Source organism: Ferrimonas sp. YIN67 (assembly GCF_057219095.1).
Genome location: NZ_JBXVVJ010000001.1, coordinates 576,714 through 807,399 on the forward strand (window position 1 = coordinate 576,714; position 230,686 = coordinate 807,399).

The following is a 230,686-nucleotide window of genomic DNA, read 5'->3' on the forward strand; positions in this document are numbered from 1 at the left end:
GGGATCGCCATCGTCACCCTCAGCCCCACCGGCGTGATCAAGGAGTTCAATGAGCGGTTTATCCAGTTTGCCCAACTGCCCCCTGAGCAGCTGATCGGTCAGCACATCAGTCAGCTGCTGCCCGCTCACGACCGGGATGAATTTAACCGGTTCCTGGCGCCGCTGCGAGACAATCGGGTCCCCCACCTGGCCCGAGAGATGCGCTACCAGAAACCCGACGGTGAGATCCGCTGGGCCGATCTGCGTGCGGTACGCCTCGACCAGCAAAGCAAACCCGACAGCGCCCTGGTGTTGACCATGTCGGACATCACCGAGCGGCGTGAGATCAACGTGGCGCTGCAACAGGCCAAGGATGCCGCCGACGCCGCCAACCGGGCCAAGAGCGACTTCCTGGCCAATATGAGCCATGAGATCCGCACCCCGATGAATGCCATCATCGGCATGACCCAACTGTGTCGGCAAACCGAGCTGGCACCACGCCAGGCCGACTACCTGCAGAAGATCGACTCCGCCAGCCAGACCCTGCTCAGCCTGATCAACGATGTGCTGGACTACTCCAAGATCGAAGCCGGCAAGCTGGAGTTGGAGCAGACTGATTTCGCCCTGGATGAGGTGCTCGAACGCCTGTCGGATCTGTTTGCCGCCAAGGCCAGCAATCAAACCCTGGAGCTGCTGTTTGCCATCGATCCCCAGGTACCCAAACGCCTGGTGGGCGATCCTCTGAGGCTCGGCCAGGTGCTGATCAACCTGTTGAGCAATGCACTCAAATTTACCGAGCGGGGAGAGGTCGTACTCTCGATCCAACCCGTTTCGGCACAAAGGGACCGAGTGCGCTTCGAAGTGCGCGACACCGGGATCGGCATGACCCCGAGTCAACAGGATCGCCTGTTCCAGTCGTTCAGCCAGGCGGACAGCTCCACCACCCGCAAATACGGTGGCACCGGTCTGGGGCTGGCGATCAGTCAACACCTGGTCCAGGCCATGGGGGGACAGCTGGAGGTGGACTCCGCGCCCGGCGTCGGCAGTGCCTTCCACTTTACCATCGAGCTGCCTGCCGCCGTCGAGGCCATGCCCGCCCAGGTTTTGGAGCTCGAACACACTCCCCTGCTGCTGGTGGACGACAATGACACGGCGCTGGAGGTGCTAGAGCGCACCTTGAACAGCTTTGGCTTCGTGGTGCAGCGGGCCCGCAGTGGCGAACAGGCACTGCAACAATTCGACGCAAACGGCAGACCCGAGCTGGTGCTGTGTGACTACCGCATGCCCCAGATGGATGGGCTGACCCTGGCCCGTCACCTGATTGAGAAAGGGGTTCCAGCTAATCGGATCCTGATCCTCAGCGCCTACTGTGACGAACCCTTGCAGCGGGGCAGTGACGAGCTGGGCCTGGCCGGAACCCTGGCCAAACCCATCAACCCCTCGCGCCTGCTCGATACCCTTTTGGGGCTGCTGGGCCAGCCGGGCCAGATCCGGCCGGTACGCAAGCAGGGCGCCGCGACCCTGAGCCCACAGCAGCTGAGTCAACTGCAACACAAGAAGGTGCTGCTGGTGGAAGACAACCCCATCAACCAGGAGGTGGCTTGCGAATTCCTCGAACAGCTGGGACTCACAGTCCATGTGGCGGAGCACGGTAAACAGGCTCTGCACAAACTGGAGCAGGATCATTACGATCTGGTACTGATGGATTGCCAGATGCCGGTCATGGACGGCTTTGAAGCCACCCATGCAATCCGCCACCACCTGAAGCTGACCGATCTTCCCGTGGTCGCCATGACCGCTAACGCCATGGCGGGCGACCGGGAGAAGTGCCTGGCTGCTGGCATGAATGATCACCTGGCCAAGCCCATCGATCTCCCCCAGTTGCACCAGATCCTTTGGCAGTATCTGGGGGACAGCACCCCCATGGAGTCCGCTCCCAAGACCGAAGAAAGCCACCAGGGCGGCTGGCCGCTGCACCCCTTACTGGATGTCGACCGGGGCTTGGCACTGGTGCAAGGCAGCAGCAAACTCTACCGCCGCCTGTTACAACGCTTTACGGACAGCCAGGGGGATAGCATCACCCAGCTCAAGCGTCACCTGCGCCGTCAGCAGTGGCAGGAGGCAGAGCGCCTGTGCCATACCCTCAAGGGCCTGTGTGGCAGCCTGGCCAGTCCAACTCTGGTGAAGGCCTTTGCTGAGCTGGAACTTAAGTGCCATGACCATCAGATCGAGCAAGCCTCCTTAGCCCTCCTTGAGGAGCAGATGGAGAGCCTGCTTAAGGCCCTCCATCAATGGCTGCAAAAGAGCACTGAGCACCAGCCCCCTTCGCCACAGGGTGAGGAAGACCCTGAGAAACTCAACCAGCTAATGGCCCAGCTCGGACCTTTGCTGGAGGCCTATGATCCCCAGGCCGCACAGGTGATGGAAGAGATCGCCCGGCTTGCTCCTCCCCAGGCCAAAGCACTGCAGACTCTGGCTACACTGATAAAAAGCTATCAATTCGATGAGGCCAAGGCATGGCTGTCGGCACAGCAGGAGAGCAACGAACAGGACGAGGATCAGCATGAATGACAACCGGGCAACGCTGCTGCTGGTGGATGATACGGCCGCGAACATCGATGTACTGGTGGGGATCTTGCAGGATCACTACCGACTCAAGGTGGCGCTGGATGGCGAAACGGCCCTGCGGATCGTCCAGCAGAGTCCACCGGATCTGATCCTGCTGGACATCATGATGCCCGGCCTGGATGGGATCCAAGTGTGCCAGCGGCTTAAGGCCGATCCCGCCAGCGCTCCCATCCCGGTGATCTTCGTCACGGCCTTGGGGGAGGTGAAGGACGAAGCGGCCGGACTGGCCGTGGGGGCGGTGGACTACATTACCAAGCCGGTCAACGCTGCCGTAGTCAAGGCGCGGGTCGCTGCACAACTGGCGCTGTACAGCCAGGCCCGTCATCTGGAGTCCCTGGTGCAGGAGCGAACTGCCGAACTGGAACGCACCCGGTTGCACATCATCCAATGCCTGGGTCGTGCCGCCGAATACAAGGACAACGAAACCGGCCTGCATGTCATTCGCATGAGCCACTTTGCCCACCGCCTGGCCGAAGCCGCCGGACTGGCCCCCGCCCACTGCCAGCTGATCCTCAACGCCTCCCCCATGCACGACATCGGCAAAATAGGGATCCCGGACCATATCCTGAAAAAGCGGGATCGGCTGGACGATCAGGAGTGGCAGGTAATGCAGCAACACCCACAACTGGGTGCTGAGATCCTCGGCCAGATAAGCTCAGAGCTGATGCAGATGGCGTCGCGCATCGCCCTGACCCACCATGAACGCTGGGACGGTACCGGCTATCCTCAAGGTCTCAAAGGAGAAGCGATCCCCATCGAGGGCCGCATCGTCGCCATCGCCGACGTGTTCGATGCCCTCACCTCGGAGCGCCCCTATAAACACGCCTGGACCATGGCAGACACTCTGGAGCAGATCAAAGCCGAACAGGGCCGTCAGTTTGACCCCACCCTGGTGGATCTCTTTCTCGCCCTGGAACCTGAGCTTGATGCCATTCGCCAGCGCTATCAGGACGACATTGCCTAAAACGGGCACTTGAGTTAGCGTGATACGCCTGTTCCTCAAGCCCTTTGATCATTATGTTTCAACTGCACCCCCGTCTGGCGGCGGATTCCAGCCTACTTGGCCACCTGGCTGGCTGCCAACTCCGTCTCAGTCATGACAGCCGCTACCCCTGGCTGATCCTGATCCCCGAGCACGAAGGGATCCAGGAGATCCACCAACTGCCAGAGGCCCTTCGCCAAAGCACCTTTGAGGCCTCCTGTGCCCTGGCCGATCTGATGCAACGCAGCCTGGAGGCCGACAAGATGAACATTGCCGCCCTGGGCAATATGGTGCCACAACTGCACATCCACCACGTGGCACGCTTCGAAGGCGACGATGCCTGGCCCGCCCCCATCTGGGGCGCCCTGCCAGCACAACTTTATGCCCCAGAGCGACTCGCGATCACCCTGAACGAATGGCGACATCGTCTAACGGCACTGGAAGGCTTTGTCTCGGCCGACGCCTAACTGCGAAGGCGGCCACCTCCAAGCTGATCGGGCACCAATAAAAAAGGGAGTCGCATAGACTCCCTTTACACCTGGTGCGAACTCACGCCCGTTTAAGAAACTGAGGTTCAATATGGGCGTAACCCAGATCCGAGCTGATCCCCACCTGGCCATCACTGATATTGACAGAAAGATCCATGGTGCGAGCCGCCATCGCCGCCAGGGCTTCACCGGCCTCATCATCGATCTGGATCACCGTCAGGTTATCAAAGCGGCTGAACTTACCCTGGTTCTTCTCCCACCAGATCGGCACACTGCGATCACCATAGGCAAATACCACCACCTGCTGGGCACGACCACAGGCTTTCTTCAGGCGTGCTTCATCCGGCGAGCCCAGCTCAATCCACAGCTCAATCTCGTCCGAATAGCTTTTCTGCCACAGCTCAGGCTCATCGTCTTCACACAGCCCCTTGGTGAACTCCAAACGCTCATCGGCGTATAGGCCCCAGGCCAGTACCCGCAACATCATGCGCAGATCGGTTTCAGAAGGATGACGGGCCAGGGTCATGCTCTGCTCGGTATAGACATGACGATCCATGTCAGACAGCTGGATCCGGGCTTTAAATACAGTGGCTTTCAGCGCCATACAATGCTCTCTTTACGGGGCCGGGAAGGATATGGCTGGCAGAGTACTGACACCGAGCCAGGCAAACAAGGCTTAAGCAAGCCAATCTCTCGTGTTTATCAAACTTTTACGCCATTAAACCCATTTTTTATGGAACTTGAGGGCCTCAATAAAGTCACACCAGACATTCTTGCGGATTTGGGGTTGCACTTTGCCACCCCAACCCCAATAGTAATCCGAACACTCATTAGGGAGAAAATCCATGAAAACCATGTTTAAAGTCGGCTTGGTCGGCGCAGCAATTGCACTGGCAGGTTGTCAAGACGACGCTGGCAAAACCGAAGCCGTAGCGGCCCAGGTACAACTGGAAAACGAAGATCAAAAAGCCGCCTACGCTATCGGTGTTTCCATGGCCCAGTACATCAGCGGCAGCCTTGAGCAGCAGGCAACCCTGGGTGTCGATCTGGACAAGCAGGTGATCCTGGCTGGCCTGCAAGACGGCATCAACGAGACCGCTCAGCTGACCGACGAACAACTGCAAGAAACCCTGATGGCCTTTGACCAGCGCGTCAATGAACTGGCCCAGGCGAAACAAGCCGCAGACATCGCTGCAGCTCAGGAAGAAAGCGCCGCTTGGCTGGCCGAGATGGAAGCGATGGAAGGCGTCGTGAAAACCGAGTCTGGCCTGCTGTACAAAGCCATCACCAAAGGTGATGGTGCCAAGCCGACCGCCGAAGACACAGTGACCGTACACTACCGCGGCACCCTGCCTTCCGGTGAAGAGTTTGACTCCTCCTACGCCCGTGGCGAAACCATCTCCTTCCCGCTTAACGGTGTGATCCCTGGCTGGACCGAAGGCCTGCAATTGATGACCGTAGGTTCCAAGTACGAGCTGTACATCCCGTCTGAACTGGCCTACGGCGAGCGCGGTGCCGGTCAAATGATCGCCCCGAACACCCCACTGCGTTTCGAAGTTGAGCTGTTCGCCATCAACGGTGAGCCAGCTCTGGAAGAAGCGGCAGAAAAGTAAAAGCTTCTTTCTGGCCGTAAAAAAGCGCCCTTGGGGCGCTTTTTTATTGTTTGAAACATCCGTCGATGATCACCCACCCTCGATCCCGGCCCGCTGCGTTTCGACCTTGAGCTGTTCGCCATCAAGGGTGAGCCAGCTCCAAGCAATTCTACGCAGCAAAAATAGAGAGAGCCCCAGCAGTTATTCTGCTCCACCACAGCTCTAGCCACCGACATTGCCAGCCTAAGAATCAGGTAAAAACCTCTCACCACAAAATTTCCAATTCAAATACAATATGTTAATCAGAAACGTAGTTCTGGATTTTCCGTGTAATTCCGCTATTCCCCAAGCATAGAGTTCAGTAGGGTGCTGCAACGTCTTACAAATCACCGGATGGAAGGAACCAGATGAAAAAAATCGCCTTCGCGATCAGCGCCACCCTGCTGATCGGATGCAACAGTAGCAGCCAGAATAACAACGAAAACATCGTAGACAGCCTGAGCCTCCTTGCTTTCGACGCTGAGCGTCAGTGTTACGCGGGGATCAAGGAGATCGCTCTCTGGCAGCACAACTCGAAAGGCCAACTGGCAGGCGAGTTGACCATTGACGAGCTGGGGCGAGTCGATTTAAGTGCACTGGCCCAAAACGATTATCTTACCCTGCTGAATCCAGCCGAGTCAGGCGCTCGCGTGAATATGCTCAATAGCTACGCTCGCGCCTTAATCAAAGGCGATAAAGTACTGGTGCTGGGAGATGAATATGACTCCGTCGATCCTGGTAGTCTCGGTGACTGTGTGATTGAGCAACCTCAGCTAAGCTGGCAGCCCTACAGCGTTGACAACGCCGATGAATACCGACATATCCAGGCGGACGAGGTGCGCACACGCTCTGTCAATGGGCAGAAGGAACTCAGCTATAGCCTTGGCCCTGCACTCTTCCTTGGCCAGCGCAGCAATGCCAGCACAGGCTATCAGGACTATGCCTTACTTCGGCCCGGCGATAATCCTTCCTTCCAGCTCAATGCTCCGCTGGACCGAGTCCATGTCCAACACAGCTATAACAACGCACTGGAAATCGCCGCCGGCCAAATCACCATTGGTAACCAAGCCATGGCATTACGATCCGGGCACTACCAGTCCGGTGATGATCTCTGGCTAGATCTCATGCCCGTTGAGGTGGCGAGTCAGTACATTGACTTTGATACATACGGCGACCACCCCAGCCTGCAAGACGTCGAGTACTTTATCTCTGGCAGTATTAAGCGCGGCGATGCACTGACCACTACCCTGCCTCAGCTCCCACTGGATATCGTTCAACGCTTTGATGTGGATGAGCAGGGGCTGCACTTCGAAGCTAAGCCCTTTGACCACCAGTTCGTCGTGGCCGCCCGAGCCTGGTTTCGTCTACAGAGTCTGACTCTGACCATGCAGGCTGTTTTCGATGGCCCCAATACGACCAACTGGCCAGAATTTGAATTGCCGGAAGGGATGGGAGGCATTCACACCGTTTCTTCCGTCAACCTGTTCCAGCTTGATGGAGAGCTTTTTTACGAGGCCGGTCTAAGCTTTGCAGCATTGCAAGCTCCCCATCCCGAGGTCATACGCTATGGTGCAACACGCAGCCACAATGTGAGTCCACTGGCGCACACCGAGCAACAGCCCCTATGGCACCGAACCAACCCGTTCCGTCGTTAATTATTCAGGCGCATGCTTAATAACGGTAGCCCTCTGGCTACCGTTTTTTGTTGCTGCCCGAGATGATCGCCCACCCTCGATCCCGGCCCTCTGCGTTCCGAAGTTGAGCTGTTCGCCATCAAGGGTGAGCCAGCTATGGAAGAAGCGGCAGAAAAGTAAGCATTTGCTGATAGCTGATCCTATCGTCAGCTTACGCGGCTGCGCCGCTAAGCTAACCTACGGAGCTAGAAGCTGATAGCTGATAGCTGATAGCTGATAGCTGATCCTATCGTCAGCTTACGCGGCTGCGCCGCTAAGCTAACCTACGGAGCTAGCAGCTGATAGCTGACAAAAGCGGTTCGCGACACACAGTCTGCGATTTACTCTTGCGCCACCTTTCGGATCGATAGCACCACCCGTCCCACCTCGAAGCCCCATTTGCTCATGACCGCCACGTTGAGGATCTCATTGGGATTGACCAACACCATGGTGTCATCAAAATGGATCACCCAGCCCCCCTGATCCTCTGGCAGCTGAAGCCGGTAACGCCACTTAAGCACCGGTCCCACGGCCAATCCCTCGGCTATCCCCACCACATCGGCGGCCGTACCCTGGTACTGGCCATCCCCGAGTGGGGTCAGGGTCCAGACACGCTCACTCACCTCACCATCGTCCCAACGGAAGATCTCCGCCAGCACCCCGGTATTGCCCTCCCAACGACCGGTCATGGTGACCTCAAAACGGCGCAGTACCTCACCACCGCGCCCCTGAACCATACCGGTTGCAACAAGGGGTCCATCAAAGAAGGTCGAGAGGTCCAACTGCGGCAGCTGATCTTGGTAGCGCGTCAGCTCATTACTCGAACAGGCTGCAAGCAATACCAGCCCCGCCAGAACCAGGCTTCTTAGAACGCTCATGGGCGCCCTCCTAATAATTCATTGCGCAGCTTTGGGTAACGGGCATTGGGATGCAGCCAGATCGCCGCAAAATTTGGCCCAAACCCCGTGTCATTAACCCGCCCTAACGACTGGCCGTTGTGGAAAAACTCGCTGCTATCGCCATCGAAATGGAACAGCAGCGTGTCCCCTTCGCGGACATCGGGCCACATTGATTCAAGCAGAAGAAGCCACTCTTCACTGGGCTCAGATTGGTACAATCCCATCCGCTGCCATTCGACGCGCGTCTGTTCAACCAACTTCGATGCATCAATATTGCGAAGGTACCTGAGCCTCAGTGCGAGCGGGGCGTTCAATCCGCCATAATCTCCGTCAGGGCTGTAGAGTCGCGCGTCATAGACAGGAAACCACAGGACCTTCAAGCGAGTCTCTCCCACCGGTACATATTGCGCCAAAGGATCGGGCCCTTGGCTGGGCCAGACCTGAAAACTGAGGCCCAGAAGCATCACGAGCCACACTTTAAGACTTTGCATCTTCAGACTCCTGGCTTGCATTTGAAACCGCTTGGCCGCCTGCCTCTGTGCAGAACGCCCATGTGTCGTTGACAGCCCATCTTTCGACTGCGCCCTTTCAAACGCTTCAAAGGATGAAAAGGATCATCGACGCCTGGACCAAGGCTGAACAGTGACCGTCGGTTCGAACCAGACACGACGCGATAAACGTCCTATCAGTGAACCTTTTCTGCGCATTTCCCGTAGTGCCGATCAACTGATGAGGAGAAATCATGACAGACCACACCCCCCTGGCCCTCTTCCCTCTGCCGAGCGCTCTCTATCCCGGTGGACGAATGGCGTTGCGGATCTTCGAGCCACGCTATCTACGCATGGTCAAAGAAAACCTGAGTGATGCGCAGGGGTTCGCCCTGTGCATGCTGAACCCTGAAGGCAAGCTCGAAGACAACTCACACATCATGCCTCTGGCAACCCGAGTCTCCATCGTGGATTTCGAGCCGCTGCCCGACGGATTATTAGGGCTCACCGTCGAGGGGATCGAATGGGTCACGGTGTCAGCGATTCAAACCGATCCGGATGGTTTGCGCATGGGCCAGGCGTTGTTCCACCCTCAATGGCCAAGTCAGCCTTTGACCGCCGACGAACAGCCGATCGCCGATGGACTGTCCCGGGTACATCATGATTATCCCGAGCTGGGTGATCTCTATCCCCAACCCAAGCTGACCGATGCCAGCTGGGTCGCGCTGCGCTGGCTCGAGGTGATGCCATTATCCGCCCAGCAAAAGCTGGCCTTGTGCCAACAAGAAAGTCCAAAAGCCACCCTGAAACTCATCGCACAGATGTTAAAAATGGATTGATCCATTCTCTTCTCTTTTGCGTACTTGGTTAAAACGTCAGAACGAGGAATACTCTCCCTATGGCTTCGACGATCCTCCGAGAGGAGACAATGAAAGTGTCAGGAAATGCCAGCACCGACGCACACAGGGAGTGGCTCCTGCGTGTTGCCGAGCATAGGGACAAACATGCCTTCGCCCAGTTGTTTCGCTACTATGCGCCGCGCCTGCTGAGCCATGCACGCCGACAGTTTGGTAACAACGCCCAGGCTGAAGAGCTGGTGCAGGAGACCATGACCAAGGTATGGCTCAAGGCGCACCTGTATCAAAGGGGTAAGGGACAGATCTCAACCTGGCTCTTCACCATTGCACGGAACGTGCGTTTCGACATGCTCAGACGTATTCAATCTCGCCCGGAGCAGTTGTGTGCCGACGAGATCTACCAGGAACAGGACAAAAGCCACGAAACTCTGGGGGAGCAATCCACCATTGAAAGCCCCATCCTCAGGGCGCAACTGCGACAGCACTGCCAGCAGCTACCCAAAGGGCAGAGGCAGGTAATAGAGCTGATCTATTTTGAGGATATGTCTCAGATGGAGGTGTCCGAAGCCCTGGGGATCCCCCTGGGCACGGTCAAATCAAGGCTGCGGCTGGCTTTGTCAAAGATCAGGGAGATACTCGATGAGACCCATTAAACATCATCCCAGTGATGCGCTGCTTCAGCAGTACGCTGACGGCTCTGTTACGGCAGACACTGGGCTCCTGCTCGCTGCACACCTTGAGCTGTGCCCTCGCTGCCGTCACCGTGTGAGTGCGCGGGAGGCTGAGCTGGCGACGGAATACCTGGACTGCGAGCCAGATCAAGAACCGAGCGATACCCGTCTGGAAGCGATGCTGAGTGAAACCCTGGCAGCGTTACCAGAAAATATGCCCACTCAGGCCCAACCGGACGTGCATGATGAGCTGACCCTGGACGGCAAACGATTTGCCCTGCCCGAGGTGCTGTCCAAGCAGCTTGGTAAACTGCCTTCCTGGTCACGACTCCCAGGTCGTCTGCATCAGGCCAAGCTGGCACTAAAACACAGCCACCTGCACTTCATCCATATGGATATCAACAGCCAGGTGCCCCCTCATACGCATCAGGGCACGGAGCATACCTTGGTGCTGCACGGTGGGTTTGCCGATGAAATGGGCGATTATGTGGTCGGTGACTTTATCACTCGGGACCAGGCCCATCAGCACCAGCCTCACACCGATGACAGTGAAGATTGCCTGGTGATCAGCGCCCTCGAGGGGCCCCTGTACTTCACCTCAGGGCTAGCAAGGCTTCTCAACCCCCTCTCCCAGTTGTTTTTCCGATAAGCGCAATAAAAACGCCGTGGTGAACACCACGGCGTTTTCTTATTCTTGCTGTCCTTACTTTTTAGACAGGTAGACCATCAGCTCCACCAACTGCGGCACAGTTTCGATGGTGCGCATGTTGATCTGGTAGCGATTGTTGACGATAAAACTCGGCACGCTGTTCACCTGGTACTGGCGCTGCTCTACGGCCCAGTTGGCCACGTCCGCATTGACCGCATCGCTGGAGGCCGCGGCATCAAAGGCGGCACCATCAACACCGGCTTCGACGAAGATCGCCCGCAGATCCGCCAGGTTTTCCACATCATTGCTGTGATCGTCGTCTTCGGCACCATGGTTGTGATGCTTGCCACCCAGGATCTCAAACAGCTGCTCTTTCAGCGCCTTTTGCTGCCCCTTATCATCCAGCGTCTGCAGGATAGAGAAGCTGCGCACTACGTCTTCGCCGGTCTGGTTACCAGCAAAGTTCACGTGCTTCTGCTTAAAGCTCACGCCCTTGTCCGCCAAAGCCGGCAGGATCATCGGCAGGAAGCGGGACTCCATGTTGTAACAGGCGCCACAGTAGAGGGAGAAGTACTCGGTTACCAGAGGGCCATCACTGGTACCTTCAGGATTTACTTCGATGTAGTGCATCCCTTCAATAAAGCCGGCGGGACGCTCCATGGCCTGCTCCTCAGCCGGAGCAGAGGCCGGAGCGGATGCAGAAGTCACCTCCTGCGGTTGTTCGGAACAACCCGCCAGCAAGGCGGCAAACAGCATAGAGCACAGAGTAATTGTCTTTTTCACAAGAACCTCAAAATTCATCTTTAGCCTCACTCAGAGGCCTTTCCAACGCTAAGGCTAAACCCTGACCCCACTCCCAGGTCAATGATTGCCCTGAACTATTTCACAAATATGTGACTTCATCTGAAAAGCACTAAAACACCTTAGCCGCCCCGGAACTTCTTGGTCAGCGGATGAATTAAGATATAGTGGCCTCCCGGCCCACAGAAGGACCCATCCTATGCATAAATGGCTGATCGCCCCCCTGCTCATCCTTGGCGGCTGTGCTCAAAACATCAGTCCGATAGGCGAGCAGGATTACGCTTTTTCGGTGCAGAACGAGGAAGGGCAGCCCAGGTTTCGTCTGACCTATTTCGGTCACCCGGAACCACGCGCAATGAACCCATCGCAAACGCCGCAACGCACTCAAGCTCGCCATGCGAGCAACAGTGACGCCTCAGTTCCAGGTCAGGGGGCTCTGATCCCGGAACACACCCTGTTCACCCTGCTCGAACAGCAACTGGATCAGCGCAGCCTCTGCCTAGACGGCTACCGGATCCTGTCCCGCCGTCCGACCGCTCGCGGCGTCACCCTCGAAGGGCAATGCCTTAACTGAATGCGGTACGGATCCGAGCATAATCGCCCCTCAGAAGGAACGCCAGCCACCACAACAGCGGGAGTATCGTCAGCAAGGCAAGGCGAAGCTCAGGCCCAACAGGGATCAGGCTTACCAGGGCCAGCGAGATCGCCGCACCGCTCATCTGAATACACACCAGCAGGGCCGACGCCGTACCGGCACGCTCACCAAAAGGTAGCAGGGCCGCACCACCGGAGACGGCCAGCAGGAAACAGAACCCCACGCTGGCAACAAAGATCGGCCCCATAAACGCCAAGGGGTGGGACCAGCTTTGCAGGGCCACAAGGCCGGTACAGGCCAACAGACACAAAACAACACCTATCCCTAAGCCATTGCGTTTACCCACCACGGCGATCACCGTCGGGGCGGCAAAGGCACCGGCGATGTTAATGGCAGCATTGGCACCAAACCAGAGGGCGAAGGCCGTGGGACTTTGCGCCTGTTCGACCATCAGCACCGCCGGGGCAAAGGAGACGTAGGCCAGGATCACCGCCATCCCCAGCATGTTCATCACGCTGAAAAACTGGAAGACCGGGTGACGCAGCACCGGTGCATAACGCGCCCAGCTGATCAGCGCGCCTTCACTACGGGTCGCTTCCGGCCGGGTTTCCGGCAGGCCGCGCCAGATCATGACCCCGGCCACCAGGCCATAGAGCGCCATAAAGACAAAGTTGGCCCGCCAGTCCCACTGGGCTGTCAGGACGCTACCCAACAGGGGGGCCAGCGCCGGCACAATACAGATAACCCCGTTGAGGTAGCTGTACAGGGCAGTCAACTTATCCTTCGGAAAGCTGTCCCGGACCCCAGAGAAGGCCGCCACCACGATGGCACAGGTCCCCAGTCCCTGCAGCAAACGGGACAACCAGAGCAATTCGATGCTGCTCGCAACGGCCCCGAGCAGACTCGAAAGGATGTAGATCCCAATCCCAACCAGCGCCACGGGTCGGCGTCCGTAGCGATCCGCCAGGGGGCCGGCGATCAATTGCCCCGCGCCCATGCTCAGCACGAACAATCCAACCAAGGCCTGCACCGAGGACAGATCCGCCTGAAGTGCCTCGGCCATGGCGGGGACCGCAGGCAGGAAGATATCGATCGCAAGCGGACTGAACACCACCATCAACATAAACAGATAAAAGGGTGCAAAGCGTGGTGTTTGCGGCATAAGTCCTCCCGGCGAATGAAAAAGTTCGCGCAATTCTAGGGAAAGGTAAATATGATTAAAAATGATTTATAGGCAGCTTGAAAATTCCCAATTGGAATAACATGACACCATGTCCCGACTCGACCGTATCGATCTGAACCTGCTCCACCTGATGTTGATCCTGCTTGAGGAACGCAGTGTCAGCCGCGCCGCGCAACGCCTGCACCTGAGTCAGTCGGCCGTCAGCAAGCAATTGGCCAAGCTTCGCGTCCAGCTAGGCACCCAGTTGGAGGATCCCCTGTTTATCCGCTCGGGGCAGGGCCTGCTGCCCACGCCCCTGGCCCAAAGCCTGGAAGCCGATCTGCGCAGCTGGCTGCAGCTGGGCTCCCGCCTGATGCAGCCCAAGGGCTTCGATCCCTTAAAGGATCCCGCCAATTTCCGCGTCGCCCTGGCCGAGACCGCCTTCCATACTATCGTCCCCAGGCTGCCGCACCTGGCTCAACAGGCGCCGGGCCTGAAACTCGATATGGTGCCCCAACCTGCCAACCAGTTTGAGCAGCTCCAGCGCGGCCAGCTCGACCTCCTGATCTTGCCCCGGGATCAGGATCCCCGGGTCAGCTATCCTTGGCACGTGGATCACCTGCCCAGCGAGCTGTCCAATCAGGAGCTGTATCAATCCAGCCACGTCTGCCTGCTGCGTAAGGATCACCCGGCTCTGGGGGCTCACTGGGATCTCGACGCCCTGCTGGCACTGCCTCAGATCCATATCTGGGTCGAAGGCTCGGAGTTCTGGCTGATGGATACCGTCCTGGCCAGCATGGGCCATCGACGAATGCCCGGCGCCAAGGTACCGGATTTCCACAGCGCGGCCCTGATGGCTCAGCACTCGGACATGATGTTTGTCTGTGAAGGCCACTTTGGTGCCCAGCTGCAGGCGCGGTTTAACTTAGTGGGTCTGCCCCTGCCTTTCGAACTGGGCAAGATCAGCTATCGCATGCTGTGGCCCAGACTCAGGGATGCCGATCCGGCCCATCAATGGCTGCGGGCTTTTCTCATCGAGCAATGCGCCACCCTGCGCCAGGACTGACGATATCGTCAGCTTACGCGGCTACGCCGCTAAGCTGACCTACAGAGGGAATAGCGGAGAGCTGTGCTTTAAAACACCTCATTGACGGCAAAATAGAAACCACTGTCACCATTGCCCCAGGCCATGTCCAGCCTCAGGTTGACCCGCTGCTTTACTTCGAAACGGTAACCCAGGCCAACGCTGTGCAGCCACTTATCCTGGCCAAGATCCGATACCTCCTCTGCCAAGGTGCCGGCTCCCACCCAGTAGACCATGCCGTGACGACGCGGCAGGTTGTGGCGATACTCCAACTGAGCCAGGGCCATCTGCTTATCCCGGTAGCGGCCCTGCTCATAGCCACGAAGACGTGTCCCGCCCCCCAGCTTGGCTAGCTGGTCCCAGGGCACATCGCCATGGTTGAATTCGCTGGCCAACTGCCAGGCCAGGATCCCCGGGCCGATCTGCCAGTAATCCCGGTAGTCCAGGTTGACCTTCTCAAAGTCAGTATCACTGCCATAGGCGCTGTTATAGATGGCAATATCCGCCTGAAGCAGGCGGCCGCGACTGGCATTGAGGATAAAATCCCTGGAGTCATACAAGAGGTGCGCCGTCAGGGCCATATTGCTGCTGCTGTCGGGAAATGGAGTTTCGCCGGTTGACGGCCCTGGAGTCTCACCACTCACCTTTCGGGCCTGATTCTGGCTGAAATCGAACCCAAGTCCGACAAAACTGTTGGGCAGCGCCTGCATTAAGATCTGGGGCTTCACCCGGTAGCCGCGACGATCGAAATCGAGGCGATTTCCTTCCCGGCGCCCCGCGCTGATCCCGATGCCATAATAGACTTCCGGCGCATCCACTATCTCGGCATTGACAAAGAGCCGGTAGCGATCCTCCTTGAGAAACGTCTGGCTGATGATCTCCGCCCCCAGCGCACCGTTAACGGAGGCAAATCCGTTAACGGTGAAAGAGGACACCTGGGATACCCGGTCGTTGCGATCCGGCATATATAAGCCAACCGCAGAGACACCGAGCCCAAGCTCCATTTCCGGCGTGTAAAAAGGGCCGGGCAACACGCTCCAATCCATCCCCTTGTCCGGATCAAACCCACCATCGGCCCCCAGGCTTTCCAACAGCTCCTCCATCCAGGAAGAGAGCTTGGTAAAGCTGCCCTCCTCGGCCAGTACAATCTGGGGGGGCAACAACAGGGCCAGGGCCAGCAGCATTCGTTTCATGGGTTCCCTTAATCGTCAGAAGCGTCGACTGGCGGACACAAAGCTGGTGCGGCGCGCACCAAAGCCGGTTTCCACCAGTACTTCCCAATCACGGCTCAAGGCATATTGGGCACCAACAACCGTGTTCCAGCGAGACGTGCCGCTTTGCTCAACATGGAACTTCCCGTCCGGAGCCAAGCCATTGATCAGCTCCTTTACGGCCTGGGGCAAGCCGAGATCCACCAAGTTACCGGACAGGCTCTGATCGACCTTTTGATACATGGCACCGGCAAACAGGCGCAATTCCCGCCCCCCGCCAAACTCCCAGCGACGCCCCACTCGAGGCGCCGCAGTGAAAGTTTGGATCTCACCGTCAATGACGGAGAGATCAGTGTAGGTGTAATTCATGTCCACCAGTGCAAACCAGTTACCGACACCACCGGCCAGGGTGGTGCCCGCACCATAGGTGCCACCTTTCAATTCCAGGGCGAAGGGGGCACCAACGGCCTGATCGCTCAAGCCATTGATGGCGCTACACAACAGATAATCCGCTGACGGAGGTCGGTATCCCGGTGCCCAGGGAAAACCACCAGTCCCTCCATCGAAGCCTGAATCATCACAACCCAGGCCCCGAATGGTCGCAACGCTATCCCCACTGGTGTATCCCAGGATCCCGTACACATTCCAGAAGGGCAAGATCCACAGATCGCCCCGTAACGTCAGGTTATAACCCTCAAACTCTGCGTCCGGCGCTTCGATCTCCAAGGCTTCCAATACCGGGTGGCCGGACAGGGCGATGCTATGCACCTGAACCGGATTGCTCATATCCATATAGGAGAACGACACACCATAAGGCTTAGGCAGGGTATAGCCCCGGGCAGCGGCTTCTTCGCCCCAAATCGGAAAAAAGGACTCCGCTGATGCGGCAGGCATCACCACCGCCATCATCCCTATAGCTAAGCCATTCAGAGTGTTTCGCAACAAGCCCATACCTACTACCTTTAACTACAACAAAAAAAAGTCCTACCCAAGTAGATAGGACTGAATAAACAAATAATGACGGCAACCTTAAGCGCGATCAGTATGCCCAGAGAAAACTGCATGCAAGCTGAATCGACGGACAATCCTAACTTGCACCTCCATGGGGGCTGTCGCGTACTATCCCGCGCTCAGTTTTGGGGGACGGAAGGATAACGCCCCAAATCCGCAAGTGGAACTTTTTTTACCGGAAACGCCATGACCCTACGCATCCTGCTTCTCGTCCCACTCGGCCTCCTGCTCATCGGATGCAGCTCCACCCAATGGCTCGGCCATCCCGCCCCTGGAGCCGAAGCCATCGCCATGGCACTCAATGGTGACGATGACCGCATCGACTTGTGGGATCTGCCGGTCGAAACCCTGCCACAGTTTCCGGTACCACAAAATGTCCGCCCCTGCTGTGCCTTCGGCAATTTACAAAAAGTACGGCTGGGACCTCTTCCTATCCCACTGTTTAGGCTAGGAAACACCGTAGGTCCCGACAAGGTTGGCCCCCACCGTTTCGATGGCGGTACCTTCAGCTATACGGCTTCGGGAATGAGCGCAAACGGCAACCGGGGCAGTGAGAGTAACGGCATGATCTATACCCTGCGGGGCGGCTTTATCGATCTGGCCCATGTCCGCGATACCGCCGACGACACGGTCGCCCTGTTTTTCGAGATCGTCCGTTATTTGGGGCAGGATCACGTTATCGAGGTTCCGGACGAGATTGGCCGTCGCTACATCCAACTGAAGGCTTTCGATACCCAATCCCTCTCTGCCGAAGAGCGCTGGCACCTGGCGGCAGGGTTGGCAGCACGCTTGGCCTACTTCAAGGCCGAGTCCCATGAGATCGCCCAATGGCATGGCTACACCAGCTTCGTGGGTTGGCCAGAAACCGTCTCAGCTTACTCTCCGGAAGATCTCTACTCCAATATGCTTGGCGCCAAGCTGACCCGAGCCCTGATCAGCGCCAACCTGGTGATCACCAGCGATCTCTACAATCAAAGCCTGACGGTCTGGCTCGATGAAGCGCTCGACTGGCTTGGAGCCGTCAATAAAAAACAAACCAACAGGTTATTCGATGTGATCGACGGCCACTGGTGGGACTCCAGCCGCCCCATCCCCGACAAATACATGGTACTCAAACGTCACTACGATCTGGGCGATTGGCAATACCCTCACCTCGTACCAGAGGAGTGGGCGCGACAAAGCCCTCACTGGTCTCGGCTGGAGCGGCTGTTTGAGCAGCCCCAGGAGCCCCACGATCTGCGTCTGAACCAGTACATGTATGGATTTGATCTGGATGAACTGGCGGACCTGGTCATGACCGTCTCAGCCAAATATCAGGAGAGTTTTCAGGTGATCCCGGCCGCACTCTGGGAATCAGGCTTTACCCAGCGGGAGTACGCCCAAATTGCCTACTGGGCTTCTAAGGAAGACGCCCGTCAGTTATCGGCTCTGGAAAGCAAGGTACCCTGATCCTCTGGCGAGCTCAACATCACACTGAGTCGGCGTGCCACGGGATCGTCATCCAACTGCAGAGGCCCGTCATGATACGCCCGAAGCGATTCAAACAGGACTCGAAGGCGTTCGGGGGAGGGCACCAACTCATAATGCCAGGTCACCACACAACGCTGCGCCGCACAGTGAAGTGACTCCTGTTGCAGTTCGGGCCAGGACAGGTGATTGAGCCTTTGGAACTCATCCCCCCAGGCCGCCGGGACCAGGAGCAAAAGTGAGGCAATAAACGACAGCAAAGGGCGCATGAGCAGACTCCAATGACGATCGGAGGCTAAGTGTAGTTAAGACTGGTTCAGGACAACGCACAATCTGGACTCTTTGCCATTATTGGTAACACTGGCTCATCGGCCGCAATTGTGTATAATCGCCGCCGCTGCGCCGCAGCACACTGTGAATGCACTGATCCATCAGGAGTATTCACAGGAGGGCGGTTGCCAAAAGCCTGCTTGTGCCGGCAACCAAACTCGTTGGGGGGGCGGTAAGTCAAACGATCAGAACACGCTTACCAAACCAAAAGCGCTTGCCTTCAACGGGAGTCACACAATCATGATGTTTTTTGAAGGTTCCGAGAAAAAGGTCGAGGCCGTCCTCAAGCCTGGCCAACCTTCACTGCGCCAGTTGGGCCAACCTTTTTGGGCCAAAATGGTGGCCCAGGCCAACGCAGAGATCCTGTCATCCATCCACAACGATGACTGCGACGCTTATCTGCTGTCCGAGTCCAGCCTGTTTGTCTGGGATGACCGTTTCCTGATGCTGACCTGTGGTACCACCACCCTGGTTCATGCCGTCACCGAATTCCTGCAACACTTCAGCCAGGATACCCTGGCCATGCTGACCTACCAGCGCAAGAACGAATATCAGGCTCAACTGCAAAAAAGCAGCTTCAGTGATGATCTTGCCTCCATTGCCCCTCACCTCAGCGGCAAAGCATGGCGCCTGGGTCATCTGGATGGCCACCATAACTACATCTATCACCTGGATCGCCCCTATCAGCCCAGTGCCGAGGACGCGACCGGCGAGCTATTGATGTACCACATTACGGGAGATGGCGCCGACTACCTGCGCAGCCAAGAACAGTCTCTGGATGGGATCCGCCAGCTAATGGCGTGGCAAACCCTGTTGCCAGCATTCCAGTTTGACGATTTCCTGTTCCAGCCGTTTGGCTACTCGATGAACGGTATCTGTGGCGATCGCTATGTCACCATGCATATCACTCCGCAGGAAGACAGTTCCTACGTCAGCTTCGAGTCCAACTTGGCGGCCGAGGCACTGGTTCCCGTGCTGAACCACCTGCTGGCCGTGCTCAAACCACAAAGCTATGATTTTATTAGCTTTAACATGCCTTGCGAGTTGGATCACCAAGCGCAAAGCGTGATCATAGATCACGCTGCTGTTGCCCTGGATAATGGTTATCAGATGGCGTTTAAGCACTTCTTGCTGCCCAATGACCAGGCACGAGGCGCCGATCCTCTCTAAATACGCGGTTACCACTTTGTCCTTTACTGGACGACAGGATCATGGCGGCTTTCGGGCTGCCATACCTGCCAACTTTGACTAGGATCCTGCTTCGCAGCAAACAGGGCGTGTTCGGCATGACCCTGCAGATCCGTCAGGTGAAGCTCAAGTTCCTTGGGGTCCCTCCCGTTTGGGATCAATGCCACCCCAATATTCACCGCTAAGATCTCAGGTCCGCCTTCCGGCATGGGGATCGCCGCCAACTTCCCCTGCAGGTGGGCAAGCAGGCGCATTAGTTGTTCTTCATCCACTTCCGTCAGTACCATGGCAAACTCATCACTACTGCGCCGGGCCGCCAACTCCCCCCCGCGTCGTGTCACGGCACGCAGGATCCGGGACAGTTTGATCAACAATTGATCTCCGTGACCATAGCCCTGAGTTTCGTTATAGTGCTGTAAACGCTCCACATCCAACAGAACCAGAGCTAAGCCCCGATGATAGCGGGTGAGGCGCCGCCACTCCTGCTCCAATAGCGCCTCCAGAGCAACCCGGTTGGCCAGGCCGGTCAGGGGATCGGTCCGGACCAAGCCCTCCATGCGCTCCCGTTGAAGCGAAAACCGACGCATCAGGCCATTAAAAACCTTGGCCAGTTGATGAAACTCCAGCAACATGGCTCGACTGTTGACCGAGCGAAACTGTTGATGCCGCTCCATCGCCCGAATGGTCGACACCCCACGCTCCATCGGACTGACCAGCAGTTTCCACAGTAACAGCAAAAGGGCCAGGGAAAGCAACATCACTAAGCTGATCGCCAGCCATTCGATCCGGCCCAAGCGCTCCGGAGGCTGGGCCAAATGACGGATCTCCAGCACCGCAGCGGGCTGCTCCAAGGCATCCATTAACAGCACCGACCGCGTGCGGCGTGGCTCGCTGATCTGCTCGAATTTATCCAACTTTGCCAACTTGCCATCCTCCAAGCTGGCCAGGCGCAGGGACAGGGCCATACCACTGCTCTGACTCAAGTAGTCCACCAACTCCTGCTGCAAACGCCGAACCAGCATCAGATAGCCATAGCCGCAGTCCTCACCATTGTGGTGACAGACAGTGCTGGCACTGTACAGATACAGTTGGTCGTTCTGACGTAGCAGGCCACTGCGAGAGCGAGGCTGCTGTGGATGTAATATGGGCATCAGGCGCGCACGACGATAGGCTTCGTCACTCTCCAGCAGACTTCCCATCACCCCACTGTGACGCTCCATACGTACCAGCTCCAGGGCACTGTTGAACAGGTAGATCCCGTCAATAAATGGGATCTCGGTGACCAGCGCTGGCGGAGTGAGACCCGCCGCCAAGGCATCAGACAGCTCATCAGACAAGGCCAATTCCCGAGATAACTCCTCCAAGACCCCCTTCCGACTGTCGAGCTGATACTGCAGCCGGTTCAGTTCATGGCGCTGCGAAAGCAAGACTTGCTGCTGTACGTAGGGCAATACGACCCATTCCCGAATGGTCAGATAGCTGAGGACCAGGATCCCAGCCATTGATGCGGCGCATATCACCGATAATTGTCTCAGTGTCATCACTCTCCCCCTTGCTCACAAGTGTGGCACGTTCTGCCGCTGGCATTCTCAGCCCTCAGAGTAAACAAACGCTTCCCTCGCCGAGAAGCCAACTAGGGTTTTATGCAAACTTGGGGGTGGACTTTATAAAATGCTTAACTATCATGTAGTTCCAAGAACTCATCACGTTCTGACACTCGTTTTTCCGCCCCTATTCGGGTCAATGAATAGCTTAAGGATTGCTCAGCCCAATGCCTCATTTTCGTCTCGAATACGCCCAGGAACTCGACGGGTTTTGCGACATCGGCGATCTGGTTGAACAGCTTTATAAAAGTGCCAGCCAAACCGGCCTGTTTGACCCGGCCAACATAAAGCTTCGAGCCTATCCCTGCCGACAATACCTGATCGCTGGCAGCGCCCAGCCCTTTGCCCATCTGGAGGCCAAGATCCTCCCGGGCCGTTCCCCTGAGCAGTGCCAGGCACTGAGTCAGGCGCTGCTTGACTGCCTGATCGCCCACCTGCCGCCCCTGGCCAGCATCTCGGTCAACGTCGACACCCTTTCGCCACACGGCTACTGCAAGATCCAACAGAACTGACACTGCACAAAGCTTGCGCGAACACACCACCAGGACTTGCCGCACCGCCCCCGGACAGTAAATACTGATCCTAGCCCGTCGCATCCTTATCGTTGGAGTCGCACTATGGAATTGGATCTCAGCCTGAACGAAGCCCGGATCATCGGTTGCCTGTTGGAAAAAGAAACCACCACACCGGATCTCTACCCCCTTACCCTCAATGCCCTCAAAAGCGCCTGCAACCAGAAAAGCAATCGGGATCCCGTGCTTTCCCTGTCCGACGGCGAAGTTCAACACACCCTCAACCAACTGCGCGACAAGCGTCTGGTTCATGAAGAGGGAGGAAGCCGGGCCAGTAAGTACAAGCACAGGTTTTGCAACACCCCCTTCGGCGGTCTGCAACTGAGTCCACAGGAGCGCGGGATCATCTGCGTCCTGCTGCTGCGCGGCCCCCAGACACCGGGAGAGCTGCGCTCCCGGACCAACCGTCTGTGCGACTTCAAAGAGGTTAGCGAAACCGAAGCCGTCCTTAAGCAGATGGCGGAAAAAGGCTATGTAATACAGTTACCTCGGGAAGCCGGCAAGCGAGAGAGTCGCTATGCCCACCTGTTCAGCGGTGACGTCGAGATCGTGACCACCGCCGACGTGGTCGCCGACGACAAGGTCCGGCTGTTGGAGCTCGAGCAGGAAAATCGCATCCTCAAGGCGGAAGTCGCCCGCCTGCAACAGCAACTGTCCGCCTATCAGGAAGTCTGAGGCAATCCCCCAAGGCGGGCCTCCAGGCCCGCTGATGCAGAACTTACAGGGCGTTCAGCGCCCGCCATTCCCGCCACAACATCCCGCCGACAATCAAAGAGAGGGCCGCGTTGGACAGGGGAACCGCCAGCCAGATCCCACTCACGCCCATCAGTTTGGGCATCAGCCAGAGAAAAGGTAGCTGGATCAACATATTGGCCATGGTGACAAAGGTCGCCTTGCGACCCATTCCCAGGCTCTGGAAAAACACACCAACGGCGAAGATCAACCCGTCGAGAAACAGCAAGGCTAGGTGCAAGCGCATCCCGAGTCGAGTGGCCTCAAACAGTGCCGGATCCTCACTGTTGTAGATCAGGATAATCGGCTCAATCAAGAGGTTGATCCCAACGACCGCCAACACCCCCGAGCCCATCGCCACCCAAAGCATCCAGCGCACAAACTGCTTCATCCGTTCGATCTCACGGGCGCCGAAATGATAGCTGATCAGTGGCTGGGTACCTGCCGCGACCCCTTCGGCAAACAGGTAATAGAGGGTCGCGGTATACCCGACAATGGCAAAGGCGCCCACTAATACCGCATCACCATGTTTCATAAACAAATAGTTATGTATGGCAACGATAAAACTGAAATAGGCATACATCAGCAGGCTAGACAGGCCCAGGCCACAAGTACGCAGACTCAGCGCCCCTTGGGGACGCAGATCCGGCCAGGCCAAGCGAGTCCGGGCCTGCTTTGAAAAAAAGTGGGCCAGCCCCAGTACCACCACCAGGCTTTGCGCCAGTGCCGTGGCCACGGCTGCCCCCAGCAGCTCCCAGCCCAGGTAGGCGACCAGCAAAGCATCCAGCAACACGTTTGCCACCGCACCTGCGGCGATCAGCAGAGTCGCCTTGTTGGGCGACTCGTCATTGCGCACCATAAACGGCAAGGCCATGCTCCCCATGGCCACCGGCACCACCAACATGAAGATCTGCAGATAGTCCGAGGCATGACGCAGCGCTTCCCCTTGAGCATCCTGCAACCTCAGTAGCTGATCGCCACTGCACACCAGCACTGCGGTCGCGATCAGGCCGATCATCACCACCAGGCTTAACCCATTGCCCAGGGCCTGGCGTGCCAGGGTGGGCCTCCCCTCCCCTCGACTCAGGGAGCTGATGGCGCCACTGCCCACCCCGATCATCATTCCCAGGCCGTAGAAGGTACCGATCACAGGCCAGGCCAGGTTGATCCCCGCCAGGCCATCGGCCCCCACGTATCGTCCGATGAAGATCCCGTCAATCACCTGGTACAGGCCACTGACCAACATGGCTCCCACCGTGGGTAAAACGTAACGCCAAAATTGGCGACTGACACTGCCTGTTTGAACCGACATAGAACCCCAAAAGGTTAGAAACACTAACTAGTTGAAACAATAAAAAGGCGGCACACCACCTAGGGCAACTTCTGCCCCTGGCTGACCATACGGGCCAGCAGCGCCTGCAACTGCGCTTGCTCCGATCCAGACAAGCCGGTTAGGAGCTGATCGACAAACCGACCGAAGATGATCCTGTCCTCCGCCAGCAACGCATGACCCTGCTCGCTAAGAGAAAGCAGGTAGGCACGCCCATCCAGCGGGCAGGCTTGACGAATTAACAGCCCCTTGCGCTGCAGCCGAGCCACCATATTACTCACCGTCGGCTTGCTCACCCGCAACAACAACGCCAAGTCTGACAGGCGTGTGGCTCCAGTCTCCTCAAGGGTCTGCAGGTAATCGTACTCGGCATAACTCAGGGACATGCCGGCATTGTCGGGTACCTCACGCCAGCGCCTCGTGATGTAGCGCTCCAGCGCCATTAATGACTGATCAACATTCATGGCAGCAACTTTATTAGCCAGGCTAACTAAAGTCAAAGCCGTGTACGCTGAGTAGCTCAGGGGGATTACGGAGGCGCCTAGCTCGACCGGGTCATCTTCTTAAGCAGCACCGACAACTGGCGCTGCTCATTCTGATCCAACCGACCGGCCAGCTCTCTTAAGATCTGTCGATAGATCACGGCATCCTGACGCAACCAGCGCTGCGCCTTGGCCGACAGGCTCGCCTCACGGCCTTGATAGTGAATCAACTCTTGGGCCAACAACTGCTCCAGCAGCCGGTTGATCGCCTCTCCCGACAGCTCGAAGCGAGCCGACAGCCTTGAGGCGCTCTGATCCCCTTCCTGTTCCAGGCTTCGTAACAGCTTGTACTGAAGGAAGGTCAGCTCGTTGCTTTGCGAGGCCGCCGTCAGATCGCCCCACTGTGACCAGATCAGGTAATCGAGTTCAAAAAAACGAAATTCCAAATTCATACGTCGCAAGCTTACAGAGATCCCATCGAAAGATCTTTAGCCCTGGGCTACCAATCCAGTCCCTTCTGCGCCTTGATCCCGGCGTCAAAGGCGTGCTTCACCGGTGCGATCTCCGACACGGTATCGGCCATCTCGAGCAAACGACGGTGGCAGGCCCGCCCGGTCACCACCACATGCTGGTGCGCCGGACGCCCGGCAATGGCGTCACAGACCATGGACACATCCAGGTAGTGGTAGGCCAACATGTAGGTCAGCTCATCCAGCAACACCAGATCGATCTCTGGGTTGGCCAGATCCTTCCTCACCGCCTGCCACACCGCCTCGGCCGCATCGATATCGCCCTGTCGATCCTGGGTATTCCAGGTAAATCCGGTACCCATCACATGGAACGGCACGCCCAACTGCTCCAGCACATTGCGTTCGCCGCACGCCCACTGACCCTTGATAAACTGGCCGACACTGCAGCGCAGGCCATGACCCACGGCGCGTAACACTGTGCCATAGCCCGCCGTGGATTTGCCCTTACCATTGCCGGTCAAGATCAGCAGCACACCGCGCTCATCCGTCGCCGCCGCCACCCTGGCATCCACGGTCTCCTTCAGCTTTTGCTGACGCGCCTTATGCTTCCCCGCATCACGCTGGTCCATCGAGTCACTCCACCGACTTAAAATTGGCTATACAGTGCAACAACTTAATCCTGGATACCAGTACCGTCGGCGGATCGCTCCGACGATGAACCCGGGTATAATGAAACCCTACCGGATCCTGACAGTGACTCGCCGTGCAATCCATCATCGATATCGCCTGGTGGCAACTGGCCACCTTTATGCTCATCCTGCTGGTGCCGTTGGGGATCAACCGGCACTACCGGCTGGGACAGGGCCTTGATACCCTGATGGCCGTGGGCCGAATGACCCTGCAACTGCTCTTGGTCGGTCTCTACCTCCAGTTCCTCTTTACCCTCGACAGTGCCCTGCTCAACCTGGCCTGGCTGGGTGTCATGACGCTGGTGGGCGCCAGTGCCATCCTGACCAACGCCAGGCTCAAGCACCGCGCCCTATTCCTGCCGGTGCTCGGCGGACTGCTGCTTAGCCTGTTACCGGTTCTGGCCCTCTTGCTGCTTGGCCTGCTGCGCCCGGCCCCGCTCTACAGCGCCCAATACCTGATCCCCCTGGCCGGCATGCTGCTGGGCAACAGCCTCAGCGGCAATATCATCGCCCTGCAGCGCCTCTACGGCGCGTTAACGGAACAAAGGGCTCAATACGAAGGCGCACTGGCCCTGGGCACCACCCCGGCCCAGGCGGCCCACCCCTTTGTCCAAAGCGCGCTGCAGCAGGCCCAGGCCCCTATTCTGGCCACCATGAGCGCCACCGGCCTGGTGACCCTGCCGGGCATGATGACCGGCCAGATCCTCGGTGGCAGTGATCCCATGATCGCCATCAAGTACCAACTGGTGATCATGGTTGCCATCTTCGTCATGCTCAGCGCTTCGGTAACAACCACCCTCTACCTAGCCCTGCGTGCCACCCTGGCTCCCACCGGCCGCATCACCCTCCCGCTGACGCCGTCAGCATGAGATTAACGAGCCCTGGTAGCTGGCAATAGCCCATCTCGCCCTCGCCTTCGGCCGCAAACGGCTCTATTGTGCACTCCGCCACAGAAACAAAACGAACAACCGACAAGTTACGGCCATTATTCTCGGTTATGATGGGCACAACCCAACATAACTCCGGATCACCACCATGTTTTCCTATGAACACCTCCTCGCCTTCTGCACGGCCTACGAGGCCCAGAGCTACAGCGGCGCCGCGAAACAACTGGGCAAAGACAGGACCACAGTGCGGGAGCAGATCAAGGCCATCGAAGAGCTCTATGGCATTGCCCTGTTCGATATCCTAGGTAAGCGGGCGGTCCCCACCCCGGAAGCCGAGCACATCTATCAGAGTGCCAAGCGCCTTGTCACCAGCACCAGCAAGCTCGATACCACCCTCAGCACCCTGGCTCATGAGGCGTTACTGTCCCTGGAGATCTACCACGATATCTCGTTGCCCTCGAAATTGGCCGTCAAGCTGGAGCACGCCCTCGCCCGGCAGTGCCCCGAGCTCAAGATCCGCTGGCTGCATCGCAACCGGGATGAGGCCTTTTCCCGGATCGAGCAGACGGGGAACGCCATTGCCCTGATGCAGCACCGCAACCTGCACTCATCCCAAAACGCCATTAGCTTCTTCACCCTGGGTTACGGCAAGCTGGGGCTCTACGCCGGTCGCAAGAGCCCACTGAGGCACCTGAACAACCTGTCGCTGGAAGATCTCAAGCTGGAAAAGCAGTATCTGAGCGAGAACCACTTCGACACCCTGCCAGACACCTATTCGGTCTCCCAACAGTGCCACATCGTCAGCAATAATGATCTGCTGCTTGAACTGGTCAAGCACGACGGCTGGGCCATCATGAACACGGATCTGGCCCAGCCCCTGGTGGCGCAGCAGCAGCTGTTTGAACTCCAGCCCAAAGAGCTGTCCGGCTATTTCACCTTTGGCGTCACCCTGTTTTGCCCCATGAAACTTGAGCAGCATCCGGCCATCCGGCTGATCAAGGAGATCGCCCAGCAGCACTTTGTCTCAGCGGGATCCGACTGGCATTGACACCGCTTTTAACGATGGATTTTACCCCGCATTTGGTTTTTTTATGATGCTGACTGTAGTGGCATGATGATGCGCACTTCCTGACGCAGCTAGGCCACAAGAAATGAGTAGAAAACTGTTAAGCACCGCCATCGTCGCCGCCCTGACCCTCGGCACCATCGCCGACGCCGAGGCCTGCAGCCGAGTGCTCTGGAACACCGACACCCAGGGCACCTTCGTCGCCCGAACCATGGACTGGTCCGAAGCCACCAACCCGCACCTGGTTAACTACCCGAAAAACAGCCAATACCTGACTCACCTGGAGCGTGATAACCAGGTCGTCTCCAAGTACGACGTCACCGGGTTGACCACCTATGGCCAGATCACCGACGCCATCAACAGCGCCGGCCTCAGCGGTAATGTCCTGTACGATCGCGGCATGGATACCCCGGATCCCACCGGCGCCAAGGATGTGGGCGCCGTCAGCTATCTGCGCCATATCCTGTCCCAGTTTGATTCGGTCGAGCAGGCGGTTCGCTACATCGAAAAGACCCCGGCCACCACCGAATTCCTGCCCGGCGTGCCGATCCGCATCGCCGTGCACATCAGCTTCCAGGATCGCAGCGGCGACTCCGCCATTATCGAGTTCAAGCAAGACGGCGCCCAGATCTGGCATGGCCCGCAGTATACCGTCATGACCAACCAGCCTGGCTATGATCAACACCTGGCCAACGTCCAGCGCTCCAAACGAGGCTGGGGTGAGCAGGAGAGTCAGTTCTCCCAAACCAACCTGGGCACCGGCGGTAACACCAACCCGGAAGATCGCTTTATCCACGCCACCTACTTCTCCGGCCACCTGCAGGAGCCCAGCAGCGTGATCAACGGCATGCTGAAGCTGGACTCGGTGACCTTCAAGATCCCTCAGGATGCACCGAACATGCCGATCAACGGCGTGATGGCGGGCTACGCCACCGAATACAGCGTCAACACCCACCTGCAAAGCGGTGAGACCCTGATGCGCTACCAGTGGGGCGATCACTTCACCCAGTTGCAGTACAACGTTCAGGCGATCCAGAGATCCGGCAAGACGATTAACTTCCCGTTGATCCAGCCCGGTCAGATCGGCGAGATCACCGACGTCATCATCGACTCGGCACGCTGATCACGCCAGCGTCCTGACGTCTCCCAAGCGCCCGGTAGAGGATCTCTGCCGGGCGCTTTTGGATCTTCCGATCAAACGAATAGCCTCTGGCACCTGACGTCGGCGAGGAGAAAAGATCCCTACTCGGGCGGCGGGAGCCATTGGTTCCTGTCGCCACAAAGGGGCCATCACTCACTATGTGGTGGACGGCTGACGCCGTGGAGCTTTTGCGGTTCACCAACTTGGGTTGTCGCGCCGGCGACGGCAGCTTAGCTCGTTGAAGAGAGTGGGGCTTCGCCCCCCCAACAACCCCCTTTGCCTTCACTGCGGCGATGCGTGACACCAAACCTGTCGAAATCGCTTCCTTCAGTGTCTCCTTGCAATTCGCTACGCCAGTGCTGGCATCGTCCTCGAAGTCGGCGAAGAAGCCGGTGGGGCATCGGGTTTAGGAGGCTGGTTTCGCCCCATACCGGGCAACTATCAGATGTCTAGCTTCGTAGGGTTGGTTAGCCGCGCAGCGGCGTAACCTACCGGCCTCACCAAATAGGATCGTCGCCTACCGAAATACGCGATATCGGCACAGGCAACGTTGGCTTACGCTTCGCTAAGCCCCCTACGTAGAGGACTGGTTTCGCCACAAAGGAGTCACTGGGGATTTCAATGACTCTGACCCCTTGAACCACCCCTACCGAAATACGCGATATCGGCACAGGCAACGTTGGCTTACGCTTCGCTAAGCCCCCTACGTAGAGGACTGGTTTCGCCACAAAGAAGTCACTGGGGATTTCAATGACTCTGACCCCTTGAACCTCCTGACCCCTTGAACCTCATCGACTCGGCACGCTGATCACGCCAGCGACCTGACGTCTCCCAAGCGCCCGGTAGAGGATCTCTGCCGGGCGCTTTTGGATTCCGATCAAACGAATAGCCTCTGGCACCTGACGTCGGCGAGGAGAAAAGATCCCTACTCGGGCGGCGGGAGCCATTGGTTCCTGTCGCCCAGGAGCAGTCATTGAGCACCTGTACGCATTACCCAGACGTAGGTTAGATTAGGCGCGCACCAAAGTGGCCAAAACGAAAAGGGTTGATCCGCCGTAATCTGACATAGCGGCATCGCTATTGGCACGAGATCATCGGTCCGATCCGAGCTATCAATGTCAGGTTACGCGAAAAGAGCGCTCGCTAACCTAACCTACGGCAAGCATTTTTCTCCAACCGAACGGCCGGTTTTTGCCCCAGTCCGGCCAGTGGGAGTAAGCATCGGTATGAGGCGATCGTTTCCATACCGCCTCACTCTGACAGAATAAGAGCCACCCTCCCAGTTGGTCCTGTACGATACGCTATAACTCTCTGACACCGGCCTCACCAAAAAACACAAGACCACACCGGCGTCAGCGCCCTTCATCCTTGCGCAGAACCGGTAGACAGGGGTTCATCTGGGATGACAGAATCGACCAAAGAGAGGATGACGGACGAGTGAGTTCGAGGGGGCGCTATGGAAAAGTGTTACCAATACCTGGGATGTAAGGAAACCCAGTGTCGCATGCGGCAAAGCGAGCAGAACGCTCCCTGTTGGGAGGTACCGGGCACCTCCTGCAACCATGCGGCACTCCAGGTGGTCCTCAAAGAGCATCCCAAGCTGGAAAAACGGGCCGCCTGCCAGGCAGCCCGCTGCATCTATTTCGAGGCGATGAAACCCTACTTTTGATCGGCTGCGATCACCTCACTCCATGGACAATACTGCCTGCACTCGACGCAATGAGAGGCAGGGCCCTCACCGACATCAAAACGGCTCCAGATGGACTCAGGCCAGCGGCGACACAAAGGTGAAACCCGAGCCGTCCGGCTCACTCCAGGCGACACCGGGCGTGATGCAGGGCGATCTGCTGACCGGACTCGAAGTGAAAGAGCACGCAAACCTCACCCGATCTGCGCAACTGCAGATTCTCCGGGCTTTCAGTGCTACGCCCCATGATCAGCCGTCCCTGATCATCCTTAAACGGCGGCCGTTCTAAGGTAATGATGCTGGTCGTCAGCAGCACATCGGCCGCCAACCTTACCCGCTCTATACCGAGCAGCCGGGCCGCCGCCCCTTCAAGCTCCCGGTGCGTGACGTCGCTGGGGGCGATAAGCAGCGCCCCGTGTGCGGCGAGCCCCTCCGGCGAGGGCACCGCTGCAGCAGGCTGGCCGTGATCCGCCAGTTCATTGCTGCAGCCTAAAAGCGTCATCATCGATGCGGCAAGGAGGAGCAAACATCTCCTTTGAAGCATCACTCCTCCCCGCCGGTTGGCATCAGTATTCGGTTCGTTTGCCAAAGGGCCTGATCACGTGTGTCGTGCAGCATAAACCCTGGATCAATAAAGGGCCGCATTGGCACACTCGATACCGCTGACGCCGTTGCGGCGGGGCACTGATCGTTGTCGCGGTAATGGAGCGCGGCACTGAGTAGCGCTTCGTCGGGATCGCCAAGGGCGTGCGTCAAATCATCACTGATCAGACAGCCTGGAACCTCGCTGTCGAGCGTGGGGTTGGAGGAAGGGCTAAAGCCATCGGAGTACTCGCCAAAGCCTTTGTCGTTCACGCCCTTAAACTGAATCGTGAAATAGGTGATGTCACAGTTGGGGGTCGGATAGAAGCCATAGGGCTTGCCACAGGTGGTTCCACCTATCTGGATCACCTCAACATCCACGCCGCGCAAGCCATTGATCAAGGCCTCACTGGCCGAGCAGGTCCCCGGGGAGGTCAACACAAATACCCGTTTGAGCCCCAAGGTTGGCAATGCCAGGCCATCCGTAAGCAACCCCTGATTAAACCCCAGGGTTTCCGGAATAAAGGGCATGGGGAGAATGGGTCGCTGAGTCACAGGATCGGTCGTTGGATACTTATCATTGAACTGGGTCAGTTCAAAGGTTTTATCCTGTGTTGTCTCCGGGCCCGCCACCATGTAAGCCAGTTGACTGGCCATCGCCAGCAATCCTCCGCCGTTGTAGCGCAGATCGATCACCAGATCCTCGATATCTTCAGCTTTTAACTGGTTGATTGCATCGAACAAACCACGCTCGGCGGTGGCGATATGGGAGTTAAACTGCAGGTAACCCACTTTCCCCGTTGCCGTAGAAAGCGCACGGGTATTCTGCACCGGCGTCGAAACGACACTGGTCGCGCTCAGTGTCACGGTGCGCGCTGCTTGCGCGCCGAGATCCAGCACTTCGAAGCGGGTCAGCTTGCCGCTGCTCGTCGGGAACAGGCCCCTATTGAGGATATCGATACTGGCCTGATCATTGGCATTTGCGACGTTAACGCCATCAATGCTCACGAGGATCGCGCCACGGCCAATGAAGGCATCGCTGGCGGGCGAGTCCGGCTCGCTGTAGGTCACAGTCACCTGTCGCGTCACGCCCAGCCCTTGTTGAATGCTGATGTTCAGGCCATAGCCGAAGGAGGCCCCGGACTGAGTGAGCTGCTCCCACTCATCCGATGGCATCGAAAAGTGAAAGTTATCTTTTCGATTACCGCTGGCGGACAGGTTCTCGGTCACCAGGAGATCGAAGTACTGGGCAAGGGTATAGGGGGCGGGATCCCTATCGATGATCTCGTCATACCAGAGGTAAGTGTCATTGCTCCAGGAACGCATCCACAACTTTTCCGTTAATGCGGAGCCCGAACCATCGGCGGCGCACTGCTCGGCAAGCGCCGCATAATCGGTAAACTCTCCCTGGACCCAGGTTGGCTCCGAAGGGCCTGTGGAAGGCCCCGTAGGACCTAGGGTCGAACCCGAGCCTGAGCCACCCCCACAGGCCGCCAGGCCCAGGCTGGCGATCAGGAGCAGATGAAAAGGTGTTTGTCTTGCGGTTAACAGCATAAATAGTCCTTTATTTACTTTGCGTTGCGGCCTGATAGCACCGCAACGTCTGCCAAAACCTTAAGTCACACAGTGTTCAAGTTTCGCTTCTGAATCAAGCCAAATGACGGGGTCCCTAACCAAGCCTGTCGAGCGAAACATCTGTGTTCAGAGTCTTAATAGACCCGATACTCGGCATTCCAGCTCAACGACTGGCCTGCCGGAACGCTCAATGAGATGAAATTCTCCGGCGAGATGGCCCGATCGTTGGCCCATACCACCAGGCGCTCCAGCGGCCGGTCCATGCGGTACGTGATCCCACGGTTCGAGCCAAGATGGCGCACGTTGATCTGGTGGTCGGACACGACTTCTGAGCCATCGACCTCAAGCATCAGGCGAGTTTCATCTTCATCGCCAATCGCCTCGGTCAATGCCAGGGTGCCACCGTCCAGACGTACCCGGGGATCCAGCGTCTGCGGCTCGCCATGCAGGGTCGCCGACGCAGCCAATTTGTAGGGCACGGAGATCTGATACTGTTCATCGATGGGGTGATCCCCGAACACCAGGAAGTTGTGGTTGTAACTCTTGGTATCTAGGGTGCGGGTACCGGTATTGTCCAACTGATACTCCAGAAGGAACCCCTGCTCTGTCAGACGAACCGTCTTTTGATAGGTCCAGGACCAGCCATCCGGCCCCTCCATCACCTGGGTAAAGGTGATGTGATCCTCCGCCTGCTGCCATGTCCAATCACCGAAATCCACCACCTTATAGGTGTGATCCCAACGGAAGCCCTCTTCCCCAAAAGGCTTCTCCAATACACCGACGCCGATGCGGACAAAGTAGTCATCACCCGTGTCGTACCCGATAGGATCAAAGGAGTCCACCGGGCCATTGACCGCTTCATGGCTGTACGGGTTGTGCTCCCCTTTTAGCCAGGGACCAAAATATTCGAGGTCGTTGAAGCGCAGCGAGTGGATCAACCCGGCATGATCGAACCGGGTCGCCCGATAGGCCCCCTGTTTGAGATCCGGCAGATGGATCCCCATCTCAATCCGGGCATTCTTCAGGGTGGTGGCTGGAAACTTGGTCTCGGCGCAAGCCAGCAACGGCGCACCCGCCACCAGGCAAGCGCTGACCGCTATCGATGAAAACCTAATCATAACGCGACTCTTCTTGTTCTAATAAAAAGCTGCTCCATGGCAGGCATGGAACGGGCTCGGCACCCAGGAAGAGTACCAGAGCAGTCCCCAATATGGCGAAAAATAAATCAACATATCAACATGTTGTGCGCCTTTAGTGCGGACAATGCCGACTACACCAGAGTGCCTATTAGTCTCGCCAGGCGCTGGATCTTGATATTGGTGAGCTGACGATAATCAAAGTAGGGGCAGACAATCAGCCGGTGTTCGAGACTCAGTGCAAACTCTCCATCGTGCCATTGCAGTTCAATATCCTGAGACCGGGTCACGGCTTTGCCATAGCCGCGCCCCATGAGGATCTGCAGTCGTTTTGAGTGACGCTCCGGTGGGCTGAACAGCAACGCCGTGTTACTGCCGCTTTGCAACAGGTGATCCTCTCGGAAGTGTTGCCATGTAGTGGCTTGCCCGGCATAGGAAAACAGTTCGGGATCCAACTGGTAAAGCAGCTTGGCGTACACATTAAACACCTTGCGCCAGCCGTTGCCGCAGGCCTGGCTAATATCGGCGATCTCTCCCGCGAGCAGGGGCTGGATCCCTTGAGGCCACTCAAAAGGTGTAAGCCCGGGACGATTTCCCATATGGACTCGAAACGACGCCTCCGGATCCCCCAACCCAGCATCCCCATCGATGCCGTCGGACCGTGCCGCCCCACTCACCTGTGCACCCAATGGCCACTCACCCCTGTATTGCCCACTCAGTAGACCCGATATTCATTACTCCATGTCAGCGTTTCGCCGACAGGCACCTGAATATGGACGAAATTCTCCGGGGATATGGCCCTGTCATTGGCCCAGAGCACCAGCTTGGACAGGGGCAGAGTGCCACTCACTTCAATGCCCCGCTTAAGCCCAGTATGGTGCACGGTAAAACGGTGATCGGGCACCCCATCAAAACCGGTCAGGGGAACAAACAAGCGCTGCTCATTGCTGATCGCCTTACGGATCTCCAGCGTCTGTCCCTTTAGGGCGATCCGCCGCTCCGCCTTCGACTTGGCCGGGGCAAACGGGAACTGGACCCGATACCCACTGTCCACGCCCTGGCCATCAATGGCAAAGAAGTTGTGGTTGAACATCTCGGTATCAATATCACGATGGCCGGTATTCTCCAGCACCCGCTCCAGCACAAACCCCTGCGTCGTCAGTCGCACGGTTTTCTGGTAGCGGTAGCCGAAGCCGCCCCTGTTTTCGCCGAACTGGGGTTGCTGCACCCGCTGCTCGAAGCGCACCCAACCCTCACCCTGACTCACCTGCCAGTCGCCGTGGTCGAGGATGGGGTAGGTCTCACGGAAACGAAAATCCTCCTCGGGCTGGGCGATCACCCCGATCCCGATCTTCACGAAGCTCTCGCCCTCATCCAGCCCCAGATTACCGAAGGACTCGGCCGGGCCATTGACGCTGCCATGGGCAGTGGGATCCGGCTCGCCATCCTGCCAGGGGCCAAAATACTCCACCCCCTGGTAGCGGAGGGAGTGAACCAGTCCGGCGTGATCGAAGCGGGTCGCCCGATAGGCACCCAGCTCGAGATCGGGCAGATGCACCCTCAGCTCTATCGCTTCATTACTCAGGGTGAGCTCAGGGTAGGGGCTCGCCAGGGCGGAGCCGGCGAGCAGGCATGCGCCGGTGAACAACAGCTTTTTCATCGTAAAACATCCGGTTCATTTATTATTTAGCCCAGAATACCAAAAGGTTATGGCTCTGACGAAGCGAGGTCCCGCCCTTCCTGAATGCGCCTCCCTTCGGCGACCACAGTAAGCAGCCGGGACTCAATAAACCCCTGGGTGCGGTCGAGCAGATAGGGAAAGAAAGGGTTCCACTGTTGGCGCAGCAGGAGACTCGGAGACAGTGCCAGGACCCCCCGCTCGCCTCGAACTGCGGTGTTGCCCAGTTGGATGTGATCGCCCAGGATCTCCCCGGCCCCCAGCAGGGTATCGTCCGCAGGAAATGGCAGCGCAATGTGGGACAGGGAGTGCACCGAGACCGGCCAGGCCAGATCCAAGGGCTCCGCCTGGCCATCCGGCCAAAGTCTTGCCTGCACCCCGGCATCGTATCCCCCTGTCGCCAAGCGCTGGTTCTCAATCAGAGTAACCGATTGCGACACCCCATAGCCCTCGAGCTTATCCAGGGGATCCTGCAACAGCAGGCTATGGGTCGCCCACTGACGGTTCAGATCGAACAGGACCAACTCATCGTCATCACGCTGACGCAGATTAAGATGAAGCTCCAAAACCGAACCCGGATCCACCGTGGCATCGGTCAGAGACTGAAACGTCAGGATGGGGGGCAACTGCTCCCGGTGCCGCTCGGGCAAACTTCGCCATAACTCTCGATTGCTCTGCAGCAGACGATACACCACGTCCCCGGCATTAACCGCAAAGGAGTTATATTTGAAAGGGTGATATTCCGGCAGCACGCTCTCCCAGGCCAGCTTATCGAGCCCCAGCAGCCTCCCTATGCGGGCCTGCCAGCGGGCACCGGCTGCGGCAGGACTGATCCCCAGTGCTGGCGAGACAAACACCATGGCATCCGCGTGGGGCACTTTGCCCTGTGCCAACCGCGCCAACTCATGCTGCAGCGCCAGCGGTGCACCAGTGGAGTACCCTATCACCACCAGAGGGCGCTCGGGCGCCTGCTGCTTAAGATGGTACATCGCCAAAGCCACGGCGCTGCTGAGATCCCGCCAATCGAGCTCCACCAGCGCCGATGGCAAGGTGCCATGGCCCGGCAGGCGTAATCCCAGTACATGGGCACGCGGTTGAAAATGGGACGCAAAGTGAGACAAGGAATAGGGGGAGTCCGACATGCCATGGAGCAGGAGCAGAGAGAACTCCGCATCGGCATTGGGCCATTCGTAGCTCACATTCCAATTGACTGGCCAACGCTTAGGATCTGCCCGGCTGTTGGCCTGGTATCGATTGAGCGGATCCGTTTTGTCGCGAATGGACGCCAGCTCCAGTGCCTGCAACTGCCGGGACAGGCCTTGCTCCAACCCCATGTAGGCATGAAAATTCTCAAGGGGCTGACGATAGGTAAATTCACCGTGCAACCGATGCTGATGCCAGACTGCCAGGTCCGTTTTGTGCTCCAGCCATAGCACTGCCGCAACAAACAACGTCAGCACCACTCCGAATAAGATCCCCCCCACTAACAGCAAGGTGGTCCGAACACTTCGCCTGGATATTGCCAACACCATGTTTAATAAGCCTTATTTCACTAGGTTCACGAGCCCGCAAGACGGATCTGAGCGATGAATACCAGCCGAGACATTCACCCATCACTTTGGCTTACTAAGTTATTCCATCCTCAGACCATTGGAAACTGGTCAACGGCACTCAGCTTTGGTTAAATGGACGTCCATACGGATAAAAGGCCATTTGGTGCACCACGGCTCGGCCGACGTCAGACGCATCAAAGCACGTACAAGAATTAAGGAAGTGGCAGTATGTCGACCCCTCACTCAATCCCACAAGCACACCCCGTCAAGCAAGCCGTGATCGACGCGCTGGCACAGCGCATTCTGATCCTCGACGGCGCCATGGGCACCATGATCCAGGCCTATAAGCTGGAAGAGGAAGACTACCGGGGCGAGCGTTTCGTCGACTGGCCATCGCCGCTCAAGGGCAATAACGATCTGCTCTCCCTGACCCAGCCCGAGATCATCAAAACCATCCATACCGAGTATCTTGAAGCCGGTGCCGACATCGTCGAAACCAACACCTTCAACAGCACCACGGTGGCGATGGCCGACTACGACATGCAGGCGCTGTCCAAAGAGATCAACTTCGAGTCCGCCAAGCTGGCCCGCGCCGCCTGTGATGAGGTGGCTGCCAGGACCGGCATTCCCCGTTATGTCGCCGGTGTTCTTGGGCCCACCAACCGCACCTGCTCCATCTCGCCGGATGTGAACGATCCCGGCTTCCGTAACATCTATTTTGATGAGCTCAAGGACGCCTACGTCGAGTCGGTGGAGGCCCTGCTCGATGGCGGCGCCGACATCATCCTGGTAGAAACGGTGTTTGATACCCTCAACGCCAAGGCGGCGTTGTTTGCCATCATGCAGGTGTTTGATGAGCGCGGACAGCAGTGGCCGGTGATGATCTCCGGCACCATCACCGACGCCTCCGGCCGGACCCTGACCGGCCAGACCACCGAAGCCTTCTACAACTCACTGCGCCATATCCAGCCGGTCTCCATCGGCCTCAACTGCGCCCTGGGCCCCAAAGAGCTGGTGCCCTACATGGCCGAGCTCAACCGGATCTGTGAGTGCGGCGTCTCTGCCCACCCCAATGCCGGCCTGCCCAACGAATTTGGCGGCTACGATGAAACGCCACAAGAGATGGCGGCGATCATCGGTACCTGGGCCAAAGATGGCTGGCTCAACGTGGTCGGAGGCTGCTGCGGCACTACGCCCAAGCACATCGCCGCCATCAAAGCCGCGGTCGAGATCCACAAACCCCGCGCCACCCCGGACATTCCGGTGGCCACCCGCCTGTCCGGCCTGGAGCCGTGCAACTTCGACGCCGACAGCCTGTTTTTGAACGTCGGTGAGCGGACCAACGTCACCGGCTCCGCCCGCTTCCTGCGCCTCATCAAAGAGGGTGACTTCGATACCGCCTTGGAAGTGGCCCGCCAGCAGGTGGAGAACGGCGCCCAGATCATCGACATCAACATGGATGAGGGGATGCTGGATGCCAAGGCCTCCATGGTGAAGTTCCTCAACCTGTGTGCCTCGGAGCCGGAGATCTCCAAGGTGCCGATCATGATCGACTCCTCCAAGTGGGAGGCGATCGAAGCGGGCCTGAAATGCATTCAGGGTAAGGGCGTGGTCAACTCCATCTCGATGAAAGAGGGCGAGGAGATCTTCATCGAGCAGGGCAAGCTCATTCGCCGTTACGGCGCGGCCGCCGTGGTGATGGCGTTTGACGAAGTGGGCCAGGCCGACACCTACGCCCGCAAGGTGGAGATCTGCACCCGCGCCTACCAGGTGCTGACCGAAAAGTGCGGCTTCCCGCCAGAAGACATCATCTTCGATCCCAACATCTTCGCCATCGCCACCGGCATCGAGGAACACGACAACTACGCGGTGGACTTTATCGAGGCGTGTCGCACCATCCGCGATACTCTACCCCACGCCCGCCTGTCCGGCGGCGTGTCCAACGTGTCGTTCTCATTCCGCGGCAACAACCCGGTGCGCGAAGCCATTCATACCGTGTTCCTCTATCACGCCATTAAAAATGGCCTGACCATGGGGATCGTTAACGCCGGCCAGATGGCGATCTACGACGATATCCCCAAGGATCTGCTCGAACGGGTCGAAGATGTGGTGCTGAACCGACGCCCGGATGGCACCGAACGTCTGCTCGAAATTGCCGAGGATCACCGCGGTGGCGGCAAGGTCCAGGCCGACCCCAAGGACGCCGAGTGGCGCAGCCTACCGGTCAATGAGCGGCTGGCTCACGCTTTGGTAAAAGGCATCACCGAGTTTATCGACGAGGACACGGAAGAGGCCCGTCAGGCCGCCAGCAAGCCGCTGGAGGTGATCGAGGGGCCGCTGATGGACGGCATGAACATCGTCGGCGATCTGTTTGGCGCCGGTAAGATGTTCCTGCCCCAGGTGGTCAAATCCGCTCGAGTGATGAAGAAGGCGGTGGCCTACCTCAACCCCTACATCGAAGCGGAAAAGGTGGTGGGCCAGTCCAACGGCAAGGTGCTGATGGCCACGGTCAAAGGCGACGTCCACGACATCGGCAAGAACATCGTCGGCGTGGTGCTGCAGTGCAACGGCTATGAGGTGATCGACTTAGGCGTCATGGTGACGGTGGAGCAGATCATCGAGGTGGCCAAGGCCGAGAAGGTGGATGTGATCGGCATGTCCGGTCTCATTACTCCCTCGCTGGATGAGATGATCCACAACGTCAAAGCCTTCAAGAAGGCCGGGCTGACCATCCCCTGCATCATCGGCGGTGCCACCACCTCGAAGATCCACACCGCGGTGAAGATCTTCGAGCACTACGAGCACGGCGCCCTGTACGTGGCGGATGCCTCCCGCGCCGTGCCCACCGTGGCGAAGTTGATCAGCCCGGAGCGCGACGCCTTTATCCAGCAGCACTACGACGAATACGCCGCCCTCAAAGAGAAGCGGGAACAGCAGGGGCGGCGCAAGACCTTGATCCCACTCTCGATCGCCCGTGCCAATCGCAATGCCATCGACTGGGCCAACTATCGCCCGGCGGTGCCCAACCAATTGGGCGTGCAGGTGTTTGACGACTACCCGCTGACCGACTTGCTGGATCGCATCGACTGGACGCCGTTTTTCCGCAGCTGGGGCCTGCTGGGCAAATACCCGCAGATCTTCAACAACACCACGGTGGGGGCCGAGGCCCAGGAGCTGTTCGATAACGCCCAGGCGATGCTGAGATCCATCATTGACGAGAAGTGGTTGACCGCCCGGGCGGTGATCGGCCTGTTCCCCGCCAACACCCTGGACAACCACGATGATATCGCCATTTACGCCGATGAATCCCGCACTGAGGAGCTGACTCAACTGCACATGCTGCGTCAGCAGGTGGAGCGGATCGACAACGACAACTTCGCCCTGTCCGACTTTGTCGCCCCCAAGTCCTCCGGCAAGGCCGACTACATGGGCGCCTTCGCGGTGACCGCCGGGATCGGCATCGATGCGCACATCGAGCGCTTCGAGGCCGATGGCGACGACTACAGCGCCATCATGCTCAAGGCCCTGGCCGATCGTCTGGCCGAGGCGTTTGCCGAGCGGATGCACGAGCGGGTGCGCAAGGAGTTCTGGGGCTATGCGGCCGATGAGCAACTGGATAACGAGGCGCTCATTCGTGAGAAGTACAAGGGCATACGTCCGGCACCGGGCTACCCCGCCTGTCCGGATCACACCGAGAAGGGCCTGCTGTGGGATCTGCTCAAGCCGACCGAGAACATAGGTTTGAACATCACCGAGAACTTCGCCATGTACCCCACCGCCGCCGTCTCAGGCTGGTACTTCGCCCACCCCGAGTCGCGTTATTTTGGGGTGACGGACATCGAGCAGGATCAGGTGGAAGACTACGCCCAGCGCACCGGCATGAGCGTGGAGGAAACCCGCAAGTGGCTGGCGCCGCTTCTTGGGTAAACCGTCAGGGAAAGCTGACGCTTCACCTTGCAGCCGGCTTGATCTGCCTTGGGCACCTCAAGTGGGCTGCGCCCACTCCATATGCGGGATTTTCGTATAGAAGGATCCCTGCGACGGGCTCCTTCATCGTTAACCCCTAACCTCTTGTCACACTGGCGACGCCAGCTTAGCTCATTGAAGTGAGCGGGGGTTCTCCCCCGCCCCCTTAACCTCCATCTGTGCTGTTTCCTCGTTTTCGTTGTGGCCTGCCGAAGCCCACGCTCAACTCACCATCCCTGATCCGACGGGCGACTCAGGCACTCCCTGCCTTCGACTTTGTGACCAGCAAGGTCAACGGGCAACTCGAAGTCGGCCAAAGAGCCAAAGCTCCCCATCATCCCCCTTACCACACAGCCCCCAAGTATGGGTATGGGGTCTCTTCGAAATAACCTCTGACATACAGTTTGTGATCGGGCATCACAGAGCGCACTGCCAAAGGAAGAACTTAGGCGTCTAGGGGATTGTGCCACCAACACAAGAAAGGGCTGTGTCCTAATTAGCTGTTGAAACTTCAGGTTGGCGGGAAGAAAAGACAAACATCGTGCCCCACCCCGTATCTTCGCCGACTTCGAGGACGATGCGTGCACTATGTGTGTTCGCAATGCGAAAACTCAAGAATCTGAAAAACAGCAGGGATCCGTGTCTGGCATCGCCCCCAATGCAGATTTGGCGAGGCAAACGGGGAGTCAGAGCGGGGCGCGCAGCCGGGACGAGTCCCCTTGCTCTTACTCGCAGAGATGACCGTCGCCAACGCGACAAGGATGCTGGTGGCTAAGTCTATGAACCCCTGAGGTTGATTCAAAGCAACCGTTAACTAGAACACAGCCCAAGAAAGCCCGCTGACAAAGGTCGGCGGGCTGGGATCTGGGCTTACTCGTATTCGGAGGCGTAGGTCTCGGCGTAGGTGTGGGAGTAAAGCTCAAACAGGTTGCCGAAGGGGTCTTCCAGGTAGACCATCTTAGCGGGCTTGCTGTCGTCTTCCGGGTGGTAGCGCATGATGTCCATGCGAACCTTGCCGCCGAACTTCTCGGTGCGCTCGATCACCCCTTCAAAGTCATCGGTCTGCAGGCAGAAGTGGAAGATGCCGATGCGGTTGAAGTTCACCTCGTGGCGCTCCTCGCGATCTTTCATCTCGAACAGCTCGACGCCAATGCCATCTTTGGTCAGCAGGTGGGCAATGTTAAAGCCCTTGAACCCCTCACCAAATACCGCAATGCACATCCGACCGATGGCCGTTTCCCGCTCCTCGACGACCGGAGTGTTGTTCATGACCACCGTCAGCCCCAGGGCCTTGGTGTAAAACTCCACCGCCTTGTCCATGTTGCCCACCATGATGCCAATGTGATTCATTTTCATAACTGCTCTCCAACCGCGCTGCGGCATTAATTTTGATGCGGCAAGTATAGGCAGGCGGAATGAGCACATAAAATTATCATTTGTCATTATTTTGATAACGCCACGCAATTACAATGACGGTGTCTGCACCCAATATAGAGGTTTCTCTCTTGTCCGCAGGCTTGAGTCCTTCCTGTTTGCACTCCGTCGTGTCGGTTTCACATGGCTGCTTGGTCGTCATTGTTCACCTCGGTAAACGACCTGACTCGTTTAGCTCGGTGTCCAGGGACCAAGTGCGACACACGGCCCGGTGAAAACTTCGAGTAGCGTTATGTTGTTTAGTATGGATCTGGTGTCACCTTGATGACCGTGAGTTGCCGTTTAGGCTCCTCATCGGAGAAGCTCGATAAGTCTCCTGATCCAGGGTCTGGATCATGCGTCGGCTCGCCGTTTCATCCCGCCATCCCGGCAGGATTGTTCCCATTCAAAGGCTCAACAGGCAACGTTCTTTCTAAGGGCTGGCCGCTAAAACGAAAAATACCGATCAGCGTTGCTGACCGGTATTGAGTCTGATGATTGACTTAGCCTACAGCGCCGGCCAACCGTCCGGCACGTCGTATTGCTTGCGAAGCTTCGCCAACTCCTCCTTCAAGCGTGCGATCTCCTGCTTGTACTCCGGATTATCGATGGCGTTGTTGATCTCTTCCGGATCCTGCTTATTGTCGTAAAACTCCCAGAATTCACCGCCCTCGAAATCCTCACCGTAGAAGCGGATCAGCTTGAACTGATCGGTGCTCACTCCCTCATGGGGCCGTACCCCGTGGGCCTCGTCCACATAGTGGTAGTAGAGGCTCTTGCGCCAATTTGCCGGGGTATCCCCCTTGAACAGAGGCACCAGGCTGCGGCCCTGCATGTCGTCCGGTACCTCAACCCCGGCCAAGTCGAGGAAGGTGGGCGCGAAGTCGATGTTTTGTACCAGATCGGCATTGACCGAGCCGGCCGCAATGGTGCCGGGCCAGCGCACGATCAGTGGCGTCGAGTAGCTCTCCTCATACATGAAACGCTTGTCGTACCAACCGTGCTCACCGAGGAAGAAGCCCTGATCCGAGGAGTACACAATAATGGTATTCTCCGCCAGGCCGCTTCGCTCCAGGTAGTCCATCAACTCACCGATACTCTCATCGATGGCATAACTGGTGCGCAGGTAATCCTTCACATAGCGCTGATACTTCCACTCGAACAGCGCGTTGCCGGACAGTTTCTTGGCCAGGAAGGCGTCGTCCATGGGTTTGCGCTTGGCGTCCCAGGCACTGCGCTGGGCCGGGGTCATGCGTTGATGCCAGCGGGTGCCGCCCATCCAGGTGCCATCCTCCAACTCGGGCATATCCAGCACCTTGAGGTCATACCAAAACCCCAGGTTGGTATCGATGTGCATGGTCTGCATCGCTGCTGCGGGACGGTTTTCATAATCGTCATACAGGGTTGAGGGCTGGGGCAGCTCGATATCGTGCCATTTGTCGGCATGGCGGATCGCCGGCAGGAACTCGCGGTGCGGCGCCTTGTTCCACAGGGCCAGCATAAAGGGCTGATCCGAGTTGCGCTGGGATTCCATCCAGTCGATCCCCCGCGCCATGATCAGATCCGTGACATAGCCTTCCACCTTGGTGCGCTTCTTGTCGTGTCCGTGGAAGATGGGGTTGTAGTAATCCCCGCCGCTGGGAAAGTAGTCGAGGTGATCAAACCCCTGCCAGCCATGACCCAGGTGGGTCTTGCCGATCAGTGCCGTCCGGTACCCCCCCTGCTGCAACAGCTTGGGAAAGGTCTGCTGATCCTGATCAAATACATTGTCTTTTTGGTTATTGAACTTGCCATTCTTATGACTGTGCTTGCCGGTCAGCACCGTCGCCCGGCTCGGGGCACTGATGGAGTTGCCGACGTAACAGCGGTCGAAGCGCATCCCCTGCTGGGCCATACGGTCGATATTCGGGGTGGGATCCAGCATCTCAAAACGGTCGTTGTACGCGCCGATGGCCTGGCGGGTATGATCATCATTAAATACGAATACGATATTGGGTCGCTGTGCCGCGTGTGCCGCCCCAAAGCCCCCCAAGACCACCAGTGAAAGTAACGCTCTTTTCATTATTATTCTCTCGTTTATCAGAACCACCAGGTTACATCGACGACACAAATAGCCACCCAAGGCATGAACGCAATTCGAGCTACTCCTTTATCATTGGCAACTTGCAACCCAAACACACATGTCAAAGGACTTGAATCAAAGCACAGCTCAAGATCGTCCAACAAGCTATTTTCGGTCAGCAAACGTAAGACTGCGAATAAACCCGAATGCCCTCACTAAGGGTAAGTTTCGAACGTAAACAATGCGAGGAACAAGGTCCCTCTGATGTTGCACCATCTCGCCGCCTCATTGAGCTTATTACCAAACTGAGTGGCACCCAGTGGGTGCCATTTTTTAAGTGAGGATGGTAACCAAAGGAAGTCAAACGACTCCCTTATCTGTATCCACTTACCCGTGAGCGGGCTTAGTTCAGGGTGATTGACTGACTCTGTGTGATATTGCGCGAAGAGTTGCCCACATGGAGAGTGAACTCGCCCGGCGTGACATGCCACTGGCCGCGCACCTTGCTCCAGAAGGCAAAATCGCTGCGGGATAGCGTCAGGCTGATACGCTCGGACTGCCCCGCTGCCAGCGCCACCTTGGCGTAGGCCTTCAGCTCCTTGGCCGGACGCACCTCGGTCGGGGCCATCTCCTGGATGTACACCTGCACCACCTCCGCGCCTTGACGCTTGCCCGTGTTGGTGACGGTGAGCTTGAGCTCAACGTCCTCGCCCACCGGAGTCACCTGCAGATCGGAGAAGGCAAACTCGGTGTAGGAGAGGCCATGGCCAAAGGCGAACAGCGGCTCGATCTGCTTGGTGTCGAACCAGCGGTAGTCCAGCAAAATGCCCTCACCGTAGTAGAGCTCCCACTCCTCGGCGTCCTTGTTGGTAAAGCGCGGTTTCTGATAGAGCTCGGCGCCCTGGGGCAGATAGCGGCCATACCAGTGGTGATCCTCGGCAGTGCGGCCCAGGGTAAAGGGCAACTTGGCGGAGGGGTTGGTCACCCCCGCCAGTACCTCGGCAATGGCCGGGCTGCCATGCTCGCCGGGGAAGAAGGCCTGGACGATGGCCGGGACGCGATCGGCAAAGGGCGCCATATCAAAGCCGGTGCCGGAGACGTTGATCACCACCACTTGCTCATTGCCCGCCAATGCCGCATCGATCATCTGGTACTGGGCCTTGGGCAGGGCGAAGGGTTGATCCCGCCCCTCCCGCTCCAGGCGAAAATCACTGCCGGTGCCAACGATCACCAGATCGGCCTGGGCCGCCAGCGCCTTGGCTTGCTCAGGCGTCAAGCTGGGCTGCCCCTTGTCGTTCTGATAGGCCACCTGGTGTACGCCGACAAAGGTTGCCTTGGGGAACTGGGCCTGCAGTGCCTCGGCCAGGGACTCGTTGGCATAGCGCTTCTTGCCATAACCCGCCGCGCCGCCGCCACTGGCGGCGGTGCGATGCACATTGGTGCCCAGCAGGGCGATGGTCATGGAGGTGTCCGCCGCCAGGGGCAGCAATGCATCGTCGTTTTTCAGCAGCACTATGCTCTCGCGGGCGATATCCAATGCCACGTCGGGGTGATTGGCGGGCCACTGATCTTGATCGGCTTTCAATTCGCGATCGTACATGCCGGCACGCATGGCGGCGGTCATGATCCGCGACACCTTGGCATCCAGTTCGGCGTGCTCAATGGTGCCATCTTCAAACAGAGGCTCAAGCGCCTCCAGGCTGAAATACTGGCCTCGCGGGGACTCCTGATCCAGCCCGGAATTGAACGCCTGGGCCGTGTCATAGAGGGAGAGCCAGTCGGAGGTGAAGTAGCCGTTATAGCCCCAGTCACCCCGGGCGATCTGATCGATCAGGAAATGGCTTTGACCCGTGTAAGTGCCATTGACCATGTTGTAGGCGGTCATCATCGACAGGGGATCGGCCTTCTCCACGGCGATACGGAACGGCGTCAGGTAGATCTCGCGCAAGGTACGCTCCGACATGATGGAGTCACTGAAGGTGCGGTTCCAGTCGCTGTTGTTGGCGGCGTAATGCTTGAGTGACGCCCCGGTGCCGGTGGATTGCAGCCCGAGGATGTATTCGGCGGCCAGATCGCCTGCCAGGAAAGGATCGGCCCCCAGGTACTCGAAGTTGCGGCCATTCTGATGCACCCGGTACAGATTCACACCCGGTCCCAGCACGTAATCGACGCCCCAGTGGCGCGCTTCCTCGCCCACGGCGCGGCCGTATTGATACGCTAACTCGGCATTCATCGACGCCGCCAGGCCGATGGTGGCGGGAAAGTGGGTCGAATCCTGATGCTGACGCAAGCCCAGGGAGGCATCGCCGTAGGTCAACTCACGCAGACCCAGACGGGGCACCGCCTCGATGCCAAAACGGTTCTCGCCGCCGATGTAGGCCACCTTCTCCTCAAGGGTCATCTGCGCCACAAGATCGGCCACCCGCGGGGACACCGACGCCACGGGTTGCAGTGTGATCGACTGCGCCATCACAGGTGCCGAGACGGCACAGAATATGGCCAGCGCCAACCGAGAAGCTGTGTTCAATCCTTCACTCATTATTCTTTTTCTTTCCCGTTCAATGCGCATCGCTGAATTTCAATCTTTCTGACTATCACTAAATGTTTTACGGTACCACTTGTTAGCTAAAAAAATAGCGCCTAGGCAGTGTTGATGATCAAAGTTGTGAGATAGGCATATTGGCACACAAGAGGGTTACAAAGGGGGTAATATGGCGAGCACCTCAAGTGTTGGTGATCAGGCTTGGCCTACTGAGGCTCTATTGAGTTGCTAAGGTGAAATCATTGCGGGTGATGCTCTGGAAAAATGGCATTAGCCTCTGAGTCGGGTTTTTCGACTGCATCACAGAATGACGATAAACGTTATTACTTTACCCGAGTTTACGTTTTTAACTATCAGTATCTTGATACTGACCATTTCCCATATATGGGTATTTTTCCTGTTATCCAACCGTTCTGTTTATTTCTCAAAGAGAGGAAGCGATGACCGAACGGCAAGCGTGTATTTTCGCGATTTACACGATACTTGGGAACCTTGAAGAATACCGCACCCTTGAGCCGTTCGAGACAATGAAAATAAAACTCATCGCAACATTCACCGCCGCACTCTGTACCTTCCCGGCCTGGAGCAACTCCCTGTTTGAGTCCGGTGTGGAAAAATTTGAACCCAACTGGGACTCCCTGTCCCAGGTCAGCGCCCCGCCCCAGTGGATGCGGGACGCCAAGTTCGGGATCTACCATCACTGGGGTCCGCAAACCTTTACCTCCGCCAAGGGGCTGCCCGCGGGTGGCCACTATCACTCCAACATGTATAAGCCGGGCACCGCAGTCTACAACTACCACAAGCAGACCTATGGGGATCCGGCCGAGTTTGGCTACAAGGATCTGGTCGACGAATTCAAGGGTGAGAAGTTTGACGCCGAGGCTTGGGTGGATCTGTTCCACCGCGCCGGTGCCCGCTTTGGCGGCACCATCATCGTCCACCAGGACAACTTCCCCATGTTCGCCAGCGAAGGCTTCCCCATTAACGTCGCCAATAACGGCCCGAAAGTGGATGTGGCCGGCGAGCTGGCCCAAGCATTCCGCAAGCACGAGATGCCGTTTTTTGCCTCCTTTCACGCCCTGTCGGCCTGGACCCACAGCTACCTGGAAAGTTACAAGTATGATGGCGCCGATCCCCAGTACGCCGCACTCTACAACGAGCCGCACCTCGCCACCGACAAACCGACCCGGGTATTCCTCGACCGCCACTTCAACCTGATCACCGAGGTGATCGACAAGTACGGCCCCGATGGACTCTACTTCGATCATGGCCTGTTTACCGAGTTTGAAACCCAGGATCTGAAGAACCTCAGCAGTTACTACTACAACTGGGGCATAGAGAATAACGTGGATGTCGCCTTCATCCACAAGCACGGCGCCCAGATCCCCACCGGCATGCACGACACCGAGCGCACCCGTCCGGGCGAATTGCAAGAGGTGGCCTTCCTCAACGACGAGTCCGTGGGTCGCAACATGTGGTACTACAACACCGAGGAGCGACGTAAGAAGCTGTTCCCGGCAGAATACCTGCACCACTCCCTGATCGATGTGGTCAGCAAGAACGGCAGCTTCCTGTTGAGCGTGGCACCGGATAAGGAGGGCACCATCCCGGCCGATCAAGTGGCCATCCTCGAGCATATCGGCGACTGGCTGGGCGTGTACGGCGAAGCCATCTACGAGACCCGCCCTTGGCATGATTATGGGGAAGGCCCGTTCCAACGCCGTTTCCGCGGTGCCATCGCCGGCGATGCGCAGATCCGTTGGGACATGGTGGATTACAGCGATGAAGATATTCGCTTCACCCGCAGCAAGGATGGCAACACGGTGTACGCCACCTTCCTGGGTCAGCCAACCCGCGCCCTGCCGATCCAATCCATGTTGGTCGAAGACAAAGCCAAGCTGCAGCAAACCCGCTGGCTGGGCAAGGGCAAGATCGCCGTCACCGTGGACGAGGATGGCCATCCGGTGATCGATCCGGCCCAGTTGGATCTGGCGGATGTCAGCCACTTTCAGGCTTATTCTGTGGCGATCCCCGCCGACGCCATCCGCTTTAACGAAGCCGTGAACGCCAACCTGATGGCGGTGCTGGACTACTCGGCGGACTTGGCCCATCTGGACGGCGACAGCCTGGCGCTGCTCTCCATCGATGGCGATCTTGGGATCCGCGCCCTGGGCCCCTGGACCCATGCCGACGATAAAATCAGCTGGAATGTCGAGATCCCCAGTGCAGGCTCCTGGGTGGTGGAAGTCACCGGCTCCCTGCCCCAGCGCTACCGCACCGCCTTCAACATCGACTTCGCCGGCGAGCGCAAGCGGGTACGGGTTGTCGGTGCCTTGGTCCGCGAGATGATCAGCGGCACCGCCGTCATCGACGCGGGCACCTTCAGCGTCGACAAGCCAGGCAGCTACCCGCTGACGCTGAGTTCAGAGCTTGAGGGCGATGAGTGGAACCCTCTGCTGGTTTACCACCTGCGCCTGCGTCAGATCGACTGAACCGCGCCCGGCAGGGTCGATAAACCAGACAGGGAGCCGTGAGGCTCCCTGTCTGGTCTGTGCTGCCCAGACTCAGCCCCCTCTGCTTCCCCCATCCCAGCCATCAACCCACAGACCATCAGCAAAACACCCTTTCTCATACCGACTCCCTCGATGAAGCGTCAATCCAGTAACCCCCCCTCGACTAAAAATGGATTGAAGGCAGCGTGAATGGACACCCGAGTCAGATCAATCTCGGCATTTTGACAGGTGTCTGTAACGGGCCGGGGACCGGCCTCATCCTCTTCTGAATAGAGGAAGGGGAATGGGAAAGAAGGAACGACGCCGCCCGACTTATCGTCGTCCAGGCGGCCTGATGAATCAAAGCCCCAACTGGCTGGCTTATCCCACAATTGCTATGGTGTTCGGCCAGCCTCACACAGGCTTATCAGTGCAACTTCATTTTGGGCCGGAGCAACTGGTTGATCCCATCTGACAACGCGATCAGGCCAGCTCGAAACGCACCATGAATCGCGATCTGGTGCTTTCGATACAGGGAGATATACGCCAGACGAGCGATCCGTCCCTCCACATTGAGACTGCCACTACCGATCCCCCCCATCAGCTTGCCGAATGCGGTGTAGTTACTCAAAGAGACCAGCGAACCATAGTCCTTGTAGACAAAGGGCTTAAGTGGCTTGTTACGTGCCAGGTTAATCAGGTTCGTGCCAACGGTCGTCGCCATCTGGTGGGCACTCTGTGCTCTGGGCGGTACCCAGCACTGACGCCCGTCCTTGTCCGGCAACTGAAAGCCCGCACAATCCCCCAGGGCAAAGACTCTCGAGTCCCCTTTGACTTGTAACGTCGGCTCGACCAGCAACTGATTGGCCCGGTTCGTCTCGAGCCCATCCAGTCGGGTTAGAAACTCCGGGGCCTTGACGCCTGCCGCCCACACCATCAGATCACAGTCGAAACGACTGCCATCGGATGTTTGCAGCCCTTCGGATGTCGCCCTGGCCACCTGGGTCTCGGTATGAACCTCCACCCCCAGCTTTTCCAACTCCTCCTTGGCACCCTGAGAGATCTTGGGAGTCAGAGCCGGTAACAGGCGGGGACCCGCCTCAATCAGTGACACCTTAAGATGGTCTGGCTCAAGATGGGTCAAACCATAAGTGGAAAACCACTGCCGCGCCTTGAACAACTCTGCCGACAGCTCAACACCCGTCGCACCACCGCCAACAATGGCCACGTGCAGGGTCTGTCCGTTCTGTCCCTGCGCCAGGACCCGATTCACCTTCAGGAAGTGGCTGACCAGGCGATGTTGAAAACGCCGCGCCTGATCAGGGCTATCCAACATAATGCAACTGTCGGCCACACCCTCGACACCAAAATCGTTGGTTTGGCCACCAATGGCCATCACCAGGTAGTCATAGGACTCTTCTCGCTCTGGCAAAAACTCGGTACCCTCGTCATCGAGAAAGGGCGCGATCTTCACCACCCGCCTGTCTCGATCAATCCCGGTTACGTCGGCAACCTGAAACTGGAAACCGTTTTTGTGCCCATGGGCTCGATAGCTGACCGAATCCACTTCCGCATCCAAAGAACCGGATGCCACTTCATGCAACAAAGGCTTCCAGATATGGGTATGGTTTCGATCCAAGAGCAGGATCTCGGCCTTCCCGGTACGCCCCAATTTTTTCCCCAATCGGGTCGCCAAGCCCAGACCGCCAGCCCCACCACCGACAATGACAATTTTCATAGTTACTTCCTTCGTGCATCCATTGCTGTGGTCCAACATTACCCATACGAGATCTCCCCAAAGGGTGACACAACTCGCAAAATCACAATTGCCTTGACCTTACCCCACAACGCTGTCAGCGGTGAGCGAGATTTCACCATGGGCGGATTAATGAGGCTCATCCGACGACAACAGGACTTAAACATTCTGGAACGTCATCGTCCCCCCCGAAGTATTTACAATTGTTAGATTTCCTCATTCCTCACAAGAGCCGGCACCATCTAGACTTACCCACAACACCGACACGGACGTCGCCATTCTCCAGTCGGCAAAAATAATGAAAATTCTCAAACGAACCCAACGTGGTCTGACTCAAGTCGAATATGCGGTGATCGGTGGTCTACTGGTGGCGACCCTGGCCGGTGCATTCAACGCATTGGGCAATAGTGCTGGTGGTCGCCTAAGCGATCTGGCCAACGCCATCCCCACTCCTCCCTTCATCGGTGGCACCAGTCCAGGTGGAACCAGTCCGGGCAGCACCAGCCCCGGCACCAGCCCCGGCGGCACCAGTCCAGGCTCGGAGACAGGAATCAGTCCAGGCTCGGAGACGGGAATCAGTCCAGGCTCGGAGACAGGAACCAGCCCAGGCAGCACCAGTCCAGAGACGAGTCCTGGCGGCACCCCCCCAGGCGGCACCAGCCCCGGTGGCACCAGCCCCGGTGGCACCAGCCCCGGCGGCACCAGCCCCGGCGGCACCAGCCCCGGCGGCACCAGCCCAGGCGGCACCAGCCCGGGAACCAGCCCAGGCTCGGAGACAGGAACCAGCCCAGGCTCGGAGACAGGAACCAGTCCAGGCTCGGAGACAGGAACCAGCCCAGGCTCGGAGGCAGGAACCAGCCCAGGCTCGGAGACAGGAACCAGCCCCGGCACCAGCCCTGGCGGCAGCAATCCAGGCAGCCCGGGGGGCAGCAGCCCAGGCGGCACTGCTCCAGACACTGGCCCGGGCGGCGGCAGCCCCGGACAAACTAGCCCAGGCGACACTAACCCAGGCACTAACCCAGGCACTGGCCCGGGCGGCACGAATCCAGGCTCGGATCCAGGAACCAGCCCCGAAAGTCACAGCTCTGGCACAACTCCTGACGATGCCAGTCCCGGCAGCAGCGATCCAACTGGTGATCGGGCTAACACGACTGGCTCTGGCTCTGGCTCTGGCTCTGGCTCTGGCTCTGGCTCTGGCTCTGGCTCTGGCAGAGACAGTGGTAATGACGGTGCCGAAGGCGACGTCGCCTCCCTGGGTGAGGAGACACAAGCCGGAGAAGGGACAGCGCTGCCAGAGGAGGCCTTATTGGCGGCAAACCTCAACTTACCTGAAGGCTCTGCTGCTCCATCCCTCTCCAACTCAACATCAGAGCCAGCGCAATCCGCCGCGCAGGTCGAGGAACAGAAAAAACAGAATGCTGGACTCAGCCCCACCACCCATAACGTGCTGCTACTCGGTCTGCTGGTGTTCCTGCTGCTGTTTGGCGCCCTGATGCTGCTGTATCAACGCCAGCGACGCCAAGAGGAGGATCTGGAGGCAGCCCAACAAGGGGTTAGGTAATCGGTTCGGGTCCCCGGTTTGTGCACAAGCGGGGCCCTCTCTTTTAGGGGAGAGGGGCACTGCTCCCTACTCTCGAGTCGCCCCTGCAGCCGGAGCAAGGGCATTCCAAAGATCCATGTCTCCGCACGCGCTCCCAGCCTCATCAAAGCCGGGGCCGCCACACGCCTTGTCGACACCGCGCCAGCAGCCCTGCGGCACGGGTACAAGCATCCATATCCTCAGAGCAAACAGCAAAAAGCCTTGCTCGAATGAGCAAGGCTTTAATTGCTAGGAGGTTCAATTCAAACGGCTATCACACAAGCCCGAAATAAAACTGATGGATCTGAATATTAAAAGTCAAAACGCTCCTCATCAGAACGGTGTTTGTCACGACGATGCCCTCTCGGATGTTTATCCTTACGACGAGGTTCATAGTCGTCCATTTTCATGCGGCGTGGTTTCTTGCCAGATGGCTCCAGCCATTCATTCGGGATCGTTTTCATCTCTTAAATACTCAGCGAGCTTGCCAACCCATTCTGGGCTCAGAGTTGCCGTTAGGAAAACAAAAAAACCTTGTGGTCAGGGCCGAAAATTTTCATCAAGCCCCCCGGGCTCAACCGGATCGAGGTTCAGGCGGATTAGAGAGCTCCATACGGCAAAACTTCGCTTACATGATCGGCCAGGGCTCACGAACAGGAAGGGTCATCCTCGCTACAGCCGTGCTTGAGGAGGCAGCGCAATCGGCACCTGCTCCAGCTGTCCCGGGCCGATGCGTCGCACCAGGTGGTTGCGCTCCACCTTGGTCCAGATCGCCGGCTGCCGGGTCAGCGGCTCGGAGCAGATCAACAGAGCGCCGGCATCGTCCCCATGGGCAGGATGCAGGCGAAGGGTGTCGCCCTGCTCCAGCACCACATCCTGGGCGATGAACAGCGACGCCGGACGGATCCGCTGATCCGTATTGAAACGGGTGGCCAGGACGTGTTCGCCATCGGACAGGGCAAAGTTGATAAAGGCATTGGTGTGCGCCCCGTGCGCCTGGCGCAACTGCATGATCCGCTCCAGGGTCGCCAGCAGGGCGGCTTCCAGCTCCGCCGCGCTGCAGGATGCCTTAAAACCCAGCAGATCCAGGAACAGGGCAAAGGCGTGCTCCGAGTCGGTATTGCCCTTGATCAGGGCGAAGGCCCGGTCCGACAAGCCCGCCAGCAGGGGCCGGCGGATCTTGTCAAACTGGTCGAGTCGGCCGTTGTGCATCCACAGGTAGCGACCATAGGTGAAGGGGTGGCAATTGGCCTGACTCACCGGCATCCCCGCCGAGGCATCCCGGACGTGGGCGAAGAAGTGACGAGAGGGCACCTTGCGGGCGATCATTTTGAGGTTCTGGTTGCTCCAGGCCGGATCGACATTAACGAAGGTGGCCGGCTCGGGATCACCGTGTTCCGTGTACCAGCCCAGACCAAAGCCGTCGGCGTTGATCGGCACCTTGCGCTTCTGGGCAAATTTGCTTTGGGCGATCAGGCCGTTTTCCGCTTCAAACAGCAGTGGGGCCATGGGGATCTGAGCCCCTTGATAAACAATGAATCGGCACACGTGATGCTCTCCCTGTGTGGTCAGTTTGTGCTAATTGCCCCGGCGTTGCGCAAAGGTCGCGCCGCCTGCTGCACGACGTACTCGATGATCAGGCCCGCCACGTCCTTGCCGGTGGCCGCTTCGATCCCCTCCAGTCCCGGTGAGGAGTTGACCTCCATCACCAGCGGGCCGCGATCGGAGCGCAGCAGATCCACCCCGGCCACCTTGAGCCCCATCGCCTTGGCGGCGGTGACAGCGGTCTTGCGCTCCTGCGGGGTGATCTTCACCAGGCTGGCGGAGCCGCCCCGGTGCAGGTTGGAGCGAAACTCCCCCTCCGGCGCCTGGCGCTTCATCGCGGCGATCACCTTATCACCAATGACAAAACAGCGCAGATCGGCACCGCCGGCCTCCTTGATGTACTCCTGCACCATGATGTTGGCCTTGAGGCCGAAAAACGCCTCGATCACACTCTCCGCCGCCTTGCGGGTCTCCGCCAGCACCACGCCGATCCCCTGGGTGCCCTCCAGCAGTTTGATCACCACAGGGGCGCCACCCACCATGTCCAGCAGATCCTTGATGTCATCGGGCTTGCTGGCAAAGCCGGTGATCGGCATCCCCACCCCCTTGCGCGACAGCAATTGCAGTGAACACAGCTTGTCCCGGGCCTGCAGGATCGCTCCGGATCCGTTGACCGCATACACCCCCATCATCTCAAACTGGCGCAGCACGGCGCAGCCGTAAAAGGTGGTGTCGGCCCCGATCCGCGGGATCATCGCCTCAAAGCCGGTGAGCTCCTCACCCCGATGATGGATCGACGGTTGGCTGGCGTTGATGTTCATATAGCAGTGCAGGGCATCGACCACCTCAACCTGGTGGCCGCGCTGCGTTGCCGCTTCGATCAATCGACGGGTGGAGTACAGGGTGGCATCACCGGACAGGATCCCAATTTTCATCACATAGCTTCCCCAAAACAAAAGGCGTGAACACGCTTCGAATGCCCATGGCAAGCAAGTCGGTCCAAGGACAACAAGGGCCGGTATGCAGTCATGCACACCGGCCCGTCGTTCGAGGAATAGGATCGGCACAAAGCGCCTCCTGAGCAATCACGCGATGGCACTTTGTTGGCGAAATAAATTAACCCTTTGGGTAAAAGAAATCGTTCGCCCTCAGCAACACAACACTGCTCTTAGGGCACAAACTGCAGGGACAGGGGCTCGGGCGACGACACGGAGGTGCCCACCTGGCTCAGTCGACCGCTGTCCGACGCAATGGCATAGCTTTGCAGGTTCTCGCTGCGGTTGTTGCTGCTCACCAGGTATCGGCCATCGGGGGAGATGGCAAAGCTCCAGGGGCGCTCCCCACCGGATGGCGTGATCTGTACCCGGCTGAGCAAGCCATCCTCGGCCACGGCGAAGACGGCGATGCTGTCGTGTCCCCGGTTGGAGGCATAGAGGAAGCGACCGGACGGGTGCAACCGGATCTCCGCGCCATGGTTAACCCCCTTATACTCCTCGGGCAGGGTAGCGATCACCTGACGCTCACTCAGGTTTCCTTGGCCATCATGGTAAAAGACCACCACCGAGGAGCCCATCTGATTGAACACATAGACAAAACGACCATCGGCATCGCTGATCACATGGCGCGGGCCATCGAAAGCATCAGAAGACAGCTGAGCTAGCGGCTCGATATGACCACCTTGGGGATCAAACTCCAGTAACTGCAGCCGGTTATTTCGCGTATCGGGCACCATCAGGATGTCGGTCCCAGCAATAAAGCGCACCGCATGAGCCCGGGACTCGCCCTTGGCATTGCCCGGCAGGGTAAACCGGGCCACCCGCTCTCCCAGCGCCCCATCGTCGTTCAGCCGATAGCTTTGCACCAGGCCGGAGACAAAGTCCGCCGTCAGCAGGAAACGTCCATCCGGACTCAGCGTCAGATCGGCCGGACCACTGCCTACGACTTCGAGCGAGTTGAGAGCCAACAGTCCTTCCTTCGGCACGATCCGGTAGGACGACAGCCTGGCGCTGTCGCCCGGCCGGGCGGCTTTGCCCCCGCTGTACAGCAAGGAGCCGTTATCGTGAATCGCCAACTGGCCAAAGTGCGGCTGCCGCGCCACCAGGCGGGGGGCACCTAGCTGGCCAGTCGAGGGGTCAAGATCCACGGCATAGATCCCTTGAGAGTTGCCCTTAAGGCTGGTGCCCACATAGAGGGACTCGCCGGCATTCGCCCAGGCAGAGAGTGACAAAAACAGGAAAAAAAGATAGGGCATAACCGCTTAACTGACCGTTAAAAGATAGCGGTCAATCTAATGGAACCCTCCCCCTGGCTCAAGGTTACACAGCGCGAAAAGATCAGGCCGAGAACCACTGGAGCAGCTGCTGATATACCCCGTCATGACGCAGCAGTTCATTGTGCCCCACAGGCCGCACAACCCAGCAGTGAGATTCAGGCAGGCTCAGGTGGTATTGCGCCACGGAATGCCGACCCAAGGCGCTGTGCAGGGTTACGAGTCCATCCCCCACAAGCTGCTCCGCCCGGTAGCCCTCACGGGGGGATCGCACCGCCGCAATCCCGTAGCAATCCACGCCTTCCGGCAGCGGCACTGGGATCCGTCTGTCTTGCCCAAGGGCAAAACGGGAACGACCGCCCCAGTCATGCTCGGTGATATGACCGTGACGCAGATCGGTGATCCCGCGGCTGCGCAACCGGGTCAACCGGGCAAAGGGCGCCGAATAGGGGCTCAGGGGCAGGAGCGCCTCCACCCAGTTACCGCCTTTTTCCAGTAAGGCACCGTGATGTGGCGTCCCCAAAAAGGCCATCTTACCCAGTTGTCTCCGCCAGCCATGTTCCATCTGTGTGGCGTAATACACGGCACTGCGAGCCACCAGTCCCCCCATGCTGTGGCCGATGATATGCAGCTGCAGGGGCAACCCGGCCTGCTCAGACAACTGCTGCAGCATGTGTGACAGCTGCTGGCCATTATCGGAAATATGACGTCCCGTGTTGTAGTAGAGAAAGAGCGGCGTCATATCGAGCGCCTCGGCCAGGGCCAGGCCATGGTTGTGCGCCTCCTGCTGCCACAGGTGATCGTTCATGCAAAGACCGTGGATCATCAGCAGCACACGGCCCTGGGTCGCCCTCAACGGCTCGGCTAACGCTGGCAGTGACACAGCGCGGCCGTCCTGACGAAACTGCATCTCAATGGCCAGCGGATTGCCGCTCGCCTCCAGATGATCGCCCAGCACCCCATTCAAGATGGCCACCAGGCGTTCACGCTGGGGTGAGCGCGCCTGGGCATCGAGGCGCTGCCCCAACGTCGCCAAAGGGGGATCCAGGGCTTTCCCCCACCACTGTGTCGTGGTTTCAATAGAGCGATACACCAGACGGCTGAGCCCCCGGGGACGCTTGCGCGGGACCTTGCGGCGATCCAGCCCCAGGGTGGCGATGGTGTGATGCAGGGAGCCAACCATCTCCGTCACCGCGACAATTGCCTCGACGGTCAGCCGGGTACTGCCTTGCAGATCACCGGCACCACTGTTTTCACACTTCGTGCGCTTGCCCATCACCGCTCCGTTAGGGTCCAAGCCCCGTCCGCGACGCCGTTTTTGTCCCCCAGCCTTACGCCAAGGCCTTACCGATCAAAGCCTGGGCCTCTGAAGGCAGGCTCAACGTCAGTGCAACCTGCTGAGCCTGTGTCGACATCTTAGCCCAGGTTTTCTGCACGATATCGATCACCTTTGCCTCCTCATGCTTGGCGGCAAAGGGCAAAAAGTCATACTGAATAAACACCAGGCAGGCGCAATCCTCCAGGGCTTGTACGTCTGCATCACGCTTAATGCCCTGCTTTCGAATGATCCGGGCTGTCTGCTCACATGCCGCGTCATCAAACCCCTGCTCCGCCATCACCGCCACCGCCTTGTCGGCGTGCAGCTTCGCCAGCTCGGTGCGCCATTTCAGATAGCCTGGGCGCCCCAAGGGGTAGTCACTGCGGGGGATCGACCAGCGACACAGGTGCTGGCTGCGTACCGCGATCTGCAACTCCGGGGAGGCGTCCGGCTTCAGTCGTTCCAGCCAGGCGGTCATCCGTTTGGCGTAGAGCAGCTCGGCGGGTTCGCCGTCACGCTGTTTGGGGTCCTGGGCGTGCAGGGCGTCAATCGCCTTGAGCGTCTGGGTGAGCTGAGACATCTGATATTCCTTTCAATTCAATCAGCTAAAACTGTGAGCAGAGTGTAACAAAATCATGCTCTCGGGTTCATTGTTCTGTGCACGTTCCGTTGGCACCTGAGCCGAAAGGCAAATAATCGAGGAAGGTCTGGAACACCCTCCTGTGTTTGCCTAAAAAAACGACGCCCCCAACCAGGTTGGGGGCGTCGTAATTGTCTGCTCAGAACCGCTCACGCCATCTGGCTATAGTCGGATCACTTCGCCTGCCAGAACACCGGGTTGCTGTAGAACCAGAGATCCTGCCAGGGATCCAGCGGCTGCTCATTGATCTGCGGCTCCAGGAACTTCCCGCTGGTACCGCGCAAACGGACGTAACCATTGACATGCTCACGCGGCAATTCGAGGCTCAGCTCGATGCGGTTGTCTTCGACAGTCCAATCCTTCGGTGTCAGGCGCTGCACCACCTTGGTCGTGACATTGCGATCCGCCTCACTCACCGCCTCTCCACTCACCGCCCCGGTGATCACATCGATACGCTGAAGCTCGGGGCGATCACCGTTAAAGTTCGGGCCTTCGGGCAGGCTGATGCTCATCGACAGCGTCAGGATCTCCTCGTCCGACACCGCCAGGGTTTGCCCCAGGCTGGCCGCTTCTTTCTGTGCGCCACTCAGGGACAGATCCAGGCCATTGATCAGATCGCCAAACACCATGAAACTGCGGCCATGACGCAGGGCATCCATGATGTCTGCCGGCTCGTTACGGGCGTAGACATAGGTCTTGGTGTATTCGCCGGGCCAGAAGTCGCGGCCACCGTCGCTAACGTGAATATGGCTGTCGGAGCCGGCGCTGATCCAGAATTTCAGGCCGCTACCGAGCATATGATCCCAAGGACCACCGACCACGGCGGTCATCTGATCGAAGCCGTTCATGCTCGGGTGCTTGTAGTAGCTGCCACGGTTGTCACCGCCGCCCTGATGACCCGGCGCTGCCACCATGCCGACAAAGACGTCCGGATCGGTCTGGTGCCAGGTGGCTAGGTTTTCCGGGGTCACCCGCCCCCATTCCCCCAGACCGGTGGCCTGTCGGCTGGGGTGATTCTTGATGATCAGCCCCTTCTCTTCCTGTTCGCCAAGGAAGCGGATCCCCGCCTGCAGGTGCTCTACCGTGTTGCGCTGACGGGTCAGGTGACGGTATTCGCGAATGCTGTAGTCGCGCTGGAACTGCACCAGCACCTCGCGCTCATGCTCGTTGATGGGCACCATCACGGTGGCGTGCTCGCCAGCAGGCACGTCCAGTTCGATACCAAAGAACTGATGCACCGAGGGCACCGCCTGGCGGGCCTTGAGCAGCTCAGGATAACCCTTAGTGTCGAGCAGATGGGAGTGGTAGGGGCCGCCATGATCGGTATTGACCAGCCAGCTTAGGCCAAACTTCTCGGCCATCTGGGCATTGCCTGTGTAGGTGTGCAGGCTGTCGCCCCCCTTGATCGGGCTCCAGGGATCCGTGCTCTTGTCCCACTTCACGCTCCAGTGGGTGTGCGCATGGTGGTCACCCGCCAGCCATTGACGCTCAGCCAGGGCCGGTGTACAAGCCAGGGTCGCCAAAACAGCAATCGTCAGATTGCGGGCCAAACATCCTTTCATGACGTCTTGTTTCCGTTTGAGTTCGATTAAAGCCGCCATTCTATTCGACCCACCATCAGTAAATTGAGAGCCCCATCCTAAGGCAGTGAAAGCATATGCAAAGATCGTCAAGGGCTTGCTGTTTTTACCAAGCTGATCCCAAACTGAATGGAGTGACTCAACGGGCAACTTAAAGCACCGAATGTGCTCTAATTTCCACAATGACCACAGTAATACTCTTCCTCGCACAAGCGGAGGTCCCATGCGCAACCCTGTTTTCTTTGTCAGCCTGATGGCATTCCTGTCTCCCCTGGCGCTCGCCACCGAGCTTACCCTGGTGGAGAAGAGTGACTTTGACTCCCTACTGATGCGAAACGGCGATGTTCTATTGCCATACCAGCGCATCGCCCTGGCCCCCTGCGAAGTGAGCTTTCGTAAAAATTGGATGCGAGATCAAAATTTTCGCGGTCTCAATGAGCGACGCCTGCGAGAAGAGGATGTGCAGGAGCAACTCAGCAATATGATTTCAGTCTGCAACAAGAATCTTCTTAAGCAGTTGGAAGCGGACGGCTTTAACCTGGTGGACGCCCACACCAAGGGGGAAGACGTGCTGCTGATACAACCCAGGGTTTACGATCTCGATATCAGGGCCCCAGATATCAATGCCACCCGCATTGAACGGCAATACGTCGATCGGGTAGGTGAGATGAGCATCGAGTTTGGCCTCTATGACAGCCAGCAACTCACCCTGCTGGCACAGATCAACGACTGGCAGGAAGGCTGGGAGCTGGGTCATTTGCAACGGGTTAACCGAGCCACCAACAACCTCGAATTTGGACGAATGTTTCGCAGTTGGGCCAAAGACCTTGGAAAGCTGCTGGACCAATCAAAAGATGACTAAGTGGTTAATCAAAAGGGTAAAAACTATCGTTTTGACCCCCTTTTAGGTGAGTTGTATCCCGATTTGATTTATGGGACGCTTAGGTCGCAAGGCGGCGACTCAGGGACGAGCACGTAACCCAGGCACCATTACAGTGCCCTGTTTTCTGCATGATGTTTTGGGGCAGGCAGCCCCTTAGAGGTTACGTATGATGGATTGGCGGGATCTGATACTGCTGTTGACCCTGGCACTGAGCATATATGCCACACTCAGAATACACCTACTGCTGGCGAAACGCCCACGCACACCGAAAATGGCTCGTTCCTTTGGGGTCCAGGCTCAAAGTGATGAGATCAGTCTAACGGCCCCGACGGCCAAACGATTTACTGCCCATCACGCCCAGGTCGCCGCTCGTTACATCGACGATGGCGATGGGAAGAGACGCCTGAAGATCTGGAACAGTGGAACAGACGCGCTTCAGGACCTTCGACTGGAACTCCCCGAAAATCAACGCCTGCTTAGCTGGCAACAGCTGAGTGAGCACTTCCCTCTGGAACAGCTGGAGCAATTTCAGTCCGTCGATCTGCCCCTGGAGGAGGAACTGGAAGAGGAGGATTTGATCCCCATTAGCCTGGCCTGGCGTGACAGCCACGAGCAGGAGCATCAAGTGACGCTTAACCCCGGCCTGAGCCATACCCACGCATAATTATCGTGGCATACGGCTGCGCTGTAACCAGAGGATCCTCAGCAGGCGCAGCGCGATGGCAAACCGACTCAGGGTAAAACTGAGGATCAGCGCCATCGCACTGCCCCTTGCGATCCGCTCCCCCTGGGTCAATCCCATGTCGCCCAACAGGGCTTCACTGCTCCATCCCGCAACGCTGGCACCCGCCATTGCCATAAGGAGCAGCCCCCAGATCGCCACCCGATCACTTGCCCCAGGCTGACGAAACGGTATCGCCAGCCACTGACGATCAAAGATCGCCATACCGCTCATCGCCAGATAATAGAGACTCAGGCTTCCACAGATCAGCACCACGAAAAAGTCCATCCCTTCCAGGCGCAGCAGGAACAGGAACAGGGTGGTCAGGGCCGCGATGGCGAGTTTGAGCTTGATGGACATAAAAAGCTTCGGGACAGTATCAAAACGAAGGGGTCATGCTATCCGCCCCCCCTTTTCAGCTCAAGCAAAACCGGATCGGCATTGAGCTCGGTTTCATTTAAAGCCCGACAAAGAAACCAATGACGATGGCATTGACAATATCGATGAAGAAGCCACACACCAGAGGCACGATAATAAAGGCTTGGTGGCTGGCACCGTACTGGCGCGCCACCGCGGTCATATTGACGATGGCCGTGGCGGTTGAGCCCAAGGTTATGCCGCCGAAACCGGCGCTGATCACCACTGCATCGTAGTTTCGGCCCATAAAGCGATACACCAGCAAAATGGTGAACAGGATCGACAGGATGATCTGCAACCCCACCGCCACCGAGATATAACCCAGCAGGCCCTCCAGCTCCCACAGCTTTAACCCCATCAGCGCCATGGTCAGAAACATGCCCAAGCAGACATCGGAGATCAGCGCCAGCCCCATCTGCCCTTGCGCCTGCCAACGGCCCGGGGTCTTCTTCAGCGCCCGGGCGACATTGCTGATCACGATCCCCGCCATCAGGCAGCTGACAAAGGTGGGTAGATTGACCCCCGCCTCTTCCAACGCCTCATTCAGGCCATAACCCAGCATCAGGGTGATATTGAGCCAGAGCCAGGCCCAGAGAAAGCCATAGTAGCTCAGCTGGCCCTGCTCATCATCGCCATGACTGACACCGATATCGAGATCATGGTCATCCGAGGGTACGATGTTATGACGTTGGATCAGATAGCGAGCGATCGGCCCGCCGATCACGCACGCGGCGATAAGGCCCATGGTGTTGGAGGCGATCCCCAGCTCCATGGCATTGGCGATGCCAAGTTCAGAAACAAAACGCGGTGCCCAGGCAATCGTGGTACCCACCCCGCCGGTCAGGCTGATGGAGCCGGACATCAGGCCCGCTTTGGGATCCAGCCCAAACGCGCCGGCGACCCCCATCGCCATGGCGTTTTGGATCACGATGAAAGCCGATGCCAGCCCCAGCAAAATAAACAGGGGCTTACCGCCGTTGAGCAGGGATTTGATGTCCGATTTGAGGCCAATACCCGCAAAGAAATAGAGCAGCAAGATATCCCTGACCTGCAGTTCAAACTCCACTTGGCGGCCAAAGCCGTAATACAGGACGGCGACCGTCGCCGCGCAGACAAAGCCGCCGATCACCGGCTCAGGAATGGAGTAGCGCCGCAGCAACTCAGAGCGAGTCGTCAAATGTTTACCGATAAACAACAAGAGGATCGCCAAGGTAAAGGCGATAAACGGGGGAACAGTGATCAACTCGGCGGTCATGATTGATAGATCCCATAACGAAACCTCCCCTCAACATAGGCACAAGCGGTCAAAAAAGCAGCCTAGACTGCATAACCAAACCACGCTGTACTCAGCCTCCTGTCTCTTTCTTGGTAACTGACGGTAACGACTGCTCAGTGAGCAGCGACCTAACCACCCCACTGACCGTGCCTTTTGCTCATACTTTCATGCCACAAAAACCTATAGAAGCAACAAGGTGAGCTTGTTTCGCATGCACCTCTTCGACTGGCTGCTTGTTCTGTCGCTACCGAGCTCAGCTGTGAAACCCTCGATCTCCATGAGGGCTACTTGAACTTTGAGTTACTGCATGGCGCCAACGGCTTGGACATCAAGGGCAATAATTCCCACATCAACGGGAGCCTGAAGCAGCGCCTAGGGGAACCTTCACCCTGGAAAGCCGGCTGGAGGTGGGTGCGCGTCGGCAAACAGTGGGGACTCTATTCCGAGCTTTCCTTTATGGTCGACAACCGCATGGGGTTTGGTACCCAGGTATTGCACGTCCAAGGTAAGGACGACAGTGCCCGCGGCCTAGGCCGTGTCGACCAGGCGGTGAGTTATCGCACGCCTTATGCTCTGCCGCTGGGAACATTGGACACCGGCAGTCAATGGCAGGGCGCCAGCCACCACGATGATGGCAGCCAATACACGCTCAACTTGCAACCTCGCTAAAATACACCCGGAGCCCCTTGGTGCACTCACAGGCCGAAAATACCCTATATCGCGATGACCGCTGGTTCGAGCGAAGCCAGGGGCAGGAGCTGGAAGCCAGCTACGCCTGGCATAACCGGATGATCCTGGCCAGCAGCGACCAGAGCCAAAGGGGTAGTCTCAACCAGCAGCGCCTATACCATCACGCCACACTGCCACTCGAGCGGCGCTTTACCCCATTTTGGGGGTAGCCTGCCATTCGCCCTGAGCGAAGAGGTCGAGCCCGAGTCCCATCGAGTGATGCTCGGTATTTGCCACTTTTCCTGAGCTAGGGTCGCCGTCGTGCCCAAACAACAAAGCCGGGCATCTGCCCGGCTTATTCTTCCCGTCTGGCCTTACTCAGGCTGACCGAAGAGCTTGTTGTTATGCTCGGCATAAGCGGCGTTGAAGGCCGGCTCCTGGAACTTCTTCAGGCCCATGTCGGCAAAATCGGCCATGGGAGGATTACGTTTCATCTGGGCCTTGATCTCGGTGTGAGAGATCAAGTTCACCGGCACGTCACCCAACTGGATGGCCGCTTCCATCTTGAAGCCCACGGCACCGCCGGCAAACTTGCCCTTTTGGGCACGCTGGATGATCACCACTTCATCCACCTGATAATCCGCCATCAGCTTATGGAAGGCAAAGTGGAACTGGCGCATGCCATCCACGGTTTCGTTGGCCTGACACACAATGGAGCGCTGACGGCAATCTGGCAGGTAAAAACTCTCCACCTTGTAGTCCAGCAGACAGAGGACAGCTTCAGAGCCTTTGAGCTCAACACCACAAATTCGCATGACAACCCTTATTTCAAATCACGTTTGCCGCGCATTGTAGCGGAAAATCGCCGCTGCGCAGCGATTTTTGCATACCGGCCAATGCTCAGTCGTTCCGCCGCTCGGGATAATGCTTGCCCTTGCGGCCCCACATCATTTCGGCATTGTCCCGGTTCCAGTCATCAAACGCCTGCTGCAGCCGCTGTGCCTGCTCGGGCTCTTGCTCGATCAGGTTGTGCTGCTCGCCGATGTCGCTGCTGATCCGGTACAGGAAGCGCTCGCCACGACGATCGCTGTGCAGTTTCCAGTCGCGGTCGCGAATGGCGTAGCTGCTCTGATCCAGCCAGTAGAGGTAACGGTCGTCCAACTGAGACCGCTCACCGCGCAGGTAGGGCAGCAGATCGTCCCCATCCAGTGCGACCGACGCGTCAGCCTCGATCCCCGCTGCGGCCATGACCGTAGTGAGAAGATCCAGCGAATTGACCGGCTCAGCCAGAACCTGCCCTCCGGCAAAGCCGTTGGGCCAGGTCATTGTGTAGGGAATGCGGATCCCCCCTTCCCAGAAGGTGCCCTTCTTGCCGGCCAGCGGCGCGTTAGAGGAGTTCTTGCCGCCGTTGTCGGAGAGGAAGATCACCAGGGTATCCTCTGTCAGCCCGTTCTCCTCCAGCGCGGCCAGGATATGTCCGATGTTCTCATCCATGTTGTAGGACATGGCCACCGCAGCGCGGTGCTTGTCGTCCTCGATATGGGCGAAGCGGGCCCAATCCTCGGGCCGGGTCTGCAGCGGTTCGTGGGGCGCGTTGAAGGAGACGTAGAGGAAGAAGGGGTCATCCTTGTTGGCATGGATGTAATCCACCGCCTCCATACCGAACTTGTCGGTCAGGTATTCGGGGAAATCCGCCACTATGGTGTCGTTGCGGTGCATCACCGCGAAGGGCTCGACCAGATACTGCTTCTGGTTCATCGGCCCCATCCAGTAGTCGCTGGCACCGTTGTTGAAACCGAAGAAATGCTCGAAACCTCGGTTGTGAGGCCAGTAGGCCTTGGCATCACCGTCGTGCCACTTACCCACCATGCCGGTGCGGTAGCCGGCATCAGCCAGCCAGTTGGCCATGGTGTTGAGCTCCAGCGGCAGGCCCAGATCGTCACTGCGGCCCAGGTTGGTGTAGTAGCCAAAGCGCTGCTGGTAACGCCCGGTCATCAGGCCGGCGCGGGAGGGGCCGCAGACGTGGGCGGTCACATAGCCCGCTGAGAAGGCGGCACCGCCCTCGGCCAGACGGTCGATATTCGGGGTCAGCGCCCCGGTGTCGTCGCCCTGATAGCCCACGTCGCCGTAGCCCATGTCATCGGCAAACAGCAGCACGATATTGGGCTGGCGCGGCTCCTCTTTGACCGCCCCCTGCGTTGGCTGGGTTTGACTGCAGCCGGCCAGAGTCGCACTGACGGCCAGGGCCGACAGCGGCAGGATCATCGCTTTCATGATATTTCCTTTGGTGTGTTCGTTATGTTCATTCGTTTTAGTGCCAAACCGGTCACAACCTATGACCGGTCCGGCTTACCTGTAAGGGCGACTCATTCGACGCAGCGCACCTGGCTCAAGCCCGACACGCCGGTTTCGTTAAACGCCTCGATGGCGAAGCAGTAGCCGCTGTGCAGGTTGAGGGAGCGGATCGCCTTTTTGCCCTCCAGCTCACCGGCAAACTCGTCGGCCCAGATCTGGTAGGTGTGGTACAGCTTGTCCTTGGCCATGCCGAAGCGGATGTTGTAACCCACCGCATCGGCCTGCGGCTGCCAGGCCACCTGAGCGTCCCGACGGTCGGCCTGGCGTTCGACGGTCAGCCCCTTGGGCGCCTTAGGTGCCTTGCCCGGGGCGTTGCCGAACACCCGCAGGCCGGACAGCGCCAGGTGCTCGTTGGCCACACTGACATTCTCGAAGCGAACATAGCGGGCCTGGATTGATGCATCGAGCTCGACGTAGGCGTTAGCCCGGTTGCGCCGCTCGCCCAGGTTGTCCGTCACCGCCTGCCACTGCTGGCCGTCGCGGGACACCGAGAGGCGGAACTGACTTACGGTGTCGGCCTTGTAGTCGTCCAGGCCACCGTCGCGGGGCAAGGGTGCCTGAGTGTTTTCGCCGCTAACCTTGAAATCCGCGTAGTTGATCTGCACCGCGTTGACGGTCATGGACCGCCCCAGATCGACGATGGCGTACTGATCCTCGCCGTTGTCCGCCGCCACCCAGAATGTCCGCACCTGCTCGTCGGTGATCCGCTCGCCACCGTAGCTCCCCGTCGCGTCCTCCAGCACCGAACTGACGGTGACCGGTTTCTGGTAACTGAGCAGCATCCAGCCGCTAAACAGTTCCTCGATCTCCTGCCATTGTTTAGTGGGCAGCTTCTGGGGGAAGTCGGCGAAGCGGCTGGAGGCGTACATCTGGCCGTCGGCATCGAAGCCGGTGGGCAGCAGGACGATACGCCGCTCCCACACGTGGTTGACCCCGATCCAGCTGGTGCCGGTATGCCACCAGTTGCCGTGTTCATCCTGGAATGAGTTGCCGTGGCCGGCCCCTTGCACATAGCCACCGGGTTTGTAGGAGACCGGGTTGTGCGCCTGATAAGTAAAGGGCCCCAGCGGCGATTGGGCGGTGTAGACACCATCGGCGTAGACGTTCTCACTGGTGCCCGGGGCGGCGTACTTGAGGTAGTAGGTCGCGCCGTGCTTGATCAGCTCCGGCCCTTCCACGTAGGGGCGGCGCGGTGAGCCGTGATCCCAGCCCATCCGCTCCCAACCGTGTTGGTCCGGGTGCAGGGTCAGCACCGGCTTGAGGAAACGATCCAGCTTAAGATCGCCCTCCTTGTTGCGCTTGAGCTCGGTGCCATACAGCGGATGCAGGTTGGAGCTGCCCCAGTAGACGTACCAACGCCCTTCCTCCTCATACAGGCCCGGATCCCACAGGTTGCCGTCGCCGACGTTGGGAAAGCCCAGATCCTCCTCGATCGGCTCCCAGACACCGTTGGCGGGATCCACCGAGGCAAATAGCGGAGTGGTACCGGTGCGATTGGACGACATCAGGTAGATGCGGCCATCTCGTACCAGGGCGGCGGGGGCGGTGATATCCCGCTCCATCACGCCGGCCGCCAACTGCTGTGGTGTCGGGTGCATCCGGGCAATGGGCTCGAAGTAGCTGACCGGCCAGGGGCCCTTGGGGGTGACATGGCGCCACTGTCTCAGATCGGTCGAGTGCCAGTAGCCTCGGGCCGTGGTGCCAAACAGGTAGTAGCCGCGCTGATCCGCCTCGCCATCCAGATAGAGCATGACCGGATCGGCACTGGTGCGCGCCTGCAGGTTGGCCACCTCGGGGAAGTTGGAGCGGCTGAGCGCAACCTTGCCGTAGAAGTAGTCCAGATCCAGCGGATTGATATAGGTACCGGCCGCAACGGCGCTGGCACTGAGCGACGCGGCGGCCAGGACAGCCGCCCATCGTGTGTAAGCCATGGGGTTCTCCCTGTAAAAGCGCCACCCGTAGGTGGCGAAATGGTTCATCCGGGCAACTCAGTCGACGCAGCGCACCGAGCTGAGTTTGGACACGCCGGTCTCGTTAAAGCTCTCCACCGCGAAGCAGTAGCCGCTGTGCAGGTTGAGGGAGCGGATCTCCTTGCTGCCCTTCAGCTCACCGGCAAAATCGTCGTGCCAGATCTGATAGGTGTGGTACAGCTTGTCACGAGCGATGCCGAAGCGGATGTTGTAACCCACGGTTTCCTGTTTCGCTTCGGAAGGCGTCCAGGAGACCAGGGCGCTGCGCCGATCATCCAGCCGTTCCACCTTGAGCCCCTTGGGGGTCTTCGGCGCCTTGCCCTTGGCGTTGCCAAAGACCCGGATCGCGCTCAGCGCCAGGTGCTCGGTGGCCACATGCCCGTTGTCGAACTTAACGTAACGTGCCTCAACCGGCTTTTCCAGCTCGATATAGGGGTTGGCCCGGTTCTCCTTAACGGCACTGTTGTCAGCCACCAGGGTCCAGTTCTCGCCGTCGCTGGACAGGCTCACCCGGTAGTGGGTGTATACCCGCGCCTTGTACTCCTTAAGATCGCTCTCCCGCGGCATCAGCGGGGTCACCTTCTTGGCATCCACCCGATGATCCGCGTAGTTGAGCTGAATGGCCCGCACGGTTTTCTCGCCCTGCAGATCCATCACCAGGGACTCGGCGCCGTTGCTGCCGGCCACCCAGTAGCTGCGTGGATCCTCGTCACTCACCCGCGCCGCTTCATGGCCCTCGGTTTCGGAGCTGGCACTCACCGGTTTCTGGTAGGAGAGCAGCATCCAGCCGGTGAACAGATCATTGGGATCCCGGTACTCGCCGGTCGGCGCGTACTGAGGGAAGTCGGCGAAGCGACTGGTGCTGTACAGCTGGCCGTCGGCGTCGATCGCCCCCGGCAGCATCACCAGACGGCGTTCAAACACCCAGTTGACCCCCAGCCAGCTGGTGCCAGAGCGCCAGACGTTGCCGTGTTCGTCGCGGAAGGTGTTGCCGTGACCGGCGCCGTGGACGTAGCCGCCGGGCTTGTAGGAGACCGGGTTGTGCTCTTGGTAGACGAAGGGCCCCAGGGGCGACTTGGCGGTGTAAACTCCGTCACCGTAGACGTTGTTGTCGGTGCCCGGTGCCGCATAGGTCAGGTAGTAGGTGTCGCCGTCCTTGATCATCTCCGGGCCTTCACCGTAGGGGCGACGCTCCGAGCTGTGATCCCAGCCCATCCGCTCCCAGCCGTGCTGATCCGGGTAGAGGTGGATGAAGGAGCGCGGGAAGCGATCCACCTTCATGCCGTGTTTCTTACTTTCGTTGATCTTGGCGCCGTACAGCGGGTGCACATGGGAGCTGCCCCAGAAGATGTACCACTGGTCGTCCTCATGGTAGAGCGCCGGATCCCACAGGTGCCCAGCGCCCACATTGGGATAGCCCAGATCCTTCTCCAGCATGCGCCACTGCCCCTTGCGCGGATCTTCGCTGACAAACAGCTGAGGCGTACCGCCACGACTGGACGCCATCAGGTAGATCTGACCGTCCTTGACCGCCGCCGCCGGGGCGATCATGTCCTTGTAGATGTAGCCGGTGTCCGGCTCGGTGCGAATGCCACCGGAGTTGCGCTCCCGCTCACTCTTCTCGTTGAAGTAGCTCACCGGCCAGTCGCCCTGAGGCACGATGTGCTCCCAGCTCACCATGTCCTCGGAGAAGTAGTAGCCGCGGTTATGGGTGCCAAACAGGTAATAACCGCGCTGCTCGCCCTCGGCATCCAGGTGGACCATAACCGGATCGGCGCCCATGCGGGCATTGAGTCCGGCCACGCCGGAGTACGCCCTGCTCTGATCGATCACTTCGGCGTATTGGTACTCCACATCCATGGGGTTGATGTAGGTGCTGGCCGCCTGGGCCGGGGCCAGTGCCAGGCCCAGCGCCACGGCGCTAAATTGGATTCTGTTCACAGTAATCATCGATCTTGGTGGTTGTCAGCGGGCCCGGATCAGACCGGTACCCGCTGGGAAAAATGGGATCGGATCGCCGTGACGGCGACCCCACCCTGTCCCTATTTGAGCTCAGGCACACTCTGCTTGAACTGCAGCTTGGCCACGTAGGCCGCCGACGGGGCCATCCCCTTGGGCCAGCTGAGGATCAGCGCACCTTTCTCCTGAGTCCAGGCGATAGGCTGACCGTCCAGGGTGGTCACGGCGACCACTTCGGACATATCGAACGCCTTCGCCTTGAAGCGGGTGACACGGGTCTTGCGATCCTCGGCCAGGTTCAGGGCAGTAACGTACAGGGTGTCGTTGGCCTTGTTACGGGTAAAGCGGATGTCCTCTGGGGTATAGCGGAAGCCGTGCCGCTTCAGCTCGTGACGGTTTTTCGCCGTACGGACGGTTGGGCCTTCGCCATGGATCTGGTAAGGGCGGGTGGCGTAGATCGCCTCGCCGTTGGCCTTGAGCCACTGCCCCATCTCCAGCAGCACGCTGGTGTACTCATCAGGAATGGTCCCGTCGGCACGGGGGCCGAAGTTGAGGAAGAACACACCGTTTTTGCTCACCACGTCGATCAGGCTGTGCAGCATCTCGCGGCTGTCCCAATAATCATCCTGAGTGGAGTAGCTCCAGGAGCGCTTACTGATGGAGGTGTGGGACTGCCAGACGTGATCGCTGATCTGGTTGCGACCGCCCCGCTCGATATCCTGCACCGCCACGTTGCGCGGCAGGGTGCGGCCCTTGAAGTTCATCACCACACCCGGATCACCGAACTTGCCCTTGCCCTGCTCAATGGCCGCGTTGTAGTAGTAGGCCAGGAAGCGTTCCCGCTCACCCTCGAAGGCCTCCAGCATGGTCGGACGGTTCCAGCCCCAGTCGAAGTAGTAGAGATCCGGCTGGTACTTGTCCACCAGCTCTGCAGTGCGGTTCCACCAGCGGTTCATGTACCACTCGTCCGGCTCCCCGCCGTGGCTGTAGAGATCCTGATACTCGGGGGCCCAGTCGCCGCCGTACTTGAACAGGTGCTCGTAATAATCCAGGTTATGGGCGAAGTGGTTGGTCGCCCCCACCTTCAGGCCCCGCGCCCGGGCCGCTTCAAACAGCTCAGCCACCACATCGCGCTTGGGCCCCATCTTCACCGAGTTCCACTGGGTGTGATCGCTGTCGTACATGGAGAAGCCGTCGTGGTGCAGGGCCACCACGCCGTAGTATTTGGCCCCGGAGTCAACGGCCAGCTGGGCCCAGACGTCGGCGTCGAACTTATCGGCGGTAAACAGCGGGATAAAGTCCTTGTAGCCAAACTCGCTGTTGTCGCCATAGGTGGCCTTGTGGTGGCTGTAGTGGCCGGTGGAATCCTGGGCATCGTACATGTGGCGGGGATACCATTCGGCGGCGTGACGCCCCCCAAACGCGGGGACAGAATAGGGCCCCCAGTGCGCCCAGATCCCAAACTTGGCGTCCTGGTACCACTCGGGTACCTCATAGTGACTCAGGGACTCGATGTTGGCCTGGTACTGGGCCTCACTGCCGGCGGTCGCCAGGGCGACCGGGCTTAGGATCAGGGCCAGGCTGCCCAGCAGCTGGCGGGAAATACGGCGTTCCATGGTGTTATCAACCTCTTTATCTCGTTATTGTTGTCTCCGCCGATCTCGGCGCCGATGGTCGAAGGCGAGTCTCCCTCGTCCCGACCTGGCGGTGCCTCGAACCGCGATAATTTCTCTGCGGCCACCCATCCAGGCGGCCAGCGGGATCACTCGACGCAGCGCACCTTGCCTAACTTGGATACGCCCGTCTCGTTGAAGGCCTCGATGGCAAAACAGTAGCCGCTGTGCAGGTTGAGGGAGCGGATCGCCTTCTGCCCGCCCAGCTCACCGGCAAACTCGTCGTGCCAGATCTGGTAGGTGTGGTACAGCTTGTCCTTGGCCATACCAAAGCGGATGTTGTAACCCACGGTTTCCTGTTTCGCTTCGGAAGGCGTCCAGGACACCAGGGCGTTGCGGCGATCTTCCAGGCGTTCCACCTTGAGGCCCTTGGGCGCCTTCGGTGCCTTGCCCGGGGCGTTGCCAAACACCCGGATCGCACTCAGCCCCAGGTGCTCGGTGGGCAGATGAAGGTTCTCAAACTTGACGAAACGCGCCTCAACCGGTTGTTCCAGCTGGATGTAGGGGTTGGACCGGTTCTCCTGGATGGCGCTGTTGTCCGCCACCTGGGTCCAGTTCTCGCCGTCGACCGACAGGCTCAGCCGGTAGTGGCTGTACACCCGCGCCTTGTACTCCTGCAGATCGCTGTCCCTTGGCATGGGCGGCAGCAGATCGGGATCCAGCTCATGGTGATCGACATAGTTGAGCTGGATCGCCCGCACGGTTTTCACGTCCTGCAGATCCATCACCAGCTGCTCATCGCCGTTGCTTTGGGCGATCCAGTAACTGCGCGGATCTTCGTCGCTCACCCGCGCCGCTTCATGGCCTTCGGTTTCGGAGCTGGCGATCACCGGCTTGCGGTAGGAGAGCAGCATCCAGCCGGTAAAGAGATCGTTGGGATCCTGAAACTCGCCGGTCGGCGCATGATAGGGAAAATCGGCGAAACGGCTGGTGCTGTACATCTGGCCATCGGCATCAAACGCCCCGGGCAGGAGCACCAGGCGGCGCTCGAATACCCAGTTGTTGCCCACCCAATTGGTGCCGGTGCGCCACAGGTTGCCAAACCGGTCCCGGAACGAGTTGCCGTGACCGGCGCCATGGACAAAGCCACCGGGCTTGTAGGACACAGGGTTATGCGCCTGGTAGGTGTAGGGACCCAGCGGTGCCTTGGCGGTGTAGACGCCATCGGCGTAGACATTGGCGTTGGTGCCCGGCGCGGCATAGCTCAGGTAGTAGGTATCCCCGTGCTTGATCATCTCCGGGCCTTCGACAAAGGGCACGCGGGGCAGGGTGTGATCCCAGCCCATCCGCTCCCAACCGTGCTGCTCCGGGTGCAGCGACAGCAAGGTTTTGTAGCGACGGTCGACCTTAATGCCGCGCTTGTTGTCCTGGTTCAGGTGGGCGCCGTACAGGGGATGGACGTTGGAGCTGCCCCAGAAGATGTAGCCCTGCCCCTCTTCGAAATAGAGTGCCGGATCCCACAGGTTCTGATCCCCCACCTTGAGATAACCCAAGTCGGTTTCGGCCACCTGCCAGTGGCCCCCCTTGGGATCGTCACTGACGTACAGCCGGGGCTTGCCGCCATTGTTGGACGCCAGCAGGTAGATCTTGCCCGCTTCGGCCACCGCCGCCGGGGCGATCATGTCCTTGTAGTGAAACCCGGTATCGGACTCGGTAAAGGCACTGTCGGTTGCACTGTCATCCGGCATATAACTGACCGGCCAGTCGCCGGTGGGGACGATGTGCTGCCAGCCAACCAGATCGTCCGAGTAGTAGTAGCCCCGGTTATGGGTGCCAAACAGGTAGTAGCCCCGATGCTCGCCATCCACCTCATAGTGCACCAGCACGGGATCGGCACCGGTGCGGGTCTGCAGCCCTTCCAGGCCGGGGTAGGCATGGGAATGCGGCACCTCTTCGGCATACTGGTACTCCACATCCATGGGGTTGATGTAGGTTCCCGCCGCGACGCTGCCGGAGGCTATGCCCATCAAGCCGCACGCCAGAAGCTGCGCCCCTCGATTCAAATTCATTGTGTTCTCTCCTAACGCAAAAGCGCCACCCTAAGGTGGCGCTCTGTTTTGTCTTTGGCTCAGTCGACGCAGCGCACCTTACCTAACTTGGATACGCCGGCCTCGTTGAAGGCCTCGATGGCGAAGCAGTAGCCACTGTGCAGGTTGAGCGAGCGGATCTCCTTCTGCCCGTCCAGCTCACCGGCGAACTCGTCGTGCCAGATCTGGTAGGTGTGGTACAGCTTGTCCTTGGCATGACCAAAGCGGATGTTGTAACCCACCACGCCCTGTTTGGCGTCGCTTTGCGGCGTCCAGGACACCATGGCGTTGCGGCGATCTTCCAGGCGTTCGACGGTCAGGCCCTTGGGCGCCTTCGGCGCCTTGCCCGGAGCATTACCAAACACCCGGATCGCGCTCAGCGCCAGGTGCTCGGTGGGCACATGCAGGTTCTCGAACTTGACGAAACGCGCTTCAACCGGCTCGTCCAGCTGGATGTAAGGGTTGGCGCGGTTCTCCTTGATGGCGCTGTTGTCCGCCACCACGGTCCAGTTCTCGCCGTCGCTGGACAGGCTCACCCGGTAGTGGCTGTAGACCCGCTCCTTGTATTCCTTAAGATCGCTCTCCCGCGGCATCAGCGGGGTCAGCTTCTCGGCGTCCACCAGGTGATCCGTGTAGTTGAGCTGAATGGCCCGCACGGTTTTCTCGCCCTGCAGATCCATCACAACCTGCTCGTCGCCGTTGCTCTGGGCAACCCAGTAGCTGCGCGGATCCTCATCGCTCAGGCGCGCCGCTTCATGGCCTTCGACCTCGGAGCTGGCGCTGATCGGCTTCTGGTAGGAAAGCAGCATCCAGCCGGTGAACAGATCGTTGGGATCCTGGTACTCGCCGGTCGGTGCGTACTGAGGGAAGTCGGCAAATCGGCTGGTGCTGTAAAGCTGGCCGTCGGCGTCGATCGCCCCCGGCAGCATCACCAGACGGCGTTCAAACACCCAGTTGACCCCCAGCCAGCTGGTGCCGGAGCGCCAGACGTTGCCGTGTTCGTCGCGGAAGGTGTTGCCGTGGCCGGCGCCGTGGACGTAGCCGCCGGGCTTGTAGGAGACCGGGTTGTGCTCTTGGTAGACGAAGGGCCCCAGTGGCGACTTGGCGGTGTAGACCCCGTCACCGTAGACGTTGTTGTCGGTGCCCGGTGCCGCATAGGTCAGGTAGTAGGTGTCGCCGTCCTTGATCAGCTCAGGACCTTCACCGTAGGGGCGACGATCCTCGGCGCTGTGATCCCAGCCCATCCGCTCCCAGCCGTGCTGATCCGGGTAGAGGTGGACGAAGGAGCGCAGGAAGCGATCCACCTTCATGCCGTTTTTCTTGCTTTCGTTGATCGTGGAACCGTACAGCGGGTGCACATGGGAGCTGCCCCAGAAGATGTACCACTGATCGTCCTCATGGTAGAGCGCCGGATCCCACAGGTGCTTGTCGCCCACGCTGGGGAAGCCCAGATCCTTCTCCAGCATGCGCCACTGGCCCTTACGGGGATCTTCGCTGACAAACAACTGAGGCGTACCGCCACGGCTGGAGGCCATCAGGTAGATCTGACCGTCCTTGACCGCCGCCGCCGGGGCGATCATGTCCTTGTAGATGTAGCCGGTGTCCGGCTCGGTGCGAATGCCGCCGGAGTTGCGCTCCCGCTCACTCTTCTCGTTGAAGTAACTCACCGGCCAGTCGCCCTGGGGCACGATGTGCTCCCAGCTCACCATGTCCTCGGAGTAGAAGTAGCCGCGGTTATGGGTGCCAAACAGGTAATAACCGCGCTGCTCGCCCTCGGCGTCCAGGTGCACCATCACAGGATCGGCGCCCATGCGAGCATTGAGCCCGGCCACGCCGGGATAGGCCATCCGCTGCTCGATCACTTCGGCGTATTGGTACTCCACATCCATGGGATTGATGTAGGTGCTGGCACTGACGCCGCCACTGAGCAGGGCCAGCGCCACCGCGCTCATTGCAAATTTGTTCACTGAATTCACCAGTTATAACGAGTGTGGGCGGACCCGCCTTAGTGCGAGTCCGCATGGATGATCGGTTCGAGGTGTCGCCACCCGGAACGAACCGACTTAACGCTTAAGTTTGGGCAAGGTCCCCTTGAACTGCAGCTTGGCCACGTAGGCCGCCGACTCGGCCATGCCCTGCGGCCAGGTGAGGATCAGAGCGTCCCGCTCCTGACGCCAGCGGATGGTCTGGCCATCCAGGGTTTGCACCGACGCGATCGCAGCCATATCAAAGGCCTTCCCATTGAGGCGCGTCACCCGGGTCTGGCCATCCTCGGCCATCGCCAGGGCGGTAACGTACAGGGTGTCGTTGGCCTTGTTGCGGGTAAAGCGGATATCCGAAGGGCCATAGTTGTAACCGTGGCGCTTAAGCTGAGTGCGGTTTTCGTCGGTACGGACGGTCGGCCCTTCGCCGTGGATCTGATAGGGGCGGGTCTCATAGATCGCCTCGCCATTCAGTGCCAGCCACTGCCCCATCTCCTCGAGCACGATGCTGTACTCCTCTGGCACCGTGCCATCGGCACGGGGGCCGAAGTTGAGCATCATCACGCCGTTTTTGCTCACCACGTCGATCAGGGTGTGCAGCATCTCGGTGGTGGACCAGTATTCATCCACCTCGGAGTAGCTCCAGGAGTGCTTGCTGATGGAGGTGTCGGCCTGCCAGACGTGATCGCTGACCTGGTTGCGACCGCCCCGCTCAACATCCTGAATGGCTACGGTGCGCGGCAGGGTGCGCCCCTTGAAGTTCATCACCACATTGGGGTTGCCAAATTCGCCCTTACCCTGGGCGATCGCCGCATTGTAGTAGTAGGCCAGGAAGCGCTCCCGCTCGCCCTCGAAGGCCTCCAGCATGCTGGGGCGGTTCCAGCCCCAGTCGAAGTAGTAGAGATCCGGCTGGTACTTGTCCACCAGCTCCGAGGTGCGGTTCCACCAGCGGTTCATGTACCACTCGTCCGGCTCCCCGCCGTGGCTGTAGAGATCCTGATACTCGGGGGCCCAGTCGCCACCGAACTTAAACAGATGCTCGAAGTAATCCAGGTTGTGGGCAAAGTGATTGGTCACCCCCACCTTCATGCCGCGCGCCCGGGCCGCCGTGAACAGCTCATCGACGATGTCCCGTTTCGGCCCCATCTCTACCGAGTTCCACTGAGTGTGATCACTGTCGTACATGGAGAAGCCGTCGTGGTGCAGGGCCACCACGGCGTAGAAGCGGGCTCCGGCCACGTCCGCCAGATCGACCCAGTGCTCGGCATCGAACTTGTCGGCGGTAAACAGCGGGATGAAATCCTTGTAGCCAAACTCGCTTTGCGGCCCATAGGTGGCCTTGTGGTGCGAATAGTGGCCGGTGCTGTCATTGGCGTCGTACATATGGCGTGGGTACCACTCCGCCGCATGGCGGCCGCCAAACGCCGGTACCGAGTAGGGTCCCCAGTGGGCCCAGACCCCAAACTTGGCATCCTGGTACCATTCCGGTGCCTGGTAGTGGCTCAGGGAGGCGATGTTCGCCTCATAAGCCGCCTCACTGCTGGCGCCAGCCAGGGCCGGTGCCAACAGCAGCGCCATACCGGTCAGCGCCCGGCGGGAAAAAATACGATCCATACTGTTCCTTTCCTTTGGTTTTATTTTGTTTTTGGTTGGTGTCGTTCGCATGCTCGAACCGACGCTCACTCGACGCAGCGCACTTTGCCCAATTTGGACACGCCGGTTTCGTTAAACGCCTCGATGGCGAAGCAGTAGCCGTTGTGCAGATCCAGGGAGCGGATCTCCTTTTTGCCGCCCAGCTCACCGGCAAACTCGTCGTGCCAGATCTGATAGGTGTGGTACAGCTTGTCCTTGGCCACACCGAAGCGGATGTTGTAACCCACCGTTGGCTGTTTCGCCTCGGACGGCGTCCAGGACACCAGGGCGCTGCGGCGATCGTCCAGGCGTTCCACCTTGAGGCCCTTCGGCGTCTTCGGCGCCTTACCCGGCGCGTTGCCAAACACCCGCAGGCCGTTAACCGCCAGGTGCTTCACCCCGACATGGAGGTTATTGAAACGCACATAGCGGGCCTGCACCGGCTGCTCCAGCTCAACATAGACGTTGGCGCGGTTCTCCTGGCTGTCCAGGTTGTTGGCCACCTCAGTCCAGGTTTCACCGTCCAGGGAAACGGACAGGCGGTAGTGGGTGTAGATCTGCGCATCATAGGCGTCACGGCTGATGCCGGAGCCTGGCAGCGGTGCGCGGTACTCCTCGCCCTGCACCAGGTAATCGGCGTAGTTGAGCTGGATGGCGCGCACCGTCTTCTCACCCTGCAGATCCACGGTGACAAACTGAGCGTCATTATTCTCGGCGGCCACCCAGAAGTTGCGCGGGTTCTCGTCGGTGACGAAGGCGGCGTCGAAGCTGCGATCGTTCTCCGGCGCCAGGGTCGAGCTGGCGCTGGCCGGCTTGTTGTAGGAGAGCAGCATCCAGCCGCTGAACAGCTCGTTGGGATCCTGGTACTTGCCGGTGGGCGCATGGAACGGGAAGTCGATAAAGCGGGCGGTGGAGTACATCACCCCATCCTTATCGATGGCCGAGGGCAGCAGCACGTTGCGTCGCTCAAACACCCAGTTGACCCCGAACCAGTTGGAGCCGGAGCGCCACAGGTTGCCATGGGCATCCTCGAAGGTGTTGCCGTGACCCGCACCGTGCACATAACCGCCGGGCTTGTAGGAGACCGGGTTGTGGGCCTGGTACTCGAACGGCCCCAGCGGCGACTTACTGGTGTAGACGCCGTCACCGTAGACATTGCCGTCGGTGCCGGGACCGGCGTAGGTCAGGTAGTAGGTGTCGCCCCGCTTATACATCTCCGGCCCTTCGATGTAAGGCGCCCGGTTGTCGTGCATGTGGTCAAAGCCCATGCGCTCCCAGCCGTGTACGTCCGGGTGGGCCATGATCACCGGCTTGGCGAAGCGATTGAGCTCCAGGCCACGCTGACGATGCTGATCGATCTTGGTGCCCCACAGCGGGTGCAGGTTGGAGCTGCCCCAGTAGACATACCACTGACCGTCCTCATGATAGAGCGCCGGATCCCACAGGTTCTTGTCGCCCACCACAGGGAAGCCGAGGTTTTCCGAGGCATACTGCCACACGCCGGACGCCGGATCGTCCGATACCAGCAGCTCGGTCTTGCCGCCGGCACGATGGGACGCCATCACGTAGATCTTGCCGTCTTTGGCCAGCGCCGCCGGGGCGATCATGTCCTTCCACTCCAGGCCGGTGTCGGGATCGATGATGGTGGTGCCCGCATCCTTGGTCTGGCCCGGGGTGAAGTAACTCACCGCCCAGGGGCCGGTGGGGGTGATGTGATCCCAGTGGATCAGATCCATCGACATCCAGTAGCCGCGGCCCTGGCTGGCGAACTTAAAGTAGCCGGCAAACTCGCCATCCACCTCGTGTTTGATCACCACGGGATCGGCGCTTTGCCGGGTCACCAGACCCGGCGCCTTAAAGAACTGGCGTTTCTCTGAGATCCGCTCGCCGTACTGGTACTCGACGTCGATCGGGTTGATCAGGGTGGTGCCCGCCAGGGCGGGGGTGCTCATCATGGCTAGCAGGGCCAGAGAGAGAGACGTTTTCATCGGTGTTATTCCAAATCGCGACGCGCACCGGCGGGGCCGGTGCGCAAAATTAAGTGAAGGTGCTTAGATCAGTCGACGTGCTGACCCATCTTCTGGGTGGTGTCGGCGCGGTCGATCACCAGGCTGGCCTGGGTACCGTCCACCAGATCCACCCCGTCGATCAGCGACTGGACGGTCAGGGTGTAGCGCCCCTTATGGTTGAGCAGCATGTGACCAAACTCCTGCACCCCGGCCTTGGCCTGTGCCGGCACAGTGGCACGGAAACCGCGATCGAAGCTGCCATCTTTATTTTCGATGTGGATCTGCACCACGCCGCCCTGGTGGGCCGGCATCTCCAGCGCCAGGTTGTAGTGGCGCTCGGTGTGACGAATGCGGATGTTGCTGCTCAGCAGATGGGTGTCACCGTCACGGGCCCCCAACGTCAGGGTCTGGGTGGTCGGCAGGAAATGGTGGCCGTGCTTATGCCAGGCCAGATCGAAGCCGGTCAGCTTAAAGCCGTACACCGGGCCGATGGCATCGACGTCCAGCTCGGCCGTGTGCAGCACCAGGTTGCCCGCGTCGTTGACGCTGGTCTTCACTTCGCCCAGCCCCAACAGTTCGGCCTTGGCACGCCAGCGCTTCTTCGCCACGTCCGTGGCCTTGAGCACGATATCCTGGCCCGGTGCCCAACCCATGGCGAAGGCGTAGATCGTCTTACCGTCTTTGCTTTGGGTGTAGCGGATATCTTCCGGGCGGTAAACGGTTGGCGCGTGGGCCTTGGAATCCTTGGCCGCATAGTGACCGCGATCGTTGGCCGACAGGCCCTCGCCATAGGTCAGCCAGGGGCGGGTGTGGTAAATGCCTTCGCCGTTGATCTCAAGCCAGGCACCAATGTCTTGGAGAATGCTCACCTGCTCGGCCGGAATGGCCCCGGTGTGATCCGGCCCAACGTTCAGTACCATGATCCCGTTCTTGGAGGTCACATCCACCAGGTAGTTGATCAGATCGGACGACTTCTCCAGGTGTGGGTTCTTGTGGTTAAACCAGGCACCGGTGGAGGTGTCGGTCAGCCAGGGGAACTCGGACATAAAGCTCAGGCGGCCGCGCTCCAAGTCCAGCATGGAGTAAGGCAGCTGATGGCCCTCGTGCTTCTTCTGCGCCACGGTGGGTTGGCTTTGACCCGTTTGCACCGCATTGTTGTAGAAATTGGCGTACATCTGGTGCTGGATATCCCAGTCGTGCCAGCCCAGGCCGAAATCGAAGTAGATCATGTCCGGCTGGTACTTGGCGGTGTACTCATCCACCTTGGCCAGGAAGATCTCCTGATTAGCGCGGGAGATCCAGCGAAACTCCTGGGTACCACGGCGCTCGGGCTTGAGGAACTCGCCGTACAATTCCGGCGCATCGGCACCGTCATAGTTGTGGGCAAACTCAAAGAAGCGCGGCGCGAAGCCGTGGTGGAAGGAGGAGAAGAAGTACATATCTTCCGCTTTAATGGCCTCGGCCAACTCACCGGCGATGTCCCGCTTAGGCCCCATCTGGACACTGTTGTAGGGGGACAGCTTCGAGTCCCACATCAAAAAGTTGTCGTGGTGCACCGCCACCGGCCCGGCAAACTTGGCACCGGCGGCGGCGAACAGCTCGGCCCACTGCTTGGCATCAAAGTTATCGGCGGTAAAGCCGTCGATCAGATCCTTGTAGCCCACCTCGGCCGGATCACCCCAGTGCTGCTTGTGGTGCTTCTGGATGTAGTGGCCATCCTCATACATGTGGCGGCCATACCAGCCCATGGGACGTTCGGCGTCCTGGATGGCGTGGGTCACCACCCCCCAGTGGGTGTAAATGCCGAACTTGGCGTCCATCAGCCACTGGGGATCCTGGTACTGGGCATTGAGGGACTCATGGGAGGGTTCGAACTGGCGCTGAGGCTCAGCTGCCAGCGCCGTCGCCGCAACGAACTGTGCGGCGATCACCGCGGGCAGCAGGGCTTTTTTCATCATGTTCTTCCTTTTTCGCACCGAAGCAGGGACCCGGCGCCTTTCTTATTGATGGAGTAATGACTGGGTGCATACCACCTTGGGCTTCTCTCCCGTTTTTAGGACGAAGCGGGCACCGGCCAGACCGTTTTATCCCCAACTTTCATGATGCCTTCCAGAAACTTGACGCTTATTTACCTGGATGTGTGGAGCAGATACAACAAGGCCCCACATCTAGCGGGGCCTTGTTCTCCTTTGGCGTCTACCAGACGCCTTTTTTCTTCACCTTGGCGGCACTGGCCAGCTTGGCGTTCAAGCCGTCGTTCTCAACGCTGGAAGAAACGGAGACGCCACCACTTTGCAGTTGTTCAAGCAGGCGAGTCTGCTTAACCAACTGACGGCGCAGTTCCCGGATCTCATCCTGCAAAGCACTCTGACTCTCACCGAGCTCACTGGCTAGATGACGAGCCAGAGCCGCAGTATCCACGGCAGGCTGAGCATTGGATACACTGCCAAAGCTGTCCGCCAGGCGAGCTTCCAACTTGGCCGCCAGTTCGGCCGCATCCATGGATTCATGCTTATCACTGAGATATTGGCCCACTCGCAGGGCAATGGCCTCGACATCAATATCCTGAGCGGGCCCTGGTGTCGGAGCCGTGGCCATCATCGCCTTGAGCTGCTGCCACTGTCCCTCGGGGATCCCGGCCGCCGGTGCCGATACCCCTGCGGCCGCCAACAGGTGCAGCAGGGTCTCCCCTCGAACCTTGTCGACCGTATAACTCTCTGCCAGTTGTCGGGGCAATTGATCGGCCAATTGATGCAGAAAGAGTCCGGCCAGGTAGATCTCCCGGTGAAAATCCGACTGCGCGGTTTTTAACGAGTCCTGGTTCTGATGGCGCTGACGCAACCCCTGCTGCCAGGCCTTAAGGGTTGTCACCGCATGGAGGTCGACCGCCTTATGCTCCGGCTCAACGTGGAAACTGGCACTGATCCGCATCAGGCCGCTTCCACTTCGCCCGCCGAGTCCTCGGCGTGGTAACAACAAATTTCTCGGGCCAGGGCCGACTGGGCCTGGGACACCAGCATCACCTTGTCGCCCAGGGTGGCATAGGCTTCACGTACGGCATCAAAGATCAGCGGCGCTCCGCCGCCCACCAAATAAACCCGGTTGGGATTACGGGCGAAGATCTTGGCCTCGTAGGCCACCGCAGCGCCCAATTCCTCGATCTTGTCCTCAATTTTCTGCAGTACCCAGTCAATCTTGGATTCGTCGTTGACCACCTCAGAGACAAAGTCACGGTCATGGCGGCGCTTGACCAATTCGCTGGCCACCAGGTAGCTGGCATCGCTGTCGGCAGCGGCCATCGCCTTGCGCGCGGCATCCGTCACCATACACACGCCAATATCGGCGTTACCGTACACCGCAGAGACTTCATCAAATTCGCCGACCACCACACCCATATCCAGGGTGGTCCCCCCCAAATCGATGACCAAGGACTTGGTAAACTCGCTGACGCCGGAATCCACCAGGGTGGTGAGGACGGCAGGCAAACTCTCCGGCATCACTTCGACATCCACAATCTGGAACAACTGCCCCTTGTTCAGACTGATCTCCCGCATCAGGTTGGCCTTCTTGCGAGCAATATTGGCTTCATTACGCTGACAGTCATCCGCGTTGTAGTACTCGGTAATGGGCAGGGTCACCACAATGGACACGGGGCACGGCTCGATTCCAGTTTTCAACAGTGCATGGTGCACCGCCAGCAGATTCAGATCATCGTACTGGTACTCGACGTGGGTGGTGGACAGGGCCTTATCGGAGGTGGCGTCATAGGTGTACTTGGTCGCACCAATGGCGTAGTTGTACACCCGCTTATCGGAGAGCAGGGCGGCACTCTTCCAGTCCTTGCGGAACGAATTAGCAGAGATCAGGCTTTTCAGCTCGCCATTGTTGATCCAGCTGATTTTGACGTTGGTGGAGCCATCATCGATGGCAAACTTCATTTTGGCGGCGGTCATAGCAAACTCAGAAAGTCAGTAAAAATAAAGGCGCAATTTGCGCCTATAAAGCGACTGAGTGACGACCTGGCTAAAACCCAGAACCATGAAAATCCCGCCCAGAGATCACATAAACACACTCACCATCAAAACAAAGCGATCGAAACTCAAAAACAACCAAGTAAGTAACGTGAATTAAACTCACCACCAACCAGTGAGCAATAAGTGAGCGAGCACTTTTACATCATTCTGGAGAAAAGTCTCGCCAGGCACGCCCGCGCCAGATACTTAATCTGCAACTAGGCAACCAAGCCGACAAAAACACCGGCACGTCAGGTGTAAAAGATAATCTGCTCATTTTACAACCTTGGCTCTATCCTTCTGTTTTATATAGTTAAAAATCCCCATCACTCGTGATGGAGGTTTCATGAAACAATCCTTTTGGTTATTTCCCCTGCTGCTGTTGCTGACCGCCTGCAGCCGCTCTGGCGGATCGTCAGAGCATCCCCCGCTTCACCCCGAACTGAGCCACCTGAGCTGGCAGATCGCCACCCAGATGGCGCCGGGAACCACCCAGCTGCACGCCCTCAAGGCCCACTACTCTGATGGCCGGGCAGAGGTGGTCACCAGCGAGGCCAGCTTCCACTCGGCGGATCCGACCCTGGCCAGCTTTAATGGCGGTACGGTGATCGCTCATAAAATGGGGTACGTTGAACTGCAAGCCAACTATTCCGGCCTCTCAGTCCATTCGGATCTGGTGGTAACCGACGGGGAGGCGATCCTCATCGGGATCGATCTGGAACTGGCCCCGGTGCTCGCCGTGGGCCAAAGCTACCCGGCACAACTGACTGCACGCTATAGCGATGGCACACAAGAGACGGTTACCGAACTGGCCACTTTTGCCAGTTCCGACACAAACATTGCCAGCTTCGATCAGGCCCGACTCACGGTGCACAACCTGGGCAGTATCTCCCTGTTTGCCCTTTATGAGGGCCAAAGCGATAGCATCTCTCGGCAGATCACCCAAAATCCCGGCGCCGAAATCGGCCATATCAGTGTGGCGATCAGTGGTGAAGCGCCCTACCGGGTTGGCATGACGAAGCAACTCAGCATGAGCGCCCACTACGGTGACGGCACCGTACTGGATGTTTCCGAGCAGGCCCAATGGACGCTGTCGGACCCTGCCCTGGCAACGCTTAGCGGCAACCGGCTCAGCCTGCTGACCACAGGATCGCTTGGCGTCACCGGTCAATTCCAGGGCCACAGCCAGCGCCTGGAACTGGAGATTGAACCCATCGACATCGTCAGCATCAGCCTGGATGCCGACACCTTCAGTCGCCCTGCTGGCGCCTATTACCAGTGGACTGCGATGGCTCAACTCAGCGATGGCAGCGAGCAGGCGATCACCGCCCTGGCCCAGTGGCAGGCCAGCGACAATCAAGCCATCGCCATGGGCACGAACGGTCAATTCCGTACCCTCCAGGCTGGCCAGTTCACCATCTCCGCCCAGTATGATGGCTGGCTTACCAGCGAAGAATTGGTGGTCAAGGAGCCCGAAGCGGTTGCCCTTTATGTCAAAGATATCGAGGACAACCAGCTGCGACTCAAAGAGGCTGAACAGGTAACACTGATGTTTGAGGAGCGCCTGACCAACGACCAAGTACGGCCATTGGCTCGCAACACCAGCCTGCAGTTGGGCAACAACAACCTGGACGACTCCGGCCTGCCCATCCTCAGGCGCAGCGACAACAACACTCTCCATGGTGCTCGGGCCGGGGAAAACTACGTCACCTTTTCCGTTTCCGACATCGGCTATCAGCCCCCTGCCGGGTCCAGCAAGAACCACAGGATCGACGTCACCGTCGAGGACAACCCCGACATCTACCAGTGGCACCGCCACCGGCTTGAACTGCCCGACGATGGTTACAACTGGACCCGCGCCGGGTATGCGGTGGATGGGGATAAGCTCATGCTCCTCTATGGGGTCACCTTGGGCGCGACCACCCCGGTTGGGATCTATCTCATCACCTTTGATGGGGAAGCCTTCAGCGAACCCAAATTGCTGCTCGAAGGGCATCGCCTGCAAGCCATCAGCCACTCAGGCTGGGCCAACGATGGGCGCCTTGCCTTCGTCAGCCTGATCCCCCAAGGCAGCCAGGAGAAGATCTGGCTGTACGATCGAGCCAGTGAAGCGCTCACTCCAATCCCGGCACTGGATTACAACCAATCCCCCTTCAACTCGGATCAAAACCACCCCTTTGTGACCACCCAAGGCACCCTGGCGACCTTTGTTCGACCGGGCAACGGCCATCCACTGTATGGCAGCAGCGTCCTGGTGCGTTTCGATGAGGCTCAGCAGCGCTGGATCGAGGGCCAGGCCGTGAACGTCGATCTGACGAGTGGCTTGCGCCGTCATCTGGACAACCTGCCGGATCATCTGGGCTACTACACCAGCACCAACAACTGGCCGACCATTCGCCTGTTCAGCCTGGAAAGCGGTCAGGAAGATGCATCACTGGCGCTGGCCCTTCCCTCACAGGCCCAGGCACGCCTGCATGACTTTGCCGTGACCGGACGCGATCCCATTCGTGCTGCGGCTGTCGACTTCAACAAGCAGTACCTGTTGTACTGGCACGATGTCTCCGTGGCGCCCGATGAGATCCCGTTGGCGCAGGAACTCAAGTCGGGCAGCTTCACCGCCCCACTGAGGATTCCCGCCGGGCAACTACCCAACGGTGCCCCTTTCAGTTACTGGCCAGATCTGGAAACCCCCGACACGCAGCGCCACTTGGGCCTGTTTGCACAGCACGCGGGTCAGTGGCAAACCCAGCTCAAGCCCAAGACCATGGACTACAGCCGCATCAAGTTCCAGCACAGTGGTCAGTACCTGCGCATCAGCGCCGACGATACCCTGCTGCCCCACCCCACCCTGGAGCAGGAGCTGATCCTCATCAGCCCTTCGGGCCTGCTGATCTTCGACGGTGAGCAGTGGCATGACGATCCCTATACCCACAGCTTCGTTACTACCACTGACGTCGAGCTGGTGCGCTTGGGCAACAGTGCCCTTCTGCTGCCGATCAACAACACGATTACAGACTACTGGTGGTTGCAGATGAGGGATCCTGAGCCCCTGCTCCACTAACATCGCTGCGTTGAGCTTTGCTCCGGTTTTGATGGGCACCTGTGGTGCAGTCATGGTGTTGGCGCTCAGGGCCCAAAACCTGGGAGCACTCGCCGTTGGTCGGGTGTCGCACAGTTCGGAACGATTCGTTAGCGGCCAGGCCACAGGCACCCTCCACAAAAAAATCCGAGTCCCTTGCGGGACTCGGATTTTTCATCTCAATGGGAGGCTTCCCCCCCAATAGAGTGAAACCAGAGGCTTCGTCCTACTCAGTGCAGACGACGTCGAGTCAACGCCCCCAGGCCCAGCAACATCAGCAAGTAACCACCGAAGCTACCGCTATCGTCATCATGTTCGACGACACTGCGCTTGACCTGGATCTGAATCGCTTTCCCCACCGTCTCTCCATCTTTATCGGTGACCCAAACCGAGTACCAGTCAACTCGCTTGGCTGCGTTCTCCGGCCAATCCACCACAGTTGGTGTGCCGGAAACCGTGCCATCATTGTTGACTTGCAGCCAACCTTCATTGGCAACTTTCTCAATCGCGTATCCATTGACATCAATGAATACGCGGTCAGTCGGCTTCACCAGGGTAAAGAGCAGCTCCTCATCCCGATCCGGGTCACGGGCGTAGTTATTCAGATCCTCGCGGTACTCCAGGCCTTCATACGCGCCGAACAAAGTACCACTGGACCACTTAGGTGGCCGGTTATCAGGCATCGCCACCTGGATCACCAGCTCGGCCGTCACCTTCTGGTAGCCATCATCGACGAATACGGTAAAGCGCTGCTCACCCTCGTGTTCCCACTCCAGGGGCATACCACTGAGCGCACCGTCCTTGCCGACTTTCAGCCAAGTTTCTTCACCTTCAAGGCCAAACACCAGGGGATCACTATCGGCGTCAAACGCCACCAGTTGCCCAGTGAACGGTGCCTCCGCCTTCGTCTCGTACTCCAGGCCGGAAACAAACATCACGGTCTCATTAGCCTTAAGCACGGTTACCGACAGGGTGCCTTCGCTGGAAAAGCTGACCTCGGAGTTAGGAATGATATTGCTGGCTTTGACGCGGAACTCAAAGGTCCCCAGTTCCGTCGGCGTGCCCGCCAACTCATGGGGCGATGCCGGGTCAATGGTCAGCCACTCAGGTCCCTCGATGATTTCAAACACCAGATCCCGACCGTTGAGATCATAGAAGAAGTCCGTCAGCAGCGCGTCACGGTAGGGCGAGTCCACCTTAGCGGGCTTAAGAGCGCCCGCTTCGAAGATAGGGGGCAGATCCTCACCGAGTGCAATACCGGACACAGACACGTTATCGACATCCAGGCGACTTTGCGCTTGATTCTTCGGTGAAACCGACGTAAAGCGAAGCGCTAACTCAGACTTATCATTGGCCTGGGGGGGAAGCAGGATGGTGCGCACGTTCCGACGATCTGGACCCTCGCTCGCTGTTTGGGAAACACTATCGTCCCAAGACTCCAGGGCTTGCCAAGAGTTCTCATCATCTGGCGTGGCGGACCATTCGATCGCCGCATAAGCCCCAGGATCCGGATGAGAAGATTTAATCTGACGCCAGCGGCCATACTGCACAACGATATCCCGGTATCCCTCGGTGGAGAGTATCCGCATCATGCTGCTATTGGATCTGCGTAATGTGATCCCAAGACCCGCACCAATACGGCCCCAGTCCCGGACAAGAAGGTCGTCTTTGATGGTATTCACTTGCCAGCCATTAAGCTCTGGCATCGCTTCTTCGTTTTCACTGCCGCCCATCGCGCTATTGAAAACAAAGCCCTCAAAGGTCTCGTCTAGCAATAGCTCCGGCGGCTGCTCACCCAGCACCTCCAGCGTCACCTCACCTTCACCGATCTGCACACCCAAATCATCAACCAACTCGTAGCGGAAAGCGTCGACGCCCTGATAGTTGATCCTTGGCAGATAGGAAAAGCCGCCCTCTTCTGTCAACTCAAGCAGGCGTCCCACTCTCGGCGCTTCGGTCAGTCGCACCTTCGCGGTCACACCGGCCAGCAGTTGATCATTGGCCTTCACACCTTCGGCATTACTCACCATTAATTCGGTATCGGCTTGTACTACATAGAAGTCGTTTTCCACAAAGCTTTCGACCGGCGCATTATCCACGCCCCTTGTGCGACTCATCTGCCGCCGAAATCGTGACTCTTCGCTACGCAGCCAGTGCTGATTCATCACCCAGGGCAGGTTGTGATCATTAACAAAGGCGCTGAGGATAGGATCCCGGCTGGCGACCATCTCCTGCTTCATCAGAGAACGCAGTTGCGCCAATACCCCTTCCAAGGCGATCTCCTGCTCAGTTTTCGCCTCAGGATCCGCAACAGATATTGCCGCCGAACCGTCCGGAGTCTGCAGCATCAGGTTATTGCGCTCATCGGGATCAACACTGACATCGTACAGCTCATGGCGAACCCGATAATAGTAGTAATCCTTATCGTCCAATGACATCTCGCCAAAAGCAGGGCTGGATGCCGATGCGGGAGAGTCCATGGTAACAAGGGCCGAAGTTCGGGCCTCGTTGACGAAGGCTTTCTCAGACCAGGGATTGAACAGGTAGTGGTAGCGGGTGCCGTCGATATCGGCCATCACCGAACGCATCTCAGTGGCAACCCCTCCCACCGTTTCCGAGTGGGTAGTGAAGATCACATTGCGTGGCGACGCGACATTGCTGTCCTCCAGCCGAGCCTTGAGGGAGTATCCCTTGCTGTCGGCCGTCACCTCGGCATAGTCCAGCACGGTGGCATGGATATCCAGCGACGAGGTCAAACCGCCCAACTCCATCTCTGCACTGGCCCCGGGGGCCTTGATCAGCAGAGGCATGCGGGTGCTGTTGTGCCACAGGTTGCCGTCGGCATAGGGCATGGACCAAGACTGAGGGGAGTAGAACACCACCAGGGTATCGTCGGCGTAACTGCTGTTTTCCAGTGCCGTCAGCACTTCGCCCAGCGCCAGGTCCCCGCGGGACAGGGTCGACAGGTACCGATTCACGTCTTTTTTGGTATTGCCCGAGTCATCGTCCACCAGAGGCGCCTTCAACGCCGGTAACGTTGCAGAGCCATTAACGTAGTTGTAACCCGGTGCGGGCTGCTCCACGGTCGGATCCGGATCCCAGAAATCCCGCTGGGGATCCGTGATGCTCACCAGGTAGAAAAAGGGCTTACCACCGGTCGCCGTCGGCGCAAAGGCCTGCGCTGCCCAGTGCTTATACATGTCTGGATCACGATCGAAGAACTCCTCGTCCGGCGTCAGTGGATCGTTGTCCAAGTCCACAAGCATCGATTCACGGAAGTCATCCCAACCGTCATAGGGGTAGTAAGGCGTCAGATAAGTCGCATCCCCGATCCCGCCAGTGAAATAGCCATTTTGCTTGAGCAGGGTCGGCAGGGTCGCCGAGGGGCTGGTCCAAACCTGACTCAACCCCTTGATACCACTGACGGATGGGTACTCACCGGTCAAGATGGCGTTGGTCGAGGGGGCAAGCAAAGTCGTGACGTTGTGGGCATCCTTGAAGTAGTAGGCCCCCGACTTGAATGTCTCCAAGCCAAGTAAAGGGGTGGGACTGACACCCGTGGCAAAGTAGTCGGGATTCACGCCATCCATGCTAATCAACAGGATATTCTGGGGGGCCGCATTCGCCAAACCAACGACCCCCAGGCTGAATGCCAAGAGGGTCAACCGTCCCTGTCGTGTTAGTTTACTCATTCTGTATCCTCCAGCTTCCCACAATGCTATCGGCACCGCCGCAGCCAGTATCATGGCAAGCCTTTGCTAATCTCTGTTTTTCGTTAGCATTCTTCAGGGGCCAACCCGCCCCCACAAATAACACACAGACAAATTCCGTTATCACACCACTTACATGCCGCCTACAAGGCTATCACCTGTCCAACAAGTGAACACAGCCCCCCGTCGTAAAGAAAAGTAAAATCCAAGACTTACATTAAATAACTCAGATTAGGCGGTCGGCGTCATTGACAACCCAGTCCAGCCAATGGGAAGCTTGCCTGGCAACAAATCCTTATCTTTTCCGCCACCATGCCAACCACATCGTCGCAACGTGCGACGACCGAGCGACTAGATAAAGGACTTATAGCGTGATGAGAAAATGTGACAGAAAGTTACAGTTGTCGTCATTGTCGACTTTGATTGCCCTGATTTTGGCAGGCCCCACTTACGCCCTGGCGGAGGAGCCGGTCAAGGTGCAAGACGATGCCAAAGTCGAGAAAAAAAACGAAAAAACAAACGAAGAGATCGAAGTCATCAAGGTGACCGGGACCCGGGCTAGCCTGAGCAACGCTCTGAACGAAAAACGCTTTAATGATGCGATCGTCGACGCCATCTCCGCCGATGAGATCGGTTTTTTCCCCGATGACGATATTGGTGACTCCCTCGAGCGGATCAGTGGCGTCCAGGTTGGCCGGGACGACGACGGCACCGTTCGCGAAGTGAATATCCGGGGCCTGCCCGGGGGCTATGGCAACACGGTACTCAACGGCCGCCCCATCACCACGACGTCAGGCAGCCGCAGCTTCAACGCTTCGATTATGCCCACCGCCTTCGTTTCTTCGGTCGTGGTGCAAAAGTCCACCTCGGCGGATCTGATCGAGGGGGGGATCGCCGGTACCGTCAATATGCGAAGCCACCGAGCCCTGGATTACAAGACCCGGCGCGCCTCCCTGCGGGTGAAATCCAACTATTCGGATAACAGTGACGAGCCCGGTTACAGCACCAACTTCCTGTTCTCCGATCACTTCTTTGACAGTGAATTCGGCTTCAGTTTTGGTTTGGATGCCGGCAGAAGCGTCAGCCATAACCAAAATACCAATACCGGGGATAATGGTAACCGGGGGCCCTATGACTCTGAATCCCTGGGCTTGGAGATCGCAGGAGAGGAGGGCCCGGTGGAGGTGTTTGGCTCCCCCTATCGCAGATATGATCTCAAGAACAGCGAGCGGGAGCGCCAGGCGGTGTTTACCAACCTGGAGTGGCGGCCCACCGACAGCCTGAACCTGCTGGCGGAGACCTTCTACACCCAGAGCCAGACCAAGGCCAACAGCAATACCATCAACTTCCTGATCCCCAACAACGCTACCACCCGCAACAACATGCGGGCCCTGACCCCGGACAGCTATGTCCGCTCGGCGGATGGTCGCTACTTCCTCACCGACTTCACCCTGGACAATATGGCCGTCGATGTCGAATCCTCCCCCAGTGAAAACGAGGTACAAACCTGGACCTCCAGCTTCGAAGCCAAGTATGAAAGCTATAACTGGCAGCTACTGGGCGGGGTTACCTATTCGGTGTCATCCAGTGAGCAGTTCACGTCGGTGATCGCCGATAAGACCCAGACAACCTCGATGACCTTTTACCAGCAGTCCACCAGCCAACCCTGGGCGATGATCTACAACGATCCCAATGCGGCAGACTTCTTCCTCAGCCCGGAAACCTATACCGGGGCCCGCATTCGCGGGGCCAACTACGGCACCGAAAACGACAACACCTCCCTGTCCGGCAACCTGGATTTCACCTACCTGCTGGATACCTTCGTGGGGGACAACCTGGAGCTGCAAAAGCTTAAAGTCGGCGGCATGTTCGCGCAGACCGACCGAACCAGGCTCCAGCGTAAGCTGACCATGAGTGTGTCGGATGTCGACAAGTTCCTCTACCGTTACGGTGACGGCTATCAACATGAGTACTCCGTCGTCACCCCGGCCCGAGGTGACTGGTTTGACGGCCGCACTGGCGGCAACGTTAACCTGCTGCCCTGGCTGGCCCCGGATGCCAACCACTTCTTCGACACATTCGGCCGGGAAAACCTGGTCAACATTATCGAAGGCACCCCTGGGTACGGCGCCTATGAGGAGCTGGCCGATAACACCCTGCAGGAGGACAACCTCGCCGCTTACGTGCGCCTGGACTTCAACTATGCCGGATTTGCCTACGGTAACATTGGCGTACGCTATGTCCGCACCAACCAAACCTCCACCGGCCAGGGGGCCGTGTGGACGGATGGCTTGGTAATGGATGAAGATGGCAAGCTCCAGTTCAAGACCATCAGTGATAACGTCACCATTGATCGCGACTACGACTTCTGGCTGCCCAGTGCCACCATCAACTTCAATATCGGCCCTGAGATGGCGTTGCGTCTGGCCGCCGGGCGTGCCATCACCCGCCCCAGCCTGGCGGGGCTGGAGATGAAGGTCGATCACAATGTCAAGGACGAGGGGGGCTTCTTCAAAGGCAATATCAATGCTCCGGATCCGGATCTCGAGCCCACGGTGGCCGATACCGCCGACGCCAGTTGGGAATGGTACTACACGCCGGAATCCCTGTTTGCCGTGTCGGCCTTCTACAAACACCTCAAGTCCCTGAACTACAAGTGGTATGTCGACATCATTCCGTACACGAATGATGAGGGCGAGGTCATCGGTCTGCCCATCTATGATATCGATGGTAACCCTATCAATACCATCGAAGACGAGATCACCACCGATGCCTATCGCAATGGCGACGGCGTGGTCCTCAAAGGGTTTGAGCTCAACATGATGCAACCCTTTGGCTTCCTGCCGGGCTTCCTCAGCAATACCGGTATGCGGACCAATTACACCTTCCTGGATAACTCGAGAAAGGACCTGATCAAACAGGTCTCCAAGCATAACGCCAACCTGTCACTCTACTACAGTGTCAGAAAATTTGATCTCAGGATGAACTACACCTACCGGGATGAGTACATGGTGAACCGTAATGTCGAAACGCGCACCGAGCACATTCGGGCAGCGACTCACCGGCTCGGGCTCAGCAGTACCTACAAACCCACCAAGAAACTGCGCTTCACCGCCTCCATCAGCAACCTGCTCGATGATGCCAGCTACGATTATCACGAAGGGGATATCGCAAGGCGCTATGGTGATGTTGGCCGTAGCTATTCACTGGGCGTTGCCTACAATTTCTGATGCAACAGTGAATGATGAAAAAGGAAGCCGAAAGGCTTCCTTTTTTATGTTTTACCCGCCTGAAACAAGGCACGGATCCAGTCGTTCCTAGGGTGAAAACCTAGCCTCGAATGCATGCTCTATCCCTCTAAAGGAGCTATGAGGCTCACCAGGCAAGGGGCCCGGGAGACATACCGCCCCTGTGCCAGGGTCCGCATTTACCTTACCTGATAGCCTGTCATCTCGATAAATCCGACGCCCCGCTCCTGGGCCGTGTCAGCATCCAGGATCCGCACCGGCCCCTCCCAGTAGGGAAACGCCAGTTGGTTACGCTGATCCCGGCTTCGAGTCTGAACCACGAAGCGGCGCACCCCGGCTTCCGGCCTAGGATCGGTCACCGCCAGCCGCCAGGCCACCGGATAGGTGCCATCATCCAGGGTCGACCAATCGGTGGCCTGCCAGATGATCGCCTCATGTTCCAGCGGCCAGAGACGCCCTTCCGGGGTGATCACCGAGCCCGCGCAGTTGAGCTTGTCTGCCGAGGCCTCAGCTGAGGGGCGCATGCAGAACAGCATCAGGGCTTCGCCATCGTCCATCTGAACACTGAGCCAATCCCAACCGGCGTAGTCGTCGTTGAGAAACGCCGACGACCACTCCCGATCCAGCCAAGCTTTGCCCTGCACCCGGTAGTCACCGTCCGGCCCCCTGAGGGTGCCACTGACCGTTAACAGCGGATAGCTGTAGTAGAAGGAGGCCAGGGCATCATCGGCGCTCTTGCGGCTGTAACCGTCGGCACCATGGGCCACGCGCGGACTGTCCGACAACGTCAGGTTCATTGAGAACTCGCCCTCCGAGGCCTGTAACTGCAGGGGCAGGAAGGCGTCACCGGTACTGCTGAGCTGCCAGTGATCCAGCCAGGCAACAAAGGGCTCGGCCTGTACCCCGGCCTGGGCGGTCTGTGGTGTGCCACTGCCGCCCCGCCCCCAGCGCTCCCAGGCCCGGTGTTTGCCCACGGACATCGGCGGCGACCAGGCCAGATGGCCCATATACCACTGTCCCTGCCACCAGGGGTTGTCGGCCTGCACCTGCCCCTCCCCGGCAAAGCGGAACAGGGTCCACTGCACGCCGTGATGGCGTCCCTGCTGGTCGGTCAGGTTGGCGGTGATGTACCACCACTCGATGCCATAGTCATTGTGGGGGCCATGATCCCCAGGGAATTGCAGAGGCGTCCCCGGCACCACCGCCTTGCCCAGGCTGAGGCGACGGGGATCCGGCTCCGGCTCAGCCGCCGGCTGACAGGCACAGAGCAACCCACTCAGACAGATCAGAAACAGGTGTCTCATCAGGCTTCCTCCCGGGACAGCTCCGTCGACAAACCGACTTTCGAGCGCCACCAGATGGGGCCCACGGCCACCCCCAGCAGCAACAAACAGGCGCCAAGCAAGCCGCTCAGCCAATCACCACTGCCCAGGGCCACCGGCATGCTCCAGCCAAAGGCCAGGGGGTTGAGCACCTTGACCAGTTGCCAGCCCAGCACCAGACCGGAGGCGATAGCGGTCACGGCCACCAGGGCGATCTGACAGGCCAGTTGCGACAGGCGCGCCGTGGCGATCTGCCCTCGGGTCATCCCCAGGCAGGCCACCACCGCCTGCTGCCGCTCCCAGCCCCGCTGTTGCGCCGCCAGGGAGGCAAACCAGGAGATCATCGCCACCCACAGGGTCAGCCAGGCCAGCGCATCGGTGATCACAAAGGTGCGCTTGAACAGGCCGTTGGCCTGCTCACGCAGGGTGGCCTGGGCCACCAGGGAGGAGCTGGAGAAGCCATATTGGCGTTGCAGCTGGGCCAGGGTGGGCTCGATGGCCTGCTTGTCATGGAGGATGAGCGAATAGCCATCGGAGGGGGCCGAGCCAAACCGCTGGGCCATGCGGGATTGCCACAGGGTGACTTCACTCCTCGGGTTGCCATAGTCGTAGTAGACGCCCGCCAGCAGGCAGGTCCACTCACTGGCACCGCTGCTCAGCGATAACCGTTGACCCAGCCCCAGATCATGACGCATCGCCATGGGCTCATTGACGATGCAGCCGGTGCCCGCCGCCAACTGCGCCCACCAGTCGCTCTGCACCTGCTTAAACTGCATAAACTGCCAGGGCGGACTGTCCTCGCCCGAGTAGCCGATCAGATCCAGCGGCTGGCCCTGGAACTGAGCCTCTCGCTGGCTCCGGGTCTGCAAACGCTGAACCTGGGGCAACGCCTCCAGCTTAGGCCGCAGCCTGCTGAGCGTCGCATCATCGGCGTACAGGTAGATATCGGCGTGCAGTCGGCTGTGCAGATAGTCTGTCAGGGCCAGCTCGAAACTGCCCACCAGGATGCGGGTGGCGATGGCGGAGGAGAGCGCCAGGGTGATGGCGACAATGGGGATCACCAGGCGTTTACTGGCACTGCGCAAGTCCCACAGAGCCCAGGCCTGGGGTGCATTGAGCCGAGGTGCAAGGCGGCCGAGCAACGCACTGCCGTGCCCCAGCACCACGGGCACCAGCAAGATGGTCAGCCCCACGGTGCAGGCCACCAGCAGCAGGGCGGCGTACTGATCCCGCGCCAACCACAGCAACAAACCCACCGCCACTGCCAGAGAGATCACCGCCGCGCCGTGCCAACGTCGACTGCGGGTTTCACTGCGCAACTGCCAGAGGATCATCGCCAGCAAGGCGACAAACAGGATCGCCACGCAGAGCAGGCCATGGCCCCAGCTCCAGGCCAGTTGCAGTGGCTTGTCCATCTGATACAGGGTCACCAGGGTATCGGATACCCCGGGGGCCAGAAACCGGGCCAGACGAATGCCCAGCACACTGCCCAGCAGACCGGCCAGGGCCGACCAGATCGCCAACTCGGCGATCAGCGCCCCCCGCCACTGACGGCGGGTAAAGCCCAGCTGATTGAGGATCCCGATGCTGTGCAATCTGTGCTGCACCAGGCGCTCCAACGCATGGAAAGCCAGCAGCAGGCCCACCAGGAAACTCAAGGTGGAGAGCGCGGTAAGATTCAGGCTGAAGGCGGAAAGCAGGTTGTTGTTGCCCGCCTGGGCCATGGCGCTGAGCACCCGATCGGGTCCCAGCAGGCTTTCAACCCAGGTCTTTTGCTGATCACTCAGCGTCGGCAGCTCCAGGTAGCTGAGATCCTCGACCGGCCCCAGCAGGGGCGCCGCCTGACCTATGTCCATCAACAGCCAGGGGCCGACGTCACGCTTGAGCTCCAGGGGCGGCAGGGCAGCGCCGGACAGGCTATAGAGCACCTGGCCTTCGCGCCAGCCGGAGCGGGCCGCCCGTTGCTCATCGACAATCGTGCGCCAGCCCCGCGGCCCTTGCCCGCGCCCCTGCAAAAGGGCCGGAGGCAGGACAATGCCCCGCACACGGATCCCGGTGCCATCCTGCAGGATCAACCGCTGCTGCAGCACGGGCCGGGCATCGATCCCCGCTCGGCGCAGCGTCAGATACAACTCGCGGGGGACGAACTGGCCATCCACCAGGGAGTGGACCCGCCAGGGATAGTGGACCGCCAGGCCGGAGTCGGCCCGGGCAAAGCTCTGTTTGGCCGCCCGGTTCAGGGCCTCGACCCCACTGAGCAGGGCCCCGGCCAGCAGCAGGCCGAGGAACAACCAAAGATACAGCCAACGGTGGCGGCGCATGTCCCCCAGGCTCAGGGCGATAAAGTCCCGGATCAACCAATGACGACTCATCGTCTTAGTCATCATGACACGACCTGCCACTTAAGATCCTGATCCTTCAAACGCAGCCGATAGGGAAACTGCGCCGCCAGCGCCTGGCTGTGGGTCACCATCAATAAGGTGGCGTTTTGCGCCTCGGCCAGTCGCCGCAACTGACGCACCACCACCTGGCTGTTGCCCTCATCCAGGTTGCCGGTGGGTTCATCGGCGAGAATGAGTTTGGGCCCGTGGATCAACGCCCGGCACACCGCCACCCTCTGCTGCTCGCCGCCGGACAGGCGGTCCGGGTAGCGATCCAGCAGCTTTTCCAGGCCCAGTGCTTCGCTCAGCGGCGTCAACTGCTCGGCGCGATCATGGCCAAAGCGCAGGCGGTGGGGCAGCAGGATATTGTGGCGTACGGTCAGTGCCGGCAGCAGTTGAAAGCCCTGGAACACGATGCCGATCTCCCGCCGGTAACGGGCCAGTTGATCCGGACTCATGGCATCGAGCTGGTGCTCACCAATGCGGATCTGCCCTCGCTGAATGGGCTCCAGCCCCGCCAGCAGGTTCATCAGGGTGGTCTTGCCGCTGCCGCTGTCACCGACCAGGGCGCAGTGCTGGCCCTGCTCGATGACCAGGTTGAGATCGGCGAAGATGGTGCGGATCTGCTCGCCATCCTGGCGGGTAAAACGAAGTGACTGGATCTGGATCATGTCGGCTCCCAAGCTGCGGCCCGGATCCCAGTGTACGCAGCCTCGGATCGGGCACAAAAGCACAATCGCATTCGAGCCCCATTAATATGAATGCGGCATCGGCTTTAAACCCCGCCGACTGCCGTTTGGATCACCCGTTATGATCCTGGCGCTGACCTCGGTGCCAACGAACCGCCCTCCAGCCAGCGCCGGGCCCGTTCAACTTCTTCGGTTGGGTTCCCCAGCTTGTCGAGCTCAATATCCGGGAGGATCCCGGTTCTGTCTATCGAGGTCTCGGGCAAACCGGCACGACGGGTGGTCGCATACATTAATGTACGCTGACCCGAAGGAAAGACCCATGGGCGTAGATTCGAATAATCCAGCGCTCCCAATGTCGGCCGACCCAGTAAGGTCACCAAGTCACTTTGTCGCACCGTCAGCACAAACTGCTCACAGGAGCTGACGCAACCCCGATCGGTCAATACCGCCACCCGCTCAGGCTGAAACGAGGCGGGCGGGATCTGGAACTTCACCACCGGCTCCCGCCCCAACAGGCTGTATTCACCTTCGGCCACCGCGCCCAGTTTCTCTCTCATCGCGGCGGCCCTGGCCTCACACTGTGGATCATTGCGTGCCCAAAAGCGGCAAACCTGCTGGTACCCCTCGATAATGGCCGGGGTCGAGAGATACTCGACCGCATTCACCGCTACCTCGTCGTTCAGCAGATAGGGCAACAGGGGCTGAAAATTGCTGTCCGAGCCGCCGCCGTTTCGCCGCACGTCGATGATCCAGTTAGGATGGCGCGCCAGCAGCATCGACTGTTCCTCGATAAGCGTTTTCAGAGCCTCTCCCTGGGCATAACCAAAGCCCGGTAGCACCATCAGCAAGGTCTCCTCTGACAGCGACTCGACGTTGGGCAAATGGCGAGGCCCGCTGAGCCTGTGCCGCAGCCAAGCAAATAGATTGAAGTTAGAACTGCGCGATGACCTCACGCCCAGATGCACCGTTCTCCAGGCCTTCAGGTAATTGCGCAGCACGCGGTCGCACTGCTGGGCGCTCCTGGCTTTAGCTGCGGCCGCTTCTGCTTTCGCCATTGCACGGTCAAAATGGGTCTGCCCTTTTTGCGCTAAGTGATCCGGCGCGCCGGTGTCGTTGGTCAGCAGGAACTCAGGCAACGCCGCCAAGTCGGCCTGACACGCCTCTATCCGCTGAGCAACCCGCTCGGTCGGCGGCCCCAGCCGGCCCAGCGCATACACCGCCGCCAGCGCAGCGATCACCCACACCCCATATTTCACTTTCATCGACGCATCCCAGCCCAACGGAAAACACCAGCATAAATGCAGCGCGGTGATCGCCACCATTGCGATTGGCGATCTGTGAGGGCCCCGTTGAACTGCGCTTTCGCCGCTAGCAAACCTTTAACTTGGTGGGCGCGGAGCCTGGGCTGAACAGCACCTTTCAGTGGGCGATGAAGATGACCTAGGCAGGACGGGTCCCGAGCAACAAGGCTGCACACCAGTCAGAGCGGGGACTCAATCAGGGACAGAACTTCCACCTCAGGCGGAAACGGCATTCAGTTAACATACTGTATATAAATATGATTTAACATTACCCTAAACATAAACACGCCAACGGACGGCCCCTTATGAAGGAAAAATTTTTACTCGCTTTGCTCCTAACCTGGCTCACCACTTCGCTGGCTCAGGCCTCAGAGCCCCTGCCCCTGGAAGCCTATGCCGGCCTGCCCCACTACAGTCAGGTGCAGCTCTCGCCGGGGGGACGCTACCTCTCGGCCCTGCGCAGCATCAAGGGATACCAGGTTCTGGTGGTCAACGATCTGGAAGCGGGCAAGTCTCAGGCGGTGGTGAAAACCGACAACCTGGAGCACTTCCTCAACTGGTATCGCTGGGCCAATGACGACACCCTGGTGTTCAGCGTCGGCCGCTCGGTGCGCCATCACGATATCCGTTACCGGGTCCATCGACTGCAGAAGATCACCATGGGCAGGGACAAGGCCCCGAGGGACGTGGTCCGATTGAAGGACAACGTCGGCGAGCTTGGTGGTCACCGCCCCCAGTTTACCGATCATGTGGTGGACTGGCTGCCCGACGATCCCGACCACATACTGATGGCCATCGACATCGATGTTCCCCTGAATCCCTCTCTTTATCGGGTCAACCTCAACAGCGGCCGGCAGTTCCGCGTGCACCGGGGCCACCGAGCCATCAGCCAATGGTGGACCGACCGCCAGGGCCGGCTGCGACTGGGCAGGGGCCGGGAGGGCGAACAGATCTATTACCACCTGTATGACGAAACCGGAGAAAACTACCGGGTGCTGTGGCAATACCAGGCATTCAAGGATCCCGAGATCCAGTTCCTCGGCTTCGATCTGGACCCCAATCGGCTCTATATCCGCGCCGAACATGAGGGGCGCTTTGCCGTGTTTCAGGTGGACCTCAGTGGCGAGCGCCCCAAGCGCACCCTCTTTTTCGCCGATCCCCGCTACGACATCGATGGGGCGCTGATCTACTCGCCCAGCAGTGGTAAAGCCGTGGGGATCCGCCACGGCAACGTGCCCAATGGGGTGCTCTACTGGGACAAGGATTATCAGAAGCTGCAGAAAGCCATCGACAAGGCGCTGCCAAAGAGCAGCAATCGCCTGGTCGCCTTCAGCGACGACATGGGTAAATATGTGCTTTACGCCACCAGTCGCACCAGCCCCGGAGACTACTACCTGGGGGATCGGGAGGCGGGTACCCTCGACTATGTGGGCAGCCGCTACCCCCAGATCAGCGAGCAGACCTACGCGGGTAAACGCAAACTGAAATACACCGCCCGTGATGGCCTGACCATCGAAGGCTACCTGACCCTGCCGGTGGGCGTGGGGGCCAAAGACGCTTCTCTGCCCACGGTGATCCTGCCCCATGGTGGCCCTCGGGCCCGGACCTGGGGCCAGTTTGATTACTGGTCTGCCCTTCTGGCGGGGCGCGGCTTTGCCGTGTTTCAACCCAATTTCCGTGGCTCCAGCGGCTATGGCTCGGCCTTTGCGAGGAAAGCGATCGGTCGTTGGGGCGAAGCGATGCAGGACGACCTGCAGGATGCCGCCCAGTTTCTGATCGACAAGGGGATCGCCAACCCAGAGCGGATCTGCATCGCCGGTGGCAGCTACGGCGGCTATGCGGCCCTGATGGCCACCGTTAAACACCCGGAAACCTTCCGCTGTGCCGCCAGCTTTGCGCCGGTCACCGATCTCGCGTTACTGGTGGATCAAAAACAGGCCTACGCCAATGGCGATCTGGTGAAGAAACAGTTGGGCGAGGATCAGCAACGACTGGAGGCTGCCTCCCCCGCCCGCCAGGCCGAAAGGGTGCAACGCCCCGTCCTGCTGATCCACGGTGATCAGGACAACGTGGTGCCCGTTTCCCACAGCCGCAGAATGCACAGCGCCCTCAAGCGTCATGACAAGGTGGTTCGCTATGTGGAGCTGGAGGAGGGGAGCCATACCCTCAATACCGAAGCCCACCGGCTCACCGCCATGGGCGAGATCGTCCACTTCCTGGAGCAGCATCTGATGGAATAACCCGACCGCCTTACGCCGGCTGCGCCATGTCCAGGGCAGCGACCAGTCGCTCAATCAGCAGGGCCATCGCCCTGGGCTGATGCTCACGTTGCCGATAGCTCAGGTAGGCCTGGCGGGGCGGGATCTGCAACTCTGGCATTACCTCGATCAGCCCCTGCTCCGGCAGCAGGGAGTAGGGGATCAGGGCCAGCCCCAGCCCGGCCAAGGCGGCATCGATCTTGGTGCGCAGATCATTCACCACCAGGCGCGTCCTGGGTTGAAACGATGTGTTTTCGCCCTCCAGGATCACCGACACCGAATTCTCATCGAACTGACGGATCCAGTCGTGGGCCAGCAGGGCACTGAGGCGCTCCGGCGTGCCCCGGCGGTTGAGATAGTCCGGGCTGGCAAACACGCCCACCGGGGAGGCCAGCAGGGGCCGGACGATCAGATCCTGACTGCGGCCCAGCTCAAACCCGATCACCAGATCCCGGTCGGTCTGGGGCACGGCGCCATCCAGACTGAGGGTCAGCTCGACCGAAACATCGGGAAAGTCCCGCAAGAAATTGAGCAAGATGGGCGCATAGCTGCGCTGGTACAGGGTATAGGGCACCATCAGGCGCAGGTGACCGTGGATCCGGTTCTCGTTGGCCAGCAGATGCTCCAACTGCTGCTGCAACTGTCCCAGATCGTCATGCAGACGCCGATAGAACTGGTTTCCGGTCTCCGTGGCCACCAGCTCCCTGCCCCGCCGCTCCAGCAGGCGGATCCCCAGCCGCTTCTCCAGCGCTGCCAGACGACGTGAGAGGGTGGAGACCGGCATCGCCAGTTGCTCTGCGGCCTTCAGTTGCGAGCCCGCGTGGATCACCTGACAGAAGAGGTGCAGATCATCCATATTTCCAAAAGTGGGATCCATGTTTCCAATATTGGTTATTTTTTCCATTAATGGATCATTGTAGCCTTTGCATCAAGATCAAAAAACCGTTAGGGCGCCGAAATGAACCTCTTCCAGACCTTTCTGACCAGCCTACTTTGCACCCTGGCGATGGGCATTTTCATGTCCGGCCTGATGACCTGGATCAATCTGTCACCAGACCGCGCCTTTTTCCCGGCCTGGCGCATGAGCTTTTTCCTCAGCTGGCCCGCCGCCCTGATCTTCAGCCTGGTGGTGCTGCCCCTGGTTCGCCGCCTGGCTGAGAAAATCGGCAGCCTGCTGCAGCCCCAATCCCGCACCCAGTAGGACAGGCAACAAAAAACGCCAGCGTTGTACCGCCGGCGTTTTTTGTTCTCTCGGGCTACTTGCCCCGCCGATGCAGGGTCACCAGCAACTGGGCTTCGGCCCTGGGCAGCTCACACTCACGCATGATCTCCTCCACATCGGCCCCCAAGTCCACCATCTTCATCGCCCGGTTGTAGAGGCGTGCCTCCGGATCGGCCTGTTTGACCTCATCCTGGCGGGCCCGCAGCAGTTCCAGCTCCTGCTCCAGCTCCTTCACCCGACGTCCAACGCCCAGGGCCCCACTGCGCAGCTCGGCCAGCTCACGCTGCAAGCCCTCATTGGTGTTCTGGGCCACCTTATGCAACAGCTTGAGGGCATCGCATTTACGCTCCAGCTGGTGCAGCCTGCGCCGTACCCACCAGATCACCCCCAGCCCCAGGAGCAGCAGGCCAGCAACGAGGATCATCAGGGCTTGGAGAGGTGTGATCACAGGGAGGCCAGCTCCGCCCACTCTTCATTGGAAAGCAGCTTTTCCAGATCGACCAGGATCAGAAGCTTGTCATCCCGATGACAGACACCCTGAATGAACTTGGCACTCTCCTCGTTGCCCACGTTCGGTGCCGTGTCCACTTCGGAGCTCTTGAGGTACACCACCTCGGCGACACTGTCGACCAGGATCCCAACGACCTGATCTTCCGCCTCGATGATTACGATGCGGGTATTGTCGGTGATCCCAGCCTCGAGCAGACCGAAACGCGCACGGGTGTCGATCACTGTGACGACGTTGCCCCGCAGGTTGATGATCCCCAGCACATAGCTCGGCGCCCCAGGAACCGGTGCGATATCGGTATAGCGCAATACTTCGCGCACCTGCATCACATTGATCCCATAAGTCTCATACTCCAGCTGGAAGGTCACCCACTGTAGCACTTCATCATTCTTATCCAGCGTTTCGGCAACGCCGTGTTGTTGCATGCTCATTCGCCTAGGACTCCTTAAAATTGATATCCATGCCTGCATCCAGCAGGGCAATCAGTTCTGGCACATCCAGAACCACACACATCTTTTTCCTGACGATACCTGCCAAATACCGGCGTTTATCGTCGGCCTTACGCCAGTTCACTTCATCCTGACTGAGGGGCTCGGCATTGATCAGGGCCTCACACGCCAGGCTCCAGCGACTGGTGCCCAATTGCACCAGGTACTGGTAATTGAGGGAGGGGGCCAGCGTCTCTATCCGATCCGGCATCAGCCATCGGCAACTGTCCACCACATAGTGTTTCTCCTCGCGCTCGGTTTGAACCCCGAGTAACCACTGAGGCTGGCCGGGCAACTTACTGCGCTCCCCGATCCGCCGGATCCCCCCAAGCAGTTGCAGTGGGACAGCCAACGTCAGGCCCGCCACCTTAAAATAGAGGCACTGGAACTGCTGTTCCAGTTGCTCCTGCCAGGCGATCCCCGGTTCAAGCTCTGCGTGCTCCGGCAGGGACTTTGGTGCCAGCCCCGGGGCTTCAACTCGCAACGGTGCGGTGGACACTTCCACCACAGGCGCAGCGGGCGCTTCCGGCAAGGGAGCAACCGGGACGATCTCTGCGTTCGTCTCCACCGGTTCCACCTGAGCCAGTAAGGCACTCACCCTGGCCTGTTGAACCGACGACACCGCCGGCTCAACCTGGGGCTCGGTCAGCAGTACATCGAAGTATTCATCAACCGCCTGCTGCGCGTCGCGGGACATGGTGCTGACCTCGTTCTAACAAAACATTGAGTAACTCATTGTAAGCTTTGACACCCCGGCAATCACCCTCAAACTGCGGTGCGGGCAGATGGGCGAGACTGGCGTCACGTAATCGAGTGTCCACCGGGATCACCGAATGCCACAGGTTATCGCCATGCTGTCGCGCCAACTCCGCCAGGGCCAACAGGGACGCCCGGGTGCGACGATCAAACATGGTGGGTGCGATCAGGTAGGGTGGCACCTGATGACCGGCCTTGCGCATCCGCTCCAGGGTTTGGATCATACGGTCGAGCCCCTTGAGCGCCAGGTATTCGGTCTGCACCGGGATCACTATCTGTTCGCAGGCCGCCAGGGCATTGACCATCAACACGCCCAGCACCGGCGGGCAATCGATGATCACCGTATCGTAATCCCCCTCCAAGGTCGCCAGAATACGGCCGAGGATAAACCCCATTCCCGGCGAAGTCCCCAGGCTGCGGTCCAGCGTGGCCAGTGCCGTCGCCGCAGGCATCAGATCCAGTCCGACCACCGAGGTGGGCACGATCACCTGACCAACCCGATCCCGGTCGAGTTCACTGTGATGGTGAAACAGGTCAAACAGCGAGCCGGGCAGCTCCTCGGGATCCAGCCCGAGGTAATAGCCGAGCGAAGCCTGGGGATCGGTATCCACCATCAGCACCCGCTGCCCCTGGGCCACCAAAAGTCCCGCCAGGCTGACCACGGTTGTAGTCTTACCGACACCGCCCTTTTGGTTTACTACGGTCCAGATCTGCACGATTTACTCCGGGGAGGCGGTGTAACGCACCGCCCCATTGGGTTGCTGCATCAGGGTCAGTCCCTGGCTCTGCTCAATCACCTGGGGCTCACCGCTGCGTTGCGCCTGAACACGCAGCGCCTCCCGGCGTTGGTATTCCGCCAGGCGACTCGTCAGCTCCCGGTTCTGCTCCAGCAGGGTGATCAACTGGTCATGCTGCTGCGTCGCGTCGGCATGCTGGCTGGCCAGATCTGCCGCCAGTTCCTTGGCATAGAAGTGTTTATCCATCGCCCACACCAGAGTGACCAGGGAGAATCCGCTGATCACCAGGGTCAGCACAGGGAACAGGCGACAGGTCCAGCTACAGGCGTTGGGTTTCACGGAGGATCGCCTCTGACATTTTATCCAGGGGAATGGAGTGGCTAGACAGGCCTTCGTTGGTGACCGCCTGGGGCATGCCATAGACCACGCAACTGGCCGCATCCTGAGCCCAGACTTCGCCACCGAGGCGTTTGAGCAAACGACAGCCCTCACGGCCGTCGGCGCCCATCCCAGTGAGGATCACCGACAGGGTATCTCCGCCATAGACCCGGGAGGCACTGCCAAAGGTGATATCCACCGAGGGCTTATAATTGATCTGCTCATCCCCCTCTCGCACCACCAGACGGGCGTTGGCCGCGTTCCCCTCAACCAGCATCTGCTTGCCCCCGGGAGCCAGGTAGGCCACACCGGGTTTAAGGCGGTCCCCATGTTCGGCTTCTTTTACCTCAATCCGGCATAAGCCATTCAGGCGTTGCGAGAAGGCCGGGGTAAAAGCCGCAGGCATGTGTTGTACCAGCAGGATCGGCAAGGGGTAATCGGCGGGGAACTGGGTCAGTATATTCTGCAGCGCCACCGGCCCTCCGGTGGAGGTACCGATCAGCAGGGCCTTGTACTGCTTGCCACTGGCACGGGTGGGCGCACGCCCAACCGCCTTCCCTGCGGCAGGACTCACCGTCCGGCTCAGCGGACTCGCCGCCGTACTGGGAACCGGACGCGCAGCCGGACGGGTCGCCGGGCTGCGGGGAGTCAGTCGCTGACGGGCAATGGCTCGGACCCGCTGTTGCAACAGCGTCGCCGCCACCTTGCGATCATTGGCTATGTCTTCGAACCGCTTCGGCAGAAAATCTGCGGCACCGGCATCCAGGGCATCCAGGGTGGCCCGGGCCCCGTCATAGGTCAGGGATGAGAACATCAGCACGGGCACGGGTGTACTGGCCATGATTGCACGGACCGCACTGATCCCGTCCATCACCGGCATCTCGATGTCCATGGTTACCACGTCCGGCTTAAGCTGCCGCACCTTGTCGATGGCTTCCTTACCATTGACCGCCGTATCGATCACCTGCAAACCCGGATCGGCATCCAGGATCTCCGCAACGCGACGACGGAAAAAGCTTGAGTCATCAACGACCAAAACCTTGATGGCCATTTTACTCCCTAATCGGTAAACCCATCGCTTCAGCGGCGACGGGCATAATGTTTGAGCATGCCTGGAATATCCAGGATCAGTGCGATACCACCGTTGGAGGTAATGGTGGATCCAGCCATGCCGGGCACCCCCTGCAACATGGCCCCAAGGGGTTTGATCACCACCTCTTCCTGACCGATCAAACCGTCCACCACGAAGGCGACCTGGGTATTGCCGATATGGACAATCACCACATGCCCCATCCCTTGGCGCTCCTCCCGCCCCTGGCCTTTACAAAGCCACTTATCAAGGTAAAACAGGGGGATAGCCTTCTCACGCACGGTAATGGACAGTTGACCGTCCACCACATTGGTCTGAGACAGGTCCATATGGAAGATCTCGGACACGCAGGACAAAGGCAGGGCAAAGATCTGCTTACCGATGTTGACCATCAGGGTGGGCATGATCGCCAAGGTCAAGGGAACCTTGATCTCAATAACCGTACCGGCCCCGGGATCAGAGTCGATGGTGACCGAGCCATTGAGTTGGGCGATACGGGTCTTCACCACGTCCATGCCAACGCCCCGACCGGAGATATCGGAGATCTCGGTCTTGGTTGAGAAACCCGGTGCAAAGATCAGGTTATAGGCATCGACATCGGTCATGCGAGCAGCCGCATCGGCGTCGATCACCCCCCGTTCGATCGCCAGGGATTTGAGCTTGTCGGCATTCATACCCCCGCCATCATCCCGGATGCACAGCAGGATATGATCCCCCTCCTGGGCGGCAGACAGCAGGATAGTCCCCTGTCGTGGCTTACCGGCACTCACCCGCTCATCGGGCATCTCAATACCGTGATCCACCGCATTACGCACCAGGTGAACCAGGGGATCAGCCAGGGCTTCCACCAGATTCTTATCCAGATCCGTCTCTTCACCTTCCAGCTGGAGTTGGATCTCCTTGTTCAGGCTACGGGCGAGATCTCGAACCACCCTGGGGAAGCGGCCAAAGACCTTTTTAATCGGCTGCATACGGGTCTTCATCACCCCACCCTGCAGATCCGCCGTCACCAGATCCAGGTTGGCCAGGGCCTTGGACATCTCTTCATCATCCCGCTCGATGCCGAGGGTCAGCAGGCGGTTACGGACCAACACCAGCTCACCGACCATATTCATGATCTCATCCAGGCGCGCGGTATCGACCCGGACCGTGGTCTCGACCGTTGGCTGGCTCGCCGCCTTACGTGGCGCCTTCACCGGGGCGGTTTTTGCCTCGGCTATCTGGGTCTGGACCGGGGCTACGGATGGTGCACTAGCTGGTGCAACGGGCTCAACGGTGGGTTCCATCACCTTAGGGGCCTTACCGGCGCCATGCAGATCATCCAGCAGTTGTTCGAATTCATCTTCCGAGATCAAGGGCTCGACTTTGGATTGACTGGCCTTTGGGGCCACCTCAGGCACAGTGCCAAAACGACCTTTACCGTGAAGCTCATCCAGCAGGGATTCAAACTCATCCTCTTCAATCTCACCATCGGCAGGCAACTCGACCTGTGGCGTCGAGGGCGAGGGAGCAACCTGAGGCGCTGCAGCAAACTGCCCCTTGCCATGGAGTTCATCGAGCAGGGACTCAAACTCATCCTGGGTAATGTCACCCTCTTCGACATACTCTCCATCCAGGGAGTCGAGCATGCGTTGATAATCCATCTGGTTCAGGCTGTCGAGGCCTGTACCTTGATTACCGGGCAATAGCTGGGCCACGGGCACGGTATCATGCTGGGGAAGCGCTGCCGAAGCGGGAACCGCTGGCTGAGCCGCCGGTTTGCCCATGGGCTCGCCTTTCGCCCACTGCTCCAGCGCCACCAGCAATTGAGGGTCCGCCTCTGCGGGCTCGGCGCCGGACTGCAGATCCTGGAACATATCATTGACCGCATCCAGGGCCTGCAGCACCAGATCCATCAACTCGGCAGACACGGTCAGCTGGCCATTGCGGAGCAGATCAAACAGATTCTCCGCCCCATGGCAGGCATCCACCATGGGGCCCAACGCGAGGAAACCCGCTCCGCCCTTAACCGTGTGGAAACCACGGAAAATGGCGTTGAGCAGTTCGGTATCCGTCGGGTCTTGTTCAAGATCCACCAACTGCGCCTGCAGTTGTTCCAGGATCTCACCTGCCTCTACCAGGAAATCCTGCAGAATGTCATCGTCGAGGTCGAATGCCATGGCCTAACTCCTAAAATCCCAGGCTGGACAACAGATCGTCTACCCCGTCCTGACCATCAACCACTTCCTCGCGGTTTTCCGCCGCGACGACAGGGCCTTCAGCCAGCACCAGATCTCGTTCTTTTTCTCGTTGATCCGGCTCACCAAACATGGTGAGCATCTCCACCAAGGACAACTCGACTTCACGAACCAGATCGATGACCCGGCGGATCACCTGACCGGTCAGATCCTGGAAATCCTGAGCCATCAACACCTGATTGAGCAGATCCTTGAGTCGATCGAGATCGCTATTGGTATCCCCCAGGACAGCGTCAACGTCATGGCACAGTGTCTTGAACTGTTCAAGATCCAGTTCCTTGCGCATCAGCTGTTCCCAGCGAGGCTTCACTTGGGTGAGTTTGGTCTGCAAGGCATCTGCCAGCGGCAGGCTCTCTTCAACGGCATCCATGGTGCGATTAGCCGCCTGCTCAGTCATATCGATGACATAGCTCAGCCGTTCCTTGGCGTCCGGGATCTCCTGGTTGGCCAGCTCGGAGATACGATCATCCAGTTGGAAATCCCGCAGGGCATCGTGCAATTGACGAGTAAGTTTCCCCACTTCGTCAAACAGCTGCTGATTGGTCTGTGTGTTGGCCTGACGGACCAACTGGTTGGCGGCATCCATCTGCCCCTGCTCCAGCAGTACCACCAGAGCTTTGGCGTCCTCAAGGGAGAGCAACGCGTGTTGTTCTGTCATCCCGACATCCTTGTTCAATTCAGGCGCTCGAATACTTTATCCAGCTTTTCTTTCAAGGTTGCCGCAGTAAAAGGCTTAACAATATAGCCATTTACGCCTGCCTGTGCGGCAGTAATGATCTGCTCACGCTTCGCTTCCGCTGTCACCATCAATACCGGCAGGTGCTTGAGATTGTCATCGGCGCGGATCTCCCGCAACAGATCAATGCCCTGCATACCCGGCATGTTCCAGTCGGTGACCACGAAGTCGAAGTCGCCACCTTGCAGCATCGGCAAGGCCGTCGAGCCATCATCGGCTTCCTGAGTGTTGTTAAACCCCAAATCCCGCAAAAGGTTTTTGATGATCCGCCGCATCGTTGAAAAGTCGTCAACGATCAGGATCTTCATGTTCTTATCCAAAATCCCCTCCAATGAGGCATTGCTATAGTTGTAGTGTGATATCAGCCGGTCCAGGCCCGCAACTTGGTTTTCAGTCGCACCATGGCCTGGCTGTGGATCTGGCTGATCCGGGACTCACTGACTCCCAGAACCGCGCCGATCTCTTTGAGATTCAGCTCTTCGTCGTAGTAAAGCGACAGAACCAGCGCTTCTCTTTCGGGCAGGGTCTTAATCGCCTCCGCCAAAGCACGACGAAAGTGCTGATCTGCGACGGCCTCGAAATTTTCGCTGCCATCATCCGCGGGTCCCAGGGCATCCTCCGACACACTGAGATCCTCAAACCCGATTATTTTTCCGCAACTTACATCATTGAGGATATGATGATACTCATCCAGAGAAAGTTCAAGCAAGGCCGCCACCTCCCCATCGGAAGGGTCCCGGCCCAGTTGCTTTTCCAGCTGCTCAATCGCTTCACCAACCCGTCGGGCATTACGGTGCACTGAGCGGGGCGTCCAGTCTCCCCGGCGGATCTCATCCAGCATCGCTCCACGGATCCGGATCCCGGCAAAGGTTTCAAAACTGGCCCCCTTGCTGGCATCAAAGTTACCGGAAGCCTCCAGTAACCCCAGCATGCCAGCCTGGAGCAGATCATCCAGCTGGACACTCGCGGGTAACCTTGCCAGCAGGTGATGGGCGATGCGCTTCACCAGGGGGGTGTAGCGCGCCACGATGCTGGCCTTATTGTCGAATTGGGTATAGGCCGCCGCCTTATTCACCAACCGCTTCTCCATACATGTTTCTGCGGATCAGACGTTCAACAAAGAACTCCAGGTGACCGCTGGGATTTTGTGGTACCGGCCAGGCGATGATCTTATTGGCCAGCCCCTGATAGGCAATGGCAGCCGGAGTCCGTGGGAAGGCTTCCACCACCACTTTTTGTTGACGCACTGCCTTACGCACATTCTCATCGAACGGCACGGTGGCAACCAGCTCCAGGGCCACATCGAGGAAGCGATCGGTCACCTTGGAAAGCTTGGCATAAAGCTCCATCCCTTCACGCAGGCTACGCACCATGTTGGCAACGATGCGGAAGCGGAACACCCCGTGCTCCCGGGACAGCAACTTGATCAACGCATAGGCATCGGTGATCGAAGTGGGCTCATCGCACACCACCACCAGCACCTCCTGAGAGGCCCGGGCAAAACTCAGCACCATGTCTGAGATCCCCGCCGCCGTATCGACGATCAGGCAATCAAATTGCGTTTCGAGATTGGAGAAGGACTGGATCAGCGCAGCATGCTGGGCCGGACTCAGATCGACCATCCCTTGCGTGCCGGAAGCCGCTGGAACGATGCAGATCCCCTGGGGACCCTCGATCAGGACCTCTTCCAGGGTACACTCCCCCGCCAACACATGGGACAGGTTGCGCTTGGCGCGGATCCCCAGCATCACGTCGACATTGGCCAGCCCCAGATCGGCATCCAGCACCAGCACACGCTGGCCCTGGGCCGCTAATGCGGTCGCAGTATTGATGGACACATTCGTCTTGCCCACTCCACCTTTTCCACCGGTTACGGCGATCACGCGGATCATTTTTTCTTGTTTCTGTACCATCTTTCTCAGCCCGCTCGCTTGATCCTGTAGAAACCACTTAGTCATACAACCCCGCCATATCTGCTTGCTGTTTCTGGGATTGCACCTGTGGTGCGGCGCCCTCTTCAGCCAGCGCACGCTGCGCCAGATAATGAGGGTCCGCGGCCCGGAGATCCTCCGGTACCCGTTGGCCATCAGTGAGATAGCATACAGGTAATCGCCCTTGGAGTAGCACGCTTAATGCTTCTCCAATACTGTGGGCTTCATCCAATTTGGTGAAAATGCAACCGGCCAAATCGATGCGCCGAAAGCGTTCCACCGTTTCCTGAAGTACCCGGTATTGAGCCGTCGCTGACAGCACCAGGTACGCCCGAATCGGTAACTTGGTGGAACCTGCCAGCTGTTCCAGCTGTTCCACCAATCGCATATCTCTTTGTCCCATGCCCGCCGTATCAATCAACACCAGGCGGCGACTGCGCAGCTGGTACAACACCTGCTCCAGCTCATCGACGCTGGCCGCACTGCGCACCGGACAGCCCATGATCTTGCCAAAGGTGGCCAGCTGTTCCTGGGCACCGATCCGGTAATTATCCGTGGTCACCAGGGCCACCTGATCGACGCCATAACGGGCAGCAAATCGGGCAGCCAGTTTTGCAATGGTGGTGGTCTTGCCGACGCCCGTGGGCCCGACCAGGGCGATCACCCCCCCCTCTTCCAACATCGCTTCATTGCCACAAACCAACTCGCGAGCCACCAGCTCAGGAAGCTGTGCCAGCACCTGGTGCAGCTCCCCCTGTTGCGGCAAGAGCTGGGCAAAATGTTCCGCCACCTCCCGGTGGAATCCCAGATCCCGCAGCTGCTCGATCACCATGGCACGGACCGGCTCACTCCGAGCCTGATCCTGCTGCATCAAGCTGGAAACCTGATGCTGCAATAATTGACGGATCGAGGCCATCTCTTCACGCATGGCATGTAACTCAGAACCAACCGCCGATGGAGGGGCCTTGGCGACTTTGACCGGAGCGGCGTCCGAAGCGGTGGGGGCCGACACGGTCGCCGGCTGCGGGGCTGGCTCAAACGCGCGCTGAGCCCACTTAGGCAGAGCCTGTTCCTGCTTGGCCACCATCGCCTTGGCTTCTTTTTGCTGGCGCCGCTGCTGCTGGCGCTCCAACAAGGCACGCAGGCTGTCGGAGCCCGGTGCCTCTTCTCGCTGCGGCTGGACCGGAGTCTTGGAAGACTTGGCGACAGAGCCAGAAGACAAACTGACCCTGTCCTCAGTAAGCGGTCGTTGGGGCGGTGGACTTAAATCCTTGCGGTGCTGGGAGTCCGTGGCACCGCAAGGTTGTGACGGAGCATCAAAATCGATGGCCGCAACGATCTCTACGCCACCACTGACCCGCTTATTGGACATGATCACCGCGTCCTGCCCCAACACCTCTTTCACTTCTGCCAGGGCTGTGCGCATATCTTTGGCAAAAAAGCGCTTAATCTTCAACGTTTCGCCTCCATGGCTAAAACCTTATTGCCCGACCGACTGGACAATCTTGATCTGTTTGTCATCGGGGATCTCCTGATACGACAAGACCCGCAAACTCGGGATAGTGTGTTTAACAAATCGGGACAGGGTGGTGCGCAGCAACCCGGAGGTCAGCAACACGGACGGCTCCCCCACCATCTCCTGCTTCTGCGCCGCTTCCTTGAGGGAGCGCTGCAAACGCTCCGCCAGACCCGGCTCCAGTCCCGAATTCTCACCGTTGCTGGACTGCAGGGACTGGTGCAGGATCTGTTCCAACTCTGGGGACAGGGTCACCACGGGGATCTCCCGCTCTGGACCATTGATTTCTTGGATAATTAAACGCTTCATCGCGATTCGAGCCGCCGCGGTCAACACGTCAGGATCTTGACTCTTGGGCCCATACTCCACCAGGGTCTGCACCAGGGTTCGGGTATCCCGGATCGGCACCCCCTCGTTGAGCAGGTTCTGCATCACCTTAACAATGACCCCGAGGGAGAGGGTCTCCGGCACCAGGCCTTCAACCAGCTTGGGCGATTGCTTGGCCAGCAGATCCAGCAGCTGCTGAGCCTCTTCATAGCCCAGCAACTGGGCGGCATTGTTGGACAGCAGTTGAGACAGGTGGGTCGCCACCACGGTACTGGCATCCACCACGGTATAGCCCAGGGTCTGGGCATAATCGCGCTGATCCGGATTGATCCACACGGCCTCCAGGCCAAACGCGGGATCCGTGGTCGGCTGGCCTTCGAGCTGGCCAAACACCTGGCCGGGATTGATCGCCAGTTCACCGTCGTGCCGCAGCTCCGCTTCACCGATCACCACCCCCATCAGGCTGATCCGATAGGTGTTGGGCCCAAGATCCAGGTTATCGCGAATGTGCACAGGGGGGATCAAGAAGCCCAGCTCCTGGGACAGCTTCTTACGCACCCCCTTGATCCGGGACAGCAGCTCGCCGTTTTGACCCTTATCCACTAACGGGATCAAGCGATAGCCCACCTCCAGGCCGACAATATCGACATGGTTGACGTCATCCCAGCCCAGCTCCTTGGGCTCAGACTCGAGTCGCTCGGTATTGGCCTTGGCTTCCTCGGTCTCGGCCACGACCTTGGCCTCAGCTTTGCGCTTGTTCAACCACCAGGTGGTCACGGCCAGTCCCAACCCCAGGGAGAGAAACGCCAGCTTGGGCATGCCGGGGACCAGACCCATCACGATCAACACCCCGGCACTGATCGCCAGAACCCTGGGGTTATCCAGCATCTGACGAGCCACCTCGTCCCCCATCTTCTGGGATTCGTTTTGCCGGGTGATGATGATGGCGGCGCCGATGGAGAGCAGCAGACCCGGGATCTGCGCCACCAGACCGTCACCGATGGTAAGCAGGGTGTAGATCTCCACGGCTTCACCCAGGGCCAGGCCGTGCTGAGCCATGCCGATCACCAGGCCACCGATAATGTTCAGCAGCAGGATCAGCAGGCCGGCAACCGCATCCCCCTTAACAAACTTGGAGGCACCATCCATGGAGCCATAGAAATCGGCTTCCTTGGCGACATCGGCCCGCCGATCCCGGGCCTGCTCCTGGTTGATCAGGCCAGCATTGAGATCCGCATCGATGGCCATCTGCTTGCCTGGCATGGCATCCAGGGTAAAGCGGGCGCTCACTTCCGAGATCCGTCCGGCGCCCTTGGTGACCACAACGAAGTTGATGATCACCAGGATCAGGAACACCACCAGGCCGACCGCATAGTTGCCACCGATCACCACGGAGCCAAAAGCCTCAATCACCTTACCCGCCGCATCCGGGCCATTGTGCCCTTCCAGCAACACCAGTCGGGTCGAGGCCACATTCAAGGCCAATCGCAGCAAGGTCGCAACCAGCAATACCGTCGGAAAGGCAGCAAAATCCAGTGGCCTCAGGGTATAGATCGCCACCAGCAACACCACCAGAGCCAGGGCAATGTTGAAGGAGAACAACAGGTCCAGCAGCACCGGCGGCATTGGCAGGGTTACCATGGCCAGGGCGGCCAGCACCATCAATGGTGTGCCGATCCCTTTGAGATGGGTATAGCGGTTCTGGTAGAGGGAACCGAATGTTGCCTTAAGATCCATGCTGCGACTTAAAATTGACGTAGGTGCTTGTTATGCAAAGGACAAGCCAAACATCTACAAAATTTGGATAACGGGTTCATTTTTTTCATTCTTCTGGGTTGTCGACCCGTAATTCATCCGGGATCGGCAACTGCTGGGGCAGGGCGATAGGACGCCTTCCCCGACCCGACTGGAACTGACGTAACTGATAGACGTAAGCCAGGATCTGGGCCACGGCGGCAAACAGGCCATCGGGGATCGGCTTATCCAACTTGGTCGAGTGGTAGATAGCCCGTGCCAGCGCCGGTGAGGATACCACGGGAACTTCGTGCTCGCGTGCGATTTCTCGGATTTTGAGGGCGATTTCATCATTGCCCTTTGCCACTACAAGTGGCGCATTATTCAGAGTTTTATCGTACTTAATCGCGACAGAGTAGTGAGTCGGGTTGACCACCACCACATCCGCCTTGGGCACCTCGGCCATCATTCGACGCTGAGCCATCTCCCGTTGCAATTGACGGATCCGGCCCTTCACTTCCGGTTTGCCCTCGGTCTGCTTGTGTTCGTCCTTGACCTCCTGCTTGGTCATGCGCAGCTCTTTATTGTGATTCCACACCTGATAGGGCGCATCGATCACTACGATCAGCAACAACGAGAGGCACAGCAGGACAAAGAGCTTGAGCAGCAACTCCAGCGCACTGCGCACTGCCCCGGAGGGATCGCCACTGGACAACCCCAGAATGCTGTCGAAATTCAGGCGCAATAGCAGGAAGGCGACCGCGGCGATCACCGAAAACTTGGCAACGGACTTAACCAGTTCAACCAGCGCCTGTACGCCGAACATCCGCTTGAAACCGTTCATGGGGTTCATCTTGCTGGCCTTGGGCGCCGCCGCCTTCCAACTGAAACTCATCCCTCCCAGGCCGATATTGCCGATAAAGCCCGCGATAAACAGCACGACGACAAAGCCCAGCACCGGACCGATCAGGTGCGACAAAATATTGCGATAAAGCTTGCGCAGCTCGCCCAGATCGAACACCTGAGCCCGGGTGAGATCAAACTGGCCCTCGGCGATCTGCAGCAGCGCGCCCCCTATCTGCTCCCCCATCATCAGCATGGCGCCGGCGGCCGCCACCAGGACCGCCGCCGTGCCCAGCTCTTTGGAACGGGGAACCTGGCCTTTCTCCCTGGCCTGCTCTCGCCTTCGGGGTGTCGCCTCTTCTGTCTTCTCCTGACTGCTGTCGTTTTCGGCCATCAGGGAGCCTCACAACTGAGCAACAGCAGATCACAGATCAAGATCTGTCCGGCATCCCACACCGCATAGAAGTGGGGCAGGATCCCCCCCAGGGTCAACCAGAGGATCAACAGACCGGAGAGCATGGTGATGGGAAAACCAATGGCAAAGATATTGAGCTGGGGAGCCGCCCGGGTCATCACCCCAAAGGAAAAGTTGATGAGCAGCAGGGCCGTGGCGGCAGACAGGGCCAGAGTCAGGGCGCTGGCAAACATCAGCCCGCCAAAGCGGGTAATGGCCTCCAGCCCCTCGGGCGCCAGCCCTTGGCCGATGGGCAGAGTGCTAAAACTCTCGATCAGCATGCGGATCATCAGCAGATGGCCATCGACGGCAAAAAACAGCAGGGTGGTGAGCAACAGGTAGAACTGGCCCACCAGGGGCACTTGCTGGCCATTGCTGGGATCCACCATGGAGGCAAATCCCAGGGAGGTCTGCATGCCGATGATCTGACCCGCCAGGGTGAAGGTGTTCAGTACCAAAACGGAGACAAAGCCCACGGATACGCCGATCAACACCTGTTGAGCGGTGATCAGCCACCCCTCGGCAGACAGCAGGTCTACCTGTGGTGGCGGTGGCAGGACAGGGGCCACCGCTGCGGTGATCATCACCGACAGCAGCAGGCGAACCCGGGCGGGCACCGACGCACCGCCGATGGTGATCATCACCATCAACATGGCACCAATGCGAAACAGTGGCCACAGCACGCTGCGCAACCAGTCGAAGATGACGGGAAGCGGGTACTCCATCAGCCACCTACCCTTGCGTTTCGCCTCATCAGCCAACGACCTGGGGGATCAGCGCCACCATCTCGTACATCAATTCCATCAAGGTACGGGTCAGCCAGTGCCCCAGCACCATCAAGGTAGTCAGGGTCACCAGCAGGCGAGGCAGGAAGGAGAGGGTCTGCTCATTGATCGAGGTGGCGGCCTGGAACACCGCGACCACCAAGCCCATCAGCAGGCCCGGCAGGATGATCGCGGCGACCAGGATCACCACGGTCTGCAGCGCCAATCGGAAGATATCGACGAAGGTTTCCGGTGTCATGTTGGCCCTCCCAGGCCGAAACTGACGGCCAGGGTTCCCATCACCAGGTTCCAGCCGTCCACCAAAACAAACAGCATGATCTTAAAGGGCAAAGAGACGATCATGGGGGACAGCATCATCATCCCCATGGCCATCAATACCGAGGCCACCACCAGATCGATCACCAGGAAGGGGATAAACAGCATAAAGCCGATCTGGAACGCGGTCTTCAGCTCAGAGGTGACAAAGGCCGGGATCAACACGGTCATGGGGACATCGGCCGGAGTGGCCACATCGGTACGACCGCTGATCTCCAGGAAGGTATTGAGATCCGTGTTACGGGTCTGGGACAGCATAAAGCCATGAACCGGCGCCTTGGCCCGCTCCACCGCTTCCAACATGGGGATCTCCTCGGCCATGTAGGGGACCAGGGCCTCGTCGTATACCCGTTCAAGCACCGGCGACATGATAAACAGGCTCAGGAACAGGGCGATCCCCAACAGGACCTGATTGGAGGGCGTCTGCTGCAGGCCCAGGGCCTGTCGCAGGATCGCCAGCACCACGATGATCCGGGTGAAGCTGGTCATCAGGATCACCATGGCCGGCAGGAAGGTCAGCACCGTCATCAGCGCCAGGATCTGCAGGCTGACCGTGTATTCCTGAGCACCATCCGGGTTGGTGACCACAGTGAGCGCCGGGATCCCCATCTCCGCTATTGCCCCAAAAGGCTGTATCAGGGCCAACAGGCCCAGCCACCAAGGCCAGATCCGCACCTAGGACTCCTGTCGCTTATTGAACTTGGCCAGCAGTTGGCCAAATTGAGGCGCCGTGTCCGCCGCGAGGGGCTGCTCCAGCTTGTCCAGCAGATTGATCTGGTTCGCGGTGATCCCAACCAGATACTGCTGCTCCCCCACCTGAACCACGGCGATCCGCTCCTTGTTGCCCACCGCCATCATCGCCACGGACTTGATCTGCCCCCCCGTCAAGGGGCCTGCCAGGTTGATGCGCTTGGCCAACACCCCCAGCACCAGGATCAGGGCCACCACCCCCATCAGGGATGCAACGATGGTGATCATCTGATCGCTGCCCGCGACCCCTTCGGCCCAGGCCGGAGCACACAGCCCCAGCCCGGCCAACATTGCAATCTTGGCTCTCATCTCAGTTTCTTGATCCGCTCTGTCTGGCTGATCACGTCGGTCAGGCGGATCCCGAACTTGTCGTTGACCACCACCACCTCACCATGGGCCACCAGGGTGCCGTTAACCATCACATCCAGCGGCTCACCGGCCACCCGGTCCAGCTCCACCACCGAGCCCTGGTTGAGCTGCAGCAGATTGCGAATGCTGATATTACTGCGCCCCACCTCCATGGAGATGGTCACTGGAATATCCAGGATGGTATCCAGTTTGCGTCGCTCATCGACACTCAGCTCACCGTCCGAGCCAAACTCTTCCAGCTCCACCGGCTCTACCTGCTCACCCAGTGCCGAAGCCCACTCCTGGGCCATCTCGTCCTGGTTGGGATCTTGATCGTCAATCATGACTCACCTTCATCTTGTCCGTGTTCGGCAGGAGCGCTTGGTTCTGACGATAAGGTCAGGGCGCCCTGGCGGTTGATCATTTGAAATTCGTTCTTGTACGACTTGGGCCGTGGGATCCGCTCACTGATGCGGATCGCCGCATTCTCGCCACTGCGCCCCAGCTTGCCGCGGAAGGTCGGCAGATCCTCGACCCGCATCAGCAGGTGCTCGGGCAACTCCACCGGAATGATATCCCCGGCTTGCATCTCCATCACCTCACGCAGGGTGATCTGCTGCTCCAGCAAGGTGGCGTTGAAGTCCACCTCGACATCCATGATCTCATCCTGCAGGGCCTTGGCCCAACGCAGATCCGTATCCTGTTTGTCACTCTGCACCCCGGCATCCAGCAGTTCGCGGATCGGCTCGATCATCGAGTAAGGCATGGTGATGTGGAAATCCCCCCCGCCACCATCCAGCTCGATATGGAAGGAGGAAACCACCACCACTTCGGTGGGACTGACGATGTTCGCCATGGCCGGGTTGACCTCGGAATCGAGATACTCAAACTCCACGTCCATCACCGGGGACCAGGCTTCCTTGTAATCTTCAAACACCGTCTTGAGCAGCAGTTGAATGATGCGCCGCTCGGTCGGAGTAAACTCCCGCCCCTCGATCTTGGCCTGAAACCGGCCATCACCACCGAAGAAGTTGTCCACCAGGATAAAGACCAGGCGGGCTTCCATGGTGATCAGCGCCGTCCCTTTCAGGGGACGGAATCGCACCATGTTCAGGCTCGTGGGCACAAACAGGGTGTGGACGTATTCGCCAAATTTCACCATCTGTACGCCGTTGATCGAGACCTCGGCATTACGCCGCATCATGTTGAACAGGCTGATCCTCAGATGGCGGGCGAACCGCTCATTGACCAGCTCCAGGGTCGGCATTCGTCCCCGGACGATGCGATCCTGCGACGTGAAGTCGTACACCACCGCATTGCTATCATCAATGGGCTGATCTTCTTCGACATCATCCACGCCATGGAGCAGCGCATCGATCTCATCCTGGCTTAACAGATCTGTCATCTTGGACTCTTATTGCATCACAAAACCGGTGAACAAGACGCGTTCGACCTGGCTTTGCCCGGTAATGGACTGCATCGCAGTCTGGATATTGGTCAAGGATTGATACCTCAGTGCCTCCTTGCCCTCCCGGGTCCGCAGTGCTTGCGGATCGGCGGCACTGAAAGTGGTCAACAGGGTGTCCTTAAGCAACGGGATATGCATCCGTACCTTCTGCTGGGCATCACTGCCACGCACCTGCAGCTGTACCTTGATCTGCACCAGGACGCTGCGGCTTTCCCCGGGCAGATTGAACAGGAAGGGCTCGGGCATACTGATGTAGACGGCATTACCGGTGCGCGCCTCCTCCTGTGCCTGCTGCTCCGCCGTTTGGGTTCCGCTTGGTGCCCCATCATCGGTGAACAAGGACACCAGAAGAAAGATCCCCGCCAGCAACAGGATCCCGCCCCCGGCAATGGCCCCGATCATCATCCAACGGCGCCGCTTATTACTTTTTTGTAGTTCAAGTTCCAGCGAATTTTCAGCCATCTACCATTACCAAACAGGATTTTCTAAATCAAAAACAAGAGTATCACAGGCCTTGTCAGGCATAGAAATCGATCCCGCCATCACGAGTGCGCTGGGTGGTTAACTGCACAGGAGACTCCAACTCTCCGGCACCAGGGTCGTCGCTCTCGGCTCGCTCACCCTGCTGTCGGTGTCCTCCCCCCTGCTCTCCCTGACTCACATCGGCCTGTGCCAGATGCAGCCCCTGTTGCTCAAGCATCTCACGCAGACGGGGCATCGCCTGCTCAATCAGATCCCGCGCCTGGGCATGCTGAGTAACGATCTGCAACTGGGCCTGATCCCCATTGAGTTGCAACCGCACCTGCAGAGCCCCCAGCTCCGGCGGATCCAGGCGTATCTCGGCACTCATTCGCTCGGTATTCACCATCATCATCAGGCGATCCCTGAGCTCCGGGGCCATGCGCTGGGCATCTACCGGCCGCTGAGCCAGGGGCTCGGCGGCCTGGGCCCGGATCTCCTGACGCTGCAGCGTCGTACTCAGGCTCTCCATCCGAAGCATGCTGCCCTCTTCCGGCTCGGCCACCGACAGGGCAGCGGGCTCCGTGGTCCCTGGTGTGGCCTGAGACGTCGTTGCCAGGGACGGGCGCTCCATGTCGCCCGAAACCGAGTTGCCTGGCCGAGGTGCAAGCGCTGTTCGGCCAGGCCGTTGAAACTCAACGGAGCTCTGGGCGGAATCGGCGGACTTACCGGTTTGACGCTGAACTGCCTCGTCGTCAGCCTTCGAAACCCCGTTGGGTGCCGTTGCCTGACTGACTTTGGGGTTCGCGACAAGGCTCTCAGCCGTCGCCGGGCGGGTTGCGGCCGATTCAGGACGAGGAGCCGTTTCTCCCCCATCCTCGATGGTTTCAGGGGCTGCAGCAGGCGTTACGGTCGCGCCCGCGACCTCGCCTTGACCAGGCTCAGGCTTGGCACCATCCAGGGCTACGGCTTCGAGCCCCTTGCCCAGGCCTTGTGGGTCCTGCACCGGGCTCTCGGAGGCCAAGTTCGAAGCCTCCGGCCTCAGGGCCAGGTCCTGTTGCTGTAAAAAGACCAGCAGTGCATCGGACTCGGACTCAGCATCTGTCTCGCCCCCACGCTCCCCCTCCGAGATATCCGGCGGGATCGAAGCGGCAAGATCTTGCCCTTCTATGCTCTCGGGCCCATCGTCCACAGCCTTGGGATCCATCTGCATCGTGGCCAACACTGCATCTGTCGGGCCGGACGCAGGCATCAAGCTGGTCATCTCCTCACCGCTGGCCACCAGCTCACTGAGTACTCCGGCAAACGCCGCGCTGGTCCCGTCAGACGCCCCGCCATCAGGCTTGGCAGGGGGAGTGGGTGTCAAAAGCAGGTCGATCACATTTGGCATGGTGTCGCTATCTCATCAGGCTTCCCGCTGCTTCGGCGGGGTGTCTGGATCACCACGGCTTCGCCGAAGGGATCACACAGTTGGTCAAAATAGGGAACGGATATGACAACTAACAGCAAGTTTTACGCCAAGCTGGCAAGTCTTAACGACGGCGTAGGAACTGCTGCAGGGAAAACTCGTCCAGGGCACGTTGGGCCTGTTGGTCGAGACGAGCCTGCCGGGCCTTTTCCGCCTTCTCGATCAACAGTGCCAGGGCCTGCTGGCGCTGATGGATCTGCTGCCACTGCAACTGACGCTGGCTGGCCGCCTCCTGAGCCTGACGGATCTTGCCCACGTGCTGGCCGATGGCGGTGTCCAACTTGGCAATAAAATGATGGAACTGCTGGTATTCTGACGCTTTGAGAGTCGTACCGGCGGTCTGTTGGGCCTGTTTGACGTAATCCCAGCGGTAGTTTTGCAACTGGGTCATCTGCTGTTTCAGTCCATCCACCGCCGAATTGGCACTGCGCAGGTTCAGTCCCGCCTGCTCCAGTTCCTTCTCGACCTTGACCAACACCTTGGCCAGTTGCTTGGGATCACTCATTGGTAAAATGTTCCGAAATAATGGGTTCTCGGGTTCTAGGGCGGGCTTCGCCCTGCTGGGAAAAGCCCCCCTTAGAACCTTAAAGGCAGAATACAGGGCGCTACGCTTACAGATCACAGGGGGGCTCCCGTTCAGCTCTCCCCCTGTGATCTGTTACCCAGTACCCAGTACCCAGTGCATTAAACCTTGCACTGAACCGCCAGGCGGGCCAACTGGGTCAGGCTCTGCTCATAATCCACAGGCTTTTTCATCTCCTGACGCAGGAAGGCGTTGAAGGCGGGCTGCAGGGCAATCGCCTTGTCCACCCTGGGATCGGCCCCCTGGCTGTAGGCACCGATGGCGATCAGATCCTGGTTCTGACGATAGGCTGACCAGAGCTGTTTGATCTGTTGGGAAGCCTGCAGATGGGAGGGCTCGGTCACCTGAGGCATCACCCGACTGATGGACGCTTCGATATCAATGGCCGGATAATGACCCGCCTCGGCCAGCCCCCGGGACAGGACCACATGACCATCGAGGATCGCCCGTGCCGCATCGGCGATGGGATCCTGCTGATCGTCCCCTTCGGTCAGCACGGTATAGAAGGCGGTGATGCTGCCCTGCCCCGGTCCACCATTACCGGCCCGCTCCACCAGCTTGGGCAGCTTGGCAAACACCGATGGTGGGTAACCCTTGGTGGCCGGCGGCTCACCGATGGCCAGGGCGATCTCCCGCTGGGCCTGGGCGTAGCGGGTCAGGGAGTCCATCAACAGCAAGACATTTTTACCGGCATCACGAAAATACTCGGCGACCCGGGTCGCCGTTTCACAGGCCCGCAGGCGCATCAGCGGGCTGGTATCGGCCGGGGCAGCGATCACCACGGAGCGTGCCCGCCCTTCGGGCCCGAGGATCGCCTCGATAAACTCTTTCACTTCCCGGCCCCGCTCGCCGACCAGGCCCACCACGATCACATCGGCATTCGTGCCTCGGGTCATCATCCCAAGCAACACGGACTTGCCCACACCGGAACCGGCAAACAGGCCCATGCGCTGGCCGATGCCGACGGTCAGCATGCTGTTGATCGCCCGCACCCCGACATCGATGGGGTATTCCACCGGACGACGGGCCATGGGATTGAGCAGGGGGGCATGATGGCTGATGCGGTTGCGTACCTGTAGCGGGCCGAGGCCATCGAGGGGCTCACCGCTGCCGTCGAGCACACGACCGAGCAGCTCAGGGCCGACCGCCAGGCCTTGGCGCTGGCCCAGGGGGGTAACCCGGGCCCCGGGCAGGACCCCCTTGAGCTCGTCCACCGGCATCAGGTAGAGGATCTGATCGTCAAACCCCACCACCTCGGCATTAAGCGAGCCGGCTTCGGTTTCAATCTGGCACAGGGAGCCTACCGGGGCACGGCAACCCACCGCCTCCAGCGTCAGCCCAACCACCCGGACCAGTTGGCCCGAAGCGACGGCAGCGACCGGGACGACCTGCTGCTGCCAGGCACCGATCCTTTGTCGCAACCGCTCGCTGCGCAGTGCCTTCATGAGTTATCTTCGCCTTCGGCCGGCGGTTCGGCTTGCTCCGCCTCCAAGGGCCGCTCTGAGGTCGACTTGGATTCGGCCTGGCTTGCCTCAACCAGAGGATCGGCAACGGGTTCAGGATTCGGGTAATCGGGCTCCGCCACCGGGGCCCTGGGGGTCGAAGCAAAATGCTCCAGCACCTTACGCAGCCGTTCATCCTCCAGCATGGGTACCTGGCTGCGCTCGGTCTGGATCCTGAGCGAACCCGGCTTGAGGCCAGGCTCCAACTGCAACTGCCAGTCTCGCTTGGCCAACTGCTCCTCGCCAAATACCTCGTTGACCAACCCCAGATCCGCTTCACTCAATGCCAGAGTGACACTTTGACGCTGGCTGGGCAGCGCCTCGATCCCGAGACGCAAGGCTTCCAGCACCGCATCGGGTGAACTCTTCAACTCCACCTGCACCACAGCCTGAGCCAGGCGCATCGCCAGAGTCACCAGTTCCCGCTCAACCTGCTCGTCCACCGCTGCAAGGGGGGTGTTGAGTTCATTAAGCAGGGTATCAAGGCGGTGCAGGCGATGCTGGATCTCCTGCTCGCCGGCTTCCAGTCCCTGACTCCGGCCCTGCTCCAGCCCCTCCTGCAGACCTTGTTCGGCCCCCTTGAGCCGCCCCTCCTGCAGGCCTTTCTCCATGCCCTGGGTTTGGCCAGCTTCATACCCTTCCTGCCACGCCTCCTGCTGGATCGCCTCGATCTCCTCCAGGGTCGGCGGAGCCGGCAACTCGTCGTGCTCGGGCTCGCTACTGGGTTCGGATCGTGCCAGATTCAGCGCCGGTTCGGGTTCAACCGGGGCACCAAAGTCGGGCCAATCCGCCAGTTTGGCCATCTGTGCTCGGCTTAGATCCGCTGCATTGCCCATGGCTTAGAGGTACTCGTCGCCGCTGCCACCGGCAAGCATGATCTCGCCGGCATCGGCCAGTCGTCGGGCGATGGCCAGGATCTCTTTCTGCGCCGCTTCCACCTCGGAGATCCGGATCGGTCCCATGGCCGCCAGATCGTCTTTGACGATCTCGGCCTGACGCTTGGACATGTTGCCGAGGATCTTGCCACGCAGGGTGTCGTCGGCGCCCTTGAGCGCACGGATCAAGATATCCTGCTGAACCTCCCTTAGGATGTTCTGAATGCCCCGATCGTCGATATCCATCAGGTTCTCGAACACGAACATCAGATCCTGGATCTGCTGGCCCAACTCCTCGTCGGTCTCGCGGATCTGCTCCATCAGCATACTTTCCGAGCCGGTATCCATGTAGTTCATGATATTGGCTGCCGCCTTCAGGCCGCCCATCTTGGCCGCCTGTGCGCCGGCCTGGCCGACAAACTGCTTCTCCATGATGTCATTGAGCTCCTGCAGGGCCGCCGGTTGCACCTCTTCGAGGTTGGCGATCCGCAACATCAGATCCAACCGAACCCGCTCGCTAAACTGACTGAGGATCAGGGCCGACTGATCCGGCTCCAGGTAGGAGAGCACAATGGTCTGGATCTGAGGGTGTTCCCCCTGAATGATGTTGGCCACCTGGCGGGCATCCATCCACTTCAAGGCATCCAGGCCGGTAGAGCCATGTCCCATGACGATCTGATCGATCAGGTTGCCCGCCTTGTCCTCACCCAGGGCATGGGTCAGGGCCTTACGGACAAAGTCCTGACTATTGAGGCCAATGGAGGAGAAGCGCTGGATATGTTCCAGAAACAAGCGGTGGACGGCCGAGACTTTCTCCTGGGCGAAGTTCTGCATCCCCGCCATCACCATGCCCACCTTCTGAACCTGTTTCGGTTCGAGATTCTTCAGCACCTGCGCCGCATCGGACTCACTGAGTGACAGCAGCAGGATCGCCGTCTTCTCCACCCCACTGAGGTTACCGGGATCAAAGGCCACATCGGACTTAGCCACCGCCGTGTTTTGGGGATCAGGCATCTTCTTCCAACCAACTCTTAATTACTTGGGTCGACAGTTCCGGCTCGTTGGCCACCAGGGCGCGGATCGCCCTGAGCATGTCGTCGTCTTTACGCAGATCCGGCAACAAAATGGAGCCATCCTCGGCATAGCCGTAATCACCACTGTCCTGACTCAGCAGGCCCAGGGTATCCGCCGAATACTGATCTTCCAGCTCTGCCAGCTCATTGTGGAATTTCGCCTTGTTAAGCTCATCCTCAGCCTTGGCCTGCTCCGGATAGAGCAGACGCTTAAGCATGGGGCGCACCACAAAGACGATCAGCACGATGATCAGCACACCCCCAAGCACCAGCTTCAGCACACGCCAGAACCAGGGCTGCTCGTAAAGCGGCAGATCCATGGGCGCCAGGGCCAGATCCGGAGCAAAGGGCACGGAAACCACCTCCAGCATATCGCCCCGCTGCGCATTGAACCCCACGCTGCCCTGCAGCAGGCGCTGAATGTTGGCCAGTTCGGCCTCACTGAGGGGCTGCATCTCGCTGGTGCCATCGGCCATTACCATAGGTTTATGATCCACCGCCACGGAGAGGCTGATCCGCTCTATCACGCCCACCTGAGAGCGGGTATGACTGACGGTGCTGTCGAGTTCAAAATTCCGGGTCGATTCACTGCGGTTGCGTCCGGAGCGGTTACGCTCACTGGCGCCCTCCCCCACCTCTTGCGGGATCTCCGAGTCCATGGGCGGCTGGTTGGTCAAAGCCCCGGGGATCCCCACAGGGCCGTTGCCCAGCTGGCTGTCCTCCACCAGCATCTCACTGCGGATCGACGCATCCGGGTTAAACCGTCGTGATGTCTCTTCCCGGGCAGAAAAGTCCATATCCACCGCCACCTGGGCCGTGTACTTGCCCAAGCCCAAAACCGGGATCAGGATGGCATCAACCTTACGCAGCACCAGCTGTTCCTGCTTGGTACGCACCTCCAGTTCGCGCCGCGTCTGGGCCGAAGCCCCGTCCTGGCTACCGGAATGCAGCAGGCGACCATGCTGATCCGTCACCGTCACCTTGTTGGGGCGCAGGCCGTGTACCGCCGAAGCGACGATGTCCACCACGGCATCCACTTCCGACTGTTTCAGTTCGGTGCCTCGGCCCAGGGTCACCACCACGGTGGCCGAGGGCTCCTGCTGCTGACGGGCAAACACATTTTGTTGCGGCAAGGCCAGGATCACGCGAGCCCGGCTGACACTGCGCAGCTCGCTGACCGCCTGAGCCAGGTTCTGCTCCTGACTGTGCTTAAGACGGGCCTGTTCCATACGCTGGCTAACGCCAAAGCCACTGTCCTGGTTGAGGAAGTCCTGAGGCGCACGGGCACCACCCAATCCTGCCCGGGTCAGCCGCAGGCGAATATCGGCAAATTGGTCTTCAGGTACCGACAGGACATTCCCCTCCAACCGATACTTGATCTTACTCTGATCGAAGAAATCCAGGGTTTCTATCAGCTCATCGGTTTCCATCGTCCCAAGGGGACGATAGCTGGGCTCCTGGGCCCAGATCATCACAAACACCGCCAGGGCCAATGAGATCGCCAGCGCCAGGATCAGCGAGATCTGGCGCAGTACGTCGACACTGCCCAAGCTGGATAAAGGATTGGATTTATGTTCTTCGATCTTGTCACCGCCGGCCACATCGGCCGACGGCAGTTGTGCTGCTTTGTCTTGCACCATCAGATCTGTTGACGCGTTCGCCCCAGCCACCACAGCACCTTAAGCCGGTTACACCGGCATATTCATAATTTCTTTGTAAGCATCGACCAGCTTATTACGCACCTGGACCGTCGCTTCGAAGGCCACACCGGCCTTCTCCTTGGCGATCATCGCATCGCCCAGGCTGACCCGGGTGTCACCCAGCTCGACACGGGTCGCCAACTCACTGGCGTTGAGCTGAAGACCATTGACGTGGCCAATGGCATCGGACAAAAAATCGCCGAAATCGCTGTTGCCAACGGTTGGCACCAGGTTGTCCCTGGAGGCTCCTGCGTCGGCCGCCATCACTTGCATCTCCGTCAGGAGAGTACCCTGTGTGATTTCCATTGTGTTCACTCTTTCTTCCGATGATTAATTGACGCTTGCGCGTGCAACGCATTCTAATGCAAGTGCTTTGCCAATGCAGCCAAAGACTTGTTCAATCCGCTCAGGCGGGCAACTCAATGCCCGCGTCCCGCATCTTGGCAAGCTTGTACCTCAGGGTACGGGGACTGAGGCCCAACTGCTCCGCCACCGCCTTGCGGCTCCCGCCACACAGTTGCAAAGTATCCAGAATGATCTGAAATTCTTTATTTTTCAACTCACTGCCTAAGCCGTTATGCTCGGTAAGTCTCACCGGGTCCCCGTCAGTCTGAACCGGGGACGGGCTGTGCGGCATCATCATGCCATCGAGGAAGAGATCCGCCTGGGTCATTCTTTCGCCTTGGCACAAGATCAGCGCCCGCTGGATCACATTGTCGAGCTCCCGAACATTGCCCGGCCAAGCATGTTGCAGCAGGCTGTGTTCGGCGCAGGACTGGAGCTGGGGCACGGTTCGACCACAACGCGTCGCGTGGTGGGCCAACAGGTGCCGGGCCAGGGGCAAAATATCTCCGGGGCGCTGGGCCAGGGCGGGCCAACTCAGGGGAAAGACGTTCAGGCGATAGAAGAGATCTTCACGAAATTGGCCGTCGGCCACGGCTTGGCTCAGATCCCGGTTAGAGGTCGCCAGCACCCGGACATCGAGTTTGACCGTCTTGCGGCTGCCAAGGCGTTCCACCTCACGCTCCTGCAGGACACGCAGCAACTTGGCCTGCAAATTCAGATCCATCTCGGTGATCTCGTCGAGCAGTATGGTTCCCCCCTGGGCCTGCTCAAACTTACCGGGACAGGCCTGGACCGCGCCGGTAAAGGCACCTTTTTCATAGCCAAACAGCGTCGCCTCGAGCATATTGTCGGGGATGGCCGCACAGTTGAGCGCGACAAAGGGCTTATCGGCCCGGGGCGACTGATCGTGGATATAGCGGGCCAGGACCTCCTTGCCTGAGCCGCTGGGGCCAAGCACCATGACGGATGCATCGGCACCGGCCACTCGCCGGGCCAGATCCAGCAACTGCTGACTGCGGGGATCCCCCACCACAGGGCCTGGTACCTTTGAAGGCGTGCACTGCAGGTAACGGCTGATCTGGTCGAGCAACACCTGGGGGGCAAAGGGCTTGGCCAGGTAGTCATTGGCACCGAAGCGCATCGCTTCCACTGCGGCATCGATCCGGCCGTAGGCGGTCATCAGCAGCACGGGCAGTTGGCTGTCCCGGGCCCGGATCGTTTTGAGCAGGGTCATGCCATCCATACCGGCCATCTGCACATCGGAGATCACCAGATCCGCCGGCTGCTTCTTCAACTGCAGCAGGGCCTCCTCCCCATTTCCCGCTTCCATCACCAGGTATCCCGCCAGCAAGAGGGTGTCTACCAGGGCTTCACGTAAGCCGAGATCGTCCTCGACCACCAGAATATGGGCCTTATTCATGACGCGTCTCCTTCATTCCATTGAGGGATCACCAGGGTAAAGCAGCTCCCTTTTCCTGCCACCGAGCTCAGCTCCAGTCGACCGCCATGGGCGCGGCAGACGGACTGAACCACCGCCAGCCCCAAGCCGGTCCCATTGGTCTTGGTGGTGTAGAAAGGGCTCATCGCCTTGATCTGCTGCTCCGGCGTCATGCCACTGCCATTATCTAAAAGTTTGATCAGGGTGAAGCCACCCTGGTGTTCGATCTGAAGCTGCAGTGCCGTGGCGCCGGCATCCAGGGCATTGGCCACCAGGTTTTGCATGGCGCTGCACAGGGTGTCGGCATTGGCCTTGATCCGGCCACCGAGATCCGGCGGCGGCAGCAATCGAACGCCGCGCTGGCTCAACATGGCCTCACAACTGGCTTCCAGATCGGCACACAAGGTCTCGATGGCCACGGGGGCCAACTGCTGCTGGTTACCTCCTCGGGCGAAAAGCAGAAGATCGTTGATCCGCTGCTCCAACTCACCCAGGCGAGCCATCAGCTTCTGTTGAAAACGCTCCCGTCCCGTGTCATCCAACTGACGGTTACCCAGGTTGGCGGCATAAAGCAGGGCGGCAGAGAGGGGGGTACGGACCTGGTGAGCCAGGGAGGCGGCCATACGGCCCAGGGCGGAGAGGCGTTCGAGGTGGGACAGGTTGCGCTGCAGTTGTCGGGTTTCCGTCAGATCCGTCAGCATCACCAACTGGCCGGGCTCCGGATCCAAGGACCGGGTGGCGAGGCGGACCCGGCGGCCATTTTTCAGGGAGATCTCATGGCCGTCATCGGCCTGGGGAGCAAAGGCGCGGGCGATCACCTGGCGCCATTTTTGCTGCTCCAGCGGAGGGCCCAAAAGCTCCAGGGCCGTGGGATTCGCTTCCACCACGGTGCCGGCTTCATCCAAAACCAGCACCCCGGCTGGCAGGATCTGCATTAGATGGTGCAGCCGACTGCTGGCCTGCTGCTCAGAGGGAGAGTTGGGGGCATCGATAGCCACACCCTCGGACATAGTCACTTCCTGTCAAAAAACTGTTCTTTTTAGCCAGATTGGCAATTTTATGCAGGAAGTATACCAGAGCCTGTAAGGCTCTGAGAGTCCGAATCATTTAAACTAAAGGTCCTTTAGCCCTCTTTCGACATGCCGTATTTACGCATCTTTTCCACCAGGGTGGTACGACGCATGCCCAGCAGCTCGGCGGCACGAGCCACCACATTCTGTCCCTGCTCCAGCGCCTGGCGGATCATATCGACCTCCAGCTCCGCCAGCATGTCTTTAAGGTTGACGCCATCCTCAGGCAGTTCATTGGCAAAACGCTGCTCCGGGATCTCAACCGGCTCCTCACCATTAAACAGGGCAGCCAGTACATCCCTTTCCTGATCTTCCTCTGGATATTCAACGGTGAACTCAGGCACATCCACATGACGGTACTTCAAGGGCAGATCGTTGACATCCACCATGCCCCCGGGGCAGAGGATCACCATGCGCTCGACCAGATTGGAGAGCTCACGGACGTTACCGGACCAGGGATGTGCGACCAGAGAGTCGATGGCGCGTCGAGTAAAGCGCACCAAGCCTTTACCCTCCCCTTCGATTCGGCTGACCAGTTCGTTGAGCAGCAGCGGGATATCCGCGGTACGCTCACGCAGGGCCGGCATTTCGATAGGAAACACATTCAGGCGATAGAAGAGATCCTCACGGAACTCCCCCTCTTCGATCATCCGCTCCAAGTTGCGGTGGGTCGCTGCCACGATCCGCACATTGGCACGGATCGCCTTACTGCCCCCCACCCGCTCAAAACTGCGCTCCTGCAGGACCCGCAGGATCTTGACCTGCATATGGGCAGGCATATCACCGATCTCATCGAGAAACAGGGTACCCCCTTCGGCCAGTTCAAAGCGCCCCTTACGGGTGGCAATGGCACCGGTAAAGGCGCCCTTTTCATGACCAAAGAGTTCACTCTCCAGCAACTCGGGGGGGATCGCCCCACAGTTGACCGGGATAAAGGGGCCATCACGCTGGCTGGAGAGGTAATGGATATTGCGGGCCACCACCTCTTTGCCGGTACCGGACTCGCCGGTCACCAGAACGCTGGCGTCGGTCCCGGCCACTTGGCTGATCAGGTGGCGCACCTGGGCGATGCTTTCGCTGCGCCCCACCAGGGAGCGAAACAGCTTGGTTTGATTTGGGCTGGTCGGCGCAATTTCATGACGCACCCGCTGATACACCTGACAATAGTGCAGCAGCTCAGTAACCTGGCCATAAGAGAAGGGCTCCACCAACTGACCAACCAGGTTCGGGGCCTCCACGGTAGATGGCCCCACCCCCAACATTGGCTGTCGCTCAAAGCGTGACAGCAGGGGTGTGGCTTCGTCATTCAAAAGCCCCGCACTCATCAGTACAGCACGATACCTATGCTGACTAAGCCTAGGGGCCAGCTCTGAGAGGGGGATCGACTCGACCTGCTCGCCCAAAAAATCCAGAAGAAACTCCAGCTTCTCCTGACGGGGCAAGTCATTATCGACGAGCAAAATGCGTTGTTCTGTCTGCATGGGGTCGCTTACCAGGGTACGGCGATATCGCCCGAAGGGATTATTCTCTTAATTCTTATTCGCATAAGGCGATACTTCCACGCCAAAATCGAACGATGACGTACGCTCATTGTAACGAGCGGCAGATTTGGCGCAACAGGCAGTCTGTTTGCTGATGCTTTTATAGACAAACGCCAAAAATCAGTCGCGACCCGTGTTAAGCGACTCAAATTCGGCGTTTCTTTAGGAAGAGGCCGGCATCGAAGTAAAACGCCGGCCGATGGGCTTAGCCTGCGGCGGGGATCTGGTGCTGCTCAACGGGAATGGCGTCCCAGCCCTCTTTGATGGTCTTGAGCAGATCGACGACTTCCAACAACGCGGCGCGGTCGTTGTCCCGGTTCGCATCCCCAAGGCGACGCACCATGTAGTCGTACATGGCCGACAGGTTCTGCGCGATCTCTCCGCCCTGCTCAAAATCCAGGGCCGCCTGCAGATGGGCCACGATCTCTATGGTGCGGCCAATCAACTCGCCCTTTTGCGCGATTTTTCCCTGCTCGATGGCCAGGTTTGCCCGCAGCAATTTCTCCATGCTGCCCGCCAGCAACATCTGCACCACTCGATGTGGGCTCGCTTCCGCCGCCTGACTGGCGATGTTGACCTTGTTGTACGCTTTGAGTGAGCCTCTCATCTACCGACTTCCTGATTCTATTTGTTGATATTGACTGACTTGCTTGCGTCCTCGGCGGTAACCGCCCAGGCGCTGTTGTTGTTTGCTCAGCTGTTCATGAGCCCGCTTCGCCAGGGCCTGGGTCAGGGTCAGCTGAAACTCCAGCCAGCGCTGATCCTGGCCATAGGGAGTGTCCATCAGATCCACCAGACACGCCTTGCGCAAGGCGATCGCCTCAAGCAGTGCCGCCAGCAGTTCATCACGCTCGTCATCCTCATCGGCACGGAGTTGCTCCAGCTGCTGCAACTGCTCTCCAATGGTCTGGCTGTGTTGTTCCAACTGTCGGGCCAGTGCTTCGTTATCCTGTAACATGGTCATCGACTCGGCTTAATCAGGCCCGGAAGGTTATTCAACTGGGAGGAGACATAGGCCCCCTGGGCATTGAGCTGGGCCACCACCAGATCCATGGCGTTGTACTGTTTGAACAGGCGCGCCTCGTAGGCAGCCATACTGCGCTGCAGGGTCTCCCGCTCCTTGTCCAAATTACGCTGCTGACTCTGCAGGCTGTCGTCCCGGCTTTGCAACAAGCCGCCGGTTTGCACATAAACATCCGACACGTTGAACATGACATGAGCCATGCCGGTCTCTTCGGCGGCGAACAGCGCCGCCAGGCCGCTCATGTCCGCCTCGATCGCCTCGGTCAGCTTGTCCTCGTCCACCTCCAGCTTGCCGTAGCGATCCACCGCTACCCCGAATTGCGACAGGGTGCTGCTGGTGCCGTTACCCAGATCGTAGGCGCCGCCCAAGGCATTGCGCAGCTGAGCCTCGATGGAGCGCGGCATGGAGTCACCCTGCAGCGGGCCAGCCACTTCCGTTTCGGCATCGTAGCTGGAGAGCTGATCCAGGGTTTCCTGCAGGGCGTTATAGGCCTCGACAAAGGCCTCCACCGAATCCTTGGCCGCCCCGACATCCCGCTCCACCGTGACCCGGGTGGTCTTGATATCGGCAATGGAGTCCCCGGCCCCGGCATCGAAGGGATCCGCTTCGGTCAACGTCAGGGTCAGACCGGGAATGGCATCGGAAACGCTGTTGCTGGCAGAGTGGATCTCGATGCCGTCGACATGCAAGATGGCGTCCTGAGAGGAAACCACATCCGTCATGCCGTTGAACAGCTTATCCAGATTGCTGCCGTCGGCGACGGTGGAGATGGTCAGATCATTGGCCTTGCCGGTCTCATCGGAACTGAACAGCAACTGAGGGCCATCCTTGCCACTGACAACCGTGGCGCTGATCCCGGGATTGTCCTCATCGGCATTGATCTTGGCGGCCAGGGTCGCCAAGGTATCGTCCGCATCGACGGTGATCTCAAGAGGATCGCCACTGCCCACCTGGAGGCTCAGGGTGCCGGGCCCGATCGCCGTTTCCGCATCCACGCCAGCCACAATATTACTGGCAACCTTATGGCTCTCCGCCAGCTGCTGAACCTGGACATTGTAGGTGCCCGGCACCGCCTCGCTTTCCACCGAGGCACTGAGATAATCTTTATTGCTTGTTTTGACGCTGCGCTGATCGAAGGTCGCGGGATCCTTAAGCTCCTCCACCGCCTCCTGGAAATCGCTCATGGCCGACTTCAGGGCACCGATGGCGGAGATCTCCGTTTGGATCTTGGATTCCCGCACGTCCAGCGTGGCAAAACGGGGGGCGTAGCTGGCATCTCGCAACGCCGAAACAATGCCATTAATGTCCAAGCCGGAGCCAATGCCGGCAGCCGTCAGGCCCATAACTGTTTCCTTAGGTGGGTCACACCTGGGTTTCGATCAAAATTCCGGTCAGATCCGACAGACGAGCGGCAAGTTCCAACACCTCTTCGGCAGGGATCTGCCGGATCACCTCATCATTCTTGCGATCCTTCACCACCACCACATCTCGGCCGGTGGCATCGTCCACATGGAAGGAGAGTGCCCGTTCGCCACCGCTGACGAACTGCTCCAGCTCCTCGGCGATCTGCACCAGGCGCTCATTATCCAGCACGGCTTCCTTGCCACCACGAGCATTGTCTGCCGCCTGGATCGCACCGGGGGGGGCCGCCTGAGCGGTTTTACTGCCACTGGTGGCCGCCACGCTGGCCTGCCCCTGATGATTCAACGTGGTTTTTGAAGCAAGAGCCGTACCAGGAATTGACGAAATATCTGCAGCCATCGTCAGTTCTCCTCAATCAAAGTGGGTAGCTAATTCCGTGTGCCAATGCACACGCCCTTAGGTTTTCCCAACTTCCCTTAATGGATGGGCGAATACAGGGAACGCCATTATCTGCAAATATCGGCCAGCCGAGCAGAAACTTTATAGCCAATCGTCGATCCGGGAGAATAAGTCCAAGAGGAGGGCTGCGGGGCGGTGATACCCGCGGGACATCAGGAGAAGATGGCAACGGGAGAGAAGCATACAGGGCTTTGTGCAGGACACCAGTACAGCCCCCAGACAAAAAGAGCCCCAAACAAACAGGGCGCCCCTCGGGGCGCCCTGTCACTCATTAGCCGAAGTACTCAATAGGGTCGAACTCCAGCGCGCTTGGCCATCAGACGTGCCAGTTCGGCGTTAAGAGCCGCCCCCTCGATCGCCCCATTTCGCACGAATACCTTTACGCCGTGCGCCGGAACCTGGGTCGCCAGGGATCCTTCCTCGCCAACCGTCAATGGCTGGCCAGAGAGGGCTTCGTACCACTCACCCGGTTGAACAAACTGATCGACGACAAACTCCGCCGCCTCATCGCCCTTGTTCAGCAGCACCAGCGCGGTCTGGGCCAGCTCATCATCCTGTACCACTCGGTAGAATGCCGCGGTGTCCGCCGAAAATGCCAGGTTCAACTGCAAACCGCGCTGCAACGCCGGCGTTTGCTGGCGCACCTGGCCGATGCGGCTCAGGGCCTGGCGGATGGGGTGCTCACGGGCCTGCTCGACCCGCTCCTGGCCGAAGTAGTTACGGTTACCACTGTGCTCAGCCTTGCCCCGCATAAAGCCCATCTCCGAACCGTAATAGATCACCGGGATCCCGCGGGCGGTAAACAGCCAGTTATGGGCATCGATAAAGCCTTCATCTGTGGCATTGAGCCGGGCCATATCATGATTGTCATAGAAGGTGGTCAGCTCATAGGGGTTGGCGTAAGCCCCCTGCTCCAGGTGCAGGGCCGGCAGCAGGGTATCGAACCCCTGCCCCTGTTCAAACACCTCGGTCAGTGCCTTCTTCATGGGGAAGTCCAGCACACTCATGCCACCGTTTTCCGGATAGGTGTAGGGGGCGATCCCCTCGGCGGAATAATCGTAGACCTCGCCAAACATAAAGATCCCCGGATGCTGCTCACGGATCCGCTGCGTAAAGATCGCCCAGGAAGCCTTATCGACGTGACGTACCGTATCGATCCGAAGTGCCGTCGCCCCCTGCTCGATCCACTGAAGGTAGGCGCCGACAAAGTAGTCCATCACCTCGGGTTTGCTGGGATCCATGTCCGCCAACTGAGCCAGATCCCGCTCGGTGTGGAAAAAGGCGTGCAGCGGGTTATAGGTGGGCGAGTTGGGATCCGGATCCAGCGCCTCGGGCGGCAGATTCTGGTGATCGGCCACCAGCTTGCCATCGGCATCAAACAGCTGACCAAAAGGTGGCTGAGGCTCAGGCATGGTATAGGCCGGGGAACCATGGTTGAGCACCACATCCAGTACCGTGCCCATTCCCTGCTGCTGCATTGCCGCGGTAAAGGCTTTAAAGCTCAGCTCATCCGAACCCCAGTGCTTGTCCTCTTTATAAAAGTTCACGCCCCAATAGCCGTGATAGGCCGACTTACCCAGATCCGTTCCCATCCCGGTTTGGCTGATGGGCAAGCCCCCACTGAAGGCTTCAGCCGGGTTCTCCACAATGGGCGTAAGCCACACCGAGGTGAACCCCATCTCCCGCAGGTAATCGGCGTTGTTCAGCAGCCCCTGCCAGTCCCCGCCTTGAAAGCCCACGTTGGCCCGGTCGCCATTGTCCCACTCAAGGGGAATATCCCAGCCACTGTCCTGTTCAAAGTTATTGCCAGGATCGCCGTCAACAAACCGGTCGGTCAGCACAAAGTAGACCGCCTCTGCGGCAAAGGGATGTTCCGTGCCCAGGTAGCGGGGCAGATCATCGGAGGAATCGGGCAAGCCGGACGAGCTGGGGGCACAGCCCCCCAAGCCATAAAGCGCCATCAGCGCCAGGGCGATTTTATTCTGCATGGTGGATCTCCGTATGGCGGGGCGGCAGTCGCCGCCCCGTAACTATCAGGCGGTCTGCGCGGTCGGCAGGGCTTGGGGCTTCTTCACGGCCAGCATAGAAAGCGAAGCCAGGGCAAAGCTGATGGCACCGATCAGCAGGGCGTAGATAGGTTCATTATTGAACCCCACCCGCAACAGCATGCCCAGCACGCTGGCGGCCAACAGCTGGGGGATCACCAGGAACAGGTTAAAGATCCCCATAAACACCCCCATCTTATTGGCGGGCAGGCAACCGGCCAGCAGGGCATAGGGCAGAGACAGGATGGACGCCCAGGCGAAGCCAATGCCCACCATGGAGACCATCAACCAGAGCGGGTCCCGGATCACCATCATCGAGGCCAGGCCCGCGGCGCCCAGTAGCAGATTCACCGAGTGGCTGAAGCGGATCCCGATCCGTGCCACCATCAGTGGAATGATCAACGCCGCCAGGGCCGAGAAACCGTTGTAACCGGCAAACAGCATCCCCACCCAGTTGGCCCCTTCGTTATAGGCGGCCGACCCTGTGTCCATGGTGCCGAAATGCACCGAGGTCACGGCGGCCGTGGTGTAGATCCACATGGCAAACAGGGCAAACCAGGAGAAGAACTGCACCAGGGCCAGACGCTTCATCTGATCCGGCATGGCGTACAGATCCGCCATCACCACATCGGTGCCATTATGGCTCTTACCCGCCTTACGCCGTTGTCCCACGTAGAGCTGCAGCAGGGCAAACACGATCAAGGAGATACTGAGGATATAAAGCTGACTATCCAGTTCAAACAGCCAGATAAAGAGGGTACCGATCAGGGCCGGCAGCAACCAGAGCAGCGCCCCTTTGAGCCAAAGCTCGGCTGGGCGTTCCTCAATAGGCGCTCGCGTCTCCTGCTGCGCCTGCTCAAAACGCGCCAGCTGCTCCGGGGTGTATTCCCGGGTGCGCAGCACGGTCCAAGCCACGGCCAGAAACAGCACCCCGGCACCAAAGTAGAAGGCGTAACGCACCGTATCCGGAATTTCCCCCGGCGCAGCCTCGTTACTGACCCCATACTGGGCCAGGATCCAGGGCAGCATGGAGGCCACCACAGCGCCCACCCCGATAAAGAAACTTTGCACCGCAAACCCGGTGGGCTGTTGCGCCTTGGGCAGGTTGTCCCCCACCAGGGCACGGAACGGCTGCATCGACACATTGATGGCGCCATCCATGATCCAAAGCATCGCAGCGGCAAACCACAGGGCCGGTGAGTTGGGCATGGCGATCAGCGCTGCACTGGTTACCAGTGCGCCGTAGAGAAAATAGGGACGACGACGTCCCAGGCGGGTCCAGGTCTTGTCACTGAAGTGGCCGACAATGGGCTGGACAATCAGGCCGGTTACCGGCCCTGCGATCCACAAGATGGGGATCAGATCCATATCAGCGCCGAGAGTCTGGAAGATCCGGCTGACGTTGGCATTTTGCAGCGCAAAGGCAAACTGGATCCCCAGGAAGCCAAAGCACATATTCCAGATCTGCCAAAAACTTAAGCGGGGTTTATCGGTCACCATCCATTCCTCTAATTGTTGTTCCTTATTGCTGGCAGACTGCGGCGACTTTATTCGCTCAAATTGTGGGAACTCTGCCATCTTTATCCCTGTCGCTCCCAGGATCAGATCCTGGTGGCGATAAGCATTGGCTCGATGTTAGTCAGTTTGCGCTGATCGCAACAAGCCGCTGCATACGTATTCATGCCACCGTCAACGCTCGGGGATCACAAAGACAGAATGACCAAGCAGCGTTGTATCACAACATCAGGAAGATCCGCTATGAAACGCACACTATTCCTCGCAATTGCTTTGTTCATTAGCCTGAATGCACAGGCCGGACACCATCAGGGCAAAGGCCAGGGGGGCACAGGCAACCCTCAGCCGATGCACCAGCAACTGGTTGAACACCTGGCATTAAACGATGATCAAGAGAGTCGATTTGAGCAACTGCACCTAAGCTTTCGCGCCGAACGCCAAGCGATCCGGGAAAGCGACGCCCCACGCGAGGAGAAGCAGGCCAGAATGAAAGCCGCTCAGGCGCAGCATCAGGCCGAGATGAAGGCCCTGCTCAGCCAAGAGCAGTATGAGAAGTACCAGGCATTCCGCCAAGCCCACCATAAGGGCAAGGGGGGAAAGGGCCCAAATCCATAACAATGTTCAGCTTTAAGGGGGAGAGCGCCTGCCCCTTAACTGTGACGGCACACTCGAGTAGCAAATCCTCTTTAGTGAACTAGCCTCTATAGGTCCGGCGGCGAACCGTCGGGCCCGGGTGCGTCTCGAGCCAGTCATCCGCAGGGTTGAGGGAAAAGTAGCCGAGCCCGGATAACATCTCTAAAGGAGTATGATGATGAATTCACGTTACTCGTTAGCGCTAGGCCTGATCCTGATGGCTGGCACCGGTACCGCCATGGCAAAAGATCAGGGCCTCTATCTTGGCGCCGCCGTCGGCTCAGCCAGCATTGAGCAGAAGGGCTCGGACCCGGATCTGGGACACTTCAACTTCGATGAAAGCGACTTCGCCTGGAAGATCTTTGCCGGCTACCAGTTCAACCCGATTGTGGCCGTCGAAGGGGGGTACCGGGATCTGGGTTCACCCAATGACAGGGGGTTAAAGATCGACCCCTATGCACTGGATGCGTTCGCCGTCGTCGGGCTCCCCATCGGCCCCCTTCGCGCCTTTGGTAAGGTCGGCGGAATATACTGGGACGCAGATGCCACATACGGAGACTTTAAAGAGAGTGATGACGGCTTCGAACTGGCAGCAGGACTCGGCCTGGAGTTTGAACTGGGCAGCATCGCCCTCCGCGGCGAGATCGAGTACCTCGACATCCTGGACGACACCTGGATGTACACCATCGGCGCCACCTTCACCTTCTAACCCCCAATTTGGGGTCAGAGTAAAAACTCACGCCAAGCAAACGGCGCAGGCCAGCCCCATCCATTGGGCCTGACCGATCTCCTCAAAGGCCGGATCCCCAACGGGATCCGGCCCTCCTTCGGCTCAAGCCGACGCCCCTACCAATGCACCTCGATCGGCATCGCCTTACCATCCCAATCAAACTGCAGCTCGATGCCATCATCCACCGACTGCCACGCCAAAGGCTGTCCCTGAGCCGTGACCCTCTCAGGCACTTGCGCTAGGTGATGCAGCTTAAGGCGGATCTGCCGGACTTCCGGTGCCCCTGAGTAGCCCTTGCCCTGGGTGGAGAGGTGGAGCGTCAAGCCATGCTTCCACGCCTCCACATCAAACGCCATCAGCTGGTAGGCCTCCTGAGCCAGGCTATCTGGGCTGCTCCCGTCATCCTCATACATGCGACCGCCCCCGCGGGTGACGCTGGGATCATGGTAGTAATGCAGCTCAAGCTGGTCGCTGGCGTATTGATGGGTCGCCACCGGTGCAACCATGGGCACCACTGCCCCGGCCCGCACCAGTACGGGAATGGTGTCCAGGGTGACCGGCACCGACACGCTCTGACCGCCCTGATAACGGGTCCCGGTGAAGAAGTCGAACCAGACGCCATCGGGCAACGGCACCTGCACCGCCGTGACACCCGCCTCCATCACCGGCGATACCACGAAGGCATCTCCCCACAAGTAACTGTGCTTCACCTCAAACAGAGCCGGATCCTCGAACACCAGGGGGCGCATCAAGGGCATGCCTGTGGTGCTGTTGTCGAAAGCCAAGGTGTAGAGATAGGGCATCAGCTGATAGCGCAGCCGAATGGCCTCCCTGGCCCGGCGCACCGTCTCGGCGTCGTGGAACACGGGCTCAGGCGCGATATCCTCCTGGGCGTGGGGCCGGTAGACCGGCTGGAACACGCCATATTGCAACCAACGGCTGTACAGCTCGGGATCAAACTGCTCGCCGCCGGCGAAACCGCCCAGATCCGAGTGCATGTAGGCCAGGCCCAGTACCCCCATCTGCAGGCTCAGCTCCACCTGGGGCTTCAGGCCACCCCAGCTGCGGGAGACATCACCGGACCAGGGGATCATGCCAAAGCGCTGAGAGCCGACAAAGCCCGAGCGCATCATGATCATGGGGCGTTTGTCCGGCTGCAGATCGCGCAGTCCCTCATCCAGCAAACGAGCCCACTCATGACCGAAGGCATTGTGCACCTCGTCGGCGGTGGCACTCACGCCGCGCCCGGCTCCGTCAAGGGTGTGAATGGCATCATGGGGATGCAGCTCGGGCTCGCCCAGATCGCCCCACCAACCTGCGGCACCGGACGCCGCGATGCGCTCATACTGCTGCCAGAACCAGTTACGGCCGGCATCGCTGAACATATCTACCAGGCCGGTATTGCCAAAGAAGAAGTCGAAACGGCGAGGCTCGTCACCCACCAGATTGGTGGCCAGGGCATTGGCCTTAACCGCCTCCTCCCACTTGCTCGACGTGGTAAGGATAAAGGGCTCGGTGATCAATATGGTGTTGACCCCCTGCTCGGCAAAATCGGCAATCATTCGCTCCGCCTGGGGCCAGTGGTTGCGATCCCACTCCAGATTGCCCATATGACCGGTCACCCCCTCACCGAACCAGTAGAGATCCAGCACAATGGCATCCAGCGGAATGTCCGCCTCGGCAAACTTGGCCACCACCTCACGGGCTTCGGCTTCGCTGTGGTAGCCAAAGCGGGAGGCATAGTTGCCCAGGGCCCAGCGCGGTGGCATCGGCTGCCGTCCGGTGGCCTCGGTCAGGTTCTCGATCAGCTCAGGGTAATCCGCACCGGCCGCCACCAGATAGGCGGTGCGCCCGCCACTGGCCTCAAACTGCAGCACATCCGGCTCGGTGGCACCGATATCCAGCCAGCCCGAGGCCGAGTTATCGAACACCAGGGCATACTGATTGGAGGAGATCACCGCCGACAGACCAAAGTACATCTGATCCACCCTGTCCCCCGGGTTGCCCTGATAGCCGTAGGCCGCCTTGTTGTACAAAGGCATGCGTTCACCACGGCGATCCATACCCAGCACCCGGGAGCCGCCCCCCATCAGCTTCTCCCCCTCCTGCAGGGCAAAACGGAAGCCGCGCAGGGTGTCCTGGGCAAAGTGGCCACTCTCCTCCGCCAGCACCTGTTCGCCCTGGTGGTAGTAGGAGAGCTTGAGCGGATTAAGCTGTACCCGGGCTGTCAGATCGTCCAGGCGATACTCCAGCAGCGGGCCCGCTTCCACCAACTTGCCCCGCACCACGGGGGCGCTGGGATCGATGGCATAGCCCGGCAGCTGCTTGATCCCCTCATTCTGGTAGTGCACCCCCAGGGCGCCCTGGCCGTAACCGGTCAGGATCACGCTGCCCTCGTCGGTCACCAGCACCAGGCTGTCTCCCTCGAAGTGATGATCCTGCACCACGGCGGCCCAGGCTGGCAGGGCCGTCAGCCAGGCCAGCGCCAGGGCGGTTATCGATGCTTTTTCAGTGAACCTCGCCATCATTGCACCTCCAGGATCAGGGATTGCAGCGGCGCCAGCTCAAGGGCGATGGTGCCGATCTGGTGCTGTACCACCAGTTCGCCCTGCACCTCGCCAAACAGCCGCTCCTTGAGCGTATGGCTGCCATCGGCCAGGCCCCACTGACGGATCAGGGCCGACGGCAGGGTCAGGGTGGTTTTGGCCGTAGCGCTGTCATCAAAGTTGGTGGCGATCACAAGCTTTTGCGCGTCGTCAAAGCGCACAAAACTAAACAGCCTGTCGGTGTAACCCGGGTTGTTGCGGCTGTCGCTATGGATATGCACCGCCTTGCCCATCAGTGCCGGGCTGTTTACGGTGAACTGCATCAGGCGCACATAGTAGTCCCGCAACGCCTGCTCCGCCTCGTTCAAGCGGCCCCCATCAAACTGGCCGCCGTTCATCCAGCGCTGGTGGGCTGGAACGCCCCAGTAATCGAAGATGGTGGTGCGGCTGGCCTTGCCAAAGCCCGCATCCTCGCTGGCAGCTTCCCCCACCTCCTGGCCGAAGTAGAGCATGGTGGGCGCAGAGCTCAGGGTCGCGGACAGCACCATGGCGGGCAGGGCCCGCTCGGCACTGCTGGCAAACTCGGGGCTGGCGATCCGCTGCTCATCGTGGTTCTCCAGGAAGTGCAGCATATGGTGCTCGATATCCGCCTTCATCTGCTCAATGCTGACGATGGCATCGGTGCTGGCCCGCCCCTGGATGATCGCCTTGAGCATGTCGTAGAGATCGACCTTGTCATAGAGGTAATCCATCTTGCCCAGGTGCAGGTAGTCCCGGTAACGCTGTGGCTGGTATACCTCAGCCAGCAGGAAGGCCTCAGGATTGGCGTGCTTGATGTGGCTGTTGAGATAGCTCCAGAACGCCACCGGGACCATCTCCGCCATATCAAAGCGGAAACCATCGATGCCGAACTCGGTCCAGAACAGCGCAATATCGCGGAACTTGGTCCAGGAGTCCGGCACCGCCTTGCCCTGCCAGAAGGCGTAATGCTCGGCGGCGCTCCTCTCCTCGTAACCGGCAGGCAGTTCAGGGAAGTCGTGGCTGCCATCCGGGCGCACCCCGTAGTTGATCTTCACCGTCTCATACCAGTCATGGATATGGGGTTTGGCGCTGCGGCTGCCATTGCCGGTCCACTTGGCCGGGAATTCGGCAAACTCACCGTCCAGTCCCGGGGAGCTCTGGCCACCAAGCGGCTCGAAGCCCGGCTCAAAGTCCGGCACAGAAAACTCTTCACCCACCACATAGTAAAAATTGTTGTCCCGGGCATAGGCCACCGAAGTGTCATCACTGGCGCCAAAATCCTCGACCCCTTCGGGCTTGCCCAAAGACGCGTATTGGCGCGCCACATGGTTGGGCACGATGTCGATCAGCACCTTCATATCATGGGCGTGGGTGCGCGCCACCAGGGCCTTGAATTCGGCCATGCGGTTGGCCGGATCTTCGGCCAGATCCGGGTTGACGCTGTAGTAGTCCTTCACGGCATAGGGCGAGCCCGCCCGCCCCTTGATCACATCCGGATCGTCCTGGCTGATCCCATAGTCGGTGTAGTCCGCCACCAGGGCATGGTGAGGCACGCCGGTATACCAGACGTGGGTAGTGCCCAGCTCCTTGATCCCCTTGAGGGCCGTATCGGTAATGTCGTTGAACTTACCGACGCCATTTTGCTCGGCGCTGCCCCAGGGCTGATTGTTCTCGACGGTGTTACCAAACAGGCGGGTAAAGATCTGATACACCACCGCCTTGTGAGCCGGGCTGGACGCCGGCTCCGCCCCGGACGGAGAGGCGATAACGGGAGCCGCGACAGCGTCGGGCGGAGTCGGGCTGCAGGCCGACAGGGCAGCCACCATAGCCATGGTTAATATTGGGTACTTCATTGTCTTGCCTCTTCTTGGCTATTCGTGGGTCCGCGCAGGCAGCGCGATCCAAAGTTCATCCATAATGCGGGGGCCGTTCGCCTGCCCTCCGCCAAAGGCCCAGGCGCCCGCGTTGACGTCGAGGGGGCGCAGATCCCCCTCACCGCTGCGATCCCAGGTGGTGATGTAGAGGTTGACCCCCTGCCAGTCGGTCAGCCCCAGGGCCCCGGCGTGGTAGGTCAGGGTGATCTCACGCTTATCATGATCCACCTCAATGCCCGGCACAGGCGTCAGGGGCTCGCCCCTTTGCTGACTGTCGGCCCCGCGACTGGCGTACAGCCGGTTGCCCCAGCCATAGAAGCTGTGTCCCACCTGCCAGCGCTGCGCCCGGGGCATCTTGGCCTGAAGCTGAGGCAGCACGGAGAGTCCATCCAGCGCCCCCGGCAGGGCAAAGAAGAGATCGAAGCTGACATTATCGAAGCCGTTGTCCGCCCCCCAGTTGTCGGTCAGCTGAGCCATGGTGAGCGTCAGTGTCAACACCGAGCCGCCCCCCTCGACTCTGGCCCGTTCAATGCGTCGCTGCGCACCGCTGTGGGCATGGGTGGGGTCCTGGTAGCGCCCGTTGGGTCCCCGCCCTTCCCCGGCATTATCCCGGGTGAGCGACCACTGGGGCTGCATCACTCGAGTGGTGTAGGCGACGGGATCCGTGGCTAAGCCCAGATCTGGGGCATAGAGGCTCAGGCTGTGTTGCCGCTCCCCCAGATCCCGCACTTTTAGCGGGTACTGCCAGCGCCCATCGGCATCAACCGTCAGGGCCACCGCCCGATCCAGTTCACCGTCAGGGACCAGGTAGAGGGGCACCTGCAGATGGGCAAAGCCTTGAAGCGGGTGATCTTCACTCAGCGTCTTTCCGGCCAGTGCCGTCTCCAGGCCAAAGGCCAGTGCCGGTTTGGCCGGAGCCGGGATCGGCCGGTAGCGGTAAACCCGGATCGCCCGTGCCGGTAGCGCCCAGGCCGCACTCGGCGACAGGGTGACCGGCTCGCCCCGGACCGCGCCCGTTTCATCCAGCAGCAGGGTCGCCTCGGCGCTGATCCCAAGATCGCTCACCAGCTTGCGTTGATCGGCGGTGTTCATCAGCACCAGCAGGCGATCCTCTTTGCCCTCGTGCACCAGGCGGCGTTCGAACGCCAACACCCCGGGGCCGCTGTCATCGGACGCCAGCAGGGTCAGATCGCCCTGGGTCAGGGCCTTTTCACTCCTGCGCAGGCGAGTCAGGGCCTGAACAAAACGAAAGGTGTCAGACTCGGTGTCGAACTGACTTTCACTGCTGCCATAGCCACCGGCAAACATCGCCTGGCGCGTCTGCTGCAAGGCCTGTTCATTGCCCTGATAGAGCACGGGAATGCCGGGAATGGTAAACAAGGTGGTCAGCGCCTGCCTGTAGGCGGCCAGAGAGCCGGAGGCGAGGAAACGTGGGGTGTCGTGGTTGTCGATAAAATTGGGGATCACATAGGGATCCGGGTAGATCGCCATCTGTTGCTCAAGCCGGTAAGCCAGCTGAGCCGTGGGCTGTCCCTGGGCCAATACCCGGCCCAGCTCGAAGTAGAGGGGGAAGCCGATCACCGAATTAAGCTGAGGCTCACTGTCGGTTCCCAGGAAGGAAACCAGCTTCTGCTCGCCGTCATTGTCGAAGGGGGCAGAGCCATTGAAGATCTCGCCAAAGGCAAGAAAATGATCACGTCCTGTGGCCGCTGCAGCGCTCATCATCCCATCTTCGGCCCAGAAAAAGTCGTGCCAGAAGTTGTGCTCCACGTACTTGGCGGTATCCACCCGATAGGCATCAACCCCCACGGTTTCGATCCAGTATCGGTAACTCTCCTTGAGGGCACGGCGCACTCTTGGGTTATCGGTATTGAGATCCGCCAGGTTGGCCAGCTGGTAGGTAAACTCCTGCTGAGGATCGTCATAGTCAGTGATGGGCGGGGTCCAGTGGTAGACGTTGGCCGCCCCCTGCTCTGGATGATGACGGTCCACCTGATCAAAGGGTGCCTGGGTGGGAAAACGGTTACCGGGATGCGCCTCGTCAAACAGTACGAAGTTGGCCGCCGTGTCCGCCGGATCGTACTCGCCATCATAGCCAAACAGGTTGGCGGTATGATTCAACACTATGTCCTGGATCAGATACATACCGCGACGGTGCAAGCCATCGGAGAGCCGCTGATAGTCGGCCAGGGTGCCAAAATGCTCGTCGACCTTTTTAAAGTCCGTGGCCCAGTAACCGTGATAGCCCCCGTAGCCGCCACGGGGAAACCACCACTGGTTTGCCACCGGTGGGGTCAACCAGACGCTGGTCGCCCCCAGCGCCTCGATGTAATCGAGCCGGGCGGTAATGCCGGGAAGATCCCCGCCGCTGAATTTACGATGATCAGTGGGATCATACTCATCCGCCCCCTGATCATTGTTGCCGGGCTCACCATCATTGAAGCGGTCTGTCATCACAAAATAGATGATCTGCTCACGCCAGTCCGGGGACGGGACATGCAGCTGCAACTCTGCTCCCCGGGCGCCCGCCAACAGCAGACAAAGGGGCAGGGCTGCAGCCAGTCGGCGACCAAGGGGGACAGGACAGCCCAACCCAGGGACGGACTGGACCGCCACCGCTGGAATTCCCTCTCGCTTGTTCATTTAAATTTCTCCAGAAACAGCGAACCCCCGAACAGGCCGGGGGTTCGCACAGGACTTGGCAGCCGCCTTAGAAGCTGTAGCTCATGCCCAGCATGTAGTTACGGCCGTAGCGCTGGTGATCCTTGATCATGCGGGAGTCCTCTTCGTAGGTCACAAAAGGTTCGTCCGTCAGGTTGTTGGCCTGGAACAGCACCACCAATCCATCGATCCCAACTTCGGAGAAGTCATAGGAGAGCTGGGCATCGACGATGGTTTCAGCCTCCACGAAACGTTCAGAACGAGCGTTCAAACCGGCCACCTCACCCAGGAAGTCGCTGCGGTAGCGCACAGAGGTCCGCGCCTGGAAGCCAAACTTCTCGAAGTAGAGGGTACCGTTGACCACATCCTTGGAGAGGCCGGGCAGATCGATGGGATCGCTGTCCTTGGTCTCCTTCACGCTGGAATCGGCGTAGGAGTAGCTGACGGTGGCGCCGAACCCATCCAGGGATTCATGCAGCAGGCTAAAGCCCAGGGAGCCGGACAGTTCAAAGCCCCAGATCTCGCCGCCTTCGCCGTTTTGTGCCTGACTAAAGCCCCCTTGCGTCTGCACTGGGTTGGTGCCCGGCAACACGTAGTCGCTGAAGTCAAACACCGCAGGCTGATTGAAGATGTAGTTCTCCAGGATCTTGTAGTAACCCGCCGCGGCGAAGTAGCCTTCGTCGGCGAAGTAGTTCTCGTAGCTCAAGTCAAACTGCCAGGCCATCCAGGGCTTCAGCTCAGGGTTACCGCCACTGCCGCTCCAGGGGGAGTTTTCCAGATCGGTTTCCTGCTCCTTGGAAGCGTCATAGCCGAAGTTAAAGGAGGCGTTCATCTGATCCATGCGTGGACGAGCCAGGGTGCGGGCCACGGCCAGGCGTACCATCTGACTGTCCGCCACTTCCAGTCCCAGGTTCAGGCTGGGCAGCACTTCCCAGTACTTGTCACCACCGGTACTTGGGCTGATCTCCACCATTCCGTCCTCGTTAACCCGGACCGCGTTGCCCACGGAGGATTGATCCGTGTGCACCAACTGAACGCCGACGTTACCGGTCACTCGGCGATAGCCCAGCTCGGTTTCGATATCCGCCTTGGTGAACAGGGTGGTGACCTTCTCATTGACGGTCCAGTCGTTGGCGGAGCGCCAAGGTTCGGTCAGCGCCGAGTCACGAATGGTGTAGAAGCCATCATTGACCAGACGGTTAGGATCCCAGGCCACCAGGTTACCCATGCCGATGAAATCCAGCGAAGCGGACTTCAGCTGATAGCTAGGATCCAGGTACTGCACCTGAGGGTTGCGCGCATCGTAGGACTTGAGGGTCAGGAAGTAACCCTGATCATCCTTGCTCTTTTCCCGGTCGGTGTAGTTCACACCAAACTGCACCGTGGAGATCATCCCCTGGGTAAACAGGCGCTCTGCGGTGAGGCGGTAGCTGGTGAGCTCATCCTCGATCTCCGGAGAGTTGATGAAGCCATCCTGGCTGTCGTACTGGCCATTTTGCGCCGGGTCACCCCAGCTCTGGGCCGCGCCCAGGCCAAACAGGGTGTGATCCGAGTAATCCAGGGTCGGTGTAAACTGCGCGCCCTTATCGGTCATGCGGAAGTGGATATCGTCCTTCACCCCGTTGGCGCCGCCACGCCCGGTACCGGCATAGGTTTCCAGCGCATACTGCTTACGCTCGGCACGGGAGTAGGCGATGTCGCCGTTCAGGGTCCAGTTCTCACCGATGGCATAATCAATGTTCCAACCCACCGACATGCTGTCGGCATCGGTTTCGGTATAGTCGTTACGAATTAAGCCTTTAACGTCGTGAACAATCCCTTCTGTGACCAGACCATTTTCCTCTTTGAGGATGGTGAAATCCGGGGCACCCCACTTGGCCAGGGGCATCTCTACGCCGCGCAGCATCTGCTGATCGTTAAACTTGGAGTAGAAGAGATCCAGGGTGGTATTGAGCCGATCGTTGGGCTGGTACTGGAGGGTCGCCATCACGGAATCCCGCTCCAGCTCGGAGGAGCGCACGTAAGGCTTGTAGCCCCCCATGATCTTCGGGCTGTCCGGATCGTCATCGACCGTATTGGGGTAGCCCCAGACGTGGGTCCGCTCCTCCTGGTTCGGGCTGGACATCTTGGCCACCCCAATGGAAAGACCCAGGGTATTGTCAAGGAACTGATCAATGTAGGAGGCACTGAAACGGTAACCCGTATCGGACATGTCCGAGTTCAGATCACCCAGATCGTTGTACTCTCCCCGCACATTGATGTTAAAGGTGGTCTCACCATGATGCAGCGGACGTATGGTCTGCATATCCACGGTGCCACCGATGGCCTGAGCCATCACCCCGGCATCCGGGGTTTTGTACACCACCACGCCGCTCATCAGTTCCGAAGGGTATTGGTCAAACTCCACCCCACGGTTATCCCCTGTGGTGACCTGCTCGCGGCCGTTGAGGGTAGCTGTGGTGAAGTCCGGTGACAGACCACGGATAGACACCACCTGGGAGCGGCCCTCCAGACGCTGGGAGGTCAGGCCTGGAAGACGGGCGATGGACTCGGCGATACTGGCATCGGGCAGCTTACCAATATCTTCTGCGGACACCGCTTCGACAACGGAGGTGTTTTCCATCTTGGCGGCCTGGGACATGGCCAGGGAACGACGGATCCCGCGAACCGTAATGGTTTCGACATTCTCCGCCACTTCCGTGGCCTCTTGCCCGGATGACTGGACGTTTGCGGGCTCGGCTGCATAGACAGCCCCACTGAGACCGGCGGCACACAGTGCCAGGGTCAACGCACTTGGCTTAAACAACATCAACTCTCTCCCTAACTCGAGGCGTTATTTCATCTGTGGCGGCCAACCTAGCTTGGAACATACCTCTTTGATCCATTTAGGTTTTAATGCAAAGCCGCTCCGTTTGTTGTGACAAAATAAAATCACCTAACGCCTGGACGAACAATGGCGTGCATACGTATTCATTGCGCAGCCCCACCACGGATACCACCGTCACCTGGGGGGAGTGATGAGCCAAATCCCTCCCTCACCCAGCGCTCACAATATCTTAAAACATCCCACCCACAAGCATTTACCTTCGCTCACATTCATTTACTTAGCGGTTTAAACCAGGTCCTGAACCTCACATTCGGCGGAAAAGCTGAGTAAAAAAAATCGCTTAGCAGGCCGCTTTTTCACGATTGGTCAGTCCAATTAACAATAAGGCAAACTTTCCACCCCGACGACCTTCGCCTCACGAAGCCCTGCACTCCCCAGATCCGCTCCCCTTACTTTCCCCTTCAAACGGCCCGGCGATGCCGATCCCCAGGCCATAGCGCCATCACACTCCCCCCCGGCTCCCCCCCCAGATTGTGATCACTCCCAGATGAATACGTATGTAGGCGATTGTTTGGCCGAAAGCCCCGCCCTTACCATCTGGCCCAGTCATTTTTATCGCCGGGATCCCCGGCCAAACAAACTCAGGGAGAGCCCATGTCTGTCACCCAGCCCAACGAGACGAGACATCGCGCCGAGATCTCGGCCTGCATCTTCGATCTGGACGGCGTCATCGTCGATACCGCCAAGTACCACTTCCTGGCCTGGCAGCGACTGGCCGACGAATTGGGGATCCCCTTTAGCGAGCAGGACAACGAGCAGCTCAAAGGGGTCAGCCGGGTCGAGTCCCTCAAACGGATCCTGGCAATAGGCCATCGCACCCTGCCCCAGTTGGCCTTCCAGCGTGCCCTCAACCAGAAAAATGCCTGGTACCTGGAGTACATCCAGCAACTGGACAGCCAAGAGATCCTGCCCGGGGCGGACACCTTGCTGGCCCAACTGCGCACAGCGGGGATCCCCATCGCCCTGGGATCCGCCAGTAAGAACGCCCGGTTGATCCTGGAGCGGCTCAACCTGCTGCAAGCCTTCGACACCATTGTCGACGGCACCCGGGTCACACAAGCCAAACCGGATCCCGAGGTGTTCCTCACCGCCGCCGCCGACCTCGGCGTCGATCCCGCCGCCTGCGTGGTGTTTGAAGATGCCCAGGCCGGCGTGGAAGCAGCCCTCAATGCCGGCATGACGGTCATCGGGATCGGCACGCCCGAGGCCCTGCCCAGGGCCCATTGGGTACTGCCCGACCTGCAGGGCACAAACCCGGCCGGGCTCAACGAATGGATCGTGTCGCGCTGAGACACCTCGGCGTATCAGAATTTTTTTAAGGAAGCGTGAGCATGAAAGAGTACATTCAGCCTGACGAATGGCAGATCATCGAGGCGGCGTTTGATCCGCAAAACAATCGTGTATCAGAAAGCCTGTTTTCCATCGGCAATGGTAAGTTTGGCCAGCGCGCCAACTTCGAAGAGTCCTACACAGGTGACACCCTGCGCGGCAGCTATGTGGCCGGGGTCTACTATCCCGATCCCACCCGAGTTGGCTGGTGGAAGAATGGTTACCCGGATTACTTTGCCAAGGTGATCAACGCCACCAACTGGATCGGCATCAAGGTGGAGATCGATGGCGAGGAGTTGGATCTGGCCCGATGCGAACTCGAATCCTTCCGCCGGGTCCTGGACATGAAGACAGGTACCTTGAGCCGCCACTTTGTCGCCAAGCTGGCTTCGGGCAAGCGAATAAAGGTGGAAGCGACCCGTTTCACCAGCATTGTCGACACCGACAACGGTGCCATCCGCTACTCGGTGACGCCGCTGAACTTCTGCGGCGAGGTGAGCTTTACTCCCTACCTGGATCTCGACGTGGTCAACGAGGACTCCAACTACGACGAGCGATTCTGGGAAGAAACGGCCAGAAAGGCCGATGCAGGCTGCGCCTACCTGTGCGGTAAAACCAAGAAAACCGACTTCCACCTGGGCGTCGCGATGAAATACGCCCTGTACCTGAACAAGCAGGAGCAGTTCCAGGCGCCGGGCGTCACCACCGCCAAACAGTACGCCGCCAACACGGTCGAGCTGAAGGTGAAGGAGGGGGAAACCGCCACCCTGTGCAAGTTCGCTGCGCTGATCTCTTCGCTGAATGTCACACCGGCCCAGATCGAAAGCAGTGCCAAGCTCTCTGCCACCCTGGCCAAGGCCAAGGGCTTTGATCAGATGCTCCTCGAACACGCCGAAGCCTGGGCGGCCAAATGGCAACAGGCCGATATTCAGATCGAGGGGGACGTCGCGGCCCAGCAGGGGATCCGCTTCAACATCTTCCATATGAACCAGACCTACACCGGGGAGGACGCCCGCCTGAACATCGGGCCCAAGGGCTTTACCGGAGAGAAATACGGCGGTGTAACCTACTGGGATACCGAGGCCTACTGCCTGCCCTTCTACCTGAAGACGGCCGATCCCTCCGTGTCCCGCCAGCTGCTGATCTACCGCCACAACCATCTGGCCAACGCCATCAAGAATGCCGAGAAACTCGGCTTTACCGATGGTGCCGCGCTCTACCCCATGGTGACCATCAACGGCGAGGAGTGCCACAACGAGTGGGAGATCACCTTCGAGGAGATCCACCGCAATGGCGCCATCGCCTTTGCCATCTACAACTACATCAACCACACAGGTGACAAGGCCTACCTGGCCGAATACGGTCTGGAGGTGCTGGTGGGGATCAGCCGTTTCTGGCGCCAGCGGGTACAGTGGTCCGAGCGCCGCGATGGCTACGTCATGCTGGGGGTCACCGGCCCCAACGAATACTCCAACAACGTCAACAACAACTGGTACACCAACAAGATCGCCCAGTGGACCCTGAGCTACACCCTGAGCGCCCTGGACCAGGTGAAGGCCCAGGATCCCGTCCGCTATGAAGCCTTGACCGCCCAACTGAAGTTTGGCGCCAAAGAGGATGAGATGGCGGCCTGGCAGCACATCTGCGATCACATCCTGTTGCCGGTGGATGAGCAGACCGGGGTCTTCGTCCAGTACGACGGTTTCATGGACAAGGATCTCAAACCCATGTCGGAGATCCCGGCGGCAGAGTATCCCATCCACCAGCACTGGTCCTGGGATCGGATCCTGCGCTCCTGCTACATCAAGCAGGCGGACGTACTGCAGGGGATCTACCTGTTCGAGGACGAGTTTGATCTCGACACCATAGGTCGCAACTATGCCTTCTACGAGCCCATGACAGTGCACGAGTCCAGCCTGTCCCCCTGTATCCACGCCATCCTGGCCGCCAAACTGGGGGATGAGGAGCTGGCGTACAAGTTCTACCTGCGCACCTCGCGGCTGGATCTGGACGACTACAACAATGACACCGACGATGGCCTGCACATCACCTCCATGGCCGGTACCTGGATGGCCGTCGTCGAAGGCTTCGGCGGCGCCCGGGTCAAGGATGGCACCCTGAGCCTGAGACCCTTTATCCCTGGTCAATGGCAAAGCTACGCCTTCAAGATCACCTTCAAGGGGGCCCAGCTCGATGTCAGGGTGAAACAGGATGAAGTGATCATCGAGAACACCGCCGGTATTGCCCTGGATCTGACGCTGTTCGACGAGCCGCTCCACCTGAAGGCCAATGGCAAGATCGCCCGACCAGTGCACTCCCTGTCACGGGTCAGCTAACCCAGCCGCCCAACCCTTCCGGTAAGCAAAGCCCCCGCTCTTTCCTCAGGGGGCTTTTTATTTCCTCACGACTCCAACACGGCAAACTCGGACAAAACCGAGGTTGAGCCCCGCCTAAGCGCAGCTCAACATCCAACAACCCAAACCGCCCCAAACGTTGAGCCTCGCTGCGCCGGGCGTCCACCTACGCGTGGAAACCGGGGAAATCGGGGATACCGGGAATACCGCCCCAAACGTTGAGCCTCGCTCCGCTCGACGTCAACCTACGCAGGGAACCGGGACAACCGGGGAAATCGGGGAAATCGGGGAAATCGGGGAAATCGGGGATAACGTTGAGCCTAGCTCCGCTCGACGTCAACCTACGAGGGAAACCGGGGATACCGGGAAAACCGCCGCAAACGTTGAGCCTCGCTCCGCTCGACGTCAACCTACTCCGGGGAAATCGGGGAAATCGGGGAAATCGGGGAAATCGGGGAAATCGGGGAAATCGGGGAATAACGTTGAGCCTCGCTCCGCTCGACGTCAACCTACGAGGGAAACCGGGGATACCGGGAAAACCGCCGCAAACGTTGAGCCTCGCTCCGCTCGACGTCAACCTACTCCGAGGCTGTGCAGAATCGTAGGTTGAGTTGAGCCTAAGCGAAGCTCAACACCCACCAACCCAAACCGCCACAAACGTTGAGCCTCGCTCCGCTCGACGTCAACCTACGCAGGGAACCGGGACAAAATTGTAGGTTGAGCCCCGCCTAAGCGAAGCTCAACACCACGCTCAAACCCCACACCCTACTCTCCCATCATCCCACCCACGTCCGGCCCTGCCGACCAATCCGCAGTGAGCCACCCTCGATCAATATCTCGATGAATGCTCGAGTAGGGCCAATCGGATGCGCGCGTAACATAGCCATGCTTTACCGGATTAACGTGGATGTAATCAACATGGCGCTGCAGATCGAGATCATCTCGGATCCTGTGCTCCCAGAAACGCCTCTGCCAGATCCCACGCTCCCGATTTCGACGGCGAGATAAGGCGACAAACTCCCCCCGGTCCAGCCCTCGGCTAAAGTGGCTTTTTATCAAACCCCAGCGCAGTGAAAAGTCATCGTCATGCTCAGGCAGAGCCCAGAGGGTATGCAGATGGTCAGGCAAAACAACACAGGCAAGCATCTCAAAAGGGTGGCATTGCTGTACCTGATGAAAGCTGGAACGCAGCTTGGTGATCTCGCGAACAAGCAGATCGGATGACCTGTCTTGCAGCACGACGGTGAAAAAATAACAGCCACCCTCAACCTTCTCACGGCGATAGCGCATGTGTCAGTTCTTCTCTTTTTCATGGACCTTGAATCAAAACTAGGTTTGGCAAATGGCCCGATGCATGTCGCGGAGTAGGATGTGGCCGCGCACCTGTGTTGAGCAGGGAAAAAACCAAAACATATCCGGACCAATTCGTAGGTTGAGCCCCGCCTAAGCGAAGCTCAACACCCACCAAGCCAAACCGCCCCAAACGTTGAGCCTCGCCGGGCATCAACCCACTCCGGGGAAACCGGGGATACCGGGAAATCGGGGATACCGGGGAAATCGGGGAAATCGGGGAAATCGGGGACACCGGGAATACCGCCGCAAACGTTGAGCCTCGCTGCGCTCGACGTCAACCTACGCGGGAAAACGGAGAAACGGCGGAAACCGCCACAAACGTTGAGCCTCGCTCCGCTCGACGTCAACCTACGCGGGTACCGGAAATATGCACAGAATCGTAGGTTGAGTTGAGCCTAAGCGAAGCTCAACACCCACCAACCAAAACTGCCGCAAACCGTTGAGCCTCGCTCCGCTCGACGTCAACCTACTCCGAGGCTGTGCAGAATCGTAGGTTGAGTTGAGCCTAAGCGAAGCTCAACACCCATCAGCCAAAACCGCCCCAAACGTTGAGCCTCGCTGCGCTCGACGTCAACCTACGCGGGTAAACCGTAAATCCGGACCAATTCGTAGGTTGAGTTGAGCCTAAGCGAAGCTCAACACCCATCAGCCCAAGCCGCCGCAAACGTTGAGCCTCGCTGCGCCGGGCGTCAGCCTACGAGGGAAAAAGGAGAAACGACGGAAACCGCCCCAAACGTTGAGCCTCGCTGCGCTCGACGTCAACCTACGCAGGGAACCGGGACAACCGGGGAAATCGGGGAAATCGGGGAAATCGGGGAATAACGTTGAGCCTCGCTCCGCTCGACGTCAACCTACTCCGAGGCTGTGCAGAATCGTAGGTTGAGTTGAGCCTAAGCGAAGCTCAACACCCAGCAAGCCAAACCGCCGCAAACGTTGAGCCTCGCTCCGCTCGACGTCAACCTACTCCGAGGCTGTGCAGAATCGTAGGTTGAGTTGAGCCTAAGCGAAGCTCAACACCCCAATCATATCGGGTCAAAACCCTAGGTTGAGCCCCGCCTAAGCGAAGCTCAACACTCATCAACCAAAACCACCGAATAACCTTGGCTTCCCTGCGTATGCACAACGAATTTGCCTTATGCATACGTATGCAAAGTGACTCCGTTTCGCTGAGGGTTTACGGTACAGACATTCGACTTTGATGCCCCTGTTCGCGGGCAACCGACTCACGAGGACCCGAATGAAAGAGTGGTGGCGTGGTGCCCTCATCTATCAGATCTACCCCCGCAGCTTCGCCGACAGTAATGGCGACGGCATAGGCGATCTGCCCGGGATCCTCGATAAACTCGATTACGTGGCCAGTCTGGGCGTGGACGGGATCTGGATCTCCCCTTTTTTCACCTCCCCCATGAAGGACTTCGGCTACGATATTGCCGACTACCGTAGTGTCGATCCCATGTTCGGCACCCTGGATGATTTCGACCGGGTACTGGAAAAAGCCCACGGCCTGGGGCTAAAGGTGATGATCGATCAGGTCCTGAGCCACACCTCGGAGCAACATGCCTGGTTCCTGGAGAGCCGCCAAAACCGGGATAACGCCAAGGCCGACTGGTACGTCTGGGCCGATCCCAAGCCCGATGGCACCCCACCCAATAATTGGCTCTCCATCTTTGGTGGTGGTGCCTGGCAGTGGGAGCCTCGCCGTGAGCAGTACTACCTGCACAACTTCCTTGCCAGCCAACCGGATCTCAACTTCCATCATCCTGAGGTCCAGCAGGCGGTTCTCGACAATGTGGAGTTCTGGCTCAAACGGGGCGTCGACGGCCTGCGCCTGGATGCCATCACCTTCTGCTTCCACGATCAGCAGTTGCGTGACAATCCGGCCAAACCGGCCCAGTTGCGCACCGGTCGCGGCTTTGCCGCCGACAACCCCTATGCCTACCAGTACCATGACTACAACAACGCCCAACCGGAAAATCTGCCCTTCCTGGAACGGATCCGGGCACTGATGGACCGCTACCCAGGCGCAACAACCCTGGGGGAGATCGCCTCGGAGGACTCACTCAGCGCCATGGCGGAGTACACCCAGCCGGGCCGCCTGCACATGTGTTACAGCTTCGAACTGCTCACCGAAGCGTTTAACCCGGAGCATATTCGCCAAACGGTATCGGCACTGGAAGCCAAAGTGGACAACGGCTGGCCCTGCTGGGCCGTGTCCAACCATGATGTGGAGCGGGTCGCCAGCCGCTGGGATCGAGGCGGTGATCGGGACGCTCTGTGCAAGATGGTGACCGCCATGGTCTGCTCCCTGCGAGGCAGTGTCTGCCTCTATCAGGGCGAGGAGTTAGGGCTGGCCGAAGCCGAGATCCCGTTCGAGCAGTTGCAGGATCCCTACGGCATCGCTTTCTGGCCCAACTTCAAAGGCCGGGATGGCTGCCGCACTCCCCTGCCCTGGCAGCAGGACAGCCCACAGGCGGGCTTCAGTGAGAGCACTCCCTGGCTTCCCATTCCCCAGACGCATCGGCTCCAGGCGGTCGATCGACAGACGTTGGAGCCGGACTCGGTACTCAACCAATTTCGCCGTTTTACTCGGTGGCGCAAACAGCACCCGGCCTTGTGCCACGGCGAGATCGAATTTCTCGATGCCCCGGAGCCAATTCTGCTGTTTCGTCGCACAACACCAGAGCAGACGCTGCTGTGCGGCTTTAATCTGAGCCAGCAGCCCACCCGGCTGCCTCAGTTCGAGCACAGATACGCCCTTGGCAAGCGACTGCCACAGCAAGACCATGGTCTGGGCCACGCCGTCCTCAAGGATGGTGACCTTTACTTTCCCGCCTATGGCGTCCTCTATGCCGAGCAATAGACTCAACGACTTTTGATAACACACCTACCCTCAGCGCTTGTTATCACCTCACCGCCCGAATGGGCGGTTTTTTTTCACCACCCCATCTCCCGAGCAAGGCTCACCTCCTCCTCCAGACACGAATTCATATCGAAAATCTTCCCCCAACAAGGGCGGCCTGGCGTGACGCCGATCACCATTTCTGAATGCTTCCTGCACCAGCTTCAAAGATATACCGACTGAGATTGCACTTGGTGGCGTGATAATTATCCTATCCCCAAGAAAAGGCGTGGTATTGAACGCGCTTTCCATTCCTGCCCGGAGACTTAGCCCGCAAAACGCGGCAGGAATGCGAACGGAGACACCATGTTCAAATTTATGCAGGCAGCAGCCGTACTGATGTTGATCAGCCGAGCCAGCGTGGCCATGGCTGAGACCTCGGTAAAAGAGCATGATCCTAATCGAAAGAGACCGATGGAACCGGTATCCAATATGTTGCCCGTACACAGGCACCAGCAAGAACTGCAATCCCTTTACCAGATCGCCCCGGTGGGCGGACAATCCATCCTTCAGCCCGATCTGCCCTTTGATAGCCTCTACCAGCAAGCCCCGGCCGCCCAGCAAGAGCTGGACCAATTGATCCAGCAGGTTGCCCGACTCAGCGGGGCCGACACCGTACTGCCGGGGATCAAGGCGCGGGATCGTGCCCAGTTGAAGATCGACACGGAACTGGCGGGACAGACCCGCCTGCTGACCGACTTGGCGCGAGCCACCCTGGTCGCCGACGATCTCACCGGACTGCTCGATGCCTTCCAGGCACTGTCAGAGCAGGTCCAGGTGATCTCCTTGGAGAACCGTTTCCTCAATCCCAAAGACAATGGCTATCGCGATCTGAAAACCCTGGTCCGGCTGAAGGACACCGGACTGGTCGCCGAGGTCCAGCTCCATCTCTCCGCCATTGAGCACATCAAGAACGGCGAAGAACATAAAGCCTACCAGCAGCGCCAGGCCATCGAGCGCCGGGCTGAGGCGGAGCAGAGGGAGTTGAGCGAATGGGAGCAAGCGAAGATCAATCGACTGCAGCGCTACAGCCGCGCCCTGTATGAAGAGGCCTGGCACCGCCACCTGCTGCCCAAACACGTTGCCTTTGCCTGACGGCACAAGCGATCGCAGGGACTAAAAGTGGTGCTTCACCTCGATGCGCCACTCCCAATCGTTCACTCGCTCATCATCACTGATGGGGCGAGCCAGATCGAGGTGGATCACATTGTGGTTACTGGCATGGGAGGCATAGAAGCGCAAGCCAACCCCTAAGCTCTGCAAAGTCCCTTCAGGGTTGTTGTCATAGGGCGTGCTGCCCCTGGCCTCCCCGATGTCGTAGAACAGCGCCGCGCCGGCCTCCAGGATCTGCCACAGACTCAGTCCCGGGTAGTAACGCACCTCCGCCGAGCCCAGCAGTATCGTCTCGCCATGCTGATACTGCAGTGGATAGCCGCGCAATCCCGTGGTGCCCCCCAATGTCATGGGCCGATCGACGTACTGGTTACGGCCATAGCGCCAATCGAACTTGCCATACAAACGGACAGGCTCGGCCAGGCGATAGAACCACTCATTGCGCCACTGCATCCAGAGTTGGTCATCCCCCTCCTCCAGCGCTTCCCCCTGGAACCAGAATCGGCTCAGCCACAGGGTGTCCCTCCCCAATGACCACCCCTTGTGCAGGTGACTCTGTACCAGCCAACCGCCCTCACCACTGAGATCCCAGCCCAGCTTGATGGCACCGTCCCAGCCCAGGTTCACATCCTCAATGGCGTTGATCAAAATCACATTGGAGCGTTTCTCGAAACGGTTTTGCTGAAACTGCAGTTGGCCCCAGGGATAGCTGCGGCGGCGGTCGTCTGGCAAAGGTCCGGTGAAGGGGGTTTCTGCATCGAGCTTGAATCGATGGGCGTCATGAGTCACCCCCAACTGCCAGCGCAGCACCTGCTCGGGCCACAGCCGCCAGATCTGCCCATACCAGGCATTACCGGAATCGATATTATGAACAAAGCCGTTCACCTCCTCCCCCCCCTGGCGGATGGAGTCAGAACGCTCCTCGGTATTGATGTAGGCACCAAAACCATAGGATGAGTTGAGGGAGACAAAAGGCCGAACCAGGGTCGCAGAGAACTTGTTGCCATCATCCGTATCGGCAAGGGTGATCCCGGCACTGATGTTTTTGCGCAGATAGAGGGGCGCATAGATATCAAACAGGTAGCCGGCGCGCTGATAGTCGGAGAAATAGAGCAGTTCGGTGTGGATCCCAAGTCCGAGGAAATTACTGTCCTTGAGCCCGAGCGCCCCGGCGTTCTCCCCCCCTTTTCGGGAAAAATCCACCGTGGGTAACAAGGACCAGGTATCCCAGGTCTCGATGCGAATTTTGTCGGCTTCGTCTTTGCTGACCCTGGCATCCCTCAGGAAGGGCTTGGCGCGCAGATGGCGTTCAATTTCGTAGAGATCGACATCCTCCGCCGGACAGGGAGAAAAACCCGCCAGCACATTGTCAACCGCCACCTCCCGGGTGGTGATGTGCAAGCGATTGGCCCACAGGTGCAGCCAGGTAAATCCTTCCTCATCGGGATCGAACACGCTATTGCGCTCATACTGCAAGGTCTCGGCACCACAGCCTTGATCGGCTGGCAACTCCTTGGACGCCATGACCAGTGTCGACCAACTCAGCAGCACAAGACTGCAAATTCCCCGACCCAACATCGCTCACCCTTCATCAAAATGACACCTCAACTGTCGAACATTGTGGGACTTTTATCCAGTTCTGACCCTGATCTCCAATCCTCCTCCATTCGTAACGATAGGGGCTCAGACTTGCCCCCAAGGGAAAGCTTCTCCCCTTCAACCCCTGCCTGGCGCCTGATAGAATGCGCCATCTAACGCCCCACCCAATGGACGCCGACTCCACTACACAGGGAATACGCCGTAAATGAAACAGCTCTGTTGTGCGCTGGCACTGGCCCTGGTGCCCGGTATCGCACAGGCAGCTTCCGCCTATATCTCGCTGCAGGACACTTACCTCAACGGTCGCATCGATCAGTTGGTCGTAGTCGCCAACATGCCGACCATGCGCAAGCCCTACAACGTCAAGCAGGTCCGCCAGCATCTGGAACAGATCCGCGACGAGATCCCGGGCCTCTACCTGGAGATCGATCGCCGCCTAAGCCGCTATGAGCGCGACTTGGCCGTCACCTACGCCGAAGTAGGTGGCGCCGCCGCCGACACCCCAAGCAAGGGCAAGGTGATCCCCAACGCACGAGGCGAACGGATCGACTCCCAATACCGGGCCACCGCCCACGTCCAGTATCGTCCCTACGACTGGATGGTCGCCTCGGTCGGCGGCCTGGCGATGGACTCGGCGGGTGGAGTCACCCCGGAGGAAGCCCGCAGTGAGTTGATCCCCGTGGGCAGCTACCTGGCCCTGGGTTGGGACAGCTTCCAGCTGGATCTGGGCTATCGCGAGCATTGGCTCTCCCCCTTTGCCGACTCCGCCATGCTGATCTCCACCAACGCCCGCCCCTCGTTCTCCGTCGGGATCAGCAATCCCCTGCCCTTCGAGGGCCTGTGGAACCTGCACTACGAGCTGTTTGTCTCCCGCCTAGAGAAGGTCCACAACATCTACTACAGCGGCGAGCTGGAGAGCGGAAACCCCTACCTGATGGGTTTCCAACTCAGCGCAGAGCCCATCGAAGGCTGGACCCTGGGCGCCAACCGCATGTTCCAGTTCGCCGGCGGCTCCCGAGAAATGACCCTCAAGCGGCTCTGGGACGCCTTCTGGGATCCTGTCTCCAACAGCAATACCGGGGCCATCGAGGGGTGTGAAGGCGACCTCAACGATTGCTCCACGGGCAACCAGCTCGCCTCCGTGACCAGCCGGATGAACTTCGGCGGCCCGGTACCCTTCGCCATCCTGATGGAGTACGCAGGAGAAGATACTGCCCGCCACTCCAACCTGCGCCTGGGTAACCTGGCCCTCTCCGCCGGGCTCCATATCCCCTTCCTGCCGGACTGGCTGGGGGGCGCCGACTGGTCGTTCAACTACGAATTCAGCGAATGGCAAAACGAATGGTACGTCCACAGCATCTACCAGGATGGCTACATCAATGATGGGATCATCATGGGCCACTGGGGCGCGGACAACCGCAACTACCGTGCGGCGGGCCGCGGAGCCAAGGCCCAGCTGGCCAAGCTGGGCTGGCAGCGCAGCAGCGCCACCCGTTACGAGCTGACCTACCGCACAATAGAGAATCAAAGCTACGGTACCAACCAATACGTGACCGCGCATGAGCTGGATCTGCGCTACTACGGCAACCACTGGGGCCAGCAGTGGGGATACCGCCTGTATGGCGGTCGCACCGTGTTCGACGATAACTTCTTCCGTGGAGAGCTGATATGGCACTGGTAAACAAAGCACTTATCACCTTGTGCCTGACACCGGCCCTGCTTAGCAGTGCCGCCCTGGCCAGCAGCGAGCGGGACTGGCACTTCTATGCCGGAGCCGGGCTGGCCTATTTCGACCATGGCAATAACGGTGAAACAGAGGTCGGCTCCACCTCAGTGCGCCCCAACCTGCAGTTTGGCCTGATGCGGCCTATAAGCCAGCGCTGGAGCCTGGGGACGGGCGTCGAGCTGCTGGCCGAAGACCTTACCACCTGGGGGGGCTCGGAAAACCTGCTGATGTGGCGCATCGGCGAGCTGGGTTATCAAATGAGTGACAACTGGGCGGCCAGCCTCTACGCCGGAGCGGGTCGTTTTTACCGTAACAACCCCGCCTACGGATACGGCTTCGGTGCCGGGCTGTTATATCAGCTCAGTAACGACTGGGTGCTGAGTGCCGAGCTGAATTATGTCGGCACCGACACCAGCATCAACGACGACATCCCATTTAAACGGGATAAATTTGCCTGGGGCTCCATGGTGGTCAAGTACCGGTTTTAAACGGGAGGCTGAGCCTCCCCGGTTGCCACGGCGTAGGTTGACGTCGAGCGGAGCGAGGCTCAACGCTTTACGGCGGTTTGGGGTGCTGGATGTTGAGCTTCGCTTAGGCTCAACTCAACCTACAATTTTGTCCCGATTTCCCCTCGTAGGTTGACGTCGAGCGGAGCGAGGCTCAACGATTTCACAGCATTCCCCTCGTAGGTTGACGTCGAGCGCAGCGAGGCTCAACGTTATTCCCCGATTTCCCGGGTTTCCCCGGTTTCCCTCGTAGGTTGACGTCGAGCGGAGCGAGGCTCAACGGTTTCACCGCATTCCCCACGTAGGTTGACGTCGAGCGGAGCGAGGCTCAACGTTTTACGGCGGTTTGGATTGCTGGATGTTGAGCTTCGCTTAGGCTCAACTCAACCTACGAATTGGTCCGGATTTACGGTTTACCCTCGTAGGTTGATGTCGAGCGGAGCGAGGCTCAACGTTATTCCCCGGTTGCCCCGATTTCCCCGATTTCACCGGAGTAGGTTGACGTCGAGCGGAGCGAGGCTCAACGAGTGCCAGTTTCCCCGGATTTTTGGTACCCGCGTAGGTTGACGTCGAGCGGAGCGAGGCTCAACGTTATTCCCCGGTTGCCCCGGTTGCCCCGGTTGCCCCGGTTGCCCCGGTTGCCCCGGTTGTCCCGATTTCCCCGATTTCACCGGAGTAGGTTGACGCCCGGCGCAGCGAGGCTCAATGGTTTCACTTTACCGATCGCCAAAACAAAAAAACCGCCTGGGAATGGCGGTTTTTTTGTGCTTGCTTTAACGAGGCCGTCCTTAGCCAAGACTGCTTACCAATCGCTTTCCGTTTGGCCCAAACGAATTGCAACCGGTAAAACTACTGCCGAAATTACACCGATAGAGATCCACAACAGCATAGGTACGCCTCCCGTTTATTATTAATAGTTTGGCGGCAGGGAAAATGTTTCCCACTCCTCAAAACTACCGAAACGTATCCTTTACATCAACAGCTGAACGTAAGTTATGGTAAAGCACCGTCAGCACCAGAGGTGCTTTCACGGAAAACGTTGAAATACCTCACATTTGAACCCAATTCGATGAAGCCCACTCCCTTGGCTAAGGCTGTATAAGATCTTTCAGCCCCGATCCTCCCAGCTTAGCCCAATGACCAGATCTTCACCTCGCCACCATCGCAGTTCCTGTCACCCCAAATCGGCCGACAGCCGGGTCCATTCACTCCTCCTGCTCCCGTCTCCACACACCCCCTTTGGGGAAACCGCACGCATAAATGAAGACTCCACTAACCTTAGATTCAGCGTCAAATCCAAGGAATGGAACTCGTTATGCTCTCAAGCCAATCGTTTAAACATCACGGCGCCACTCAAGGGGTCACGGGCTCCTGCCATCAGCTCTACCTGGATGATCGTCACAGCCTCCTGATCGACTGTGGCCTGTTTCAAGGAGAGGAGGCCAGCGATCAGGCACTGGCCATCGACTTCGAGATTGAGACCCTCATCGCCGTGGTCCTGACGCACTGTCATATCGATCACGTCGGCAGGCTGCCCTACCTGCTGGCAGCCGGTTATCGTGGCCCCATCTTAGCCACACAGGCCACAGCCGCCCTGCTTCCACTGGTGCTTGAGGACGCCCTGAAAGTGGGGGTAACCCATAATCAACGATTGATCCAAGCCTGCCTGAAACGACTGGCCAGCCAACTCGTTCCCCTGCCTTTTCGCCAATGGCACCCGTTAAGCAAAGGGCCCAAGTCCCCAAAAATGAAATTCCAGCCTGCGGGCCATATCCTTGGCTCCGCTTACGTGGAAATTGACGTTCAGGGACACAGGGCCATATTCAGCGGCGATCTTGGTGCCCCCTATGCTCCCTTGCTGCCCGCACCACGCAGCCCCTACCGGGCCGATACCCTGGTGATCGAAAGCACCTATGGCGATCTGCACCATGAGGGACGCAAAGCACGCAGTCGCGCCCTGCAACACACCATTGAGCGCGCCGTCGCCGACAAGGGGATCGTCCTGATCCCCGCCTTCAGCATCGGCCGCACCCAGGAGCTGCTCTATGAACTGGAGCAGTTGGCCTATCGGGCTGCCCGCAAACGCGCCGATCCCCTGTGGCAATCCCTGGAGATCATCATCGATTCCCCCATGGCCGCCCGCTTTACCGAGCAATACCGGAAGTTCCAGCAACTCTGGGATAAAGAAGCCCGACGCAAACTCGACGGTGGACGCCATCCCCTGAACTTTGACACCCTCTATACCGTAGGTGATCACCAGGAGCACCTGGCCACACTGGATTACCTCAGCCGACGCAACCGTCCCGCCGTGGTGATCGCCGCCTCGGGCATGTGTGCCGGCGGGCGCATCGTCAATTACCTGCAGCGCTTCCTGAGCGATCCCAAAGCCGACGTCCTGTTTGTGGGTTACCAGGCCAAGGGGACTCCGGGCCGAGACATTCAGCGCTACGGCCCCAAAGGAGGCTATGTCTACCTCAATGGCCAGAAAATCATCATCAAAGCCGGTGTCCACACCATCAGTGGCTACTCCGCCCACGCCGATCAGGCCAACCTGCTCAACTTCATCAAACGTACCCGGCATAAACCCCGGCAGGTCCGCATTGTGCATGGCGACGAGGAGGCCAAGCAGGCGCTCGCCCAAGCGATCCTGCAACGCTGGCCCGAGATGGAGGTGGTGATCCCAACTTAACCCTCTCCCATATGAAACAAAAAGGGGCCCATCAAATGGGCCCCTTAAGCGAAAGCGAGATCAGTTTCCGTATTGCTCGTACGCGTCCCGCAGCCGGGTTAAATGGGTCTGCACATAATCGGGCGACAAGCGATCCCGGTTAAAATACACCCTATCGATGCTGTGCTGCAGTCCCAGGTGCTGATTGGCATTGGGGGCCAACCAGTTCGCTGTGGAGCGGATCCGGGTCGAATACCCCCAGCGCCACTCGTCGACGCCCTGCAACTGGAACCCTTTGGGCTTCATGCCACGGCGTGGGCCAATGGGAAAGCTGAAGTAAAGCCCGGCATACTCATGGCCGGTCCGGTAATACTCGAAAGACACCGCCATATCGCCAAACCAATGGATGGAGCGAAGCCCGCTGCCACTGTCGCCATGCAGGTACTCGCCGGTATGCAGCTCCACCGCCCAGTCCCAGTCGGCATGGTGATAGCGATAGTAGAGCAGCGAAGGGCTCAGGGTTTCATCACTGTCCTGATGCTCCAGGTAGCCCCCACTGAACGTCAGCCGGTGAGCACCATCGCGAGACTGCCAACGCGTTTCATTCATCCCGCCTAGGTAATCCTCAAACACCAGGCCAGCACTGAACTGGGTAAAGAATCCATAGGGCAGAGCAAAGCCCTGATGGATCAGAGCACGGTCGACCACATTCTCATGATTGGCCACGGGCTGGTTACTATTGGCGGGATCATCGGAGCGGGCCACCGGCAACAGGTGACGCACATCCACACTGGCACCGGGCCAGAGATCCATCGTCAGGTTGGTCGCCAGCGCCAGAGAGTAGTCAAACACACCCCACTCGGTGCCCAGGGCTGAGCGCAGGTGGGGAGAGAAGCCGATGCGGGGGGTCCAGCGGGAGCGATTCAGTGCTGGGGCATTCCAGTCTGTCCGGCGATAGGCCCGCTGCGCCTGCTGCGTCTCCACCTCTATGACCAGGGGCACGGCCGGATCGGCATAATGCTTGGCCACTTCGACGCCGACGCCCCGAACCTGCATCACGGCGATCTGCTTGTTCAGCAAATAAATCTCGAAATCGCCTTCGTGATACTGAGCCACATAGCCCAGCACCACCCCGAGGGCATCCAGTTCGTTCCAGTGGTAGCGATTGTTTTCAAAAGCCACAGAGAGTGTGCCATTGACCGACTCAACCCGAACATTTTCCAACCCCTCCTGCACCAGACGCTGTTTGAGCGCATCGGCGGCCGAACCCGTCTGTGCCGGCTTCGATGCCGTGACCTTCCGTGTCGCAGATCCTGGCGGCTCAGTCACCTCGTGTACCCCGCTGTCATCGAGCATCCCTACGGACTGTACAGCTGGGGCTGGGGTAGCGGGAGACTTCTGCCCCATAAACAGGGGCACGGCGAGCTGAACGCCGTAATAGGCGTTATCCCTATTCTCCGTCTCACTGTTGGAGTAGGCCTGGTAGGTCCCGATCAGGCGGCTACGGTAGGGCAACCAGCCATCCGGCGTACTGAGCTTGAGCCCGGCGTTCATTCCTGTGCCATCATGCTCGGCAATCAGTTGCAGCCAATCCATCGGCTGATACTCAATCCCGCCAAATACGCCATCCAGATAGTCCGCCCCCATCTGATTCTGTTTGTGGCCCCGCCCATACCCCGCCGAGACGCGCAGATCTTTCCAGGTGTAGGATGCGACGCCATAGTAGTTGCGATGATGGGTGGCACTGCCGCTGTTACTGGGATCTTGCGCCCCGATGGCAAACTGCAGCGGGGAGTCGGGCATAAAGTACTGGCTGCTTAGCTTGCCGGAGAAGGAGAGATCCCCTTCACCGCCGCCGCCGTAACCTCCGTCACCGTTGAAACTCTTGTAGCTGATCTGCAGCAAGATCTCCGCAGAAGGAATGAGTCCCACCCCCATCAGCAGGGTCTGATGGGCTCCGTCGTTACGAGGCGCCAGGGAGCCATCCGGGTTGTAACGCACGATATTCTCTTCCCGGGACCAGCCCCCGACAAACTCACCAAACGCCAACGTCTGGGCATGGGGGGTTCGCAACAGCCCGGAAAAACCGGTCTGAGCCGACGAAACGGCAATACTGTCCGCCCCATTTGCCACCAGCGGCAGCAGGGAGAAAACGCCCCCCAAACAGTACCTCAGCCGAACAGGCCAACCATAGTTATTCTTCATTCCTGATATCCATATCTCATTCAGCTACAACACGCGGCAAGCCTTCAGTGCAAACCGTTCGTAGCCTCGATGCCCCGACGACAGTGTGGGGACACTGCTGCCCCCGTTTCACTCGCTGCCCATAAACTAACCCACGGAGCTATAAACAAAAAGCCGGGATCGCATGATGGCGAGCCCGGCTTTTCCCATGCTGCATTCATGGCAGCGTGTTACTTACTTTTGTAATCGTACTGGTAGTAACCGTACGCGCCGCTGCCATAGGCACTGGCGCGGGACTTCACCATCTGATTCAAGATCACCCCCTTGATCGGAATACCACTGGCGGCAAAACGCTGCACCGAGTAGTCAATCTCCTTGATGGGGTTAGTCTGATGCTGCACCACCAGGATGGAGGTCCCGGCAACGGCCCCGACGATGGCCGCATCCGTCACCGCCAAGATCGGCGGCGTATCGATGATCACCAGATCGTAGTGTTCAGAGGCCCACGCCATCAGCTCGCGGAACTTGGGCAGCATCAACAGCTCCGCCGGGTTGGGCGGCACCTGGCCTCTGGGGATAAAGTCAAGGTTCTCTACCGGAGTGGCACGTACCGCCTGCTCACGGGTCGCACGGCCCGCCAAGTAATCAGACAGGCCATTATCCCACTTCGCCCCAAAGATGCGCTGCATATAGCCCTTGCGCATATCCCCATCAATCACCAACACCTTCTGGCCACCGGCAGCCAGCACAGCCCCCAGGTTGGCGGAGATAAAACTCTTACCCACGGACGGAGAGGGGCCGGAGATCATCAGGACATTGTTCGAAGCTTCCAACATGGCAAAGTGCAAGCTGGTACGCAGGCTGCGCAGGGCCTCGATGGTGAGATCCGCCGGGTTGTCCACCGCCAGCAGGGCATGGCCACCGTTGAGGCGCTGTGCCATCGTCAGCTTGGCCTGCTTTTGCTCCAGTCGCACTTCATGCTCGGACTTGGGCACCGTCGCATAGACAGACAGCCCAATCTCCTCGAGCTGCTCCGGGGTCTCGACCCCCCGGTTGAACGCCGCCCGCACCAGAACAAAGGTGACCGAGGCCATCAGCCCCAGCACCATGGAGAGCGCCACAATCATCGGCTTCTTCGGTGCAATGGCCCTGGGCAGTGCCACGGCGGAGTCGATGATCCGCACCGTGCCAACGGTGCTGGCCTTAACGATGGAAAGCTCCTGCGCCCGGTTAAGCAGCTGCAGATAGAGGGTTTGCGCCACTTCCACATCCCGGCGCAGACGCAGCAGGGTTTGCTGCACTTCCGGCAGCCCCTCGATCTCCGTCGTCAACGCCTGCTTCTGGGACTCCAGGCTCTCCCGTTGTTTGATCAGCGCCTGGTAAACGGGGTGCGAGCGGGTATAGAGCTGCTGGATCTCCGTCTCCTTGATGTTGAGATCGTTCAGGCGCTTCTCATACTCCACCACCTGACGCAGCACGGCCTGAGTCTCCAGGCTCATATCAACGGTGCGCATCTGGCTCTGGAAGCGATTCAGCGCCTCTTCCGCCTGCTCCAGCTCGCCCTTAACCTGGGGCAGATTACTCTGCAAGAACTCCAGGCTGTTTTCCGCCTGGGCCGACATCCGCTTGACGTTCTGCAGCAGATAGTAATCGGCAACATGATCGAGGATCCGCTCAATCTCGGCACGCGACTCGCCACGATAGCCCAGTGCCAATATCCCCGAGTTACGGCCCCGCTCGCTGACGGAGAGGTTTGCCCGCAGTTCGGCCACCACGGCATTACGATCCCGTTTCTGCAAAGAAAAATGCGTTCCCGGCGCGGCGTCCAGCTGGCTAACCAGCAATCGAATACCGGCGGCTTCCACCGGCTCGCCGACCTGTCCCTGAAGCAGCAACTCACCATTCAGCGTCAGGCGAAAGTCGCCCTCGCCCAGCGCATGCAGCGACAGGGTTTGTTCTATCAGGCTGGTTGGCACCTCAAATTGTGCAACCTGGATCTGCTCACCGCCCAATCCGTAGCCTAGCCACTGCGTCGGCTCGCTACCAACATTGCGCCGGGCCAGGAAATTGCCCACCAGGGGCAGGCGGTTGGGGGTGGCGACGACGGTCAGCTCCAGCGCGTCCACCACCTGGCCAAGCACCATGCGGGACTTGAGCAGCTCAATCTCCGTGACCGCTTCGCTTTCCGACGCAAACATGTCGGACATCTCTGACAGACCGGGGATCCCCGTGGCCTTCTTCTCGACCTGGACCAGGGCACTGGCCTGGTACTCCGGCGTAGCCAGCAACGCATAGCTGGTACCCAGCGCCAGGACGAGCCCTGTGATCAGGGCCATGACTTTCCAGCCATCCATCAGTAAGCCAACAACCTTTCCCAGATCAATCACTTCCGGTTGCTGTGGCGCTTTAATCGTTATTCTGCTTTCGTTATTGGCGGTCATTACCTATCCATCCAATCCCGGCCAAACGCCGGGTAATCTAATTCTGTCTCGATGCATCCACCGACGTGCCTGCTAGCCGAGCACCTTGCTCCAGCTACGGCAGGCTTGTTCCATCAACCCATACACATGGGTAAAGGCTTCATCGGACTGCCGATAGGGATCTGGAATTGCCAAGTCCTGCAGCCACTTGCCCAGCAAAAACACCTTGCCATGGGCAAAGGGGGCGATGTTGTCCACCGCCGCGATATGGCCCGGCTCCATCACCAGGATCAGATCCGCCTCCCGGGCCAGTTCAGGAGTGAGTTGGCGAGCCGCATGCTGTTGATGTTCGAGCCCGGCTTGCGCCAACAGGGCCGCCGCCTGAGGATCCACCGGCTTGCCCACCAGGGCACTCACCCCGGCACTGTGCACGGCTTTCCCCGGGTAGAGGGACTTCAACATGGCCTCGGCGGTGGGGGAGCGGCAGATGTTGCCGACACAAACCACCAGAATATTGTCAAACTTCATTAGAGATCCTGAAACTCGGAGACGGTGCGGGTCGACTGGTACAACGCCGTAATGGTGGGCAGCAGCTGGTTCAGCACCCGGTTCCAGCGAGACAGCGGCTGGGCCGTGACGTACACCAGATCCCGCGCCTGCAGCTCAAACTGGTCGGCGTACACATAGGCCCGGGCATCCCGTACATCGATCTGGTAAACACTGGCAAAGGCTTCGCTCTCCAACCGGTTGGCCCGCACCACGAAGACCCCACTGGCATTGGCCTGCCCCTCGTTCAGGCCACCCACTTCCGCCAGGGCTTCCGCCAGGGTCAATCCGGCACGCTGGATCATCACAGGCTTAGGCTGGCCCACCTCCCCCAGTACAAATACCTTCTGAAAGTCGTTGCGGGGCACATGGATCACATCGTTATGTTTCAGCAGATGGTTCTGGCTCAAGTCGCCCAGCTCGAACAGGGACTTCAGCGAAAGACGAATGTCCTGGCCATCGCGGGTCAACACCACATGACGCCAGTCCGCCTCCTGCTCCAGGCCTTTGGCGTTGTTTACCGCATCCAGCACCGTCAGGGGCACATTGGTGATCGCCTGCTGGCCCGGTGCTTTTACCTCGCCGGTCACATAGACCCGCTGGGAGCGAAACGCCGCCACGGAGACGTCCACCTGGGGCTCCTCGATATACTTGCTGAGCTTGCTGGCGATGATGTCACGGATCTCCGTCACGCTCAGGCCCGTGACTTTTACCGTCCCCACATAGGGGTAGAAGATGGTGCCATCGCTGTGCACCCAGTTCCCGGCATCCTGGGCGCTGCGATAGGAGCCCGCCGGAATGGTCAGCTCGGGGTGGTCCCAAACGGTAATGTTCAACACATCGCCAGCACCAACCCGATAATCGTATTCCTGCAGTTGGCGATCCAGCTCGGCATTGCGACGCTGGGGTACCCAGGGCGTGTGAAGCTGAGTCAGCAACTCCGGGGTCACCATCTGCACCTGCAGGTTGGCGACGGATTGAGACAACTCACTGGAGGATTCAGGAGAGATGTGCGAGCCAGGGATGGCGCAGCCGGACATGGCCAATACAGCCAGGCCCAGGAGGGGCGCTCTGACTGAGGTAATAAACCCGTTCAAGAGAAGTTCCTTTAGCTTAAACCTGCTCCGCCATCGGCGTCCGACGGTGGGAGGAGTCGGTAGCACTCTTGCTACCGTAAATTGCAATTTATCCATAAAATCAAGCCGATAAATGATAGCGGAAGCCACTGCGTCATAAAAGATGATTCAGCAGTTTCCTCACTGACACATCAATGCATTGATATTGGAGTGAAAAAAGTGTCGGGCAACGCGGCCGCAACAAATTGGAATGCATCGCCTTGCGCCGCAAAGCGTTGTCGTCACGACTGACGTGCAGAAGAATGATTCACGCGCTCAGGGGTTCGGCCTGAGGCAGTTGCGCCGTCGAGGTCCAGATGAGATCACAGATCCCGTCCCTGGGCTGAAAACCTGTTGGCGCACTCAGGATGAGTCGACGGACGGCGGACAGATCGGCGGCAATGCAGGCTTCATCGAGTTTGCCCAGCAGCAGGCTCATCGCCTCCCACTCCAGGTACGCCTCCTTGGCCGTCATGATGCGAGGATGGGGCGTCGTGCGAATATTGCCTTCGCCGATCAGCAACTCTTCATAGAGCTTCTCCCCGGGCCGAAGACCGGTAAAGCGCACCTCGATATCCCCATTGGGGTTGCTCTCATCCTTAATGGACAAGCCAGACAGGCTCACCATCTTTCTCGCCAGATCGGCGATCACCACAGGCTCTCCCATATCCAGGACAAACACATCCCCCCCCTTGCCCAGGGCTCCGGCCTGGATCACCAGTTGAGCTGCCTCGGGAATGGTCATGAAGTAGCGTGTGATCTCCGGGTGGGTCACGGTAATGGGCCCACCGGCCTGGATCTGCTGACGAAACAGCGGCACCACGGAGCCGGAAGAACCCAACACATTGCCAAAGCGCACCATGGAAAACCGGGTGCCCGACTGACGCAGCGCCAGGGCTTGCAGCGCCAATTCCGCCAGTCGCTTGGTGGCCCCCATGGTATTTGTGGGCCGCACGGCCTTATCGGTCGAGATCAGCACAAAGGTTTCCACCCCGGAGGCGATGGCCGCCTCCGCCGTCCGCCAAGTGCCAAACAGGTTGTTGCGCACCCCCTCAATCACGTTCTCCTCGACGATCGGCACGTGCTTGTAGGCGGCGGCATGGTAGACCGTCTCGACCGCAAAGGTGCGCATCACTTCGGACACCCGCTCAAAGTCCTGAACAGAGCCAAGCACGGCGACCAGCTCGACATCCAGGCAGGAGCGCTCAACCATCTCTTTCAGCTCACGGTGAATGGCGTAGAGCCCATATTCCGACTGCTCAAACAACACCAGGGTGGCCGGGGAGAGGGCGGCGATCTGTCGACACATCTCCGCGCCGATGGAGCCCCCGGCGCCAGTCACCATAACCGACTTGCCCGTATTGTTGGCCTGCATCAACCCCCGCTTAGGCGTCACCGGATCCCGCCCCAGCAGATCGTCGATCTCCACCTCATGGAGATCGTCGATGGTGGTCTTGCCGGACAACACATCCGCCAATCCCGGCATGGTCAGCACCTCAACGGGGAAGCTGTCCAGCCGCTCGATGATCTCCTTACGGCGACAACGGGAGGCACTGGGAATGGCCAGCAGCACCTTACGCACCCGGTGGATCCCGATCAGCTCCTCCAGGCTGGCCATGGAGTGGACATAAAGATCGGACACACTCTTGCCATGCAACTCCTGCTTGTCATCCACGAAGGCAACGGGACGATAATGATGGCCGTGGCGCAACGAAGAGACCAGCTGACGACCGGCACTCCCGGCCCCGTATACGAGCACCGTCTCCTTAGTGTGGCTGTTGCGCTCGGTGATAAGCGAACGCACCAGCAGCCGGGGCATGCCACAGAACAGGGTCGCCAGCGCCCAGTAGATCACCGGAACAGAGTCCGGTAACCGACTGACAAAAAACTGCTCAAGGAGTACCAGGGTCAGCGCCGAGGCCAGGCTGCCGACAAAAATCGCCCGCATCGGTTTAAAGCCGATATAGCGCAGGATCGCGCGATACAGCCCCAACTGACCAAAAATAAGAATGGAGATCGCGATACAAAAGAGCGCAGTAAGGAACTGCGTCGAGGTGATCGACACATCAAAGGTGCCCATGCGCAACACCAGCGCCAGATAGAAGGCCGCGAAGAGCAAACTGACGTCCGCAATCACGCTTACGGTACGCTTATAAAAGCGCGGTAAAGCAAAAATTGCATCTAACATCATAATCCCTTATTTGATGGCAATGCTTAGAGTCGTTAATACGTTGCATCGAATATTACTGTGAAGAATTGGCAAGGCCGCGAAGTGCTCAAAGCAATCCACGCTTGCTATGAAAAAGAGAAAAGCCCAAAGGGCCGCTGACACAATCCGTGTCATCGCTCTGAAGAAAAGAGCAGGAAAAAACAAGGAACAAGGAACAAGGAACAAAGAACAAGGAACAAGGCAGTGAGAGCTGAGAAATCAGGCCGATATCACAAGCTGGCCTGAGACAGCACCTCGGCCAACACCCTCTGCGTCTTTTGCATCTGTGCCTCGGTCAGGGTCGGGTGCACCAGGAACATCAGGCTGGTTTCCCCCAATCTCTTCGCAACCGACAGGGCTCGCTCAGGGCGCCATCCGGTATCATCAAACGCCTTTTCCAGGTACACCTCGGAGCAGGAGCCCTGCATACAGGGCACGCCCCGCTGGCTAATCGCCTCGATGATGCGGTCTCGACTCCACTCAGGGCGAAGCCGTTGGGGCTCGACGAACAGGTAGTGCTTATAGTGGCCATGCTCGATCCCTGCAGGTATCTGGATCTGACGGATACAGGCAAACTCCCGGCCTATCGCATCAATCGCCTCGGCATTGGCCCGACGCTTTTGGGTCCACTCGGGCATGCGCCGTAACTGAATACGGCCAATGGCAGACTGCATCTCAGTCAGGCGCCAGTTGGTGCCAAAGCTTTCATGGACCCAGCGAAATCCCGGCGGATGCTCGCGTTCATACACGGCATCCCAGGACTTGCCGTGGTCTTTGTAAGACCACATCCGTTTCCACAGCGCCTCGTCGTTACAGGTCACCATGCCGCCTTCACCGCCTGTAGTCATGATCTTGTCCTGACAGAAGGACCAGGCCGCGACATGGCCAATGGAGCCTACCGAACGCCCTCGATAGCGCGCTCCATGGGCCTGGGCACAATCCTCGATTACATACAGTCCGCGCTCCTGTGCCAGTGCCATGATGGGGTCCATATCACAGGGCCAACCCGCCAGATGCACACAAAGGATCGCCCGAGTGTTCTCAGTGAGCACCTCACGGATGGAATCGGCAGTAATGTTCTGGCTGTCGGCACACACATCGGCAAAAACCGGCACCGCACCGCAGGACACGATACTGCTGGCCGACGCAAGAAAAGTACGTGAGGTGACAATGACCTCATCACCCTTTCCAATCCCTAAACCAAGCAGCGCCAGATCCAGCGCCAGGGTGCCGTTTGCCACAGCAATGGCGTATTGGCTATCGGTATATTCGGCAAACTCTTTTTCAAATTCGCGCCCCTCTTGCCCCGTCCAATAATTGACTTTATTGGACAGCAGGACACGCTGAGTCGCCTCGGCTTCTTCCTGAGTGAAACAGGGCCAAGGGGAAAATTCGGTATTTAACATAGGAAAGCTCTAATTATCGAGCGGGCACACCAATAACGGTTTGGTGCCCTTTAATATCTTTGACAACGGCCGCGCCGGCGCCAATCACGGTATTTGCACCGATGGAGATCAACTCACGAACCACGGCACCAATGCCCACCCAGCAGGCTTCACCGACGTGGACGCCTCCGGCCAGGTGCACCCCGGGGCTGATATGGGCCGCATCGTCAATCACACAATCATGGTCGACGGTCGCCGCTGTATTGATGATGCAACCCCGACCAACCTGAGCATCGGCATTGATCACCGCACCGGCAAACACCACACTTCCTTCGCCCAGATGGGCATAACGGCTAATGGTGGCGCTGGGGTGAACCAGATTAACCAGCCGATATCCCCGCTCTCGCACAACAGCCAGCAAGCGATGCCGTGTCTGGTTATTGCCGATGGCAATGATCAGTCCATCCTCAGGGCCGAGCAGGGTCGGCAAGTCGGCAAAGGTGCCCACCACGGGCCACTGACCCGAGCGCTGCACGCTCGGGTAACGGTCATCCACCATCAGCACCTCGCCCCAACCGGCCAACTCTGCCGTATCCGCAACCACCTTGCCGTGCCCCCCGGCACCGACAATAAACAAACGTCGTTTCGCGCCTTTGGGTTGTGACCCATCCTTAACCAGATGCAACTGATTCAACATTGCTCTCCCTGTGTCCCCTTCGTACCTTCAAAACGGGCCATGGTCGCCTCGTCTGCACCCGAGATCCCCTCCCGCACAACAACCTTCTTAACCGTTAAAAACAGTATCTTGATATCCAACCAGAGGGAGCGGTTGTCCACGTACCAGACATCCAACTTAAATTTCTCTTCCCAGCTGATGGCATTGCGTCCATTGATCTGCGCCCAACCCGTCACCCCAGGCCGAACCTCGTGACGCCGGGCCTGCTCCTCGCTGTACAGTGGCAGATAATCCATCAACAGGGGGCGCGGCCCCACCAGGCTCATATCTCCCTTGAGCACATTCCAAAGCTCCGGCAACTCATCCAGGCTGGTCGAACGCAGGAAATGACCAAAGGGCGTCATGCGCTGCTCATCCGGCAAGGGGTTACCGGCTTTATCCCTGGCATCCCGCATCGTGCGGAACTTCACCATGGTAAAAGGCTTACCCTTCAGTCCCGGACGAACCTGCTGAAATAAGACTGGCGTGCCTAGCTTTCTGGCTATTTGTACCGCAACAATTACGATCACCGGACAAAGCACAACGAGCGCCATGGCCGAAACGAGAACATCAAACAGTCGCTTCAACACCCTTCTCTCTCCCTGCCAGCTCAATCCAGGCAACAAACTCCCTTGCCAGAGTATTTCTATCAAACTGACGCTGAGCCAATGCACGTGCATTCGCCCCCATCGCGGGCAACTGCCCCCGCTGCTGATTCATGGTAATTAGGGCATCGGCAAAGGCACTCGGCTCTTCCGGCGCAACCGCGACACCGCATTGATGTTCATCAATCATCTCAGCCAGCCACCCCGGATAGTTATTCAAGACAGGCAGACCCGAGGCGATATAGTCAAAGAACTTGTTGGGTGAAGTGCCAAAGTAAAATGCTGGAACATTGGCCAAGCACTGCATGCCAACATCGGCCGACGCCATCAATCCCGATAACTTGGCTTTATCAACCGGAGGGTGAAAAATCACATTATCAAGCCCCTGCTCAGAGGCGCGCTGTTGCAGTTGTGGCTTCAGCTTTCCCTGACCAACCAGGACCAACTTGATCTCTTCAACGTTCCGCCGCTTAAGCTCATGCGCCGCATCCAGAACCGCATCCAGCCCATTCGCCATGCCATGCGTACCGGTAAACACCGCCATCAGATCTCTGGCCATAACGCCCTTCGGGCGCCACGGTTTGACGGACTCATCAGCAAAAATGGAGAGATCACAGCCATTGGGGATCATGGCGATCCGCTCAGCCGGAATACCATGCCTTTCAATCCCTTTCTGGATCCCCGGCGATAAGGCCACGAGCCTGTGGGCACTCTTATACGCAGCCCATTCCAGGGCACCCATCATCGCCAGTACAACAGGGTTCTTGATCACGCCCATCTCACGGGGTAATTCAGGCCAAAGATCGCGCACCTCAAACACAAAAGGCTTGTTCCGCAACCACCGAGCCGCGATCCCGGGCAAGGCCGCCGTCAAAGGCGTGGTCGTCGCAAAGACCAAATCGTATTGGGCCGTCAGTGCCAACTTGATACTTTGAAGAGCAAACTTCGAAAAAGAAGCACAGCGCTTGAGAAAACCATCGCTATTGGAATAGGCCAATTCAAACTCAATGACGTTGATCCCTTCGACACCCCCCTTCCTGACACCGTTTTTGAAGGGAGCAGTGAGGCCGGTGTTGCCACCGCCATAAGAGCCACACACCATGGTCACCTCATGCCCGGCCAGGATCAGTCGGCGAGCCATCTCATAGGAGCGGATCCCCGTCGACCCCTTGGGCGTCGAGAAATGCTGATGGAAATACAATATTTTCATTATTATCTAATTCAGTCCCATTGAATCTCTGTTGTTATTTTACCGGGCTCATCAAATTCAATTTCCAGAACGGGAAGTTCCGTTTTTTGCCAGTAATAGCGCGACTCGAATCCTTGAGTAAGCTCAATGCGCCTTATTGACATAGTGGCATCGATACTGAGCCGGACGCCTTCTCCGATTAAGGAATTCCCATCCAATTGATAGGCTCCCGGCTTCAGTCGCCAACGCAGTACCGCAGAACTTTCAAACCCTTCGATCTCGTCACAAACCGTCAGCCGATTCGCTTCGAGATGAACGTTTCGAAAATGCCTAGCACCCTTGTTATCTCGATAGCCCGCACCAAACGACTCGCCCAGCTCATGACGGCTCAACGGATTAAGCCGCTGAGTCTTGAGCCAGGCACCAAAGAGGAAACGGGACAGTCGAGGCATCTGATCACGCCCGTCAAACTGAACCGTGTTATGTGATGCCGTCCCGGGGAAGTAGTTAAGCCACTTGGCATCGCAGTTGTAACTGTAAGTGCCGCCATCCCTCAGGAGATTCTCACCGTTCAACCAAAAGTCCAGATGCAAGGCATCCGCATGGCTGGGCCGAAAACGAAAACGCGGGTAGCGCAACAGCGCCATCGCCCTGCCCTGCCTCAAGACGGCATAGCCCCCTTTATCAAACACCTCAGACTGAGGCGACGGGAGAACGTCTGTGGGCTGTAAACCCAGCCACAACAACGGCTCATCGTAAGCACCCGGCAGCGCGTAGGCGCGAGCATTGAAAAACAGCGCAGCGGCCAACTGCACCGATGGCCGGTAGTCGCGGTAATCCGTATCCGACAGAGGGATCAGGCGAGCCCCGTCATTGGCCCCCAAATTGGGCGCATCGCCACTGTCGGCATCGACCAGGGCGTGTAGCCAATGCGTCGCCGCACAGACACGCTGGTAAAATCGTGCGGAGAATGGACTCAGTTCCAGATCGCTTCGCCAAACCTCACACAGTGACAGGGTATCCAGCATGACACGGTGATAGTTCACCGAATACTGGCTGAAACTGCCGTCTGGCTCTATCAACTTGTCAGCGCGGTTTTCCAACCAAAAACGCCCCCTCTTATGCCATTCCTTGGCTTTCTTCATCAATTCGCTATCCGTGCCAGCGAGTCGCTCGAGCCAACTGCCACCGATAAACAGGGCAGCCGCTTCACTGGTGCCATGATTATTGTCCTGTCCCATGGCATAGAGTAGCGTCGGTTCGATGCGCTCCAAGTGCTGGGTGATCATCGTTATCAATGCAGGCTGTGGCGCATCAATTTGTTCCAGCAAACGCGCGGCGAGCAGCAGATGCATCACCCGGATAGCCGCCTCCTGCCCACACTTCCAGTTGGGCCCATGATTTACTGGATTGACATTCCCCCAATCAGACAGCCACGTATTAATGAGCTCCAGAAATCTTTCATCACCGGAACAATAATAAACTCGTGAAAAATCCAGAAGCCAATCAAATCTAGACAATTCCCATACTAGTTTTATATCACCAGAATGATTGAAGTCAGAAATGTCACACCAATGAGATTCAGCATCACTGAGCCGAAAATCACCCAAACATGATGAACGCCAATCTGGTACGGAGTAATGACAACAAGAGCTCAGCCAGCCAAGTGATTTAATTTCACTCGCACAAACTAGTGACTCCTGATTAAACAAGTGAACATTATCACCTTTTTCAAAATAACGACAACCTACTACACGTCGAACCTTCATCTTTGACTTTAACAAACCAGAAAGTTTTGCAAGCTTATATAAAGCGACTCTAATAATACTAACTGGACCGAGCCTGGCATACGTAACAAGGTAAGCAGCACATGACCTCAAGCTCTTAAATGTCATGCTGTTAATTTGCACTTGCTATAAAACCACGCCAAAGATAACGGCATAAGCTGAGTATAAAAAAAGCCTTTGGAAAAAGAAGCTAAGTCAAGTCGCATAAAAAATGCAACCCAAGGAACGAGAAGAGACAAAAGTATACCCCCAAAAATACCAAAGGTTATATTTCGATATACATACGAGTTAAATTTTGCCAAAGAAAACGAGATCAAAGAAAAAATTAAAACTGGCCCAACAGCACCAAAGTTCACATATGCCTCGGTCACTGGGAAATATCCCATATTTCCGCCGATAGCAATAAAGTCGGCACTAAAAAACTCATGAGTATACTCAACACTAAGTGATTCAATGCCGCCATTAATAAAGCTGGGCAATATATACGGAACAGTCTGCAAATAACTCAAACCAAGCAACAGTGGACGCTCTCCAGTAGAAATTATATCACAAAGAGTTTTGATTGGTGCGCCCAGCTCTGTCTGTGAAAAGTCTAGCCATTCTAACGAAGCGTTCTCAACAATATAGTCCAGAGCATAAATCACCCCCTCACTAGAAATAACCTGCCGATACTGTGCAAAAGTCACAAAAAACAAAAACGTCGGAATTAAGACAGATAAGAGTGGCACTATACCAACATTTTTCTTAACTATTGAATATATTGAAAAAAGAGCAAGCAACAATAAGAATGTAGGCCTTCTCACTCCCAAAAATGACACGTAAGCAAAAAACAAAATCAAAAACGCCAAGACAATTATCAAATCGAGCGACTTATTATTATCTGACAACAAGTATGCCGCAAAAAATATAACGACCCCTACGACCGACACATAAAGCCCCAACTCAATTGGCCCAGCATCTCTTTTGATTAAAGCCCTGCCAGCATAACCAGCCCCAAAATATTCAGAGAACCCGACCGTGTAAGCGATAGCAACTACTGACAAAAAAACACCAATGAAAAAAATAACGTATCCAGAAGCACGCAACCTATCTTTATCAAAATATATTTCTTCACCTAGCTGGATTTTATTCTCAACGACCTCTCCTCTGAGTGAATAGATAAAAAAACCAAAAGAAATGCCTATGTTAGCCAATAGGCATTGTAGTAGTGCTCGCGCAATTAACTCATCATTGCCATAAGAAGCCCCACCAAAGAAATAACTAATAGGAAGGGTAACTGCGTACATAACAAATACAATCAAAAAAACCAAATCCAATTGTATTAAATTACCATTTCTAATCCTAATAATTAGCAGTGCATAGAGAATCGATGACAGCAAACAAATTGATATTGCCGCCTCATGCCAACTAAACAGTGATAAGATGAAAGCAATTGCGGCGCAAAGCATATACATCAAACTCGCTGATAATGATGAGTTGTTTTTCACTTAACGTCTCTTATATACCTTGAAGGAATACCAGCATAAATCTTCTTTGGAGGCACATTTTTTGTTACAACAGAATTAGCCCCGACTATTGAGTTTTTACCAACGATTACAGGGCCAAGAATTTTCGCACCAGTAGCAATGTAGCAATTATCTTCAATAATTGGTGCTCCTCCTTTGCCAAAATTTCCACCAATCGTCACATTGGTGCCAATTATGACATTACTCCCTATAACCGCATCACCATGAATCACCACTCCCATTCCCAAATATCCAAGCTTAGTACCTTTACCAATACGAGCACCGGGACTAACCTGGCAACTAAAAACCAGCCTAACCAATAGAGAAATAAGTCGATGAAGGCGAAGTAAGACAACCAACTTACATCGCATCATACATGATAGATAATAGTACATTTGTATTAAGCAGCTCAGGAAATTATTTTATCCACATATTTGACAGCATGTTCAACACTGTAATTATCCCTTACAAAACTACGACCGTAAACAGTTTCTACACTGTGAGACATTTTTAACACATCGCTTATTGACTTAGCCAGATTCACTTCATCCGAGAAGTAAATCTGACTTTCAATTAAGCAACTATCAGTTAAAACCTCATATGCATTCAGTCTGGATGTAACGACCTTTTTGTTCAAGTATATAGCTTCTAGCAAGGTTGCACTGAGTTGGTCTGTTTTGGGAAAGTTTATACATACATCAGCATTATATATTAATGATATCAGTTCATCGTGAGATAACAGCCCACTAATAAAATCAATATTTTCCACTTTATATTTTTCAATTAAGTAATCAAAGTACCTATCACACCCGTTACCTTGTAGAACCTGTAGTCTAATTTTAGCATCGCTGCTATTTGATACCGTAAGGAAAGAGTTTATTATTGCCTCGGTACGATACTGACTACCAGAATTTCTCATTGACAGAAGTATTATCTCATCATCCTTTTTCTCATTATAAATAGCATCGATAACCCTATCGACCTTGTTTCCATCAACTCCCGTATGGAACATCACTACTTTATCATGCTCACTAATTATCGAGCACACTACCATCTTTGCATCATGAGAGGTGGTTGTGATTTTCCTAGCATTTTTCAATATAGTTTTTACAATTATCCGGTAAGCCAAATTATGATTTGCTAGTATCTCGCTTCCATATACAGTTACGATATATTGACGCCCAGAGAGAAAAGCTGCCAAACCATATCCCGATGCTCCATGTGCATGAATTAGTTGGTTTCTACCTGTACTCAGTCTAATTTTTAAGGCCAATAGTATGTATGAAACAACATCTGAGACAAATCTAATTCTGTGCTCTACATTAAAGGCCCCTTTAACACTGTGTATCGTAAAAAAAACTTTAATGTTTAATCCAGCCTTTTCATATAAATGCTTCCAAGTGCTAACATGAATCGATGCTGAGTTTCCTACAAAAATCACTATCCATCCCTTTTTTAATGAGGTAAATCAAACAGACAATCGCGGAAACAAGTCCAGCAACTGCAAATAGATCAATAAGAAGAAAAGCAAAAAGTGAAAACTTGAGAGTAAAAGCTAAAAGCCATGACCTGAAAATCACTCTAAACATTCTCTTTGACAAATAATACATTTGAATGTAAGCGATGAGTGTGTACACACAAAATGACAAACAACTGCAAAACCAGAAAAATAACAGTGTTGTTGCCTTCACCCCATCAACATCGCCGAAGAAAATCATTGCAAAGTAGCCCAATACAGACAGAGCAATGTTAATGCACACTATCAAACATGAGACGTTCTTACCATTTGTCAAAATTATATAGGAAGACAATGAGTCCACATTTTTTGCAGCTTCGAAAAAATCAGATCTTTTTGTTTCAAGGTAAGATATGCTCAGCGCATATATAGCACCAGAATATGAATAAAGCAGTAGGTAATGTACTACTTTCATGTCAAAAACAATACTACCAGCCATAAATGAAACAACAAAACGGTCACTCATTATGACAACGAGTAAAAAGAAGGCATGAATAGAAAAGCTTATTCCGTCTGTTTTTGCAGTGACTTTTCTAGAGGTTTCTTTTATTCCATGTGCTAAGCGTAAAGTCAATATGGCAAAAAGAAGGGCTATGGAACCTGGCAAAATAAATCTTGCATAATATTCACCAATTGAGCTCTGAGCCAACAGAAAAGTTGATAATTCAAGAAACACAAATACTAGTGATACAAAATAGGCAGTAACGACAGAACCAGATGACAAAAAAAGATTAAAGCAAAGTCTATCCATATACTTGCAATAAATGAATATTACAGAGATAAAGAAAATAAACCAGTCAGTATGAAACAAAAAGGCATACGCAAATGAAACCAGTACGCAACCTAACAGCCCAGCCATAATGCCAGAATTAGGAATGCCATGTTCTTCCCATATTCTAACTTGGACGCTATAAGTAATGCACGTGTGCAGACCAACGCAAAACATCAATTGGTTAAGTACTATAAACGCATCATCAGTTAAAAGTTTAAATGACAGACTAACAAGTGCCAATGATGAAAGCATCAACAAAACTTTCATTGAGGGGGCAACGATCACACACAAATATCTCAGACTAGCCAACTGTAACGTCCAAAATCACACTACCCCTAGGGAAAGTTATATCTCGAAATTCTTTATGAGCGACTAGTAAGAGATGAATATCCGCCATTGAAGTGACTTCTTCATCTAAGTGTTGCAATGACTCAAAACCACTTATTCCTTCTGGCACATTGGGTTCAATAATTACTATGTGCCCCTTAAAACACCTCGAAAGTTGCTCTGCAACTTTTAAAGCCGGACTCTCTCTCAGGTCATCAATATCTGCTTTAAAAGTCGCACCGTAGCAAACGATGGTCACATCTCGCTCTGTTTTAACTGGACTATTTGACAATACGTCAGAAACTGCCAGCCTCACCTTATTTACGACCCAATCCGATTTACTATCATTCACGTCGCGAGCCGTTTTAATCAGCTTTGCCTCTTCGGGCGTCTTTGACACGATAAACCACGGGTCAACCGCAATGCAGTGTCCACCTACACCAGGGCCAGGTTGCAGGATATTCACTCGGGGATGTCGGTTTGCTAGTTTGATCAGTTCCCATACATTGATATCCAGTTTGTCGCAGATAATGGACAACTCGTTGGCAAAGGCAATTTGTACATCACGGGAGCTGTTCTCTGTGAGTTTGGCCATCTCTGCAGTGCGCGCATTGGTGACGACACACTCGCCAAGAACAAAGGTTTTGTACAGTTCGATGCTTCGCTCGGAACAATGGGGCGTCAAGCCGCCGATCACGCGGTCATTCTCCACCAACTCGCGAACCACATGTCCCGGCAATACCCGCTCCGGGCAATGGGCCACATTTACGTCCGGCTTATCGGCCGCATCTTGGGGAAAGATAAGATCGGTACGTGCCTCAGCCAGCCACTGTGCCATCTGCTCGGTAGCACCAACCGGAGAGGTGGATTCCAAGATCACCAAGTCACCCTTTTTCAAAACTGGTGCAATCGCTTTGGCGGCAGCCTCGATATAGGAAAGATCGGGCTCTGGGATAGCGCCCTTCTCTGTAGGCTTAAAGGGGGTGGGTACGGCGATCAAAAAGGCATCGGCGGGCTCCGGGGTTGTCGTTGCTTTAAGATAACCCTCGGTTACCGCGGCATGGACGATCATGTCCAGATCGGGCTCAACGATATGGATCTCACCGCGATTGATGGTATCCACAGCGTGCTGGCTGATATCGACGCCGATCACTTTTTTCTTGCGGGAGGCAAACATGGCAGCCGTAGGCAGGCCGATATAGCCCAGGCCAATAACGGAAATGGTTTCAAAAGACATAATGTCCTTGTCCTTTTGTAAATCAGAATTGGGTCAGAATTGGGTGTTGCGAGGCTTAAGCGGATTGCTGGGTCAGCGCATCAAGGATCCGCTTGCAGGCTTTACCGTCGCCATAGGGGTTATGCGCAAAGCTCATCTGCTGATAGGCCGCATCGTCGGTCAGCAATAGCGTCAGGCCGGTGACAATCTTGTCCACGTCGGTGCCGACCAGTTTGACCGTCCCCGCCTCAACGGCTTCCGGCCGCTCTGTGGTATCGCGCATCACCAGTACGGGCTTGCCCAAAGACGGCGCTTCTTCCTGAATACCGCCGGAGTCCGTGAGGATGATATGGGCCCGGTTCATCAGGTAAACAAAGGGCAGGTAATCTTGAGGTTCAATTAAGTGCACATTCTCAAGTCCGGTCAGCAGGCGGTTAACCGGCTCTCGTACGTTCGGGTTGAGATGTACCGGGTAGAGATAATCCACATCAGGGAAGGCTTTGGCCATATCGGCAATGGCCTGGCAGATCCGCTCAAATCCACCGCCAAAGCTTTCACGACGGTGGCCAGTTACCAATACCAGGCGTCTGTCGCTGCTCAGCATGGGGAAACGGGCCGCCATCTCATTGGCGAGGTCGCCATCGGTTTCAAACTTTGCTTTCACGCTCAACAGCGCATCAATCACCGTATTGCCGGTAACCAGGATGCGATGCTCTGATGTGTTCTCAGCCAGCAGGTTCTGCTTGGACGTTGCCGTCGGCGCAAAGTGCAGATTGGCCAGCGCTCCGGTGAGTTTACGATTGCCCTCTTCCGGCCAGGGGGAGTAGACGTTGCCGGTGCGCAGGCCCGCTTCCACATGGCCAACTTTCGTCTGTTGATAGTAGGCGGCTAAAGTTGTGGAGAGCGTGGTCGCTGTATCTCCATGAACAAGGACATAGTCCGGTTGGAAGTCAGCCAGGACGGGCTTGAGGCCTTGCAGGATCCCGCAGGTGACGTCGGTGAGATCCTGACCGGGTTTCATGATGTTCAGATCGTAATCTGGCTTGATCTCAAACAGGTCCAGTACTTGATCCAGCATCTCACGATGCTGAGCCGTTACGCATACCCTTGCTTCAAAACGAGAGTCCTCTGCCAAGGCATGGACTAATGGTGCCATTTTGATGGCTTCCGGACGTGTTCCAAACACGGTTAAAACTTTCACTACAAATCCTTAAGCAGTAGATGGAAATACAACTTTTCGTGTGTGCGCTAAGCAGCCAGCACATCCAACAACCAGAGTCCCCCTGGGCACCAAATGGCCAGCTGCTCTTGTGCGCGGCTGCCACTTCGCCTATGCCAAAAGGCCAGAGGCTTATTTGTCTCTGGCGCACTTAAAAATGAGTTATTGGTAATTTTGAGCGAATTTATCCTGCCCGCATTTCTGTTTTTAGAAAGGGCAGCAGAACCGCGCTTGTTAGTGGGCACTTTCACCCAAACGGCTTGATTTCGTTGCTGCAGGATGAATGACTCTGGATTTTGGGCAAGGCTCCGCCCTCGAGATGAATTCTCGAAAAAACGAAAAAGGCTAAACTTGCTGGATACGGCGAACTTCTCAGCTCCAATGGAAGCCAAGCGTTGGTATCGATAGCGGAAGTTTTTATTGGACGCACTCGCCCGACAAAGCGTGCGATGCAAAAGACCATAATCGAATGATTATTGGGAGTGCACTAGTACTATGGGATTAGCACCAGCTCGTGGAGCGGCGGTTATGAGTTAGCTAAACACTCAACTTGCCGTTACCACCACACCTTCCATGGCCAATTCTCCGTCATTCCCTTCCCTGCTATTGACTAATCTTATCAGTGCTTTACGCCCTAGCAAGACCCTTCGTCAATAAATTGTCGCTCCCTTGCCGTCACGGGCATCGTCTTGTATCCCCCCCCGGGGACGCAACACCAGCTTCACAGAACCCCTCGCTGGCCGCAACATTATGCTGTGTAAAAGAACCTAAATTATCGTCCCCCTCACAAAAGCTCCGCCAAAAATTGAACCTTTCGATAGTAAGGTACTTTGACGCGCCGCTTTATTGGCGACATTCCTATACGCCAGACGCAGCGCTTCCCCTACAGCAAAGAAAGCCGATCTCTTACACGCCGCACATATAAAAATCCCTAGCCCTGATCTGACAAAAGCTCTCACGAGTAAGGAGGAGTGCCTAGGGAGGATTCTAAGGACCCTGCATGTCACCTATCTGGGTCGGCGGCATACCAAAGTGCTATACATGACAGCAACTTACAGTAACTTACAGTCAACGTTTGTTATTGAACCTGTCACACTTTCTCTCTAGGATAGAATCCAGTGTCGACTCCAAGGAAGCGGAGCTTGGGCGTTTTCGCAGACTTGCGACATTTGTTTATTCACATCCAGCTAATAAAAACACGGAGTGTTCGCGTGAACTCACACTACTCAAATGTTGCAGTGGCTGTGCTGATGGCATCGAGCCTGGCAATCAGCGGCTGTAGCCGTTCAGACACCACATCCACCCCAGCACCAGAACAGGCCGTCACGCTACTGACTCCTGTAACAGTGTCCTTTGAAGACACCACCGGCGGCCTGTTAAGCGACGCGACCTTTACCCTCGATGGCGAGAGCATCAAGGTCGAGGGCGCGACCGAGTCGAACGGTCGTTACACGCAAGATGGCTACACGGTCACCCTGTCCCGTGCCGATCGCAGCGAACCGGACGCCTTCAGCTTCAATCTGGTGGCTACCGCTCCTGGCTATTTTGCCAATAGCCTGGTTATCGAAATGCCCGCCCTGGCGGATGTCACGATCGAAGATGAGATCGTCGGTGCTTACACCGCCAAGCTGACGGCTAAAGTTGAGTTGGGTGATGAGGTTGCCGTTGCGGCGACCGAAGCCGAAACCACAGCGGGTGAAGATGGCAATATCGCAGAAGAACTGGTTTTGGTTACACCCCAACCCGCGCCTGGCGCGGCTAATGCAGCGGCCATCGCGGGCGGCTCCACCGCCTTAACCGTCCCTGCCGGTACCGTGTTGACCGATGCCCAGGGGAACCCAGTCACCGGCACCATCACGGCTAACGTTATCCACTTCTCCAACGAGCCCGGCGCAGAAGTCGGTGAAACCTCGGCGATGGATGCCTTCCCCGGCGGCCTGTCCCCCACCAATGTGTTGGACGAACAAGGCGAGCCCAACGCTCGATATTCCGATATCTCCTTTATCTCCGCGGGCTTTACGGCGATTGAGATCTCCAATGAACAAGGCGATATCGTCAAGAACCTGGATGGCCAACCGGTCACCCTGGCGATGACCCTGCCCGCCGCCACCATCAACCCGAAGAGTAACTTCCTCATCCAGGAGGAAGATGAGATCCCTCTGTGGAGCTATGACGAAACCACGGGCCAGTGGAAGTCGGAAGGCACGGCTCAAGTCGGCAGCTACAATGCCGACACGGATACCTTCAACATCTCCAAAGAGATCACCCACCTCAGCTACTACAACTTTGACTGGTACGGCAGCACCTGTAACGTCAGCATGAGTGTGACCGACGTCAACGGCGAGGCCAATACCCAGCAATTGGGCCTGCGTCTACGTCGTCCGGGCGGTGGTTACACCATGACCACCCTGATGAACTCCGCCTACGGCTTTGATAAGTTGGTACTGGCCCGCGTGCCTGAAAGCACAGGTCGCATGGTGAAAGGGGAGATCACCTTCTTTAATCCAACCGACCAGACACAAAATGATCTGATCCTGGCCATTACCGACGCCGACGGCGAAGCGGTTGAAGTTGTCGATGGTAAGTACACCGGCTCTTTCTGTTCGCTCGATGGTGCGACTGTTCAGGTGGACACCGGCGTGCTGCCTCAGCCAGCCAGCGTTAACGTTAAGATGATCCGCACCTGCCCATCTCAGAACACGGAAGAAGCGGTTCCCGGTTATGTCGACATCTATCGTCTGAACGATAACGGCAATATCCACAGCCACGTCGCCTCCAAGAGCATTGCTGCCGACGTTGCCGGTAGCGAGATCACTGGCCTGTTGTCCGGTGTCAGCTACCAGGCTGATGCACGCCTGTTGCTTGCCAGCCAAACCATTGGCTTTGACTCAGTAAGCTTTACCGGCGAGGTTGACGGCACCAGCTTACTCTTCGACTACAGCGATCCTACGTGTGATGGAAGCGGTGCAATCACAAGTGGCGGAAGTGGCGGCTCCGGCGGCTAATCGCCGAGAGTCTTCTTAGACACACTAAAAACGCAAAGACGATGTGAGCAGGCCGGGGAAAACCCGGCCTGTTTTTTTTGCTGGACTTTGGATTGTGCGTTACGCGAGAAAGGCAATATAAAAAGCAGCGACGCTTAGCGGGCGGTTTTTCCTAAACGTCAGTGGCTCACCCACCTGCTAGCATGCGCTATAAAGGCCTCAAAATCTGACAAGTGATATTTGAGCACGGCCAGAACGATATCCAGATTGAGCGCCTGATAGTCATGCATCGCAATGTTGCGCAGACCGACCATCTTCTGCAGTGCGGTAGAGAGTTCGTCGGGTAGCTCCCCAGCCTTCTTCAACAAGATAAAACTATCCAGACTGTGTTGAGGAATGCCCAGACCTTGGACTCGGATCCGCCGGTTGGCGATATCAATCCCCTCTCCCGGTTTACATAGAAGAGTGCCATCCATACGGAAGCAGAGGCAAAAAAGCAAAAAAGCCCGCATCTTGCGATGCGGGCTTTTTCTCTTCAGTCGAAGCTTAGCTTTGGTAACCGTTGGGGTTGTTGGACTGCCAACGCCAGGTATCGGTGGTCATCTCGGCCACGCCTCGAGTGGCCTGCCAGTCCAGCTCTTCCCTTGCCTTGGCCGGATCGGCGTAACAGGCGGCGATATCACCGGGGCGGCGGGGTACGATGGCGTAGGGCACTGCCTGACCACTACCAGCCTCAAAGGCTTTTACCATATCCAGTACTGAGTAACCGGTCCCCGTCCCCAGGTTGTAGATCACCACTCCTGGGTTGGTATTAAGCTTATCCAGCGCCTTTAGGTGTCCGATAGCCAGATCGACCACATGGATATAGTCACGGACGCCGGTGCCGTCATGGGTATCGTAATCGTCACCAAACACGGACAACTGAGCACGTTTCCCCACGGCAACCTGGCTGATAAAGGGCATCAGGTTGTTGGGGATGTCATTGGGATCTTCCCCAATCAGGCCACTGGGGTGAGCGCCTACTGGGTTGAAGTAGCGCAACAGGGCGATGTTCCAGCGATTATCTGAGAGATTCAGATCTTGCAGCACCCGCTCAACCATGTACTTGGAGGTGCCGTAGGGGTTGGTCGTCCCGCCAACGGGGAAATCTTCCCGAATAGGCAGACTGGCCGGATCGCCATAGACGGTTGCCGAGGATGAGAACACCAGGTTAAACACACCCGCCTTGGCCATCGCCTCGCACAGCACCAGGGTGCCGTTCACATTGTTATCGTAATAACGCAATGGCTGGGCCACAGATTCACCCACCGCCTTGAGGCCGGCGAAGTGGATGACGGCATCGATCTTATGCTTGGCAAACACCCCATCGAGAAAAGCACGATCGCGAATATCGCCCTGGTAGAAAGTAACCGAACGGCCAGTGATCCGCTCTACCCGCTTCAATGACTCTTCTGAGCTGTTGGCGAGATTGTCCACCACTACCACATCCGAGCCCTGCTCCAGCAACTCGACCACAGTGTGAGAGCCAATGTATCCGGCACCGCCGGTAACCAAGATGGTCATAAATTCAATCCGTTATTTTAATCGCGTTGAGCCAACCCACCGCCCCGTAGGTTAGCTTAGGGATGCAGTCCCGTAAGCTGACAAAGACCCAGCCCCGTAACCCGCCCCGTAGGTTAGCTTAGGGACGCAGTCCCGTAAGCTGACTTCGCAAGCGCCCAGCCCCGTAACCCGCTTCGTAGGTTAGCTTAGGGACGCAGTCCCGTAAGCTGACAAAGCTTTGGCTCCGAGAAGGAAACGTCAGCATCGGTCCCGTACCCGCCCCGTAGGTTAGCTTAGGGACGCAGTCCCGTAAGCTGACAAAGACCCAGCCCCGTAACCCGCTCCGTAGGTTAGCTTAGGGACGAAGTCCCGTAAGCTGACATCGCTTTGGTTCCAACTCCGACATGTCAGATCACGCCGCTACGCGGCTGATCTAACCTACGAAACAACGGCTCGGCTCCGGCTCCGTAGGTTAGCTTAGGGACGAAGTCCCGTAAGCTGACATCGCAAGCGCCCAGCCCCGTAACCCGCTTCGTAGGTTAGCTTAGGGACGCAGTCCCGTAAGCTGACAAAGACGCAGTCCCGTAACCCGCTCCGTAGGTTAGCTTAGGGACACAGTCCCGTAAGCTGACATCGCATCGGTTCCGTAACCCGCTTCGTAGGTTAGCTTAGGGACGCAGTCCCGTAAGCTGACATCGCTTTGGGTCCAATTCCGGCATGTCAGATCACGCCGCTACGCGGCTGATCTAACCTACGGAGCAGTCCCGTAAGCTAACAAAGCTTTAGGCTCGATACCGGAAACGTCAGATCACGCCGCTACGCGGCTGATCTAACCTACGGAGCAGTCCCGTAAGCTGACAAAGACGCAGTCCCGCAACCCGCTTCGTAGGTTAGCTTAGGGACGAAGTCCCGTAAGCTGACACTGCTTTAGGCTCGATACCGGAAACGTCAGATCACGCCGCTACGCGGCTGATCTAACCTACGAAGCGCCCAGCCCCGTAACCCGCTCCGTAGGTTAGCTTAGGGACGAAGTCCCGTAAGCTGACACAGCTTTGGGTCCAATTCCGGCATGTCAGATCACGCCGTTGCGCGGCTGATCTAACCTACGGAGCAGTCCCGTAAGCTGACATCGCTTTGGTTCCAACTCCGACATGTCAAATCACGCCACTGCGCGGCTGATCTAACCTACACAGCGGTGCCGAGCACCTTATAACCCTTTAACGTACTGGCTAAAGGCACCACCCAACTGGGGATGGCGCATGGCGTACTCAACCTGAGCCTTCATGTAACCCAGTTTGTCACCACAATCGTGGGATTTGCCTGTCATGTGGAACGCCTCAACCGTCTGCTCTTTCATCAGCATGGCGATGGCGTCCGTCAACTGGATCTCCCCACCCGCACCCAGAGGCGTCACAGCAAGCTTATCCCAGATATCGGCAGGCAGAATGTAGCGCCCAACGACGGCCATATTGGATGGCGCCTCTTCAACAGCAGGCTTCTCAACGACGGCAGACATAGGCGCAGACTTGCCCGGCAGCAACTCGTGCCCATTACAATCCGCTACGCCATACTTGGACACCTCTTCCATCGGTACCGGCTCAACCATGATCTGGCCCGCGCCGGACTCTTCGTAGCGAGCCTTCATCGCCGCCAGGTTTTCCCGGGTTTGATCGGCGGTGTACTCGTCGAGGATCACGTCAGGCAGCACCACCACAAAGGGGTTCTCACCCACCAGGGGCTTGGCACACAGTACGGCATGACCGAGACCTTTCGCCACGCCCTGACGGACGTGCATGATGGTGACGTCTTTCGGACAGATGGACTGTACCTCTTCGAGCAACTGGCGCTTCACCCGTTTCTCGAGCTGGCTTTCCAGTTCATAGGAAGTATCGAAGTGGTTTTCGATGGCGTTTTTGGAAGCGTGGGTCACCAGGACAATCTCCTTGAAACCCGCAGCAACACACTCATTCACGATGTACTGGATCAGTGGCTTATCCACCAAAGGCAGCATCTCTTTCGGGATCGCCTTGGTAGCAGGCAACATCCGTGTTCCGAGTCCCGCAACCGGGATAACGACTTTAGTCAGTGACATATCAACCTTCCACACCCTGGCTTTAAGGGTATTTAACCCACCAGGGCAAAAAAAACTTGGGTAAATTCTACCGTTACACAAGCAAAAGGCCCAGTGCCAAAGCAACAAGTCTTGGACTCGTCACAAAGCACTGGGCCTAGGACAGCGCCACCAAGGGGGGGGGGCGGTGGCACCTTTTTTAACTTATTGCTTAGTCAGAGCCAAACAGATCGCGGGTGTAAACCTTGTCGGCCACATCCTTGATCTCATCCACCATGCGGTTGGAGACAATCACATCACACTCGGATTTGAAGGCCTCGAGATCTTTGATCACCCGAGAGTGGAAGAACTCGTCTTCCTCAAGCACCGGCTCATAGACCACCACTTCAATGCCCTTGGCCTTGATCCGCTTCATCACGCCCTGCACTGCAGAAGCGCGGAAGTTATCGGAGCCGGATTTCATGATCAGGCGGTAGATCCCAACCACCTTGGGATTACGCTTGATAATGGAGTCCGCAATGAAATCCTTACGGGTGGTGTTGGCATCGACAATGGCACCGATGATGCTGTTCGGCACATCCTGATAGTTGGCCCGCAACTGCTTGGTGTCCTTGGGCAGGCAGTAACCGCCGTAACCAAAGGAGGGGTTGTTGTAGTGGTTGCCAATACGGGGATCTAAGCCCACGCCTTCAATAATTTGCCGTGAGTTGAGGCCATGCGCTTCAGCATAGCTATCCAACTCATTGAAGTAAGCCACCCGCATCGCCAGGTAGGTATTGGAGAAGAGCTTCACCGCTTCCGCCTCAGTCGAGTCGGTAAAGAGTACCTCGATGTTCTCTTTCACCGCGCCTTCCACCAGCAACTGAGCAAACTGCTCTGCCCGCTCACTACGCTCGCCCACGATGATGCGGGACGGGTGCAAGTTGTCGTACAGCGCCTTGCCTTCACGCAGGAACTCAGGAGAGAAGATCAGGTTGTCACAACCCAGCTCTTCCTTGATGCGCTTGGTGTAACCAACAGGCACGGTGGACTTAATCACCATCACCGCATTCGGGTTAATGGCCATCACCTCCTTGATCACCGCTTCAACAGAGCTGGTATTGAAGTAGTTCGATACCGTGTCATAGTCGGTCGGCGTCGCGATCACCACAAACTTGGCATCGCGATAAGCCTGCTCTTTATCGAGCGTGGCCGTCAGGTTCAGCGGCTTGTTCGCCAGGAAATCTTCGATCTCGGCATCGGCGATAGGAGACTGCTTGTTGTTGATCAGCTCCACCTTCTCCGCGATGATGTCCACCGCGATCACTTCATGGTGCTGCGCCAACAGCACCGCATTGGACAGGCCCACATAGCCTGTACCCGCAACGGCAATTTTCATTGCATTCCTTCCAATCAAAACAAAACTTGGCCTGACCGCATTAAGCTCAGGACTTGTAGAACTCTCTATACCAGTCAACGAAGCGCTGCACACCGGTTTTAACGTCAACTTGTGGACGATAGCCCGTAACAGCAAACAGATCTTCTGTCTCTGCCCAGGTAGCCACGATATCCTCGGACTACGTATCCAGGCTACATATCCAGGAAGTTCTTCGTTTGCTTGCCCAACGAGTTATCCAGTGCAGTAACAAAATCCATTAGCTGAAGCGACCTCCCGCAACCTATGTTGTACACCTTATAGAGCGGACTTCTTTCACCTGGGTTGCCCGACTCCGGGGTCCAGTTCTCTTTGCCCTGTGTGCGATATGGTGTTTCTTCTGGAATAAAAACCAATACCCATGATCCACCATATAACCAGCAATAGCTGAGAATAACCTGACATCTGAGCCGGCGATCCTGGGACCAGCAGTAACGCACAGAACAATATTGAAACAGCTATAGACAAGGCAGGAAGCCAGAGCGATTGCTTCTTATTTTGGCGTTCTTTAAATGCTACAAAAGAAACATATAGAAATCCCGTTGTGATCCCCATCGAGGCCATGTCAACGACTGTCAATAAGTAGTTTCGTCCCAACAGAGTCGCCAGAGTTCCAAAAACAACAACAAACCAAATCGACCGTCTAGACGGTTCTTTCTCATTCGAGCTTAAGAACCACGATGACACAAGCCCTGAATTTGAAAGCAAGGTTATGAGTTTTGAGCTAACGATCAAAAAACCATTAATTCCAGCTAGAATAGCTGTTAACATTGCAAAACCCAGGATAAAAAGCCCACCTTGACCAAACTCTGATCCAACTCCACTACCTGTCGCCCAATCGGAATTATTGACACTTCCGATGCTAAAATCATGTAAGGCATAGGTAGCATAGTTAACCAACAGATAAAGAACTGTACCAATTATAACCGACACTATTAAAAGTACCGGGACTAAATTCTTCTTTGACTTTATTGCACTACTAATCTGTGGAATCGTTTCAAAGCCAACAAAAGCCCATGGCGTGATAGCTAAAATTGCCCAAAAACCACTACCAAATACAATCCCCTCGGATAAGTAGGTAGATTCTGCTATCGAAGCATGATGTGTTAAACCCATCATAAACACCATCAATATTGCAGCAACCATGGATGTTGTCACGATAAGCTGAGCACTACCCCCAATATTTATGCCTTTTGTATTTATATACCCAAAAAGTAAAAGAACGGCAGTACACACTAAAACTTCTAACGTGTATATATCCCATCCTCCAAATGAGTACAAGTAGCCAACACTCAGACTGTCCCCGAAAACATACCTGAAGAGCAATGGCATTGCAGTCACATTCAATGCCACGATCGAGACGTAGCCCAAAGTCACTCCCCACCCATAAAGGAATCCGTGCTTTGGTCCAAACGAGTTACACACCCAGTCTAACCCGGACTTTTTTATCCCACTTTCCTGGTCACTCATATATGCATACGAAGAGGAAACGACTAAGATCAGTAAGGCACCAACGACGAGGGCAAGCGAGCTGCCCCAAAGCTCTGCAGCAGGTAGAAACAAATCACCGGGCAGAACAAATGCTCCCCAGCCTATAATCGTCCCGACACTGACAGAGAGTGCTTGACCAACAGTTAAATGGTTCAATAAAATCCCTTACACCGTTCTTTCAGTGATATTATTTTAGAAAAAAACAGCCAAAGCGTGTGTTAATGATGGCTATTAATTAGAAAGCTTCAGTCAGTACCAAACAGATTTCTGATATAAAACTTCTATGATACATAGTTAGTTAACCGAACATATAACTTTACATAATAACGTCGCAATTTTACTTGAAGGTTTCTACGCTTCTTTCAATGTGAGATCTAAAGAATAGTTCTTCCTTCAGCGCAGCCTCACAAACTAAGACATCAATGTCCTTAGCCTTAATGCGTTTCATGACTCCTTGGATAGAAGAAGCACGAAAGTTATCTAAGCCAGACTTCATAAAAAATGAAAATAACTATTTAATGCTCATTTCCCAAAGCCCACCCCAGACTCTATCGTACTTTTGGGGGATAAAATGAGACAAGCCAGAGCGGTGGGTAAAGGTCAACTCGCCAAAGTAGATCTTTCCATCGACGTTATAAAGGTCGACTCGGACGTAATCAAAATCTGCAGACAATTTATCTGAGATAGCCAGAATCTCTTCAAGATTCTCGGGCCTTGCCGATTCCAAATTGTCGAGATCGCCCCCCTCCCAATTGAAAGGCTGCTTCCTCCAATCGGCATCATAAACGACCTGCTTATGTGTTCCGTACCTGTCATTGTCTACCTGAATAAAGCGGTGCTTATTTCTACCGTTAAAGCAGTGAACCTTAATATCCGAAGGGACACTTCCGTTATTGTCCAACACTAAAGGTTCGATAACAACTTTTGGCTTGATAGGTTCATAATGTGGTTCGAAAGCGTAGTCACTGAACTTGTGATTTAGCCAAAACTTTACACGCCTTTTAAGTTGTTTGGGACTTGTCTTTGATTTATCAAAGACCAACTCGTTCCACCCTGCGGCGTGATTTGCTTTTAAAATAAAAGCATTCGGCAACTTGGCAAAGTCTAGATTTTCTTCGTCTTCTACGACGTCAAGAAGAGGAATAAGGATATGTTCTAACCCTTTCTCCTTAACATAACCCCTCACCGCATACTTATCTGCGCAAAGACTAAACAATGGGTTCCTATCGAAGTTCACACGATAGTTAATCTTATCGTTGAATGTCTCTATAAGGTCAGCGTTAAACCTACGCTTGAATTTAATAGCATATTTTAGCTCCCTTGCCAGTTTGGCTGGAACAACTCGAGATATGTACCACTTAACCAAATTCATCTTTCTACTTGATTTTTTTGGCAGGTAAACCTGCGTATACAGAATGTGGGGCCAATGCTGAAGCAACAACACTGTTGGCAGCGACGAGCACACCTTCGCCTATAGAGCTGTTTGCTGTAACGGTTACATGGCTTCCCAGCCAGCTTCCTTTGCCGATAAATACAGGGCCGGCGATGCCTTGACCAAACCGGTAGGAATTATCCAGTTTAGAATGATTACCTGAAGCGATCACACAATAGAAACCCAGCATGACCTCATCTTCGAACTTAATCGGTCCGGAGCCACTCAACACCACACCAGGTGCAAGATAAACATGACTGCCAAAATCCAGCTTATCGAGATTTTTAATAACCACCGAAGCAGACACCTGAAAATCTTTGCCACAGCTTTTCATAAAAATTGAGTAAAGCCTGCCCCGAAACCTCATTACAGGCGGATAGTCGGGAAGCCATAGGGTAATTAACCTGATGAACCAGGAATATAGAAGAGCAAATTTTTTCATAAATCGTATCAGCGTTTACTTGTTATCGCTACGCTCTTGATTAGCTAACCTTCTTACAACATCAATCCAATAGTCCTGTGAAGATACGCTGCTCATTTCTACTGCGCCAGCACTTAGCTTATGATAAAGCGCATCATCGGATACGCATCGAGCAATAGCCTTCTTAATGTCTGCTACATTCCCTGGCCGGACAATCAACCCATTGATGCCGTCTTTAACAAAAGCATTGATGCCTCCAACGTTTGACACTACAACAGGTACGCCATGAGACCAAGCCTCCATAATCACCCTAGGGAATCCTTCATAGTGATTGTTAGATGGGACCATAGCCAAATTGGAGCGTTCAAGTTGAGCAGAAAGTTTGCTGTGCGGAACTTGACCTAGAAAGTCGACAGCACCTTCAACACCGATATTGTTAGCATGTTCCTTTGCTCGTTCGAGATCTGGACCTCCTCCAACGACGGTAAGGGTAACCTTATCAGGAAAAGCAGAAATTGCGTCAAGTAAATCGAAAATGCCCTTATCAGCAACAACTCGACCAATAAAGATCAGTTTAAGAGGATGCTTAGCTGAGCCGACTTGGCTGATCAAGTTGCCCCCGCCTTTGACCATCAAATCGACAAACTGGTGAGTCGCTGAAGGCGCCACGCTTAGACTAAAGGATTCGAGCACATCCCCTGTACAAACATTCGTCGTATTCTTATCCTTACAGATCTTGCGTAGTAGATACCGAAAGCCTCTTGAAATGACGTAACCAAACACTTTTTCTAAAGGAGCATACTTGGGATCTCTCCAGGTATTGCTCGCATCAGCGCACATATGGTGCAGGAGTTTTTCCTTAGCGCGGATAACTCGAAGGGAGAAAAGAATGCTTCCTGCTGAGGGCGTTCGCGCCCAAAAAACATCACCTTTGTGCAGTGCAATGACCTCATCACACTTCCGGATATATTCTTTTAAGAAGCCTCTTTTTAACAAGGACTTTAAAATAAACTCTTTCGTGGAGGCATAAACCGGCATTGGATAAAATTTATCTTTTGCTAGGTGAGTGCTGAATTCTTTGTCAGAACTGCTGCGGCCGGCAAACTGTGAAACAACGTAGACGTTATCTTTTCCAAAAGCGTCTTGCAAAAACGCTGCTGACGTTGGTTTTGCACCAAAAACCGAGTCGGTTTCGAAATACGATTCACCAACAAAAGCTACTACTTTCATAAAGTCACTATTTTAAGATTATATTACCAGATTGACTGACAATAGTTTAGACAGGTACATTACCGTAATCGACAACGTTATTAAAATGAAGCTTTTCTTTCTACCAAAGGCTAGAAGATATGAGTATACAACAAACGGTTCCAGTATAAAATATAGGCCCAGGTATCTTCCTGATATGATTGCTGAATTTAGGAAAACCACGCAAAACGACAATATCACAAATCCAAGATAAACCTGTTTGGAAAAACGCTCCGTGTATAAACTAGTCCTTCTAGAAAGCAAGACAAGGAAGCATATTAAAAATGACAGAACGATGTAGACGCTTGATACAATTGACTTTGACTCCATATATTTGCTATTAACATAATAACTGTAGCCAAAATATGATAGTGCCATGTCGATTATAATTAACGCACAAAAAGCCCCAACAACAAATATCGCAACAGAGTAAAAGTTAGACCTGAATATTGCTCTCTTTTCAACGTTGAAGAACTTCTTGAGAAAAACAGAGGCAGCAATTACAACTATTAACCCGTAATGAAATAATATTGTAACTACAGAAAGCAAGTAGAATTTTCGTCGCTCAAAAAAATAGCTAAATACGTTGAAGAAAACTAGTGCGGCAAGCCCGAAGCGGATTTGGGTCCCATATAGCCCCTGGGACATGTATATGATGTTGGGTAGCGCTATTATGTACAGGCCTAACCTATTGTATAGTAGCGATATTAGTAATAATTCTAGAAGTAGAATCGAAACCCAAAAACTCTCAAAATCGAAAGACAGTAGCCTAGCAGCAGTGATAAGAAGCTCAAACGCTGGCTCAAACTGGGACCATTCCAGAACATAGTTATCTTTATAATTTGGAAAGTCGAGATTCTTCTCATAGTCAAAGTTCATTAAGGCGAACAATAGAACGCCAAGTATAATTTGAACGAGAAAAAGAAATAGGCGACTTCGCAACAATTGCACTAGGCGTGTATTTCGCCCTATTCTATTAGCTTCTATCATGTTTCATTTTTTTAAGAGATGAAAGCAATCCATTGGGGATTACTAGCTTTATAAAATTAATGCACATAATTTTTGCGTAGCTAATGAGCAACCCCTGACTTACGGACATTTTCAATGCTTTGAAAAAATGTCCTTGTGATATCATGCTTCTAGAAATGACCAACTCAAAGAAACCTCTTCTCCCTTTCTGAGTAAGCATTTTTCCATATATACTCAACCATTCAATAGAGAAATTGTAGTCATTATTTTTAGGTATTTGAATAAACTCATAGCTTGGTGATTCGAGCATTGCGAAGCGGCAGCCAAACTCCTCCAATGATAAGCAAAACTGGTAATCTTGATGACGTTTGAGATCATCAAAACGCACCCTCTCAGCGGTTTCCCTATGAAGAATAATTCCACTTGTCTGAATAATCTGTTTCGCAACGAACAAGTAGTCACCAACACGCTCATCAGTGCCAATCGCGCGTCTTGGCAACTCATAGCAGGCACTTCCGTCGATTACTTTTGAGCGACTGTAAACGACGACTTTTTCAGGTTCATCTGCTCTTTCGAACAACCTCAGTTGCTCCTCAATTTTATCGTCGTACCACACATCATCATAATCAAGAAAAGCCACATACTGACCGGAAGCTTCATCGATGCCGGTGTTCCGAGCGATGCCTCCATTGGCGTTAGTGGTGTGCGTTACTATCCTAAGACGACTGTCGTTAACCGAGACTAGCTCATTCATTGCGGAGACGGGAGAGGCGTCGTCGACAACGATCAGTTCTATATCCTTGTAACTCTGATTCAATACGCTGTGTACTGCGCTGATAAGGCGCCCCTCAACTTTGCTATAGAAGGGGATCACTACTGACACTAAGGCTTTATTTGATAATTCGTTAGACATTTTTTATTGACGAGAAGTATCCGCAACCACCGCGGAATAATAGATACACAGTGCTGAAATAGTATCCTGCACATACAATAATAAGCAGTGTAAGATCGGCGGTTGATTGCCAGCCAACCATACTTTTCAAGAGCTCAGCAACGAGGTACATCGGAATGCATAAAAGCAAAGGAATCGATACACTACTCACGTATGGAATAAAGTCAACTTGAGTCATTCTTTGTATTACCAAATAATACCATAGCCAAAATAGAACAACCTGCATCCCCAGTAACGTCATTGCGACGCAATAAACATCTCCATTCATAGCAGAGAAAAAGATAAGCAGTGGGGAAAATGCCAACACAAATGTATTCCATTTAAGAAGGGTTCCGGCCCCCCCTTTGACCATTACCACACTCGCACCAACATTACCGAATGAACGAATAAGGGCATAGGCACTGAGTATTTGTATTAACAAAATGGATTGGTTCCATTGCACCCCAATCAATATCGGTACCAGCAGTGGTGCTACAATTGAAGCACCAATGAGAATAGGTGTATTAATCAAAGCAACAATCTTTTGAGCCGATATGTAACCGTTGGACAACCGCTCTTCGTCGTCGCTAATCTTCGCCAAATAAGGGTAGGTCACCTTAGTGATTATTGGATTGAGCTTCAGTACAGGCTGGATCACGAGATTATATGCCATGCTATAAAAGCCTAAGGCAGTTGGGCCCAGCATGGCTCCAATAACAACTTGGTCAACTTTCGTGCTAAAAAAATTCGCCATATTCGAACCAACCAACTTCAGGCCAAAATCAAGATGCGACTTAACCAAGCTAAAGTCAAACTCCAGCCTAGGTAAGAAGTCGGCCCTTGCAGCATAAGTTAGCAGCACAACTGTATTGACACTACAACGGATCAAGTAACCAAATACTAAACTCCAGGCATCTGGAGAATTCAGCGCAAAGGCAATGGTTGATATTGTCCCAACAAAAACACCAATCGACTCGGAGATCGCAGTTTCTTTGAATCTAAGCTCTTTAAAGAATCTTGCGCGTACCTGTATCGTTAATGGAATTATCAAAAAACTTGCAAATGCAACTGGAAGATACTTCAGCAAGTCAGAATCATACGAAAACCTAACCAGAGTAGCCGTAACAATACAGACAAGCCCAAAAACACAGGCTCCGAATAAAACATTTAGCCAAAAAAGGCTGGAGTACTCTTTTTTACTAGCGTTTTTAGCTCTAATAAAAGACTCCCCCAATCCTGCTTGACTAAATATTTCACCAAAACTTATGACGAGAATGATCATCGCCATAAAACCGAAAACTTCCGGCGATACAATTCTCCCAAGCACGATGACTTGAAAGAATTGTAGACCCGTTGCAATCATCATGGATAAAGTATTCCACTTTACACCACTTTTTACTGATTGCGCTCCTGACATTCTAGAATCTCGAAATCACTTCAATTACACTATCTACTTCTTCAAATTTCATATTGAAGAACATTGGTAGCCTGATCAGCTTCTCACTTTCTGAAGTCGTATGAGCGTCGGTGCCTGAGAATTCAGAATGCTGTATCCCGGCCTTGGAAGTGTGCAGAGGCACATAATGGAAAACCGCTGTAATCTCATTGTTTTTTAGGTGTTTGATAAGCTGCGTTCGCTCTTCAATATCCTGAACCTTGATATAGAACATATGCGCATTATGGCAACAGTCCTTAGGCACCACAGGCAGTTGCCAGTTACAGCGCTCAGCTATTTCGGCTAAACCAACGTAGTAGCTTCGCCAGATATTAAGACGCTTATTGTTGATATCTTCAGCTTGCTCTAACTGGGCCATTAAGTATGCAGACTGGACCTCAGAAGGAAGAAAACTGCTTCCTATATCAACCCAGCTATACTTGTCTACCATACCATTGAGGAACTGGCTTCGGTTCGTGCCCTTTTCGCGGATGATCTCTGCGCGCTCTACCAACTTAGGGTCGTTGACAAGAAGTGCTCCACCTTCACCTCCGCTAGTATAGTTCTTTGTTTCATGGAAACTATATGTACCAAGGTGACCAATTGCGCCGCAGTGCTTATCCTGATATTTCGACATGACAGCCTGAGCTGCATCTTCAATAACCCAAAGACCATACTTTGTAGCAAGCGACATGATCTTGCTCATATCGCAAGAAACTCCAGCATAGTGTACAGGAACAATGGCTTTTGTTTTATCACTAATTGCCTGCTCAATTTGCTCTTCGTCAATATTCATCGTATCTTTCCGAATATCGACGAATACAATTTTCGCCCCTCGAAGAACAAAAGCATTTGCTGTGCTAACAAACGTATAGCTAGGCATAATAACTTCGTCACCAGGTGCGATATCAATTAGAATAGCTGCCATTTCAAGTGCATGTGTACATGAAGGTGTCATCAGTGCTTTCAAGCAACCGGTTCTTTCCTCTATCCACTTTTGACAGGCAATACCGAACGGCCCATCGCCACATAGTTTACCATTATTAATTGCTTTACTTATGTATTGAGTCTCAAGTCCAGTTACTGGCGGTGAATTGAAAGGAAGCATTTATTTCTGGCTCGCTAAGTATTTTTCTTCAAGTTTAATTAGGTTCATTTTCCTGTCTTTAAGGCGCTTCGCTGGGATCCCGCCGTACACGCCCCATTCATCAGTACTCTTTGCTACTAAACTCATCGCCCCTACCGAACATCCATCAGCCAGCACGACGCCAGGAAACACCACCGAACTTGCTCCAATAATGGCATGCTTTCCGATGCTGACTGGTAATTTTCTTTCCCTTTTATATTCACTCGGGACAGTCGGGTTTGTCATGGTCATTCCGGAATAATCGTCCGACTGTGTGAATACTTGGACACCATATGCGCAGCCCGAAAAATCTTTGAAAACTATTCCTTTTTCGCCACCAGCGATCAAGCAATGAGCAGCTATATGTACATTTCGTCCGATAGAAATATTTCCAGAGATGACACAAAAGTCGTCTATTCGTGAGTTATCCCCAAGACTAATGCTTTCGGGGTTATAGATTGAAGCCTTTGAGCTAACTTTTACATTTGATCCAACGCTTTTAAATCCTAATTCATATAACTCTTTTTCTGTCAGGAATGCCATCTAAGTCTATCCTTTTACAGGTTCATCAAAGATCAATGTTAATTGACGCTTAAGGTTCTGTTTGGAGAAGTACTCTCTAACCAGCTTGATATTTCTTTCATTATATTCTTTCTTAAGCCCAGACTTCTCAATATCTGAAAACGGATATACACATATACCCTTACTCAAAAAGAATTTAAAGGATGTAGTGTCTTTATCCATGTAGACGGTCTTTCCAAGAGCAAGAAGATTGATAGTGTTACCCAGAGACTGCTGCCGATTGTGGTTAAAGATAGCGACGTCAACGCTATTGAGAAAGCTAAGGTATTCCTCGTACGGAATAAATTCTCGCATCGAGAAAAAACGTTCCCCAAGGATATCTTTACCCTTTAGCTCAACAGCTTTCGCATTAACTTTATCACCATAAGAGAGTGGTGCAATAATTCTATCACATGCCTCAGTCTTGCATTCTAGAGCTTCAAAGATCTCAAAATGACGGTTGGATGGATCAGCTGAATTTCCAACCATGATAATACGCCCTTCACTCTTCGCTCCCGTAGGTTTTGATGAAGAACCGCTGCATGCAACTATGTTCGACAGATAGACCATACACTCCTTGTATGAACCTCGAGCCCCATAGAGTTCTTTAGCTAACTCAAAGTCTCCTTTAATAAGGCTTATAAAGTTGCCAATACGGCAAATCAAAGTCTTTTTTAGCCAGAATTTAACTCTAGAGGCTAGCGTGTGTCCTGGGCAGGAATTTTCGTAGAGATCTTTTCCCCACATAACCCAATAGGTCCGCTTGAGTAGCCATGGCTGCATTATCATCAATATTATAAGCTTATAGCTAAATAGGCCATGCAAGATGATTTTTTCCGACTGATTCATTGATAGAACTGCGCGGAAAAGATCACCAATTCCGCGATTGAGGTGTAGATCAGAAAATCCGTTTGAATATTGGCTATTTTTTTCGCAGTAGGTTACAAATTTGTGCTTATTGCTATCAAACTCTTGACCAATAAATTTATAAAAGGGCTCAATAAACTTGTCCAAGTAGCAGACATGTAAGATAAGGTCGCCATTATCTGATGATTTCTTCAAGATACTTACCATAGGAGTTTTTTGCCATCAATTGTGCTCGTTTGACAATCGTGTCTTTATCAAGCCACCCATTCTTGTAAGCAATTTCCTCTAAGCAAGCGATCTTATAGCCTTGTCTAGTTTCAATCGTTTCAACGAACATCGAAGACTCCAGAAGGCTTTGATGCGTCCCAGTGTCTAGCCATGCGAATCCTCGACCCAAGAGTTCCACTTTTAAAGAACCATCCTCAAGGTACATTTGGTTCAGTGTTGTGATCTCTAGCTCACCACGTTTAGATGGCTTGACCTTCTTAGCAAAATCTACAACCCGAGAGTCGTAAAAATACAGGCCGGTAACGGCAAAGTTAGACTTGGGCACTTCTGGTTTTTCTTCAATAGAAAGAACCTTCAGGTTATCGTCAAATTCAACGACACCAAACCTTTCTGGATCTTTAACTTGATAGCCAAAGACCGTGGCCCCAGACTTCCGCCCGGCAGCCTCGATGAGCTTAGGTGAGAAACCTTGGCCCCAAAATAGGTTATCGCCCAGGATCAGGCAAACGTTGTCGCTACCAATAAATTCTTCACCAATGATAAATGCCTGGGCAAGTCCATCTGGTGATAGTTGAACTGCGTATTCCAGTGAAATACCAAATTGGCTACCGTCGCCAAGCACACGTTGGAATGACGCTTTGTCTTCTGGTGTCGTGATGATCAGGATTTCTTTGATACCAGCCAGCATAAGAACCGACAGTGGATAATAGATCATCGGTTTGTCATAGACTGGCAGTAATTGCTTTGATACTCCCATTGTAATGGGGTAGAGGCGTGTACCGGAGCCACCGGCAAGAATGATACCCTTCATATTACTCTTTACTTCCCAAGACCCAAGCGCTCATTCGAGTAGGAACCATCTAACACTCGGGTCCACCAAGTTTCATTACCTAAGTACCATTCAACAGTCTTGCGTATGCCACTCTCAAAGGTTTCTTTAGGCTTCCAGCCAAGATCCTTATCTATCTTGGTTGCATCGATAGCATATCTTACGTCGTGTCCAGGGCGGTCCTTAACGTGAGTAATTAAATCCGCGTACTTGGTTACACCCTGTGGCTTAACTGGCACAAGTTCCTCAAGCAATTCGCAGATGGTTTTAACGACCTCTATGTTCGCTTTTTCGTTGTGGCCACCAATATTGTAGGTCTCCCCAACAACTCCTTCAGTCACTACCTTGTACAGCGCACTTGCGTGGTCCTCAACAAAGAGCCAATCCCGGATCTGCATACCATCACCATAAACCGGAAGGGGTTTGCCAGAGACTGCGTTTAGAATCATCAGAGGAATGAGCTTTTCTGGGAAATGGTAAGGCCCGTAGTTGTTCGAACAGTTCGTCACTATTGTCGGTAGACCAAAGGTCCGGAGCCAAGCTCTTACTAGGTGATCACTGGACGCCTTAGATGCTGAATAGGGGCTGGATGGGGAGTAAGCCGTCGTCTCGGTAAACAGACTATCAGTACCCTCAAGATCACCAAATACTTCGTCAGTAGAGATATGATGGAAGCGAAACTTACTCTTTGACTCCGTACCGAGGCGGCTCCAGTACTCTCTGGTAGCCTCAAGCAGAGTGTAAGTCCCCATGATATTTGTTTCGATGAACGCAGCCGGCCCGTCTATAGACCGGTCAACGTGACTCTCAGCAGCGAGGTGCATCACAGCATCGGGTTGGTGCAAATCAAAAACGCGATCCAACTCTGAGCGATTACAAATATCTACCTTTTCGAAGGAGTAGCGCTCTGAAGCCGCGATGCTTTCTAGAGACTCTAGGTTTCCAGCGTAGGTTAGCTTATCTAGATTAACCACACTGTCATTAGTATTTTCAATTATGTATCGAATAACAGCTGAGCCGATAAATCCTGCTCCGCCTGTGACTAGTATTTTCATATTTAATGTATCAGGCTCGGCTTTTAACAAAGCCCTTGTATGCATAAACTAAGAAAGTATAAGTGCTCTTAAAAATATTCAAGCCTATAACTTCTCTATAAAATTCCCACTGGTATGAAAGCACTTTTAGTTTATTGCTCGTCATTCCTGTATCGGTGCGATACTTAGCAAGTACTTTAGGGATGCAATAGGCCATGTCGCAGTCTTTAAGAATATCGAGCCAAAGCCCCATATCCTGCCGCTTGCGAATTAGCGGCATCTTTCTTTTCCCTACTTTAGACTGGTCGTACATGGCTGTTAAACAGCCAATCACATTGCTGTACATCAACTTGTTGTAGGTGGTGCTAGCTGGTGGCATTACAACTCCGCCATCGCCATTTGCATCAAATTTTTGATAGGCGGTATATGTTAGCGCATAATCATATTCAAGCATGAAGCTAACTTGTCCACTCAGCTTTTCAGGTAACCAAATATCATCTGAATCCAAGAAAGCAATGAATCTGCCTTTGGCTTTTTCGATCGAGCTGTTGCGAGCTTTACCCGCCCCGCCATTTTCATACAATTTGTAATATGACACTCTAGAGTCTTGCTGTGAGTACTTTTCTAAAATCGAGCAAGTAGTATCCTGAGAGCAATCGTCCGTGATTATTAACTCCCAGTTTTTATACGTTTGGTCTAATACCGACTTTATACTATCCTGAACCGTTTGCTCGGAATTATATGTCGGCATAATAATAGATACGAGTGGTTCTTTCATTGAGTGAACTCGCTTTCCATCGTATTGGAAATCGCTTGTTCTAGAGAGACTGGAGCCTTGTAACCCGTGCCTTGAATGCATGTGGAAGAAAATTGAGTTGTTGCGCAAAATTTCTTCACACGAATACTGCTAACCGGAAACTCTTTTCCTGTTAATTTTGAAAGTGCATCAAAACAATAGCCGCCTATCAAACCCAGCCAGTATGGTGCTCGGATTGAACTGCCACTCTTTCCCAGTGCTTTATATACGACGTGGCATAGCTCGTTCATGGTTAGATCGGGCTTATCCACATAGTTAAACACTTGATGGTCATATCCGTTAGAGATCAAGTGCTCGATGAACGCAGCTACATTCTCGACGTATGCCATGGACTTCTTGTTTTCACCACTGCCGATCATCAGGAACTTGCCGCCGGCGATCTGACGCAGCAAGTTGTACACGTTGCCTCGGTTACCTTCACCGAATACCACGGTGGGGCGGATCACGGAATGCTGCTTACCTTCTGCGTGCCAAGCATTGAGAACCTCTTCGGCCTTCAGTTTGGAGTCGCCATACTCATGGAATGGAGCAAAAGCGCCGGACTCGTCCGTGTCATTTTCCACAAAACCATAAACGGCGACGCTGGAGGTAAACAAATGGCGCTTGATCCTCAGTTCGTCCATCGCAGCACAGATGTTTTTCTGGCCCTCGACGTTTACGTCGTAGTACCGGCTTACCGGTTGAACATTGTCCTTATGCTCAGCTGCCAGGTTAACCACGACTTCGTAACCAGGAAGCACCTTACGCAATGAATCAATCTCGCAGATATCACACCACTGCCATTTCGCCGGATACTTCTTACTTTTCTGCTTATCAAAGATGGCGAACTCGACGTCATCACGCTGGCTTAGACGATCACAGAGGCGGGAGCCGATAAAACCGGAACCGCCAATGATGGCTACTTTTAGTGTCATTGTTATTCCTTCTACCAGGCTAATACTGGCGAAAATCTTAATCGCCCAGACTCTGAACGCAAAAACTGGGTAATGTGAAAAATGCAGTAATTGAGACTTTCTAAGCCCAAAAACAAAGCCCCTTTATGATAAAGAGGCTTAGTCAATCAGTCGCTGACTTACAAAGCGGAGGAGTGTGCCATTCAACCGTAAAATCACTAGTGATGTGCACGAAGCCATTTCACGACCTTCCAAATATGCTGAATTGCATAGGTATAACCGGCAAACAGCAGCAGGAATCCAAAAAGCAAAACAACGTCTGGCAGATCAAATCGGTAAGCAACAACACCCAATGTAGCAATGCTAACTGCGATACAGCTGATCCAAGCCAGCGCACCTCGCGGCGTTAAGCCTGCGCGCATAAAAATATGATGCAAATGGTCACGGTCAGGCTTAAAGGGGCTTTGTCCCTTTTTCTTCCGCCGATACATGATGGCCGCCATATCCATCAGCGGAATAGCGATGACCCACAGGGCAACTACGGGAGAAAAGGAGCGGCTTTCGCCCTGGCTTCCCAGAACTAACAGCCAAACCACGGTCAAGCCAATCACCATAGAGCCAGCATCGCCCATAAAGATCTTCCGTAACTTGCCTCCCGGCCAGCCCAGATTAAACATCAGGTAGGCGCCGATGGCTGCAATAAAGAGCAGTGGCAGCATAAACCAGGGGTTGTGCGCCCACGCCATCAGAATGGCGATTGCAGCAAAACTGATGATACTGAGCATCCCAGCTAAGCCATCAATACCGTCCACCATGTTGAAGGCATTGATGGCCCCGATAACGGCGATCAGAGTGATCACCGGGCCGAACCAACCCAGTTGAATCACGCCAAAGCCAAACAGGTTACCTAAATCTTTCAGGTATTCGCCTGCTCCGAAGATCATTAGAGACGCTGCCAATGCCTGTGCGAACAGACGATAAGAAACCTTTAGGTCGTATCGGTCGTCAAGCACACCGATAAACAACATGAGTACCGCAGACAGCAGGTACATCCGCAAGGTGTCACTGGCCGGAAAGAACAGCAGTGAAGAGGTAAGTACGGAGAGAAAAATCGCGATCCCGCCGATCAGGGGGATCTCCCCTTTATGCTCTTTGCGCCCACCGGGTAGATCGACCAGTCCGGCTCGTATTGCCAGTGGTTTTCCCACTCGAATCAGGCCATAACTGACAAAGAAAGCAAACAGCAGAGGGAACAGAATAGCGGATGGATTGGTTGCGACAACGTCCATTGGGGGCTCCTACTCTACTTCCGTGCAAAGTAGCGGATAAGAACAATCATAACAGCAAGCATGCCACCGAGAATGGTGCCCAAAACGCAGATCAGTGCTCTGGCTGGTTTGGCTTTCAATTCAGGGATAATGGCCGAATCCACAGTCTTAAATGCATACTCATCCCGTACTTCCGTAAACATCATGGTTTTACTTTGCTCCTCGACCAATTGATAGAGCACGGTCTGCATCTCAGCAACACGGGTATTGGCGATTTGTCGCTCAAGATACGCAATACTCCGAGTGGCTTCTTCCAGATCTCTTCGCTTCATCTCTTCGTTGATCGCAAGAACTAGCCAGTCCACCCACTGCTTGGCGACGTAAGGGGAGTAGTGCTCAATAGAGAGCTTAACCAAACCTGTCTGGCTGTCTGTTGAAATCGAGAAGAGTTTGTTGAACTCTTCGTGGGCCTCCTGCAGGCTCGGCTGGGCCTTTCTTGGCGGATTTGCCTCTCGCACCCAAGTGTCGCTTACCACATCATAAAGCTCGCTGTTCAACGTCAATTTGCCTGAACCAGCATCCCACCCTTCGGTCGCCATCAAAGGCACCAGAAGGTCATGCTTCTCAATAAACTGGCCAATAAATTCCCGGGACTTCATCACTTCGATGGCCATGGTGGTCTTATCGATGCCGCCTCCGCCGCCAAGGTTAATCCCTGCCAGCGATGCCAGGCCTCCAAATTGACCGGCCAGGGCACCGAGGCCGCCGCTTTGCTCGGTATGTGCTGGTGCCAACAGAGCTTCGGACTTGTAGATGTTAGGGAGGGATATTGCGTAGATAACGGACGCAATGGCAAACACAGCGGTAATGGCCGTAATGATCCATTTTCCTGCCCAGATGGCGGAGAAGAGTTCGCGCAGATCGATTTCATCGTCGGCGGCAGCGTAGTGCGCACGTGAGTCGAAATTCGCGTCGCGTTCAAGCGTTGTTGTGGGAGTATTTGTATTCATATTTTATTTAGGTTCTAGGTTCTAGGTTCTAGGTTCTAGAACCTAGGTTCTTTCCCAGAACCTAGGCTCTTTCCCAGAACCTAGGCTCTTTCCTAGTCCCGTTCACCCTCTCCTTAGATGATATTCAACGCGGAGATGGCGACGGCTGTGTTGTAGATAATGCCGGTGACCTGGCTCCACAGGGTCAGGTTGTCTTTGTAGTTGGTGTCCAGCGGCATGATGATGGTATCACCGGGGCGCAGGGTCTGCTCACCGCCAAACCAGAAGCTAGAGCGGGGGATCATCACAGAGCCATCAGCACGGACGACATAGAGTCGACCCGTGTCGGCACGCCGGGTGCTGCCACCAGAGAGTTTCAGGTAGTCCTTGACCGACAGTTTGTTGTCATAGCGATGGGAGGTCGGGTGCTGTACCTCGCCCATTACGGAGATGGTCTGACGCATCGGCGGGATATAGAGCAGATCGCCACGCTCTGCGGTCAGGTTGTGCTGCGGATCGCCAGCCAATACTGCTTCGAAATCCAAGACCATGCGACCGGTGGCTTCCAGTTGCTCCAACTGGGCCAGCATGGCATTGGTATCGGCCACCGAAGCATAAGCGCCCTGTTCGGACAGGGTACGGTTTGCCAGCTCCTTGCGCAGGGTGTTGACCACCCGCTGGATCTCCAGTTGCTCCTGCCTGCGAACAGACTCCCGGGTAAACACGCCACCATAGGGGTAGGCGTACTCGGTGTAGCCCCCGGCACGCTTAACCACATCCCCGAGGGTTTCCCCTCGCTGAATGGTGTAGACCCCGGGGAAACGCACTTCGCCGCGGATCTCCACGGTGGGCGCGTCCTGCCAGTCCGGCTTGGCAAAGACATTGAGGCGGTCGCGGCTGTTGAGGCGAATATCTGCCTGGCTATCGCCCTCGACCACTTGAGAGAGCTTCACCGGCAGATGATGAACGCGCGTGCCACTGATGTCGTTCACATCGGTTCGGGAGAGTTCGGCCTGTATCAGGTAGGCGCTCTCTTTCAGGCCACCGGCCAGGTTGATCAGATCAGACACATGGGCATTGTCGACCAGGGGGTAGAGGCCGGGGTTGGCCACTTCACCGTCCACGGCCACGACTTGAACCCTGTGGTTAAACCGCGCCTGATTGTTCAGCTTGGCCAAGATTGGGAACAGCAATTCACGTCGGGTCAGCTGAGGGGAGATGTTCACCAAGTCATCGTGCTGGAACAGTGCGACCAGCAAGCGGAACTTGAGATCGTTGTTGGCTTCCAGATCGTTATTGTCACTGCGCTTCTTATCCTGGACGGCGACACCCGCGATCTGGGCCTGGTTCGCCAGCTTGGTGTCGTACTCCATGCCTGCCAGTCCGGCCTTGGCTTCATCGGTGTTGGTCTTTGACTCGCTCTGCAGCTCCTGCTCCTCCTTCAACTCGGAAAACAGTTTGCCCAGCTCTCGGCGATCCAGCGCTTCGTCCCGTTCGTTAAACACGATGAGCTTGTCTCGGGGCATCAGCGGCAGATCATCCGCAGAACGAGGGTGGCGCAGGGCCGTCTCAAGATTGAAACCGTGGACCTCGATGTCACCACGCAGGTTGGTTTCCCGCACCAGAAGGGCATAACCGATATCGGTGTTCCAGGTCAGATCCGCCGAGAGGGAGCGCAGGATGTTGGACACCCGCATGCCATCCTGCCACTGGTAGTAACCAGGACGAGCCACCGAACCAACCAGGGTGATGGCCCCATCCATCTCATTGCTGGTGGCACGCACCTGCAGACGGTCACCATCCCGAGCCTTCATGGCCTTGCCTGCCTGGGTGGTCAGATCCACATTGACGACGCTGCGCTGATGACGCTCGTTGAATCGCTCGATGATGGAGGCCGATGGGTAGGCGCCCGCCAAAGCACCGCCGGCCATGCTCAGCACCTGAGCCATGGTTTCGCCCCCCGCCAACTCGTAGATGGCTGGACGGCGTACGTCACCATCCACCGCGACCGTGGCGTTCAAAGTGGGGACAAAGACCACATCACCGGACTGCAGACGGATATCACCGGAGGCATCTCCCCGCATCAGCAAGTCATAGGCATCGAAGTGACCAACCATTTTGCCGTCACGTTTCACCCGGATATCTCGCAGGGAGCCAATCTCACTCAGGCCGCCGGCCATGGTCAGGGCATGGGTCACGGTGGACAGAGCGCTGACCGTGTAGGAGCCAGGACGGTACGCCTCACCGGCAACGAAGATGCGAATGGAGCGCAGCTCGCCAATCGTAATGTTGGCTTGTACACCAATCATCTGATCGCTCACCGCCGCCTCGAGCAATGCGCGCGCCTCGGAGAACTTCATCCCGGCCACCTGGATGGGGCCCAGCTCAGGGAAGGAGATGCTGCCGTTACGGTTGATCTTCAGGGTGTGGGTCGCAGGATCCTTACCAAAGAGCTGGATCCGCAGTTCGTCGCCTGGGCCCAGGATGTAGTTCGCCGGGATGGGGACGTCGCTCACCGGCGCATAGGTCGATGGCACTCCGGAGAACAACTCGTAACCAAAGGGCTTAAGTTGGCCGTCATCAACTGGCTCCTCCAGCGCGCCAAACATGCCGAACATGTCGGCATAGCCGCCCGTCATCCCATTGTCCCGAGGCATGAGCAATGGCTGACTTTCTTCCTGGAAGGTTGGTCCCGTTTGGTTGACCGTACCCAACATGGCCGGATCGACCCCATACTGACGCGCCAAGCGCTGCTGCTCGCTGGCAGGTAGACGTTTGAACTGCTCTATCATCTGGGGGGAGATGTTGAGCGCTTGGGAGGCCGGTGCCGCCAGCAAGGGCAGTGCCGCTACCAGTGGGCTTAACCAGCGAAAAAGTCGTTGTTTCATAATAAGAGAGACATCCATTGCATAACCGTGCCCACATCAGTTAGTAAGCACGAACTGACACACAAGCTAATGTTTATTATGGGTTTTAATTTTTTAGTACGCACATTCGGGTCACGCTCCCGCCCTTGGGTTAGGCTCCCAAACAGCAGGCGGTGGACTGAACCGCGCGAACAGCAGAAAAACAACGGCAGGAACTCAATTCCTACCGCAATCAGAAAACAGGGCGACTAAGACTTTGAGAAAGACAGGTTATCTAAACTAAGTCGCTGAGTTTGTCCCATCATCTCGAGCAGCAGGAGACCACGGCGCTCACCATCTGGTTCGGCATAAACGGCTTCAAGGCTACTAAAGGGTCCATCCGTGATGGTGACCCTATCACCCGCCTTTGGCAGCTCGTCCACCTGCAACTCCTGCCGCTGCTGCTGTTGACGCAGTGCCACGACAAGATCCGTCCCCACTGGCTGTATCTGCCCCTCGGTGCGGACGAGGGAGGAGACGCCGGGGGTGTTCAAGATGGCGCGAACCGGGGTGATATAAGGGTCAAAACGCACAAAGAGATAGTTTGGAAACAAGACCTGGGATTCAACGACAGACTTGCCACGCTTAATGCGCTTTACACGCATCTCGGGTAGGAAACATCCAATACTACGATTTTCCAGATGCGCACGCGCCAGGGCCTCTTTACGCCCCTTACAGTACAGCAAGTACCACGCCTGCATGCTATCCCCTAATGTCTAATTTTCAACCTGGCAAGACGGTCAACGTAAAGCCTCAAGCATGATACCAGCGCAAGCCCAGCAAGCAACTCAAGGGGCTGAATTTGACCCGTTTCAGACCGATAAATTGTCTTATCATCCCAACTGACGATGTACCGAACCAAGGGGTAATCCTTTTCTTACAATGACTTAGTCCAGAGCCTAATCCTACGGCAGTCTACCGCCCGCATGTTACAAAAGCTTTCATTTATGCAACATTGCGACTAAGGTGGGCAAGCTCTCGCATCCGGGTATAACTAGCTCGCAACCAAGGCGACCAAGAGTGTTCTGGAATTCAATTCCGGATCGCACTAAAACAAGATCAGAACGACCAAGTCAGGTATCTGCACAGATGAGTTCACAGAATTTCAATCGTGGTGAGTTTCTCGGCCACCCCAAAGGCCTTTTCCTTCTATTTACTACCGAGCTTTGGGAGCGATTCAGCTACTACGCCATGCGGGCCATCCTGGTGTTGTATCTGGTCGACCGGGTCAGTGCCGAAGGCGGCGCGGGCCTGGGCTGGACCAAGGCCGATGCGCTGTCCCTGTACGGCACCTTCACCGGCCTGGTCTATCTCACCCCGTTGATCGGCGGCTATCTGGCTGACAATATCCTGGGCCAAAGGCGAGCGATCATGATTGGCGGTGCCTTGATGGCATTAGGTCAGTTCACCCTTGGCGCCCCCCATGTCTGGTTCCCGGGATTGGAGACTCAAGTCTTCTACATCGGCCTGGGGGCTTTGATCCTGGGAAATGGCCTGTTCAAGCCCAACATCTCAACCATGGTGGGCGATCTCTACCCCGAAGGCGACCATCGCCGGGACGGGGCCTTTACCATCTTCTATATGGGCATCAATATCGGTGCCGCCCTCTCTGGCCTTCTGGTGGCCTGGGCCTATACCCGGTTTGGCCATACTGAAGTCATCGGGGGCGAAGAGGTCTTCATCAATAACTGGCAGGCTGGTTTTGTCCTCGCAGGAATTGGCATGCTGCTCGCTTTAGTGATCCAGGCGGTCTGGGGCAATCGCTTACTGGGTGACATCGGAACCGTTCCCGCGGCGACGCGCGAAAAAGAGCTGCAGGGCAATGCGCGTAAAGAGCCCCTCACGGCTGTGGAGCGTGACCGTATCAAGGTGATCTTGATGCTGGGCCTGTTTACCATCATTTTCTGGGCGGGGTTTGAGCAGGCCGGCGGCCTGATGAATCTATTTACCCATGAGTTCTCCGATCGCACCATTGGCAAATGGGAAGTCCCGGCTTCCGTGTTCCAGTCACTGAATCCCATTTTTATCGTGATCTTCGCGCCCGTGATCGCATCTGTCTGGATCCGGCTGGGCTCAAGAGAACCCAACTCCCCCATAAAATTCAGTTTGGCACTGGTGCTGCTGGCCGTAGGCTTCCTCTTTATGATCGGTGCTGTCATGCAGATGGATGGCGATCCGACCAATAAGTCTTCCATGTGGTGGCTGGTGGGTGCCTACCTGTTCCATACCCTGGGGGAGTTGTGCCTTTCCCCCATAGGTCTCTCCATGGTGACCAAGCTGGCTCCTCTACGGATCGCCTCCCTGATGATGGGTGCCTGGTTCCTGTTTATTGCGGCAGCCAACAAGATTGGCGGTTGGGTGGGCTCGCTGATCGGTCATGGCGGTGAAAAAGAGGAGCAACTGGCCAATGCCCTGGGGATCTTTGCCGGGATAACCATTACCGCCACCCTATCCGGCATCATCCTGTTCTTCATGGCCGATAAATTGGTGGACTGGATGCACGGTGCCGAGGACGCCCATCATGGGGATGAACTGCAGGCCCTCGAAGATGAAGTCGCGGTTACCGCAGAACATGAGGCGATGCCCAAGAATTGAGGTAAACACGCTGGGTAGCTTGGTGCTCTGCGTAGCGAAGCTCAACGAGTGCCCGTTTCCCGGTTTCCCCGGATTTTGGGTACCCGCGTAGGTTGACGTCGAGCGAAGCGAGGCTCAACGAGTGCCAGTTTCCCCGGATTTTGGGTACCCACGTAGGTTGACGTCGAGCGAAGCGAGGCTCAACGCTTTACGGCGGTTTTGGGGATGGGTGTTGAGCTTCGCTGGGGCTCAACTCAACCTACGATTCTGTGCAGATTTCCTATACCCGAGTAGGTTGATGTCGAGCGGAGCGAGGCTCAACATTTTCGTCGGATTTGATTCTGGTGTTGAGCTTCGCTGGGGCTCAACTCAACCTACGATTTTGTCCCGGTTCCCCGCGTAGGTTGACGTCGAGCGAAGCGAGGCTCAACGAGTGCCAGTTTCCCCGGATTTTGGGTACCCACGTAGGTTGACGTCGAGCGGAGCGAGGCTCAACATTTTCGTCGGATTTGATTCTGGTGTTGAGCTTCGCTGGGGCTCAACTCAACCTACGATTTTGTGCAGATTTCCGATACCCGCGTAGGTTGATGTCGAGCGGAGCGAGGCTCAACATTTTCGTCGGATTTGATTCTGGTGTTGAGCTTCGCTAGGGCTCAACTCAACCTACGATTTTGTCCCGGTTCCCCGCGTAGGTTGACGTCGAGCGAAGCGAGGCTCAACGAGTGCCAGTTTCCCCGGATTTTGGGTACCCACGTAGGTTGACGTCGAGCGGAGCGAGGCTCAACATTTTCGTCGGATTTGATTCTGGTGTTGAGCTTCGCTGGGGCTCAACTCAACCTACGATTTTGTGCAGATTTCCGATACCCGCGTAGGTTGATGTCGAGCGCAGCGAGGCTCAACATTTTCGTCGGATTTGATTCTGGTGTTGAGCTTCGCTAGGGCTCAACTCAACCTACGATTCTGTCCCGGTTCCCCGCGTAGGTTGACGTCGAGCGAAGCGAGGCTCAACGCTTTACGACGGTTTGGGGGGATGGGTGTTGAGCTTCGCTGGGGCTCAACTCAACCTACGATTTTGTGCAGATTTCCGATACCCGCGTAGGTTGACGTCGAGCGGAGCAAGGCTCAACGCTTTACGGCGGTTTGGGGGGATGGGTGTTGAGCTTCGCTGGGGCTCAACTCAACCTACGATTCTGTCCCGGTTCCCCGCGTAGGTTGATGTCGAGCGAAGCGAGGCTCAACATTTTCGTCGGTTTGGGTTGGTGGGGCTGAAAGCCTCAGGCTGAGGCTTGCAATTGCACACATCCGCCGGAGTTCTGCCCGTCGGTGACACCGGTGAAGTGGTCATTAAGCAGGTCCCGGCGAACCTGACCGTCCCCTTCCAGTAACACCAATGCCTGCCCCGGTTGAAGGTTGCGAAAATGACTGTGAGGCCGACTCTCTCCTGACAACCCAATCGGCGGCGTGTCCGGGATCATCACCGGAGACAGGGTTTTGTCGCTACGCAAATACACTTTGACGCTGCGACCTGCCCGGCCGATGGCGACCCGACGGGTCTTCAGGTCAAACACCATGTAGGTGATATCCAGGGTACAGTTCAACCCCGACTTCACCAATTGCTCATTGAGATAGGTAAGCATGGCAAAGGGTTCGAGTACCGCACTGCTACCGCCCTGACGGAAGCGTTTAAGCTTTTGATTGAAGAAACTGCGGATCAGGACGCTGATAAAGGCACCGACATTGCCACTGGGTGAAACTTTGGCCAGGTAGGCACAATAATGGTGCTTACCGCACTCGAAGCCATCACACACCACGTCGCTAACCGGTTTGCTCTTGTAGACGTTGTAGGCAAACTTGCAGTTTTCCCGCTCCTGCTGAGCACTGGGAAACAGTTGCGCTTGCACGAGTTGAGCCGTATGGGTGTCATTACGAAGAGCATCAAGGTTATCGGAGATGGCCAGAGATTGGGTTGGGTTTTCCCACTCGGTGCCGGTGCTGTAGGTGGTCTGTGGCGGCTCGAGCCCCCCGGATTCCCGCAAACAGTCCACCATGGCATGGTTCAGCACGGTCAGATCGGTAATGGGCTTCATCAGGTAATCCCAGGCACCATTACGCAGTGCCTCCACCACATCGGACATCGCTTTGTTGGCCGTGATCACTATGCTCGGTACCTGGGGGGCCAGGGCGGACAGCTCGGTTAATAACTCGAGTCCCCCCATCCGAGGCATACACAGATCAACCAACGCGAGATCGGGACGCTCCAGGTGAAACTGCTCCAGGCCATCTTGGCCGTCCTCTGCTTCCCTGACTTCCATTCCCTGCTGGCGACAGTAGTCGCTAATAAGCTGACGAAACACCGGATCGTCTTCGACGATCAGAACCTTGATACCTTGCAACTCCATGAATCACCTGATCCTCAAAGACGAGTCTATGTTGTTATCAGTCCATCTCGTCCAAGTAGTCATCCATCCAATCATCGTCATCCTCCTTTAACGGCGGTTGGCCATCATACAGTTGGAATTCGATGTACTGAAAATACGCTTCCTTGGTAAAGGCATAAGGATCCAGTGAGCTGTCCAGCAATGCCTCTTGCTCAATAAGCTTAGACCGTGTCGCCAGACCGTCCAGCATCCAGCGCCCGGCTGCCTGCCAAAAATTAAACAAGCTATGAGGAAAATAGAGCTTATCAACAATGTCACCGGCCTCATCCCGCACTGAGCTGGGCCCCAAGACCGGCAGCATCAGGTAGGGACCATCCGGCACCCCCCAGTAGCCCAGCACTTCACCAAAATGATCCTGCTTGCGGGGCAAGCCCATGTCTGCGGCGATGTCCATCAAACCGGCTACGCCCAGGGTGCTGTTGATCAAAAATCGGGCGGTCGCATTAGCCGCCCAGTCGGGCTTTAGCTGCAGCAGGTTGTTGACGGCACTGAAGGGCTCGTCCAGGTTGTTGACGAAGTTCTCGACGCCCTTTTGCCCGGGCTGGGGCATGTAGTTGGCATAGGCATGGACAACAGGACGCGCCAGGTAGCGGTCGAAGTATTCGTAGTTGAATGTCCACATCCATCGGTTGAAGGTCTCGAGAGGATCCCTCGGATCTGTATAGTGCTCCTCAATCCCAAAATCGTCTTGCTCGACGCCCTGGGCCAGCGCTGGTAGCACGACCAGCAAGGATACAAGCAGAGAAAAAGCTCTGATCACATCCACTCTCCTTAATCTCATTGCCATCCTGGCCGATATCAGTAACAAGGGTAGTGCACCACATGAGTTTTGGGCTCGGTACCTGAGCCTTTACGCAAACAAAAAAGTCTTTTCGCGCATTGAGTTAGCAAAAGCTTATCATTTTTGCCATGCACGATAACCCTTTTCGTAACCCAGGCAGGAGTCTCTGTGTTTTCCCTAGGATCATCTCTTCCTGTTGCGGCGGGCGCCAACAGCCAGCAACTGGGCACTCTGGTAAGGCTGGTAACGGTACGCACCGAGATCAGTGCCTTGACGGTCACCAGCGGCGGTCAAAGCCTTTCCTTTTCCCGTCCATCCGGGGCGCTCACCGGCTCCTATGTGCTGAGCCAGCAGGCGGGTCAACCCATCCTGCAACAATGGCTCGCTTCGCCAGATCTATCCCGCCTGTTGGCCAGTCTGCCCGAGCCGATCAACCAGAGACTACTCCAGCAACTCAGTGCCCCCAATGTCGCGCTACCTGTACGCAGTGATCCCCAGGGCAAGGCCAGCATTCAACTGCCACAAGGCAGCCTCCCTCTGCCCTTCCCTTTGCCACCCAATGGCGATTGGCTGCTACGCCTGCAAAGTGGCGAACCTCCCAGGCTCCAGCTTTATCGCCTGGCCCAGATCTTGCGGCTATTGCCGGTGACGCCACCGCCCTCGACAAACCAGCAAGCGGCTCAAGGTCAACCTGCCGTCCAGGCACGCCCCTTTGAAGGGCAAACAGCAGCCCAGTTGCGTCAGGATCCCCTGGCCCAGTTGATCCGTCAGATCGCCCCGCAGATGGGACAAAGCGCCTTGACTCCCCTTCCCCTGCCAAGCCTGAGTCAACTGGCCAACCCCATCTTGCTGGCTCACCTTTTTGCTCAGATCGGTCGCTTCCCTATGGCCAGTGGATTGGCGCCGCCACTGGGGCCGCTAGCGCAAACCTGGCAGCGTCTACTGGGTGTGCGTAGCCGAAGTCGCCATGAAGAGGAGGAGGAAAGCCTGCTAAACCCGGCAAGCCGTCAGGAAATGCTCAATAAGCTGGCCCCGATGATCCGGGATCTGACCCAGTTCCAACAGCAGAGCCAACCCGACAGTGAGCACCCACTACTGTTTTTAGCCTTGCCTTATGGACACCAACAAGAGCAACGAGAACTCCAACTCTCCCTGCAGCACTATCAGAGCACCCCGGATGATGAACAAGGTGCCTGGCTGCTGGTACTGAGGTTTGAGCTGGATCAGGGCGCGATGCTGATCAAGGCCCGCTATCAGGCAAGCAACTTAAGTCTGGATATGACCACTACCAGCCAACTTCTCAAGGAGCAGGCCCAGCAACACTTCGACGCCCTGTGCGAGCGCTTCGGCACTGCCGGGATCCCTGTCGCCCCCCTGCAATGCCGGATCGGCTCAGTGCCGGATAAACTCACCGATGGAAGGCCCATGCTGACCTATGAACGATAAATCCCCCCCGAGTAACAAGGCCGTTGCCCTTAAATACGATGGGCAAACCGCCCCCATCGTCACCGCCAGCGGTGAAGGTGAAGTGGCTGCCCAGATCCGTACCCTGGCCGAGGAAGCCGGAGTCATGGTGCACCAAGATCCCCAACTGGCGGAGCTGTTGGCCAAGTTAGAGCTGGGAGAGCGGATCCCCCCCCAGCTCTACCTCATCATCGCCGAGCTGATTGCCTATGTGTACCTGATTGAGGGTCGTTTCCCCGAACAGTGGAATAACATCCATCAGAGGATCGCCACCAAGGCATAAGCCAGTGCGAGCACAAGCAAGGGCAAGCCGCACGCCAGCAAGAGCTGGCTGAAAAGCCTACAGGGCCAGATGCACAAACTGGCGCTGAACACCTAACTGCTCACTGGCCTTCTCGACAGCCTCCTCACCCGAATGGGCATCCAGGGGGATCCCGCTGCTGTGAAAGACATCATTGGTGTACTCATCCCAAAACACCAAGCGTGCCTGCCACCCCTCCGTATCCACTGCGCTGGCATCATGGAACACTTCAACGTTGGCGTAGTTTCGACTCATGGCATTGTCCTCCGTACCACTGCAAGACAGCAGTAAGTATGAACCAAGCTCAAGCAAGCGGGTGTCGCCCTGAATCCCATGGGCCTCGCGGTGTTCAAATGGACTGACTATCGGGAGATGATCCGGATCCCAATTTACCGGTTTAGGCTTTGCCCCACTCCCATGACAGGCTGAGAATGCCGTTTTGGCTCACTCACCTGTGATTATGCGCGCCCTATTCTTAGCCTCAATCCTGCTACTGTCCCTACCCGCTCAGGCCTTCCAGCTTTCCGATCAGGCGGCGCGACCCCGTGGCGATCTGCTCACTCGCATGCCCTACGTCATACTGGCGGCCGACCACTTCAATATGAAGGAGGGCGATCTCTGGGGCGTTACCCTGGCACCGCATCACTATGATCCCCATTACCCGGACTGGGGCTATTACGGTGGCTTCGCCTGGGGGGGGTCAAGCTCAGTCAATGTCGATGCGCCCGGTGAAGCCAAAACCCGCCGCACCATGGGCCGTTTTGGCCTGAGCTACCGCCTGATTGCCGACCTCAGTGTCTTTGGTGGCGTTGCCCGATTAACCGATGAGCTCAAGTATACGGACAACATCATGCCCCTCAGTACAGAAGGCAAACCCACCTGGCATACCGAGAAAGATCACCGTTGGGGAGTCGAATATGGCTTGCGTTATGCCCTGCCCGGTAATGTAGCCATCGGGGTCGGCTACAACACCGCCACCGAGTCCATGATGTTCACTCTCGGGTTGCATTAATACCCAGGTGAGATGAGCGAAGCTCAACACCCATCCCCCCAAACCGCCGTAAACCGTTGAGCCTCGCTGCGCTCGACGTCAACCTACGCGGGAAGCCGTAAACCCGGACAAAATTGTAGGTTGAGTTGAGCCCCAGCGAAGCTCAACACCCATTCCCCAAACCGCCGTAAACCGTTGAGCCTCTCGGGGGAACCGGGGAAACCGTTGAGCCTCGCTCCGCTCGACATCAACCTACGAGGGGAAACCGGGAACCGGGGAAACCGTTGAGCCTCGCTGCGCTCGACGTCAACCTACGAGGGGAAACCGGGGAAACCGGGGGAACCGGGGGAACCGGGACAAAATTGTAGGTTGAGTTGAGCCTAAGCGAAGCTCAACACCCATCCCCCCAAACCGCCGCAAACCGTTGAGCCTCGCGGGGAAACCGTTGAGCCTCGCTCCGCCGGGCGTCAACCTACGAGGGGAAACCGGGGGAACCGGGGGAACCGTTGAGCCTCGCGGGGGAACCGGGGAAACCGTTGAGCCTCGCTCCGCTCGACATCAACCTACGAGGGGAAACCGGGGGAACCGGGGAAACCGTTGAGCCTCGCTGCGCTCGACGTCAACCTACGAGGGGAAACCGGGGAAACCGGGGGAACCGGGACAAAATTGTAGGTTGAGTTGAGCCTAAGCGAAGCTCAACACCCATCCCCCCAAACCGCCGCAAACCGTTGAGCCTCGCGGGGAAACCGTTGAGCCTCGCTCCGCCGGGCGTCAACCTACGAGGGGAATGTCGGGACAAAATTGTAGGTTGAGTTGAGCCTAAGCGAAGCTCAACACCCATCCCCCAAAAACCGCCGTAAAACGTTGAGCCTCGCTGCGCTCGACGTCAACCTACGAGGGGAAACCGGGGAAACCGTTGAGCCTCGCTCCGCTCGACGTCAACCTACGAGGGGAAACCGGGGGAACCGGGGAAACCGTTGAGCCTCGCTGCGCCGGGCGTCAACCTACGCGGGGAGTGTCGGGACAAAATTGTAGGTTGAGTTGAGCCTAAGCGAAGCTCAACACCCATCCCCAAAAACCGCCGCAAACCGTTGAGCCTCGCTCCGCCGGGCGTCAACCTACGCGGGGAATGTCGGGACAAAATTGTAGGTTGAGTTGAGCCTAAGCGAAGCTCAACACCCATCCCCCCAAACCGCCGCAAACCGTTGAGCCTCGCGGGGGAACCGGGGAAACCGTTGAGCCTCGCTCCGCTCGACATCAACCTACGAGGGGAAACCGGGGGAACCGGGGAAACCGTTGAGCCTCGCTGCGCTCGACGTCAACCTACGAGGGGAGTGTCGGGACAAAATTGTAGGTTGAGTTGAGCCTAAGCGAAGCTCAACACCCATTCCCCAAACCGCCGCAAACCGTTGAGCCTCGCTGCGCCGGGCGTCAACCTACGAGGGATCATCGGGACAAAATTGTAGGTTGAGTTGAGCCCCAGCGAAGCTCAACACCCATCCCCCAAAAACCGCCGTAAAACGTTGAGCCTCGCTGCGCCGGGCGTCAACCTACGCGGGGAGACCGGGGGAACCGGGGAAACCGTTGAGCCTCGCTCCGCTCGACGTCAACCTACGCGGGGAATGTCGGGACAAAATTGTAGGTTGAGTTGAGCCTAAGCGAAGCTCAACACCCATCCCCCAAACCGCCGCAAACCGTTGAGCCTCGCTCCGCCGGACGTCAACCTACGAGGGGAAACCGGGGAAACTCCAAAAGCCCAGGGCAACAACGCTCAACACCGGCTCGGGATCCATCCGAAAATGCAAAAACGCCCCCGCACCGATAGGTGCGGGGGCGTTTTGAGGGTGCTCCGCCTTAAGGCTTAACGGTGCGGACGCCGCCCTCTTCGCCCAGCAGCAGCACATCGGCGCCGCGGAAGGCAAACAAGCCATTGGTGACGACACCTGGCAGGTTGTTGAGGTGCTGCTCCAGGCCCTTGGCATCGGTGATCTTCAGGTTGTGTACATCCAGGATCTGGCAACCGTTATCGGTAATACAACCTTCGCGGAAGATGGGATCTCCCCCCAACTTGACGATCTCACGGGCCACGGCGGCGCGGGCCATGGGGATCACCTCTACCGGCAGGGGAAAGCTGCCCATTACATCCACCAGCTTGCTGCCATCGGCGATGCAGACAAACTGCTTGGCGATGGAGGCAACGATCTTCTCCCGGGTCAGGGCAGCGCCGCCGCCTTTGATCATCTCCATCTGGTGGTTGATCTCATCGGCACCGTCCACATAGATGGAAAGTTCGCTGACGCTGTTCATATCGAACACCTCGATCCCCAGGGCCTTGAGACGCTCGGTGGAGGCTTCAGAGCTGGAGACGGCTCCTTTGATCTGATCAGCCATGGTGCCCAGGGCATCGATAAAGTGGTTCACCGTACTGCCGGTGCCCACACCGACGATGGTGTTCTTTTCGACGTAATCCAGCGCGGCCCAGCCGGCGGCTTTTTTTAACAGATCTTGGGACATAGGAAATTCTCCGGTGGTTATGGCGCCGATTATAGTGACCCCGATCCCATCTGTCCCGAGGATTTTTGCTCTTAGTCGTGTGAAAACAAGAGGGTGATAACAGGACGAGGACTCTGAGGTGTCCAAACCGCTAAGTGGCGGTTCAGCCAGAGGGAGGGGCTTTGGAGTTTGGGATCAAAAAAGCCGGGATGGTTCCCGGCTTTATGCATCTTGTTTGGTAATGGGGCTTAGCTGGCTTTGGCTTCCAGTACCCGCTCACCGCCGATGTTGATCTTGCGGGGCTTCATCGCCTCGGGAATTTCACGAACCAGTTCGATATCGAGCAGGCCGTTGCGCAGGTCGGCATTGGTCACCTTGACGTGCTCGGCCAGGCGGAAGCGGCGCTTGAAGTTGCGCTCGGCAATGCCCTGATGCAGGAACTGGCGGCCCTCTTCGCCCTTCTGGCGGCGGCCTTCGACCAGCAGGGTGTCCCCCTCGACCTCAATATCCAGCTCAGACTCGTCGAAACCGGCGACGGCCATGGTGATCCGGTAGTGATCCTCTTTAACCAGCTCGATGTTGTAGGGGGGGAAGCCATTTTGTTCATGGCGCATCGCCTCATCCATCACCTTGGCAAAACGATCAAAACCGATGGCGGATTTATACAGGGGGGTCAGATCAAAAGTACGCATAGTGTGTGTCCTCGTTTGAGCAACAAAATTGTGTTGATACCAGAGCCACTCGGGCCTCTTCGGCGGGCCTCCCTTGAGCACCCGCAATAAGGATCTGGGAGCGGTCGATTCGCTTTTAAAGGGGGGAGGGGGAAAAAATCGCAACCAAGCGACTCAGCACCACTAGGCCAGGAATATTTACACTTTTAACTCAGCCTGTTAGCTTGTGGCGCACAATAATAACGACAAGAGATCCTGCCATGGTTCACAGCGAAAAAGAGGTCACACCTGAGGCGCAAACTGCCCTGATCAGCCGTATAGAGAAGATCGGCAAGGCGATCCCCGATCCGGTCATTATCTTTATCTTCCTGCTGGCAGCCGGACTGGGCCTGACCGCGCTGATCGGCGGCCACAGCTTCGAAACCCTGGGCCGTGACGGTGGCCTCGTTACCTATACCATCAAGGACATGACCAGCACGGAAAACATACGCTGGCTGTTTGATAATGCCATCCTGGCCAACTGGCTGGCCTACGGTAATGGTGTACTCGGGGTGATCCTGGTGGTGATGCTGGGGGTGGGGATCGCTGAACACTCCGGCCTGTTGACTGCGGTGATCAAAGCTCTGGCCAGCCGCCTGAGTGATAAAATGTTGGCCCCGGCGGTGATCTTTATCGGGATCATGAGCTCCATGGCCACGGACGCAGGCTACCTGGTGCTGATCCCCCTGGCGGGTCTGCTCTATGCGGGCCTGGGAAAAAATCCGCTGATTGGCATGGCGGCCGCCTTTGCCGGGGTCTCCGCCGGTTTTTCTGCGAACCTGCTGCCGGCTACTCCGGTGGATGTGATCATTGGCACCAATGCCCAGGCTTTTGCCGAGGCTCAGGGCGTGCCCTTTGAAAACGGCGCCGGAGATCCCCTGACGCCCGCCACCATGCACTACTACTTCATCCTGGCCTCGACCCTGATGCTGGTGCTGGTGGGCGGCTTTGTGACCCGACGCTTCGTTCAGCCCAGGCTGGAGCGGATGGCGTACGTGCTGCCTGAAGAGATCGATCTCTCCGACTTTCGCCTCAGCGACACCGAGCGAAAGGGACTCAAGGCCGCGGGCCTGGGTCTGCTCGCCGCCCTGGGGTTGGTGCTGGCCCTGGCCCTGGGTCCCCTGGCGCCCTACACCAATGAGGCGGGGCGCACCATCACCCCCTATCTGGATAATGTCATCATACTGATCGCCCTGGTGTTTGCCTTGGTGGGGCTGGCCTTTGGCTATCGGACCGGACGCTTTAGCGCAATGGCGGACGTGGTTCAGGCGATGGTGAAACAGATGAACACCCTGGGCTATATCCTGGTGTTGACCTTCTTTAGCTACAACTTCCTGGGGCTGCTGAAGCACTCGGAGCTGGGCACCTACATCACCTACCTGGGGGCCAACTTCCTCACCGGGATGGGGCTGGAGTCCTTCCCCATCGGGCTGATCCTCGGCTTTATCCTGGTCACGGCCGTGATCAACCTGTTTGTCGGTGGACTGGTCTCCAAGTGGATGCTGCTGGGGCCGATCTTCATTCCCATGCTCTATCAGGTGAACGGTGCCATGACGCCGGACATGGTGGCGGCGGCCTATCGGGTGGCGGACTCCTGCACCAATATCATCACCCCCATGATGGGCTACGCCGGGGTGATCCTGGCCTTTATGCGCAAGTACAAACCCGATCTCTCCATCGGCGAGATGATCATCATGATGGTGCCGTATTCCTTCGCCTTCCTGCTGGCCTGGTCGATGCTGCTGATCGGCTTCTTCAGCTTCGGGATCCCGCTGGGGTTTTAGGTTCCGTGAACGAAACCTAAAGGAGAGCGGCAGGCATCGCATGATGGTGCCGCTCATTCCACAATCCTTCGCCTTACTGCTGGCCTGGTCGATGCTGCTGATCGGCTTCTTCAGCTTCGGGATCCCGCTGGGGTTTTAGGTTCCGTGAACGAAACCTAAAGGAGGGCGGCAGGCATCGCATGATGGTGCCGCTCATTCCACAATCCTTCGCCTTCCTGCTGGCCTGGTCGATGCTGCTGATCGGCTTCTTCAGCTTCGGGATCCCGCTGGGGTTTTAGGTTCCGTGAACGAAACCTAAAGGAGAGCGGCAGGCATCGCATGATGGTGCCGCTCATTCCACAATCCTTCGCCTTACTGCTGGCCTGGTCGATGCTGCTGATCGGCTTCTTCAGCTTCGGGATCCCGCTGGGGTTTTAGGTTCCGTGAACGAAACCTAAAGGAGGGCGGCAGGCATCGCATGATGGTGCCGCTCATTCCACAATCCTTCGCCTTACTGCTGGCCTGGTCGATGCTGCTGATCGGCTTCTTCAGCTTCGGGATCCCGCTGGGGTTTTAGGTTCCGTGAACGAAACCTAAAGGAGGGCGGCAGGCATCGCATGATGGTGCCGCTCATTCCACAATCCTTCGCCTTCCTGCTGGCCTGGTCGGGCGTCAACCTGTGCCGGGGAAATCGGGAAAACCGAGAAATTGGCTTTCGTTGAGCCTCGCTTCGCTCGACGTCAACCTACGCGGGGATACCGGGGAGATCGGGGAAATCGCGAAATTGGCTTTCGTTGAGCCTCGCTCCGCCGGGCGTCAACCTACGCGGGGATACCGGAGAAAACCGCGAAATTGGCTTTCGTTGAGCCTCGCTGCGCCGGGCGTCAACCTACGCGGAAAAACCGGAGAAGCCGAGGTTCGGTATAAACGGGTGCCCGGATTTAGCTGACTACAACAAACCCAGGCCTTACCTAGCCCGCTTGCATACGTATTCATTGAAAAATCAGTCGCCTGCCGGACCTGTGCTGGTGATATTGCTCATTAGGCGGCACCCATGGGGTGCATCTTGAGACGCGGAACAATAGGGAGAGAAGATGAGAGCCACCGGATCTTTGGCCGCGCGTTTGACGCTGGTAGGTGCCTTGGCGTGTTTTCTGGTTGCCAGCGGATTGCAGATCAGCCACGGCATTGCCATGTATGGCCGGTCAATGGATGAAGTGCACAGGGTGTTGGCCGTGGCGCTGGACAACTATGGCCGTTATCTCGGTGAGTGGTTCGACGGTAAGAAGCGGATATTAAGTACGACTCGGCTCTCAGCCCAGGGCAGCGCGATCCTGGAGCCACTGCGCCAGGCCCGGGATGCAGGCGGATTTGAAAATACGTTTATGGTTTACCGGGACGGTGAGCAGCATAACGCCAACGAGACGCGCTTTCCGCCACAGGATGATTTTCGCCAGACAGGTTGGTACCAGGCGGTAGAGCGTCAATGGCAACTTGGGCACCATGACGTCTTTATGGATGCGCCCAGTGTGGCCACGGCCACCGGCAGCCTGGTGACCTCTTTTGGTGCCCCGATCTTCGATCCCCAGGGACGTTGGTTAGGGGTCGCGGGGGCCGATCTGGAGATCACCGAGATCCTCGAGCGTCTTGGGCGCATCGAGCTGCCCGCTGCCGGCGAGGTGATGGTGATCGATTCCCAGGGGCGGATCTTTGCGCATCGCCAAACGGGGCGTATCGGCCAGCCTCTGACCCGGCACTATGCCGATCTCGCAGGACTGGCCCTGGTCCCAGGGTCCCGAGAAAGTATGCTGGCGGGACGCACCGTGTTGCTCGATCTGGCCCCTGTCGAGGGGTTTGAATTGATGACCCTTGCCTATGTCGATAAGTCCCAAGCGTTGGCCCACCTACGACTGACCCTGGTGAAAAGTGGGGGGGTGGCGCTGGGGATCCTGTTACTGGCAATGCTGGGGTTTCGCACTTTGGCTCGCTGGCAATTGGAGCCCCTGCGTCGGCTGAACCGGTCGCTGCGGGGCATTGCCGATGGTCGTGGGGATCTGACCCAGCGCCTCCCGGTTCAGGGTAGCGCCGAAATGGTGCTGCTGGCCGAGAGCTTTAATGGCGTGATGGCTAACCTGAATGGCACATTGGGGCAGCTTCGTGAGGGGATCATTGCGGCCCGAGACAGTGCCGGGGAGGGTCAGGTATTGGCGGATCAGGCCCAGCGACAAACCCAGCTCCAGTTGAGCCAGTTGCAAAAGACCAGTGCAGCCCTGGATGAGTTGGTCGCAGCGACGGCTCAGATCACAGGTAATGCCAAGCAGGCGGTGACCAATGTGGCTCAAACGGTGGAGCGCTCGCAACAGGGACGGATACTGGTGGAGGAGGCCAATGAAGGCATGAGCCGGGTGGCCAGCCAGTTGCAACAAGCGGCCCCCGTGGTGGAAGCCCTGGCGGGCAGCTGTGCGGGGATCGCCAAGGTACTGCAAAACATCGAGGGGATCGCCGAGCAAACGAACCTGCTGGCACTCAATGCAGCCATAGAATCGGCGCGGGCCGGTGAGCAGGGCCGTGGATTCTCTGTCGTAGCTGAGGAGGTCAGGGCATTGGCATTGCGAACCCAGGGAGCGACAGGGGAGATCCGTCAGATGATCGTTCAGCTACAACAGCACAGTGACGATGTGGTGGCGGTGATCCACGATAACAGTGAGGGAGCCGACCGCACCTCAGAACAAGTCCGTCAGGCCCGGCTTCATTTCGAGCAGATCGCCGACGCCAATGCCCAGCTTCATACCATGGTCACGGAGATCGCCCTGGCCAGTACGGAGCAGAGTCAGGGGACGGAGCAGATCAGCCTGAATGCCAAAGCCGTCGCCGAGGCGGTGGATGAACTGGAGCGGCTGAGCCAGCAGCAGTTGCACAGTGCCGGACAGATCCATGCCGGAGGTGAGGGGCTGGTTCAACGGGTCAGCCAATATCGGCTCTAAGAGGCAAATTCAGACCGCCAGCCGGGAGTGACGGTCTGAAATCATTTAAAGGGCCTCCAGTGCCTGATACAGGGCGTGGGGCAATGGCCGGGGGCGGCCGCTCTGGATGTCGATGCACACGACTTCGGCGCTGCCCCGAGTAACCAGGGCTTGCTGGGTCTGGCTGTAGATCCCGTACTCCATAACCAGGCGATCGGACTTGAGCTCACCGATCCGAACTCCCAGTAGCAGTTGGTCGGGGAACACCACCGGGCGGCGGTAGCGGGCCTGAGTCGCGGACAGGATGGGGGCCAACCCTTCGGCCGTAAGGTGCTCGAGCATCTCCA

General features: G+C 57.2%; 182 protein-coding genes (2 of these 182 only partly in view). 45 read left to right on the forward strand and 137 right to left on the reverse strand.

Annotated elements, in window-relative coordinates:
• The 3 genes in view from AC2D8U_RS02205 to AC2D8U_RS02215 are tightly spaced (at most 53 nt apart) and all read left to right on the forward strand, a layout consistent with a single transcriptional unit that may run on beyond the window.
• A protein-coding gene (locus tag AC2D8U_RS02205) for a PAS domain S-box protein (RefSeq protein WP_484617402.1) crosses the window boundary here: on the forward strand, window positions 1-2,550 show its 3' portion. Its footprint begins 2,331 nt before the window's first position; only the last 2,550 of its 4,881 coding nucleotides appear in the window; the start codon falls outside the window, past its left edge; its stop codon occupies window positions 2,548-2,550.
• Window positions 2,543-3,571: an HD-GYP domain-containing protein gene (locus tag AC2D8U_RS02210; protein ID WP_484617403.1), complete on the forward strand. Its 1,029-nt coding sequence runs from the start codon at window positions 2,543-2,545 to the stop codon at window positions 3,569-3,571. The genes AC2D8U_RS02205 and AC2D8U_RS02210 overlap by 8 nt, the downstream gene beginning before the upstream one ends.
• A 53-nt stretch (window positions 3,572-3,624) precedes the next feature.
• Window positions 3,625-4,056 (forward strand): HIT domain-containing protein, encoded by a 432-nt coding sequence (locus AC2D8U_RS02215; protein ID WP_484617404.1) that lies wholly within the window; start codon window positions 3,625-3,627, stop codon window positions 4,054-4,056.
• A gap of 82 nt (window positions 4,057-4,138) precedes the next feature.
• On the opposite strand, the gene AC2D8U_RS02220 is transcribed toward AC2D8U_RS02215, so the two are convergent.
• On the reverse strand, window positions 4,139-4,681 hold the full coding sequence (locus AC2D8U_RS02220) for a YaeQ family protein (protein ID WP_484617405.1): 543 nt from the start codon (window positions 4,679-4,681) through the stop codon (window positions 4,139-4,141).
• Window positions 4,682-4,922: 241 nt separating this feature from the next.
• Here AC2D8U_RS02220 and fkpA point away from each other — a divergent pair, with 241 nt between their 5' ends.
• Both fkpA and AC2D8U_RS02230 read left to right on the forward strand, forming a co-directional pair.
• Window positions 4,923-5,690, forward strand: coding sequence for an FKBP-type peptidyl-prolyl cis-trans isomerase (fkpA, locus tag AC2D8U_RS02225; RefSeq protein ID WP_484617406.1), 768 nt, complete (start codon window positions 4,923-4,925; stop codon window positions 5,688-5,690).
• Window positions 5,691-6,076: 386 nt separating this feature from the next.
• Complete coding sequence (locus AC2D8U_RS02230) at window positions 6,077-7,363, forward strand: hypothetical protein (RefSeq protein ID WP_484617407.1); 1,287 nt, start codon at window positions 6,077-6,079, stop codon at window positions 7,361-7,363.
• A gap of 359 nt (window positions 7,364-7,722) precedes the next feature.
• On the opposite strand, the gene AC2D8U_RS02235 is transcribed toward AC2D8U_RS02230, so the two are convergent.
• Both AC2D8U_RS02235 and AC2D8U_RS02240 read right to left on the reverse strand, forming a co-directional pair.
• On the reverse strand, window positions 7,723-8,259 hold the full coding sequence (locus AC2D8U_RS02235; RefSeq protein ID WP_484617408.1) for a DUF3833 domain-containing protein: 537 nt from the start codon (window positions 8,257-8,259) through the stop codon (window positions 7,723-7,725).
• A complete protein-coding gene (locus AC2D8U_RS02240; RefSeq protein ID WP_484617409.1) occupies window positions 8,256-8,771 on the reverse strand; it encodes a chalcone isomerase family protein in 516 nt (171 codons plus the stop codon). The genes AC2D8U_RS02235 and AC2D8U_RS02240 overlap by 4 nt, the downstream gene beginning before the upstream one ends.
• A gap of 251 nt (window positions 8,772-9,022) precedes the next feature.
• Here AC2D8U_RS02240 and AC2D8U_RS02245 point away from each other — a divergent pair, with 251 nt between their 5' ends.
• The 3 genes from AC2D8U_RS02245 to AC2D8U_RS02255 all read left to right on the forward strand — a co-directional run bounded on the left by AC2D8U_RS02245 (window position 9,023) and on the right by AC2D8U_RS02255 (window position 10,945).
• Window positions 9,023-9,607, forward strand: a complete 585-nt coding sequence (locus AC2D8U_RS02245) for an LON peptidase substrate-binding domain-containing protein (RefSeq protein WP_484617410.1) — start codon at window positions 9,023-9,025, stop codon at window positions 9,605-9,607.
• Between the two features lie 89 nt (window positions 9,608-9,696).
• The gene (locus AC2D8U_RS02250) at window positions 9,697-10,278 is read left to right on the forward strand and encodes a sigma-70 family RNA polymerase sigma factor (protein ID WP_484617411.1); all 582 of its coding nucleotides are present in this window, start codon (window positions 9,697-9,699) and stop codon (window positions 10,276-10,278) included.
• The gene (locus AC2D8U_RS02255; RefSeq protein WP_484617412.1) at window positions 10,265-10,945 is read left to right on the forward strand and encodes a ChrR family anti-sigma-E factor; all 681 of its coding nucleotides are present in this window, start codon (window positions 10,265-10,267) and stop codon (window positions 10,943-10,945) included. The genes AC2D8U_RS02250 and AC2D8U_RS02255 overlap by 14 nt, the downstream gene beginning before the upstream one ends.
• Before the next feature lie 54 nt (window positions 10,946-10,999).
• On the opposite strand, the gene AC2D8U_RS02260 is transcribed toward AC2D8U_RS02255, so the two are convergent.
• Window positions 11,000-11,728, reverse strand: a complete 729-nt coding sequence (locus AC2D8U_RS02260) for a DsbA family protein (protein WP_484617413.1) — start codon at window positions 11,726-11,728, stop codon at window positions 11,000-11,002.
• 217 nt (window positions 11,729-11,945) lie between these two features.
• On the opposite strand from AC2D8U_RS02260, the gene AC2D8U_RS02265 reads away from it, so the two are divergent.
• Complete coding sequence (locus AC2D8U_RS02265) at window positions 11,946-12,320, forward strand: hypothetical protein (RefSeq protein WP_484617414.1); 375 nt, start codon at window positions 11,946-11,948, stop codon at window positions 12,318-12,320.
• Here AC2D8U_RS02265 and AC2D8U_RS02270 read toward each other — a convergent pair.
• Window positions 12,313-13,503, reverse strand: coding sequence for a multidrug effflux MFS transporter (locus AC2D8U_RS02270; RefSeq protein ID WP_484617415.1), 1,191 nt, complete (start codon window positions 13,501-13,503; stop codon window positions 12,313-12,315). The genes AC2D8U_RS02265 and AC2D8U_RS02270 overlap by 8 nt on opposite strands.
• Before the next feature lie 109 nt (window positions 13,504-13,612).
• On the opposite strand from AC2D8U_RS02270, the gene AC2D8U_RS02275 reads away from it, so the two are divergent.
• Entirely contained in the window at window positions 13,613-14,569 is a 957-nt protein-coding gene (locus AC2D8U_RS02275; RefSeq protein WP_484617416.1) for a LysR family transcriptional regulator, read from the forward strand.
• 68 nt (window positions 14,570-14,637) lie between these two features.
• On the opposite strand, the gene AC2D8U_RS02280 is transcribed toward AC2D8U_RS02275, so the two are convergent.
• Together AC2D8U_RS02280 and AC2D8U_RS02285 are read right to left on the reverse strand one after the other, a co-directional pair.
• A complete protein-coding gene (locus AC2D8U_RS02280; protein ID WP_484617417.1) occupies window positions 14,638-15,780 on the reverse strand; it encodes a BamA/TamA family outer membrane protein in 1,143 nt (380 codons plus the stop codon).
• Window positions 15,781-15,795: 15 nt separating this feature from the next.
• Window positions 15,796-16,749: a hypothetical protein gene (locus tag AC2D8U_RS02285; protein WP_484617418.1), complete on the reverse strand. Its 954-nt coding sequence runs from the start codon at window positions 16,747-16,749 to the stop codon at window positions 15,796-15,798.
• Window positions 16,750-16,995: 246 nt separating this feature from the next.
• On the opposite strand from AC2D8U_RS02285, the gene AC2D8U_RS02290 reads away from it, so the two are divergent.
• On the forward strand, window positions 16,996-18,258 hold the full coding sequence (locus tag AC2D8U_RS02290; protein WP_484617419.1) for a DUF4056 domain-containing protein: 1,263 nt from the start codon (window positions 16,996-16,998) through the stop codon (window positions 18,256-18,258).
• Here AC2D8U_RS02290 and AC2D8U_RS02295 read toward each other — a convergent pair.
• Window positions 18,225-18,545 (reverse strand): hypothetical protein, encoded by a 321-nt coding sequence (locus AC2D8U_RS02295; protein ID WP_484617420.1) that lies wholly within the window; start codon window positions 18,543-18,545, stop codon window positions 18,225-18,227. The two genes, AC2D8U_RS02290 and AC2D8U_RS02295, sit on opposite strands and share 34 nt — an antisense overlap.
• Window positions 18,546-18,846: 301 nt before the next feature.
• On the opposite strand from AC2D8U_RS02295, the gene AC2D8U_RS02300 reads away from it, so the two are divergent.
• Window positions 18,847-19,776, forward strand: coding sequence for an adenosylmethionine decarboxylase (locus AC2D8U_RS02300; protein ID WP_484617421.1), 930 nt, complete (start codon window positions 18,847-18,849; stop codon window positions 19,774-19,776).
• Between the two features lie 23 nt (window positions 19,777-19,799).
• Here the strand turns inward: AC2D8U_RS02300 and AC2D8U_RS02305 are convergent, their stop codons facing one another.
• Entirely contained in the window at window positions 19,800-21,335 is a 1,536-nt protein-coding gene (locus AC2D8U_RS02305) for a GGDEF domain-containing protein (RefSeq protein WP_484617422.1), read from the reverse strand.
• Between the two features lie 230 nt (window positions 21,336-21,565).
• On the opposite strand from AC2D8U_RS02305, the gene AC2D8U_RS02310 reads away from it, so the two are divergent.
• Together AC2D8U_RS02310 and AC2D8U_RS02315 are read left to right on the forward strand one after the other, a co-directional pair.
• Window positions 21,566-21,910, forward strand: coding sequence for a 5-carboxymethyl-2-hydroxymuconate Delta-isomerase (locus tag AC2D8U_RS02310; RefSeq protein WP_484617423.1), 345 nt, complete (start codon window positions 21,566-21,568; stop codon window positions 21,908-21,910).
• Between the two features lie 111 nt (window positions 21,911-22,021).
• Window positions 22,022-22,645 carry a YceH family protein gene (locus tag AC2D8U_RS02315; RefSeq protein ID WP_484617699.1) on the forward strand — a complete coding sequence of 208 codons (624 nt, stop codon included), beginning with the start codon at window positions 22,022-22,024 and terminating at the stop codon, window positions 22,643-22,645.
• A 43-nt stretch (window positions 22,646-22,688) separates the two neighbouring features.
• On the opposite strand, the gene AC2D8U_RS02320 is transcribed toward AC2D8U_RS02315, so the two are convergent.
• The 4 genes from AC2D8U_RS02320 to cobO form a co-directional block, all read right to left on the reverse strand.
• Entirely contained in the window at window positions 22,689-24,014 is a 1,326-nt protein-coding gene (locus AC2D8U_RS02320; RefSeq protein WP_484617424.1) for an MATE family efflux transporter, read from the reverse strand.
• A gap of 59 nt (window positions 24,015-24,073) precedes the next feature.
• Window positions 24,074-24,496 (reverse strand): MarR family winged helix-turn-helix transcriptional regulator, encoded by a 423-nt coding sequence (locus tag AC2D8U_RS02325; protein ID WP_484617425.1) that lies wholly within the window; start codon window positions 24,494-24,496, stop codon window positions 24,074-24,076.
• Window positions 24,497-24,573: 77 nt separating this feature from the next.
• The gene (locus tag AC2D8U_RS02330; protein WP_484617426.1) at window positions 24,574-24,966 is read right to left on the reverse strand and encodes a hypothetical protein; all 393 of its coding nucleotides are present in this window, start codon (window positions 24,964-24,966) and stop codon (window positions 24,574-24,576) included.
• Window positions 24,967-25,013: 47 nt separating this feature from the next.
• Window positions 25,014-25,613: a cob(I)yrinic acid a,c-diamide adenosyltransferase gene (cobO, locus tag AC2D8U_RS02335; RefSeq protein ID WP_484617427.1), complete on the reverse strand. Its 600-nt coding sequence runs from the start codon at window positions 25,611-25,613 to the stop codon at window positions 25,014-25,016.
• Window positions 25,614-25,747: 134 nt separating this feature from the next.
• On the opposite strand from cobO, the gene AC2D8U_RS02340 reads away from it, so the two are divergent.
• The 4 genes from AC2D8U_RS02340 (at window position 25,748) to AC2D8U_RS02355 (ending at window position 30,436) form a co-directional block, all read left to right on the forward strand.
• Entirely contained in the window at window positions 25,748-26,542 is a 795-nt protein-coding gene (locus AC2D8U_RS02340) for an ABC transporter permease (RefSeq protein WP_484617428.1), read from the forward strand.
• A 166-nt stretch (window positions 26,543-26,708) separates the two neighbouring features.
• The gene (locus tag AC2D8U_RS02345) at window positions 26,709-27,608 is read left to right on the forward strand and encodes a LysR family transcriptional regulator (RefSeq protein WP_484617429.1); all 900 of its coding nucleotides are present in this window, start codon (window positions 26,709-26,711) and stop codon (window positions 27,606-27,608) included.
• 103 nt (window positions 27,609-27,711) lie between these two features.
• The gene (locus AC2D8U_RS02350; RefSeq protein WP_484617430.1) at window positions 27,712-28,749 is read left to right on the forward strand and encodes a linear amide C-N hydrolase; all 1,038 of its coding nucleotides are present in this window, start codon (window positions 27,712-27,714) and stop codon (window positions 28,747-28,749) included.
• A 1,474-nt stretch (window positions 28,750-30,223) separates the two neighbouring features.
• The gene (locus tag AC2D8U_RS02355; RefSeq protein WP_484617431.1) at window positions 30,224-30,436 is read left to right on the forward strand and encodes a hypothetical protein; all 213 of its coding nucleotides are present in this window, start codon (window positions 30,224-30,226) and stop codon (window positions 30,434-30,436) included.
• Between the two features lie 139 nt (window positions 30,437-30,575).
• Here AC2D8U_RS02355 and AC2D8U_RS02360 read toward each other — a convergent pair whose 3' ends face one another.
• From AC2D8U_RS02360 to AC2D8U_RS02385, 6 genes are all read right to left on the reverse strand, one after another.
• Window positions 30,576-30,980 carry a hypothetical protein gene (locus AC2D8U_RS02360; RefSeq protein ID WP_484617432.1) on the reverse strand — a complete coding sequence of 135 codons (405 nt, stop codon included), beginning with the start codon at window positions 30,978-30,980 and terminating at the stop codon, window positions 30,576-30,578.
• Window positions 30,981-30,997: 17 nt separating this feature from the next.
• Entirely contained in the window at window positions 30,998-32,590 is a 1,593-nt protein-coding gene (locus AC2D8U_RS02365; protein WP_484617433.1) for a S41 family peptidase, read from the reverse strand.
• A gap of 155 nt (window positions 32,591-32,745) precedes the next feature.
• Entirely contained in the window at window positions 32,746-33,729 is a 984-nt protein-coding gene (locus tag AC2D8U_RS02370; RefSeq protein WP_484617434.1) for a hypothetical protein, read from the reverse strand.
• A 152-nt stretch (window positions 33,730-33,881) separates the two neighbouring features.
• Window positions 33,882-34,424, reverse strand: a complete 543-nt coding sequence (locus tag AC2D8U_RS02375; RefSeq protein WP_484617435.1) for a DUF6942 family protein — start codon at window positions 34,422-34,424, stop codon at window positions 33,882-33,884.
• A gap of 38 nt (window positions 34,425-34,462) precedes the next feature.
• Window positions 34,463-35,407, reverse strand: coding sequence for a hypothetical protein (locus tag AC2D8U_RS02380; RefSeq protein WP_484617436.1), 945 nt, complete (start codon window positions 35,405-35,407; stop codon window positions 34,463-34,465).
• A 47-nt stretch (window positions 35,408-35,454) separates the two neighbouring features.
• On the reverse strand, window positions 35,455-36,888 hold the full coding sequence (locus tag AC2D8U_RS02385; protein ID WP_484617437.1) for an alpha/beta hydrolase: 1,434 nt from the start codon (window positions 36,886-36,888) through the stop codon (window positions 35,455-35,457).
• Window positions 36,889-37,206: 318 nt separating this feature from the next.
• Between AC2D8U_RS02385 and metH the strand changes: the two genes are divergently transcribed.
• A complete protein-coding gene (metH, locus tag AC2D8U_RS02390; RefSeq protein ID WP_484617438.1) occupies window positions 37,207-40,905 on the forward strand; it encodes a methionine synthase in 3,699 nt (1,232 codons plus the stop codon).
• Between the two features lie 909 nt (window positions 40,906-41,814).
• Here metH and AC2D8U_RS02395 read toward each other — a convergent pair.
• The 3 genes from AC2D8U_RS02395 to AC2D8U_RS02405 all read right to left on the reverse strand — a co-directional run bounded on the left by AC2D8U_RS02395 (window position 41,815) and on the right by AC2D8U_RS02405 (window position 46,958).
• On the reverse strand, window positions 41,815-42,300 hold the full coding sequence (locus tag AC2D8U_RS02395) for a VOC family protein (protein WP_484617439.1): 486 nt from the start codon (window positions 42,298-42,300) through the stop codon (window positions 41,815-41,817).
• A gap of 565 nt (window positions 42,301-42,865) precedes the next feature.
• On the reverse strand, window positions 42,866-44,419 hold the full coding sequence (locus AC2D8U_RS02400; protein WP_484617440.1) for a sulfatase family protein: 1,554 nt from the start codon (window positions 44,417-44,419) through the stop codon (window positions 42,866-42,868).
• Window positions 44,420-44,822: 403 nt separating this feature from the next.
• Window positions 44,823-46,958 (reverse strand): beta-glucosidase, encoded by a 2,136-nt coding sequence (locus AC2D8U_RS02405; protein WP_484617441.1) that lies wholly within the window; start codon window positions 46,956-46,958, stop codon window positions 44,823-44,825.
• 530 nt (window positions 46,959-47,488) lie between these two features.
• Here AC2D8U_RS02405 and AC2D8U_RS02410 point away from each other — a divergent pair.
• Window positions 47,489-49,453, forward strand: a complete 1,965-nt coding sequence (locus AC2D8U_RS02410; RefSeq protein ID WP_484617442.1) for an alpha-L-fucosidase — start codon at window positions 47,489-47,491, stop codon at window positions 49,451-49,453.
• On the opposite strand, the gene AC2D8U_RS02415 is transcribed toward AC2D8U_RS02410, so the two are convergent.
• Both AC2D8U_RS02415 and AC2D8U_RS02420 read right to left on the reverse strand, forming a co-directional pair.
• Window positions 49,441-49,593 carry a hypothetical protein gene (locus AC2D8U_RS02415; protein WP_484617443.1) on the reverse strand — a complete coding sequence of 51 codons (153 nt, stop codon included), beginning with the start codon at window positions 49,591-49,593 and terminating at the stop codon, window positions 49,441-49,443. The two genes, AC2D8U_RS02410 and AC2D8U_RS02415, sit on opposite strands and share 13 nt — an antisense overlap.
• Before the next feature lie 287 nt (window positions 49,594-49,880).
• On the reverse strand, window positions 49,881-51,191 hold the full coding sequence (locus tag AC2D8U_RS02420; RefSeq protein ID WP_484617444.1) for an NAD(P)/FAD-dependent oxidoreductase: 1,311 nt from the start codon (window positions 51,189-51,191) through the stop codon (window positions 49,881-49,883).
• A gap of 316 nt (window positions 51,192-51,507) precedes the next feature.
• On the opposite strand from AC2D8U_RS02420, the gene AC2D8U_RS02425 reads away from it, so the two are divergent.
• On the forward strand, window positions 51,508-52,770 hold the full coding sequence (locus AC2D8U_RS02425; RefSeq protein ID WP_484617445.1) for a hypothetical protein: 1,263 nt from the start codon (window positions 51,508-51,510) through the stop codon (window positions 52,768-52,770).
• A gap of 690 nt (window positions 52,771-53,460) precedes the next feature.
• Here the strand turns inward: AC2D8U_RS02425 and AC2D8U_RS02430 are convergent.
• The 6 genes from AC2D8U_RS02430 to AC2D8U_RS02455 form a co-directional block, all read right to left on the reverse strand.
• Window positions 53,461-54,336 (reverse strand): class II glutamine amidotransferase, encoded by an 876-nt coding sequence (locus AC2D8U_RS02430; protein ID WP_484617446.1) that lies wholly within the window; start codon window positions 54,334-54,336, stop codon window positions 53,461-53,463.
• Between the two features lie 20 nt (window positions 54,337-54,356).
• Complete coding sequence (rimK, locus tag AC2D8U_RS02435; RefSeq protein WP_484617447.1) at window positions 54,357-55,268, reverse strand: 30S ribosomal protein S6--L-glutamate ligase; 912 nt, start codon at window positions 55,266-55,268, stop codon at window positions 54,357-54,359.
• Between the two features lie 233 nt (window positions 55,269-55,501).
• Window positions 55,502-56,584 carry a lactonase family protein gene (locus AC2D8U_RS02440; RefSeq protein WP_484617448.1) on the reverse strand — a complete coding sequence of 361 codons (1,083 nt, stop codon included), beginning with the start codon at window positions 56,582-56,584 and terminating at the stop codon, window positions 55,502-55,504.
• Window positions 56,585-56,666: 82 nt separating this feature from the next.
• Window positions 56,667-57,878, reverse strand: a complete 1,212-nt coding sequence (locus AC2D8U_RS02445; RefSeq protein WP_484617449.1) for a DUF7379 domain-containing protein — start codon at window positions 57,876-57,878, stop codon at window positions 56,667-56,669.
• Between the two features lie 55 nt (window positions 57,879-57,933).
• Window positions 57,934-58,500, reverse strand: coding sequence for a DUF4202 domain-containing protein (locus AC2D8U_RS02450; RefSeq protein WP_484617450.1), 567 nt, complete (start codon window positions 58,498-58,500; stop codon window positions 57,934-57,936).
• 233 nt (window positions 58,501-58,733) lie between these two features.
• Window positions 58,734-60,122, reverse strand: coding sequence for a CehA/McbA family metallohydrolase domain-containing protein (locus tag AC2D8U_RS02455; RefSeq protein WP_484617451.1), 1,389 nt, complete (start codon window positions 60,120-60,122; stop codon window positions 58,734-58,736).
• Window positions 60,123-60,363: 241 nt separating this feature from the next.
• On the opposite strand from AC2D8U_RS02455, the gene AC2D8U_RS02460 reads away from it, so the two are divergent.
• Together AC2D8U_RS02460 and AC2D8U_RS02465 are read left to right on the forward strand one after the other, a co-directional pair.
• Window positions 60,364-61,002 (forward strand): hypothetical protein, encoded by a 639-nt coding sequence (locus AC2D8U_RS02460; RefSeq protein ID WP_484617452.1) that lies wholly within the window; start codon window positions 60,364-60,366, stop codon window positions 61,000-61,002.
• 187 nt (window positions 61,003-61,189) lie between these two features.
• Entirely contained in the window at window positions 61,190-61,687 is a 498-nt protein-coding gene (locus tag AC2D8U_RS02465) for a hypothetical protein (protein WP_484617453.1), read from the forward strand.
• Here AC2D8U_RS02465 and AC2D8U_RS02470 read toward each other — a convergent pair whose 3' ends face one another.
• Together AC2D8U_RS02470 and gltS are read right to left on the reverse strand one after the other, a co-directional pair.
• Window positions 61,688-62,104 carry a hypothetical protein gene (locus AC2D8U_RS02470; RefSeq protein WP_484617454.1) on the reverse strand — a complete coding sequence of 139 codons (417 nt, stop codon included), beginning with the start codon at window positions 62,102-62,104 and terminating at the stop codon, window positions 61,688-61,690.
• Between the two features lie 97 nt (window positions 62,105-62,201).
• Window positions 62,202-63,416: a sodium/glutamate symporter gene (gene gltS / locus AC2D8U_RS02475; protein WP_484617455.1), complete on the reverse strand. Its 1,215-nt coding sequence runs from the start codon at window positions 63,414-63,416 to the stop codon at window positions 62,202-62,204.
• Window positions 63,417-63,725: 309 nt separating this feature from the next.
• Between gltS and AC2D8U_RS02480 the strand changes: the two genes are divergently transcribed.
• Window positions 63,726-64,106: a hypothetical protein gene (locus AC2D8U_RS02480; protein ID WP_484617456.1), complete on the forward strand. Its 381-nt coding sequence runs from the start codon at window positions 63,726-63,728 to the stop codon at window positions 64,104-64,106.
• Between the two features lie 20 nt (window positions 64,107-64,126).
• On the forward strand, window positions 64,127-64,336 hold the full coding sequence (locus AC2D8U_RS02485) for a hypothetical protein (RefSeq protein WP_484617457.1): 210 nt from the start codon (window positions 64,127-64,129) through the stop codon (window positions 64,334-64,336).
• A 144-nt stretch (window positions 64,337-64,480) separates the two neighbouring features.
• Here the strand turns inward: AC2D8U_RS02485 and AC2D8U_RS02490 are convergent, their stop codons facing one another.
• From AC2D8U_RS02490 to parM, 12 genes are all read right to left on the reverse strand, one after another.
• Entirely contained in the window at window positions 64,481-64,921 is a 441-nt protein-coding gene (locus tag AC2D8U_RS02490; RefSeq protein WP_484617458.1) for a DUF3010 family protein, read from the reverse strand.
• A gap of 85 nt (window positions 64,922-65,006) precedes the next feature.
• Window positions 65,007-66,380: a sulfatase-like hydrolase/transferase gene (locus AC2D8U_RS02495; protein WP_484617459.1), complete on the reverse strand. Its 1,374-nt coding sequence runs from the start codon at window positions 66,378-66,380 to the stop codon at window positions 65,007-65,009.
• Window positions 66,381-66,472: 92 nt separating this feature from the next.
• Complete coding sequence (locus AC2D8U_RS02500; protein WP_484617460.1) at window positions 66,473-68,392, reverse strand: family 43 glycosylhydrolase; 1,920 nt, start codon at window positions 68,390-68,392, stop codon at window positions 66,473-66,475.
• Window positions 68,393-68,449: 57 nt separating this feature from the next.
• Window positions 68,450-70,372, reverse strand: a complete 1,923-nt coding sequence (locus tag AC2D8U_RS02505) for a family 43 glycosylhydrolase (protein ID WP_484617461.1) — start codon at window positions 70,370-70,372, stop codon at window positions 68,450-68,452.
• Window positions 70,373-70,473: 101 nt separating this feature from the next.
• Complete coding sequence (locus AC2D8U_RS02510; RefSeq protein WP_484617462.1) at window positions 70,474-72,006, reverse strand: alpha-L-fucosidase; 1,533 nt, start codon at window positions 72,004-72,006, stop codon at window positions 70,474-70,476.
• Between the two features lie 146 nt (window positions 72,007-72,152).
• Complete coding sequence (locus AC2D8U_RS02515) at window positions 72,153-74,072, reverse strand: family 43 glycosylhydrolase (protein WP_484617463.1); 1,920 nt, start codon at window positions 74,070-74,072, stop codon at window positions 72,153-72,155.
• Between the two features lie 59 nt (window positions 74,073-74,131).
• Window positions 74,132-76,057: a family 43 glycosylhydrolase gene (locus AC2D8U_RS02520; protein WP_484617464.1), complete on the reverse strand. Its 1,926-nt coding sequence runs from the start codon at window positions 76,055-76,057 to the stop codon at window positions 74,132-74,134.
• Window positions 76,058-76,153: 96 nt separating this feature from the next.
• On the reverse strand, window positions 76,154-77,686 hold the full coding sequence (locus AC2D8U_RS02525) for an alpha-L-fucosidase (RefSeq protein ID WP_484617465.1): 1,533 nt from the start codon (window positions 77,684-77,686) through the stop codon (window positions 76,154-76,156).
• A 65-nt stretch (window positions 77,687-77,751) separates the two neighbouring features.
• On the reverse strand, window positions 77,752-79,692 hold the full coding sequence (locus AC2D8U_RS02530; RefSeq protein ID WP_484617466.1) for a family 43 glycosylhydrolase: 1,941 nt from the start codon (window positions 79,690-79,692) through the stop codon (window positions 77,752-77,754).
• 68 nt (window positions 79,693-79,760) lie between these two features.
• A complete protein-coding gene (locus AC2D8U_RS02535; protein WP_484617467.1) occupies window positions 79,761-81,668 on the reverse strand; it encodes an alpha-L-fucosidase in 1,908 nt (635 codons plus the stop codon).
• Between the two features lie 241 nt (window positions 81,669-81,909).
• Entirely contained in the window at window positions 81,910-82,644 is a 735-nt protein-coding gene (locus AC2D8U_RS02540; RefSeq protein ID WP_484617468.1) for a hypothetical protein, read from the reverse strand.
• On the reverse strand, window positions 82,644-83,666 hold the full coding sequence (gene parM / locus AC2D8U_RS02545; protein WP_484617469.1) for a plasmid segregation protein ParM domain-containing protein: 1,023 nt from the start codon (window positions 83,664-83,666) through the stop codon (window positions 82,644-82,646). The genes AC2D8U_RS02540 and parM overlap by 1 nt, the downstream gene beginning before the upstream one ends.
• 406 nt (window positions 83,667-84,072) lie before the next feature.
• Between parM and AC2D8U_RS02550 the strand changes: the two genes are divergently transcribed.
• Window positions 84,073-86,787 carry a hypothetical protein gene (locus AC2D8U_RS02550; RefSeq protein ID WP_484617470.1) on the forward strand — a complete coding sequence of 905 codons (2,715 nt, stop codon included), beginning with the start codon at window positions 84,073-84,075 and terminating at the stop codon, window positions 86,785-86,787.
• Window positions 86,788-87,035: 248 nt separating this feature from the next.
• Here AC2D8U_RS02550 and AC2D8U_RS02555 read toward each other — a convergent pair whose 3' ends face one another.
• Window positions 87,036-90,497, reverse strand: coding sequence for a sulfatase-like hydrolase/transferase (locus tag AC2D8U_RS02555; protein WP_484617471.1), 3,462 nt, complete (start codon window positions 90,495-90,497; stop codon window positions 87,036-87,038).
• 392 nt (window positions 90,498-90,889) lie between these two features.
• On the opposite strand from AC2D8U_RS02555, the gene AC2D8U_RS02560 reads away from it, so the two are divergent.
• Window positions 90,890-93,745 (forward strand): TonB-dependent receptor, encoded by a 2,856-nt coding sequence (locus tag AC2D8U_RS02560; RefSeq protein ID WP_484617700.1) that lies wholly within the window; start codon window positions 90,890-90,892, stop codon window positions 93,743-93,745.
• Between the two features lie 197 nt (window positions 93,746-93,942).
• Here the strand turns inward: AC2D8U_RS02560 and AC2D8U_RS02565 are convergent, their stop codons facing one another.
• The 4 genes from AC2D8U_RS02565 to AC2D8U_RS02580 all read right to left on the reverse strand — a co-directional run bounded on the left by AC2D8U_RS02565 (window position 93,943) and on the right by AC2D8U_RS02580 (window position 99,417).
• Complete coding sequence (locus tag AC2D8U_RS02565) at window positions 93,943-95,067, reverse strand: lipocalin-like domain-containing protein (protein ID WP_484617472.1); 1,125 nt, start codon at window positions 95,065-95,067, stop codon at window positions 93,943-93,945.
• Window positions 95,067-97,472: an FtsX-like permease family protein gene (locus AC2D8U_RS02570; RefSeq protein WP_484617473.1), complete on the reverse strand. Its 2,406-nt coding sequence runs from the start codon at window positions 97,470-97,472 to the stop codon at window positions 95,067-95,069. The genes AC2D8U_RS02565 and AC2D8U_RS02570 overlap by 1 nt, the downstream gene beginning before the upstream one ends.
• A complete protein-coding gene (locus AC2D8U_RS02575) occupies window positions 97,469-98,137 on the reverse strand; it encodes an ABC transporter ATP-binding protein (protein ID WP_484617474.1) in 669 nt (222 codons plus the stop codon). The genes AC2D8U_RS02570 and AC2D8U_RS02575 overlap by 4 nt, the downstream gene beginning before the upstream one ends.
• Before the next feature lie 137 nt (window positions 98,138-98,274).
• Window positions 98,275-99,417, reverse strand: coding sequence for a S41 family peptidase (locus AC2D8U_RS02580; RefSeq protein WP_484617475.1), 1,143 nt, complete (start codon window positions 99,415-99,417; stop codon window positions 98,275-98,277).
• A gap of 344 nt (window positions 99,418-99,761) precedes the next feature.
• Here AC2D8U_RS02580 and AC2D8U_RS02585 point away from each other — a divergent pair, with 344 nt between their 5' ends.
• Window positions 99,762-101,696, forward strand: coding sequence for an alpha/beta hydrolase family protein (locus AC2D8U_RS02585; RefSeq protein ID WP_484617476.1), 1,935 nt, complete (start codon window positions 99,762-99,764; stop codon window positions 101,694-101,696).
• A 10-nt stretch (window positions 101,697-101,706) separates the two neighbouring features.
• Here the strand turns inward: AC2D8U_RS02585 and AC2D8U_RS02590 are convergent, their stop codons facing one another.
• Window positions 101,707-102,618, reverse strand: coding sequence for a LysR family transcriptional regulator (locus AC2D8U_RS02590; protein WP_484617477.1), 912 nt, complete (start codon window positions 102,616-102,618; stop codon window positions 101,707-101,709).
• A 54-nt stretch (window positions 102,619-102,672) separates the two neighbouring features.
• On the opposite strand from AC2D8U_RS02590, the gene AC2D8U_RS02595 reads away from it, so the two are divergent.
• On the forward strand, window positions 102,673-102,915 hold the full coding sequence (locus AC2D8U_RS02595; protein WP_484617478.1) for a DUF2798 domain-containing protein: 243 nt from the start codon (window positions 102,673-102,675) through the stop codon (window positions 102,913-102,915).
• A gap of 55 nt (window positions 102,916-102,970) precedes the next feature.
• Here AC2D8U_RS02595 and AC2D8U_RS02600 read toward each other — a convergent pair whose 3' ends face one another.
• The 37 genes from AC2D8U_RS02600 to AC2D8U_RS02780 form a co-directional block, all read right to left on the reverse strand.
• A complete protein-coding gene (locus AC2D8U_RS02600) occupies window positions 102,971-103,384 on the reverse strand; it encodes a DUF2802 domain-containing protein (protein ID WP_484617479.1) in 414 nt (137 codons plus the stop codon).
• Entirely contained in the window at window positions 103,381-103,875 is a 495-nt protein-coding gene (locus AC2D8U_RS02605; protein ID WP_484617480.1) for a chemotaxis protein CheW, read from the reverse strand. Before AC2D8U_RS02605 ends, AC2D8U_RS02600 begins: the two co-directional genes overlap by 4 nt.
• A 4-nt stretch (window positions 103,876-103,879) precedes the next feature.
• On the reverse strand, window positions 103,880-104,629 hold the full coding sequence (locus AC2D8U_RS02610) for a chemotaxis protein CheW (protein WP_484617481.1): 750 nt from the start codon (window positions 104,627-104,629) through the stop codon (window positions 103,880-103,882).
• Window positions 104,601-105,404 (reverse strand): ParA family protein, encoded by an 804-nt coding sequence (locus tag AC2D8U_RS02615; protein ID WP_484617482.1) that lies wholly within the window; start codon window positions 105,402-105,404, stop codon window positions 104,601-104,603. The genes AC2D8U_RS02610 and AC2D8U_RS02615 overlap by 29 nt, the downstream gene beginning before the upstream one ends.
• A gap of 3 nt (window positions 105,405-105,407) precedes the next feature.
• On the reverse strand, window positions 105,408-105,764 hold the full coding sequence (locus AC2D8U_RS02620) for a hypothetical protein (protein WP_484617483.1): 357 nt from the start codon (window positions 105,762-105,764) through the stop codon (window positions 105,408-105,410).
• Window positions 105,745-106,854: a protein-glutamate methylesterase/protein-glutamine glutaminase gene (locus AC2D8U_RS02625; protein ID WP_484617484.1), complete on the reverse strand. Its 1,110-nt coding sequence runs from the start codon at window positions 106,852-106,854 to the stop codon at window positions 105,745-105,747. Before AC2D8U_RS02625 ends, AC2D8U_RS02620 begins: the two co-directional genes overlap by 20 nt.
• 29 nt (window positions 106,855-106,883) lie before the next feature.
• The gene (locus tag AC2D8U_RS02630) at window positions 106,884-109,052 is read right to left on the reverse strand and encodes a chemotaxis protein CheA (protein ID WP_484617485.1); all 2,169 of its coding nucleotides are present in this window, start codon (window positions 109,050-109,052) and stop codon (window positions 106,884-106,886) included.
• Between the two features lie 10 nt (window positions 109,053-109,062).
• On the reverse strand, window positions 109,063-109,788 hold the full coding sequence (locus tag AC2D8U_RS02635) for a protein phosphatase CheZ (protein ID WP_484617486.1): 726 nt from the start codon (window positions 109,786-109,788) through the stop codon (window positions 109,063-109,065).
• A 14-nt stretch (window positions 109,789-109,802) separates the two neighbouring features.
• Complete coding sequence (gene cheY, locus AC2D8U_RS02640; protein ID WP_484617487.1) at window positions 109,803-110,186, reverse strand: chemotaxis response regulator CheY; 384 nt, start codon at window positions 110,184-110,186, stop codon at window positions 109,803-109,805.
• Window positions 110,187-110,227: 41 nt separating this feature from the next.
• On the reverse strand, window positions 110,228-110,941 hold the full coding sequence (locus tag AC2D8U_RS02645; protein ID WP_484617701.1) for an RNA polymerase sigma factor FliA: 714 nt from the start codon (window positions 110,939-110,941) through the stop codon (window positions 110,228-110,230).
• Window positions 110,934-111,824, reverse strand: coding sequence for a MinD/ParA family protein (locus AC2D8U_RS02650; protein ID WP_484617488.1), 891 nt, complete (start codon window positions 111,822-111,824; stop codon window positions 110,934-110,936). Before AC2D8U_RS02650 ends, AC2D8U_RS02645 begins: the two co-directional genes overlap by 8 nt.
• Window positions 111,817-113,253: a flagellar biosynthesis GTPase FlhF gene (flhF, locus tag AC2D8U_RS02655; RefSeq protein ID WP_484617489.1), complete on the reverse strand. Its 1,437-nt coding sequence runs from the start codon at window positions 113,251-113,253 to the stop codon at window positions 111,817-111,819. The genes AC2D8U_RS02650 and flhF overlap by 8 nt, the downstream gene beginning before the upstream one ends.
• Window positions 113,254-113,277: 24 nt before the next feature.
• On the reverse strand, window positions 113,278-115,377 hold the full coding sequence (gene flhA, locus AC2D8U_RS02660; RefSeq protein ID WP_484617490.1) for a flagellar biosynthesis protein FlhA: 2,100 nt from the start codon (window positions 115,375-115,377) through the stop codon (window positions 113,278-113,280).
• Between the two features lie 85 nt (window positions 115,378-115,462).
• Window positions 115,463-116,611, reverse strand: a complete 1,149-nt coding sequence (flhB, locus tag AC2D8U_RS02665) for a flagellar biosynthesis protein FlhB (RefSeq protein WP_484617491.1) — start codon at window positions 116,609-116,611, stop codon at window positions 115,463-115,465.
• Window positions 116,611-117,396, reverse strand: coding sequence for a flagellar biosynthetic protein FliR (gene fliR / locus AC2D8U_RS02670; protein ID WP_484617492.1), 786 nt, complete (start codon window positions 117,394-117,396; stop codon window positions 116,611-116,613). The genes flhB and fliR overlap by 1 nt, the downstream gene beginning before the upstream one ends.
• Before the next feature lie 28 nt (window positions 117,397-117,424).
• The gene (locus AC2D8U_RS02675) at window positions 117,425-117,694 is read right to left on the reverse strand and encodes a flagellar biosynthetic protein FliQ (RefSeq protein ID WP_484617493.1); all 270 of its coding nucleotides are present in this window, start codon (window positions 117,692-117,694) and stop codon (window positions 117,425-117,427) included.
• Entirely contained in the window at window positions 117,691-118,380 is a 690-nt protein-coding gene (gene fliP / locus AC2D8U_RS02680) for a flagellar type III secretion system pore protein FliP (RefSeq protein WP_484617702.1), read from the reverse strand. Before fliP ends, AC2D8U_RS02675 begins: the two co-directional genes overlap by 4 nt.
• A 66-nt stretch (window positions 118,381-118,446) precedes the next feature.
• Window positions 118,447-118,830, reverse strand: coding sequence for a flagellar biosynthetic protein FliO (gene fliO, locus AC2D8U_RS02685; RefSeq protein ID WP_484617494.1), 384 nt, complete (start codon window positions 118,828-118,830; stop codon window positions 118,447-118,449).
• Window positions 118,827-119,213, reverse strand: a complete 387-nt coding sequence (fliN, locus tag AC2D8U_RS02690) for a flagellar motor switch protein FliN (protein ID WP_484617495.1) — start codon at window positions 119,211-119,213, stop codon at window positions 118,827-118,829. Before fliN ends, fliO begins: the two co-directional genes overlap by 4 nt.
• Window positions 119,210-120,274 (reverse strand): flagellar motor switch protein FliM, encoded by a 1,065-nt coding sequence (gene fliM / locus AC2D8U_RS02695; protein WP_484617496.1) that lies wholly within the window; start codon window positions 120,272-120,274, stop codon window positions 119,210-119,212. Before fliM ends, fliN begins: the two co-directional genes overlap by 4 nt.
• Window positions 120,275-120,283: 9 nt before the next feature.
• Window positions 120,284-120,799, reverse strand: a complete 516-nt coding sequence (locus tag AC2D8U_RS02700) for a flagellar basal body-associated FliL family protein (RefSeq protein ID WP_484617497.1) — start codon at window positions 120,797-120,799, stop codon at window positions 120,284-120,286.
• 55 nt (window positions 120,800-120,854) lie between these two features.
• On the reverse strand, window positions 120,855-122,186 hold the full coding sequence (locus AC2D8U_RS02705; RefSeq protein ID WP_484617498.1) for a flagellar hook-length control protein FliK: 1,332 nt from the start codon (window positions 122,184-122,186) through the stop codon (window positions 120,855-120,857).
• Between the two features lie 142 nt (window positions 122,187-122,328).
• On the reverse strand, window positions 122,329-122,769 hold the full coding sequence (gene fliJ / locus AC2D8U_RS02710) for a flagellar export protein FliJ (protein WP_484617499.1): 441 nt from the start codon (window positions 122,767-122,769) through the stop codon (window positions 122,329-122,331).
• A gap of 179 nt (window positions 122,770-122,948) precedes the next feature.
• The gene (gene fliI / locus AC2D8U_RS02715; RefSeq protein ID WP_484617500.1) at window positions 122,949-124,292 is read right to left on the reverse strand and encodes a flagellar protein export ATPase FliI; all 1,344 of its coding nucleotides are present in this window, start codon (window positions 124,290-124,292) and stop codon (window positions 122,949-122,951) included.
• Window positions 124,289-125,185 carry a flagellar assembly protein FliH gene (locus tag AC2D8U_RS02720; protein ID WP_484617501.1) on the reverse strand — a complete coding sequence of 299 codons (897 nt, stop codon included), beginning with the start codon at window positions 125,183-125,185 and terminating at the stop codon, window positions 124,289-124,291. The genes fliI and AC2D8U_RS02720 overlap by 4 nt, the downstream gene beginning before the upstream one ends.
• Window positions 125,186-125,188: 3 nt before the next feature.
• Entirely contained in the window at window positions 125,189-126,238 is a 1,050-nt protein-coding gene (fliG, locus tag AC2D8U_RS02725) for a flagellar motor switch protein FliG (protein ID WP_484617502.1), read from the reverse strand.
• Window positions 126,231-127,937, reverse strand: a complete 1,707-nt coding sequence (gene fliF / locus AC2D8U_RS02730) for a flagellar basal-body MS-ring/collar protein FliF (protein ID WP_484617503.1) — start codon at window positions 127,935-127,937, stop codon at window positions 126,231-126,233. The genes fliG and fliF overlap by 8 nt, the downstream gene beginning before the upstream one ends.
• 48 nt (window positions 127,938-127,985) lie before the next feature.
• Window positions 127,986-128,303 carry a flagellar hook-basal body complex protein FliE gene (fliE, locus tag AC2D8U_RS02735; protein WP_484617504.1) on the reverse strand — a complete coding sequence of 106 codons (318 nt, stop codon included), beginning with the start codon at window positions 128,301-128,303 and terminating at the stop codon, window positions 127,986-127,988.
• Window positions 128,304-128,403: 100 nt separating this feature from the next.
• On the reverse strand, window positions 128,404-129,762 hold the full coding sequence (locus AC2D8U_RS02740; protein WP_484617505.1) for a sigma-54-dependent transcriptional regulator: 1,359 nt from the start codon (window positions 129,760-129,762) through the stop codon (window positions 128,404-128,406).
• Window positions 129,759-130,790, reverse strand: coding sequence for a sensor histidine kinase (locus tag AC2D8U_RS02745; RefSeq protein WP_484617506.1), 1,032 nt, complete (start codon window positions 130,788-130,790; stop codon window positions 129,759-129,761). Before AC2D8U_RS02745 ends, AC2D8U_RS02740 begins: the two co-directional genes overlap by 4 nt.
• Before the next feature lie 113 nt (window positions 130,791-130,903).
• Complete coding sequence (locus tag AC2D8U_RS02750; protein WP_484617507.1) at window positions 130,904-132,331, reverse strand: sigma-54 dependent transcriptional regulator; 1,428 nt, start codon at window positions 132,329-132,331, stop codon at window positions 130,904-130,906.
• Window positions 132,332-132,596: 265 nt separating this feature from the next.
• Complete coding sequence (fliS, locus tag AC2D8U_RS02755) at window positions 132,597-132,998, reverse strand: flagellar export chaperone FliS (RefSeq protein ID WP_484617508.1); 402 nt, start codon at window positions 132,996-132,998, stop codon at window positions 132,597-132,599.
• Window positions 132,999-133,355 (reverse strand): hypothetical protein, encoded by a 357-nt coding sequence (locus tag AC2D8U_RS02760; RefSeq protein ID WP_484617509.1) that lies wholly within the window; start codon window positions 133,353-133,355, stop codon window positions 132,999-133,001. It lies immediately after the preceding gene.
• Window positions 133,352-134,758 (reverse strand): flagellar filament capping protein FliD, encoded by a 1,407-nt coding sequence (fliD, locus tag AC2D8U_RS02765; RefSeq protein WP_484617510.1) that lies wholly within the window; start codon window positions 134,756-134,758, stop codon window positions 133,352-133,354. Before fliD ends, AC2D8U_RS02760 begins: the two co-directional genes overlap by 4 nt.
• 19 nt (window positions 134,759-134,777) lie before the next feature.
• Complete coding sequence (locus AC2D8U_RS02770; RefSeq protein ID WP_484617511.1) at window positions 134,778-135,176, reverse strand: flagellar protein FlaG; 399 nt, start codon at window positions 135,174-135,176, stop codon at window positions 134,778-134,780.
• A 344-nt stretch (window positions 135,177-135,520) separates the two neighbouring features.
• Window positions 135,521-137,224 carry an alpha-amylase family glycosyl hydrolase gene (locus tag AC2D8U_RS02775; RefSeq protein WP_484617512.1) on the reverse strand — a complete coding sequence of 568 codons (1,704 nt, stop codon included), beginning with the start codon at window positions 137,222-137,224 and terminating at the stop codon, window positions 135,521-135,523.
• Between the two features lie 45 nt (window positions 137,225-137,269).
• Complete coding sequence (locus AC2D8U_RS02780; RefSeq protein ID WP_484617513.1) at window positions 137,270-138,781, reverse strand: MFS transporter; 1,512 nt, start codon at window positions 138,779-138,781, stop codon at window positions 137,270-137,272.
• Window positions 138,782-139,039: 258 nt separating this feature from the next.
• On the opposite strand from AC2D8U_RS02780, the gene AC2D8U_RS02785 reads away from it, so the two are divergent.
• Window positions 139,040-139,411, forward strand: coding sequence for a hypothetical protein (locus AC2D8U_RS02785; protein WP_484617514.1), 372 nt, complete (start codon window positions 139,040-139,042; stop codon window positions 139,409-139,411).
• 196 nt (window positions 139,412-139,607) lie between these two features.
• Window positions 139,608-140,138 carry a porin family protein gene (locus AC2D8U_RS02790; protein ID WP_484617515.1) on the forward strand — a complete coding sequence of 177 codons (531 nt, stop codon included), beginning with the start codon at window positions 139,608-139,610 and terminating at the stop codon, window positions 140,136-140,138.
• 137 nt (window positions 140,139-140,275) lie between these two features.
• Here AC2D8U_RS02790 and AC2D8U_RS02795 read toward each other — a convergent pair whose 3' ends face one another.
• From AC2D8U_RS02795 to AC2D8U_RS02810, 4 genes are all read right to left on the reverse strand, one after another.
• The gene (locus AC2D8U_RS02795; protein ID WP_484617516.1) at window positions 140,276-142,684 is read right to left on the reverse strand and encodes a TIM-barrel domain-containing protein; all 2,409 of its coding nucleotides are present in this window, start codon (window positions 142,682-142,684) and stop codon (window positions 140,276-140,278) included.
• Window positions 142,684-144,579 carry an alpha-amylase family protein gene (locus tag AC2D8U_RS02800; protein WP_484617517.1) on the reverse strand — a complete coding sequence of 632 codons (1,896 nt, stop codon included), beginning with the start codon at window positions 144,577-144,579 and terminating at the stop codon, window positions 142,684-142,686. The genes AC2D8U_RS02795 and AC2D8U_RS02800 overlap by 1 nt, the downstream gene beginning before the upstream one ends.
• Window positions 144,580-144,597: 18 nt before the next feature.
• The gene (locus tag AC2D8U_RS02805; protein ID WP_484617518.1) at window positions 144,598-147,243 is read right to left on the reverse strand and encodes an alpha-amylase family glycosyl hydrolase; all 2,646 of its coding nucleotides are present in this window, start codon (window positions 147,241-147,243) and stop codon (window positions 144,598-144,600) included.
• Between the two features lie 67 nt (window positions 147,244-147,310).
• Window positions 147,311-150,070, reverse strand: a complete 2,760-nt coding sequence (locus AC2D8U_RS02810) for a TonB-dependent receptor (RefSeq protein ID WP_484617519.1) — start codon at window positions 150,068-150,070, stop codon at window positions 147,311-147,313.
• A 672-nt stretch (window positions 150,071-150,742) separates the two neighbouring features.
• Here AC2D8U_RS02810 and pgmB point away from each other — a divergent pair.
• On the forward strand, window positions 150,743-151,438 hold the full coding sequence (gene pgmB / locus AC2D8U_RS02815) for a beta-phosphoglucomutase (protein WP_484617520.1): 696 nt from the start codon (window positions 150,743-150,745) through the stop codon (window positions 151,436-151,438).
• A 41-nt stretch (window positions 151,439-151,479) separates the two neighbouring features.
• Entirely contained in the window at window positions 151,480-153,813 is a 2,334-nt protein-coding gene (locus AC2D8U_RS02820; protein WP_484617521.1) for a glycoside hydrolase family 65 protein, read from the forward strand.
• A gap of 783 nt (window positions 153,814-154,596) precedes the next feature.
• Here AC2D8U_RS02820 and AC2D8U_RS02825 read toward each other — a convergent pair.
• Complete coding sequence (locus tag AC2D8U_RS02825; protein WP_484617522.1) at window positions 154,597-155,121, reverse strand: REP-associated tyrosine transposase; 525 nt, start codon at window positions 155,119-155,121, stop codon at window positions 154,597-154,599.
• A 1,300-nt stretch (window positions 155,122-156,421) separates the two neighbouring features.
• On the opposite strand from AC2D8U_RS02825, the gene AC2D8U_RS02830 reads away from it, so the two are divergent.
• Window positions 156,422-158,044: an alpha-glucosidase gene (locus AC2D8U_RS02830; protein WP_484617523.1), complete on the forward strand. Its 1,623-nt coding sequence runs from the start codon at window positions 156,422-156,424 to the stop codon at window positions 158,042-158,044.
• 345 nt (window positions 158,045-158,389) lie between these two features.
• Complete coding sequence (locus AC2D8U_RS02835) at window positions 158,390-159,178, forward strand: nucleotidyltransferase family protein (protein ID WP_484617524.1); 789 nt, start codon at window positions 158,390-158,392, stop codon at window positions 159,176-159,178.
• 21 nt (window positions 159,179-159,199) lie between these two features.
• Here the strand turns inward: AC2D8U_RS02835 and AC2D8U_RS02840 are convergent, their stop codons facing one another.
• Window positions 159,200-160,747 (reverse strand): BamA/TamA family outer membrane protein, encoded by a 1,548-nt coding sequence (locus tag AC2D8U_RS02840; RefSeq protein ID WP_484617525.1) that lies wholly within the window; start codon window positions 160,745-160,747, stop codon window positions 159,200-159,202.
• 253 nt (window positions 160,748-161,000) lie between these two features.
• Between AC2D8U_RS02840 and AC2D8U_RS02845 the strand changes: the two genes are divergently transcribed.
• From AC2D8U_RS02845 to AC2D8U_RS02855, 3 genes are all read left to right on the forward strand, one after another.
• Window positions 161,001-162,476 carry a capsule assembly Wzi family protein gene (locus AC2D8U_RS02845; protein WP_484617526.1) on the forward strand — a complete coding sequence of 492 codons (1,476 nt, stop codon included), beginning with the start codon at window positions 161,001-161,003 and terminating at the stop codon, window positions 162,474-162,476.
• On the forward strand, window positions 162,464-163,009 hold the full coding sequence (locus tag AC2D8U_RS02850) for an outer membrane beta-barrel protein (RefSeq protein ID WP_484617527.1): 546 nt from the start codon (window positions 162,464-162,466) through the stop codon (window positions 163,007-163,009). Before AC2D8U_RS02845 ends, AC2D8U_RS02850 begins: the two co-directional genes overlap by 13 nt.
• Window positions 163,010-164,342: 1,333 nt before the next feature.
• Window positions 164,343-165,716 carry an MBL fold metallo-hydrolase RNA specificity domain-containing protein gene (locus tag AC2D8U_RS02855; RefSeq protein ID WP_484617528.1) on the forward strand — a complete coding sequence of 458 codons (1,374 nt, stop codon included), beginning with the start codon at window positions 164,343-164,345 and terminating at the stop codon, window positions 165,714-165,716.
• 60 nt (window positions 165,717-165,776) lie between these two features.
• On the opposite strand, the gene AC2D8U_RS02860 is transcribed toward AC2D8U_RS02855, so the two are convergent.
• The 16 genes from AC2D8U_RS02860 to wecB form a co-directional block, all read right to left on the reverse strand.
• Window positions 165,777-167,900, reverse strand: coding sequence for a YjbH domain-containing protein (locus AC2D8U_RS02860; RefSeq protein ID WP_484617529.1), 2,124 nt, complete (start codon window positions 167,898-167,900; stop codon window positions 165,777-165,779).
• A gap of 209 nt (window positions 167,901-168,109) precedes the next feature.
• Window positions 168,110-170,320, reverse strand: coding sequence for a polysaccharide biosynthesis tyrosine autokinase (locus tag AC2D8U_RS02865; protein WP_484617530.1), 2,211 nt, complete (start codon window positions 170,318-170,320; stop codon window positions 168,110-168,112).
• 72 nt (window positions 170,321-170,392) lie between these two features.
• Window positions 170,393-170,827: an arsenate reductase/protein-tyrosine-phosphatase family protein gene (locus AC2D8U_RS02870; protein ID WP_484617531.1), complete on the reverse strand. Its 435-nt coding sequence runs from the start codon at window positions 170,825-170,827 to the stop codon at window positions 170,393-170,395.
• A complete protein-coding gene (locus tag AC2D8U_RS02875; protein ID WP_484617532.1) occupies window positions 170,827-171,942 on the reverse strand; it encodes a polysaccharide export protein in 1,116 nt (371 codons plus the stop codon). The genes AC2D8U_RS02870 and AC2D8U_RS02875 overlap by 1 nt, the downstream gene beginning before the upstream one ends.
• A 286-nt stretch (window positions 171,943-172,228) precedes the next feature.
• Complete coding sequence (locus tag AC2D8U_RS02880; protein WP_484617533.1) at window positions 172,229-174,148, reverse strand: polysaccharide biosynthesis protein; 1,920 nt, start codon at window positions 174,146-174,148, stop codon at window positions 172,229-172,231.
• Window positions 174,149-174,399: 251 nt separating this feature from the next.
• Entirely contained in the window at window positions 174,400-175,575 is a 1,176-nt protein-coding gene (locus tag AC2D8U_RS02885) for a DegT/DnrJ/EryC1/StrS family aminotransferase (RefSeq protein ID WP_484617534.1), read from the reverse strand.
• A gap of 13 nt (window positions 175,576-175,588) precedes the next feature.
• Window positions 175,589-176,251 (reverse strand): acetyltransferase, encoded by a 663-nt coding sequence (locus AC2D8U_RS02890; protein ID WP_484617535.1) that lies wholly within the window; start codon window positions 176,249-176,251, stop codon window positions 175,589-175,591.
• On the reverse strand, window positions 176,245-176,856 hold the full coding sequence (locus tag AC2D8U_RS02895; protein ID WP_484617703.1) for a sugar transferase: 612 nt from the start codon (window positions 176,854-176,856) through the stop codon (window positions 176,245-176,247). The genes AC2D8U_RS02890 and AC2D8U_RS02895 overlap by 7 nt, the downstream gene beginning before the upstream one ends.
• Complete coding sequence (locus AC2D8U_RS02900; protein ID WP_484617536.1) at window positions 176,840-178,084, reverse strand: glycosyltransferase family 4 protein; 1,245 nt, start codon at window positions 178,082-178,084, stop codon at window positions 176,840-176,842. The genes AC2D8U_RS02895 and AC2D8U_RS02900 overlap by 17 nt, the downstream gene beginning before the upstream one ends.
• 11 nt (window positions 178,085-178,095) lie before the next feature.
• A complete protein-coding gene (locus tag AC2D8U_RS02905; RefSeq protein WP_484617537.1) occupies window positions 178,096-179,832 on the reverse strand; it encodes a heparinase II/III family protein in 1,737 nt (578 codons plus the stop codon).
• A gap of 122 nt (window positions 179,833-179,954) precedes the next feature.
• Entirely contained in the window at window positions 179,955-181,337 is a 1,383-nt protein-coding gene (locus AC2D8U_RS02910) for an O-antigen polymerase (RefSeq protein WP_484617538.1), read from the reverse strand.
• Window positions 181,334-181,597 carry a serine O-acetyltransferase gene (locus AC2D8U_RS02915; protein WP_484617539.1) on the reverse strand — a complete coding sequence of 88 codons (264 nt, stop codon included), beginning with the start codon at window positions 181,595-181,597 and terminating at the stop codon, window positions 181,334-181,336. Before AC2D8U_RS02915 ends, AC2D8U_RS02910 begins: the two co-directional genes overlap by 4 nt.
• 167 nt (window positions 181,598-181,764) lie before the next feature.
• The gene (locus tag AC2D8U_RS02920; protein WP_484617540.1) at window positions 181,765-182,796 is read right to left on the reverse strand and encodes a glycosyltransferase; all 1,032 of its coding nucleotides are present in this window, start codon (window positions 182,794-182,796) and stop codon (window positions 181,765-181,767) included.
• Window positions 182,759-183,928 (reverse strand): hypothetical protein, encoded by a 1,170-nt coding sequence (locus AC2D8U_RS02925; RefSeq protein ID WP_484617541.1) that lies wholly within the window; start codon window positions 183,926-183,928, stop codon window positions 182,759-182,761. Before AC2D8U_RS02925 ends, AC2D8U_RS02920 begins: the two co-directional genes overlap by 38 nt.
• Window positions 183,929-183,944: 16 nt before the next feature.
• Window positions 183,945-185,207 carry a UDP-N-acetyl-D-mannosamine dehydrogenase gene (gene wecC / locus AC2D8U_RS02930; protein ID WP_484617542.1) on the reverse strand — a complete coding sequence of 421 codons (1,263 nt, stop codon included), beginning with the start codon at window positions 185,205-185,207 and terminating at the stop codon, window positions 183,945-183,947.
• Between the two features lie 55 nt (window positions 185,208-185,262).
• Window positions 185,263-186,387 carry a non-hydrolyzing UDP-N-acetylglucosamine 2-epimerase gene (wecB, locus tag AC2D8U_RS02935; RefSeq protein ID WP_484617543.1) on the reverse strand — a complete coding sequence of 375 codons (1,125 nt, stop codon included), beginning with the start codon at window positions 186,385-186,387 and terminating at the stop codon, window positions 185,263-185,265.
• Between the two features lie 1,229 nt (window positions 186,388-187,616).
• Between wecB and AC2D8U_RS02940 the strand changes: the two genes are divergently transcribed.
• On the forward strand, window positions 187,617-189,410 hold the full coding sequence (locus AC2D8U_RS02940; protein WP_484617544.1) for a hypothetical protein: 1,794 nt from the start codon (window positions 187,617-187,619) through the stop codon (window positions 189,408-189,410).
• Between the two features lie 158 nt (window positions 189,411-189,568).
• Here AC2D8U_RS02940 and hepT read toward each other — a convergent pair whose 3' ends face one another.
• The 22 genes from hepT to rfaH form a co-directional block, all read right to left on the reverse strand.
• The gene (hepT, locus tag AC2D8U_RS02945) at window positions 189,569-189,901 is read right to left on the reverse strand and encodes a type VII toxin-antitoxin system HepT family RNase toxin (protein WP_484617545.1); all 333 of its coding nucleotides are present in this window, start codon (window positions 189,899-189,901) and stop codon (window positions 189,569-189,571) included.
• 34 nt (window positions 189,902-189,935) lie between these two features.
• Entirely contained in the window at window positions 189,936-190,952 is a 1,017-nt protein-coding gene (galE, locus tag AC2D8U_RS02950; protein ID WP_484617546.1) for a UDP-glucose 4-epimerase GalE, read from the reverse strand.
• A gap of 1,186 nt (window positions 190,953-192,138) precedes the next feature.
• A complete protein-coding gene (gene galU, locus AC2D8U_RS02955) occupies window positions 192,139-193,023 on the reverse strand; it encodes a UTP--glucose-1-phosphate uridylyltransferase GalU (RefSeq protein ID WP_484617547.1) in 885 nt (294 codons plus the stop codon).
• 190 nt (window positions 193,024-193,213) lie between these two features.
• A complete protein-coding gene (locus AC2D8U_RS02960; protein WP_484617548.1) occupies window positions 193,214-194,380 on the reverse strand; it encodes a nucleotide sugar dehydrogenase in 1,167 nt (388 codons plus the stop codon).
• A 312-nt stretch (window positions 194,381-194,692) separates the two neighbouring features.
• Window positions 194,693-196,063, reverse strand: a complete 1,371-nt coding sequence (locus AC2D8U_RS02965) for an APC family permease (protein ID WP_484617549.1) — start codon at window positions 196,061-196,063, stop codon at window positions 194,693-194,695.
• A gap of 355 nt (window positions 196,064-196,418) precedes the next feature.
• The gene (locus AC2D8U_RS02970) at window positions 196,419-197,279 is read right to left on the reverse strand and encodes an ATP-grasp fold amidoligase family protein (protein ID WP_484617550.1); all 861 of its coding nucleotides are present in this window, start codon (window positions 197,277-197,279) and stop codon (window positions 196,419-196,421) included.
• Between the two features lie 4 nt (window positions 197,280-197,283).
• Window positions 197,284-197,781, reverse strand: coding sequence for an acyltransferase (locus tag AC2D8U_RS02975; RefSeq protein ID WP_484617551.1), 498 nt, complete (start codon window positions 197,779-197,781; stop codon window positions 197,284-197,286).
• A 15-nt stretch (window positions 197,782-197,796) separates the two neighbouring features.
• Window positions 197,797-198,990, reverse strand: a complete 1,194-nt coding sequence (locus tag AC2D8U_RS02980) for a glycosyltransferase (protein ID WP_484617552.1) — start codon at window positions 198,988-198,990, stop codon at window positions 197,797-197,799.
• Window positions 198,991-199,008: 18 nt separating this feature from the next.
• Entirely contained in the window at window positions 199,009-199,998 is a 990-nt protein-coding gene (locus AC2D8U_RS02985; protein ID WP_484617553.1) for an EpsG family protein, read from the reverse strand.
• Window positions 199,985-200,890, reverse strand: coding sequence for a glycosyltransferase family 2 protein (locus tag AC2D8U_RS02990; RefSeq protein WP_484617554.1), 906 nt, complete (start codon window positions 200,888-200,890; stop codon window positions 199,985-199,987). The genes AC2D8U_RS02985 and AC2D8U_RS02990 overlap by 14 nt, the downstream gene beginning before the upstream one ends.
• The gene (locus AC2D8U_RS02995) at window positions 200,883-202,325 is read right to left on the reverse strand and encodes an MOP flippase family protein (RefSeq protein ID WP_484617555.1); all 1,443 of its coding nucleotides are present in this window, start codon (window positions 202,323-202,325) and stop codon (window positions 200,883-200,885) included. The genes AC2D8U_RS02990 and AC2D8U_RS02995 overlap by 8 nt, the downstream gene beginning before the upstream one ends.
• A 1-nt stretch (window position 202,326) precedes the next feature.
• On the reverse strand, window positions 202,327-203,451 hold the full coding sequence (rffA, locus tag AC2D8U_RS03000) for a dTDP-4-amino-4,6-dideoxygalactose transaminase (RefSeq protein ID WP_484617556.1): 1,125 nt from the start codon (window positions 203,449-203,451) through the stop codon (window positions 202,327-202,329).
• On the reverse strand, window positions 203,452-204,012 hold the full coding sequence (locus AC2D8U_RS03005) for an acyltransferase (protein WP_484617557.1): 561 nt from the start codon (window positions 204,010-204,012) through the stop codon (window positions 203,452-203,454).
• A gap of 6 nt (window positions 204,013-204,018) precedes the next feature.
• Window positions 204,019-205,092 (reverse strand): TDP-N-acetylfucosamine:lipid II N-acetylfucosaminyltransferase family protein, encoded by a 1,074-nt coding sequence (locus AC2D8U_RS03010; protein ID WP_484617558.1) that lies wholly within the window; start codon window positions 205,090-205,092, stop codon window positions 204,019-204,021.
• Complete coding sequence (rfbA, locus tag AC2D8U_RS03015) at window positions 205,073-205,936, reverse strand: glucose-1-phosphate thymidylyltransferase RfbA (protein WP_484617559.1); 864 nt, start codon at window positions 205,934-205,936, stop codon at window positions 205,073-205,075. The genes AC2D8U_RS03010 and rfbA overlap by 20 nt, the downstream gene beginning before the upstream one ends.
• Before the next feature lie 8 nt (window positions 205,937-205,944).
• Window positions 205,945-207,009 (reverse strand): dTDP-glucose 4,6-dehydratase, encoded by a 1,065-nt coding sequence (rfbB, locus tag AC2D8U_RS03020; RefSeq protein WP_484617560.1) that lies wholly within the window; start codon window positions 207,007-207,009, stop codon window positions 205,945-205,947.
• A 10-nt stretch (window positions 207,010-207,019) separates the two neighbouring features.
• Window positions 207,020-207,766 carry a glycosyltransferase family 2 protein gene (locus tag AC2D8U_RS03025; RefSeq protein WP_484617561.1) on the reverse strand — a complete coding sequence of 249 codons (747 nt, stop codon included), beginning with the start codon at window positions 207,764-207,766 and terminating at the stop codon, window positions 207,020-207,022.
• Entirely contained in the window at window positions 207,763-208,719 is a 957-nt protein-coding gene (locus tag AC2D8U_RS03030; RefSeq protein ID WP_484617562.1) for an NAD-dependent epimerase/dehydratase family protein, read from the reverse strand. The genes AC2D8U_RS03025 and AC2D8U_RS03030 overlap by 4 nt, the downstream gene beginning before the upstream one ends.
• Window positions 208,720-208,916: 197 nt before the next feature.
• Window positions 208,917-209,987, reverse strand: a complete 1,071-nt coding sequence (gene wecA / locus AC2D8U_RS03035) for a UDP-N-acetylglucosamine--undecaprenyl-phosphate N-acetylglucosaminephosphotransferase (protein WP_484617563.1) — start codon at window positions 209,985-209,987, stop codon at window positions 208,917-208,919.
• A 14-nt stretch (window positions 209,988-210,001) separates the two neighbouring features.
• Entirely contained in the window at window positions 210,002-210,976 is a 975-nt protein-coding gene (locus tag AC2D8U_RS03040; protein ID WP_484617564.1) for a Wzz/FepE/Etk N-terminal domain-containing protein, read from the reverse strand.
• A 113-nt stretch (window positions 210,977-211,089) separates the two neighbouring features.
• Window positions 211,090-213,843, reverse strand: coding sequence for an SLBB domain-containing protein (locus AC2D8U_RS03045; RefSeq protein WP_484617565.1), 2,754 nt, complete (start codon window positions 213,841-213,843; stop codon window positions 211,090-211,092).
• Window positions 213,844-214,070: 227 nt separating this feature from the next.
• Entirely contained in the window at window positions 214,071-214,562 is a 492-nt protein-coding gene (rfaH, locus tag AC2D8U_RS03050) for a transcription/translation regulatory transformer protein RfaH (protein WP_484617566.1), read from the reverse strand.
• Between the two features lie 388 nt (window positions 214,563-214,950).
• On the opposite strand from rfaH, the gene AC2D8U_RS03055 reads away from it, so the two are divergent.
• Window positions 214,951-216,456, forward strand: coding sequence for a peptide MFS transporter (locus tag AC2D8U_RS03055; RefSeq protein ID WP_484617567.1), 1,506 nt, complete (start codon window positions 214,951-214,953; stop codon window positions 216,454-216,456).
• 1,253 nt (window positions 216,457-217,709) lie between these two features.
• Here AC2D8U_RS03055 and AC2D8U_RS03060 read toward each other — a convergent pair.
• Together AC2D8U_RS03060 and AC2D8U_RS03065 are read right to left on the reverse strand one after the other, a co-directional pair.
• Complete coding sequence (locus AC2D8U_RS03060; protein WP_484617568.1) at window positions 217,710-218,834, reverse strand: response regulator; 1,125 nt, start codon at window positions 218,832-218,834, stop codon at window positions 217,710-217,712.
• A gap of 37 nt (window positions 218,835-218,871) precedes the next feature.
• The gene (locus AC2D8U_RS03065; RefSeq protein WP_484617569.1) at window positions 218,872-219,633 is read right to left on the reverse strand and encodes an MlaA family lipoprotein; all 762 of its coding nucleotides are present in this window, start codon (window positions 219,631-219,633) and stop codon (window positions 218,872-218,874) included.
• A gap of 189 nt (window positions 219,634-219,822) precedes the next feature.
• On the opposite strand from AC2D8U_RS03065, the gene AC2D8U_RS03070 reads away from it, so the two are divergent.
• Entirely contained in the window at window positions 219,823-221,100 is a 1,278-nt protein-coding gene (locus tag AC2D8U_RS03070) for a hypothetical protein (protein WP_484617570.1), read from the forward strand.
• Window positions 221,090-221,401 (forward strand): EscU/YscU/HrcU family type III secretion system export apparatus switch protein, encoded by a 312-nt coding sequence (locus AC2D8U_RS03075; protein WP_484617571.1) that lies wholly within the window; start codon window positions 221,090-221,092, stop codon window positions 221,399-221,401. Before AC2D8U_RS03070 ends, AC2D8U_RS03075 begins: the two co-directional genes overlap by 11 nt.
• Before the next feature lie 57 nt (window positions 221,402-221,458).
• On the opposite strand, the gene AC2D8U_RS03080 is transcribed toward AC2D8U_RS03075, so the two are convergent.
• Window positions 221,459-221,674, reverse strand: coding sequence for a hypothetical protein (locus tag AC2D8U_RS03080; RefSeq protein WP_484617572.1), 216 nt, complete (start codon window positions 221,672-221,674; stop codon window positions 221,459-221,461).
• Between the two features lie 205 nt (window positions 221,675-221,879).
• Here AC2D8U_RS03080 and AC2D8U_RS03085 point away from each other — a divergent pair, with 205 nt between their 5' ends.
• Window positions 221,880-222,431 carry an outer membrane beta-barrel protein gene (locus AC2D8U_RS03085; RefSeq protein WP_484617573.1) on the forward strand — a complete coding sequence of 184 codons (552 nt, stop codon included), beginning with the start codon at window positions 221,880-221,882 and terminating at the stop codon, window positions 222,429-222,431.
• A 1,833-nt stretch (window positions 222,432-224,264) separates the two neighbouring features.
• Here AC2D8U_RS03085 and rpiA read toward each other — a convergent pair.
• Together rpiA and AC2D8U_RS03095 are read right to left on the reverse strand one after the other, a co-directional pair.
• Window positions 224,265-224,924 carry a ribose-5-phosphate isomerase RpiA gene (gene rpiA, locus AC2D8U_RS03090; protein ID WP_484617574.1) on the reverse strand — a complete coding sequence of 220 codons (660 nt, stop codon included), beginning with the start codon at window positions 224,922-224,924 and terminating at the stop codon, window positions 224,265-224,267.
• Window positions 224,925-225,151: 227 nt separating this feature from the next.
• The gene (locus tag AC2D8U_RS03095; protein ID WP_484617575.1) at window positions 225,152-225,595 is read right to left on the reverse strand and encodes an Hsp20 family protein; all 444 of its coding nucleotides are present in this window, start codon (window positions 225,593-225,595) and stop codon (window positions 225,152-225,154) included.
• A gap of 239 nt (window positions 225,596-225,834) precedes the next feature.
• Between AC2D8U_RS03095 and AC2D8U_RS03100 the strand changes: the two genes are divergently transcribed.
• The gene (locus AC2D8U_RS03100) at window positions 225,835-227,397 is read left to right on the forward strand and encodes an AbgT family transporter (RefSeq protein ID WP_484617576.1); all 1,563 of its coding nucleotides are present in this window, start codon (window positions 225,835-225,837) and stop codon (window positions 227,395-227,397) included.
• A 1,073-nt stretch (window positions 227,398-228,470) separates the two neighbouring features.
• A complete protein-coding gene (locus AC2D8U_RS03105; protein ID WP_484617577.1) occupies window positions 228,471-230,360 on the forward strand; it encodes a methyl-accepting chemotaxis protein in 1,890 nt (629 codons plus the stop codon).
• 45 nt (window positions 230,361-230,405) lie between these two features.
• Here the strand turns inward: AC2D8U_RS03105 and AC2D8U_RS03110 are convergent, their stop codons facing one another.
• Window positions 230,406-230,686 carry the 3' portion of an acyl-CoA thioesterase gene (locus tag AC2D8U_RS03110; RefSeq protein WP_484617578.1) on the reverse strand. 139 nt of this gene lie beyond the right edge of the window, so 281 of the gene's 420 nt are visible here — the last part of the coding sequence; the start codon falls outside the window, past its right edge; its stop codon occupies window positions 230,406-230,408.

Coding starts and splice junctions, on each gene's coding strand:
- AC2D8U_RS02280 (WP_484617417.1), bottom strand. CDS start 15,780: ATGAAACGAATGCTGCTGGCCCTGGCCCTGTTGTTGCCCCCCCAGATT.
- AC2D8U_RS02990 (WP_484617554.1), bottom strand. CDS start 200,890: ATGTCTAACGAATTATCAAATAAAGCCTTAGTGTCAGTAGTGATCCCC.
- flhA (WP_484617490.1), bottom strand. CDS start 115,377: ATGGATCTTAAGGCAACATTCGGTTCCCTCTACCAGAACCGCTATACC.
- AC2D8U_RS02770 (WP_484617511.1), bottom strand. CDS start 135,176: ATGGCTGCAGATATTTCGTCAATTCCTGGTACGGCTCTTGCTTCAAAA.
- AC2D8U_RS02830 (WP_484617523.1), top strand. CDS start 156,422: ATGAAAGAGTGGTGGCGTGGTGCCCTCATCTATCAGATCTACCCCCGC.
- AC2D8U_RS02750 (WP_484617507.1), bottom strand. CDS start 132,331: ATGCAGACAGAACAACGCATTTTGCTCGTCGATAATGACTTGCCCCGT.
- fliR (WP_484617492.1), bottom strand. CDS start 117,396: ATGGAGTACCCGCTTCCCGTCATCTTCGACTGGTTGCGCAGCGTGCTG.
- AC2D8U_RS03055 (WP_484617567.1), top strand. CDS start 214,951: ATGAGTTCACAGAATTTCAATCGTGGTGAGTTTCTCGGCCACCCCAAA.
- AC2D8U_RS02420 (WP_484617444.1), bottom strand. CDS start 51,191: ATGAAAATTGTCATTGTCGGTGGTGGGGCTGGCGGTCTGGGCTTGGCG.
- AC2D8U_RS02450 (WP_484617450.1), bottom strand. CDS start 58,500: ATGTCTCAGCTCACCCAGACGCTCAAGGCGATTGACGCCCTGCACGCC.
- fliE (WP_484617504.1), bottom strand. CDS start 128,303: ATGGAAATCACACAGGGTACTCTCCTGACGGAGATGCAAGTGATGGCG.
- AC2D8U_RS02445 (WP_484617449.1), bottom strand. CDS start 57,878: ATGGGCAAGCGCACGAAGTGTGAAAACAGTGGTGCCGGTGATCTGCAA.
- AC2D8U_RS02300 (WP_484617421.1), top strand. CDS start 18,847: ATGATGTTTTTTGAAGGTTCCGAGAAAAAGGTCGAGGCCGTCCTCAAG.
- cobO (WP_484617427.1), bottom strand. CDS start 25,613: ATGGACCAGCGTGATGCGGGGAAGCATAAGGCGCGTCAGCAAAAGCTG.
- AC2D8U_RS02700 (WP_484617497.1), bottom strand. CDS start 120,799: ATGGCTGAAAATTCGCTGGAACTTGAACTACAAAAAAGTAATAAGCGG.
- AC2D8U_RS02905 (WP_484617537.1), bottom strand. CDS start 179,832: ATGAAGGTTCGACGTGTAGTAGGTTGTCGTTATTTTGAAAAAGGTGAT.
- AC2D8U_RS02570 (WP_484617473.1), bottom strand. CDS start 97,472: ATGATGACTAAGACGATGAGTCGTCATTGGTTGATCCGGGACTTTATC.
- AC2D8U_RS02610 (WP_484617481.1), bottom strand. CDS start 104,629: ATGTCCCGCGACGCGCAGCAGGCGGTTGATGAATACTTCGATGTACTG.
- rfbA (WP_484617559.1), bottom strand. CDS start 205,936: ATGAAGGGTATCATTCTTGCCGGTGGCTCCGGTACACGCCTCTACCCC.
- AC2D8U_RS02720 (WP_484617501.1), bottom strand. CDS start 125,185: ATGGGCAATGCAGCGGATCTAAGCCGAGCACAGATGGCCAAACTGGCG.
- fliP (WP_484617702.1), bottom strand. CDS start 118,380: ATGGGGATCCCGGCGCTCACTGTGGTCACCAACCCGGATGGTGCTCAG.
- AC2D8U_RS02565 (WP_484617472.1), bottom strand. CDS start 95,067: ATGAGACACCTGTTTCTGATCTGTCTGAGTGGGTTGCTCTGTGCCTGT.
- AC2D8U_RS02220 (WP_484617405.1), bottom strand. CDS start 4,681: ATGGCGCTGAAAGCCACTGTATTTAAAGCCCGGATCCAGCTGTCTGAC.
- AC2D8U_RS02230 (WP_484617407.1), top strand. CDS start 6,077: ATGAAAAAAATCGCCTTCGCGATCAGCGCCACCCTGCTGATCGGATGC.
- AC2D8U_RS02560 (WP_484617700.1), top strand. CDS start 90,890: ATGAGAAAATGTGACAGAAAGTTACAGTTGTCGTCATTGTCGACTTTG.
- AC2D8U_RS02825 (WP_484617522.1), bottom strand. CDS start 155,121: ATGCGCTATCGCCGTGAGAAGGTTGAGGGTGGCTGTTATTTTTTCACC.
- AC2D8U_RS02630 (WP_484617485.1), bottom strand. CDS start 109,052: ATGGCATTCGACCTCGACGATGACATTCTGCAGGATTTCCTGGTAGAG.
- AC2D8U_RS02635 (WP_484617486.1), bottom strand. CDS start 109,788: ATGACAGAACAACACGCGTTGCTCTCCCTTGAGGACGCCAAAGCTCTG.
- AC2D8U_RS03105 (WP_484617577.1), top strand. CDS start 228,471: ATGAGAGCCACCGGATCTTTGGCCGCGCGTTTGACGCTGGTAGGTGCC.
- metH (WP_484617438.1), top strand. CDS start 37,207: ATGTCGACCCCTCACTCAATCCCACAAGCACACCCCGTCAAGCAAGCC.
- AC2D8U_RS02235 (WP_484617408.1), bottom strand. CDS start 8,259: ATGAGCGTTCTAAGAAGCCTGGTTCTGGCGGGGCTGGTATTGCTTGCA.
- AC2D8U_RS02455 (WP_484617451.1), bottom strand. CDS start 60,122: ATGAAAGGATGTTTGGCCCGCAATCTGACGATTGCTGTTTTGGCGACC.
- fliI (WP_484617500.1), bottom strand. CDS start 124,292: ATGAAGGCACTGCGCAGCGAGCGGTTGCGACAAAGGATCGGTGCCTGG.
- AC2D8U_RS02550 (WP_484617470.1), top strand. CDS start 84,073: ATGAAACAATCCTTTTGGTTATTTCCCCTGCTGCTGTTGCTGACCGCC.
- AC2D8U_RS03075 (WP_484617571.1), top strand. CDS start 221,090: ATGAACGATAAATCCCCCCCGAGTAACAAGGCCGTTGCCCTTAAATAC.
- AC2D8U_RS03095 (WP_484617575.1), bottom strand. CDS start 225,595: ATGCGTACTTTTGATCTGACCCCCCTGTATAAATCCGCCATCGGTTTT.
- AC2D8U_RS02915 (WP_484617539.1), bottom strand. CDS start 181,597: ATGGGAGTGGTGATTCATGGTGATGCGGTTATAGGGAGTAATGTCATA.
- AC2D8U_RS02650 (WP_484617488.1), bottom strand. CDS start 111,824: ATGACTAAGTGGTTTCTACAGGATCAAGCGAGCGGGCTGAGAAAGATG.
- gltS (WP_484617455.1), bottom strand. CDS start 63,416: ATGACCGCCGAGTTGATCACTGTTCCCCCGTTTATCGCCTTTACCTTG.
- AC2D8U_RS02880 (WP_484617533.1), bottom strand. CDS start 174,148: ATGTTAGATGCAATTTTTGCTTTACCGCGCTTTTATAAGCGTACCGTA.
- AC2D8U_RS02215 (WP_484617404.1), top strand. CDS start 3,625: ATGTTTCAACTGCACCCCCGTCTGGCGGCGGATTCCAGCCTACTTGGC.
- galE (WP_484617546.1), bottom strand. CDS start 190,952: ATGACCATCTTGGTTACCGGCGGTGCCGGATACATTGGCTCTCACACT.
- AC2D8U_RS03030 (WP_484617562.1), bottom strand. CDS start 208,719: ATGACACTAAAAGTAGCCATCATTGGCGGTTCCGGTTTTATCGGCTCC.
- AC2D8U_RS02250 (WP_484617411.1), top strand. CDS start 9,697: ATGAAAGTGTCAGGAAATGCCAGCACCGACGCACACAGGGAGTGGCTC.
- AC2D8U_RS02995 (WP_484617555.1), bottom strand. CDS start 202,325: ATGTCAGGAGCGCAATCAGTAAAAAGTGGTGTAAAGTGGAATACTTTA.
- AC2D8U_RS02985 (WP_484617553.1), bottom strand. CDS start 199,998: ATGATAGAAGCTAATAGAATAGGGCGAAATACACGCCTAGTGCAATTG.
- AC2D8U_RS02310 (WP_484617423.1), top strand. CDS start 21,566: ATGCCTCATTTTCGTCTCGAATACGCCCAGGAACTCGACGGGTTTTGC.
- AC2D8U_RS02305 (WP_484617422.1), bottom strand. CDS start 21,335: ATGACACTGAGACAATTATCGGTGATATGCGCCGCATCAATGGCTGGG.
- rffA (WP_484617556.1), bottom strand. CDS start 203,451: ATGCTTCCTTTCAATTCACCGCCAGTAACTGGACTTGAGACTCAATAC.
- fliO (WP_484617494.1), bottom strand. CDS start 118,830: ATGAGAGCCAAGATTGCAATGTTGGCCGGGCTGGGGCTGTGTGCTCCG.
- AC2D8U_RS02805 (WP_484617518.1), bottom strand. CDS start 147,243: ATGAACAAGCGAGAGGGAATTCCAGCGGTGGCGGTCCAGTCCGTCCCT.
- AC2D8U_RS02240 (WP_484617409.1), bottom strand. CDS start 8,771: ATGCAAAGTCTTAAAGTGTGGCTCGTGATGCTTCTGGGCCTCAGTTTT.
- AC2D8U_RS02850 (WP_484617527.1), top strand. CDS start 162,464: ATGGCACTGGTAAACAAAGCACTTATCACCTTGTGCCTGACACCGGCC.
- AC2D8U_RS03005 (WP_484617557.1), bottom strand. CDS start 204,012: ATGGCATTCCTGACAGAAAAAGAGTTATATGAATTAGGATTTAAAAGC.
- fliF (WP_484617503.1), bottom strand. CDS start 127,937: ATGGTGCAAGACAAAGCAGCACAACTGCCGTCGGCCGATGTGGCCGGC.
- AC2D8U_RS02810 (WP_484617519.1), bottom strand. CDS start 150,070: ATGTTGTTTAAGCCAAGTGCGTTGACCCTGGCACTGTGTGCCGCCGGT.
- AC2D8U_RS02400 (WP_484617440.1), bottom strand. CDS start 44,419: ATGAAAAGAGCGTTACTTTCACTGGTGGTCTTGGGGGGCTTTGGGGCG.
- AC2D8U_RS02705 (WP_484617498.1), bottom strand. CDS start 122,186: ATGCCAAATGTGATCGACCTGCTTTTGACACCCACTCCCCCTGCCAAG.
- fliG (WP_484617502.1), bottom strand. CDS start 126,238: ATGCCTGATCCCCAAAACACGGCGGTGGCTAAGTCCGATGTGGCCTTT.
- AC2D8U_RS02460 (WP_484617452.1), top strand. CDS start 60,364: ATGCGCAACCCTGTTTTCTTTGTCAGCCTGATGGCATTCCTGTCTCCC.
- AC2D8U_RS02440 (WP_484617448.1), bottom strand. CDS start 56,584: ATGCCCTATCTTTTTTTCCTGTTTTTGTCACTCTCTGCCTGGGCGAAT.
- AC2D8U_RS02900 (WP_484617536.1), bottom strand. CDS start 178,084: ATGAAAATATTGTATTTCCATCAGCATTTCTCGACGCCCAAGGGGTCG.
- AC2D8U_RS02580 (WP_484617475.1), bottom strand. CDS start 99,417: ATGAAAGTGAAATATGGGGTGTGGGTGATCGCTGCGCTGGCGGCGGTG.
- AC2D8U_RS02775 (WP_484617512.1), bottom strand. CDS start 137,224: ATGCAGAATAAAATCGCCCTGGCGCTGATGGCGCTTTATGGCTTGGGG.
- AC2D8U_RS02530 (WP_484617466.1), bottom strand. CDS start 79,692: ATGAAAACGTCTCTCTCTCTGGCCCTGCTAGCCATGATGAGCACCCCC.
- AC2D8U_RS02745 (WP_484617506.1), bottom strand. CDS start 130,790: ATGTCCGAGGGTGTGGCTATCGATGCCCCCAACTCTCCCTCTGAGCAG.
- AC2D8U_RS02285 (WP_484617418.1), bottom strand. CDS start 16,749: ATGGGCTTGTTGCGAAACACTCTGAATGGCTTAGCTATAGGGATGATG.
- AC2D8U_RS02290 (WP_484617419.1), top strand. CDS start 16,996: ATGACCCTACGCATCCTGCTTCTCGTCCCACTCGGCCTCCTGCTCATC.
- rfaH (WP_484617566.1), bottom strand. CDS start 214,562: ATGCAGGCGTGGTACTTGCTGTACTGTAAGGGGCGTAAAGAGGCCCTG.
- AC2D8U_RS02835 (WP_484617524.1), top strand. CDS start 158,390: ATGTTCAAATTTATGCAGGCAGCAGCCGTACTGATGTTGATCAGCCGA.
- AC2D8U_RS02515 (WP_484617463.1), bottom strand. CDS start 74,072: ATGAATTTGAATCGAGGGGCGCAGCTTCTGGCGTGCGGCTTGATGGGC.
- AC2D8U_RS02535 (WP_484617467.1), bottom strand. CDS start 81,668: ATGAAAAAAGCCCTGCTGCCCGCGGTGATCGCCGCACAGTTCGTTGCG.
- AC2D8U_RS02960 (WP_484617548.1), bottom strand. CDS start 194,380: ATGAAAATTGCCGTTGCGGGTACAGGCTATGTGGGCCTGTCCAATGCG.
- AC2D8U_RS03040 (WP_484617564.1), bottom strand. CDS start 210,976: ATGAATACAAATACTCCCACAACAACGCTTGAACGCGACGCGAATTTC.
- AC2D8U_RS02790 (WP_484617515.1), top strand. CDS start 139,608: ATGAATTCACGTTACTCGTTAGCGCTAGGCCTGATCCTGATGGCTGGC.
- AC2D8U_RS02585 (WP_484617476.1), top strand. CDS start 99,762: ATGAAGGAAAAATTTTTACTCGCTTTGCTCCTAACCTGGCTCACCACT.
- AC2D8U_RS02885 (WP_484617534.1), bottom strand. CDS start 175,575: ATGTTAAATACCGAATTTTCCCCTTGGCCCTGTTTCACTCAGGAAGAA.
- AC2D8U_RS02800 (WP_484617517.1), bottom strand. CDS start 144,579: ATGAAGTACCCAATATTAACCATGGCTATGGTGGCTGCCCTGTCGGCC.
- AC2D8U_RS02270 (WP_484617415.1), bottom strand. CDS start 13,503: ATGCCGCAAACACCACGCTTTGCACCCTTTTATCTGTTTATGTTGATG.
- AC2D8U_RS02820 (WP_484617521.1), top strand. CDS start 151,480: ATGAAAGAGTACATTCAGCCTGACGAATGGCAGATCATCGAGGCGGCG.
- AC2D8U_RS02350 (WP_484617430.1), top strand. CDS start 27,712: ATGAGTAGAAAACTGTTAAGCACCGCCATCGTCGCCGCCCTGACCCTC.
- AC2D8U_RS02860 (WP_484617529.1), bottom strand. CDS start 167,900: ATGAAGAATAACTATGGTTGGCCTGTTCGGCTGAGGTACTGTTTGGGG.
- AC2D8U_RS03045 (WP_484617565.1), bottom strand. CDS start 213,843: ATGAAACAACGACTTTTTCGCTGGTTAAGCCCACTGGTAGCGGCACTG.
- AC2D8U_RS02210 (WP_484617403.1), top strand. CDS start 2,543: ATGAATGACAACCGGGCAACGCTGCTGCTGGTGGATGATACGGCCGCG.
- fliM (WP_484617496.1), bottom strand. CDS start 120,274: ATGACAGATCTGTTAAGCCAGGATGAGATCGATGCGCTGCTCCATGGC.
- pgmB (WP_484617520.1), top strand. CDS start 150,743: ATGTCTGTCACCCAGCCCAACGAGACGAGACATCGCGCCGAGATCTCG.
- AC2D8U_RS02470 (WP_484617454.1), bottom strand. CDS start 62,104: ATGTCCATCAAGCTCAAACTCGCCATCGCGGCCCTGACCACCCTGTTC.
- AC2D8U_RS02295 (WP_484617420.1), bottom strand. CDS start 18,545: ATGCGCCCTTTGCTGTCGTTTATTGCCTCACTTTTGCTCCTGGTCCCG.
- AC2D8U_RS02320 (WP_484617424.1), bottom strand. CDS start 24,014: ATGTCGGTTCAAACAGGCAGTGTCAGTCGCCAATTTTGGCGTTACGTT.
- AC2D8U_RS02370 (WP_484617434.1), bottom strand. CDS start 33,729: ATGATTAGGTTTTCATCGATAGCGGTCAGCGCTTGCCTGGTGGCGGGT.
- AC2D8U_RS02870 (WP_484617531.1), bottom strand. CDS start 170,827: ATGAAGTTTGACAATATTCTGGTGGTTTGTGTCGGCAACATCTGCCGC.
- AC2D8U_RS02415 (WP_484617443.1), bottom strand. CDS start 49,593: ATGAGAAAGGGTGTTTTGCTGATGGTCTGTGGGTTGATGGCTGGGATG.
- AC2D8U_RS02365 (WP_484617433.1), bottom strand. CDS start 32,590: ATGCTGTTAACCGCAAGACAAACACCTTTTCATCTGCTCCTGATCGCC.
- AC2D8U_RS02980 (WP_484617552.1), bottom strand. CDS start 198,990: ATGAAAGTAGTAGCTTTTGTTGGTGAATCGTATTTCGAAACCGACTCG.
- AC2D8U_RS03060 (WP_484617568.1), bottom strand. CDS start 218,834: ATGGAGTTGCAAGGTATCAAGGTTCTGATCGTCGAAGACGATCCGGTG.
- fliJ (WP_484617499.1), bottom strand. CDS start 122,769: ATGAGTGATCCCAAGCAACTGGCCAAGGTGTTGGTCAAGGTCGAGAAG.
- AC2D8U_RS02525 (WP_484617465.1), bottom strand. CDS start 77,686: ATGGATCGTATTTTTTCCCGCCGGGCGCTGACCGGTATGGCGCTGCTG.
- fkpA (WP_484617406.1), top strand. CDS start 4,923: ATGAAAACCATGTTTAAAGTCGGCTTGGTCGGCGCAGCAATTGCACTG.
- AC2D8U_RS02675 (WP_484617493.1), bottom strand. CDS start 117,694: ATGACACCGGAAACCTTCGTCGATATCTTCCGATTGGCGCTGCAGACC.
- parM (WP_484617469.1), bottom strand. CDS start 83,666: ATGACCGCCGCCAAAATGAAGTTTGCCATCGATGATGGCTCCACCAAC.
- AC2D8U_RS02330 (WP_484617426.1), bottom strand. CDS start 24,966: ATGAATTTGGAATTTCGTTTTTTTGAACTCGATTACCTGATCTGGTCA.
- fliN (WP_484617495.1), bottom strand. CDS start 119,213: ATGATTGACGATCAAGATCCCAACCAGGACGAGATGGCCCAGGAGTGG.
- AC2D8U_RS03025 (WP_484617561.1), bottom strand. CDS start 207,766: ATGAAAGAACCACTCGTATCTATTATTATGCCGACATATAATTCCGAG.
- AC2D8U_RS03080 (WP_484617572.1), bottom strand. CDS start 221,674: ATGAGTCGAAACTACGCCAACGTTGAAGTGTTCCATGATGCCAGCGCA.
- AC2D8U_RS02605 (WP_484617480.1), bottom strand. CDS start 103,875: ATGAGCATGCAACAACACGGCGTTGCCGAAACGCTGGATAAGAATGAT.
- AC2D8U_RS02510 (WP_484617462.1), bottom strand. CDS start 72,006: ATGGAACGCCGTATTTCCCGCCAGCTGCTGGGCAGCCTGGCCCTGATC.
- AC2D8U_RS02890 (WP_484617535.1), bottom strand. CDS start 176,251: ATGTTGAATCAGTTGCATCTGGTTAAGGATGGGTCACAACCCAAAGGC.
- AC2D8U_RS02245 (WP_484617410.1), top strand. CDS start 9,023: ATGACAGACCACACCCCCCTGGCCCTCTTCCCTCTGCCGAGCGCTCTC.
- rfbB (WP_484617560.1), bottom strand. CDS start 207,009: ATGAAAATACTAGTCACAGGCGGAGCAGGATTTATCGGCTCAGCTGTT.
- AC2D8U_RS02795 (WP_484617516.1), bottom strand. CDS start 142,684: ATGGCGAGGTTCACTGAAAAAGCATCGATAACCGCCCTGGCGCTGGCC.
- AC2D8U_RS02500 (WP_484617460.1), bottom strand. CDS start 68,392: ATGGCTTACACACGATGGGCGGCTGTCCTGGCCGCCGCGTCGCTCAGT.
- AC2D8U_RS02625 (WP_484617484.1), bottom strand. CDS start 106,854: ATGGCCATCAAGGTTTTGGTCGTTGATGACTCAAGCTTTTTCCGTCGT.
- AC2D8U_RS02575 (WP_484617474.1), bottom strand. CDS start 98,137: ATGATCCAGATCCAGTCACTTCGTTTTACCCGCCAGGATGGCGAGCAG.
- AC2D8U_RS02845 (WP_484617526.1), top strand. CDS start 161,001: ATGAAACAGCTCTGTTGTGCGCTGGCACTGGCCCTGGTGCCCGGTATC.
- AC2D8U_RS02555 (WP_484617471.1), bottom strand. CDS start 90,497: ATGAGTAAACTAACACGACAGGGACGGTTGACCCTCTTGGCATTCAGC.
- AC2D8U_RS02380 (WP_484617436.1), bottom strand. CDS start 35,407: ATGAAAAAGCTGTTGTTCACCGGCGCATGCCTGCTCGCCGGCTCCGCC.
- AC2D8U_RS02325 (WP_484617425.1), bottom strand. CDS start 24,496: ATGAATGTTGATCAGTCATTAATGGCGCTGGAGCGCTACATCACGAGG.
- AC2D8U_RS02495 (WP_484617459.1), bottom strand. CDS start 66,380: ATGAAAGCGATGATCCTGCCGCTGTCGGCCCTGGCCGTCAGTGCGACT.
- hepT (WP_484617545.1), bottom strand. CDS start 189,901: ATGCGGGCTTTTTTGCTTTTTTGCCTCTGCTTCCGTATGGATGGCACT.
- fliD (WP_484617510.1), bottom strand. CDS start 134,758: ATGGGCCTGACGGCTGCCGGCATTGGCTCCGGCTTGGACATTAATGGC.
- AC2D8U_RS03085 (WP_484617573.1), top strand. CDS start 221,880: ATGCGCGCCCTATTCTTAGCCTCAATCCTGCTACTGTCCCTACCCGCT.
- AC2D8U_RS02425 (WP_484617445.1), top strand. CDS start 51,508: ATGAAAATTCTCAAACGAACCCAACGTGGTCTGACTCAAGTCGAATAT.
- AC2D8U_RS02855 (WP_484617528.1), top strand. CDS start 164,343: ATGCTCTCAAGCCAATCGTTTAAACATCACGGCGCCACTCAAGGGGTC.
- AC2D8U_RS02540 (WP_484617468.1), bottom strand. CDS start 82,644: ATGCGGATCAGTGCCAGTTTCCACGTTGAGCCGGAGCATAAGGCGGTC.
- AC2D8U_RS03100 (WP_484617576.1), top strand. CDS start 225,835: ATGGTTCACAGCGAAAAAGAGGTCACACCTGAGGCGCAAACTGCCCTG.
- AC2D8U_RS02865 (WP_484617530.1), bottom strand. CDS start 170,320: ATGACCGCCAATAACGAAAGCAGAATAACGATTAAAGCGCCACAGCAA.
- AC2D8U_RS02785 (WP_484617514.1), top strand. CDS start 139,040: ATGAAACGCACACTATTCCTCGCAATTGCTTTGTTCATTAGCCTGAAT.
- AC2D8U_RS02265 (WP_484617414.1), top strand. CDS start 11,946: ATGCATAAATGGCTGATCGCCCCCCTGCTCATCCTTGGCGGCTGTGCT.
- wecA (WP_484617563.1), bottom strand. CDS start 209,987: ATGGACGTTGTCGCAACCAATCCATCCGCTATTCTGTTCCCTCTGCTG.
- galU (WP_484617547.1), bottom strand. CDS start 193,023: ATGTCACTGACTAAAGTCGTTATCCCGGTTGCGGGACTCGGAACACGG.
- AC2D8U_RS02410 (WP_484617442.1), top strand. CDS start 47,489: ATGAAAATAAAACTCATCGCAACATTCACCGCCGCACTCTGTACCTTC.
- AC2D8U_RS02975 (WP_484617551.1), bottom strand. CDS start 197,781: ATGAAAAAATTTGCTCTTCTATATTCCTGGTTCATCAGGTTAATTACC.
- flhB (WP_484617491.1), bottom strand. CDS start 116,611: ATGGCCGAAAACGACAGCAGTCAGGAGAAGACAGAAGAGGCGACACCC.
- AC2D8U_RS02970 (WP_484617550.1), bottom strand. CDS start 197,279: ATGAATTTGGTTAAGTGGTACATATCTCGAGTTGTTCCAGCCAAACTG.
- AC2D8U_RS02395 (WP_484617439.1), bottom strand. CDS start 42,300: ATGAAAATGAATCACATTGGCATCATGGTGGGCAACATGGACAAGGCG.
- AC2D8U_RS02590 (WP_484617477.1), bottom strand. CDS start 102,618: ATGGAAAAAATAACCAATATTGGAAACATGGATCCCACTTTTGGAAAT.
- AC2D8U_RS02595 (WP_484617478.1), top strand. CDS start 102,673: ATGAACCTCTTCCAGACCTTTCTGACCAGCCTACTTTGCACCCTGGCG.
- AC2D8U_RS02780 (WP_484617513.1), bottom strand. CDS start 138,781: ATGGTGACCGATAAACCCCGCTTAAGTTTTTGGCAGATCTGGAATATG.
- AC2D8U_RS02345 (WP_484617429.1), top strand. CDS start 26,709: ATGTTTTCCTATGAACACCTCCTCGCCTTCTGCACGGCCTACGAGGCC.
- wecC (WP_484617542.1), bottom strand. CDS start 185,207: ATGTCTTTTGAAACCATTTCCGTTATTGGCCTGGGCTATATCGGCCTG.
- fliS (WP_484617508.1), bottom strand. CDS start 132,998: ATGAGAGGCTCACTCAAAGCGTACAACAAGGTCAACATCGCCAGTCAG.
- rpiA (WP_484617574.1), bottom strand. CDS start 224,924: ATGTCCCAAGATCTGTTAAAAAAAGCCGCCGGCTGGGCCGCGCTGGAT.
- AC2D8U_RS02490 (WP_484617458.1), bottom strand. CDS start 64,921: ATGCGAATTTGTGGTGTTGAGCTCAAAGGCTCTGAAGCTGTCCTCTGT.
- AC2D8U_RS02255 (WP_484617412.1), top strand. CDS start 10,265: ATGAGACCCATTAAACATCATCCCAGTGATGCGCTGCTTCAGCAGTAC.
- AC2D8U_RS02405 (WP_484617441.1), bottom strand. CDS start 46,958: ATGAGTGAAGGATTGAACACAGCTTCTCGGTTGGCGCTGGCCATATTC.
- AC2D8U_RS02740 (WP_484617505.1), bottom strand. CDS start 129,762: ATGAATAAGGCCCATATTCTGGTGGTCGAGGACGATCTCGGCTTACGT.
- AC2D8U_RS02355 (WP_484617431.1), top strand. CDS start 30,224: ATGGAAAAGTGTTACCAATACCTGGGATGTAAGGAAACCCAGTGTCGC.
- AC2D8U_RS02465 (WP_484617453.1), top strand. CDS start 61,190: ATGATGGATTGGCGGGATCTGATACTGCTGTTGACCCTGGCACTGAGC.
- rimK (WP_484617447.1), bottom strand. CDS start 55,268: ATGAAAATTGGGATCCTGTCCGGTGATGCCACCCTGTACTCCACCCGT.
- AC2D8U_RS02760 (WP_484617509.1), bottom strand. CDS start 133,355: ATGACCATGTTACAGGATAACGAAGCACTGGCCCGACAGTTGGAACAA.
- AC2D8U_RS02275 (WP_484617416.1), top strand. CDS start 13,613: ATGTCCCGACTCGACCGTATCGATCTGAACCTGCTCCACCTGATGTTG.